Raw genomic sequence first — 195,490 nt, 5'->3', positions numbered from 1 at the left:
CTGATCGACCCTGATCGTCTTCGGATAGCCGATCCGAGGGCAGACTTGTTCCAGCGTCCTGACCACGTCCTCTGCTCGGTAGCTGAAGCGCGGGTCGAGCACCGGCACGTAGCGCGAGAACGTATCGACGACCGTCAGGACGCGGATCTTCTTGCCCGTCGCGAGTTGGTCGTGAACGAAGTCCATCGCCCACACGTCGTTGGGCTCGACGGCCGGCTGGCGATCGTCTCGCAGCTTCGCCTTCACGCGCCTTTTCGGTGTCTTGTTCCTCAATTGAAGCCCTAAGTCCCTGTAAATCCGATAGGTCCGCTTCATGTTGATGTCCCAGCCCTCGCGCGTGAGCATCACGTGCACGCGCCGGTAGCCATAACGAACCCGCGTTGCGCAGATGTCTTTGATCCGAGCTTCGATGCCGGCCTGATCGCGGCGACGGGACTTGTAGTGATAGGTCGAGGTGTCGAACTCCAGAACCCGGCATGCTCGCCGGATCGACACGTTCCACTCAGTACAAGTATCCGCCACCAGCTCGCGTTTGCGACCAGGCCTCACAGTTTTCGGCGGATCACGTCCTGCAGCATCTCCTTGTCCAGCGACAGGTCGGCGACCAGCTTCCTCAGCTTGCCGTTCTCATCCTCCAGCTGCTTCAGTCGCTTCATCTCCGTTGGCAGCAGCCCGTCATATTTCTTTTTCCAGTTGAAGTAGGTTGCCTGGCTGATCCCGGCACGGCGGCAGATCTCCGCCACCGGAATGCCGTCAGCTCCCTGCTTCAGAATGAACGCCTTCTGTACGTCCGAAAACTTCGATGCCTTCATCGCTCTCCGCTCCTCTCCCAACCGGGAAACTACAGCGGAAAACTCCAATTCTGAACGGTCCAGTTTCCGGGGATCAGAGCAATTTCAACCAGTTTTCATGAGGGTCATGGCCGAGCATGCACGGGCCCGGCATGGGCCTGCACACCATCATTTGCAAGTTTGGAGATGTCGCCTGGCGCCAAGCAACGGCATCGTCCGCCTGTGCTTGGCAATCTTTCCAACAACCTCAGGCCCAAACGGGCGGGGTTTATCTGGAGTCTGAGGTCGACCGAAAGCCTGACTTTTTGCGTCTGCTTGTCGCCTCTGAGTGTCGTTAGACCCGAAACGACCAGAACAAGCAGGCCAGCGTGGCTCCGCCGAAGATGGCGAAGGACAGGCTTCGTAAGAGGATGTTGCGCCGGAGTTCGTTCATCGCCAGATGGCACCCGACGATGGCGGCGACGAACAGGAAGCGCCAGTCGAGCAGGGCCCATGGCGCGCTTGCCTGGCCAAAGGCCCAGCGCGCTGCTAGGCAGCCGACGATCGTTGCGAACAGCGCGATGACAACCCAATGGATGGTATCGGCCGCGTTGAGCAAAACCATGCTTGCCGCCTTGAGCGGCAGGATCATCATCAGCATGCTGGCAAAGAAGTAGACTGCCGCCAATGGCAGGAACTTGTCGGCATTGGCGATGCCGTCCAGGCGCTTCACGCCGGTGACGCCGAACGGATAACCGTGCCGCGCCACCGCTAGGCTGAGTGCCATCAACAACGCCGTCAAGACGGCGACGAGGGCAAATGAGGTGGCGGCCTTGTTCATGGTGGTTCCAGCGGTTCGCGAATCGGCTGCATCTTGGGTAGCGTAGCTGCGCTGGCTTTTCCAACGATGAGGCCGCGTTTGGGCGGGGGTTGATCGTTGCCGTTGCCAGCACTCGGGCCAAGCACCTGCACCACTCCACATTTGTCCAGATTTTTTGCCGAGCGCCGCCCTTGATGCTTAGGGCAATCTAACGGGCGTTCTTCGGCAAGCCGGCCCTCAACTTGCACCGCTGCCCGATTGCCGCCGAAATGCCGAGGCATCTCATCGCTTGAAGGGACTCGGCGATCAGGCGTCACAAGCGCCATGGATCGATATTTGCCGTCGCGCATTGTACGTGGGGCGGCCAATTCAAGCTTTTTCGGAGAGATGGTGATGAAGAAACTGGCCTTGTGTCTTGCTCTGCTGGTGCCGCTGGCAGCCTGTTCGCAAACCCAGCAGGGTGCAGCTATTGGCGGCCTCGGCGGCGCAGCGATCGGCAGTGCAGTTGCCGCCCCCGGAAACCGTACGGAAGGTGCGCTCGTTGGCGGTGCGGTGGGTGCCGTCGCCGGTGGCCTGATTGGCCACGCCAACGAGCCCAACCAGTGCCGCTACCGCGACCGCTATGGCCGCACCTATGTCGCGCCATGCCAGCGCGGCTATTGAGCCGGCAATCCCACAAGACGATAGGCCGAAGGCGCTGACGCGCCTTCGGCCTTTTCCTTCGGTAGGCAGCCAGCTTGTTATCCATTTGTTTTCAAAAAAGTAATTGCGATGACTTGCGGTGTTTTCATCACAGGCTGAAGCAATCCGCCATGGAATTTGGTTGCCGCTGAGGACAAAAATGCTCCGCGCGCCGGTACCGCGGCAAAGCCGTTCCACAATCTTGCCAAAATTAGCAATCGACAAAGTCTATTAATTTTATAGACTAACGGCATGATGGAGATTGCGATGGCACAGACCCAGTATCTCTCGAACAGCCGGGCCGCTGAGACCGCAGCGGCCGCAGCAGGCAAGCCTGCCAGCATTGCACAGCTTGCGTCCTACCTGTTCTTCACGGTGTCGTTCGGCTTCACCGCGGCCGTCGTCGTCGGCTTGGTCCACTAGGACCGTTCGTGCCCGGAGGCGGGCATGCAAAGCTAGCTCAACCTAACTGAAGAAGGTTTCCACAGTAACGCGTGAACCGGCGCGGGCGGCGCCAATAACTGTTCCTGACAAGATGAAGGAGTTTGCGATGCAGATCGACTTCACCCATTGCCCGGGCGGCGTTGCCGACAAGGACGAACTTCACTCTTCCTTCTTTTCCGACACGGCGGTTGCCGTGCAGAGGCTGCGACAGCTCGAGAGGGCAGGGTTCAGCCGTGTCCTCATCGACGACATGGGCGGGCTGCTTGCCAACATGGACCTGGCGTCGCTTGCGCTGCGCAGTACGCAGTCGATCGGCGTGCTGGTATCTCACTGGCCGGGCATCGTCGCACCCGTAGTGGCCGCTCGGCAATTCGCCGCCTTCGACCAGATCGGTGCTGGCCGGCTGGCGTTGCGCGTGCCGCCGAGCCGCGACCTGCGCGAGACCAATGACGACAGCGGCCTCGTCGCCACGCTCGGGCGCACGGACGAGTATCTGATGCTGCTCAAGCGGCTGTGGAGCAATACCCAGCCCTTCGACCATGAGGGCTTATTCTACCGCATCCATGGCGGCTTCGTGCCGATGAAAGCGGCTGAGGGTGCTGCCATCCCGCTGCAACTGGGTGGATTGTCCGGCAGTGCGCTGAAGATCGTGGGCCGTCACGCGGACTGCTTCGAACTCCCGGTTGGCGGTTTTGACGACACGCTGCGGCTGATCGAGCGCGTGAGGGTTGCGGCCGAGCCATTCGGTCGGGCCCAGCGCATCCGCTTCTCGCTGCCCGTTCATGTCGGCGAGGGTGGAGCACAGCCGTGGCAGCTTGCCGGCGAGCCAGAGCACGCCGTTTCCGTACTCGCCGGTTTCGTCGAGCTCGGCGTCAGCGATTTCATCATTTACGGACTTGAAGATGCGGATGCGGTCGAAGCCTTCGGGCACCAGATCATACCGCTGCTGCGCAAGGCATTTCGCCGGCACGAACCGACGCAGGCACATTCTCGCAAGCGTCCAGTGGTGTTGCGCCGGGTTGTCTGACGCTCAGGCGTGGTGCAGGGCGTCTGCCAGGATGTCGTCATTGGCGGCGTCGCGCACCTGCGCGAGGCTGCGGTTGTCGAGCACGCCGGCGATGGCCTGGCGGACTTCGAGCATCATGTGCCGGATCTGGCAGGTGGCCTCGTCGCAGTCGTCGCAAGGCTGGTACTGGGTCCGGCTGGCGCAAGGAATGGGCGCCAGCGGGCCGTCGAGCACGCGCACGACATGGCCGATCTTGATCTCTGAGGCCGGCTTGGCGAGGCGGTAGCCGCCATCCTTGCCCTTGCGGCTCTGAACGAAACCGGCATTGCGGAGCTCGCCGAGGATCGCGTCGAGGAACTTCTTTGGAATCTTGTTGGCGGTCGCGATGTCGCCGACGAAGGCGAGCTGGCCAGCGGGCAGTTGGGATAGGTGAACGAGGGCCTTGAGGCCGTATTTGCCTTTTTTAGTCAGCATGGTGAACGTGTGTCATCGGCTTCCGGCTGCCTGTCGCAGCGTGAGGTTGCTTGCCTGGGATAACGACTCGTCCCCATCGCATTCCGGCCTTCACCAGAGATAAATTCCACAGACTTGATATACAAGCCGAAACGCGTTGATTTTCCGTAAGTTTCGCGGTTTTGACGGCGAATCAGCCGGTCGCGTAAACCCTGGCGCGCTCGATGGTGATGATGCCTTGTTCGCGGGCGCTGACCTGGGTTTCCGGCGCGACGTCGAGTTCGACGGCTTCGCCCGTCGTGGTCAGCGCCAGAATGCGCCGTCCGGCGGGTCGATCGATGACGCGGGCGACGGTTGCGGGGATGCCAGCGCCGCTGCTGCTCCAGCCGAGATCGCTGGGGCGCAGGAAGATTTCGACCGGGCCGTCGTCAAAACCGGGGGCAGGGATGCGTGCCTCGCCGAGGCGCGCGACGCCGTCGGAAACCGCCGCCGTGAAGCGGTTGGTGTCGCCCAAAAAATTCATGACGAAGGCGGAAGCCGGATTGCGGCAGACCTCTTCCGGCGTGCCTTGCTGGACGATCTGGCCCTTGTCGAGAATGACGACGCGGTCGGCAAGGTCGAGCGCTTCTTCCTGGTCGTGGGTTACGAACAGCGTGGTGATGCCGAGCTCCTGGTGGATTTCGCGCAGCCAGCGGCGCAGGTCGCGGCGCACATTGGCGTCGAGTGCGCCGAAGGGTTCGTCGAGCAAGAGCACCTTCGGATCGACGGCGAGAGCGCGGGCAAGGGCGACGCGCTGGCGCTGGCCGCCGGAGATCTGGCCGGGGAAACGCTCAGCCAGGCCCTCGAGCTGGACGAGGCGCAAGAGTTCGGTGACGCGCGCATCGATGGCCGTCTTGTCGCGGCGAACCTTTGACACCTTCATGCCGAAGGCGATGTTTTCTGCGACCGTCATGTGCGGAAACAGGGCGTAGTGCTGGAACACGAAACCGACGCCACGGTCGCGCACCGGAATGTCGGTCGCGTCCTCGTCGCCGAAATAGATGTGGCCGGCATCGGCATATTCGAGGCCGGCGACCATGCGCAGGATGGTGGTCTTGCCGGAGCCGGAGGGGCCGAGCAGGGCGACAAGCTCGCCGCTTTCGATTTCGAGCGAGACGCCGTGGACGGCGCGGAAGGTCTCGAAGGTCTTCACGACGTTGTCGAGGCGGATTTTCATGACGAAATCTCTGCGGAAGCGGTTTTGGGGGCGGCCACGGGGGCTGCAAGTGCGGGGCGGCGGCGGGCGCGGCCGGCGCCCTGGCGCTCGAGCAGCACCTTGGCGATAAGCGTGACGACGGCGAGCAGTGCCAGGATCGAGGCGGCGGCGAAAGCGCCCGCCGTCTGGTAGTCGTGGTAGAGCAGCTCGATGTGCAGCGGCAGTGTGTTGGTCTGGCCGCGGATGTTACCCGACACGACAGAGACGGCGCCAAACTCGCCCATGACACGCGCATTGCACAGCACTACGCCATAGAGCAGCGCCCAGCGGATGTTGGGCAGCGTGACCGAGAAGAAGGTGCGCCAACCCGAGGCGCCGAGCGATGTCGCTGCCTCTTCGAGATCGCGCCCCTGTGCCTGCATCAGCGGGATCAGTTCGCGGGCGACGAAGGGTGCGGTGACGAACATCGAGGCGAGCACGATGCCGGGCAGAGCGAACAGGATCTTGACGTCGGCCTGTTCCAGTGCCGGGCCGAACAGACCCTGCAGGCCGTAGACGAAGAGATAGGCGACGCCGGCGACGATGGGCGAGATCGAGAACGGGATTTCGATGACGACCAGCAGGAAGCGGCGGCCCCAAAAATCAAATTTGGTTATGGCCCAGGCGGCGGCGACGCCGAAGGCGGTGTTGATCGGAACCGCGATCAGTGCTGTGACGACGGTCAGCCCGATGGCATGCAGCGTGTCGGGATGGGAGATCGCTGCGGCGTAGACGGCAAAGCCTTGCGAGAAGGCCTGGTAGCCGATGACGGCCAGGGGGGCGATGATGACGATCGCCACAAACGTCAGGACGATGCCGATGAGGGCGCGGCGGAAGGCGGGCGCATCGCCTACGCGGGGCGGGCGGTTCCTGGTGGGAACGTTCATCTCAGCCCCTCGCCGTGTAGCGCAGGGCGCGGGCCTGCAGGATGTTTGTGACGGCAAGCATCAGGAACGCAGTTATCAGCAGCACGGAGGCGATGGCCGCTGCCGCCTGGTAGTCGTATTCCTCGAGGCGGATAAACGCGAGCAGCGCCGTGATCTCGGTCGACATCGGCTGGTTGCCGGCGATGAAGATGATGGCACCGAACTCGCCGAGGCTACGGGCGAAGGACAAGGACAGGCCGGCGAGCAAGGCGGGCGCCAACAGCGGCAGGATGACCCGCAGAAAGATCGAGCGGTCGCTGCCGCCGAGTGTTTGGGCGGCTTCCTCAAGTGCGGGGTCGAGGTCTTCCAGCACCGGCTGTACCGTGCGGACGATGAAGGGCAGGCTGGTGAACGCCATGGCTACCATGATGCCGAGCGGGGTGTAGGCGACCTTGACGCAGATCTCGGCCAGCACCGAGCCGAACCAGCCGTTTTCAGCGAACAAGGTCGTCAGCGCTATGCCGGCAACTGCCGTTGGTAAGGCGAAGGGCAGGTCTACCAGCGCGTCGACGAAGCGCCGGCCGGGAAAGCGGTAGCGCACCAGCACCCAAGCTAGCGCCATGCCGAAGACCAGGTTGAATGCGGTGGCGCCGAGCGCCGAAAGTGCCGTCACACGGTAACTGGCGACGGCGCGCGGCGACGAAACGATGCGCCAGTAATCCTCGAAGCCGAGGCTGGCCGCCTTGAAGACCAGCGCGCCGAGCGGCAGTACGACGATGATCGAGACGTAGACGAGGGTTATCCCCAGCGCCAGGGGAAACCCCGGCAGGATGCGGCGCGCCACTGATAAGCCTTCCTTCGAATTTCAACGAGAAAGCCGGCGTTGGCCGGCTCTCCCATTCTCAACAGCAATGATGACCTATGGTCAACGCTCGCCGTAAATCTCTTCAAGCAGGCCGCCTGAACCAAAATGTTCCTTCTGGACCTTGTCCCAGCCGCCGAAGACATCCTCCACGGTGACGAGGCGAACCTCGGGGAACTGGTCCTTGAACTCGGCGGCAACCGTTGCGTCATGAACGCGGTTGCCATGCTGGGCGGCGATCTTTTGGCCCTCCGGCGTGTAGAGGAAGTCGAGATAGGATTTCGCGAGGTCGCGCGAGCCGCGCTTGTCGACGACCTTGTCGACTATGGCGACGGGGAATTCGGCTAGCAGGCTGACCGAGGGGATGACGCTCTCGACCTTGTCGGAGCCGTATTCCTTGGCGATCGAGCGGGTCTCGGCCTCGAAGGTGATCAGGACGTCGCCGATGTTGCGCTCGACGAAGGTGGTGGTGGCGGCGCGGCCGCCGGTGTCGAACACCGGTACGTTGTCGAACAGCTTCGTCACGAACTCCTTTACCTTGGCCTCGTCGCCCTTGAAGGCTTCCTTGGCGTAGGCGGTGGCAGCGAGATAGGTGTAGCGGGCATTACCCGAGGTCTTCGGGTTCGGGAACACCACCTTGACGTCATCGCGGACCAGGTCGGACCAGTCCTTGATGCCCTTGGGATTGCCGGCGCGTACGAGGAAGGACGGCAGCGAATAGAAGGGCGAAGCCTGATTGGCGAAATCCTTCTTCCAGTCGTCTGATACGAAGCCGTTCTTCACCAGGAACTCAATGTCGGTGACCTGGTTAAAGGTGACGACGTCAGCTTCCAGTCCCTCGACGATGGCGCGTGCCTGCTTGGAGGTGCCGGCATGTGACTGGTCGACGGTGACGCCAGCATTCTTGGCGATGAAGGCAGCGTTTTCGGCGGCAAACAGTTCGCGTGCGACGTCATAGGAAGCGTTGAGCAGCTTGTCTGCGGCGGATGCCTGCAGTGGGCCGGCGAGGACCGCAGCGACAGCAGCGCCGACGAGAAGGAAACGTTTCATGGGGGCATTCTCCTGAGACAAGCGGCAAATGGCTAAAGTGAGCCGCAAGATAGTCGGGAGCACGCGCACGGAGGAGGCAGACGCCGCCTGCCTCTATCGAGAGATGGGAAATTTTCTTCTCTTTGATGGCATAATGGAAGAAATGGTTTTCCACTACGCCAGTAATTTTGTTTAAGCGTCGGGAATTCGCGACTATTTGTCGGTGACACCGGCTTCCGCAAAACTGGCCATCCTGGCGTGGCACTCCAGCGCCGAACGCACGAGGTTGACGGCGAGACATGCACCCGAACCTTCGCCCAGTCGCATGCCTATGTCGAGCAGTGGCGAAAGCTGAAGTGTCTCCAGCAGCTGGCGATGGCCGGCCTCGGCGGATACGTGCGCGGACAGTGTGTGCGCAAGGCCCTGCGGGTGGAGTTTTGCCAGAGGTGCTGCCGCCGCGGTGACGACAAAGCCGTCGAGCAGGACCGGAATACCATGATGGCGCGCGGCGAGCGTGGCGCCGAGGATGGCGGCGAGCTCGCGGCCGCCGAGATTGGCGGCGACGGCGAGCGGGTCGGCAAGCGTTGCCGCATGGCGGGCGAGGCCAGCATCGATCGCGGCGAACTTGCGCGACAGGCCACTGTCATCGACGCCTGTGCCACGTCCGGCCCAGTCCCGGCCGGTGCCGCCGAACAGGGCCGCGGCGATTGCTGCGGCCGGCGTGGTGTTGCCGATGCCCATTTCGCCGAAGCAGATGAGGTCGAGATCCTCGTCAACTGCTTCATATCCAGTGGAGACGGCGGCGAGGAACTCCGACTCGCTCATCGCGACAGTCTGGGTGAAGTCGCCGGTGGGGTGGTTGAGGTCGAGCGGGATCACCGAAAGCTCTGCGCCGGCAAGGCGGGCGAGCTGGTTGATGGCAGCGCCCCCGCCGGCGAAGTTCGCGACCATTTGCACAGTCACCTCGGAAGGATAGGCCGATACGCCTTGCGCGGTCACACCATGATTGCCGGCAAAGACGATGACCTTCACGCGATCCAGCTTTGGCATGTCGCGGTCCTGCCAGCGCGCCAGCCAGGCGGCGATGGATTCGAGCTTGCCGAGGCTGCCGCGCGGTTTGGTCAGCGTGTCCTGGCGGCGGGCGACGGCATCGGCGGCAGCATCGCTGCCGGCTGGAAGGTCGAGGCAGGCTGCACGCAATTGATCAAGCGATTTGAATGCCATGGCTGCAAATACTCCAAGACTGAATCAAGCCAGAACGGCGGATGCGGTGAAAAGCAAGGCGATCTCAGCCAGTTGCTGCAGGGCGCCGATGGTGTCGCCGCTCTGGCCGCCGATCTGGGCGAGGCAGAGCTTTCGGAAGGCGAGGAAGAGGATGGTGAGGCACAGGGCTGCGACGATTGCGCCCTTGAGCCCGAGGAAAAGCAGGCCGAAGGCGCCGATGACAAGAGCGGCGATCACGGCCCCGTCGGCGACCGTGCCGACGCCGGCGGCAAGCCCGTCGATGCGCGCCTGCGGCATGTGATGCATGAAGGCGGGAATCAACGCGCGCGAGCCGACATGGGCGGCGACGAGGGCGGCGAATACGGGAGCCGGATCTTCGATTTCGGCAATCGCGCTCCAGCGCGCCAGGATGGAAAGCATAAGCGCCGCCGCGCCATAGCTGCCGATATGGCTGTCACGCATGATTTCGAGCTTGCGCTCGCGCGTGCGCCCGCCGCCGAAGCCGTCGGCCGTGTCGGACAGGCCGTCCTCGTGCAGGCAGCCGGTAACCAGCATGGCAGCGGCGATCGCCAGGGCGGCCGCCGGCCCTTCGGCGAGGCCGAGGGCATGTCCGGCTGCAAAGGCCAGCCAGACGACAAATGCGACGACGAGGCCGACCAGAGGCGCGGTCCAGATGGCGTCGGCGAGCGAGCGGTCCCTGACCTCGAAATGCGGCAGCGGCAGGCGCGTGAAGAAGACGAGGCCGATGCGGATGTCGTCTAAGAGCGTTGCCGGCCTGACCATCTCAGCCTCGCGCGATCGCGTGGAAGAAGGTGCCCGTGACATGGCCGCGCCGGCCGCCGAAGCCGCCGAGCGGACTGCCCTGGCCGTCGGCCAGTTCGCCAAGCGGGCTGTCGTCGCCTGTAACAACCGTTTGGGCATAGTGGAACTCGTGGCCGCGAATGACGCTGCCAGTGTTGCCGAGCGGACAGGGTGCAGAGAGTGTCGCCTGACGGTATCCGAGGTTCATCTTGCGCTTGGCGAAGCTGGTGGCGTGGCCGAGCAGGCCGAGCATGTCGTGGGTGACGCCGTCGGCATCCTCGATGGAGCGGCCGAGCACCATGAAGCCGCCGCATTCGCCATGGACGGGCTTGGTTTCGGCGAAACGGCGCGTGCCCGACAGGAAGTTCGAAGCAGCTGCGAGGCGGCCGGCGTGCAGTTCCGGATAGCCGCCTGATAGCCAGCAGACGTCGCAGGAAGCATCGGGCGCCTGGTCGGCGAGCGGCGAGAACGGCACAAGTTCCGCCCCCATGGCGCGCCAATGGGCGGCTACATGGGGGTAAAGGAAGGTGAAAGCGGCATCCTGGGCGAGCGCGATGCGCTGGCCAGGTGGTGGCAGGGCGAAAGCTTGGTCGCCGGCGCTTGGCGCCAGCGGCGTCGCCAGCGCGACGATGGCGTCGATGTTGAGAGAGCGCTCGACCATGTCGGCGAGCTTGTCGATATGGGCGAACAGGTCGGCATGCTCTTCCGCCTGGACGAGGCCGAGATGGCGCTCGGGGATCGACAGCGTGGGATCGCGCAGGATAGCGCCGACGACGGGCAGGCCAAGTGCTTCGATGGCGTCGCCGGCAAGCTTGCGGTGGCGTTCGCTGCCGAGGCGGTTGAGCACGACGCCCGCGATGCGCACCTCCGGATCGTAAGTGGCGAAACCCTTGGCGATGGCGGCAGCCGTCTGCGATTGGCCGGACACGTCGAGCACCAGCAGCACCGGCAGGCCGTAGAGCCGGGCGAGATCGGCGGCAGCACCCGAGCGGCCGTGCGGCGCGGGAATGCCGTCGAACAGGCCCATGGCGCTTTCGACTATGACGATATCGGTATCGGAAGCCGCCTCGGCGGCGAGCCCGTTGAGCAGCGACGGTGGCATCGCCCAGCTGTCGAGATTGACGCCGGGAAGGCCCGTCGCCGCCTTGTGGAAGCCGGGATCGATGTAGTCGGGGCCGGATTTCGCGCCGCGAACGCGCAGGCCGCGACGGGCAAGGGCGCGCAAAAGCCCGATGGTGACGCTGGTCTTGCCCGAGCCGGAACGCGGAGCGCCGATGATGAGGCCGCGCGCGGTCACTTCTGCCCCACAAGTTCGGCGCGCAGCGAAACGATGCCGCCGACGACGATGAGCGATGGCGAGACCACTTTTTCGCGCTCGGCGGTGGCGATCAGCGTGCCCAGCGTGGCGGTGACCGTACGCTCCTCGGGCATCGAGGCGTTCTCGACGAAAGCGGAGGGCGTATCCGCCGACAGGCCGCCCGCCATCAGCTCGGCCACGGTCTCGGCCATGTGTGTCAGGCCCATATAGATGACGATGGGTTGGCCGGTGCGGGCAAGCGCTGCCCAATCGGGGCGGTCGTCACTGACGGCGGCAAAGCCGGTGGCGAGAATGATCGCGCCGTTGACACCGCGCATGGTGGCCGGGATGCCCGCCGAAGACAGGCCGCCGAAGGCGGAGGTTACGCCCGACAGTACGCGCCAGGGGATGTTTTCGCGGGTCAGCACCAGTGCTTCCTCGGCACCCCGGCCGAAGACGAAGGGATGGCCACCCTTGAGCCGCACGACCTTGCGGCCTTCGCGTGCCAGCCTGACCAGCAGTGCGTTGATGTCGCCCTGCGGGATCGACAACCTGCCGCCCCGTTTGCCGACGAAGAATTTTTCGGCCTGTTCGGCGACCGCGACGATTTCGGGCGACACCAGGGCGTCATGTACCAGCGCGTCGGCCTGGGCGAGCGCCGACAAGACGTCGAGCGTCAGCAGTCCGGGATCGCCGGGGCCGGCGCCGGCCAGCCAGATATGGCCGGGTTCTAGCTGGTGCTGCCTGTAGTTCAGACGCGAGATGGCATTTTCGAGGCTCATGCGTGTCGCTTTCGGCGATGACGCGCCGGCCCGGCCAGCCTATAGATCGCGTCATGAATGAAGAAGATCGTCCGCTCAAGCGCGGCTGGACAACAGGTGCCTGCGCTACCGCTGCCACGAAGGCGGCGTGCGTGGCTTTGAATATGGGGCAGTTTCCCGACCCGGTGGAGATCGTGCTGCCGGGCGGTCAGAACGTGGCCTTCGCCTTGGCGAGACACGAGCGCGGCGACGACTGGGCGATGGCCGGCATCGTCAAGGACGCCGGCGACGATCCCGACGTGACGCATGGCGCGCTTGTGATGAGCACGGTGCGGCCGGGCACGGCCGGCTGCGGCGTGGTGTTCCGGGCGGGCAAGGGCGTCGGCACCGTGACGCGACCGGGTCTGCCTATCCCGCCGGGCGAAGCCTCGATCAACCCGGTGCCGCGCAAGATGATCGCGGGTGTCGTCGCCGAGGTGCTGGGCGAGGGCGCCGATGTCGAGGTCGAGATTTCCGTCGCCGGCGGCGAGGACATGGCGCTCAAGACGCTGAACCCGCGCCTGGGCATCCTCGGCGGCATCTCGATCCTTGGAACGACCGGCATCGTCATTCCCTATTCCTGCTCGGCCTGGATTCATTCTATCCATCGCGGCATAGACGTTTCGCGCGCCATGGGTTTCGATCATGTCGCGGGCTCGACCGGCAACGCCTCCGAGATGGCGGTCCAAAAATTCCATGGCCTGCACGAGGTGCAACTGATCGACATGGGCGACTTCGTCGGTGGCATGCTCAAATACATCCGTGCCCATCCGGTGCCGAAGGTGACGATAGCCGGCGGCGTCGCCAAGATGACCAAGCTTGCGCAGGGGCTGCTCGACCTGCATTCGAGCCGTGGCTCGGCCGATCTCGACGGCTTGGCTGCGGTTGCCGTCGAGGCCGGCGCCGATGCCGAGCTCCAGGTCCGCATCAAGGGAGCCAACACGGTGGCCGAGGCCTTCATAGAGGCCAACAAGGCCGGTATCGCCATCGGCGATGCTGTCGCAAGCGCTGCCTGGCGCACGGCGGCTGCCGTGTTCGACAATCCCGACATCGCGGTCGAGATACTTGTCTTCAACCGCGAGGGCGAATTGAGGGGGCATGCGCCCTTCGCGCCGTCTCATAACCCGTCGCGTCCCCTGAAGCGGCGCTGATAATAGGCGTCGTAGAGCGAGCTTTCGCGGAAATCCTCTGAAGCCAGCGACTGGCCGACGAAGATGATGGCGGTGCGCTCGATCGGGTCCTTCGCCAGTTCGGCCGCAATTGTCTCCAGCGTCCCCCTGACGATGCGCTCATCCGGCCAGGAGGCGCGGAAGACGACGGCGACGGGGCACTCCGGGCCGTAATGCGGTACAAGCTCCGCCACGACCTGGTCGATGGCGTGGATCGACAGATGCACCGCGAGCGTCGCACCCGTGCGGCCGAATCCGGCGAGGGTTTCGCCGGGCGGCATCTTCGAGGCGCGGCCGGAGGTTCGGGTGAGCACCAAACTCTGGGCGACTTCCGGGATTGTCAGCTCGCGCTTCAGCGCTGCCGCGGCAGCGGCGAAGGATGGCACCCCGGGGGTGAGCGTGTAGGGTATGCCGTGCTTCTCTAGCCGGCGGATCTGCTCGGCGACCGCGCTCCACACCGATAGATCGCCCGAATGCAGGCGGGCGACGTCGTGGCCGGCGTTGTGAGCCGCGACATACTCGGCCTCGATCTCGTCGAGCGACATGGGGGCGGTGTCGACCAGCCGGGCATCGCTGGGGCAATAGGTCAAAAGCTCCGGCGAGACGATGGAGCCGGCATAGAGGCAGACCGGGCATGCACCGAGCAGGCGGCTGCCGCGCAGGGTGATGAGGTCTGCCGCGCCCGGGCCGGCGCCAATGAAATGAACGGTCAAGCTGTGGCTCCAGAGGTGGCGATGGCGCAAGTGGCGGGGCCGACAATCGTGCGCGGACCGAGCAGAGTGGCGTCGGTGCCTGCGGCGGCGAGGGCAGACGCCTCGGAGACGGACGGCGTGCCGGTGGCTTTCTGCGAGGCTTGGGAATGGCTGAGCGTGCGGCCAGCGACGGCCGACAGCGCCGCGTCGTCGATGACTAGCAGCGGCAGGTCGAGGCGGCGGGCGGCTGCGAGTATGCCGGGCTCGTCGTGTTTCAGGCTTGCCGTTGCCAGCGCCGTCAGCGCCGTGACCACGAGGCCGTGAGCTTCTAGAGCGGTTTCGATTGCGGACAAGATGTCTTCGTGTGCTGCGCCTTTGCGGCAGCCAATGCCTGCGACCATCATGGCTTTACCCAGCTCCATTGCGTGACCGGCATCGCCGGCCGCCAGCCGGTCATCGAGCCAACAGGGGCGGCGCGGGAGACTTGAAGACGGAGAAGGTCGCCGCCGAGCGCGGCATGGCGCGCAAACAGCAGGGCTTCCATTTCGAGCGTGACGGCATTGGCGACAAGCCGGCCGCCGGGCAGAAGGGCTGCAATTGCGGCATCGAAGACGCCTGTTTCCGATCCGCCGCCGCCGATGAAGATCACGTCGGGCGTGGGGAGCTCGGCGAGTGCCTCGGGCGCTGCACCTTTGACAATCCGCAAGCCCGGCACGCCGCAGCCGCTGGCGTTGCGCTCGATGCGCTCGGCGCGTTCGGCATTCGCCTCGATGGCGATGGCGCGTAGGGACGTGTGGCAGAGCATCCATTCGATGGAGATCGAGCCGGAGCCGGCGCCGATGTCCCACAGCAACTCGCCACGGCGCGGGGCGAGGGTGGACAGCGTGACTGCGCGGATCTCGCGCTTGGTGATCTGGCCGTCATGCTCGAACAATTCGTCGGGCAGGCCGGAGGCCAATGGTAAGATGCGCGCCTGCGGGGTTGATTCAAGCTCAAGCGCCAGCACGTTGAGCGGATTGATGTTTTCGAGGTCGAATGAGGCGGCGACCGTCGTGCGGATAAGCTCGTTTTCACCACCGAGCGCTTCCAGCACCGTCACGCGCGATTGGCCGAAGCCGCTTTCCGCGAGCAGCCTGGCAATCTGGACTGGCGCTTTCTCGTCGGAGGTGAGGGCAATGATGCGCGCGCCCTGATGCAGAAGCGGGCGGATCAGGTCGATGGCGTGGCCGTGCAGCGAGATCGTCTCGATATCCTGCAGCGCCCAGCCGAGCCGGGATGCCGCCAGCGAAAAGGCGGACGGGGCTGGCAGGACGCGCATTTCGGTCGACGGGACGGCGCGGGCCAAGGTGGCGCCGACGCCGTGTAGGAAGGGATCACCTGATGCCAGCACGCATACGTTCTTGCCGTACAGCGCAACGACGTCGCGCATTCCGGCATCGAAGGGCACCGGCCATGGCCGTGCCTCGCCGCGTATCAATCCGGTCGCAAGCGTCAGGTGGCGCTTGCCGCCGAAGACATGGCTTGCGGCTGAAATCGCTTGCTTGGCCTCGTCGCCGAGACCCGCTACACCGTCCTCGCCGATGCCGACGACGGTCAGCCATTTTTTCGTCGGTGCGTTGAACTCAGCAGGCATGATGACCCACCGTATCCTGATTTTGGGCGGCACCACCGAAGCGCGGCAGCTGGCGGCCCGGCTTGCCGCGCGCGGCGACCTCGACATCACGCTGTCGCTGGCCGGGCGCACCGAAAATCCGGTCGCGCAGCCGGTGCCGGTGCGCGTGGGCGGGTTCGGCGGCGCGCGGGGGCTGGCCGAATGGCTGGCCGAGCACAAGTCCGACCTCATGATCGACGCCACGCATCCTTATGCGGCGCGCATCTCGGCCAACGCGGCGGAGGCGGCGCGCATTTCCGGTGTGCCGATCCTCGCCCTGCGTCGTCCCGGCTGGGAGCCGGTCGAGGGAGACCGCTGGACGCTGCTGGACGACGGCGATCAAGCGGTTGCCGCGCTGGGCCATAAGCCGCGCCGCGTGTTCCTGGCGCTCGGCCGGCAGGAGGTGGCTGCTTTCGAGACGGCGCCCCAGCATGCCTATGTCATTCGCAGCGTCGATCCGATCACCCCGCCGCTCGGAGTGCCCGACGCCACCTATATCCTTGCGCGTGGGCCGTTTGCCGAAGCCGACGAGCGGGCGCTGCTCGAAGCGCAAAGGATCGACGTCATCGTTGCCAAGAACAGCGGCGGGCAGGCGACGTACGGCAAGATCGCGGCGGCGCGGCAACTCGGCATCGAGGTTATCCTGTTTCGCCGGCCACAGTTGCCCGACGTGCCGTCGGCTCCGAGCGTGTCCGCCATGGCCGAAATGGTCGATCATTTCGCCACCCCGGCCGAAAAGCGCGGCGTGTAGACCAGCGGGGGCTTGCCGGAGCGTTCGATCAGGCGCGTTTCCGGCGAGCCGATGACGACGCAGGTCGCCATGTCGGCTTTTTCCGGAACTGCTTCGCCAAGCGTGACAATCTCGATGCGTTCGTCGGGCCGGCCGGCGGCGCGGCCGAAGATGACGGGGGTCGTCGCAGGCAGATGGGCGCGCAGCGTCTCGAGCGCGCTACCGAGCTGCCAGGGGCGGGCCTTGCTGATCGGATTGTAGAGCGAGATGACGAAGCCAGCCTGGGCGACGGCGACCAGGCGACGCTCGACCAGATCCCACGGCTTCAGATTGTCCGACAGGTTGATGGCACAAAAATCGTGGCCGAGCGGCGCGCCGGTGCGGGCAGCGACGGCCAACATGGCGGTTACGCCGGGAACGACTGCGAGGTCGATGTCGCGCCATTCCTTGGGGCCTGCCTCGATGGCTTCGCAGACGGCCGCGGCCATGGCGAAGACGCCGGGGTCGCCGCCCGAAACCACTGCAACGCTGTGGCCGCTCGCCGCCATCTCAAGTGCTGCATTGGAGCGCGAGATTTCCTCGCGATTGTCGGAGGCGACGCGGGTCTGGTCGGCGCGCAGCTCGAGGCGGTCGAGATAGGGTTTGTAGCCATAGAAATGGCTCGCCTCGGCGATAGCGCGGCTGGCCTCGGGCGTGATCTGGTCCGGATTGCCGGGGCCGAGGCCGATGACGACGAGGCGGCCGCTCACTGGTCCGCTCCCGGCCTGCCGGCCCAGCCAGGCACCAGCACGATGGCGAAATAGGGTGCCTTGTCGTCTGTCTTGTCTACGAGCCGCATGTGTTGGGTGTTCGGCATGGTACCGCGTTCGACATAGAGCGCGCGGCCAAGCTTCCCCGTCGCCTCCAGCGCCTTGCGGATCTTGGGCAGGTTGCGGCCGACCTTCATGATGACGGCGGCGTCGGTGTCGGCGAGGCGGCGGGTGAGTTCGAACTCGCTCATGGTGCCAGGAAGCACCGACAGCACGTCGTCGCCTTGCACGATCGGCACGCTTGTCTGCGACCAGCAGCCGGACATGGCGGTGACGCCGGGAATGACCTCGGTCGGGTAGAGATGCGACAGGCGTACATGCAAGTGCATGTAGGAGCCATAAAACAGCGGGTCGCCTTCGGACAGGATGGCGACGGTGCGGCCCTGATCGAGATGGGCGGCGACGGCCTGCGCCGATTCCTCATAGAAGCCGATGATCGCCGAGCGGTAGTCGTCGTGATCCTTGTCGATCTCGACCGTAACCGGATAGACCAGCGGCAGCTCGATCACGTCGTCGCGGAAATGCGCCTCGGTGATGGTGCGGGCGTTGCCGTTGGCGCCGCGCTTGGAAAAATGCGCGATCACGTCGGCTTCGGCCAGCGCACGCACGGCCTTGACCGTCATCAGTTCGGGGTCGCCGGGGCCGGTTCCGACGCCGATGAGGCGACCCTTTGTAGCAGCCGCACTCATACGCCGGGCCTCGCCAGCGAATTGAGGGCGGCTGCCGTCATGGCGCTGCCGCCGAGGCGGCCGCGCACGATGGCGTAGGGTACACCATAGGAGTTCTCGGCCAGCGCATCCTTGGATTCGGCTGCACCGACAAAGCCGACCGGCATGCCGATGATCGCGGCCGGCTTGGGTGCGCCGTCGCGCAGCTTTTCGAGCAGATAGAACAGGGCCGTCGGCGCATTGCCGATGGCGACGACCGAGCCCGCTAGCCTGTCCATCCAGAGATCGATCGCGGCGGCGGAGCGGGTGTTGCCGATCGCCTTGGCGATGTCGGCGGTTCGCTCGTCGCGCAGCGTGCAGATCACCTCGTTGTCAGCGGGCAGGCGGGCGCGGGTGACGCCGCGCGCCACCATCTCGGCGTCGCAGAAGATCGGCGCGCCGGATTGGAGCGCTGTCCTCGCGGCGGAGACGAAGTTTTCGGAGAAGACAAAATGCTCGGCCGCGTCGACCAGGCCGCAGGCATGGATCATGCGCACCGCGACGTCGGCTTCATCGTCCGAGAAGCGCGCGAGATCGGCCTCGGCGCGGATGATGGCGAAGGAGCGTTCGTAGATGGCCGTGCCATCATGGATGTAGTCGTAGGCGGCCATGTTCATTCCTGTGCCAGAGCTTGCGCGAGGCGCTTTGCGCCCAGCCTTGCGAGGCAAGCGGCGGCATCTTCGTCCGGCTTGCGCTCCTGGGCGAGCAATTTCGTGAGGCGGCCCATGCCGCGCGCGGCTTCATATCCCGCGGTGTAGGCGGCCGGAAGGCCCTTCGCCGTTCCGCCGACGACAAATGCCGCGCCTTTTTCGTCACCGACGATGGTGACGGTTGCCGGGCCGGGGTGGGCGCAGCCCTTGGCGCAGCCGGAGACATGGAGCGACAGCGTCGGGTCGAGGCTTTCACCGAGCTCTGCCGCAATGTCGGCAGCGACGTCGCGCGCGGCGATCATGCCCGACGCGCAGGCCGGCGCGCCGGGGCAGGCGGCGATGCGGATGCGGGCGTCAGCGGGCGAGGTGACGAGGCCGAGGGATGTGGCGGTGGCGGTGAGGGTGTCTGCGGAAGCGGATGCAAGGCCCATGACCAGGAGGGTTCGGCCGGGAGCGGGGCGGATGCCGGTGGCGCCGAGTTCGGTCGCGACCGTACAGAAGGCAATAAGCGTTTGGGCGTCGATGCTGCCGAAGGGCAGGCCGACGCCGAGGACGATTCGGTCGTCGGCCAGGGGGAGGATTCCGATGGGAGATGAGCCGGTTGTCGGGAGCGGTTCAGGTTTTGATTCATCTGCGCTCTGCGGCAGCCCGAGGTCGCGGCCCCGGCCTTCTCGGCCCATTGTGGCTACGGCGCGAAGCGTGTCCAGCGCGACAGCGCACGCGGCCACGCCGTCATGCTCTCCGATGAAAGTTGCCGCCGCCTCGTCGCCACCAACGGATATGCGCCAGCGCGTGGCGTCGGCCGCCACCAGCCTGACATCGCCCATGATAGCGGCGAGCCCGATCTGGCCGCGACCGTCGACGACAATTGAAACCTTGGGGCCAAGACGCGACGCAAGGCCAGCGTCTTCAATACCGGCGCGGATGGCTGCTGCGAGAGGAGCGGGGTCGGCTACTTCAGCCGGATCGATGCCGCCGAGCGGGCTGGTGTCGACGGGCACGCCCGTGCGAACGGCGATGCCGAGCGTATCGACCTCCCCGGCCAACAGACATGCGCTGTCCTCCGTAAGTCCCCTGATCTGGATGCTGCCCCGCGCGGTTACCTCGACGATGCCGTTGCCATGACGCGCGGCGGATTCCGCGAGTTCGATCAAAGTCCTGGACGAAAGTTCACCAGCGAGCGGATTGATCCGAACGAGCAGGCCGTCGCCAGTCTGCATCGGGGCCGATAGCGCCGGGCAGGCGCCGCGACGGGAGAAGCTGGTCATGCCGCCACCTCGCGCGCTTCGGCCTCGGCGATGAGGGCGGCGAGGTCGTCGTCTATGGAGTTGCGCAGCGGGTGCCACAGGCTGCGCCGGCGCGCCGTGGCGAAGCGCTCGGCGATGAACTTCGCCGCCGCCGGGTTCTCGCGCAGCATGAAGTCGCGCACCGACTCATTGCCGACATAGGCGTCGTGCACGGCCTCGATCAACGCGCCCGGAATGGCGTTGGTGGTCTCGGCGAAGCCGATCAGCCGGTCGACCGTCTCGGCGAATTCGGAAGCGCCGCGCGGGCCGTGGCGCATCTGGCCTGCGATGAAGCGGGCGTTGGTGGCGCGCGCCCTGACGACGCGGCCGACGGCTTCTGTGACCGAGCGCGGGCGCGGCTTGTGCGGGTCCGAGGTGTCGAGCACGATGACGTCGGCGTTGCTGCCGAGTGCGGCGACCGCAGCCGAAAAGCCGCCGATGAAGGCGACGTCGGCGGAGCCTTCGAGGATGTCGCGGCCGGGGTCGTCGCCGGTGTGGACCAGAAGGTCGGCCTCGGCGATGCGGCCGGCAAAGGCGCCGGGCGCCGAAAACCCTTCGCCGTCGGTGCCGCCATAGGCATGCGACGCAGCGTCGAGATAGGCGCGGCCCAGTTCCTCGCGGGCTTGCCAGACGCCGCTGGAGAGAAGGTCCTCGGGGCCGGCGCCATAGGTGCCGGGGGAGGAGCCGAAGATGCGTGGCTCGACCTTGCCTGTGGCGCGGGTGGTCGCGGCGAGCGGGTTGTCGTGGTCGTCCTCGTCGCGGGTGGCGACAGCGCGGGCAGCCGCATCGATCAGCGCGATCTGGGTCGGGAACATGTCGCGGAACAGGCCCGAAATGCGCCAGGTGACATCGACGCGCGGGCGGCCGAGCGCTGCCGGCGGAAGCACCTCGATGCCGGTGACGCGGCCGGTGGCGGCGTCCCATTGCGGCCGGCAGCCCATCAGGGCCAGGCCTTGCGCGATTTCCTCGCCGCCGGTGCGCAGCGATGCGCTGCCCCAGAGGTCGATGACCAGCGCGCGCGGCCATTCGCCGTGGCTTTGCAGGTAGCTGCGCATGATCTCATCGCTGGCTGCCTTGCCAAGATCGAAGGCAGTCGGCGTAGGCATTGTGCGCGGGTCAGACGTGAACAGGTTGCGCCCGGTGGGCAGAACATCGGTGCGGCCGCGCGCCGGCGCGCCCGAGGGGCCGGCCTTGACGTGGCGGCCGTCGAGCGCGGCAATGAGGTTGTTTCGCTCGGCTTCGGCGCTGTCGCGGCGGGTGGCGTCCGGCTCGTTCACCTCATTGCGGCCATAGACGTGCAGGCCGTCCTTGATTGCGAAATCCTTGAGGTCGCAGAGCCAGGCGTCGATGCGGCGCAGCGCCTCGTCGGGCGCGTCGGTGCGGGCGACGCCAGCTTCGGCGGCGAGGCCGGTCTGGGAGGCGGTTTCGACGATGAGCTTCGCCAGCCGGTCTCGGCGGCGACGGTCGAGGCCGTCGGCCTGGGCATATTCGTCGACGAGGCGCTCGAGCTTCTGCTGGTGTTCGTCAAGGCCCGCCGGAGCGAGCGGCGGGGGCAGGTGGCCAAGCGTGATGGCCGCGATGCGGCGCTTGGCCTGAGCGGCCTCGCCGGGGTTGGAGACGATGAAGGGATAGACCACCGGCAGGGAGCCGGTGACGATCTCGGGGAAGCAGGTCCGGCTCAGCGCCACAGCCTTGCCTGGCAGCCATTCGAGCGTGCCATGCGCCCCGACATGGACGATCGCATGGACACCAAGGGATTTTTGCAGCCACAGGCCGAAGGCAAGCAGGGCGTGGCGCGGTGGCAAGGTCGGGTCATGATAGTCGGCGCGGCGGTCGGCCGAGCGGCCACGATCGGGGGCGAGCGTGACGGTGACGTTGCCGAAGGTCGCTGCGCGGAAGGGGAAGGTGAGTGGTTCTTCTTCGAAGCGCTGCTCACTTGGCAAGGCGAGCCGCCCCTCACCCTTACCCTCTCCCCGTAAGGACGGGGAGAGGGGGGCGTCGGCGTTGAGGCCGTCGTCATTGGAAACGGTGCTGCGGCTGCTGCTGTTAAGCGCGGCGTTGCGGCCGTCAGCCTTCTCCCCGTCGTTACGGGGAGAAGGTCCGGCAGGGGATGAGGGGCGGCGCGACGGGGGGCATTGTTCTGCCTCGAGCTCTGCTTTTCCCCAAGCAGCCTCGACAGCGTCGCGTGCCTCTGTCGGCAAGCCCGCGGCCATCACGACATAGTCGTAGAGCGAAAGCCCATGCCCGCCAGCCTCGATCAGGTCGAGCAGTTCCCGCGGCGATTGCGGAATCGATTCAACGTCGTAGCCCGCGTCCTTGAGGTCGTGCAGCATGGCGAGCACGCTGTTAGGTACGTCGAGGCCAACGGCGTAGCCGGTGCGGCCGGGCGCGCTGGGGTAGTCGGGGATGAGGATCGCGAGCTTGCGCTTTTCGGGCTGCGTCTCGCGCAACCGCAGATGTGCTGAGATGCGACGGGCGACCTGCTCGACGCGGTCGGGCTCGGGGCGGTTGGAAAACGCGCGGAAGCCGAGCGCCGGGTCGACCTCGCATTCGGTCTTGAAGGAGATGGCGCCGGCGAGGATGCGGCCGTCGAGTTCGGGCATCACCACATGCATGGCGAGGTCGGCGGGCGCCAGGCCACGCAGGCTGCCTTCCCAGGCTTCGCGCCGGGTGGTTGCGACGATGACCTGGAAGACGGGCACGCCGGCGCGATCGAACAGTGTCTCGGCCCCCGGTTCGGCGCCTGCGGCGAAGGCGGTCGCTGTGACGATGGCTGCGGGCGCGAGGTCGGCGATGGCGGCCTCAACGAAGGCGAGCGAATCCTTGTCCTTGAGGCTGGAGACGAAGATCGGGACAGGCTGGAGGCCCTGTGAGCGGAGCGCTTCGACCAAGGCGTCGATCGGCGCGACGTCGGCGGCGAGCAGCATCGAGCGGTAGAAGATGATGGGGATGATGCCTCCTTCTCCCCGTTCACGGGGAGAAGGTGCCCCGAAGGGGCGGATGAGGGGCTGCGCAAGGGTGTCGAGCGTGGGCTGCTGCCCCTCATCCCCCTGCCGGGACCTTCTCCCCGTGAACGGGGAGAAGGGGGCTGTCATCACGCCCTGTTTCGAATCGTAAAAACCAGCCTTCGGCACAGTGACCGGCGCGGCGGCGTCGCTTCCGACGCCAGCCAATCCGGCGAGGCGGGCGACAAGCGCCTTCATATTCTCCGGGCCGCCTTCGCGGAAATAGCCGAGCAGCGCGTCGAGTTCGGCGCGCGGCAAGGTCGAGCCTTGGATCAGTCGCGCGTCCGAGTCGTGGCTTTCGCCTGGCAACAGCGCAAGCGCGATGCCTTTTTCGCGCGCTATGGCCGCAAGCCGGTCGCAGCCGTAGCGCCACCAGTCGTGGCCGCCGAGGATGCGGACGAGGATGACCTTGGCGTGGGCCGCCACGCTGTCGACCCAGAGATCGACCGACATCGGGTGCCTTAGGTCGCGCAGATTGGCGAGCCGCATCGACGGGAGGTTTTCCGCGTCCGCCTTCCATGCATTGGCGAGGCCGGCCAAATCGCTGTCGGTGAAGGACAGCGCCACCACATCCGCAGGCTTCTGCCTGAGGTCGACCGGCTCGATCAGGTCGTCGAGCGAGGCGGATGTGGTGGTGAGGATGTGCATCCCGGCCGTCCGGTTCAGCGGACCAGGATACGCTCGATGGCCGGCCGGTCGAGGCCCTTGAGGCCGATGACCACGAGGCGCGAGCGGCGGTCGTCTTCGGCCGTCCAGGCGCGGTCGTAGTAATGGTTGACGCGCGGGCCTACGGCCTGGACGAGCAGGCGCATCGGCTTGCCACCGACATCGACGAAGCCTTTCACACGCAGCACGTTTTCTTCCTCGGCGGCGGTGGCGACACGCTTGGCCAGTTCCTCGGGGCTGACGATCGAGGGGATCTCGATGACGAAGGTGTCGAAGTCGTCATGCTCGTGGTCGAAGGCGCCGTCGTGGTGGGTCTTGCGGTTCTCGATGTCGTCCTCGACGGCAAGGCCAAGGCCGAGCAGCACCGATGGGTCGACCTTGCCGTGCGCCGACGGCACGATCTTGACGGCACGGGCGAGATGCTCGCCGACAATGGCGGCGGCGCGGGCATGGCCGGCCTCGTCGAGCAGGTCGGACTTGGACAGGATGATGAGGTCGGCACAGGCGACCTGATCCTCGAACACCTCCTCGACCGGATCGTCATGGTCGAGCGTCTCGTCCTGGGCGCGCTGGGCGGCGAGCGCTTCCATGTCGGAGGCGACCTTGCCTTCGGCCAGCGCCGGGCCGTCGACAACGGCGATGACGCCGTCGACCGTGACGCGGCTCTTCACCGTCGGCCACTGGAAGGCCTGCACGAGAGGCTTGGGCAAAGCGAGGCCCGAGGTCTCGATCAGGATGTGGTCGACCTTGGGCGTGCGCGCGAGAATCTGGTCGAGGGCCGGGACAAAATCGTCGGCCACGGTGCAGCAGATGCAGCCATTGGCCAGTTCGACGATGTTCTCTTCCGGGCAGGTGTCGATGCCGCAGCCCTTGAGGATCTCGCCGTCGATGCCGACGTCACCGAACTCGTTGACGATGATGGCAAGCCGCTTGCCCTTGGAATTTTCGAGGATGTTGCGCAGCAGGGTGGTCTTGCCGGCGCCGAGAAAGCCGGTGACGACGGTGCAGGGAACGCGTTCGACGGAGGCGGTCATTTGTCTTCCTTGATGAGATCGAGGGGAGGGATGCGCGCGACAAGGCCGCGCTTGAGGCTGTCGGGACGGCCGCGCCATGGGATGAGGCCGTCGGTCGAGGTGGCGAATAGTTTCGCGCCGGTGACGAGGTCGTCGCCCGAGGTGATGGCGAGATCGCCGAAGACGTAGCTCCAGGAGCCGTCGCGCAGGATCGCGGCACTGAGCCTGCGCTTGCAATTGCCGAGGCATTCGACGCTGCGGACGGTGATGCCGTGGTTCTCTCCTGCGGCGCGCGCCGATTCGGCGAGTTTGGCGCCGGCGCGGGGATGCGCGTCCGAACCAGTCTCATCACGACACGATGAGCAGACGAGGATGGTCACATGCGCTGCAGGCGAATTCTCGCCTTCGCAGGATGCGTCCAGAGTTTCGACCGAGAGATTGCCGTCGAGTTCCAAAATACAGGCTCCTTGCCTGGGACACCCGCCAGGCGATCGGATCAATGTTTGAGACGGCAGGTCTCCTGGCTCGCGAGTCGTCGCCTTCGCACCGCCTTCCCGGGAGGTCTCCCAGTGGTTACCGGCCTTGGCTCGTCGCTTACAGTTGCGGGGACAGCCGCGGATTTGACGCCAATAGCGCCGCACCGCATTCCCTCTTAGCTCCTCCCCTTGCCGGGAGGAGACCGTCTGGGCCGATTTAGGCTTTTGCGAGGGGTGGAGTCAACGTGAGGGAGCGACCCGCGATGTCGCTCAGCGCCGGACCCAGGTCGCCGGCCGAGGTGACTTCGATGCGCTCGAGGCCGAGCCAGTCGCGCATCTGTTTCAGCTCTTCATGGAGTTCGGCAGCCGTTTCAGGCGGGGCGCATGGCTCGGCATAGGCTGCATGGACGCGCAGGATACCTGCGGGGCGGTCAGCCTTGAGGTCGACGCGGGCGACGATTCGTTCGCCCAGCAGGAACGGCAGGACGTAATAACCATACTGGCGTTTTTCGGCCGGGGTATAGATCTCGATTCGGTAGCGGAAGCCGAACAGGCTTTCGGCGCGGCTGCGCTCGAAGACCAGTGGATCGAATGGCGCGAGGAGGGCGCGGGCGCTGACCCTGCGCGGAATGCGGGCCTGGGCATGCATGTAAGCCTGCTTGTCCCAGCCTTCGACGCGAACGGGAATCAGTTCGCCCATCTCGACGAGTTCTTCGAGGCGGCCCTTCAGGTCGGCCGGCGACAGTCGGAAGTAGTCGCGCAGGCAGATGGCGGTCGCGACGCCATGGGCACGGGCGGAGATTCTCAGGAGGTCGCGATGCGCGTCCTCGGCTTGCGGGACAGGACGGTTGTAGATCTCGGCAGGGAGCACGCGCTCGGGCAGGTCGTAGAGGCGTTCGAATCCCCTGCGCGAGTGGGTGGTGATGCGGCCGGCCCAGAACAGCCATTCGAAGGCATGCTTCTCCTGGCTCCAGCCCCACCAGCCACCAGAACCCTTGGCGCCTTCTATGTCCGACGCCGCGATCGGGCCTCGGTCGACCACCTGGCGAAAGATTTCTTCTATATAGGGTCTGTTCGCACGACCGAATTTGGCAAGCCCGCCATACATACCTTCCTCGGCTCGGGCCATGCGCCAGCGCAGCAGCGGAAAGGTTTCCAGTGGCAGCAGCGATGCTTCATGCGCCCAATATTCGAAAAGCAGGCGCTTGCGCGACTGCATGGCGTCGTCGAGCAGCGCCATCGGGTAGGGGCCGAGACGCGAATAGAGCGGCATGTAGTGGGCACGAACCACCGTACTCACCGAGTCGATCTGGAACAGGCCGAGGCGATCCAGTACGCGCTGCAGGTGACGTCGCGTGACCACACCTGCAGGGCGCTTCTCAGCGAAGCCCTGGGCCGCAAGCGCGATGCGGCGGGCGGTGGGGAGGGAGATTCTTTCCTTCATTGCGGCAAGCTATCGCAGTCTGTCATCGGGTGACGCAAGGGTACGAGAATCGATCGGTGCTGCAAATGCTAGCAGGTCTGCGGTTCCGGACTTGTCAGGAGATAAAAGTGGAGTAAAAGACGAAGGAAATCAAATAGGAGCCACACGCGCAGGATTTTGATCCAGCGGTGGGGTTTGCCTCCTTTTGGACAAGGTTGGGCTTGCTTCGCCCGACCTCCTGCGCTAACCGTCGCCGCATTGCAGCACGACCGTTTCGTCAGGGCCGACGAGAATCCGTCGCGCTTCCGGAAACGGACCCCGTGCTGTAAATCTGGTGGATAGGCCACCAACGGAATTCGCAGCATGAACGCTCTCTTGAGTTCGTATCTGCCCATCGTCATCTTCATCGGTGTGGCGCTTCTAGTCGGCATCGCGCTTATCGTAGCGCCTTTCCTTGTCGCCTATCGCAATCCTGACCCGGAGAAGCTTTCTGCCTACGAGTGCGGCTTCAACTCGTTCGACGATGCCCGCATGAAGTTCGACATTCGCTTCTATCTGGTCTCCATCCTGTTCATCATCTTCGACCTCGAGGTCGCCTTCCTGTTTCCGTGGGCCGTGTCCTTCGGCGAGATTGGTATGCTCGGCTTCTGGTCAATGATGATCTTCCTGGCCGTTTTGACCATCGGCTTCGTCTATGAGTGGAAAAAGGGAGCGCTGGAATGGGATTGAACGACGCCTCCGGCACCCTGATCGCACCGAGGCCGAAAGGCATCATCGATCCGAACACCGGCAAGCTCATCGGTTCTGACGACGCATTCTTTGGCGATCTGAATAGCGAGCTTTCCGACAAGGGTTTCATCGTCACCTCTTCCGAGGCGCTGATTACCTGGGCGCGCACCGGTTCGCTGATGTGGATGACCTTCGGTCTGGCATGCTGCGCCGTCGAGATGATGCACATCTCGATGCCGCGCTATGACGCCGAGCGTTTCGGCATCGCGCCGCGCGCCTCTCCGCGTCAGTCGGACGTGATGATCGTTGCCGGCACTCTGACCAACAAGATGGCGCCAGCTCTGCGCAAGGTCTACGACCAGATGCCTGAGCCGCGCTACGTCATCTCGATGGGCTCGTGCGCCAATGGCGGCGGTTATTATCACTATTCCTATTCGGTGGTGCGCGGCTGCGATCGCGTCGTGCCCGTAGACATCTATGTGCCCGGCTGTCCTCCCACCGCCGAAGCGCTGCTCTACGGCATCCTGATGCTGCAGAAGAAGATCCGCCGCACCGGCACGATAGAGCGGTGAGCCCAAATGAGTGAAGCCCTGAACGACCTCGCCGCCTATATTGCGGAAAAGCTCGGTGCGGACATCGAAGAAAGCGTCGTTGCCTATGGCGAGCTGACGCTGACGGTGAAGGCTGCCGACATCGTCGATGTGCTGACCTTCCTGCGCAGCGACGTGCAGTGCCAGTTCGTGTCGTTCATCGATGCGGCCGGCGTCGACTATCCGCAGCGCCGCAAGCGTTTCGAAGTCGTCTACCATCTTCTGTCGCCGCGCCAGAACCTACGCATCCGCGTCAAGGTCAGCACCGACGAGGACACGCCTGTTCCCTCGGTGACGTCGGTGTATCCCGGTGCCGACTGGTTCGAGCGTGAGGCCTACGACATGTACGGCATCCTGTTTTCGGGCCATCCCGACCTGCGCCGCTTGCTGACCGACTACGGCTTCGAAGGCCATCCGCTGCGCAAGGACTTCCCGCTCACCGGCTTCGTTGAAGTTCGCTACGACGACGAGCAGAAGCGCGTCGTCTACGAGCCGGTCGAGCTCAAGCAGGAATTCCGCAATTTCGACTTTTTGTCTCCCTGGGAAGGCACCGAATACGTGCTGCCGGGCGACGAAAAAGCCAAGACGAATTGAGGCGCCGAAATGGCTGAAACCTCCGTCCGCAATTTCAACATCAACTTCGGCCCGCAGCATCCGGCGGCGCACGGCGTCTTGCGCCTCGTGCTCGAGCTCGACGGTGAAGTCGTCGATCGTGTCGATCCGCATATCGGCCTCCTGCATCGCGGCACCGAAAAGCTGATCGAGCAGAAGACCTATCTGCAGGCCGTGCCTTATTTTGATCGTCTCGACTACGTCGCGCCGATGAACCAGGAGCACGCCTTCGCGCTGGCCGTCGAGCGGCTGCTGGGCATCGAGGTGCCGAAGCGCGGCCAGATCATCCGCGTGCTCTATTCCGAGATCGGCCGCATCCTTTCGCACCTGCTCAATGTCACGACGCAGGCGATGGACGTCGGCGCGCTGACCCCGCCGCTGTGGGGCTTCGAAGAGCGCGAAAAGCTGATGGTGTTCTATGAACGGGCCTGCGGCGCGCGCATGCACGCGGCCTATTTCCGGCCGGGCGGCGTTCATCAGGACATCCCGCAGAAGCTGGTCGAAGACATCGGCAAGTGGATCGATCCGTTCCTGCAGACGGTGAAGAATCTCGACGATTTGCTCACCCCCAACCGCATCTTCAAGCAGCGCAACGTCGACATCGGCGTGGTTTCGCTCGACGATGCATGGGCATGGGGCTTTTCAGGCGTGATGGTGCGCGGTTCGGGCGCTGCCTGGGACCTGCGCAAGAGCCAGCCCTACGAGTGCTATTCGGAGATGGAATTCGACATTCCGATCGGCAAGAACGGCGACTGCTACGACCGCTACCTGATCCGCATGGAAGAGATGCGCCAGTCGGCGAAGATCATGCGCCAGTGCGTCGATCTGCTGCTCGGCAAGGAAAGCGTCGGTCCTGTCTCGAACATGGATGGCAAAGTCGTGCCGCCGAAGCGCCAGGCGATGAAGCGTTCGATGGAATCGCTGATCCATCACTTCAAGCTCTACACCGAAGGCTACCGCGTGCCGGCCGGCGAGGTCTATGCAGCCGTCGAAGCGCCCAAGGGCGAGTTCGGCGTCTTCCTCGTCTCCGATGGCACCAACAAGCCATACCGCTGCAAGCTGCGCGCGCCAGGCTTCGCCCATCTCCAGGCGATGGATTTCCTGTGCCGCGGCCACATGCTTGCGGATATCTCGGCCGTTCTCGGCTCCCTCGACATCGTGTTTGGTGAGGTCGACCGCTAAATGTCAGTCCGCCGTCTCGCAGAAGCCAGCGTCCAGCCAGCGTCATTCGCCTTCAACAAGGCGATGACCGCGCAGGCCAAGACCTGGATCAACAAGTACCCCAAGGGCCGCGAACAGTCGGCCGTCATTCCGCTGCTCATGCTCGCGCAGGAGCAGGATGGTTGGGTCACGAAGGCTGCCATCGAGCACGTCGCCGACATGCTCGGCATGCCCTATATCCGCGCGCTGGAAGTGGCGACTTTCTACACCCAGTTCCAGCTCAAGCCGGTTGGCACACGCGCCCATATCCAGGTTTGCGGTACCACGCCCTGCATGCTGCGTGGCTCGGAAGAACTGATGGATGTGTGCCGCTCCAAGATACATCACGACCAGTTCCACACCAACGAGGCGGGCACGCTGTCTTGGGAAGAGGTCGAGTGCCTTGGCGCCTGCGTCAACGCACCGATGGTCATGATCTTCAAGGACACCTACGAGGATTTGACCCCCGAACGGCTGGCCGAGATCATCGACCAGTTCGAGGCGGGCAAGGGCGACCAGGTCAAGACCGGCCCGCAGACCGGCCGCGTTTTTTCCGCACCGCTGACCGGGTTCACCTCGCTCACGGACGAGAAGGGTGTGCTCAAGAGCACCCGCGAGAAGGAAGCCAAAGCCACGTCCAAGGCTGCGAAAGCGGCTGCGGCAGCGCCGGCTGCGGCAGCACCGAACGTCGCGGCTGCGCCTGACAAGGCCGACGCGCCGGCAAAGCCTTCGCTCGACGACAAGAACCGTCCGGCAGGCATTGCCAAGCCGGCCGCTGTCGACGACCTCAAGCTGATCTCGGGCGTTGGTCCCAAGATCGAAGGCACGTTGCACGAACTCGGCATCTTCACCTTCGCCCAAGTGGCGTCGTGGAAGAAGGCTGAGCGCGAGTGGGTCGACGGCTATCTGAGCTTTCATGGTCGCATCGAACGTGACGACTGGGTCAAGCAAGCCAAGGCGCTCGCCAAGGGCGGTGAGGCCGAATACATCCGCGTCTTCGGCAAGAAGCCGGTCTGAGGAGCAAGAACATGCTTGAAGACAAGGACCGCATTTTCACCAACATCTACGGCCGCTTCGATCAGTCGCTGGCCGGGGCGATGTCGCGTGGCGCCTGGGACGGCACTGCCGGCATCATCGAGAAGGGCCGCGAGTGGATCATCAACGAGATGAAGGCCTCGGGCCTGCGCGGCCGTGGCGGCGCCGGCTTCCCGACCGGTCTCAAATGGTCGTTCATGCCCAAGAGCAACCCTGACGGCCGTCCGTCCTATCTCGTCGTCAACGCCGACGAATCCGAGCCCGGTACCTGCAAGGACCGCGATATCCTGCGCCATGACCCGCACACGCTAGTCGAGGGCTGCCTGCTCGCCGGTTTCGCCATGGGTGCGGTTGCCGCCTATATCTACGTGCGCGGTGAGTTCATCCGCGAGCGCGAAGCGCTGCAGCGCGCCATCGACGAGGCCTATGAGGCCAGGCTGATCGGCAAGAACAACAAGAACGGCTACGATTTCGACATCTACGTCCATCACGGCGCCGGCGCCTATATCTGTGGCGAAGAAACAGCGCTGCTCGAAAGCCTCGAGGGCAAGAAGGGCCAGCCGCGCCTCAAGCCTCCGTTCCCGGCGAATGTCGGCCTCTATGGCTGCCCGACGACGGTCAACAACGTCGAGTCGATCGCTGTCGCGCCGACCATCCTGCGCCGCGGCGCTGCCTGGTTCTCCGGCATCGGCCGTCCCAACAACGTTGGCACCAAGCTGTTCATGCTGGTCGGCCATGTGAACACGCCCTGCACGGTCGAAGAGGCCATGGGGATTACGTTCCGCGAACTGGTCGAAAAGCACGGCGGTGGGATTCGCGGCGGCTGGGACAACCTTCTGGCTGTCATCCCCGGCGGTGCGTCGTGCCCGGTCGTCAAGGCCGAGGACATCATCGATTGCCCGATGGATTTTGACGGCCTGCGCGAGCGCAAGTCGTCCTTCGGCACGGCTGCCGTGATCGTCATGGACAAGTCGACCGACATCGTGAAGGCGATTGCGCGGCTTTCCTACTTCTTCAAGCACGAGAGCTGCGGCCAGTGCACGCCATGCCGCGAAGGCACCGGCTGGATGTGGCGCGTGATGGAGCGCCTGGTGCGTGGCGAAGCGCACAAGCGCGAGATCGACATGCTGCTCGATGTCACCAAGCAGGTGGAAGGCCACACGATCTGTGCACTGGGCGATGCGGCCGCATGGCCGATCCAGGGCCTGATCCGCAACTTCCGCCCGGAAATCGAGCGGCGCATCGACGAATTCTCACGCAACTCGCATCGCGCCGAGCCGGTGCTTGTGGCGGCCGAGTAAGAAGTAAATCAGAAAGTGCGGGCCAAAGGTCCGAAATAGGAAACGACGAGGCAGAGGCGAACGGCGAAGGCGACAAGGAGCTACCAATGTCGACATTTCCCATTCCCGAAAGTGCAGTGCCTGAGATGGAACGTTTGGAGCAGATGAACAGGGACTTCGTGGCGATGCTGCCCAAGGAGTTTGCCGGAACGGCAAATCTGATGGTGCATCCTGCCGCCGGAATCGCTGCTGCTTCGGCGCTGAGTGTCGGCCTCGCCAGTCACGCCATGGGCGTCTGGATCGGGGCCGTGACCGGTGCATCTGAAGCTGCGCAGCGGCTGCTTTCGCCTGATTTCGGCGATTTTAGCGGTGCTACGCAGGCGAAGCCGACTGCGGCTAAAAGGGCTGAGGCCAGCACGGCTTCGCTGATCGCCGAGGTGAAGACCCTGGCGCGCAAGCTGGAGGAGGCCGAGGCAAGGCCGGCGGCTGCTGGTGCGGTCGAACAGGCCGCCGAAGTTGCCGTGGCTGAAGCGCCGGTGGGGCTTCAGCCCGAGGATTTCAGGCAGCCGGCATCGATCGAGCGGCCGGAAATGCCCGACGATCTGAAGGCGATCGCCGGCATTGGGCCGAAGCTGGAGCAGGTGCTGAATGGTCTCGGCATCTGGACCTACAGCCAGGTTGCGGGCTGGACGGAGCAGGAAGTGGCCTGGGCCGACGACTATCTCGGCTTCAAGGGCCGGATCGGTCGCGACGACTGGATCGGGCAGGCGGCAACGCTGGCTGGCGGCAAGACCGGCGAGTGAATTTTGGATTTCGGGGCGCAGCGCAGGCCGCGCCCCTTGCAGGACGGAATGCGGATCATCCGCGGGATTTGAGGCGCTATGGCAAAGCTTAAGGTCGACGGGAAAGAGATTTCGGTACCCGACCACTATACGCTGCTGCAGGCTGCGGAAGAGGCTGGCGCGGAAGTGCCGCGCTTCTGCTTCCATGAGCGGCTGTCGATCGCCGGCAACTGCCGCATGTGCCTGGTCGAGGTGAAGGGCGGACCGCCCAAGCCGGCTGCGTCCTGCGCCATGGGCGTGCGCGATCTGCGCCCCGGCCCAAACGGCGAAACGCCGGAAATTTTCACCAACACGCCGATGGTCAAGAAGGCCCGCGAAGGCGTGATGGAGTTCCTGCTCATCAATCACCCGCTCGACTGCCCGATCTGCGATCAGGGCGGCGAATGCGACCTGCAGGACCAGGCGATGGCCTTCGGCCTCGACGGTTCGCGCTACAACGAAAACAAGCGCGCGGTCGAAGACAAGAACATCGGTCCGCTGGTCAAGACGATCATGACGCGCTGCATTCACTGCACGCGCTGCGTCCGCTTCACCACCGAAGTGGCCGGCATTTCAGAGCTTGGCCTGATCGGCCGTGGCGAGGACGCCGAGATCACCACCTATCTCGAGCAGGCAATGACCTCGGAGCTTCAGGGTAACGTCATCGACCTGTGCCCGGTCGGCGCGCTGACCTCCAAGCCCTATGCCTTCCAGGCGCGTCCGTGGGAGCTGACCAAGACCGAATCCATCGACGTGATGGACGCTGTCGGTTCGGCGATCCGCGTCGACACGCGCGGCCGCGAAGTGATGCGCATCATGCCGCGCATCAACGAGCAGGTGAACGAGGAGTGGATCTCCGACAAGACCCGTTTCATCTGGGATGGGCTGCGCACGCAGCGCCTCGACCGGCCCTACGTCCGCAAGGACGGCAAGCTGGCACCCGCAACCTGGGCGGAAGCTTTTGCCGCAATCAAGGGCGCGGTTTCGGGCGCACCGGCTGACCGCATCGGCGCAATTGCCGGCGACCTCGCCACCGTCGAGGAAATGTATGCGCTCAAGCAGCTGATCTCCTCTCTCGGCTCGAACAACATCGACTGCCGCCAGGATGGTGCTGCGCTCGATCCGTCGCTCGGCCGCTCAAGCTACATCTTCAACTCGACCATCGAAGGCATCGAGCAGGCGGATGCCATCCTCATCATCGGCGCCAATCCGCGCTTCGAGGCTTCGGTGCTCAATGCCCGTATCCGCAAGCATTGGCGCGGTGCCAATGTGCCGGTCGCCGTCATCGGCGAGATCGGCGACACGCGCTACGACTACGAACAGCTGGGCTCGGGCCCTGATACCCTCAAGGACCTGGCCGAAGGCAATGGCAAGTTCTTCTCGCTACTCAAGAAGGCAACCCATCCGCTGATCATCGTCGGCCAGGGCGCGATAGCGCGCGCCGATGGTGCTGCCGTGCTCGGCCAGGCTGCCAAGCTCGCGACCGCGGTCAATGCCAGCCGTGCCGACTGGAACGGCTTTGCCGTGCTTCACACCGCAGCCGCCCGCGTTGGCGGTCTCGACGTCGGCTTCGTGCCGGGCGAGGGCGGCAAGAACGTTGCCGGCATGCTCGGCGAGACCGACGTGTTGTTCCTGCTCGGTGCCGACGAACTCGACCTGGCCAAGGCCGCAGACGCGTTTGTCGTCTACATCGGCACCCATGGCGATGCCGGCGCCCACCGCGCTGACGTCATCCTGCCAGCTGCCGCATACACCGAAAAGTCGGGCACATATGTGAACACCGAAGGCCGGGTGCAGCAGACCACCCGCGCCGGCTTCGCGCCGGGAGAGGCCAAGGAAGACTGGGCGATCCTCAGGGCGCTGTCCGACGTACTCGGCCACAAGCTGCCCTTTGACTCCCTGTCGCAGCTACGCGGCAAGCTCTATGCGGAGTATCCGCATCTGGCCCGCATCGACGAGATCGAGGCCGGAAATAGTGACGACATTGCCAAGGTCGCCAAGCTCGGCGGCCGCCTGAACAAGGGCGCCTTCACCTCTGTCGTGAAGGACTTCTATCTTACCAATCCGATCGCACGTGCGTCGGCGGTGATGGCCGAGTGTTCGGCACTGGCCAAAAACGGCTTCAAGCAGGCGGCGGAGTAAAGGCTGTCATGGATACCTTTTTCTCCTTCTACGTCCTGCCGGCGTTGATCATACTGCTGAAGTCGGTCGTCCTGATCGTCGTTCTGCTGATCTTCGTCGCCTACATCCTTTATGCCGACCGCAAGATCTGGGCGGCGGTACAGCTGCGCCGCGGCCCGAACGTCGTCGGTCCCTGGGGCCTGCTGCAGGCATTCGCCGATCTTTTGAAGTTCGTCTTCAAGGAACCGGTGATCCCCTCAGGCGCCAACAAGGGCGTGTTCCTGCTCGCGCCGGTCGTGTCTGCAGTCCTGGCGATCGCTGCCTGGGCAGTGATCCCGGTCAGCGAAGGCTGGGCGATTGCCAACGTCAATGTCGGCATCCTCTACGTCTTCGCCATCTCCTCGCTCGAGGTCTATGGCGTGATCATGGGCGGCTGGGCCTCGAACTCGAAGTATCCATTCCTGGGCGCACTTCGTTCGGCGGCGCAGATGGTGTCCTACGAAGTCTCGATCGGCTTTGTCATCGTTTGCGTGCTGCTCACCGTCGGCTCGCTGAACCTGACCGACATCGTGCTGTCGCAGGGCGACGGCATCGGCACGCGCCTTGGCCTGCCCAATACGTTCCTCGACTGGAACTGGCTCGTTCTGTTCCCGATGTTCGTGATCTTCTTCATTTCGGCGCTGGCCGAGACGAACCGCCCGCCCTTCGACCTGGTCGAGGCCGAGTCGGAACTCGTCGCCGGTCACATGATCGAATATTCGTCGACGCCGTTCCTGCTGTTTTTCCTCGGCGAATACGTCGCGATCGTTCTGATGTGCGCGCTGACGACCATCCTGTTCCTCGGTGGATGGCTGCCGCCGTTCGACTTCGCGCCCTTCACCTGGGTGCCCGGCGTGATCTGGTTCGTGCTCAAGGTCTGCATGGTGTTCTTCATGTTCGCCATGGTGAAGTCCTTCGTGCCGCGCTATCGCTACGATCAGCTGATGCGCCTGGGCTGGAAGGTGTTCCTGCCGATCTCGCTGGCTATGGTCGTGATCACCGCAGCCGTACTCAAGCTTACCGGAGCCGCCTGATGTCCGCTCTCGCCCAAGCCGCCAAATCGCTGCTTTTGCAGGACTTCGTCGGCGCATTCTTCCTTTCCATGCGCCAGTTCTTCGCGCCCAAGGCGACGCTGAACTATCCGCATGAAAAGGGCCCGGTCAGCCCGCGCTTCCGTGGTGAACATGCGCTTCGCCGCTATCCCAACGGCGAGGAGCGCTGCATTGCCTGCAAGTTGTGCGAGGCGATCTGCCCGGCGCAGGCCATTACCATCGAGGCCGGCCCGCGCCGCAACGACGGAACCCGCCGTACCGTCCGCTACGACATCGACATGGTGAAGTGCATCTATTGCGGCTTTTGCCAGGAGGCTTGCCCGGTCGACGCTATCGTCGAGGGGCCGAATTTTGAATTCGCGACGGAAACGCGCGAGGAGCTGTACTACGACAAGGACAAGCTGCTTGCGAACGGCGACCGGTGGGAGCGCGAGATCGCGCGCAACATCGCTATGGATTCGCCTTATCGCTGAGGCTTGAACAATGGACGGGCCAAGTCGGCTCGTCTAAGGAACGCGCGACCTGCACCGGAGGCGGAGCAAGGACGTGAACAGGGCAGGGCGTGCAGATGCGTACTGCCCGAAAGGAAAACCGGGGGAACCCATGCTCAACGGACTTGAAGCGGTATTTTTCTACCTCTTCGCCTTCATCGCGGTGGCGTCGGCCTTCATGGTCATTTCGGCGCGCAACCCGGTTCACTCGGTGCTCTATCTGATCCTGACGTTCTTCAACGCGGCGGGTCTGTTCCTTTTGACCGGCGCCGAGTTCCTGGCGATGATCCTGCTCGTCGTTTATGTCGGCGCGGTGGCGGTGCTGTTCCTGTTCGTCGTCATGATGCTCGACGTCGACTTTGCCGAGCTCAAGTCGGGCGCGTTGCAATATGCGCCAATCGGCGCATTGGTCGGCCTGATCCTGGCCGCCGAGCTGATCGTGGTGACGGGCGGCTACGCCTTCGCACCCAAGCTCGGTTCAGCAGTGGCCCAGCCTACGCCTGATATCGCCACGCGCCACAACACGGCTGCCCTCGGCGACATCCTCTATACAAACTACATCTACTTCTTCCAGATCGCCGGCCTCGTGTTGTTGGTCGCCATGATCGGCGCCATCGTGCTGACGCTGCGCCACAAGCCGAACGTCAAGCGCCAGAGCATTCCTGCTCAGGTTGCTCGCACCCCGGCTACCGCGATCGAGGTCAAGAAGGTCGAGACGGGCAAGGGAATCTGACCATGGTTGTGGGCATTTCGCATTATCTCACGCTATCGGCGGTTATGTTCACGCTTGGCGTGTTCGGCATTTTCCTGAACCGCAAGAACGTCATCGTCATCCTGATGTCGGTCGAACTGATCCTTCTTGCGGTCAATATCAATTTCGTGGCGTTCTCGGCCCAGCTCGGCGACCTGGTCGGGCAGGTGTTTGCGCTGTTCGTGCTTACGGTTGCCGCCGCTGAAGCGGCAATCGGGCTTGCCATTCTGGTCGTATTCTTCCGCAACCGCGGCTCCATCGCGGTCGAAGACGTGAACATGATGAAGGGCTGACGGGACAAAAATGTACCAGCTAATCGTCTTCCTTCCGCTTCTCGGCTTCCTGATCGCCGGCCTGTTCGGCCGTTCGATCGGAGCGAAAGCTTCCGAATACATCACCTCGGGGCTGCTGGTGGTTTCCGCCGTCCTGTCCTGGGTGGCCTTCATCACGGTTGGCTTCGGTGACGTCGAGGCCTTTACCGTACCGGTTCTGCGCTTCCTCGATGTCGGGCCGGTGCAGGCCGACTGGGCGCTGCGCATCGACACGCTGACGGTGGTCATGCTGGTCGTGGTCAACACGGTGTCGGCGCTCGTCCACATCTACTCGATCGGCTACATGCATCACGATCCGCATCGGCCGCGCTTCTTCGCCTACCTGTCGCTGTTCACCTTTGCCATGCTGATGCTGGTGACGTCGGACAATCTCGTCCAGATGTTCTTCGGCTGGGAAGGTGTGGGTCTCGCGTCCTACCTGCTGATCGGCTTCTGGTACAAGAAGCCGTCGGCCAATGCCGCCGCCATCAAGGCCTTCGTCGTCAATCGTGTCGGCGATTTTGGCTTCCTGCTGGGCATCTTCGGCTTGTTTGTCCTGTTCGGCTCGGTCGAATTCAGCACGATCTTTGCCAGCGCAGCGAACTATCTGCCGGCTGAAGGTGCTGCCGAGCATGGCGAAACCGTTCTGAACTTCCTCGGCTACGCGCTTGACAAGCACAGCGCGCTGACGGTCGTTTGCCTGCTGCTGTTCATGGGCGCCATGGGCAAGTCGGCACAGGTGCCGCTGCACACCTGGTTGCCGGACGCCATGGAAGGCCCGACGCCTGTGTCGGCGCTGATCCATGCCGCGACGATGGTTACCGCCGGCGTGTTCATGCTGGCCCGCCTGTCGCCGGTGTTCGAACTGTCGCACTCGGCCTTGACCGTGGTGACTTTCATCGGCGCCCTGACCGCATTCTTCGCGGCCACCGTCGGTCTGGTCCAGAACGACATCAAGCGCGTCATCGCCTATTCGACCTGCTCGCAGCTCGGCTACATGTTCGTGGCGCTCGGCATGGGCTTCTATTCAGCTGCGATCTTCCATCTGTTCACGCATGCCTTCTTTAAGGCGCTGCTGTTCCTGGGCTCGGGTTCGGTGATCCACGCCGTTTCCGATGAGCAGGACATGCGCAAGATGGGCGGCCTCAGGAAGCTGATCCCGACCACTTACTGGATGATGGTCATCGGCACGCTTGCGCTGACCGGCGTCGGTATCCCGGCCACGATCATCGGCACGGCCGGCTTCTTCTCCAAGGACGCCATCATTGAAGGCGCGTTTGTCGGCCACAATGCGGTCGCAGGCTTTGCGTTCGCGATGCTCGTCATCGCCGCCTGCTTCACCAGCTTCTACTCGTGGCGCCTGATATTCATGACCTTCCACGGCAAGCCGCGCGCTACCGCCGACGTCATGCACCATGTGCATGAATCGCCGCCGGTGATGCTGGTTCCGTTGTTTGTGCTGGCAGTCGGCGCGCTGTTTGCGGGCGTGATGTTCCACGACCAGTTCATCGGCGAAGCCTATACCGAGTTCTGGAAGGGCGCGTTGTTCACGCTCGACACCAACCACATCCTGCACGACTTCCACAGCGTGCCGATGTGGGTGAAGCTCGCGCCGTTCGCAGCGATGATCGGTGGCTTCGCCATGGCCTATCTCTTCTACATCCGCTCGCCCGACATGCCGAAGATCCTGGCCTCGCGCCATCGTGGGCTTTACGCCTTCCTGCTCAACAAGTGGTACTTCGATGAGTTGTATGACTTCTTGTTCGTCCGCCCGGCCAAGTGGCTCGGTCGCTTCCTGTGGAAGAAGGGCGATGGCTGGCTGATCGACGGCTTTGGCGCCGACGGTATCTCCGCCCGCGTCGTCGACGTGACCAACCGTGTCGTCAAGCTGCAGACCGGTTACCTTTACCACTACGCATTCGCCATGCTGATCGGTGTGGCGGCCCTCGTTACCTGGATGATGCTCGGGAGCTCCTTCTGATGTCTGGCGTTCCCATTCTATCGCTGGTCACCTTTTTGCCGCTGGTCGGCGCGTTCCTGATCCTTCTGATCAGGGACGATGGTGAAGCCGCGCGCCGCAATATTCGTAACGTGGCGTTGCTGACGACAGTGTTCACCTTTGCGGTGTCGCTGCTGATCTGGATCTATTTCGACAATACGGAAGCTGGCTTCCAGTTCGTCGAAAAGGCAGCGTGGCTCGACTCTGGCATTTCCTACCATCTGGGCGTGGACGGCATTTCGATGCTGTTCGTGATCCTGACGACCTTCCTGATGCCGCTTTGCATCCTCGCGAGCTGGGAGTCGGTGGAAAAGCGCGTCAAGGAATACATGATCGCGTTCCTGGTCCTGGAAACGTTGATGATCGGCGTCTTCTGCGCCCTCGACATCGTGCTGTTCTACGTCTTCTTCGAAGCCGTGCTGATCCCGATGTTCATCATCATCGGCGTTTGGGGCGGCAAGCGCCGCGTCTATGCCAGCTTCAAATTCTTCCTGTTCACGCTGCTCGGCTCGGTGCTGATGCTGCTCGCTGTCATGGCGATGTTCTGGCAGGCCGGCACGACCGATATCCCGACGCTGCTCGCGCATGACTTCCCGGCCAACATGCAGACCTGGCTGTGGCTGGCCTTCTTCGCCTCGTTTGCGGTGAAGATGCCGATGTGGCCGGTGCACACCTGGCTGCCCGATGCGCACGTTGAGGCGCCGACGGCAGGCTCGGTCATCCTGGCAGGCATCCTGCTGAAGATGGGCGGTTACGGCTTCCTGCGCTTCTCGCTGCCGATGTTCCCTCTGGCGTCCGAGTTCTTCGCGCCAATGGTCTTTGCATTGTCGGTCATCGCCATCGTCTATACCTCGCTGGTGGCGCTGATGCAGGACGACATGAAGAAGCTGATCGCTTATTCGTCGGTCGCTCACATGGGTTACGTCACCATGGGCATCTTCGCGATGAACGAGACCGGCGTGCAGGGCGCGATCTTCCAGATGCTCAGCCACGGCCTGATCTCGGGCGCGCTGTTCCTGTGCGTCGGCGTCGTCTACGACCGCATGCATACCCGTGAGATCTCGGCCTATGGCGGCCTCGTCAACAACATGCCGAAATATGCGGTCGCCTTCCTGATCTTCACCATGGCCAATGTCGGTCTGCCCGGCACGAGCGGGTTCATCGGCGAGTTCCTGACGTTGTTCGGTATCTTCCAGGTCAATACCTGGGTGGCGTTGATCGCTGCCACCGGCGTGATCCTGTCGGCTGCCTACGCGCTGTGGCTCTACCGCCGCGTGGTGTTTGGCGCGCTGACCAAGGAAAGTCTGAAGGGTCTGTTTGACCTGTCAGGCCGCGAGAAGGTGGTACTCTATCCGCTGATCATCCTGGTCATCTTCTATGGCGTCTATCCGACGCCGGTGTTCGACGTCACGACCGCATCGGTCAAGGCGCTGATCAACAACGTAACCGTATCGATCGACGCCGCGCAGACCGCGGCGGCGAACTGACAGGGGTTTTGCGAACCATGACGCCCGAACTCCTTTCGAGCCTCTCGCTCTCCATGCCGGAGCTGATCATCGCCGTCGGCGCGCTGGCGCTGCTGATGGTCGGCGTGTTTTCCGGTGAGCGCGCCAACTCGACCGTGACTGGCCTGGCCGTCGCGCTGCTGATCGCGGCAGGCGCCTGGATGCTGGTGTTCGGCCATAACGGCACCGGCTACGGAACCGCCTTCATTTCCGATCCGTTCGCCCGGTTCATGAAAGTCCTGACGCTGCTCGGCGCGGTGGTGACGCTGATCATGTCGGTCGGTTTTGCCAAGGCCGAGAAGTTCGACAAGTTCGAATTCCCCGTGCTCGTCATGCTGGCGACGCTCGGCATGCTGCTGATGATCTCGGCCAACGACATGCTGGCTCTGTATCTCGGGCTCGAACTGCAGTCGCTTGCGCTCTATGTCATCGCCGCGATCAACCGCGACAATGTGCGTTCGACCGAAGCGGGCCTGAAGTACTTCGTTCTCGGCGCGCTGTCGTCGGGCATGCTGCTCTACGGCATCAGTCTTGTGTACGGCTATACCGGGCACACTTCGTTTGAGGCCATTGCCGCCGCCCTCGGCGACGGCGAGCGTCAGCTCGGCCTGGTCTTCGGCCTTGTTTTCGTGCTGGCCGGCCTGTGCTTCAAGATCTCGGCGGTGCCGTTCCACATGTGGACGCCCGACGTCTATGAAGGTGCGCCGACGCCGGTGACGGCGTTCTTTGCCGCAGCCCCCAAGATGGCGGCGATGGCTTTGATCGTTCGCGTCACCATGGGTGCCTTCGAGCCCATTGGCACCGATTGGCAGCAGATTATCGTCTTCATTTCCATCGCCTCGATGCTGCTCGGCTCGTTTGCAGCAATCGGCCAGAAGAACATCAAACGCCTGATGGCCTATTCGTCGATCGGCCACATGGGCTACGCTCTGGTCGGCCTCGCGGCCAACAGCGAAGCCGGCGTGCGTGGCGTGGTCATCTACATGCTCATCTATCTTGTGATGACGCTCGGCACCTTTGCCTTTATCTTGGCCATGCGCCGCAAGGACGGCAATGTCGAACAGATCAGCGATCTTGCTGGACTGTCCTCGACCAATCCTGTGATGGCGACCATCCTGACCGTCCTGATGTTTTCGCTGGCCGGCATTCCGCCGCTGGCTGGCTTCTGGGGGAAGTGGTACGTCTTCCTCGCGGCCATCGATGCAAACCTCTACGCGCTTGCAGTGATCGGCATGCTGGCTTCGGTTGTGGGCGCTTATTACTACCTGCGCATCATCAAGATCATGTGGTTCGATGAGCCGGTCGGCGGCTTCCAGCCGATGGCGGGCGAACTTCGCCTCGTGCTCGGCCTGTCTGGCGCGTTTGTGCTTTTCTACGTGCTGATCGGCGGTCCTGTCGGGCAGATGGCGGAAGCTGCTGCCAAGACATTCTTCTGACGGTATGGGGTTCCAACTCGCACCGACCGCAAATGTTGAGGGCTTCCGCCTGGAGGCTCACGACGCGGTAGGGTCGACCAACGCCTTGGCGCTGGAGCGGGCTATGCAAGGCGATCCGGGCAAGCTCTGGATCGTTTCCAAGAAGCAGGAAAGCGGGCGTGGCCGTCGTGGCCGCGCCTGGGCAACGCCCGAAGGCAATCTTGCCGCGACCTTGCTCAAGGTTCTCGATCACGATCTGCACTTTGCCGCGACGCTTGGATTTGTGGCTGGCCTGGCGCTTGCCGACGCGTTGGATGCGGTGGCGCCCAATGCACGATTTTCAGTTGGCGTCGACGGCGGCAGCGGGCAGGGCGTCAAGCGTTTCGAGCTGAAATGGCCAAACGACGTCCTGGCATCGGGTGCCAAGCTCGCCGGCATCCTGCTCGAGTCGACATTGCTCGGACAAGGGCGACTGGCCATTGCGATCGGCATTGGCGTCAATGTCGTAGCACATCCGACCGACGTGCCGTATCCAGCGACTTCGCTCGCAAGCCTTGGGGCCGGCGTCGATGCCGAGACCTTGTTTCTGGCACTGTCCGATGCCTGGAGCGAAAACGAACGCGTTTGGGCCGAAGGTCGAGGTTTGGCGGGGATCCGCAAGCGTTGGCTGGCGCGCGCCGCCGGCCTTGGCAGCGAAGTCGCCGTGCGGATAGAGGGAAGTGTGGTGCGCGGCGTCTTCGAGACAATCGACGAGGATTGCCGCTTCGTGATCCGTGAAGCTAAAGGTGAAACGGTAAAGATCGCCGCTGGCGACGTGCATTTTGGCGCGGTCGCTTCGGCCGGCGCGGCCTGACAGGCCTGAAAGGATTTCTGGTATGGCGAAAGCGGAAAACGCCGAGCTCGTATTCGTGCCGCTTGGCGGCGTCGGCGAGATCGGCATGAACTTCGCTCTCTATGGCTTCGGTCCGGCGAATGCGCGCGAATGGATCATCATCGACGTCGGGGTGACTTTCCCCGATGCGGCGCTGCCCGGCGTCGACCTGGTGCTGCCGGATACCCGCTTCATCGAAGAAGAACTGAAGAACCTCCGCGGCATCATCATCACGCACGCGCATGAAGATCACTACGGTGCTCTCCACGACACCTGGCCGAAGCTCAAGGCGCCGGTGTGGATGACGCCGTTCGCGGCTGGGCTTCTTGAGGCCAAGCGGCAGTCGGAGCAGGGCGCGCCGAAAATCCCGGTCACGGTCTATCGTGCCGGCGAGAAGTTCTCGGTAGGACCCTTCGAGATCGAGGCGATCGCTGTCAGCCATTCGATCCCCGAGCCGGTTTCGCTGGCAATCACCACGCCTGCGGGAACCGTGATCCACACTGGTGACTGGAAGATCGATCCGGCGCCGGCGATTGGTCCTATGACCGACGAAGCACGCTTCCGCGCCTACGGCGACAAGGGCGTCCTCGCGCTGATCTGCGATTCGACCAACGCCCTGCGCGAAGGCGACTCGCCGTCCGAGCAGCAGGTCGGCCAAGGGCTGCGCGAAGTGATCGAGCAGGCCAAGGGCCGCGTTGCGGTTACCACCTTCTCGTCCAATGTCGGCCGCATCCGCTCCATTGCCGAGGCCGCGCGCGATGCAGGCCGCCAGGTGCTGGTCATGGGCCGTTCGCTGAAGCGCGTCATCGATGTGTCGAGCGAGCTCGGTTACATGGACGGGCTGCCGGAATTCGTTTCCGAAGAGGACTACGGCTACATCCCGCGCGAAAATCTTGTCGTCATCTGCACCGGCAGCCAGGGCGAACCCCGCGCTGCACTTGCCAAGCTTGCACGTGACGAGATGAAGTTGGTTGCGCTGTCGCCGGGCGACACGGTGGTGTTTTCGTCGCGCACGATTCCCGGCAATGAAAAGGCGATCCTCGAGATCAAGAACCAGCTCATCGACCAGGGCATCAAGATCATCGAGGACGGCGACGCGCTCGTACACGTTTCCGGACATCCGCGCCGCAGCGAACTCAAGCGCATGTATGAGTGGGTGCGGCCGCGCATTGGCGTACCGGTGCATGGCGAAGCTGCTCATCTTGTCGGGCAAGGCTCGCTGATGTCGATGTCGGGCATTCCCGAAGTGGCGCAGATCCGCGATGGCGACATGCTCAGGCTCTGGCCCGGCGCTGCCGAGATCATCGACCAGGTGCCGTTCGGCCGCGTCTACAAGGACGGCAAGCTGATCGGGTCCGACGAGGCGATGGGCATTCGCGACCGCCGCAAGCTGTCTTTTGCCGGCCATGTCGCGGTCAACGTCGTGCTTGATGACAAGTACGAGCTGTCCGGCGATCCGGATCTGGTGGCGATTGGGGTAGCCGAAGTCGATGCTGGCGGCGAGGCGCTCGAGGAACTGATGCTTGATGCGGCAATAGGCGCTGTGGACTCGATACCCCGTGCGCGCCGAAAAGACCTCGACCTGGTTCAGGAAGCCGTGCGGCGCGCAGTGCGCGGTGCAGCCAATGAAGCCTGGGGCAAGAAACCGCTGGTGACCGTGTTCGTCACCCGCTGAGGGCAGGACTGAAGATGCTTGGACGCCTCAATCACGTCGCCATCGCCGTGCCAGACCTGGCGGCGGCGAGCGCCGTCTACCGCGATACGCTCGGCGCCAAGGTGACCGAGCCGCAGGCGCTGCCGGAGCATGGCGTGACGGTGGTGTTCATCGACGTAGGCAACACCAAGATCGAGTTGCTCGAACCTTTGGGCGAGGGCTCGCCGATCGCGGCGTTCCTGGCCAAGAGCCCGTCGGGCGGCATGCATCATGTCTGCTACGAGGTTGATGACATCATCGCGGCGCGTGACCATCTCAAGGCATCGGGAGCCCGCGTGCTGGGTAACGGCAATCCGAAGATCGGGGCGCATGGCAAGCCGGTGCTGTTCCTTCATCCCAAGGATTTCCAGGGAACGCTGGTCGAATTGGAGCAGGCATGACCTGGATTTCGCTAGCCGCGATGTATTTCGTCTTCTGGTGGCTGACTCTGTTTGCCATCCTGCCCTTTGGCGTCAAGACCCAGGACGAAGACCAAAATGTTACGCTGGGAACCGAGGCAAGCGCACCCCGCGGGCCGCACATGCTGCGCGCCATGCTGTGGACGACATTGGTGACAGCTGTCGTGATCGGCTCGTTCTATGCCGTGACAAAGGGGCTGGGCTACAGCTTCGACGACTTCCCGCAGTTCATTCCCGAGATCAAATGACGCATTCCCGAGAGTAGGGAATGCCGCTAAGGTCATTTCTTCGGGAAGCGCGATAAGCTGCTGTTTGGCCAAAAAAAATGCAAGGCACAAGGCCTTGCAATTTAAACGCGTCCGATCTGCTTTCCGGTAACCGGCGGCAGCGAGTTATCGCGCCTAGATCGCATCCTCCCAAGACTTTGACCGCGTAGGAGAGCGGATTTATTCTCCGCCCTCTCGGTTATCGAGGCACATTAGACTAACCGGAAATGAAATGTCACGCGGAATTTTGCTTCCGAACGGGCATTCATGTGCTGCAATGCACAATTGTCGGGCAGATGCTGCCCGTCAACCAGTCAGGGCATTCTGACGCTGCGTCGAAACGGCATGCGCGGGTTTCCATTCGGCCTTGAAATGGCTATGAAGCGCGTTCAAGCAAGCCTCTTTCTCGTGCCGATTCCGGCATCATCGTTTTCATGGAACATTCGATGCGTCTGTCGCGCTATTTCCTGCCCATTCTCAAAGAAAATCCTCGTGAGGCTGATATCATTTCCCACCGGCTGATGCTGCGTGCGGGCATGATCAGGCAGCAGGCTGCAGGCAGTTTTTCGTGGTTGCCGCTGGGCAAGCGCGTTCTCGACAAGATCTGCCGCATCGTGCGCGAGGAGCAGGACCGGGCCGGGGCGCTCGAAATCCTGATGCCGACCATCCAGTCTGCCGACCTGTGGCGCGAAAGCGGTCGCTACGACGATTACGGCAAGGAGATGCTGCGCATCAAGGATCGCCACGAGCGCGACATGCTGTTTGGCCCGACCAACGAGGAGATGGTCACGGAAATCTTCCGCTCCTACGTCAAGTCGTACAAGGACCTGCCGCTCAACCTCTACCATATCCAGTGGAAATTCCGCGACGAGGTGCGCCCGCGCTTCGGCGTGATGCGCTCCCGCGAGTTCCTGATGAAGGACGCCTACTCCTTCGATCTCGATTTCGAAGGGGCCAAGGCGGCCTACAACAGGATGTTTGTCTCTTATCTGCGTACCTTCACGCGGATGGGCCTGCAGGCGATTCCTATGCGTGCCGACACCGGCCCGATCGGCGGCGACCTCAGCCACGAATTCATCATCCTGGCCGAAACCGGCGAAAGCCAGGTGTTTTGCCATCGCGATTATCTTGGCCTGCCGGTGCCGGGTGCCGACACCGATTTCGCCAATGATGGCGAGATCGACGGCATCGTCAAGAAGTGGACGACGCCCTACGCGGCGACCGAAGAGATGCATGACGAGGCCGCATGGGCAGCTGTGCCGGAAGCCGACAAGGTGTCGGCGCGCGGCATCGAGGTCGGTCACATCTTCCATTTCGGGGAGAAGTACTCCAAGCCGATGGGCGCCAAGGTCATGGGTCCCGACGGCAAGGAACATTTCGTGTCGATGGGCTCCTACGGCATCGGCCCGAGCCGCCTGATCGCCGCGATCATCGAGGCAAGCCATGACGAGAACGGCATCATCTGGCCGGAAGGCGTGGCGCCGTTCGACATCGGCCTGATCAACATGAAGGTCGGCGATGCCGAGTGCGACCGCGTCTGCGACGAGCTCTACAAAGCCTTCGAAGCTGCCGGCAAGGACGTGCTGTATGACGACACCGACCAGCGCGCCGGTGGCAAATTCGCCACCGCCGACTTGATCGGCCTGCCATGGCAGGTGATCGTGGGTCCGCGCGGTGCGGCGGCCGGCGAGGTCGAGATCAAGAACCGCAAGACCGGCGAACGCGAGACGCTGCCGGTCGCGCAGGCACTGGCCAAACTGGGCGCCAAGGCATGAACCAAGTGGTGGCGGCGAAACCGGCGGGCGCAGGGCCCTTTTCGGTGTTCGAACGCATGGTAGCGTGGCGCTACCTGCGTTCGAAGCGCAAGGAGACGGTGATTTCCGTCATCGCTTCGATCTCGTTCCTCGGCATCATGCTGGGCGTTGCCACGCTGATTGTGGTGATGGCGGTAATGAACGGCTTTCGTGCCGAGCTTCTAACCCGCATTCTCGGCGTCAACGGCCATCTGATCGTCACGCCCATCGACACGCCGCTTGAGGACTACGCGGCGGTCGCAGACCGCATCAATGGTGTATCAGGCGTCAAATACGCGATCCCGCTTGTCGAAGGCCAGGTGCTGGCCCAAGGCAACGTCGGCGCAGGCGCCGGCGCGCTTGTTCGCGGTATCAGGGGCAGCGACCTCGGCAAGGTCACTCTGGTCGCCAACAACATCAAGCAGGGTTCGATCGTCGGTTTCGACAGCTCCGAGGGCGTGGTCATCGGCAGGCGCATGGCCGAGAACATGGGGCTGGTGCTAGGTGATTCCGTCCGGCTGGTTTCACCCGATGGCGACGTGACGCCAATGGGCATGACGCCTCGCGTCAAAGCCTATCCGATTGTCGGCATCTTCGAAGTCGGCATGTCCGAATACGATACGTCCATCGTCTTCATGCCGCTCAGCGAGGCGCAGCTTTATTTCAACTCCGAAGGCAAGGTCGGCTCGATCGAGATCTATGTCGACAATCCCGACGACGTCGACGCACTGAAGACCAAGGTCGAGGAGGCGGCGCAACGGCCGATTTTCCTGACCGACTGGCGCCAGCGCAACCAGACCTTCTTCTCCGCGCTTCAGGTCGAGCGCAACGTCATGTTCATGATCTTGACGCTGATCGTGCTGGTGGCCGCGCTGAACATCATTTCCGGCCTGATCATGCTGGTGAAGGACAAGGGCCACGACATCGCCATCCTGCGCACGATGGGGGCGACGCGCGGCGCTGTGATGCGCATCTTCCTGATGACCGGTGCTGCCATCGGCATGACCGGCACGATCGCCGGCGTCCTGCTCGGCGTCGTGATCTGTCTCAATGTCGAACGCATCAGGCAGTTCTTTTCCTGGCTCTCAGGCACCGTGCTGTTCAATCCAGAGCTCTATTTCCTCTCCCAGCTGCCGGCGAAGATGGATGTCAGCGAAACCGTCTCGGTGGTGCTGATGGCGCTGGTGCTGTCGTTCCTGGCGACCCTGTTTCCGGCCTGGCGGGCGGCAACGCTCGATCCGGTCGAAGCGCTGAGGTACGAATAATGGGCATCGAAACCGTTATCGAGCTCAAGAAGGTCGAGCGCCATTATGAGCAGGGATCGCGCAAGCTGACGATCCTCAACGATGCCAATTTCGCGCTGAAGGCAGGCGAGATGGTGGCGCTGGTGGCACCGTCCGGCGCCGGCAAGTCGACGCTGCTGCACACGGCCGGGCTGCTCGAGCGCCCGGATGCAGGTGACGTCTTCCTGAATGGTCGCGCCTGCGGGCGGCTGTCGGACGACGAGCGTACCGCTATCCGCCGCAACGACGTCGGTTTTGTCTACCAGTTCCATCACCTGCTGCCCGAATTCTCCGCGCTGGAGAATGTGATGATGCCTCAGCTGGTGAAGGGGCTTAGCCCGGCACAGGCGAGCGAACGCGCAGCACAACTGCTCGACTACATGAAGATCGGCAAGCGCGCCCAGCATCGTCCGTCGGAGCTTTCGGGCGGCGAACAGCAGCGGGTGGCGATCGCGCGCGCGGTCGCCAACGCGCCGCTGGTCCTGCTCGCCGACGAGCCAACCGGCAATCTCGACCCGGTGACGGCGGGCTATGTCTTCGACGCGCTCTCGGCTCTGGTGCGTCAGTCCGGCCTGGCAGCGTTGATCGCGACCCATAATCACGAACTTGCGGCGCGCATGGATCGCCGCGTCACGCTCTCCGAAGGCAAGATCATTCCGCTGCGCTAGATCAGTGCGACATACGATCCAACAATCGACGCCTGTCCGCCGCTATGGCCAGGCGAACAGACGATCCAGCTCAATCTGACCGCAGCGCCGTCGGTGCCTGTTTCTTAACGGGTGGCGGCGCCTTCGCGTGGGCATAAACCGTTCATTTACTGTCGAATCGCTTACGGCGGGTGCCTGCGCCCGAATGCAATGGTGCGCGTTGACATTCGAACAGAATTAGAACAAATTGAGAACATATTAAAAACAGGAGCAACAAATGACCGAACTGGTACAGGATGTCATTTCGATGGTCTGCATGAGCACCTTCCTCGTCACCATGGCGATGTGGATCGGCGCACTCTGATTTGGGCGCTTGTTGGGACGATCCTCTTGGATTCCCAACCAATGACAGAAGGTATCGGGGCCATCCCGATGCCTGGCAGGAATGGATGTCGCGAACGCACCCGCCCGGATATGGCCTCCGGTGCTTTCTGTAGTCAGCCAGCAGGCAAGGCCGTCAGGCTGTTTTCCTGACTGAGTCGGAAGCGACTTCGGCGGGCCCAAATATCTCTTCAAAGGCGATCTTGAGCGCGACATCGACGTCGCCCATCGTCACTGGCAGGCCGAGATCGACGAGGCTGGTCACGCCGTGGTCGGTGACACCGCACGGAACGATACCGGAGAAATGTCCGAGCTCAGGTTCCACATTGATTGCGATGCCGTGGAAGCTCACCCAACGGCGCAGGCGGATGCCGATGGCTGCGATCTTGTCTTCCGCCGGCGAGCCATCGGGCAGGGCTGGGCGGTCAGGACGTACCACCCATACACCGACACGGTCTTCACGGCGTTCACCCTTCACGTTGAAGGCGGCAAGCGCCGAGATAATCCAGGCTTCGAGTGCGGCGACGAAGGCGCGAACGTCCTCTCGCCTGCGCTTGAGGTCGAGCATGACATAAGCCACGCGCTGGCCGGGGCCGTGATAGGTGTACTCGCCGCCGCGGCCCGTCTTGAATACCGGGAAACGGTCGGGCTCGACCAGATCCTGTTCCTGGGCACTGGTGCCGGCGGTGTAGATCGGCGGGTGTTCGACGAGCCAGACCATCTCATCGGCTGTGCCCTGTCGAATCGAATCGGCGCGTGATTCCATGAAGGCGAGGGCCTGATCATAGGGCGTCAGGCCGGGTTCGATTCGCCATTCGACCGGAGTTGAGCCCGGAAGGGCGAGAAACGACGTGGCGATCAGGCTGCGTTCGGTCATTTTGGGGGTCCGTTCGTCGACCTGATATGGCCGCTCGGCACGGAAAGGTCCAGTCCCTGGGCTTTGAAAGCCGGCTATTGCCGCCGCAAGGCCGGACTTCCCCTGGGGCATGCAAGAATGATGGACGAATATTGCTCAGGGCGCTTGTTTCCCCGGAAACGATTTGCTACATGCCGCGAGCCGGTTCGGACCGGCCCTCTGTGACAGTGCGGTCGTGGCGGAATTGGTAGACGCGCAGCGTTGAGGTCGCTGTGGGGCAACCCGTGGAAGTTCGAGTCTTCTCGACCGCACCATCACTTTTCAGGTGACAACCAATCATCTGAACAAGCTGTTTCAGTCAGGCTGAGATTGCTTGAGCCTCGCCGGGGTCAACCGGTATTTACCAAGACATTACAGAAGATTGTGCAGCTTTGCTGCAGTTGATCGTTATGCTTTCGATCCAGGGGAATTGGCACGCAGGGCGTCTGTCTTGCTCGTCGAGCCGGTTGCGGCGCTGCATGGGCCAGTATGCGCCCTCCACGTTCGGATCCACCTGGATCCGGCGGAGCGACGGCCTTTGCGCCTCGACGCGTTGGCCCGGAGCCGTCGAACGGCCCCGGGCTGGTCTGGAGAGGAACTTTTTTTCAGCGGCCGCGCCAGGCCAGCAGTCGCATGGCGTTGGCGGTGACCAGCACCGTGGCGCCGGTGTCGGCCAAAATTGCCGGCCAAAGTCCGGTCAAGCCAATGATAGTCGTCACCAGGAAGACCGCCTTTAGCCCAAGCGCGATCGTGATGTTCTGGGTGATGTTGCCCATCACGCTCTTCGACAGTGCGATCATGTCTGGAATGTCGCTGACGCGGCCGTGCAGGATCGCGGCGTCGGCGGTTTCCAGCGCAACATCGGTGCCACCGCCCATGGCGATACCGAAATCGGCAGCGGCAAGGGCAGGGGCGTCATTGATGCCATCGCCGACCTTGGCAACGACCTGACCCTTTTGCTGCAATTCGCGCACGATTCGCTGCTTGTCGTCGGGCAGAAGGCCGGCGCGGACGGCAATGCCCAGGCCTTTGCCTATGGCCTTGGCGGTTGCTTCGTTGTCGCCGGTCAGCATGACTGTGGCGATGCCTTCGGCCTTGAGGGTGGCGAGGGCGTCAATCGCATCCGCGCGTGGTTCGTCGCGCATGGCGAGGAGGCCGGCGACCTTGTTGTCGACCACCAGTACCGACACGCTCTTGCCGTCCGCATTGAAGGTGGCGATCTGGTCCTTCAGGTCGGCCGATAGTCCAGCCATTTGCTCGGCGGCGCTTGGAGACGCCAGGAAAACGTCCTCGCCGCCGACATTGCCTGCAACACCCTTGCCGGCGACGGCCTTGGCCGCGCTTGCGGGAGGAACCGGCACGCGGTCCGCCTTGGCACGGCCGAGGATCGCGAGCGCCAGCGGATGGCTCGAACCAGTTTCAAGTGCCGCCGCGAGGGACAGGACCTTGGTTGCAGGGCGGTCGACACTGACAATGTCGGTGACCTTTGGCTTGCCTTCGGTCAGAGTGCCGGTCTTGTCGAGGGCAACCGTGGTCACCCGGCGCATGCCCTCGAGCACTGCGCCGCCCTTCAGCAGCAGTCCGCGGCGGGCACCGGCGGATAGGCCGGCGGCTATTGCTGCAGGTGTCGAGATGACCAGCGCACAGGGGCAGCCGATCAACAGGATGGCGAGGCCCTTGTATATCCATTCCTCCCACGAGCCACCTGCGAACAGCGGCGGCAAGATGGCCACCAATGCACCTACGACCAGCACCATCGGCGTGTAGTAGCGCGAGAAGCGATCGATGAAGCGCTCGGTCGGGGCCTTGCTCTCCTGGGCCTCCTCGACCAGCTTGATGACGCGCGCGATCGTGTTGTCGGCGGCGGCCGAGGTGACGCGAACCTTGAGCACCGCATCTGTGTTGATCGTGCCGGCAAACACCGCATCGCCCGCAGCTTTCGACTTGGGCACGCTCTCACCTGTCACCGGAGCCTCGTCGAGCGTGCTCGAACCTTCAACGATGGTGCCGTCGGCGGCGACACGGTCGCCGGGCCTGACCAGCATGATCGCGCCGACCTGAAGCGCATCGGCTGGCATTTCGCGGGTAGCGCCGCCTTCCTCGACCAGAGCCGTCTTGGGCACCAGGTCGGCCAGGCCGCGGATGCTGGCGCGGGCGCGGCGCGCGGCCACGCCTTCAAGCAGCTCGCCGATGAGGAAGAGCAGCACCACCATGGCCGCTTCTTCGGTCGCGCCGATGAACACCGCTCCGACAGCGGCGATGGTCATCAGCGTTTCGATCGAAAACGGCGTGCCGGTGACGGCACCGGCATAGGCGCGGCGCGCAACGGGCACCAGCCCGACCGCGAGTGCCGCCAGGAACGCCCAATGGCCGAGCTGCGGCAGAAACTGGCCGACAGCATAGGCGGCGATGAGGGCAGAGCCGCAAGCGATGGTCAGCTTGGCCTTGCGTGATTTCCACCATGGGCCGTCGTCGAGGTCGAAATGATCATGGCCGACACTTCCGGCATTTTCTGCCGGTGCCCCATGTCTTTGTCCGGAATGTTCGCCATGATCGTGACCCGAATGGTCGTGCTTGGCATGATCGTGATCATGGCCAGAATGCTTGTCGTGGCCATGCTTGTGGCCGGCATGATCGTGGCTGCAGTTTGGGCCGTGCTCGTGGACCTTCGGTTCCGTGGTTCGCGCCGCGCCCAGTTCAGCAACGGAGTAGCCGAGCGCCTTCACCTGCTTCGAGATGGCAGCGGAGGGCGCTGGTCCTTGGTGCGAAACCGTCATTGTGCCGGCTGAAACCGAGATGCCGACCTCGGTGATGCCGGGCAGGCGGCTCACGGCGTTTTCGATCTTGGTCGCGCAAGACGCGCAATCCATGCCGCCAACGCGGAACCGTGTCTTGCCGGGGTTGGCATCGTTCATGATCAGTCCTTTCAATCCTATATAAAGCGATGCTAGAATCTCTAGCCACTAGAGGATCAAGAGGTTTTTCGATGAATCTGCCGATTGGCGAACTGGCGCGGCGAACGGGCGTGAAAGTGCCGACGATCCGCTTTTATGAACAGATCGGCCTGATTGCTGCGCCGCCGCGCACCGAGGGCAACCAGCGCCGCTACGGCAGGACGGAAATCGACCGGCTCAACTTCATCCGCCACGCGCGCGAATTGGGCTTTGAGGTCGATCACATCCGCGAACTTCTGGCGATGTCGCAGGAGCCGCAGGCCTCTTGCCATCAGGCCGACAGCATTGCCAAGGCGCATTTGCGCGAAGTTGACCGGCGCATCGAGCGGCTTCAGGCGCTGCGTGGCGAGCTGTCCCGCATGATCGACGAATGTGGGCATGGCCGGATCTGCGATTGCCGCATCATTGAGGTACTGGCCGATCACAAGCAATGCGCAAGCGAGCATGTGGCCTGATTGAAACAGCGGAAAACCGCCTGGCTCGCGCGGGCGTTTCGGGCCGCATTTCATTTGATATTCCGGCCCGTTGCGGGCTAGGGATAACCCACCTCGAATCCCGAAATCCGCAAACGGGAAGCGCCGATGGAAGCCCGAAACGACCATATGCACGGCGCCGACGCCGCTGACGCTGTCCGCGCTGAAATCTATGGCGAGGACGGGGTCATTCTCGCCTCGTTCCTTGCCCATATCGGGGCGGCAATCGCCGACCGCGACACACTCACACTGAAGCGCGACGTCAGCGGCCTGCACCAATCCGAGCTCGGCGATCTGTTGGAAGCCTTGCTTCCCGAGCAGCGGCTCGCGCTGGTCGAGCTGATGGGCTCGGACTTCGATTTTTCGGCGTTGACCGAGGTCGACGAGGCGATCCGCTTAGACATCGTCGACAATCTTCCCAATGAGCAGATCGCGCAGGCCGTGCAGGAACTTGATTCCGACGACGCGGTCTACATTCTTGAAGACCTCGACGCCGAGGACCAAAACGAGATCCTGGCGCAGCTGCCGTTCACCGAGCGAATCAGGCTGCGCCGCTCGCTCGACTATCCCGAAGAATCGGCCGGGCGGCGCATGCAGACCGAGTTCGTCGCCGTGCCGCCATTCTGGACCGTCGGCCAGACCATCGACTACCTGCGCGACGACAAGGATCTGCCCGACCGTTTCAGCCAGGTCTTTGTCATCGACCCGAGCTTCAAGTTGCTGGGGGCGGTCGACCTCGACCAGATCCTGCGCACCAAGCGCGCGGTCAAGATCGAAGAGGTGATGCACGAGACGCGCCACGCCATCCCGGCGACGATGGACCAGGAAGAGGCTGCGCGCGAATTCGAGCAATACGACCTCTTGTCCGCGGCCGTCGTCGACGAGAACGAGCGCCTCGTCGGCGTTCTGACCATCGATGACGTGGTCGACGTCATCCAGCAGGAAGCCGAAGAAGACCTCTTGCGCATGGGCGGCGTCGGCGACGAAGAGCTGTCAGATACGGTCAGGGCGACCTCGCGTTCGCGCGTGCCCTGGCTTCTGGTCAATCTCGGCACTGCCTTCATTTCGGCAACGGTCATCAGCCAGTTCGGCGCAACCATCGAGGAGATGGTGGCACTGGCCGCGCTGATGCCGATCGTTGCTTCGCTGGGTGGCAATGCCGGCACCCAGACCATGACGGTCACGGTTCGCGCGCTCGCCACCCGCGATCTCGACATCTACAACGCCGGTCGCGTCATTCGCCGTGAAGTCATGGTGGGCCTGCTCAACGGCGCGATCATCGCGACCATCCTTGGCCTTGTCGCAGGTCTATGGTTCCACAATCCGGACCTCGGCTTCGTCATTGCCGCCGCCATGGTCCTGAACATGCTTGCCGCTGCACTGGCTGGCATTCTCATTCCGCTGCTGCTGGATAAATTCGGCGCCGATCCGGCGATATCGTCGTCGATTTTCACGACCATGATCACCGATGTCATCGGCTTCCTGGCGTTCCTCAGCCTTGCCACCTGGTGGCTTCATCTCGGCGGTGGTTAGCACGAGTGACGTTTCGATTCGGGACTGCTGGTCATTACGCACTCCAAAAGGCTATGGGTGCCAACTAGGGTTGTTCAATTGACTTTTACGTAAGTCGCGTGCGATCCTCTTGCCGAGATCGACAATGGTCTTTGGCTGCGCGGCGTTATCCGTCGCCCGGTTTCGCCTCGGCTAGCGCGGCATGAATGGGAAGCGGCGCGGCGACGCTCGCCGGGTGGAGAGACGATGCGGGAATACTATTCGATTACCGAACTGACCCGCGAATTCGATATCTCGACGCGGACGCTGCGCTTTTACGAAGATGAAGGGCTGGTGCAGCCTGTTCGACGTGGACGCACCCGGCTTTTTCGACCGTCAGACCGGCATCTCATTCGCCAGATCATGCGCGGCAAGCGGCTCGGCTTTTCGATCAACGAGATCCGCGAGATCATCCAGATGTATCGCGAGCCGCCCGGCGAGGTCGGTCAACTCAAGCTGATGATCAAGCGTATCGAAGAAAAGCGTGAGGACCTGCGCCAGAAGCGTCGCGACCTCGAAGAGACGCTGGCGGAACTCGACCAGGCCGAAGAATCCTGTGTCGAACGGTTGGTCGAACTCGGCGTCAACACCTGAGCGCGGATCAGATCCAGCGACGGACCTTCTTCGTGTAATCGATGTATTTCTTGCCGAAGCGGGCTTGCAGGTGCTTTTCCTCCGGCACGATGGCTAGCTTCTGCGTGGCGTAGGCCGCGATTACCGCCAGGAAGATGAACCAGACATTGGCGGTGATCAGCCCGACAGCGATCATCAAAACCGTGTTGGCGAAATAGATGGGGTTGCGCGTGAAGGAAAACGCGCCAGAGGTGACCAGATGTTCCGACGGCCTGTCAGGGCGGATCGTGGTCTTGGCGCGCTTCAAAGTCTGCATGGCAGAGTAGTAGATCGCGACGACTCCGACCAGTGCCAGCCAGCCGGCTGCATAAAGCAGATCCGACAGCGGCTCGGTGATCCATGGCAAGGGGTAGAGCATGCCGAGTGCGGCAGCCGCCACGATAGCCAGGAGATAGACGATCGGCGGCCACGGCACCTTGCTGGGGGCGGCGGCCTTGAGATCAGTCATTGCGCTCCTCCTGGTATCGTCTGGTTGTCGGTATTGGCCGAGCACATCGCGGCGGTCTGCCCGACACGTGCCTTGAGTTCGGGGCTCTGGTCGGCCGCATAGAGGCGGTCGAACGAATCATCCTTTTGCAACTCGTCGAGCATGCACACACAGTAGCGCGAGCAGAAATCCGTGTCGCGGCTTTGCTCGCACGAGCGCTGGCAAGATTTGAGGAAGGTAACTTCGCGGGTTTCGACCGGGGCGGGGAATATCTGAGCAAAGGCCCAGACCAACGAAATCATGACCGGTTGGTGGATGAGGTAAAAGGCCAGGCTGTGGCGGCCGAAGAAGCTAAGCGGCCGCGACCAGGCGCCGGGCTGAAGGCGCGCCAGCTTTTCAAACAGGCCGGCCTTGAGCGCGAGACCTGCAACACCAATGCCGGTCAGTACCGCCCCAAACCAGGGAAACACCGGCACAAAATCGTTGGAACGCGGATTGAAGGTGGACAGGCCGATCCACAAAAGCGCCGGGTGGTTGAAGGCGTCAGAGCGCAGATAGTTGGGTGCTGCGATGACCGCAGCGGCGATGACGAGTGTCAACAGGGCCGGCAGGCGCAAGAAGGCGAGGCCGAGTACGCTGGCCAATGCTATCTGGTGCAGGATGCCGAAGAAGATGAACGTGCCGGGCATGGCGAACCAGGTGGCGACCGTGATTGCCAATGCTGCCGCCGACACCATGGCCAACCGCCTGAAGTAGCCAGGCCAGCGAATGCCCTTCGCATGCGCCAGCACAAGGCTGACGCCAACGAGGAAGAGGAAGCTTGAGGCGATGCAGCGGGCGAAGAGCTTCCAGTTGCCATAGGCGGTCATGCCCGGATCGGCGTAGCCGAAGAATTCGAGATCCCATGCGAAGTGGTAGATAGCCATGGCGACGAGGGCGACGCCTCGGGCGATGTCGATGACCGATACGCGTCGCGAAGGGGCTTGAATTTGTTCAGTGCTCGGATGCATCGTCATGGCCATTCGCTTTGGCGTTTTCGGGTGTTGCAGCGCCCATGCAGCACTATCATGGTTGAAGCGGGGCGGTAGAGAGCAGTGCGGCCAGTCGTGCACAGGGTTAAGGAATTGAGGGTGCGGGAATGACCGGACGCAGGATGTCGCTGACCGAAGAATTGGTGGCCCGCTGCTATCGCGACGTGGCAGATGCCGGCCCCGATCCCGATGCGATGCATCTCGACGATGCCGACTATGAGGCGATGATTAACGAAACCCTTGGTGCGCATCCTGGCCATGGGCCGCTATGGCTGTTTGCCTATGGGTCGCTGATCTGGAAGCCCGAGGTCGAGCACACCGAAGAGAAGGTAGCGCTGGCTCGCGGCTGGCATCGCTCGTTTTGCGTCAGCATGAACCGCTGGCGGGCAACAAAAGAGCAACCCGGACTGATGATGGGCATGGATCGCGGCGGCCAATGCAAGGGCGTGGCGCTCCGGCTCATGGACGGCGACAGGCGCGAGCAGCTCGACAAGCTCTACCGCCGCGAGATGACGCTGAAACCTTCGACCTACAAGCCGCGCTGGCTGAACCTTGCCACCGATGACGGCCCGCTGACAGCGCTCGCCTTCGTCGTCAATCGCGGTGGCCGGGCCTATGCCGGCGCCCTCGGAGAGGAGGATGTCGTCGAGCGGCTGGCCACAACCTGCGGCCATTGGGGCTCTGCTGCCGACTATCTCTACAATGTGGTGAAGAACCTTGAGCAGCGCGCCATCCACGACCGGCATCTGTGGCGGCTGCAGCATCTGGTGGCCGAACGAATCGCGGCCCGGAGCTGATCGCCAAAACGCCGCATTCGCACTGCCCGGCGTCGGAATTTGGTTTGCCGCCCAAGGCAATTGTTTCTATAGTCACGGCGTCGTCGGTTCCGTTACGGAATCAAGAGGGAATGCGGTAAGGGCCTGTTGAAGGTCCGAAGCCGTGGCTGCCCCCGCAACTGTATGCGGCTAGCTCTCCCCAAATGCCACTGAAGCTTGCTTCGGGAAGGCGGGGAAGGGTGTCGATCCGCAAGCCAGGAGACCTGCCGGCGACAGGGACACTTCTAAGGGCCCTCGGGTGGAGGGCGAAAGGATTTTAAGATGAATACCATTTCTGCAATCGGCGCCGACGTTTCCTCGCAGTCGCGCACCTTGCAACTTGCGCTTGCGGCGCTGCTCGGACTTTTCGTTGTTGGCTTCCTCGGGTTCTCGCATATGGACGTGGTGCACAACGCTGCCCACGACTATCGCCACTCGATGGCTTTCCCCTGCCACTAACGAAAGCACCCCAACCATGTCTGTGTTTCGCAACGTCGTGTTCATCGCGGCGATCAGCGGCCTATTGGCTGGCGTGATCCTTGCCGCGCTTCAAACCTACGCAACCGTCCCACTGATCCTCAAGGCCGAGACCTATGAGAATGCGGGTGGCGGCCATGACCACGCCGCGGCACCGGCCGCTGGCGCTGAGACCACCGCGCCCGCGGCGCAAGCCGTAGCTCCCGCCGAAGAGGCTGAGGCCTGGGCTCCCGCCGATGGCTTCGAGCGTTTCGCTTATTCGGCCCTGGCCAACATCGTCAGCGGCGTTGCTTTCGCGCTGATCCTTGTTGCCGTTTCCGAATTCGCCGGAGGCATCGCCAACTGGCGTCAAGGTGTGTTTTGGGGTTTTGCCGGTTTTGCAGTCTTCACCCTGGCTCCCGGCCTTGGGCTTCCGCCAGAACTGCCTGCCATGCCGGCTGCCGATCTTGGTGCGCGCCAAGTCTGGTGGACGATGACGGTGGTGGCAACCGCGGCCGGATTGGCGCTCATCGCCTTCAAGCAGTCGCTGCCGCTGGCCATCCTTGGCGTTGCCCTGATTGTTGCTCCACACATCATTGGTGCGCCACAGCCTGAAAGCCACGAATCGCCGATCCCCGCCGATCTGCATCACAGCTTCGTTGTTGCCGTGACCATCACCAATCTGGTGTTCTGGGTGGTGCTCGGTGCTGTCGCCGGTGCGGTGCGGCAGCGTTTCATGGGTTCGCAGGGCGCATTGCGCGGCAGCTTTGCCTGAGAAACTGACATTTCTGCTTGGCGGTGCGCGCTCTGGAAAGAGCGCGCATGCCGAGCGGCTCATCACGCAGTTTCCTGCGCCGTGGACGTATATCGCCACGGCGCAGGCCTATGACGACGAGATGCGCGAGCGCATTTCGATCCATCGCGGCCGCCGCGGCGAGGGCTGGCGGACGCTCGACGCGCCGCTCGATCTGGTGGGCGTGCTCGCCAGCCTGCCTGATGGCGCGCCGGTGCTGGTCGACTGCCTGACGCTTTGGCTTACCAATCATCTGCTGGCCGATCATGACGTCGAGGTTGAAAGCGCTCGGCTCGCCGAGGTGCTGTCGCGGCCGCGCGGCCCATGGTTTGTCGTTGCCAACGAGGTCGGGCTTGGAATCGTGCCCGACAATGCGCTGGCGCGTCGCTTCCGCGACGCTGCCGGCAGGCTCAATCAAATGGTAGCGGGCGGCGCTGACGAGGTGCTGTTCATGGTCGCCGGCTTGCCGATGAAAGTGAAATGAGATGAAGGACATCAACGAGACCGAGGCCGAGCGCCATCGCGCCAAGATGGCGAAGCGCAAGGCAGTGCAAGACGCCGAGGTGGCGGAAAAGACCATCGTCGAAAAGGGCCTGCTGATCGTCAATACGGGCCCCGGCAAGGGCAAGTCGACCGCGGCCTTCGGGTTGGCGCTGCGCATGCTCGGCTACGGCCATCGTGTCGGCGTGGTGCAGTTCATCAAGGGTGCGTGGCATTCGGGCGAGCAGGATGCGTTTGCCGCTTTCGGCGACCGCGTCGTCTGGCACACAATGGGAGAAGGCTTCACCTGGGAGACACAAGACATCAAGCGCGACATCGCCGCTGCAGAGGCTGCCTGGGCCAAGGCTCAGGAGCTGATGGCCGATCCCAGCATCGCGCTTGTCGTGCTCGACGAGCTCAACATCGCGCTACGCTACGACTATCTCGACCTCGAAGCCGTCGTTGCTGCGCTCAAGGGCCGGCGCGAGGGATTGCATGTCGTGGTCACCGGGCGCAACGCCAAGCCGGCACTGGTCGAGGCGGCCGACCTCGTCACCGAGATGGGGGCTACGAAGCACCATTTTGCATCGGGAGTGAAGGCGCAGAAGGGTATCGAGTTCTGACGGGCGGCTAAAGCCAGAGGATGACGGCAATCAATCCCATTGCACAGACCATCAGCGCATCGGCGGTCCAGTAAAGCCTGAGTGCGGCGCGGATATCCTGCGCGTGCGCTTCGCGCCGGCCGCCATCGCCCATGAAGGCATCGTCGACCATCACCCCGCCATAAGCGCGTGGACCGGCAAGGGCGAGGCCGAGCGCGCCGGCCATCGCGGCTTCGGGCCAGCCGGCATTGGGCGAACGGTGTTTTTTCGCGTCGCGCCAGACGGCCTGCCACGCGCGGTGCGGGTCGGCGCCGGGCACGAGAAAGGCGGCGAGCACGATCAGCAGGGCGGTCAGCCGCGATGCCGGCAGGTTGATCAGGTCGTCGAACCGGGCGGCAGCCCAGCCGAAGGCCTCGTGGCGCTTGGTGCGGTGGCCGATCATCGAATCGGCGGTGTTGGCAGCCTTGTAGGCGGCACCTCCGGCGAAGCCGAAGACGGCAAGCCAGAAGGCAGGCGCGGTGATGCCGTCGGAGAAGTTCTCGGCCAGGCTTTCGATGGCGGCGCGGCTGACCCCGGCTTCGTCGAGCCGTTCGGGGTCACGACCGACGATTTGCGATACCGCCTTGCGGCCTGCGGCTATGCCGCCGCCTTCGAGCGCGTCTGCCACCGCTTTCACATGGCTGCCGAGGCTGCGCTGGGCGACCAGGCTGGAGGCGGCGATCGCGGTGAGAAGGATGCCGAAGGGGACAAGACCAAAAAGGCGCTCGATGGCAAGGGCGATACTCGCCGGAACGCAAACGATGATCGCGAGCGCTACCACACCCAAAATACGCCGTCTGGCGTCGGTATCGGTGGCGCGGTTGAGGGTGGTGTCGAGAAAGGATATCAGCTTTCCGACCCAGATCACCGGGTGGCCGATGGTACGCACCAGCCGGTCCGGATAACCGAGACCGAGTTCGAACAGAAGCGACAGGAAGGCTAGCGGAACGAACATGACGCTTCTTGATGGACGAAGGACTGGGACGGTCGACCACGGCGGCAGCCTGGAGCGGGCGAGGGCGCTGTTTCCTGGAGCGCCCGAGCCGTTCGTCGACTTGTCGACCGGGATCAACCCGCACTCCTATCCGCTTTTCGAGCTGCCTGCCACAGCCTTGTCGCGCCTGCCCGAGCCGGGCCGCGCACGCGACCTCGCAGCCATCGCCGCAACCGCCTATGGCGCGCCGACGGCGGCCAATGTGGTGCCTGCACCGGGCACGCAGATACTTCTTCCGCGCATTGCTTCGCTGGTTCGCCCCGGTCGGGCCTTCGTGCTCGGACCGACCTATCAGGAGCACGCGCGCGCCGCCGCGATTGCCGGTCATCAGGTGGTGGAGGCGCATTCGTTTGAACAACTCCTCGACGCAGACCTAGCCGTGGTGGTCAATCCGAACAATCCCGACGGGCGAGTGGTGCAGCGATCCGATTTGCTCGAACTGGCAGCCAGCCTGCGCTTGCGCGGCGGATTGCTGGTGGTCGATGAGGCGTTCATGGATGTTGGACCTCAGTCGCAGAGCCTCGCCGGCGATGTCGAACAGGGCGGCATTGTCGTCCTGCGTTCCTTTGGCAAGTTCTATGGGTTGGCCGGCATCCGGCTCGGTTTTGCGCTGGCACACCCCGATATTGCGGGGCGGCTGGAGGAAGAGCTTGGGCCGTGGTCGGTTGCGGTGCCGTCGCTCGAATATGGCATCAAGGCGTTGTCGGACAGCGACTGGCAGCGCGAGATGCGGATCACGCTCGCTCATGCCGCGCACCGGCTGGACCAGGCTTTTGCACGCGTCGGCGTGATCGTAACCGGCGGCACCTCGCTGTTCCGCCACGTCGACATCCCTGACGCCGCCGGCTTGTTCAAGGCTCTGGGTCGCGAGGGGATATTGGTACGCAGGTTTGCCGACCGTCCGACGCAACTGCGCTGCGGCTTGCCGGGTACCGAATTGGAGTGGCGACGGCTCGACATTGCCTTGGGTGACTGGGCGCAGGACCGGCAACAAGCCAAGGGGGCGGTCGGATGATCTATGTATGCCCGCTCTCCAAGGTCGACGAGACGGTTGCACGTGTGGGCGCCGAACGGCTGATCTCGCTGCTGACGACAGGCACCGAGATGACGCGGCCGGATGCGATCCGCGCTGAAAACCACCTTTTGATGAACATGCACGACATCTCTGCCGAGCAAGACGGCATGACGCTGCCTGGCGAGGCGCATGTGCGCCGTATCCTGGATTTCGCGAACAGCTGGGACCGGTCGCGGCCGCTGGCGATCAACTGCTACGCCGGGGTCAGCCGGTCGACGGCCTCGGCCTACATCATCGCCGCGGCGTTCTCGCCAACGCGAGACGAGGCCGAGCTTGCCGCTACGCTGCGCCGGCTGTCGCCATCGGCGACGCCCAATCCGCGCCTGATCGCTGTCGCCGACCAGATTTTGGGCCGCGACGGGCGCATGGTGGCGGCCATTGCCGCAATCGGCCGCGGTGCCGATTGCTTCGAAGGCGTGCCCTTCGGACTGGACTTTTAGACTATGCCGCCGCTGCCGCCCACCACTGCCGGACGCTCCGCGGCCACCTTGGAGCGGTAGCCCGCCGCGCGGTACGAGGCGACGGGGTCGATGGCGCCGCCTGATCTGAGTCGCGCCATGGCAAGGATCGGTTCGACATCCGTGCGGTAGGCGGTTTTCAGCGTCTGGGTCGCCATCAGCGCGTCATTGGTTTCCTGGAAACCTTCCAGCGCCGTCCGGTCGACCAGCAGTGCCGTCGCATAGGCGCGCTGCACTTCGACCGCCGACAGCATCAGGCTCTCGATCGGATCGGTGACGTTGTGGCTCTGGTCGAGCATGTGGGCAGGGTTGAAGCCGTCGGCGTGGTTGAGTTCGGCGTCGACCAACTCATTGAAGACGAGGAAGAGCCGATATGGGTCGATCGAGCCGGCGTCGAGGTCGTCGTCGCCATATTTCGAATCGTTGAAATGGAAGCCGCCGAGCTTTTTGAACTGGATCAGCCGGGAGACGATCATCTCGATGTTGACGTTGGGCGCGTGGTGGCCGAGGTCGACGAGGCAGAACGCCTTCGGCCCCAACTCCTTAGCGATGATGTAGTTGGTGCCCCAGTCCTGCACGACAGTCGAATAGAAGGCAGGCTCGTACATCTTGTGCTCGGAAAACAGCCGCCAGTCCTCGGGCAAGGCTGCGTAAATCTCGCGCATCGAATCAAGATAGCGCTCGAAGGCCTTGGCGAAATTGACCTGGCCGGGGAAATTCGAGCCGTCGCCGATCCATACCGTCAGCGCCTTGGAGCCGATCGTCTTGCCGATCTCGATGCATTCGAGATTGTGCTCGACCGCTTGCCGGCGGGTGCCGGCGTCGGCGTGCGACAGTGAACCGTATTTGTAGGAACGCTCCTGGCCCCTGGCGTCGGAGAAGGTGTTGGAGTTCATGGCATCGAAGCCGAGACCGAAGCGGCTCGCCGCCTGCTTCAGCCTGTTGGCGTCGGCCTTGTCCCAGGGGATATGCAGCGACACGGTGGGGGTCGCCTTGGTCAGTTCGTTGATGATGGCGCAATCCTCGATCTTGTCGAAGATATCGCGCGGCTCGCCAGTGCCCGGAAACCGAGCAAAACGCGTGCCGCCGGTGCCCACACCCCAGGACGGGATGGCGACACCAAAATTCTGCACCTTGTCGCGGATGGCGTCGATCTTGATGCCGCGCCGCTCGAGCTGCTCGCCCAGCGCGTCGTAGTCGCGGCGGAGATTGCTTTCACGCGCGGCGTTGTCTTTTGCGACAATCTCGGCCGCTATGATCTGTTCGGTCACTGCAAATTCCTCCCAAGTTTTTTCGGCTTGCGCTGCCCCTCATCCCCCTGCCGGGACCTTCTCCCCGCAAGCGGGGAGAAGGAGACAAGCGGTGCCGTTGTGGCCAGCCCCCTTCTACGGGGAGAAGGTCCCGGCAGGGGGATGAGGGGCAGCGTCTCGTCAACCGTCCTACCGCGTAAAACTCTGCGCGTTGCCAGCGTCGACATTGATGATGTTGCCGGTCGATTTGGCCGACATGTCGGAGGCGAAGAAGTAGATCGCCTCGGCGATGTCTTCGGGAAACACCGAGCGCTTCAGCATCGAGCGCGAACGGTAGTGTTCCTCGAGCTCGTCGGTCGACATGTTGTAGGCCGCGGCGCGCTGTTCCTTCCATTCGCCGGTCCATATCTTGGAGCCGCGCAGGACGGCGTCCGGATTGACGACGTTGACGCGGATCTGCTCGCTCGCACCCTCCAATGCGAGGCAACGGGCGAGATGGATTTCGGCAGCCTTCGCGGTGCAATAGGCAGCGGCATTTGGCGAGGCGGCAAGGCCGTTCTTGGAGGCGACGAAAACGACGTTGCCGCCGATCTTTTGGGTGCGGAACAGCTTGAACGCCTCGCGCGACACAAGGAAATAGCCTGTCGCCAGGATGTCCATGTTCTTGTTCCACAAAGCGAGCGTCGTCTCCTCGATCGGCGCGGACGAGGCAAGGCCGGCATTGGACACCAGTATGTCGATGCCGCCGAACTCGATTGCCGTATCCGTGAAGCCCGATATGACCTGTTCCTCGCTGGTCACGTCGATGCGGACAGGGCGCACGAAGTCCTTGCCGAAAGCTTTGGACAGCTCCTGTTCGGCAGTTTCGAGGGCTACCTGGTCGATGTCGGCTAGGACCACGCAGGCGCCTTCGCGCAGCAGTCGCGCGGCCGTTGCCTTGCCGATGCCGCCGGCACCTCCGGTGACCAGCGCAATGCGGCCAGCAAGCGATTTCGGCTTGGGCATGCGCTGCAGTTTTGCCTCTTCGAGCAGCCAGTATTCGATGTCGAATGCCTCCTGCTCGGGCAGGCCGACATAGGTCGACACCGTGGACGCGCCGCGCATGACATTGATGGCGTTGACGTAGAACTCGCCCGAGATGCGCGCGGTGGCCTTGTCTTTGGCAAAAGTGATCATGCCGACGCCGGGGACGAGGTAGACGACCGCATTGGGGTCGCGGATGGCAGGCGAGTCGGCACGCTTGCAGCGCTCGTAGTAGGCGGCGTAGCCTTTGCGGTAGTCCTCCACGGCGTCGGCAAGGCCGGCGAGGGTCTTGTCGATGTCGGGGCGGGCCGGATCGAAGTCGACGACCAGCGGGCGGATCTTGGTGCGCAGGAAGTGGTCGGGGCAGCTGGTTCCCAGTGCCGCGAGATGTTCGAGTTCCTTCGAGCCGACGAATTCCAGCACCGCGTCCTGGTCGTCGAAGTGGCCGACCTTCGGCTCCGACGCCGAGATCAGGCCGCGGATCGCCGGCATCAGCTTTGCAGCGACGGCGCGGCGCTCTGGCGCTGACAGCGTTGGCCGGGCAAAGCCGCCGAAGATCGTCTTGCCGGCGGTATTTTGCTCGAACCATTCGATGGCCCGATTGATGATGCGGATGGTGGTCTCGTAGCTGTCCTTGGCCGTCTCGCCCCAGGTAAACAGGCCGTGGCTTTCGAGCACGACGCCCCTGGCATCCGGGTTTTCCTGGCAGAACTTCTCCAGCCACAGACCCAACTCGTAGCCGGGCTTCTTCCACGGCAGCCAGCCGATCTCGCCGCCAAATATGTCCTTGGTCTGCTCCCGGCTGTTTTTCGAAGCGGCAATCGCAATGATCGCGTCGGGGTGCATGTGGTCGACATGCTTCTTGGGCACATAGGCATGGAGCGGCGTGTCGATGGAGGCCGCGCGCGGATTGAGATTGAAGGTGCAATGCGGCAGGTAACCGACCATCTCGTCTTCGAACTCGACGCCGCGATAGAGTTGCTTCAGGCCATTGAGCTTGTCCTGGTAGAGCGTGGAGAAGCCGTCGAGCTTGATCGTGCCGACGTCGCCACCCGACCCCTTGACCCACAGAACTTCGACCATGCCGCCGGTGAGCGGGTCTTTTTCCATCACCTTGGCCGAAGTGTTGCCGCCACCAAAATTCGTGATGCGCTTGTCCGAACCGAGAAGATTGGAGCGATAAAGCAGACGTTGCGGCTCGCTCATGGCAGCGGCTTTCGCGTCGTCCCAAAGATCGGCGAGGCGCGAGCTGGAGCGCGTGTCTGACATGTCTGTTCCTCCCGGTGCGCACGAGACAGCGGTGCGTGATGGGTGTCAAAATCACACGGTCAGCCGCGATATGTCAATCAGAAACGATCAATATCGATCATGATGCACTGCACAATGAAAATATTTGATTGGAAATGATTGACACTGCGCAGTCGGGATGAGTTAATGACCATGCAGGGAGGAACCATGCACGAAAAAGAACGCCACCGGATCATTCTGTCCGCCGTCCAGGAAAAGCCTGTGGTGACGGTGCAGGAACTGGTCGACCTGACCTCCTCGTCGGAGGCAACGATCCGGCGCGATATCGCAGCCCTGCATGTTCAGAAGCGCCTGCGCCGTGTGCGCGGCGGTGCTGAAGCAATCACCCCGCCGCAGTTCGTTGGCCTCGCCGGCCGCCCGTTCAGCGTCAACGAGACGCTCAACGCCGCCAAGAAGCGGGCGATCGCCCGTGAGGCGGTGGAACTGTGCAAGGATGGCGAACCGATCATCATCAATGGCGGCACCACCACCTTCCAGATGGTGCACTTCCTGACCAACCGGCGCATGCCGATCTTTACCAACTCGTTCCCCATCGCCGAGCACCTGCTCAAGCACTCCAAGAACACGGTGATGCTGTCGGGCGGAACGATCTACCGCGAGCAGAACATCATCCTGTCGCCCTTCGACAACGACGTGACGCGCAATTTCTATGCCCGGCGCATGTTCATGGGCGCGCAGGGGCTCGGTCCTCTGGGACTGATGGAAGGCGACCCGCTGCTGATCCAGGCCGAACAGAAGCTGATCGATCAGGCCGACGAGCTTGTCGTTCTGGTCGACTCCTCGAAGTTCAAGCAGCGTTCGAGCCTGATCCTGTGCGGGTTGGCGCGAATAACCACAGTCATCACCGACGAGGACATCGAGGACCGGGAGGCCGCCATGCTGGAAAGTGCCGGCGTGACGCTGGTCGTCGCCAAGAGCCAGGTGAGGAGTAGGGAGGAATCTTCGCTGCACGCATGAGGGAAGGCCTCGCGCCGCAGTGCTGATGGAATGCAACGCTCTAGGGAGGAAACGATGAGCATTCTGAGGAAACTGATGGTCGCCGCCGCACTGTCGGCCGCGATGTTTGCGACCGCCGCGCATGCCGAAAACGTCAAGATCGCCCTGGTGGTGAAATCGCTCGGCAACGGCTTCTTCGACGCGGCCAACAAGGGCGCGCAGGAAGCGGCCAAGGAACTCGGCGACGTCGAGGTGATCTACACCGGCCCGACGAAGGCTACCGCCGAGGCGCAGATCGAGGTGATCAACGCGCTGATCGCACAGAAGGTCAACGCAATCGCCATTTCCGCCAATGACGCCGACGCACTGGTGCCGGCACTCAAGAAGGCGATGGAACGTGGCATTACGGTCATCTCGTGGGATTCGGGCGTTGCTCCCGAAGGCCGTCAGGTCCACCTCAACCCGTCCGACACCAATCTGATAGGCGAAACCATCATCAAGCTCGCTGCAGACTATCTGCCGGAAGGCGGCGACGTCGCGATATTGTCGGCATCCTCGACCGCGACCAACCAGAACGCCTGGATCGAAGCGGCCAAGAAGGCGCTGCCGGAGAAGTTCCCCAAGATCAATCTCGTCGCCACAGTCTATGGCGATGACGACTCGGCCAAGAGCACCGACGAGGCCAAGGGCCTGCTCAAGTCCTATCCCAACCTCAAGGCGATCATCGCACCGACCACCGTCGGCGTCGTTGCCGCAGCCCAGGTCGTCACCGACGAGAACCTGATCGGCAAGGTCAATGTCACCGGCCTCGCGCTGCCGTCCGAGTTCAAGAAGTTCATCGACAACGGCGCTTCGCAGGCCGTTGCGCTTTGGAACCCGATCGACCTCGGCTACTCCGCTGTCTACCTTGCCCATGATCTCGCGGTGAAGAAGATGGAGGCCAAGCCCGGCGCCAAGCTTTCGATCGGCCGCGTCGGTGAAGTCACCCTCGATGACACCAATTCGGCGCCGATGGCGGCACCCTTCACCTTCGACAAGAAGAACATCGAAGAGTTCTCGAAGATCTACTGATCTTGGAACGCCGTGGCCGGCGGGGCATTGTCCCGCCGCGCCTTCCCCAGACCTGCCACAGGGCCTGAGACGGATATGGACACGAAAGCCCACACGACCCAGACGCCTATGCGCGATCATCCGGCAACGCCGCGACTGACGCTTGCCGGGGTCACCAAGACTTTTCCGGGCGTGCGCGCACTGCACAATGTCGGGCTGTCGCTCTATCCGGGGCAGGTGACGGCGCTGATCGGCGAAAACGGTGCTGGCAAATCGACGTTGGTCAAGATCTTGACCGGCATCTATCGACCCGACGCTGGCACTATCACCGTCGATGGCCGGCAGGTTTCGCTCGCCAGCGCGCACGACGCGTTCGAGCAGGGCATCACAGCGATCCACCAGGAAACCGTGCTGTTCGACGACCTGTCCGTGGCGGAAAACATCTTCCTGGGTCATGCGCCTCGTACGCGGTTCGGCACCATCGACTGGCGCGCCATGCGCAGCCGGGCAGCCGAAGTGCTGAAGGGCATGGGGGCCGCCCACATCGATCCCGATGCGCGCCTCAAGGACCTCGGCATCGCCAACAAGCACCTGGTAGCGGTCGCCCGCGCCATGTCGATCGACGCCCAGATCGTCATCATGGACGAGCCGACGGCCGCACTTTCCGCCAAGGAGATCGAGGACCTTTTCGAACTGATCGACCTGCTCAAGCGCGAGGGCAAGGCGATATTGTTCATCAGCCACAAGTTTGACGAGATCTACCGCATCGCCGAGCGTTACACCGTCTTCCGCGATGGCGAGATGGTGGGCGAGGGGCTGCTTGCCGATGCCAGCCAGAACGAGATCGTCAAGATGATGGTCGGCCGTGCCGTCGATCACATTTTTCCGGAGCGCCAGCCGCAGATCGGCGCGCCGATGTTGAGTGTTTCGGACCTTTCGCACCCGACCGAATTCGACGGCATCAGCTTCGAACTGCGCAAGGGCGAGATACTCGGCTTCTACGGTCTTGTCGGCGCTGGCCGCAGCGAGCTCATGCACGCGGTCTTCGGCATCACCAGGACGAGCCGGGGCACCATGACGCTGGACGGGGCGCCCGTCGCGCCGCGCTCCGCCGCCGAAGCCATCGAGGCTGGCGTGGTTTATGTGCCGGAAGAGCGCGGCAAGCAGGGCGTCGTCATCGGCATGCCGATCTTCAAGAACGTCTCGCTCCCATCGCTCAAGCGCACCTCGAAATCAGGCGTGCTCCAGTTGAAGGAAGAGTTCGGCCTGGCGCGCAAATACACCGAGCGGCTCGACCTGCGCGCCTCCTCGCTGAGCCAGGATGTCGGCACGCTGTCGGGCGGTAACCAGCAGAAGGTGGTCATTGCCAAATGGCTCGCCACCGATCCCAAGGTGATCATCCTCGACGAGCCGACCAAGGGCATCGACATCGGCTCGAAGGCAGCCGTTCATGCCTTCATGGCCGAGCTGGTCGAGCAAGGGCTGTCGGTGATCATGGTGTCGTCCGAGCTGCCTGAAATCCTTGGCATGTCCGACCGCGTCGTGGTGATGCGCGAAGGTCGTATTGCGGCTGTCTACGACAACAAGGGGCTCGACGCAGTCACGCTGGTTCAGACCGCCGCGGGGATCGCCGCATGAAGACGCTGGCAAAACATCGCGAGATCTGGCTGCTTGCCGCCATCGCCGGCCTCGTTGCGCTGATCTCCGTGCGTTTTCCCGGCTTCGCCCGCCCCGGCAATCTGGCGACGGTGTTCAACGACACCTCGATCCTGATGATCCTGGCGCTCGGGCAGATGGTGGTCATCCTGACCCGCTCGATTGATCTCTCTATGGCGTCGAACCTTGCCTTCACCGGCATGGTGGTGGCGATGATCAACGCTGCATTCCCTGCGTTTCCGATCCCGCTGCTGATCCTTGTCGCCATCGGCGTCGGCCTCCTGCTCGGCGCGCTCAATGGTCTGCTGGTGTGGAAGCTTGGCATACCGCCGATCGTGGTCACGCTTGGCACGCTCACCATCTATCGCGGCGCCACGTTCCTGATTTCAGGCGGTGCCTGGGTCAATGCCGACCAGATGAGCCCGGCCTTTGTCGGGCTGCAGCGCATGCAACTGCTCGGCATGCCCGTGCTGTCCTGGATCGCGATAACTGTCATAGCGCTGTTTTTCGTGCTGATGTCCAGGACCTCGGTCGGCCGCTCGTTCTATGCCATCGGCGTAAATCCGACGGCCTCGGTCTATGCCGGCATCGATGTCGGCCGCACCAAGTTCCTTGCCTTCTGCCTTTCGGGCGCGGTCGCCGGCCTTTGCGGCTATCTCTGGATTTCGCGCTACGTCATCGCCTCGGTCGAGGTCGCCAACGGATACGAGCTCAACATCATCGCCGCTTGCGTCATCGGCGGCATCTCTATCGCCGGCGGCATCGGCTCGGTCGCGGGCGCCGTGCTCGGCGCGCTGTTTCTCGGCATCATCTCGACGGCACTTCCCGTCATTAACGTCTCGCCCTTCTGGCAGATGGCGATCTCGGGCAGTGCCATCCTGCTTGCGGTCGTGCTCAATGCGCGCGGCGAGCGCAAGCAGGGACGGATCATCCTGAGGAAGGCGGAAGCAGCATGAGCGCGACCGACATCACGCCCACGCCACGGCGCATTCCCGACCGGCTCGACAAGCCGTTTCGTTCGGCGATCCTTTCATGGGAGGCGCTTCTGGTCGCGGTGGCGGTCACGATCTTCATCGTCAACAGCTTCGCTTCGCCTTACTTCCTTGACGTCTGGTCGCTCTCCGACCTGACCTTCAATTTCACCGAAAAGGGGCTGATAGCGCTCGCCATGGCGCTTCTCATCATCTCGGGCGAAATCGACCTGTCGGTGGCGGCGATTATAGCGCTTGCTTCGACGTTGATGGGCATGGCCGCGCAGGTCGGCGTAGATACGCCTGGGGTTCTGCTGATCGGCGTTGGCACAGGCCTGGTCTGCGGCGCCTTCAACGGCCTGCTGGTCACCGGTCTCGGCCTGCCGTCGATCGTCGTCACAATCGGTACGATGAGCCTGTTTCGCGGCACGGCCTTCATAATCCTCGGCGACCAGGCCTACAAGGGCTATCCCGCGTCCTTCGCCTTCTTCGGCCAGGGCTATGTCTGGTGGGTTTTCTCGTTCGAGCTCGCGCTGTTCGCCATCGCTGCCGTTGTTTACTGGTTTGTCCTGCACCGGACGAGTTTCGGCCGGCGCATTTTTGCCATCGGCAACAATGCGGTCGCAGCGCAGTTTTCCGGCGTGCGCGTCGGGCGCATCAAGTTCATCCTGTTTTGCCTCACCGGTCTGATGTCGGGCATTGCTGCGGTTCTGATCACCTCACGGCTTGGCTCGACACGTCCCTCGATCGCGCAAGGCTATGAGCTCGAAGTCATTACAATGGTCGTGCTCGGCGGTGTCAGTATCCTCGGTGGCGCGGGCTCCATCTTGGGCGTGGTGCTTGCGGCTCTCATCATGGGGCTGGTCACCTTCGGCCTTGGCCTGCTCAACGTTCCGGGCATCGTCATGTCGATCTTCATCGGCCTGCTCTTGATCATGGTCATCGCGCTGCCGATCCTGTGGGACCGCTTCGGCAGGAGGAGGCGACTGGCATGAGCGCGGAAATATATGCCTTCAAGATGCAACTCAACCCTGGAATGAAGGCCGAATACATCAAACGCCACGACCAGATCTGGCCGGAATTGGTGGCGCTTCTCAAGGACGCAGGCGTTTCCGACTATTCGATCCATCTCGACGAGGAGACCAATATGCTGTTCGGCGTATTGTGGCGCCGCGCTGACCACACGATGGATGCTCTGCCCGATCATCCCGTCATGAAACGCTGGTGGGCGCACATGGCCGACATCATGGCGACCAAGCCGGATAATGAGCCGGTGTCGGTGCCGCTGCAAACCGTTTTTCATATGAAATGACCAGCCCTCGTACGGTTGCCGTCGTCGACATAGGCAAGACCAACGCCAAGGTGGCGCTGGTCGATACCGAAACGCTGTCGGAGTTCGCTGTTCGCCGCACGCCAAATGTCGTGATCCGCGACGGGATATACCCACACTTCGATTGCGAGGCGCTGTGGGGTTTCATCAAGCAGAGCCTGGCCGATCTCGAGGGAGAGCGAACGATCGACGCGATCTCCGTGACAACGCATGGCGCCACGGCCGCACTGCTTGCCGGCGATGGTAACCTTGCCATGCCGGTGCTGGACTATGAGCATGATGGCCCCGACGTGCTTTCGGCAGAGTATGATGCAGCGCGTCCGCCGTTTGGCGAGACTGGCACGCCTCGCCTGCCGCTCGGGCTCAACCTCGGTGCGCAACTCTTCTGGCAAGCCACGGCATTTCCACGAGATTTCGCGCTGGTGTCGACTATCGCAACCTATCCCCAATATTGGGCGTTCCGATTGTGCGGCGTGCTCGCGAACGAGACGACGTCTCTGGGCTGCCACACCGATCTTTGGCAGCCGGCGAAGGCAACATGGTCGAGCCTCGTCGACCGGATGGGCTGGCGCGCGCGCATGGCGCCGGTACGCAAGGCCGGCGACCGGCTCGGCACCGTCCTGCCAGACCTCGCCGAGGAAATCGGCCTACGTCGGGACACGCCGGTATTTGGCGGCATTCATGATTCAAACGCCTCGCTTTATCCGCATCTGCTTCAGCAGAGCGCACCATTCTCCGTAGTTTCGACCGGCACGTGGGTCATCGTGCTGTCGGTTGGCGGTGCGGCCAGCCATCTTGATCCAGCCCGTGACTGCCTGATCAACGTCAACGCGCTTGGCGATCCTGTTGCTTCGGCACGCTTCATGGGCGGGCGCGAATTTTCCTTGCTGGTCGAGCCAGCCAGGGAGGGTTGCGACGAGGCCGATCTTGAAGCCGTCCTCGGTGGCGGGGTGATGCTGCTGCCGTCCTTCCAGCAGGGATCTGGTCCGTTCCCGCGACGGAAGTCTTCTTGGCGTGGCGAGCCGCAATCGGCGGGCGAACGTTTCGCGGCCGTGTCGCTCTACCTGGCGATGATGACGGCGATCTGCCTGGAGCTGACCGGCGCGGGCGGGCCGGTCATCGTCGAGGGGCCATTTGCGAAAAACCGCATCTATTGCGCGATGCTGGCTGCAGCCACCGGGCGCAACGTACTCCCCGGGTCGGGCAGCGCCACAGGCACCAGCCTGGGCGCTGCATTGTTGGCAGCGCCTGATCAGGTCCGTCAACCTGCGTTCCGCAGGGTGGAGGCAACAGCCGCTGGATCGTTGCGCGACTATTTCGAGGCCTGGCGCGCGCTGGTTGGTTAGGCCAGCCACTCCGACAGCTTTGCCTTGCGGATGTCCTGCAACAGCCGGATGAAGCCTTCAGCCTGATGAGCCGCAGTCAACCGGCCTTTTTCCGCTGTTGCCACAGTAGCATTGCCGACGACGCCCTGGGGGTTGAGGTCGCTGGCGAGCCACGAAAACCCGTGCTGGCCATGCGAGCGCAGCAGCTCGAACTCTTTTTCGGCACGCTCGAAACTCGAGGCAAAATCCTCAGCCTGAGCCATGTCGACCAGATCGGGCCGGAAATGCAGCATCAGCGATGTCTCGACGTCGCCGCCATGGATGCCGAGTTGGATCTCTCGGCCAGGGTAGAGGCTTTCAGGGTAGCCGAAACGCCCCCAGCTTGTGCGCACCGAAAGGGCTGCGAAGCGCACACGTAGTTCACGCGAGACAATGCCCATGACCTCTTCGTTGCCGCCATGCGACGTCAGAAACACGAATTTGCGGATACCTGCTCGGGCAACTGACGCGCCGAGTTCCGTCCAGGCGTCGACCAGCATGTTGGCCGGCAGGCTGAGCGTGCCCGGCGCATGGATGTGCTCGTCGGACTTGCCGACGGCCTGGATGGGCAAGAAGCGGGCGTCGAGATTTTCAGGCAGGCGGGCAAAGACCTCTGCCAGCATGCCTTCCATGATGGACAGGTCTGTCGAGACGGGCAAATGCGGGCCGTGCTGCTCGATTGCGGCGACCGGTATGACGGCGATGGTCCTTTCTAGATCCATCGACGCAAAGTCGGCAGCCTTGAAGTCGCCCCACCAGACGCGTCGCTTCTGTTTCGTCACAATCAGGCCTCGCCGAACTGAAATCCCATTCGACTGAATAAGTCAGCGCAGCGCCTTTTGTAAGGGGTGGCTACATCCGCACACGTTCGGACTTGGGATCGTACATCGGTTTCAAGGAAGCTTCCGCCGCGAAGCGTTCGCCGGCGATCTCGATCTCGTAGGGCGAGCCGAGCACGTCGGCCTCCGTTTCGTTGGCGCATGGCACATAGCCGAGGCCCACGGCGCCGCCGAGATGGTGGCCGTAGTTGCCTGAGGTGATCGTGCCGACGATCTTGCCGTCGCGCACGATCGCCTCGTTGTGGAAGAGCAGCGGCTCGGGGTTCGTCAGGCGGAACTGAACGAGCCGGCGCGAGAAGCCGGCTTCGCGCTTGCGAAGTACCGCGTCGCGGCCGATGAATTTGCCCTTGCCTGATTTCACTGCAAAGCCGAGCCCGGCTTCCAGAACATGGTCCTCGTCGGTGATGTCGTGGCCAAAATGACGGAAGGCTTTTTCGATGCGACACGAATCGAGCGTGTGCAGGCCGCAGAGCTTCAGGCCGAGGTCAGTGCCGGCTTCGTTTATGGCTTCGAATACATGGGCAGCCTGGTCGGTCGGGATATAGAGTTCCCAGCCGAGTTCGCCGACATAGGTGACGCGGTGGGCGCGGGCGAGACCCATGCCGATCTCGATTTCCTGCCAGGTGCCGAACGGATTCTTGTCGTTGGAGAAATCGTTGGGGCTGACTTTTTGGATCAGTTCACGCGACTTTGGCCCCATCAGGCAAAGCACGCTTTCCGACGCCGTCACATCGGTAATGACCACGAACTCGTCGCCGAGGTGCTTGCGGAACCAGGCAAGGTCGCGTTGCAGCGTGGCTCCGGGAACAACGGCCAAAAATGCCGTTGGCGACAGGCGGGTGACGGTCAGGTCGCTTTCGATGCCGGCGCGCTGGTTGAGCATCTGGGTGTAGACGATCTTGCCCGGCTCGACGTCCATATCGTTGGCGCAAAGGCGCTGGAGGTAGTCCAGCGCCTCGCGGCCCTCGATGCGGATCTTGCCGAAAGAGGTCATGTCGAACAGGCCGACGCCGTTGCGCACGGCGAGGTGCTCGTCGCGCTGGTTGTCGAACCAGTTCTGCCGCTTCCAGGAGTATTTGTACTCGTGCTCCTGTCCGTCGCGGGCAAACCAGTTGGCGCGCTCCCAGCCGGCGACTTCGCCGAACACCGCACCGCGCGCCTTGAGGTGCTCGTGCAGCGGCGAACGCCTGATATTCCGCGACGTTGCCATCTGGCGATAGGGGAAATGGTCGGCGTAGAGCAGGCCGAGCGTTTCGGAAACACGCGCTTTCAGGTAGCTGCGGTTCTTCTGGAATGGCTGGGCGCGGCGGATGTCGACTTCCCAGAGATCGAAGGGTGCTTCGCCGTCGTGGATCCACTGCGCCAGCGCCATGCCGGCGCCTCCCGAGGAGACGATGCCAATGGAATTGTAGCCTGCGGCGACCCAGTAGCCGCCAACCTCAGGCGCTTCGCCGAGATAATAGCGGTCGTCGGGGGTAAAACTCTCGGGGCCGTTGAAGAAGGTGTGGATGCCGGCGGTTTCCAGCATCGGCATGCGGTTCACGCCCATTTCGAGGATCGGCGCGAAATGGTCCATGTCCTCGGGCAACTGGTCGAAGCAGAAATCCTCGCGGATGCCGTCCATGCCCCAGGGTTTTGCCACCGGCTCGAAGGCGCCGAGCATCATCTTGCCGGCGTCTTCCTTGTAGTAGGCGCATTCGTCGGGCACGCGCAGCACGGGCAGGCGGCCCAGACCGGGGATGGCTTCGGTGACGAGGTAGAAGTGCTCGCAGGCATGCAGCGGAATGGTGACGCCGTTCTGCGCGCCTAATTCGCGCGCCCACATGCCGGCGCAGTTGATGACGATGTCGGTCTCGATCGTGCCCTGTTCAGTGCCTTGCGCCCACGACACGCCTGACACGCGACCGTTTTGGGTGTGGACCTTTGATACCTTGACGTTCTCGATAATCCTCGCGCCGCGCTGGCGTGCGCCCTTGGCCAAGGCCATGGCGATGTTGGCTGGGTCGCATTGGCCGTCGAGCGGCAAATGCACCGCGCCGACCACGTCGGACACGTTGAGATGCGGGTACATCTCCTTGACTTCACTGGGGGAAATCTCGCGAACGTCGACATTGAAGGCGCGCGCAAGAGAGGCCTGGCGGTAGATCTCGTGCTTGCGCTCTTCGGTCAGCGCCACCGTGATGGAGCCGACCTGGCGCATGCCCGTGGCAACCCCGGTTTCTTCCTCGAGCTTGACGTAGAGATCGGCCGAATACTTCGCCAACCGCGTCATGTTCTGCGACGCCCGCAACTGCCCGATCAACCCCGCCGCATGCCATGTCGTGCCTGACGTGAGCTGCTTACGCTCCAGAAGCACGATGTCGGTCCAGCCGAGCTTCGCCAGATGATAGGCGACGGAGCAGCCGGACACGCCGCCGCCGATGATGACGGCGCGGGCACGGGCGGGGATTTCGGTCATGCGGCTGATCTCTCGTAGCTGGTGGCGAAGCGCCTCAGGCGGCCGGCGGCCTCCCTCAGCACGTCGTCGGGCTGGCACAGGCTGATGCGGATATGGCCTGCGGCGGCTTCGCCGAAGCTCACGCCCGGCATGACCGCGACCCTTTCGGAATCAAGCAGGTCCCAGGCGAACTTCTCGCAGTCGGGCTCAATGGCGCTGACGTCGAGCATGACATACATGCCGCCCTCGGAGCCGCGCACTGTGACGTTGTTCAATCCGCGCATCTGGTCGAGGAACAGCGTGCGGCGGGCGGCATAGGTCCTTGCTATCTGCTCGACACCGTAGTCGTTCTCTAGCGCCTCGATCGCCGCCCGGCTGACGAAGTCGGTCAGTCCATAGGTAGTGACGAGGTTGAGGTTGATGACCAGCGAGACGAGATCGGCCGGCGCGGTCAGCCAGCCAAGGCGCCAACCGGTCATGCCATGGCTCTTGGACATCGAGTTGATGACAAGCGTCCGTTCGGCCATGCCGGGCAAGGCGCGGGGCGAGACATGCTCGCCGCCGCCGAGCGTCCAGTAGACTTCATCGGACAAAAGCCAGAGGTCGCGGCGGATGCATAGCTCGGCGATGTCTTCCAGGCATTTGCGCGAATAAATTGCGCCTGTCGGGTTGTTGGGCGTGTTGATCAGGATCGAGCGGGTGTTCGGCTTGAGTGCCCTTTCGATCTCGAAAGCGCGCGGCTGGAAGCCGTCGGCAGCGTGGGCCTCGACCACCGTGTAGCTGGCGCCAGCGGCCCGGAAGGTGCCGGGATAGGTGGCGTAGTAGGGTGCCACGACCACAGCATGGTCGCCCGGATCGTGCGTCGCCTGCACGGCGGCATAAAGTGCTGCCTGGCCGCCCGGCGTGGCAATGATCTCGGAAAGAGGGGTGTCGACGCCAGTGCAGCGGGTCGAGATCCTTGCCATTGCGGCGCGCAGGCGCGGCAGGCCCGAGAGCTGGGTGTAATGGTGGTGGCCGGCACGAACCGCCGCCACGCAGGCCTCGACAGTCTCGGAGGGCGTGTCGAAGTCATGATCTCCGACCGACAACATGATGATGTCTTCGCCGGCCTGCTGGCGGGTCATGGCGGCGAAATGTACTTCCCAGCCGTCCTTGCCCGAGGGGACGATGCCGGAAATGCGGGAGGATGGTTTTGGCATCTCAGGCTCCCACGTGCTGCAAGGACGCCAAGCCGGTGAGCGTCAGCCTGCTTGCGCTGTCGAAGCGGGGCGTCAGGGCGCCATAGCCCGGAACAGACGGATGCGAGGTGCCGCCGGCGTGATTGTGCGTGGCTGTGATGACCAGCACTTTCGCGCCCGCTGCTTCGGCGGCGCGGATGCCTGCCGGCGCGTCCTCGAACACCAGGCAATCCTGAGCCCGCTGGCCAAGCCGCTCGGCGCCGAGCAGGAAGCAGTCGGGCGCCGGCTTGCCGTTGGCGACTTCCTCGCCGGTAACCATGGTGCGGGGAATGGGCAGGCCGGCGGCTTCCAGCCTGCGCAGCGCCAGTCGGCGCGGCGCCGAGGTCACGATCGCCCAACGGTCGGCGGGCAGGGCGTTGAGGAAGTTGAAGGCGCCATGGATCGGTTCAATGCCGTCGACGTCGTCGAACTCGGCCTGCGTCAATTCCTCGATCTCGGTCATCAAGTCGATGCCGGGCAGGTTCAACCGGGAAATGGTCTCATACGCGCGAACGCCGTGGATGGTCGGCAGGAAGCTTTCGACGTCGAGCCCGTGCTTGATCGCCCATGCGGTCCAGACGCGCTCGGTGGAGGCGATCGAACTCAGGATGGTGCCGTCCATGTCGAACATGAAGGCGCCAAAGTCGCGATCGGGGAAGGGAAGGGACATTATGCGCGTAGCCTTTCGTTTTCGGGATCCCACAAGGGCTTGTCCTGCTGGACCGTGGCGCTGAAGCGCTCCCCGAAAATCTCGACTTCGATGGTAACGCCCGGCACGGCCAGATCGGCACGCAGCATGCCCAGCGCGATCGATTTGTCCACCCTGTGGCCCCATCCTCCTGACGTGGTCTCACCGACAATTGAGCCATTGTGCCAGAGCGTCGACATGTAGGGCGCGTCGCAGTCGCCCGGTTTGTCGATCGTGAGTGTGACAAAGCGCTTCGAAACACCTTGCTGCTTTTCGCTGAGCAGGGCTGCCTTGCCGCGAAATTCCGGCTTGTCCCATTTGACGAAGCGCTCGAGACCGCCTTGCAGAATGGTGTAGTCGGTCGAAAGATCGCCCTTCCACGCGCGATAACCTTTTTCGAGCCTGAGTGAATCGAGGGCGAACATGCCGAAGGGTTTTAAGCCGTGCTTCTGGCCCGCTGCCCAGACGGCGTCGAACACCGCCGCCGTGTCCTCGACCTTGGTGTGGATTTCCCAGCCGAGTTCGCCGGCAAAGGAGACGCGCACGAGTTGGCACCAGCGTCCCGCGATGTGACACGACTGGTGCGAAAGCCAGGGCAGCGTCAAGTCGGCCTCTGTGACCTCCGCCAGGATCTTGCGCGTATTGGGACCCGCAAGGATCTGGCACGACAAGCTTTCAGTGGCGTTTTCGACGGCGATTTCAGAAGCTTCGGGCAGGTGTTTCCGCAGCCACTCGAAATCGTGCCATTCGGCCACGGCTGCCGTGATCAGGACGAAATAGTCGTCGTCCAGCGCAAGGATCGACATCTCGGTGACGATGCGGCCGGCATTGTCGGCGAAATAGCCAAGGCCGATCTTGCCTGGTCTGGGGACAACGCCGGTGATCATGGTCGCGAGCCAGGTGCGTGCTCCTGGCCCGTGCAGGCGGAAACGCGAGAAGCCGGGCAGGTCGAGAATGCCGGCGGCATCGCGCACGGCAAGGCATTCCTCGCGGATGCGCTTTTCCCATGGGCCTGAGCGGGCAAAAGTCTGGGTCGATTCCCCAGACAGGTCGTCGCCCGGCTTTGCGTACCAGGTAGCGCGTTCCCAGCCATTGTAGGCGTTGAACTGAGCGCCGAGAGCGGCGATCCGGTCGTGGATGGGCGAGAGCTTGCGATTGCGGGCCGCTGGCCAGGCGTGTCTGGGGAAGTGGATGGCGTATTCGTGGCCGTAGACCTCCATGCCCTTGGCGACCGCGTAGTCGGGAGCGGAGGCGAACGAGGTGAAGCGGCGAGGGTCGCAGGACCACATGTCCCACTCGGTTTCGCCTTGCGTCACCCATTCGGCCAGCACCTTGCCAGCACCACCAGCCTGGGCGATGCCGAAGGTGAAGACGCAGGCCTCGAATGCGTTGGGAACGCCCGGCATCGGCCCGATCAGCGGGTTGCCGTCGGGCGCATAGGGTATCGGCCCGTTGATGACCTTGGACACCCCGGCAGTGCCCAAGATCGGCACGCGGCGGACGGCGTCATCGAGATAGTGCTCCAGCCGCTCCAGGTCGTCGGGGTAGAGCTGGAAGGAAAAATCCGCGGGCATCTGGTCGTCAGGCGTTGCCCAATGGGCGCGGCAGTTGCGCTCATAGGGGCCGAGGTTCATGCCGTTCTTTTCCTGGCGCAGGTAGTAGGAGGTGTCGACGTCGCGCAGCAGCGGCAGTTTTTTGCCCGCTTCGCGCGACCAGGCTGCCAGTTCGGGGATTTCGTCGAACAATATGTATTGATGGCTCATCACCATCATAGGCACGTCGCGGCCAAACATCTTTCCCACTTCGGCGGCGCGGTAACCGGCTGCGTTGACCACCTTTTCGCAACGGATCTCGCCTTGCTCGGTGGAAACGATCCATTCGTCGTTTTCGCGGCGTACCGATATCACTGGGCAGAAACGGATGATCTTGGCACCCATATCGCGTGCGCCCTTGGCCAGCGCCTGGGTCAGTTGCGCTGGATCGATGTCGCCGTCGTTGGGATCGTAGAGCGCGCCCTTGAGGTCATGCGTCTCGATAAAGGGATAGCGCGCCTTGATGTCGTCGACGCCGACGACCTCGATGTCCATGCCTTGGTAGCGGCCCATGCCCTTGGCGCGCTGGAATTCCTGCATGCGCTCCTTGCGATGGGCCAAGCGCAACGAGCCGGTGACGTGGTAGTTCATCGGGTAGTCGACTTCGGCCGCCAAGCCTCGATAGAGCTCGGTCGAATAGCGCTGCATGTTCATCAGCGACCAGGACGAGGAAAAGGTCGGAACGTTGCCGGCGGCGTGCCAGGTCGAGCCTGAGGTCAGTTCGTTCTTTTCAAGCAGTACGCAGTCTGTCCAGCCTGCCTTGGCCAGGTGATAGAGCGACGAGACGCCGACCGCGCCTCCACCGATGATCACCACGCGCGCTGTACTCGGCAAATCAGCCATATCTTGTTCCTCCTTGCGCGCGATCAATAGACCGGCGGCGCCACGACCCAGATGACCACCGCCGCCACGCTTCCCTGGTTCCGCCATCGGAACGGTTTGTGGTCGAAGCGGAAGCTGTCGCCTTCGCCAAGCCTGTGCCAGGTGCCGTCGATCTCGATGTCGAAGCTTCCCGAGACGACGTACCCAGCTTCTTCGGTGGGACGTGTCACCGGTTTGGCCATGCCGGCGCCTGGAGCGAAGATCGAGCGCAGCATCTCGAAGCTGCCGCCGAGGTCGGGCGACAGCAGTTCCTCGACAAGGCCGGATTCGCTGCTGCCGAGCGTGCGCCGACGACCCGAGCGGACAATCACGCCTCGCTCTGCCTCGTTCGTGGCCTCGTGGGCAAAAAACAGGCTGATGGGCACGCCAAACAGTTCGGCGAAGGCCCGGAGGTCGCCGATCGACGGCGTCGACAACCCGCGCTCGACCTGGCTGACCCAGCCGACCGATCGGCCGAGCTTGAGGGCGATCTCGGCAAGTGTCAGCCCGCGCGACTTGCGCAGCGCCCTGAGGTCGTTGGCGAGCAGGTCGCTGGCGACATCGCCTTCCTTGCGTACGGTGCTGGCAGGACTCACGGATACCCTCGTGAAAAATCACTATTGAATTTCATGAAATGCCATCGTCGTGAAATTTTCAAGAGCTTTTTCATAATTGAGCAAGTTTCGCTTGCGGGACTCTTGGCGACGGTGCAAAGGCTGGCGGCACGGGAGGCGGGGGCAGTTTCGAAGAATATCGAGGCCAAGGGACCGTAAATGCTGGCACCTGAGCAAAGACCGCTCGAAATGACTGACACTGAAATCGTCGACGAAGCGATCATATCGCGGCGTTCGGTGCGCGCCTTTTTGCCGACTCCCGTCGAGGACAGCGTCATCCGGGAAATTCTCGACGTTGCCGCGCGCGCGCCCTCTGGCACCAATATGCAGCCCTGGAAGGTCTATGTGACCACCGGAGCGGTCAAGGAACGTATCGCAGATGCCATCCTGAATTCAGGCGTGCGGGCCGAAAAGGCAGTGTGGGACGAATACAAATATTATCCCGACCAGTTCTTCGAGCCATATCTCGGCCGTCGTCGCGCCAATGGCTTCGGGCTCTACAGCACGCTCGGCATCGGCCGGCGCGACGTCGACCGTATGCGCGCCCAGCACGACCGCAACTTCGTGTTCTTCGATGCGCCTGTCGGCATGATCTTCACCATCGACCGCAGGCTCAACCAGGGCTCGTGGATCGACTACGGCATGTTCTTGCAGAACATCATGATCGCAGCGCGCGCGCGGGGGCTGCACACCTGCCCGCAGGCGGCGTTCGCACCTTATCATCGTCAGATCAGGCCTGTGCTCGGTATTCCCGAAGAGGAAGTCGTGGTCTGCGGCATGGCGCTCGGCCACGAGGACACGACGAAGCCCGAGAGCACCTTCCGCACCGACCGGGCGCCTTTGGAGGAATGGGTTCAGTTCTTGAAGTGAGGCGAGGTCAGGCGCCCGTTCGTTTGCCAAGATAGGCGCAGCATTCCATTTCCACCTGCGCGCCGAGCGCGAGGCCATTCGTGCCAAACGCCGAGCGTGCGGGCAAACGATCCGGGTCGAAGTAGCCGATATAGACCTTGTTGAAGTCCGCCCATTTGGACATGTCGGCGAGCATGATCGTGCATTTGAACACGTCAGCGAAGCCCAGCCCGTTTTCCCCAAGCATCGTTGCGATGTTCTCCATCGTCTGGCGCGCTTCCGCTTCCATGCCGCCGGGCACAAGTTCGAGCGATCCCGGCCGATTGCCGAGCGCGCCCGACAGATAAAGCACCTCGCCGACGCGGACCGCCTGGCTGAACGGTAGCTTTAGTGCCTTGGCCTCTGGCGAATTGATGAACTCCATTCCGATCTCCCTCCCAACCAATTTGTTGCGCCGACACTGGCCTACGGGTCGGTGGTAGCGCGTTTAGCGAGATAGCGGCGCAGCCCCGCTTCGCCGCGTGGTGTCGTCCAGCGATGGTTCCATGCAAATGCGGGACGCAGCAATGGCGCGAGAAACCGCAGGATCGGGCGTTCGACAACAACCTGCCAAGTCAGTGCCACATGCGTGCCATTACCCAACGGCGTGAGCACCGCCCGCCAATGGCCATCGAAATCGCCTGACGTTTTCACGGCGACGACCTTTCCCGGGATCAACTCGACGGCTTCAAGAATAAAGTTCAACTCGTAAGGCAGGAAGCCCCGGGCGCGGGCTCCTGCCTTGGCGCCGACCGTCGGTTCTTGGCTAAAGGTCAGCTTCTCAACTGCCTTGTATACGTCGCCCCACCAAAGCGGCAGCAGGCCAGGATCGGCCAGCACTTCCCACACCCGTTGAGGCGATGCCTCGGGGATTTCCCACGCTTCATCGAAGCGAAACGCGTTGCTCGCCATGACCCGGCACCCTTTCGACACCGAGAATGCCCCGATGGCACAGGGCAAAGCGAACTTTATTCCGTTGAGCACCGCATGGCCATTCCCGGCTGTTACCTTACTTCGTAGCCGACCTCATCCGCAGCGTGGCACAGCATCTTCCAGAACGATCGGGCGAAGGAGCGGAAGACGTAGAGATCGAAGCTGGCGGGTCCGCTGCGCTGGATCTGGGTGAAGATGTCATGATGGGTCGTGGAGATGCCCGATCCCAGCGGAAAGGCTGCGGACGAAAAATCTATGGCAAAAAGCTTTGCCAAGACCCATTCCGCTTTCGCGCCCGTGATGCGCAGAGCCGTCCGCCCATGTGAGAGGTCGGTCACGGTTCCGATTGCCGAGGGAACCTCCTTGGCAAAGGTCGCGGCTAGCCCCTCCGACGTGTCGGTAACCAGAAACTTGGCCGGCGCAAAACCGAACGCAGCATAACGGTCGGACGAGGCGCCAGCGCCGGCGCCGTCGGCGAGCTTCAGGGCGGTGACCGAGTTGATCGTTGCCATCAGCTTCTTTTCCTGGCCCGGCCACGCCGCGAGCTGGACAATGGAGCCAGGCGCGATCTCGGAGAGGGTCACGCCAATACCATCGACGAAATTGCCATGCGATCCGGCCCGGAATACGGGCTCCAGCGGTGACAGCTGTTCAACCATGCATGCGCTTCCCTTCGGGGTCGAAGAAGTGGTGGCTGACGATCTCGACCGGCCCGAAGCGGTTGCGCAGCGGATCGGAAACATGGGCGCGCTTGCCGTGGCGCGCCTTACCCCCGGAAACCAGCGCCAGCGCGATATACTTGCCAAGCGCGGGCGAGAAGCAGGCAGCGGTGATGTGACCAAGTGAACCATGCGGGTTGTCCGTGTCGATCTCGGCCACGATGTGAGCGCCGCCATTGAGCGGCCGGTTGTCGAGCGAGATCAGCCCCACCAGTTCGAGTCGGCCCGAGGCGACAAGCCCTTCACGGTCCATCATCGCAGAGCCGATGAAGGGCTTTTTCTTCGACAGCATCCAGCCGAGATGCAGGTCGCGGGCCGAGGTTCGGCCGTCGATCTCGGCGCCAGTCACATGGCCCTTTTCGATGCGCATGGTGCTCAATGCCTCGAGACCGTATGGCACCATGCCGAACGGCTCGCCCGCCTCGATGAGCGCTTCCCAGACATGGGTTCCGTGGCCAGAACCTGAATAGACTTCGAAGGCCATCTCGCCGGAGAAGGACAAGCGGCAGATCAGGACGGGGGCGCCGGCAATCTCGCCGTGGACAATGCCCATGAAGGGCAACGCCTCGTTGTCCACCTTGGTGCCTGTGACGCAGGCGGCGAGAATTTCACGCGCCCTTGGCCCACCGATCGCCGCACCCGCCCACTGGTCGGTGACCGAGGTCAGGTGCACCCTGAGCTCGGGCCATACGACGTCGAGGAAGTATTCGAGATGCTGCATGACCTTGCCGGCGTTGGCCGTCGTGGTCGTCATCAGGAAATCATTGTCGCCGAGCCGCCATGTGGTGCCGTCGTCGAAAACCAGACCGTCTTCGCGCAGCATCAGGCCATAGCGCGCCTTGCCGACAGGCAGCGTGGAAAACAAGTTGGTGTAGACCCGGTCGAGGAATTCGGCTGCGTCCGGACCCTGGACGGCGATCTTGCCGAGTGTCGAGACGTCGACGATTCCCGCCGCTTGGCGGGTCGTTTGCGCTTCTCTTACATAGGCCTGCTCGACGGTCTCACCGGGCTCGCCGTAAATCATTGGACGATGCCACAGGCCGGCCGAGTACATCGTCGCGCCGTTTTCGAGGTGCCAGTCGTGCATCGGCGTCAGGCGATCGGGCTTGAGGTCGCCAAAGCGCTCGGCGGCAAGCGAGCCGACTGAGACCGGCGCGTAGGGTGGGCGAAAGCGGGTCGTGCCGACCTCCGGGATCGGCTTGCCCACGGCCTCGGCCATGATGGCGAGACCGGGCACGTTCGAACCCTTGCCCTGGTCGGTCGCCATGCCGAGCGTGGTGTAGCGCTTGAGATGTTCGACCGAGACAAAGCCTTCGAGATGGGCGAGACGCACGTCGTCGGCGGTCACGTCATGCTGGTAGTCGACGAACGCCTTGCCATTCGCCTTGATCTCGAACACTGGCGCTGGGCGCGGATCGAGCGCTGCCGGCTCGATATCAGGAGCCGTTCCAATCTCGACCTCTGGTTGGCCAGCAGCCTTTCGACCGGCGGCAAAGCCTTCCAAAATGGCGTCAGCCGTCGAGAAAGTGCCGTTGAAACCCCCGGCGCCATACCAGCCGTTGCCCGACTCTGGCGGCAGGAATGCTTGCAGATCGTCGTCCCAGACAGGTCGCGCGCCAGCCTGGCTGGCCAGATGAATGGTCGGCGACCAGCCGCCAGAGACGATCAGGCAGTCGGCTTCGATCTTGCGCGCGTTGCCCGGCAACACGCCAGCGGCGATCGAAAACGCGGCCAACTTCACGCCGGCAAGCTTCTTGGCGCCTTCGGTCGCAATCACCGCATGGCCGGTGAGCAGTTCGGCGCCGCATTCCCGAGCGAGCGTGCGGCAGTCTTCAGAGACGTCCTGGCGCAGGTCGGCGATGGCGACAATGGTCGCGCCGGCCTTGTTGAGAGTAGCAGCGGCTGAATAGGCGCTGTCGTTGTTGGCAAAAACTACGATCTTGTCGCCCGGCAGCACGCCATATTGATTTGCGTAGCGCATGGCGGCACTGGCCATCATCACGCCGGGTCGGTCGTTACCGGCAAATACCAGCGGGCGCTCGAAGGCGCCGCTGGCGAGCACGACATTCTTGGCCCGGATGGTCCAGTGGCGATGGCGCGGCGCGCCCTTGGCAGGCGTTGCCTTGTGGTCGCCGACGCGTTCGATGGCCGCCAGCGTATTGCCGTCGTAGTAGCCCCATACGGTCGTGCGCTTGAGCAGCCGGACATTGTCGTGGTCCCGGAGTTCGCCGACGATGTCGGACGCCCACGCAATTGCCGGTTCGCCATCGATGGTCTCTCCCGACCAGTTGGCCGATCCGCCGAAAGTCGGGTCGAGTTCGGCAAGGATGACACGAGCGCCCGAGGTTGCTGCTTCGCGCGCTGCGGAAAGTCCCGCTGGGCCTGAGCCGACGACGAGCACGTCACAGAACGCGTTCATGCGCTCGTAGCGGGATGGATCGGGCACATTACCGGCACGGCCGAGACCGGCAGCACGGCGGATGATCTTTTCGCAGAGCATCCAGAATCTCGTGCCCTTGAGCGGGCCGATCACCGGACCCATGAAGGTCTTGTAGTAGAAGCCGGCCGAGATGAACTTGCCGCCAAGCTGGTTGATCGCGCTGACGTCGTAGGCAAGCGAAGGGAAGCGGTTCTGGCTGACGGCGACCAGGCCCTCATAAATCTCGACCATGGTGGCCGGAATGTTGGGTTCGCGTACGTCGCCGCGCAGCACGGTTACCAGGGCATTGGGCTCATCGATGCCCGCTGTCAGAACGCCGCGCGGGCGATGGTACTTGAACGATCGGCCGAACAGCGAAACGCCGTTGGAAAGCAGGGCGGAGGCGAGCGTGTCGCCCTGATGCCCGGCATAGGCGGTGCCGTCGAAAGTGAAGCGGATGGTACGCAGCCGGTCGATGCGGCCGCCCGATGGCGTGCGGCGAGGGCTCATGCCTTGGCTCCCGACTTGCGACGGCCATGGGTGGGCGCGCCATGTTCACGGGCAAAGCGCACGCTCGACACTTCGTGGGTCAGCGTATCGCGCACGACGGCAAGATGTGCCCGGCAGCCGCCGGCATGCTGCCAGATTTCATTGTGCGCGCCGGCCGGATTCAGCCGGTCATAAACATAGGCGTTCCAGGTTTCGGGATCAGTCGAAGCCGGGTCCGGGCGTTTCCGATTGCCGTCGCCCTGATAGGCGAATTCGGACACATCGCGCGGACCGCAATAGGGGCAGGTGATCAGCATGAATATGAACCCCTAATGCAACCGTGGCGTTGGACCCTGGCCCTTGTCGTCGATGACAGCGCCACGGCTGAACCGGTCGAGCGTAAACGGCGCGCTCAACTCGTGCGGCGCGTCCCTGGCGATGGTGTGGGCGAAGCAGAAGCCGGAAGCTGGCGTTGCCTTGAAGCCGCCGTAGCACCAGCCGCAATTGAGATACATGCCGGGCAGGGGGCCGGTCGTGATGATCGGCGAGCCGTCCATCGACATGTCGCAGACACCGCCCCATGAGCGCAGTACGCGCACCGGGGCCAAGCTCGGAAACAACGCCACCATTTCGCTCATCACCTCTTCGACGATGGGCAGGTTGCCGCGCTGGGCGTAGGAATTGTAGCCGTCGAGGTCGCCGCCATAGACGAGGCCGCCCTTGTCGGACTGGCCGACATAGAAATGGCCCATGCCGAAGGTGAGCACCGTGTCGAGGAAGGGCTTCAGCGATTCCGACACGAAGGCCTGCAGCACCTGGCTTTCGATAGGCATCTTGTCGACGCCGGCAAGTTGCATCACGCGTCCGGTGCTGCCGGCAACTGCCACTGCGACTTTCCTGGCGCGGATCTCGCCTCGGTTTGACGTAACGCCAACAATCCGGTCGCCATCGCGCAGGAAACCTGTGACTTCACAGTTTTCGATGATGTCGACGCCGCGCCGGTCGGCACCTCGCGCATAGCCCCAGGCAACGGCGTCGTGCCGGGCGGTGCCGGCGCGTTCTTGCATCAGCCCGCCATAGATCGGAAAGCGCGCCGATCGCGACATGTCGAGCCCGGGCACGCGGCGGCCGATCTGGGCTGGCGTCATCAGTTCAGCGTCGACGCCGAGATGGCGCATGGCGTTGCCTTTGCGTGCCAGATCGTCGAGTTGGCCCGGCGTATGGGCGAGGTTGAGCACGCCGCGCTGGGAAAACATCACATTGTAGTTGAGGTCGTGAGAGAGGTTCTCCCACATCTTCATCGAGTGCTCGTAGAAGCGGGTATTCTGCGGAAGCAAATAGTTGGAGCGAACGGCGGTCGTATTGCGGCCGACATTGCCAGAGCCGAGATAACCCTTTTCAAGCACAGCGACATTGGTGATGCCGTGCTCCTTGGCGAGGTAGTAGGCCGTTGACAGGCCGTGCCCGCCACCGCCGATGACGACAACGTCATACGATGGCTTCGGGCTCGCCTTGCGCCAGGCCGGCTTCCAATCACGGTTGCCGCTGAGCGCGTTCTTCAGAAGCGAAAGGGCCGAATATTCCGCCATCCTGCAAATCATCCTTTGGGCTGTGTGCGGACACTATAGGCAGCTTCCAGAATTCAAAGCCAATATTCCGCCATTGCCTTTCGTTAGGCCGACTTTTGAATCAGCCAGCCTAGCTCCGGCTTGCCCGGCTGGATGAGCATCTTTATCAATGGCCGCCTTGCCAATTGGCAAACAGACCGAGAGAGTCGCTGACAAATCATGTTTTTCTCCGCAGTTCGGCGCATCGGCGTCACCTTGTTCTTCCTCGTCGCCGCGCTTCTGGCGCAGGCGACCGCACAGGATCTAGGCAAGGCACCAGCCGGCGTAATCGCCGACCAGCAGGAGGTCATCGCCAGCCTCGCCAGCAAGGTCGACGCGCTGCAAAAGAAGGTGGAGGAGAATTCGGAGGATGATGCCGGACTGGTCGATATCCGACTTCAGCTTGAGGAGCTGTCGCGCAGTTTGCTACAAAGCGCCGTTGCGTTTCGCCCGCGCCTAAACGAGATCAACGCGCGCCTGGAGCAGCTTGGCAAGCCACCGGCCGAAGGCAAGCCGCCTGAAGCTGCCGTCGTCACCAGCGAGCGCGAAAACCTGACAGCTGAAAAAGCGGAGATCAATGCGGTGCTCGGTGTTGCCGAGAACCTGTCGATCAGAATCGATAAGCTCACCGGCCAGATTACCGAAATACGTCGGCACCTGTTCCAGAACCTCCTGACCAAGCGCTACGAAATCAACTTTGCCTTGGCCTTCGAGGTCATGCAGGCCTTCAAGGCCGAGATGACTGATCTTTACAGCACCGTCTCGTCCTGGATCCGTTTCGTCGTCAGTTTCAAGCTCAAGTCGATGCTGGCCGCGACCTTTTGTGCCTTGGCCGCCGCCGCCGTCATCATCATCGGCGGACGACGCATGTTCGGCCGGCTCTTCGAGGCTGACTCGAGGGTCGAGGAGCCATCCTACCTCAGCAGGCTCTCGGTGGCCTTTTGGTCGACTCTGATGCAGACGTCGGCGCTCGTCGTTTTCCTCGGTGTTACCTACTTTCTATTCGACTATTTTGCGGTGCTGCGCGGCGACATCGGCTCGATGCTGTCGTCGTTGTTTTACGTCATCGCCATCGTCTTCTTCGTCTCGCGGCTGGGCATGGCCGTGCTTTCGCCCAAGCTGCCGAACTGGCGGCTGATACCGGTCGAGAGCGGCGCTGCGCGCTGGCTCATGCTGCTGATCATCGCCACCGCCTTCTTCACCGGCCTCGATTACTTCCTGAGCTCTGTCTATCAGGTGCTGGGCTCACCCGTAGCTTTGACGGTGGGCGAAGCGCTCGCATCGACCGTCATCATCGGTGTGCTTGTCGTTCTGATTGGCCTGGTCAAGCCATTCGTCGATGAAGATGGCCGTCCGAAGCCTTGGCCCCGCCTTATCCGCTACGTTCTGCTTACCTTAGGCGGCGTCACCATAGTGGCGGCCTTGCTCGGCTATATTGGCTTGGCGCGCTTTGTTTCGCAGCAGATCGTCGTGACAGGGGCGATCCTTGCCACCATGTATATCGGCTTCCTGTCGTCGCAGGCGATCAACGAGGAAGACGCCTTCATTAAGACGACCGTCGGCCGCCGTATCAAGAGGATGTTTGCCCTCGACGATACGACGCTCGATCAGCTCGGTCTTGTGACCAGCATCGTTATCAACCTTCTGGTGCTGGTCGTCGGTGTGCCGCTGATCCTGTTTCAGTGGGGGTTCCAGCCGGGCGACATGATCACCTGGCTCTACCGGATCGGCACCGGTTTCCAGATTGGCAGCTTCAATTTTTCGCCCGCCGGCATTCTCTCCGGCATCGTCGTCTTCGCGCTAGGCTATTTCCTGACCCGATGGTTCCAGGGTTGGCTCGACGGCTCTGTGATGGCGCGTGGCAAGGTCGATGCCGGCGTGCGCAATTCGATACGCGTGGCCGTGGGCTATGCCGGTGTCGCGCTGGCAGGGCTGATTGCGATTTCGGCGGCGGGCATCGATCTTTCGAATCTGGCGCTTGTTGCCGGTGCCCTTTCCCTCGGTATCGGCTTTGGCCTCCAGAACGTAGTCTCCAACTTTGTGTCCGGCCTGATCCTGCTAGCAGAGCGGCCATTCAAGGTTGGCGACTGGATCGTTGCGGGTGCGGTATCGGGCACGGTCAAGAAGATCAGCGTGCGCGCAACCGAGATCGAGACCTTCCAGCGCCAGTCGGTAATCCTGCCCAATTCGGAACTGATCAACAGCGCGGTCGGCAACTGGACCCATCGCAACAAGCTTGGGCGCGTCGACATCAAAGTCGGCGTCGCCTACGACAGCGACGTCAAGCGGGCCTATGAAATCATGCTCGACATCGCGCGTTCGCATCCGATGGTTCTGAAGAACCCGGAGCCCTTTGTGCTGTTCGCCAATTTCGGCCCAGCTGCACTGGAATTCGAGATCCGGTTCTTCCTGGCAGACCTTCTGGGCAGCAACACTGTCCAGAACGATATCCGCTTTGCTGTCATCGACGCGTTCGCTCGCGCGCATATCGATATCCCTTCGACGGCTCGCGCGCATGACACCAAGCCCGCCGAGAAATGGCCGGCCGACGACGAGCAAGTCGAAGCTCAGGTGGCGGAAGTGGAAGAGGCGCGAAGCAAGCGTGCCGCCGAAGCCACTGCTGGACGCAAGCCAGGAAAGTCCAAGAAGCCGGATCCAGAATAAGCGCGACGCGCGCCGGGCAATTGTGGCATGAACAAGGCATTCAGTTGCCGTTCAGCTTCGAACTCATATAAGCTCTCCTGCAAACGGCGAAAATGCCTTGCGAAAATGAACAGGGGCGGTGGAAACACCGAGTGCAGAATGAACAGGTTTCTTGTCGCAACGGGTGCGCTCTTCCTGGCCATGTCGGGCGCGGCGCATGCCGCGAGCGCGGTAAACCTCGATTCCGAGCCACGCACATTGATCGTTACGGAAGGCGGTTCCAAGACGGAACTCGCGCTGGCCGCAGGCGAAACTGTCGAGTTCTGCTCGAATGGCTGCTTTGTGACGATGCCTAATGGCGACCGCGAAGCGTTAACCGGAGCTGAGACAGTAGAAATTTCAGGCGGCGTTGCCCGTATCAAGTAAGTTCTGCCAGCCAACACTTGGAAATTGATCGTAGAGGCCGGGCACAAGCTCGGCCTCTTCTGCGTTCTGCTAACATCTGCTTAAGCATGAAGGGCTAAAGGTCCAATGCGAGCATAGCATCCGCTGACTATCTTAACCATCATGAATGATGCCTCGCGTTATAGCCGAGATATGGGGGCCAGGGCGTTCACGCCGTGCGGCCAGGGCAGGGGCAGGCAATTCTATGGACGCGCGATCAGAAAACAGGGCAATTCCGCTCGCGGTCGATCTCGATGGCACGCTGATCGCTACGGACCTGCTGTGGGAAGGCTTGTTTGCGCTTCTCAAAAAGAACCCTCTCAACATATTTATGGTGCCGTTTTGGCTGCTCAGGGGGCCGGCGCGGCTCAAGCAGGCGATTGCAGCGGCGGTCGACATCGATCCGGCAACACTGCCCTATCGGCCTGAGGTTCTGCAGCGGCTGCGCGAAGAGCATGCCAATGGTCGTAGGCTCGTTCTCGCCACCGGCACGCCGCGCAAGTTTGCCGAAGCAATCGCCCGATATCTCGGTTTGTTCGAAGCGGTCCTTGCCAGCGACGGTGCTGAAAACCTGACCGCCGAGCGCAAGCGCAAGGCGCTTGTAGATGCATATGGCGACGGCGGATTCGACTATGCCGGCAACAGCCGCCATGATCTCAAGGTGTTCGACGCCGCGCGCGAGGCGATCGTTGTCGCGCCAGACCGCGCCGCCGCGCGCTGGCAGGTGAGCCACAGCTCGGAGTTGATCGCTGCCCAGAAGCCGAGCTGGCGCAGTATCCTCAAGATGCTGCGTGTCCACCAGTGGCTCAAGAATGTCCTGATTGCCGTGCCGCTGGTGCTGGCGCACAAATATTTCAACTTGGACATGCTCGTGCCGGCAGTGCTGGCCTTCCTTTCGTTCAGCGCGGCGGCATCTGCCATCTACATCGTCAACGACTTCTTTGACCTGACGCTTGATCGCGCGCACCCGACCAAGCGCGAACGGCCATTTGCCAGCGGAAAGCTGTCGATCCCGTTCGGGCTCGCTTGGGTTGCGATCCTGGTGGTCGTCAGCCTTGTGACGGCAACCTTCACGACGATCGAGTTCGTTGGCGTGCTGCTCGTTTATCTTGTTTCCACGACCGCCTATTCGCTGTCGGTCAAGCGCATGCTGCTGATCGACGTGCTCATGCTCGCGGGGCTCTATACCTTGCGTATCCTGGCGGGTACTGCGGCAACCGGCGTCGATGCCTCTTTCTGGCTGCTGGCGTTTTCGATCTTCTTCTTCCTGTCGCTGGCGCTGGTGAAACGTTATGTCGAACTGCGCTCATCCAGCCTCAGCGTTGGCGAGCGTATCGCTGGCCGCGGCTATCGCATCGAGGACCAGGAGATCGTCGCGCAGGCCGGCATGGCCGCGGCCTTTTCGTCGGCGCTGGTGTTGGCCCTCTACATCGACAGCAGCGCGGTGCGCGAACTTTACCAGCATCCATGGCTGGTGTGGCCGCTGGCACCGATTGTGCTCTATCTCACCATGCGCGTCTGGATACTCGCCCGCCGTGACGAACTGCATGACGACCCGGTGGTCTTCATCATTCGCGACTGGCGCAGCCAGATCGTGGTTCTCGCCGGCGCGGCTCTGCTTTTGGTGGCGGGATTGTGAGGATGGGCCGCCCCGACTACCAGAGCTTCGGCCGCGCCAATCCGGGAGCGCGCCAGGTCGTCGAAATCGGCGAGGCGACTGAGCTTTTAACCAGTGGTGCGGCGCATGCCTCGTCGTTGCTTGCCTACGGCAATGGCCGCAGTTACGGCGACAGCTGCCAGAACAGTGCTGGTGCTGTCATCGACTTGCGGCCGTGCAATCGTATTTTGTCCTTCAATGCCGAGACGGGATTGATTGATGCCGAGGCGGGCACATTGCTCGCGGACATAATTGCTTACATTGCGCCGCACGGCTTTTTCCCAGCCGTAGTGCCCGGCACCCAGCTTGTGACGCTCGGCGGCGCCATCGCCAACGATGTGCATGGTAAGAACCACCACCGACGTGGCAGTTTTGGCTGCCATGTGGAACGTCTTGTGCTGCTGCGTTCTGATGGCCGCTATGTCTGCTCGCCAAGCGAGAATTCAAGGCTGTTTTGGGCAACGATCGGCGGCATGGGGCTGACGGGCGTCATCTTGTCCGCTGCCATCCGTCTGATGCGCGTGCCATCGCTCGACATCGCCGAGACGGTCAAGCCGTTCGGCTGTCTAGGCGAGTATTTCGAACTGGCCGAAGCCGCGGATGCGGACAATGAATATGCGGTTGCCTGGATCGACCAACTCGCCAGTGGCAAGCACGTGGGGCGCGGCCTGCTGCTGGTCGGCAATCATGCTCCTCTTGGTGCCCGTAAAGCGTCGAGCGGCGCGGCCAGGCTGTCGGTACCGTTCCAGCCGCCGCTGACCTTGCTCAACCGGCCGTTCCTGAAACTGTTCAATGCTGCTTATGGTTGGCGACGCGGTCGTCTTGCCGAAAGTCGGTCGAGCCATCAGAAGTTCTTCTTTCCACTCGACGGCGTCGCGCACTGGAACCGGCTCTATGGTCCCAACGGGCTTTACCAGCACCAGAGCGTCGTTCCCGAGGCTGCAGCCCGCGAAACCATTCCGGCGTTGCTGGCGGCGGCGCAACGGGCAGGGCAGGGTTCGTTCCTGACCGTGCTCAAGCGGTTTGGCGCCCAGCGTTCGCCGGCGCTGCTGTCCTTCGCGCGCCCGGGTTACACTTTGACGCTCGATTTTCCGAACCACGGCCGGCGCACACTGGAACTGCTTGCCGAGCTCGACCGGATCACTGTGGGAGCGGGTGGCGCGGTCAATCCCTACAAGGACGCGCGCATGTCGGCCGAAACATTCGCCGCATCGTTCCCGGACTGGCAGCGGCTGGAGGCCATGCGAGACCCCGCCTTCATGTCGGATTTCTGGGCGCGTACCGCGGGAAGGCTTGGTGGGCGCGATGGCAATACGGCGCAGGCGGCCGAATAGACGATCGGCGTTTGTCAGAGAAATGCGAGAAAAGTTCAAATTACTCGGAAAGTTTCACGGAATATTCGTGGCTTGCCGTTAGGCTATGCGAAGGACGGGCAAAGCAATGAAATACATACTCTTCATCCTTTTCACGGTGATGACCAATGCCGCAGCGCAGCTGATGCTCAAGCAGGGCATGATGTCGCTCGGCCCAATTTCGTTTGAAGGCAGCAATCCGCTTATCAAGATATTGCAGATCGTCTTCAGCCCCTGGGTCTTTGCCGGGCTTTTGACCTTCGTCATTTCGATGGCATCGCACCTCTATGTGCTGTCCAAGGTCGAACTCAGCTTCGCCTATCCCTTCCTCAGCCTGGCCTATGTGGCGGTAGCGGTGTTTGCCTACTTCGTCTTCCATGAGGACCTGAATGCCTGGCGCATCGCCGGCATCGCCTTCATCTGCGTCGGCACAGTGCTGATCGCCCAGAGCGGCCGCGACCGTGGCGAAATTGTCGCCGCGGCCTCGACCGAATCCACCAAGACAAGCGAGCTTTTGCGATGAGACATATCATTTTTGGCGGCGACGGCTTCGTCGGTCGTCATCTTGCGCCCAAACTGATTGCCGACGGCGAAGAAGTTGTTGTTGCCGACATAGTCAAGAGCGAGCTCACGCATTACCGCAACGTGCGCTTCGTCCATTGCGACGTTACCGATCCGGCTGCGATCGCAGCCGTCGGTATCAAGGCTGACGATATGGTCTACAACCTCTCGGCCAAGATGCTGTCGCCGCTGCAGGTCAGGGCCAAGCGCCACGACTTCTTCTTCCCGGTCAATTATTTCGGCACCGAAAACATCATCAAGGCGATGGATCATGCAGCCGCGCCAAAGCTGATCCACTACACGACCGACATGATCTACGGGCACACGCTAACCCAGCCGATGACCGAAGAGCATCCGGTGGCGCCGCTTGGAGAATATGGCTGGTCGAAACAGAAGACCGAGGAACTGGCGGCCGAATGGCGGACGCGCGGCATGAACATTTCGCTGTTTCGCCCACGCCTGATCATCGGCCCGGGCCGGCTCGGCATCCTGGAAAAACTGTTCAAGCTGATCGACTGGAATCTTCCGGTTCCGATGATCGGTTCGGGCAAGAACCCGTATCAGTTCATCTCGGTGTTCGACTGCGCGGAGGCCGCTCGCCTTGCCTGGAAGGCCGGCGTACCCAACGAGGCCTACAATCTTGGTTCGCTCAACCCGCCGCCGGTGCGCAAGCTGCTGGGCGATCTGGTCAAGCATGCCGGCTCGAAATCGATCCTGCTGCCGACGCCCGCCTGGGCGGTCAAGCGCACGCTCGACCTTCTCGACCTGATGAACATGCCGATCATGGATCCCGAGCAATATCTGATCGCCGACGAAGAGTGTGTGCTCGACGTTTCCAAGGGCGAGCGGCAGCTCGGCTGGGTGCCGAAGTATCGCGACGAAGACATGCTGATCGCCGCCTACAAGGAATATCGCGCCAAGAAGGACGGCGTCGCTGCGGCCGCGCAGCACGCCCCGGCCGAATAGAGGATATGAACATGACGCTGGTCACCAAGCCGGATACGGCTCATTCGCATGCTGTCGCTGTGGCGCCGGCAATGACTTCGGCAAAGCTCGCCAAGCCGAACCTGATGTCCGTCGAGCAAGCCAAGGCGCTCGACGTCGCCAAGATGACCGACCTGTTCAAGGCGCATCTCAATCCCGGCCAGCTGCATTTCATGAAGCTGCTCGGCTTCCACAAGATCAAGATCGAACGCGCCGAGGGCATGCACTACGTCGACCAGAACGGCCGCAAGATCCTCGATTTCTTCGGCGGCTTCGGTTCGCTCGCTCTCGGCCACAATCACCCGCGCGTGCTCGAGGCGCGCAAGAAGTTTCAGGACGAGAAGCGCCACGAGATCGGCATCGCCTTCATGTCGCAATATGCGTCGGCGCTTGCCTACAATCTGGCGCAGATCTCGCCTGGCGATCTCGACATGGTGTTTTTCGGCTCGTCCGGCTCCGAGGCGATGGAAGCGGCGGTGAAGCTCGCCGAACGTGCCGCGGGTCCGGCGCGTCCCAAGATCGTCTATGCCGAGAACTCGTTCCACGGAAAGACCAAGGGTGTGCTCTCCGTCACGGACGGTGCGCTTTATCGCGGTGAGTTCAGGCTCACCGACAACACTGTGCGCGTGCCCTTTGGCGATATTGATGCGGTCGAGGCCGCGTTCCGTTCCGACAAAGCCATCGGAGCCATCGTGCTCGAAACCATCCAGGGCGGCGGCGGTATCAACAAGGCGCCGGCCGAATACTGGCAAAAGCTGCGCGCCCTTTGCGACAAATACGGCGTGATCTGGGTTGCCGACGAAGTGCAATGTGGCGTTGGCCGTTCGGGGCGCTTCTACGCCTTCGAGCACTATGATGTGGTGCCCGACATCACTGCGGTCGCCAAGTCGCTCGGCGGCGGTAAAGCCGCAATGGCAGCGATGATCGCGCGTCGCGAGGTCTACATGAAGGCCTATGGCACGCCCAAGACGGCGATGATCCATGCCATGGCGACCTTCGGCGGCATCGGCGAGGGCTGCGTCACCGCAATCGAGACGCTCAGTGTGCTCTATGACGAGGGCCTGATCGAGAACTCGGCCACCACCGGTGCCTATCTTCTGGCGCGGCTTGAGGAACTCCAGGCGAAGTACCCCAAGATCATCAAGGAAGTGCGTGGCCAGGGCCTGATGGTAGGGCTCGAATTCCACGACTTCTCGCAGACATTGCCGATGGTGTTGCGCCCGGTAGTCAGCGTGCTCGACGACAAGCTCAAGGGCTCGCTCTCCGGTTTTGTCGGCGCGTTGCTGCTGCGCGACTACGATGTGCTGGTCGCCTTCACCGAATATAATCGCAACGTGGTGCGCCTGTTGCCGCCGTTGACCTGCAGCCGCGCCGATGTCGACGTGCTGATAGCTGCGCTCGACAGCCTGCTCGGGCGCGGCATTGTCTCGATCGTCAAGGACTTCGTCAAAAGTCAGGTCAAGTAGGGCGCGCCTGCTTCTTGCTGGACGAACAAAAAAGCCGGGGCCTGCGCCCCGGCTTTTTTGTTTTCATGCACGGTGCCGGGCCTGCTTATCTGTCCAATGCGTCGAAGAACCTGGGATGGACGAAGGCATCATAGCAGGCGTCGAGTTGAATGCGGCGATGCTGGGTCAACGCGCTCTTGTACATGTCGTAGAGCATGGCATTGGCTGTTGTCGGCGGACAGGTTGGCAGCAAAATGAGATCGGCTTGCGCCACTGCGCCTTCCTCGGTCGAGCCGGGGTCGGGAACGGCGCGTGTCGGATCGGCGCCGATCGCAATGTGAAGCGGTGCCGAACGGTCCATCAGCCAGGGGAACGGATTAACGAAGTTCAGTGACATCAGCGTATCGAAGCGGATGCCCTTGTCGGATTCCAGCTTGCGAATGGAGTCGATCGCCGCGTCGACATTGCCCAGATAGGTGATCTGGAAGTCGTAGTCGGAATAAAGAACCGGTGTCGGCAACTCGCCGGCGTTGGTGAGGTCGGTGTAGAGCGAACGATGCTCGGGATAGAAGTTCAGCATGTGCTCTGCACGTACGGCGACTTCGCTGCGCATATTGACTGCGCCCAGCGTGCGCAGATTGCGCTGCGCCAACGGCTGGTTCTTTACCGAGCCGATGTAGGTACGTGCCGCGCGTTCGATGACGAACAAGGCAGGCGGCAACACGATGGCTGCGGAGAGCCCCAAGACCGAAAGCAATACGACCGGCTTGCCGAGAAGCTTGGGCGCCTTGAGCAGGATCGCTACCACCAGGGGTGCGAGGAAAATGAAGGCCTGGCTGCCGGTGTTCTGCGTCTCAAAAAGGATTCCCGCGAAAACCACCGCAAATAGCCAAAGGCCGTGGTGATCGAGGACCGTTGAAACCGCGCTGGCCAGCGAAGTCTTGCGTCCTGAAGAGAACCGCTCCAACAGCTTCTGGCGATCTGACCAAAGCAAGACAATTGCCAAGGCTGAAGCTGCGAGGACGACACCGAAATTGATGGACGCCGATTGGAGGAAACGTGGCAGCAGCGTGCCGCTGTTCATCTGCACCAGCCTGAGAACGTCCATCACATACTGACTGACCATCCCGGAAGCCAGTTCGATGACGGCAAGGGCGATGGCAAAGATGGTCAATGCCTCAAGTGCATAACGGAATTTCACGCGGCCGGCGAAGAAGGCATAGGCGGCGATGACGCCGCCAGCGACAAATCCAGTGATCTTGAGAAAGAACAGCGCGGTCATGATGAGGGCGACCAGCGCTACCAGCAGGTAGCGGTTGCGCACGAACATCAAGGCCGCGACCAGCACGTACAGCATCTGGCAGACTTGGCGGTTGTAGATGCCAAAGGCATCGGAACCGGGGAACGGATAAAATTCGCGGGTGTTGAAGGGCAGCAGCACGAAAACCAAGAACGGCACCAACACCGCAAAACCGATGCCGCGCGACCGCTGGCCTACATCCCACAGCACCAGGGCCATCAACGGCGCGGTGACCAAAAGCAGGGACCAGTGCGCCAGAAGTGCCGGCTGTGCGTTGGGGAATAGCGTCACCCAGCCCGCAAAGAGGTAGTAGCCGAGCGGGCCGACGGGCGTGAAGAAGTCGATGACCGGCACCTGGCCTTCGAAAATGCGATTTGACGCATCGTAGTAGATCAGCACGTCCCAATACATCGGACCGATCGGCACTACGAGGGGCAAGGCGAGCAGCACACATACGATCAGAAATGCAGCCGCCAGAAGGAAGAGGGGACTTTTTGCCCGTTCTGTGATGAGGCTGCCAATGGATGCCGAAGGTGGGTTGACGGTCGTATTCATCTCGTATCGTGCTGCCAGCCAGACGGAATTGTCGATTGGCGCCACAACTATAGGTAAAGGGCGACAAAAGCGTTAAGGGGGCTTGGTAGCGCCAATAACGACGCCCGCGCCTGCTATCATTTCAGCGAAGTCGCGCGGCTTTTTGGCAATGTCGCAAACAGGCTGCACTCGCGGCGCGCCGCTCTATAGTCTGCCGGCAAAATCATCGCGGAGTCGTGGGCAATGGCAGAGTTTCCGAACAAGGCGAAGGTCGTCATCATCGGGCTTGGCGGTATCGTGGGCGCATCGATTGCCCATCACCTGATCGAGCGTGGTTGGGACGATATCGTCGGCATCGACAAGTCGGGCGTGCCGACCGACATCGGCTCGACGGCGCATGCCTCGGACTTCTGCTACACCACCAGCCACGACTATCTCTCCGTCTGGACGACGCAATACTCGATCGACTTCTACGAAAAGATGGGCCACTACGCCCGCATCGGCGGTCTCGAAGTCGCCCGCACGGGCGACGATACCTGGATGGAAGAGATCAAGCGCAAGCTCTCCTCCGCAAAGGCGTTTGGCACACGCGCGCACTACGTTTCGCCGTCCGAAATCAAGGCGATGTTCCCACTGATCGAGGAAGATCAGGTCATGGGCGGCATGTTCGATCCGGATGCCGGCCTCGTCATCCCGCGATCGCAGACCGTCGCCGGCAAGTTGGTCGATGCCGCCGAGAAGTCGGGTAAGCTGCAAGTCTTCGGCAACACGCCGGCGACATCGCTGATCGTCGAGAAGGGACGCATCAAGGGCGTGGTCACCCATCGCGGCACGATCATGGCCGATCACGTCATCGTCTGCGCCGGCATCTGGGGCCGTTTGATCGCCGAAATGGTCGGCGAGGACCTGCCAGTCATGCCGGTCGACCATCCGCTCACCTTCTTCGGCCCCTACAACGAGTTCGAAGGCACGGGCAAGGAAATCGGCTACCCGCTTCTGCGCGATCAGGGCAACTCCGCCTATATGCGCGACACGGGCGACCCCAGGACGACGGAGGGCGGCCAGATCGAGTGGGGCTACTACGAGACCACCAATCCGCGCCTTTGCCATCCGCGCGAGATCCTCGAAAAGCATGAGGCGCGCCTGTCGCCGTCGCAGCGCGACCTCGACATGGAACAGATCATGGAGCCGCTGGAGCGCGCCATGGAACTGACGCCGATCCTAGGCGAGATCGGCTACAACGAAAGCCATTCCTTCAATGGTCTGTTGCAGGTCTCCGCCGCCGGCGGCCCGTCCTGCGGCGAAAGCCAGAAGGTGCGCGGCCTGTGGTACTGCGTTGCCATCTGGGTGAAGGACGGCCCCGGATATGGCAAGCTGATCGCCGACTGGATGACGGACGGGCGCACCGAGATCGACCACAACTCGATCGACTATGCCCGCTTCTACCCGCACCAACTGCAAGAGAAGTTCATCGAAGGCCGCACTTTCGAGGCCGCGCAAAAAATCTACTTCCCCGCCGTGCACACCCGCGAGCCATATGCCACCGGCCGCAACGTCAAGCGTTCGCCGTTCTACGAGCGCGAGGTTGAACTCGGCGGCTATTTCATGGAACTCGGTGGCTGGGAGCGCGCGCATGGCTACAAGGCCAACGAGCATCTCCTGGAAAAATATGGCAACCGCGTGCCGGTGCGCGAGAACGAATGGGACAGCCGCCATTTCTGGCGCGTGTCGAATGCCGAGCATCTCGCAATGAGCGAGGATTGCGGCATCGTCAACCTCAGTCATTTCCACATGGTCGACATCGAGGGGCCTGACCATGTCGAACTGCTGGAATGGCTTTGCGCAGCCAAGATCGGCGGCGATGGCAACATCGGCAAGGGCATCTACACCCACTTTCTCGACGACGAGGGCATGGTGCGGGCCGACTTCACCGTCTTCCGCATGGCCGACCGCTGCCGCCTTGTGAACGGCGCCGACGCCGGCCCGCGCGACTTCCACTACATGAAGCGCGTCGCTGAAGACCGCGGCCTTGATGTCATGATCACCGATGTCTCGGAAAAATTCATCACCATTGGCATCTGGGGACCGAACGCCCGCGATACGCTGAAGAAAGTGGTTGCTGATCCTGCCGGCCTCGACCAGGAAAACTTCGCTTTCGCCGCCATCAAGCAGATCGAGATTGCCAGCAAATCTGTCACCGCCTTCCGCATCTCCTATGTCGGCGAGCAGGGCTGGGAACTGCACATGAAGTACCAGGACGGCCTAGCCGTCTGGGATGCGTTGCGCGCCACCGGCGTCATGGCTTTCGGCGTCGAGACCTACGCCAATTCGCGCCGCATGGAAAAGAGCCTGCGCCTGCAGAACGCGGACCTTCTTACCCAGTACAATCTCATCGAGGCTGACCTTGCCCGCCCCAAGGTCAAGGAAGCCGACTTCCGCGGTAAGGCCAAACACCTGGAATACAAGGCACGCGACCACCAGCCCGCCATGCTCTGCACGCTGATGATGACCGAGAATACCGACAAGAGCGGGGTGAAACGCTACCCTGTCGGCACACTGCCGGTCATGGATCCGGAAACCGGCGAGGTGCTAATCGACACACTCGGCCGTCGCTCTTACACGACGTCCATCGCCTTCGGCCCGACGATCGGCAAGAACATCGCGCTCGCCTACCTGCCGCATGCCTATGCCCAGGAAGGTCGCAAGCTGAATGTCGAGTATTTCGCCGAAACCTACCCGGTCGAGGTCGTCGGGATCGGCTACAAGCCGCTCTACGACCCGGAGAACCTGAAGCCGCGCAGTTGACGGGGGACGCGTTGCTACGAGACATCGGCGAGCGCCGACACTTCGCAACATTGTGAATGAAAAGCCCGGTTTTCTAGCCGGGCTTTTCTTTTGAAGTAAGCAATTCTCGCTTACCCTTGGGAAATGTCTGCTGCGGCCAAAGCTCTTCTTGCAGGCGGCGCCGCGCTGGCGCTGGGGTTTGGGCTGCTGTCTCAATCGCTTGCTGCCGAACAGGTCGATGTCGAATTGGTGCTTGCCGTCGACGTCTCGCTGTCCATGTCGCCCGACGAACTCGAGATCCAGCGCCACGGCTATGCCGCCGCGCTCACCGATGACCGCGTGTTGGAGGCGATCGCACAGGGCGCCTACGGCAAGATTGCCGTCACCTATGTCGAGTGGGCAGGCTCGACGTCACAAATCGTCATCGTGCCATGGACTGTGATTGCAAACCGTGCTGATGCCGAGCGCGTGGTGGACCAACTCTCGGCCAAGCCCCCCAACAGCGCGCGACGGACTTCGATATCCAGCGCCCTCGAGTTTGGCAGCGACCTGTTTGCCGAAAGCACCTACCATGGCATGAAACGGGTGATCGACATTTCCGGAGACGGACCAAACAACCAGGGACCTCCCGTTGACATCATGCGAGACGCGGCGGTCGCACAAGGCATAACCATCAACGGCCTGCCGCTGATGACAAATGGCGGCTTCGGCAACGCTTACGACGTCGAGGATCTCGACCGCTACTATGCCGATTGCGTCATCGGCGGACCGGGCGCCTTCATGATCCCGGTCAATGACTGGTCGCAATTTCCCGAAGCGATAAGGCGAAAGCTGGTGATGGAACTTGCCGGCCCCGCTTCACGTCAGTGGGCGACCGAAGAGGCCGCATATCCGCCAGTCGTGCTTGCTCAGGCGCAGCTGAAATACGATTGCCTAGCCGGCGAGAAGCTATGGCGCGATCGATCCTGGCTGTTCGATAGCCGATAAGGCCGACGCAACTCATCCTCTGCGATCACACCGGGCGCCAAATTTTGGCCACGGGCATCGCATCACTACGCCGGCGGGGATGCAGCCTGAGAGGAAATGAGAATCATGAAACGTCTTGCAGCAATCGCCGCCTTCGCGTCGGCATTGATGATCGGCAGCGCCAGCGCGCAGTACTACGACGATGAGGACGTTGCCTGCGAGATGTATGAGCACAATTCATTTGGCGGCCGCGCCTTGCCCATGCGTCCAGACCAGGCAGTCAGCTTTCGCGGCGGCCAGTTCTGGAATGACCGTGTTTCGTCAGCCCGTGTCGCGCGCGGCTGTACTCTGACGGTCTATGAACACACACGGATGCAGGGCGATGCGGAAGAATTTAGTCGCAACATTCGTGCTCTTGGCGATTGGAATGACGAAATCTCGTCGGCCGAGTGCTACTGCGACGACGAGTGAATGTTCTGGCCGACCTCAAGCAGCGATAAGCTGCTTGCGGTCGATACGCTCCTGCTGTGGCGAGCGGGCATAGAGCTCGCGATAGCATTTGGAAAAATGCGAGGCCGACACGAAGCCGCAAGCCACCGCGACCTCGACAACCGGCATCGACGACTGGATCAGCAAGTGGCGGGCGCGGTCGAGCCGAATCTCGAGATAATAGCGGGCAGGGGAGCGCCCCATCTCGGTGCGGAAGAGGCGCTCGATTTGCCGGCGCGAGAGGCCGACATGGTCGGCGATCTCGATCAGCGACAACGGCTCCGACAAGTTCGCTTCCATCAGTTCGATGATCGTCAGAACCTTTGAGTTCTGGACGCCCAGGCGCGCACGCAACGGCAGGCGTTGGCGGTCGGTCGGGCTGCGCACGCGGTCGGTCAGTACCTGTTCGCAGATGCGGTTGACGAGATTGTCGTCGAAATCGTCGCCGATCAGTTTCAGCATCATGTCGAGGGCAGCAGTGCCGCCGGCGCAGGTATAGACGTTCTGGTCGACCTCGAAGAGATCGGCGTAGACGTTTGCCTTGGGGAACGCTTCGGCAAAGCCCGGCAGGTTTTCCCAATGAATGGCGCAGCGCTTGTTGGACAGCAGGCCGGCATTGGCAAGCACATAGGCTCCGGTGCACAAGCCGCCAACGGCGACGCCGCGATTATATTCCTCGCGCAGCCAGGCGAAGACGGACTTGTTGGTGTAGGTCTCGACATTGATGCCGGTGCAGACGATGACCATCGAAGGCCGTTCCGGCCCGGCCATCTTCTTGCGTTCGTCCTCGAGCGAGGTGTTGACGGCACATTCGACGCTGTTGGAGGCGCGCACCGCCTTGCCGTCGATGCTGGCGAGGCGCCATTTGTAAGCCTCGTAGCCGAGCATGCGATTGGCGATGCGTAGAGGGTCGAGGGCGGTTGCAAAGGCAACCATGGTGAAGTCGGGTACAAGGAAGAACACAAGCGATCGTTTGATCGGATGTCTGATGGCGTTCAAGGAACCCTCGCGCTGGCCGGAAACGACGCGAACTCGATGTCGCGAATAGCACAGCGTCAACAGCAAATTCCCTTGCTGTCAATGGGGTTGCAGGCGTCGCTAAAATTAAATTTGCGACATGCCTGCTTGAGGTAGCCGCTTTGAGGACGGCGCGTTACCCCAAAGCAAGCCGGCCCTCGGCTCCTGGCCGGAGGCCGGCCGAGTTCGGTCCATGCAACGGTGGATTGTCCGGGCTTAGCCGACGAGCATGCCGAGGCGGTTGGCAGCCAAGGCCCCCGTCTGGCCGGGCATCGTCTTGGCGAGGCGCTGGCGCTCTATCGCTGTCGACAGCGAGGTATGGCGACGGATTTTGAACAGGCGAGCGAAAATCTTCATGACACGTCTCCATGCATCGTAGTTACACGGGGTGCCTTCGCGTTCTGGAGTGGGGCAGCTCGTTTGACAATGCGCATATAGGGTTTGGCCGAGGTTCCGTATGCTGCAAAAGCGAAGCGCTGCACCTTAAAAGCGACATGGTCCGCCGTGGTCATTGGCCGTTGTACTGTCGATCGCAAAATCTGCTGAATTTACAGTCTGTTGGCCGATGGTGTGGAGGCCATGCATCCTGGTGCGGATGGGTGTGCGCCTGTCGCATAGCTGTGTTGGCTCAAGGCATGGGACCTGCCTTCGCTGACGCGTTCGGCAGGTCCTCATCCACCTCAGACCGCGTCGCCTCCATGGCCACGGCGATAGCCTGTCTTGGAGTCGAAAGTCTCGGGCCAGCCGATATCCTTCTGGAGTTCGAGCGGCAGCGAACTGATCGAGCGTGCGCTGCGATAGCGGGTGTGGGCTGCATTAAGCTGGCTGGCGATGCGGCCGATCGACGAAAGAATGGACATTGCGGTTTCCTTTCCTGCCGGCCTGTTCAAGGCCCGCCTGAGGTGCTCGCCCGGTGGGCACCGCTGGTTTCAACCCTTTCGCGCAATCTCGCGCTTCTAATTCCGGGCACATTCGACGCGGGCCAGTGGCCGCTGCTTCGATGGAGTTGACTATCTCTTATGAATGAGGTTCAATCAATCGAAATGAAATGATGTGTTCGATCAGAAAAATTGAAGGACTGCGATCATGAACGCGCCGCTCAATCATCCGCTGCCACTGCTCGATCTCGATGTGCTCCGTACCTTCGTGGCGATTGCCGAGACCGGCAGCTTCACCACGGCGGCCAATGCCGTGTTCCGCACGCCCTCGGCCGTATCGATGCAGATCAAGAAGCTCGAGGACATTCTTGGCCGCTCGGTTTTCCTGCGCGACGCGCGTTCGGTGACGCTGACTACTGATGGCGAGATGCTGCTGGGCTATGCCCGCCGCATGCTTGCCATCAATCGTGAGGCTGTTTCGAAGTTCATCATTCCTGACATTGTCGGCGTGGTTCGGCTCGGTTCGCCCGACGACTTTGGCGAGCGGGTCCTGCCCCACGTGCTCAAGCGTTTTGCCCAGACACACCCCTCCATCGCGGTCGACGTCGTGATTGACCAGAGCAGCAATCTCAGGCGTCGCATGGACGACCGCGCGCTTGACATCACCTTGCTCACCAATGCCTGCAAGGCCAATGCGGCAGGAGCCGAGGTGCTGTTGACCGAACCGATCGTTTGGGCCGGCGCCCAAGGCGGCTGCGCGCATATGCGCGAGCCGTTGCCGGTCTCGCTCTGGGAAGAGGGCTGCGCCTGGCGGGCAGGGGCGCTCGAAGCGCTCGGTCGCGACGGCCGCAACTACCGCGTCGCCTATATGAGTGCGCATACGGCCGGCCAGCGGGCGGCCATCCTGTCCGATCTCGCCGTCGCGCCGTTGCCGAAGTCATTCCTCGGCGATGAATTGGTCGAACTTGGCCCCAAGGATGGAATGCCCGAGATCGGCAACTACAGCCTGGCGATGATCGTGGCGCCCGAGGCGAGTGCACCGGTCAAGGCGGCTGCCGAGCACATCCGTGCGGCATTCGAGACCTTCAATCTGACGGGCAAGTTCTGACGAAGCGCCTCGGCACGTTAAACCGGTGAACTGACCGGCACACCCTCAAGGGCGATGATCCGTGTCCTGGCGCAGCTTTCTCGCAGTGCCCTGAGCGGGGCGTACTCGGGCGACTGGTACCAGCCCATCAACGAGTCCCTGTCAGGGAATTCGATGATGACGAGGCGATGCGGCTCCCAATCGCCCTCCAGCACCTTGGTCAGGCCGCCACGTCCGAGATATCGGCCGCCAAACCTCACTTCGGTGGCAGGAACTTCACGCCTGTATTGTTCAAAAGCGACCGCGTCGGTCACATCGACGTCTGCAACGAGATAGGCAGCCATGGCACATCTCCAGTGAAAACGATCCTGGAAATCATACTCGTCGTTTGGCGTGTATTGGAGTGAAATGATTGAGCTGGGTCAGCGACGCACGGAAGTGGCTATCGAGCGATAGACTTTGGCCATCATCGATGGTGGCGGATTCCAGTCGAGATCACGCTGGATCTCCGGCGGTAGTGCGTTGAGTATGCGAGCTGTCTGGCGGGCACGCCGCGCGAGCTTGTAGCGGGCGCCGATACGTCCAAGATCATCAAAGAGAGGCATCTTGCCTTCCTTCAGTCTTCAGTTAGTTCTGATTTTAAGGCTCAGTTCGCGCGCGGCGACCACGTCAGGATCGAACGCGCGCGCCGGTCAGTCTTATCCAACCGACCGGCGCTGCGTCGGCGAAAGCTCAGCAGGCGGACCTTTTCGGCGAAGGTCATGCGCAACGCGCTTTCTGCCTTGAAAATTCGATCACGTTTGTCGCCGGCGCCAAAGGGCCGACCGGCCAGCCGAGTTCGATCTGGATATCGAGCGGCAGCTTGTTGATCAGCATCGCCACCCGGCCATACTTGTGGAGCTGAGCCGATGTGCTGCCTGACCCAGGCGACGCGGGCCTGTCGAACCAGCCGAGTTCAACCTGCAACTCGCGCGGCAAGCCATTCATCATCTTCTCGACGCGGCTGTCGCGGCAGGCATGCCGCAGTACGGCGCCAAATTGATGGAACTCTCCGATGATGGACATGGTCGTCTCCTGAGAGAAGCGGGCCGGCAACGCCACGCGAGACTGGATGCGCCACCGGCCAGCAGAAGCTACGCTCGTTTCTGTTTCAGTTCGATATCGCTTAGGCATCCGTGTGTTTCAGATTGCGTGCGATTTTGTAACATTCATTGCCGTCAGCGGTCGGGCGACATGAGGAAGGAAATCATTTGATTTCGCCTTTCCGAAACAGGCCAGCCGATATCCCTCTGGATCTCAGGCGGCAGCCCGTTGAGCATGCGTTCCGACTTCGATGCGCGACGTGCCTTCTGGATGGCCGCACCGTAGCGGCCGATCGTGCTCATGATCGACATGGTCGTCTCCTGTTCGTCCCACAGCGTCACTCGTCCATCGGACATGCATCGACGGCTGCAGTGCTTTCATTCGGTGCTTGAACCTTTCCAAAAATCATTCCTGACTTTCGCGGCCACGCACTGTTGCCGACGAGGAGGCGAACCCTCCAGCGGCGGCTGACGAGCAGAAGCTAGTTCGAGTTTGTTTCGTATCGATTTCGCTTCAATTGCAATTTGCGATAGAATTGTTGCGCAACGGAAACACACCCGATACGTGCATGGTAACACAAAAAAGCTTCGGCGAGACAGGGAATGCCTCGCCGAAGCGTGAGTTCAGCAATGAAGGTTTCGATTAGTCGCGGGAGCGGCGGGCCGCTCGTTCCTCGCGCGAGCGCCGGCGCGGAGAGGCGTCGGCGGTATCGGCATCGCCGCTGGTCGACTTGCGCGGCGGCAGCTTGACCACAGCCGACAACTTCGGAAACGGGTCAACCTTGTTGGGCAGCGCCATGGCGTCGATGAACAGTTGCTGGAAATGCGGTTCGAGCGCGGTCTCGATCTTTTCGATGCGGCCGACTTCGTTTTCGATCTCGCGGCGATGGTTGCGGTTGAGCAGCGCCATCAGCGCGCCAGTGCCGGCGGCATTGCCGACAGCCTTGACCTCGTCGAGATCGCAATCCGGGATCAGGCCGAGGACCATTGCGTATTTCGGATCGATAAACGAGCCGAATGCACCGGCAAAGCGGATCGTGTCGACCGTTTCCACCCCTTGCTTTTCCATCAGGAGCTTCACGCCGGCATAAAGGGCTGCCTTGGCAAGCTGGATGGCACGCACGTCATTTTGGGTGACGGTAATTCGCGGCTCGCCTTGGCGTCCTTCGCGTAGCAGGTACGAGAAGGTGCGGCCGTTCTGGATGATGCGCGGGCTCTTTTCCATGAGCGCACCGTCGATGACGCCGTCTTCGGTGATGATGCCGGAGAGATACATTTCGGCGACGACTTCGATGATCGCCGAGCCGCAAATGCCGGTGACGCCGGTGGTCCAGGAAGCTTCGTCGAAGCCGTCTTCATCAGACCATTTGTCGGTGCCGATGACGCGGTACTTCGGTTCCAGGGTCTCGGGATCAATGCGCACGCGCTCGATGGCGCCGGGGGCCGCGCGCTGACCCGAGGAGATTTCGGCACCTTCGAAGGCCGGGCCAGTGGGGGAGGATGCGGCGACGACCCGGTTCTTGTTGCCCAGGATGATCTCGGCATTGGTGCCGACATCGACCAGCAGCATCATCTTGTCCTGGCGATAAGGACCTTCGGACAGCGTGGCGCCGGCAGCGTCTGCGCCGACATGGCCGGCGATGCAAGGAAGCGTGTAGAGGCGCGCACCGCGATTGACCTCGATGTCGATCTCATGCGCCCAGAACTGCAGAGCGCCCGAGACAGCGAGCGCAAACGGCGCCTGGCCGAGTTCTGTCGGATCGATACCGAGGAACAAGTGGTGCATGATGGGGTTGGCGACAAAAACGCAGTCGAAGATATCCTCGCGATGGGCCTGGCCTTCATCGCAGACTTTGCCGATCAGCGTGTTGACCGCTTCGCGCACGGCCTTGGTCATGGCCTCGCGGCCGTCGGGGTTCATCATGACGTAGGACACGCGGCTCATCAGATCTTCGCCGAAGCGGATCTGCGGGTTTGACGTGCCAGAAGACGCGGCGATGCGGCCCGACAGGAGCGACACAAGATGCATGGCGATGGTGGTCGAGCCGATGTCGCAGGCGATGCCGTAGGCCTCGTTCTTCAAGCCGGGGAACAGGCCGATGATGAAGGGTCGTGACGAATCCATGTCGCGGTGAACCACCGCAGTCACGCCCCATTTGCCCGGGGTGACCTCAGGCTGGTCGGGCAGCTTGGTGCGCAGGATCTTCTGGACCTGGGCGATCAGGTGGGGCGCGACCAGCAGGTCTTTCCAGCCCCAGTCCTTTTCGAGCGCGACCTTCAGGCGGTCTAGGTCGCCGAGCGGCTTGTGCATGTCGGGTTCTTCGACCTCGACATAGCAGAGCTGGACGGCGGCGTTGCGCTCTATGACGCGGTCGGTGGCCGCCTTGCGCACGACCTGCGCGTTGATGACGGTGTCCTGCGGCACGTCGATGACGAGGTCACCCTGGATCGTCGCCGAGCATGAAAGCCGTCGGCCGTCCGGCAAGCCGCGGACCCGCTCGTAGCGCTCTTCCTTGGGGCCCTTGGGCGAGATGTGGTCGTTGGACGAGATGATCTTGTGCTTGGCGAAATTGCCTTCCTGCACCTCGACCTGACAGCGGCCGCAGGTGGCGCGTCCGCCGCACACGCTTTCGACATAGACGCCGAGCGTGCGTGCCGCGTCGAGCACAGGTGTTCCCACCGGGAACCGTCCGCGCTTGCCTGAAGGCATGAACAGCACAAGCGGGTCGGTGATGTTGGCGGGCGAATTCATGGCAATGCTCCAGTCTGCACCGGCCACGCGATCGGGTTGTCCACGTTCCGCGCGCCGGCATCTTCTCCCCGCAGCCGGTGAGAAGATAAATTTCGGGACGCCGCGCCCTGTGGCTCCCCTGCAGCGGGAGCGCAACCAGGATGATGCGCAGCGTTCCTGTTCACGATTGGCTGGCTATCCTCTTGCCATGCGGGCTTCGCGGCCACCGCGGCGGCGGCCGCCGGCGGCGTCGCCCGGGGCGTTGACGGCGACGGGTGCTGCCACCGCGTGGCCTCCTTCGGCAGGCTTGTAGTCCTTGTAGGTCTTGATCCAGTTGGTGCAGTGCTCGTCGGTGCCGTTCAGCACGTTGGCGCCGCGCACCGCTTCCATTTCCTGAGGACGCACCGGGTTCATGATCGCCGAGGTCATGCCGGCGCCGATGACCATCGGAATGAATGCGGCGTTGATGCCGTGGCGGTGGGGCAGACCAAACGAGATGTTTGACAGGCCGCAGGTGGTGTTGACCTTGAGCTCTTCGCGCAGGCGGCGCAGCAGCGCAAAAACCTGCCGGCCGGCATCACCGAGCGCGCCAATCGGCATGACCAGAGGGTCGACGACGACGTCGTGGGACGGAATGCCGAAGTCGGCGCAACGCTCGACGATCTTCTTGGCAACCGCGAAGCGGACGTCCGGATCCATCGAGATGCCGGTCTCGTCGTTGGAGATGGCAACCACAGGCACGTTGTACTTCTTGACCAGCGGCAGGATCGCCTCGAGCTTTTCTTCCTCGCCGGTGACGGAGTTGACCAGCGGTCGGCCCTTGGCGACCTTGAGCGCGGCTTCGATCGCAGCCGACACGGAACTGTCGATTGCCAATGGCAGGTCGACGAGGTTCTGGACGATTTCCAGCGTCTGCACCAGCAACGCCGGCTCGGTGGCATTCGGGTCAACCGCCGTCACGCCGGCATTGATGTCAAGCATGGTTGCGCCGCAAGCTGCTTGCTCCAACGCGTCCTTGATGACGGTCTCGAAATTGCCGGCGACCATCTCCGCAGCCAGCTTCTTTCGGCCGGTCGGGTTGATGCGTTCGCCGATCACGCAGAAGGGCTGGTCGAAACCGATGACGATTTCGCGGGTCGCCGAGGCGACGATGGTACGGGTCATGAATCCTCTCCGTGGGATATAAAGATTTCTTTATATCGTTATCTGGTTTCGTTCAAGCGCGGCAGCCGCGCCTGCCTGTCAGTGCGCGGTCTTCACCATGTCGACCTGCGTTTCGGTAACGTTGTCGTGGAGGATGTGCTCGAGCCGCTCGGCAACGCGCTGGTCGTCGGCGCGAGCCTCGCGCTTCCATGGCCGGCGGCCTTTCAGAACACCCGATTCATCGACGATTTCGGCGACATATTCCTCTTGCCGGTAGGCCATGACATGGACGCCAGACACCCCGGCAATCTCCTTGACCTCGTTGATGATGTCGATACAGAGCTGCTTACCTTCCTTTTTCTGGTCCTGGGCGCCCTCCAGGCGCTTGATGATCGAATCCGGAATGTGGATGCCCGGCACGTTGGCACGGATCCATCTGGCGGTCTTGGCCGAAGCCAGCGGGCCGACGCCAACCAGGATGAAGCATTTTTCGTCATAACCGAGATCGCGAACGCGGTTCATGAAGGTGCGGAACATCGGCACGTCGAAGCAGTACTGGCTCTGTACGAACTGTGCGCCAGCGGCGATCTTCTTGCCCATATGGACAGGCCTGAAATCATAGGGCGGGGCGAAGGGGTTGACCGCGGCGCCAAGGAAAAGCTGCGGCGGCGTCGTCAGCTTTCGGCCCGACAGGAATTTTCCGTTGTCACGCATGATGCGGACGGTTTCGAGCAGCGACATCGAGTCGAGATCGAACACCGGCTTCGCGCCGGGCTGGTCGCCTGCCTGCACACCATCGCCTGTGAGGCACAGGATGTTGGCGACACCCATTGCAGCGGCACCGAGAACGTCGCCCTGGATGGCGATGCGGTTCTTGTCACGGCAGGCGATCTGCATGATTGGTGCGTAGCCCATGCGGGTGAGCAGAGCACAGATGCCCACCGACGACATGTGGCAATTGGCACCAGAGGCGTCGACGGCGTTGATGCCGTCGACCCAGCCGTCGAAGATCTTGGCGCGGTTGTAGACGTCTTCGGGATCAGCGCTGTCGGGCGGGTTCAGTTCGGTGGTGACGGCGAACTCGCCACGGCGCAGCACACGCTCCAACCGGCCGCGCGACGAATGGCCGGGCAGGGGGTCGAGCGGCAGGTCGATGCCGTCGGGGTGCTCGTCGGTCTGACGCGGGCGCGGCGGGGTCATGCGACTTCCTTGCTGGCGGTTTCGTGCGTCGCCGCAGCTTGAGCGGTTACCCTCAGCCAAGCCGAGGTTTCGCGCAGCGACTGGTCGACCGGCTTCTGGACGTTGAGGATGGCGTCGCCCTTGACCATGTTGCGCGAACCTTCCCAGGCCTTGACCCAGACGCAGGGCATGTCCGGCTCGACCTCGCAATTGCCATTGGCACGCACGCCGCCGCATGGGCCGTTGCGCAGCTGCTTGGGGCAGTTCATCGGGCAGGACATGCCGGTCGAAGACAGCACGCACTGGCCGCACATACGGCAGTCGAACATCAGGCCCTTGACGCGCTTCTCGACGAATTTGATCGGAGCCTCGACGCGGCCATAGCCGATCTTCTTCCACAGCGGGTGAAGCATCAGGAAGGCGTCGGCGAACCTGCTGTAGAACCATTCGAGCAGGCGCGAATGACGTATCGACCACAGCCGCACGGTGTAGCTGCGCTGGACACGGCGCTGCGGCGACACGTCGGCTGGCTTGTAGTCGCTTTTGAGCGCGGCCTTCTTTACCAAAGTCGCCTGGGTTACTGTCGGCTGGGTATCAACCATCTTCCTTGCCGCCTGCCTTGACGAGAGCGACCAGCCGCTCGCGTGTGAAGTTTGCATCGATCTCGGCCATAGCCTTATCGGCTTCGGCTTCAAGGTCGTCGCTGACCGTAACCGGTTGGGCTTTGCGCCACTCCGCCAGATAGGCGTCGGTGTCGCCGGCACCAGTACGCATGGCGCACATGTCGATCGCTTCGGTGAAACGCAGCGGCAATTCGCGCTTGGCGTTCTGCCGGCCCTTCTTGACGATGACCTGTGCAGGGATGTCGCGCCAGTAGACGATGATCAGGTCGGCCATTTCAGTCTCGCTTTCAGTGATGTTGAGCTTTGCCGCAACCACGGGGGTGCCGCTTGTTATGGGACGACGCGCGCGCATTCAAAAGCGACGCGGCGCAATGTCGCAAAAGATAGAGGGTGGGTTGGTGCCGCCGCGCTACCAGACGCCGCGACGGATACCTGTCCAAAGGTACTGCCAGATGGTGGGGTGGTACCATTGTCGGGACGGCAGGCCGGTATCGATCGGCGTCAGCCGCCCCATGAGCGCGTCTTCGATGGCCTTGGCGCAGATCGCGCGGGAAAAGGCCGCCTGGCGCATGGCGTAGCTGGCAATCGTGTCGCCTTTGGCTGGCTTGCCCCTGGACTGGAACAGCACCTCGCCGGTGTCGACGCCGCTGTCGACCAAATGCACAGTCGAGCCGAAATTCTCCAGGTCACCGGTTGCCAGCGCCCAGTAGCCGCCGTTCATGCCGCGATACTTCGGATTGATGCCGGAATGATAATTTATGACCGGGCAGGGGATGGCGGCGAGTGTTTTGGCTGACAAAAGCCGACAGCCCGCGAGGAACACCACGGCAGGGTCAAGCTTGCGGACCGTCTCGACAAGTTCAGGGCCATCGGCCGAGAAAACCGAAACGATCTCCTGGCCGTTGCGTGGCCCGGTTTCCAGCCTCTCGTCGGCGACAAGCCGTTCGACGCCGCCATGCATGAAGCGTTTTGCGAGGCGGATCAGCACCATGGTGCCAAACTGGCCGGCGACGGACACCCATCCGAGCTTGCTGGCGCGGCGCATCAGAAGTTGGCGCTTTGAATAGGGCGCTTCGAGAACGACTGTTATCGGCCCGAAGCGGTCGGTCAAACTGTTGATGATGGCCCAGATGTGTTCGCCACCTTCGGTCACGAAGACGATCGGCCTGCGATCCATCCGGCCTATCCCAGCCAAGCGAGGAAGGCGTGGGTGGCAAAGCCGGCGCCGCCCACCACCAGACAGACGACGGCAAGCGAGGCCACGCCGACGACGCTGCCCACGGCAAACAGAATGCCGTCGCGTTCAGACAAGGCCAGACCAAGAAGCGCGGTTGCAAAAGCCGGCAGCCAGTTGCCGAACGGGATCGGAAGGGTGATCGACACGGACAGGATGAGTGCGATGATGCCGATCACGCGGTCGCCGCGTTTGCGCCAGAACGGCCAGTAGCGTGGCCGCACCACCTCTTCGAGGCGGATGAGCCTTGGGATGACCCAATCGGTGACGGTGCGAAACTGTTCGGCTGAAAGCGAGCGCTGCGTGATGAAACCGGGCAGCCAGGCGCGATTGCTGCCAAAGGCCATCTGTGCCGCAACGATCAAGAGCGGCAGGCCAAGCACGGCGGAGGCCCCTGGAGGCAAGGGCAGCATGTTGAATGCGGCAAACAGGACCAAAAGCGGCGCGAAGCTGCGCTTACCCAAAGTGTCGCGGATGTCTCCGATGGAGATGTTGCCTTTGGCGTCACGGGCGAGCTGAGCGAATATTGCCGAAAGGCGCCTGCCACGCCGATGCTTCGGCGCTGCATCGATATTGCCAGCGTCGCGTTCGTTGTCTTGACTTCGCATACAGCCCTTCAGCCCATTTGCGGCGCGTCTTCATGCGCGCCTGTCCCCATCACAGTGTGCGATGGCCAGGTTAATCCTTGATGACCCCGGGAAGGCCCAATTTGATGTTGCCCAGCGCCGAATGCAATCTCAGCGACGAAATTCTATGATGTCGAGCTTGGATTCATATTCCGGGGCGGGGAATTCGATGCGCCAGGAGGCCGGGCCGCTACGGAACGCATAACCGATCTGGTCGGTGGCCGGACCTTTGCCATATGCCTTGGGTTTCTCGCCGGATACGTAGCCCGATCCGAGATAGATCAGGCGAACATCGCTGTCGGTGTAAAAGCGGCCTTTTGTGCGCTGGGAGCCCGAGATCTTTTCCAGCATCCAGCCCGAGCCATCGTCGGTAACCTTGCACTTGAACCAGTCATAGACGACCAAACTACCTAGTCCACCGGCCTTGATCGTGCGGCACTGCCAGTTTCCGGTCATGTCGAAATCGGAAAAAGACATCGGTTGCTTTGCCACGACCTCATCCAGTATGGCGACTTCGCGGGCCAGGCCGGTCTTGGCCTCTTGCAGCGCTTCCTTGCGCGTAGCGTCGTACCTTTCGAGCCTGGCCTTGTCGGGGGGCGTCATCAGCTTCTGTACTGCGCCGTCGGCATGGGCTGCGCTGGAAGATGCCGCGAGAATCGTTGCCAGAATCAGGTTGCGAAAAAACATGAATGTCTCCCTGAATGGCCGGACCTCAGGGGAGGAATCGGGCGCTTTAATGATCTGCCGCAGCGGCAGCGGCATTGGCAAGAGCCTGGGGCAGGTCGCCATAACCTGTTGCGCGACGCTCATAGACGAGGCCAAGCATGATCGCCGCATCTTCGGCGACCTTGTCGAGAGCGGGGTCGTTTGTCTGGGCGAGATAGATCAGCTTTTCATAGTTGCCGAAATAATCGGTCACCAGTTCCGGATGCCGGTCGAGGCCAAGGGGCTTGATGAAAAAGGCCTCGAACTGCCGGCACAAGAAGTCGGTCATGTAAAACGACATCATGTCGGCCTCGCCGACTTCGGCATAGGCGGCGGCGCCCTGATAGAAGGCGAAGCAGTGCGGACCGGCAATGCGCTCGACGCCGTGTTTCTCGCAGACACGGTCGAGCAGGCCGCCGGTGCCACAATCGGCGTAGCCGACATAGATGTGGCGGTAGCCTTGCGCCTTTGCTTCCGTAATCGCCTTGTCCATGGCGGGGGCGATCCGGTCGGGGCGGAAATGGTAGTCAGCCGGCAAGCAGGTTAGTTCGAGGTGATCGAGCCCGAGCTGTTGCTTAACCGCCAGAATTTCGCGCGCGATCATGCCACAGCCGATGACGAGCAATTTATCGCCCGGCGATCTCTCGCTTGGACTGTGTTTTTGCTTTTGCTGCGCGGTCATGGAACCAGTTTAGCCGGTTTTCGTTCCAGATAGGCAAATATTGCAAACACGATGAGGGAGATACCATCAATGAAACTGTCGCGTCTTGTACCGATCGCCGCCGTTGCCTGTGCTCTCGCACTATCGGCCTGCGCCAATACCGTTCGAGGCGCCGGCAAGGACGTCAAGAGCACGGTAAACGCTGTCGAGGACACAGTCCGCTAAGGGCCACGCCGCCCCAAAGTTCAGACTGGCATGATGGGCCGCATTGCAAGGTGCGGCCCTTCCATGTCAGGCCGAGGCGCGCAGATTGTGCTTGCGCTTCATATAGTCCTTGGCCGTTTCGACAGCCACCGCCGCGTCGCGGCAATAGGCGTCGGCGCCGACAGCCTTGCCGAATTCCTCGTTGAGCGGCGCACCGCCGACGAGCACGACAAAGTCGTCGCGGATGCCCTTTTCCTTCATCGTGTCGATGACGACTTTCATGTAGGGCATAGTCGTGGTCAGAAGCGCCGACATGCCGATGATGTCGGGCTGATGTTCCTCGATGGCGTTGAGATAATTCTCAACCGGGTTGTTGATGCCGAGGTCGATGACGTCGAAGCCGGCACCTTCCATCATCATGCCGACAAGGTTCTTGCCGATGTCGTGGATGTCACCCTTGACGGTGCCGATCACCATTTTGCCCTGCTTGGGCGCGCCGGTGGCTGCAAGCAGCGGTCGCAGGATGAACATGCCGGCCTTCATGGCGTTTGCAGACAACAGCACCTCGGGAACAAACAGGATGCCGTCGCGGAAATCTTCGCCGACGATGCGCATGCCCTCCACCAGGGCCTCGGTCAGCACCTTGTAGGGCGCCCAGCCGCGCTCGAGCAGGATGTTGGTGCCTTCCTCGATCTCTTCCTTGAGCCCGTCATAAAGGTCGTCGTGCATCTGCTGCACGAGTTCGTCGTCGGAAAGCTCGGACAGGATGATTTCGTCGTCGGACATCTTCGGAGGCTCCCTCGGGGCGGCGCCAGAATGTGGCGGTCGGCTACTGCGCTATACCTAGCTTGCAAGTGCAGCAAATCCATAGCTGATTTGCGACCTCCTGCAAAACGAAAGCGACTGATAACTTGTCGACTTGCTTGTCGATTTTGCGACAGGCGTTGGCGCTGGCGGGCCGTTTCGATATGGGTGCATGACTACGATCCGACGAGGAGCCGCGACCGGCGGCCAAACGTGTTTCAGGGATGACGGCGATGACAGAAAACCTCGTGACCGATCAGGAAGCGTCGAGCGCGCGGCGCGGGCGCGGTGCAAGCGGCGGAGCAGCGGCAAGACGTGCGGCGCGGTCAGGCGGCGGCCCCGGCACCCAGCTCACCTACATCAAGCGCCAGATCAACGTTTACGAGGTCCTCAACGAGGAAGGGCTGGCGCTCATCGAAAAGAACGCCGACACCGTGCTCGAGGAGATCGGCATCGAGTTTCGCGACGACGCCGAAGCGCTGCAGCTGTGGAAAGAGGCCGGCTGCGACGTGAAGGGCGAGCGGGTGCACTTCCCCAAGGGACTGTGCCGCTCGCTGCTCAAGACCGCGCCGTCCATCTATACGCAGCATGCCCGCAATTCCGAGCGCTCGGTGCAGATCGGCGGCAATGCGACGGTCTTTGCCCCAGTCTACGGCCCGCCTTTCGTGCGCGACCTCGACGGCAACAGGCGCTACGCGACAATCGAGGATTTCCGCAATTTCGTGAAGCTGTCCTACATGGCGCCCTCGATCCACCATTCGGGCGGCACTGTGTGCGAGCCTGTCGACGTACCGGTCAACAAACGCCACCTCGACATGATCTATGCGCACATCAAATATTCCGACAAACCGTTCATGGGTTCGGTGACCGCGCCCGAGCGCGCGGAAGACACGATCGCGATGGCCAAGATCGTCTTCGGCGATGATTTCGTTGAGAACAACACCGTTCTGACCAGCCTGATCAACGCCAACTCGCCGATGGTGTTCGATGAGACCATGCTGGGTGCGCTCAAGGTCTATGCGCGCCACAATCAGGCCTGCATCGTCACGCCGTTCATCCTTGCCGGCGCGATGAGCCCGGTAACTGTTGCCGGTACACTGACCCAGGTTCTGGCCGAAGTTCTGGCTGGCGCGTCCTTCACCCAGCTGATCAAGCCGGGCGCACCGGTGTTGTTCGGCACTTTCGCCTCGTCGATCTCGATGCAGTCGGGCGCGCCGACCTTCGGCACGCCAGAGCCGTCGCTGGTGTCTTACGGTGCCGCTCAGCTGGCGCGTCGGCTTGGTCTGCCGTTCCGCACCGGCGGTTCGCTCTGCGCTTCCAAGGTTCCGGATGCGCAAGCGGCCTACGAAAGCGCCAACACGCTGAACTCGACTATCCTGGCCGGCACGAATTTCGTCCTGCACTCGGCCGGCTGGCTCGAAGGCGGTCTCGCCTCCTGCTACGAAAAGTTCATGATGGATATCGACCAACTGGGCATGCAGCAGAAGTTTACCGAGGGCGTCGACCTGTCGGAGAACGGTCAGGCCATGGATGCCATCCGGCAGGTCGGGCCGGGAAGCCATTATCTTGGTTGCGATCACACCCAGGCGAATTTCCAGACGGCGTTCTACCGCTCCAGCATCGCCGACAACAATTCCTACGAGCAGTGGCTGGCCGAGGGGCAGAAGACGGCACCGCAGCGAGCCAACGAACTCGCCCGCCGCTGGCTCGAAAGCTACGAAGCGCCGTATCTCGATCCAAGCATCGACGACGGCCTCAAGGACTTCATCGCGGCCAAGAAGGCGTCGATGCCCGACGCCTTCACGTGAAAGGAGCCCGTTTCAGGCGGGGCTAAAGTCGCCAACATCATTCACAAGGAAGTCTGGCGGAGCGCATTCTCCGATCCGGGCAAGAGGTGATTTTTGTCGTCGCTCGTGCCTGACGATGTTGCCGCTGCGTTGGATGAACATGGCCTCATCCAGCGCGGCGGCTTCAGTTTCGACGAGCGGGACGACGCGCCGCCAGGACGGTTTGGCGACCGCGCCAAATCGGTCCTGCTGGTCGGCCAGGCAGGGGCCGCACCCTGGCCGCACTTCTTGCGCTGGCGCGTGCGCCAGCCGGACAATCTGAAAAATCCACTCGATACATGGTCGCGCGAAGTCATCGGCGAGGTGGCGATGTCATTTGGCGCGCGCGCTGTGTCGCCTTCAGACACGCCCTATCTACCGTTCCAGCAATGGGCGATGCGCGCGGAAGGCCTCATGCCGTCGCCGCTCGGCATTCTTATGCATCCGGAATACGGCCTGTGGCATGCCTATCGCGGCGCCCTGCTGTTCGATTTCGACATTGAAATCGGAACTCCTCAGAAATCGATTCATCTTTGCGATGCATGTGACCGAAAACCTTGCATGAAAGCGTGTCCGGCCGATGCCTACTCGCCTGTCGGCTTTGCCTATGAGGACTGCCTCGGCCATGTGCGTGGGCCCAACGGTGCGCCATGCCGCACCGGCGGCTGTCTCGATCGCAACGCCTGTCCATTTGGCACCGACTATCGCTATCCGTCAGAAGTACAGACCTTTCACATGGCAAGTTTTGCCGGGCTCGGCTGATCGAGGTTCGGCGGCAGCGAACCTGGCATCCTCTTCTCCTGCGACCTGTCCCAATCGACGCATTGACGGCAGACGGTAGCGGGCCTATTGCCAAAGTCATCTGATGACTTGATGAGTTGACGTCATGCAGCCTGCCCTCCGAACCAATCTTGCCGACAGTGCCGCCGACAGCCTGCGTGCTGAGATCGTCAGCGGCCGCTGGGCGGTGGCCGAGCGCATTCCCAACGAAGCGGCGCTCAGCGATCTCTTGTCGGTGAGCCGCGGTACGGTGCGCGAAGCGGTAAGGATGCTTGTATCGCAGGGCCTGCTGGACACACGGCAGGGCTCGGGCACATATGTGCGCTCCGCTGTCGATCCTTCGGCCGCCCTCGACCGGGTCAAGCGAGCCGGATTGCGAGATCAGTGGGAGGCGCGGGCAGCACTCGATGTCGAGGCCGCGCGGCTAGCCGCCCTGCGCCACAGCACCGACGATCTCGACCGCATGCGCCAATTGCTTGCCGCGCGCGGCACGGTCGCCGATGGCGGCCGCGAGGCTTTCATCCGACGCGACATCGCCTTCCACAAATCGATCGTCGCGGCGTCCGGCAACCGGGCGATCATGGATATCTACGACTTCTTCACGGCCTCCATCTCGGAGACCATCCAAGCTACGCTAGGTGGTGATCTGCCCGAGCCGGACCATCAGGCCCATGCCGATATCATCGATGCCATCGCTGCCAGCGATCCCGACGGCGCGGTTGCCGCCGTCCGCGCTTTCATGGCGCCGGTGCTTTTCGAACTCGAAAGACTGCTTATTCAATGAACCAGACTTTACGCCAGCAGCTCGGGACTGTCGCCGGTCTCGACGAACAACTCATCGATGCCGAGGCAGACAGCCTGCCAAAGCCGCAGCCGCCGGTGCTGCGCAGTCGCTCAGCCCAGATCGTTCTTGGCGCGAGCCTTGTGCTGATCGCATTCAACCTCAGGCCGCTGTTTTCGAGCCTGTCGGTGCTGTTGCCGGAGGTGATGAAGGAAACCGGTCTTTCGACCATAGGCGCGAGCCTGCTGACGACGTTGCCCGTGTTGTGCCTGGGGCTGTTTGCGCCTTTTGCGCCGAAACTGGCCCAGCGCTTCGGTGCCGAACGCACGCTGCTTGGCGCGCTTGCCTTGCTGGCTCTGGGGACTGGGTTGCGATGGTTCGGCTCCGTTCCGCTACTTTTCGTTGCCACTTTTCTCGCCGGAGCTGCCATCGCCATCGGCAACGTACTTCTGCCGGGGTTGGTGAAGCGCGATTTCGCCAACAAGGCTGCGATGATGACAGGGCTCTACACCATGGCCCTGTGCGCAGGCTCGGCAGCCGCAGCCGGCCTTACGCTGCCGATCGAACATCTGTTCACGGGCTCGTGGTCGGGTGCGCTTGCCGCCTGGGCGGTGCCCGTCCTGATCGTATTGCTGATCTGGACGCCTCAGGCTCTGGGGCGCCGGCAACAGGCTAGCCATAGCGGTTTTCGCGTGGTTGGGCTGTGGCGCGATCGCCTGGCCTGGCAAGTGACACTGTTCATGGGATTGCAATCCGCGCTTGCCTATTGCGTCTTCGGCTGGCTAGCTCCGATCCTGCGGGAGCGCGGTTTCGACGCCGCTACAGCGGGCGCCATTGTTTCGGTGTCGGTCATGGCGCAGGTGGTGACCTGCCTTGCGGTGCCGTCATTTGCCGTTCGCCGCAAAGACCAGCGCGGCGTCAATGTCGCGCTCGTCGTTGCTGCCGTGGTCGCCTTGCTGGGGATCTTGTTTGCGCCGACGTCGACCGTGCTTTTCTGGGCAATCCTGCAGGGCATCGGACAGGGCGGCCTGATTGCGGCGGCCATGACGCTGATCGTGCTGCGCTCGCCGGATTCGCATGTTGCGGCGCATCTGTCGGGCATGGCGCAAGGCGTCGGCTATGTGCTCGCTGCATTCGGCCCGCTTCTGGTTGGTTTGATCAGGGGCTGGACGGGCAGTTTCTCGGCGTCGGCATTCCTGTTCGTGGGACTCGGCATTGGCGTTGCCGTCATGGGGCTTGGTGCAGGGCGCGCGCTGCACGTTAGCGCCAGGACGGTTCGGATCCAGGATTGACTACTCCCAAACTGTTCTCGTCATGGTGATGTTGCTGTAGCCGGCAAAGTCCCTATGTATTTCCGCAACAGCAACGGAGACAGTTCATGGCCACGGCAACCAAGCGCGACATCGCTATCAAGACCTCTGACGGCGTTGCTAGGGCCGGGCTGTTCCGAACCTCCGAAAAGGCGCGTTCGGGCGTCATTCTCTACATGGATGCGTTCGGGCCGCGCGCGGCACTCGATCGGATGGCTGAACGGCTTGCCGGCGAGGGTTATGCCGTTTTGGTGCCTGACCTGTTCTACCGCAGTGGCGCCTACGGGCCGTTCGACGCGAAAACAGCCTTCGTCGTGGAAAAGACCCGCGCGGAACTGCGCGCGCTGATTGGGGCAACGACCCAAGAGATGACCGCGCGCGACACCGGTGCGTTCCTCGACGCACTCGCAGCGGAAGGCGTCACCGGGCCCGTCGGCACGGTAGGCTATTGCATGGGCGGCAGCCGTGCGCTCAACGCGGCTGCGGCGCATCCAGCGCGCATAGTTGCTGCGGCCAGCTTTCATGGCGGCAATCTGGCTGGCGATGCGGCAGACAGCCCGCACCGCCAGGCGAGCAGGATCAAGGCCAGGGTCTATGTCGGTACAGCTGGTGTCGACGGCAGCTTTCCGCCCGAACAGTCTGCAATCCTGGCCGAAAGCCTGCGCACAGCCGGTGTCGACCACATCCTCGAAAACTATGTCGGCATGGGCCACGGCTGGTGTGTCTCAGATCACGGCGTCTACGATGCGGCCGGTGCTGAACGGCACTGGAAGCGCCTGACGACGTTTTTTGCCGAAACGCTGGCGTAATTTTGCAACTTTGCCATCCCGACAGGTTCGGTTATCAGGCACAGGAATAGCTTTGACCGACCAACAGGGTTCGCGCGCCGGGCAGGCGCTGGCGATCCAGCGGGAACAATCCGAAATGCAGTCTTTTGATGTCGTGGTGATCGGCGCCGGCGCCGCGGGAATGATGTGCGCCGTCGAAGCAGGCAAGCGCGGCCGTTCGGTGCTGATCGTCGACCATGCAGGTGCACCAGGCGAAAAGATCCGCATCTCGGGCGGTGGACGCTGCAACTTCACCAACATTCATGCGAGTCCGAAGAATTTTCTCTCGCAGAACCCGCATTTTTGCATCTCGGCGCTGAGCCGCTACACCCAGCGCAATTTCATCGCTCTCGTCGAGCGCTACGGTATTGCCTACCACGAAAAGACGCTCGGACAGCTGTTCTGCGATGGCTCGGCGCGCCAGATCATCGACATGATGGTCGAGGAAATGCAGGCCAACGGTGTCGAACTGCGCTTGTCGACCACTGTTGAAACTGTCAGCAAGACCGCTGATGGGTTTGAGTTGGCTCTGTCCGGCAGCCGGGTGGCGTGCAAGTCATTGGTGGTGGCGTGCGGCGGGAAGTCGATCCCCAAGATGGGGGCGACCGGCTTTGGATATGAACTGGCGTCGCAGTTCGGATTGCCTGTAGTCGAAACACGCCCGGCTCTCGTGCCGCTGACCTTCGATGCCAACACCTTGCAGAAGCTGACACCACTTGCCGGCATTGCCGTCGATGCGGACGTCGCCTGTGGCAAGACGAGCTTCTCCGAAGCCATGCTGTTTACGCACCGTGGCATCAGCGGCCCGTCGATCCTGCAGATTTCTTCTTACTGGCGCGAGGGTGACGAGATCGCGATCTCTATGCTGCCAGGTACCGACGTGGCCGGCCTGTTGCGCGAGGCCAAGCGCGCCAATGGACGGCAGGCGGTGCAAACGGCGCTTGCCGCGCATCTGCCGAAGAAACTGGCGCAAGCGATTGCCGAACGCACCGGCTTTGACGGCAACCTCGCCGATCTGTCCGATACGCAGCTCAAGTCAGTCGATGCGGCAGTCAACGCCTGGCGCATCAAACCGGCCGGATCGGAAGGCTATCGCACGGCCGAGGTGACGCTTGGCGGTGTCGACACCAGGGTGCTCGACCAAAAGACGATGCAAGCCAAATCCGTGCCTGGGCTGTACTTTATCGGCGAGGTCGTCGACGTCACCGGTTGGCTCGGCGGCTACAATTTCCAGTGGGCCTGGTCGTCGGGGTGGGTTGCCGGGCAGGCCGTCTAGAAGAAATTTTCGCGCGACCCCAAGGATTGCCAGAAAGCTTTCGTCCAACGGACAAATGATGGCGATGATGCTGGACGAAAGCGAAGCCTCCGATAGCGATCTGATCGGACGAGCACGCGAAGGCGACAGGACGGCTTTCGGCGAACTGGTCGAAAGGCACTATGGATTCGTCCACCGCGTCGCCTGGCGCTGGTGTGGCAACAGGTCGGATGCCGAGGATATCGCCCAGGAAGTCTGCGCGCGCCTTGGCCGGGCCATTCGCGACTATCGCGGGGGCGCAGCCTTCACCACCTGGCTCTATGCGATGACGCTGAACGCGGCGCGTGACATGCAGCGCAAGTCGGCGCGGGAGACGGCGAAGACCGCTGCCTACGGCGTCCATGCCTTGGTTTCGGGACATGGCCCGTTGGCGCCCGAAGACCCAGCCGAACGGCTCTGGGAAGCTGTGCGCCGATTACCTGACAAGCAGCGCGACGCGGTCCTGCTCATATACGGCGAGGGGCTGAGCCACGCAGCGGCGGCCGATGCGATGGGCATCGCCGAGGCCACGGTGTCCTGGCACATCCATGAAGCGAAGAAACGGCTGAAGCTGCTCATGCGCTCGGCCGGGGAAGAGTGACCATGGTCGACGACAACGAACTCGACATGCTCCGAAACATATCTTTGCCTTTGCCGCGCGCTGACGCCAAGGCGCGCGCGCTGGCTGCTGCCATGGCTGCCTACGACCTCGAAAAAAATCCGGCGGCCACCCAAGGATCGGGGAAAGGGCACCGTCTCACAGGGCGAGCGCAAAAGCTCTGGAGAGACATCATGCAAAAGAAGCTGATCGCAGCACCCGCCCTTGCCGGACTGGTGGCCCTGCCAATCGCCGGCTACGCCACATTCTATCTGATGGAGGGGACCCCGTTCAATTTTGGCGCGGACAAGGAAATCGCGCAGACGCCTTCCGGGCGTGCAAAAGAAGCGCCGGCCAGCGCGCTGAAGAAAGCCGATGCGGAAGTAGCCCAGGTTGCCTCGCCCGAACCACTGGCGTCGCAGGCGGCGAAGCCCGAAGCGGATGCTGCTACCCAGGAGGCAGTTGCCATGAACGAGGCAGCGCCAGCGATGCCGGCGCCGGCGCCTCTTGCGGATGCTGCGTCGCAGATGAGCCGAATGGCTGCACCGGATCTGACGACCCAGTTGCAAGGCTTGATCGCGCCTTCCGACATTCCGATGCCGCAGGCTGAAAACCGCGATCGGGTCGAGGAATTCAAGGCCAATCCGGTGCGCTCGGTGCTGGAAGATCCGGTCTCCACTTTCTCGGTAGATGTCGATACGGCGTCTTATTCCTTCGTTCGCCGTTCGCTGAAGGAAGGTGTACTGCCGCAGGCCGATACCGTGCGTGTCGAGGAGTTGGTCAACTACTTCCCCTATGACTGGAAGGGGCCCGACAACGCTTCGACGCCGTTCAACACCACGGTCAGCGTCATGCCGACCCCGTGGAACGAACACACCAAGCTGATGCACGTCGCCATAAAAGGTTACGAGGTCAAGCCGGTCGAACAGCCCAAGGCCAACCTGGTCTTCCTGATCGACGTTTCCGGCTCGATGGACGAGCCGGACAAACTGCCGCTGTTGCGCTCGGCATTCCGGCTCCTGGTCAACAAGCTGAGCCCCGATGATACCGTCTCGATCGTCACTTATGCAGGTGATGCCGGGACTGTGCTGGAACCGACCAAGGCATCGGACCGCACAAAGATCCTGCAGGCGATCGACACGTTGACACCAGGTGGCTCGACGGCGGGCGAGGCGGGTATCCGCGAGGCCTACAGGCTGGCGCAGAAATCCTTCGTCAAGGACGGCGTCAACAGGGTGATGCTGGCGACCGATGGTGACTTCAACGTCGGTCAGAGCGACGACGAGGATCTGAAGCGACTGATAGAGGAGAAGCGCAAATCTGGTGTGTTCCTGTCGGTGTTCGGCTTCGGACGCGGCAACCTCAACGACCAGATGATGCAGACCATCGCCCAGAACGGCAATGGCACGGCTGCCTATATCGACACCTTGGCCGAGGCGGAGAAGGTACTGGTCGAGGACGCTTCCTCGACGCTGTTCACCATCGCCAAGGATGTGAAGATCCAGGTCGAGTTCAACCCGCAGGCGGTCTCGGAATATCGCCTGATCGGCTACGAAACACGTGCGCTCAACCGCGAGGATTTCAACAACGACCGTGTCGACGCGGGCGAGATCGGTTCGGGTCACTCGGTGACGGCGATCTACGAGATCACGCCCAAGGGGGCACCGCAGCAGATCGATGACCTGCGCTACGGGGAGGCAACCGCCGGCAACGGTGGCGTCTCGAACGCCGACGAGTATGCCTTCGTCAAGATCCGCTACAAGGCACCCGACGACGACACGAGCAAACTGATGTCCACGCCTGTGACCAAGGCAAACGAGGTGGCAAGCTTTGATGGCGCCGGTACCGACCAGCGCTTCTCGATCGCGGTCGCGGCATTTGGCCAAAAGCTGCGCAATGAGGATACGACGGCGAAATTCGGCTTCGACAAGATCACCGAGATCGCGACAGCTGCGCGGGGCAGCGATCCGTTCGGATACCGGGCCGAATTCCTTTCGCTGGTGCGTCTGGCTTCGGCGCTCGAGGATGCAAAGCGCTAGCCGAGTCGATATCTCGCTAAGACTTCAAGCTTGCGAGATGGCTGGTGCCGTGCACTTGCCATCTCGATGGCAAAGCCGAAAAACATAGTGTTTCTAAGGTATTATCGGGAATTCCGATCAAATGCCATTTTTTATTGAAAGGGCTTCACAACCCTTCCACGCTAAAGTCGGGTGAATTGCGCAAGGGGAAGTGAATGTTGATTGGCGGTCCGGGCGCCAGCTATAGTCAGGTTGTCCGCCTGAGCGACAGGCTGGTGCCGGTTGTAGAGGGCCGGGTTGAGCCGAAGCCGCAACAGACATCTGTCACCGCCGCCTCGCTGCAGGAACCGGTTGCGCGCAGCAGCTATGTCCACGTGCAGACCAAGCCGGCGCAGTTCTTTGCGATCTCCAGCGTAGCGGAAGCCGAGGCCAGTGGATCACGCAAGGTCGACAAGGATGTCGAAGATGCCCACCGGACTGCCTTGTCGGCGCTCAACAACGAACGCTTCCGCCATGCTCTGGAACTGCTTTCCGATGTTGGAACGTCGGACGCGGTAGTGATGTTGCAACGGGCGGAAGGTTCGGGAACCGACTTCAGGTCAGCGCGCGCAATCTACGCTGAAAACAACGAATAACAGGGGGGCTGGGGCGGCCTGATCGCCTCGATCATGCACCATCGGATAAAGGCCGGCGAGGGAAACCTTGCCGGCCTTTTCGCATTCCCCGTGGGAGGCCCCGGAGAAAATTATTACGTTGTATCTTGCAAAAGATATATCTTTGAATAGATATGGATGCATGAAGCAACAATCCTGGAGAGGTACTCACATGTTCACCCCACATTTCAACAATCGCTGCGGCGGTGGCTGGTCGATGTCCGGACAGTCCGACGACAGCAGCAGGGCAGGCGGACGCCATGGCCGAGGCGGTCCGTTTGGACGGCATCGCGGTGGGCCTTTTGGCGGTCGCGGGCCGCGCATGTTCGATCCCGGCGCGCTGCGCCTGGTCGTGCTCGGCCTGATCGCCGAGGAGCCGCGCCATGGCTACGACATCATCAAGGCACTGGAAGCCAAGTTCCAGGGCGCTTACAGCCCGAGCCCGGGTGCGATTTATCCTATGCTGCAGATGCTGGAGGAGGCGGATCTCGTCGCGTCGGTCGCCAATGGCAACAAACGTCTCTATTCGATCACCGGGCAGGGGCAGGCCTATCTGGCCGAGCATGCGGACGAGCTCGAAAAGATTAACGCGCAGATCGACGAGGCTTCGGCGCAAGTGGGCGGCGTTGCAATAGGCGAAGAGTTCAGGGCTTTGAAATTCGCACTGTTTACCCGCCTGCGCGGCGGTTCATTCAATGCGGCTCAGGCCGAAAAAGCCCGAGAAATTCTCAAGAAGGCGCGGCGCGACCTCGAAGACCTGTAGGTCGGCTGGCAACGCCCGTAAAAAAGCTCCCGCTATCTTAGGGGAGCTTTTCCTTGTTGCTCGTCAGAGTGTGTAAGCAAAAGCCCCGTCAGGCGCGGCCACGACGACGTTCGCGACGGCCTTCGCTGCTTTCGGCGGTGTTCGGAGCCGCAAGCTTGTTGCGCATCGGACCGATGCGCTCGACAATTGCCTCGACCGTCGGGCGTACATCCTTCTTGTGGGCGTCGAGCGCCTTGCGCATAGCCGCCAGATGTTCGAACGAGGTGCCGCAGCAGCCACCGATGATCTTCGCGCCGCCGTCGACCGCAAGGCGGACATAGTCTGACATCAGTTCAGGCGTGCCCGAATAGTGAATCTCGGTGCCGCGGAATTCCGGGATGCCGCAATTCCCCTTGATGATGATGGTGGCATCCGGCTTGGCTTCGCTCATGTCGAGCAGCGAGGCAAGGATATCGGATGCGCCGACGCCGCAATTGGCGCCAACACCGAGCGGATTTTCGGCAAGGCCGTCGACGACGCCGTGGATGTCCTTGGGCAGCAGGCCCATCATGGTACGTCCGGCGGTGTCGAACGAGCCGGTGTAGGTGTAGGGCAGGCCAACACGAATGGCGGCCTCGGCGGCGGCGCGGATTTCGTCCGGCGCCGACATGGTTTCGATCCAGGCGACTTCAGCACCGCCAGCCTTGAGGCCTTCGATCTGTTCGGCAAAAGCGTCGACAGCCTCGTCGTAGGTCATGGCGCCAAGCGGAACCAGAAGCTCGCCGGTCGGGCCGACGGAGCCGGCGACGATGACGCGGCGATCGGCCTTGTCGGCGACGGCGCGCGCGATTTCGGCGGCACGCTTGTTGAGCGCGTGCACGCGGTCCTGGGCGTGGTGGAGCTTGAGCCGGTGACGGGTGCCGCCGAACGAGTTGGTGAGGATGATGTCGGCGCCGGCCTCGACGAACTTCTGGTGCAGAGCCGTGATCTTTTCCGGCGCGCTTTCGTTCCACAGCTCGGGCGCTTCGCCGGCTTCGAGGCCCATGGCGAACAGATTGGTGCCGGTTGCGCCATCGGCAAGCAGCACACCCTTTTCGGCCAGCAGGGCATCGATCGGATTGGTCGTCATCGCAGCGACTTTCATATCTGGAGAGTGGAAGGTGATATAAAGAAGTCTTTATATCCAGTCAATGATTGCATTCGAGGAACGGCGCTACCGCGCGGTTGTGACCTCGACCTCGATCTCCGTACAGATACCGCCATTTGTGGGATAGTGGTCGACTGAACATGCGGTGACGACCAGCACAAGGTCCCGTTCGGCGCGCAGAGTGACGTTGCCGCCGGGCGGGTTGATCGAGGCAAACACGTCGATGCGGCCGTCCGGCTGCGGAAGCGAGTTTTGAAACAGGTCGACCGGATCAGGCGTGAAAGGCAGGGCAAGGCCTTCGGAAGCGAGGGCGGCGTGCAAATTGTCCTGGCAATTGGGATGATCCTGAAACCCGGCGCGCACATAAAGCGCATGATTGCAGGCGGGATAGAGCATGTCGTGCGGGCCCGGCGAGGCATCCTCGACAAGCGTCAGCAATGGCTCTCCTGTCGTTCCGTAGAAGTGCTCGCCGACCTTCGGAAACAGGCGCTCGCCGATGTCGCGGGTATTCGACGTGCTCAGCCAATCCCGCATGTCGGTGGTGAACGCCCAGAGGTCGGCGACCTGCTGGCCCTTGGGGTCGATGATGCGAACAAGGTCGCCGCGTGAGACGCGGATGGAGCGTCCAGACTGTGCTGGCACCACTATACGATACTGGCTTGTCACGGTTTTCCTCGGAATGCGCGTGCACGCTGGCGCATTGGAACGCCAAATTCAACCTGGCGATTAGGTCCAGCCGGCCGGAAACGACGCGACTGCCAGTCGTCTCGCAAACGCAGCCGTCTCATGCGCGTTGATGTCGGCCGCACGGATGAGGTTGTCGAAATGCCGGGTCAGCGTCCGGATCGGCTCGGTGGCGTAGAGCACGAGATACATGTCGCCGACATAGATCGCGGCGCGGGAATGGCCGAAGATCGTATAGGGCACGGAATAGCGCATGCGCCCGTCATAGAGAAACAGCCGGAATGTCGGGTAGAGGTCGTCGAGCAGGTCGGCCATGTGGCGCAGCTGCTGCTTGCGGTCGGTGTCGGGAAAACCAGACCATACGCCGAGCCCACGCGCGAAAATCTCGAGGGTATGGCGCGGCATGCAGACCTCCATGTCGGTCTCGGGTCTGCGGTTGTAGTCGATGCGGTACTGCGTCTCGCCGGCCTGGATCTCGCGGTTTTTGTTGGAGATGTTGGCTTCGTAGTCGATCAGCGCTTCGGTGCGCAGAAGATCGGGAATGCCTGCGGGCACGTAGCGAATCTTGGTGCCGGCGGCCTCGGCATGCCATTTGGCAATCAGCGTGCGTTCGAAGCCGCCGGATGCCTCTTCGATCTCCAGGCTCTCGCGGATTTCGCCTGTCACGCCTTCGTCCTGGCTGAGGCCGAGCAGCCAATCGAGCGACACCTTATGGGCGGTGGCGATCGTCAGCAGCGTTTCGGCGCGCGGCAGGCGGATCGTTGCCCCCGACAGCAATTGCGATAGCGCCGAACGGTCGATGCCGACCGATGTGGCAAACGCCGACTGGTTGAGGCCTGAGCGTTGCAACAGCGCCTTGAGACGCTCCCTGAACACTTCGGATAAATCGCGCTTGTCCATGTCCTGTCCAAAGGGGGAATGGTTTTTGCGAACGTCTGGTTCCCGGTTCACCCAAGATAGTTCTACGTCGCCAATTGTTCACTAAACATAACATTTGCGGATTAAGAAGCGCAATGTAAACAATCTGTGCGCATTGTCTCGTTGCAGAAACGCAAGCCTACTGACAGCATTATGTCAGGAATCATCGAGTTCCAGGCATCGAAGGACAGCAGGCAGAGCATGGCAAAGAGGGGAAACAAACGCGCTACGACCACGGCGGTCGAATGGCCGACGGTGTTTCTCATTTTCGCCTGCTACGGTGCCTGGTTCGTGTCCGGCATGTTGCTCTGGCCGGACTATCCGTTGATTGCCCTTGCCTTGATGGCACTGACGGTGGCGCTGCAGTCGTCGCTGGTGCACGAGGTCCTGCATGGCCATCCGACCCGCGACGCGAGCATCAACGAGGCGCTGGTTTCATTGCCGATCGGTCTTGTCTGGCCATACCGCCGCTTCAAGACCATCCATCTGCGCCATCACGCCGACGAGCGCCTGACCGATCCGTTCGACGATCCCGAAAGCTATTATCGCGCGCTGTGGCAGCATAATGATCTGCCGGAGGCGATGAAGCTCTTGCTGCGGATCAACAACACCATGGCAGGTCGCTTCGTGCTGGGGCCGCTACTTGCTTGCGTCGGTTTCTTCATCGACGATGCCAAGGCTGTCATCGGCGGCGACAAGGCGATCCGCAAGGCATGGCTGTTGCATGGCGCCGGCCTCTTGGTGATCGTGCCGATCGTCCAGCTTGGCTTCGGTATTCCCCTCTGGCTCTACATCCTGGTTCCGGTCTGGCTCGGCCAGTCGCTGATTTCGATCCGGACCTTTGCCGAGCATCAGTGGTCCGAGCACCCGGAGGGGCGCACGGTGATCGTCGAACGTTCGCCTTTGTCGCTGCTGTTCCTCAACAACAACCTGCATTTCGTGCATCACAAGAGCCCGACGGTTGCCTGGTACAAGCTGCCGGCGCTGTTTCGCTCCCGGCGCGAGGAGTGGCTCAGGATGAACAAGGGCTACGCCTACCCGAATTATTTCGCCTTGATCAAAGCCTACGCATTCCGCGCCAAGGAACCGGTCTGCCATCCCGCACTGCGCCGTGCGCCAGAACAGGGCAGGGCATTTGTGCCGCGCGTCAGGGCACGCAACGTCAACGGGCTTGGCACTTCTCCTGTGCCCGCGGAGCCGCCGAAGGAATAGTTCTCCCTTCGCTTGCCAGTTGCTGCATTCAAGCCTGAAATGACATCATGACCGACTTCATCGCCGCATTGCCGATGTATGACTGGCCCGAATTGCGCGGCGAGGTCGATGCGCAATGGGCCAAGCTGCGAACGGCGATCCGCAAATCAGGCTTGGACGCGCCCGAAAGCCTTGTCAGGCGCAACGGCGACATGCCGCCCGTTGCTGGCGGCATCCGCGATGCATCCGGCAGCGTCATTGCACCCGATCCAGCGACGCTGCCGCCGGACGAGTTCGATTTGCCGACGTTGTGGCGGCACCCCAAGCTGTTGTTCGGCCAGACCTGCTGGGGTCCTATGGAAACCACAGGCCTGGCGGCTCATGTCAGGGTGATCGGCCAGCCAAGTTATGACGGCATTGAAGGCGGCCGGGGAGAACTCTATTCAAGCGCCATTGTCATCCGGCGCGGGGTAGTCACCGCGGACCATGCGCACGCGCCAGAGGGCGATGCGCCACTCATCCCGCTCGATCTGATCGGCGGCAAGCGGTTCGCCTTCAACAGTCGCGATTCGATGTCCGGCTTCATCGGCATTTCGCGCGATCTTGCCGCGATGGGCGAAGGGCTGCGGCTTTTTCCCGAACGGATCGAAAGCGGTGGCCATCGCGCATCGATCGTCGCGATCGCGGAAGGCCGTGCCGATGTTGCCACCATCGATTGTCAGAGCTGGGCACTGGCGCAACGTTTCGAGCCGGCTGCAAAGGGCGTGCTGGTGGTCGGCTGGACCGGCAAGCGCAAGGGCTTGCCCTATATCACGGCACTTTCCTCGCCGATGACGGGCATGCCCCGACAGGGTGCGACGACGCCGACAAGTCCTTAAGGCTCACTAGTGATATCACTGAATTCATGACGTTGCGTCATTGCAAAAAGGTCGCAACGGGTGGTTTGGGGTTGCCAATTCGTTAATTGGCGAGACAAGCGCGCAACTTTCTGTCGCGTTTGCCGACGAGAGTCCTCCCCAAGAAGAATCCTCCCAAGGACCTGTCGTGAAAACCATTGCTGCATTTTCCAATTTCGTCGGTCGCAGTTTCGCCATCTGGGTGATCGTGTTTGCCGTGCTAGGCTTCGTGCTGCCGTCGACCTTCAGCATCTTTGCCCCATGGATCGTGGTGCTGCTCGGCATCATCATGTTCGGCATGGGCCTGACGATTTCGGCCAAGGATTTCGCCGAAGTGGCGCGCCGTCCGTTCGATGTCACTATTGGCGTTGCCGGTCAGTTCCTCATCATGCCGCTGCTTGCCGTGCTGCTCACCCGCCTGATCCCGATGTCGCCGGAGGTCGCGGCAGGCGTCATCCTCGTGGGTTGCTGCCCGGGCGGCACGGCCAGCAACGTCATGACCTATCTCGGCAAGGGCGATGTCGCCCTGTCGGTCGCCTGCACCAGCGTGACCACGCTGCTCGCGCCGATCATGACGCCGTTCCTGGCGTGGATGTTTGCCAGCCAGTACCTGCCGGTCGACGCCATGAGCATGTTCCTGTCGATCGTGAAGGTAATCCTCGTGCCGCTGGCGCTCGGCTTCGTCCTGCAGAAGCTGGCGCCGAAGCTGGTCAAGGGCGCCGAGCCGATGTTGCCGCTGGTCAGCGTCGCCGGCATCGTCCTGATTGTCTCGGCTGTCGTTGCAGTGAACAAGGCCAACATCGCGCAGTCCGGACTGATGATCTTTGCTGTCGTGGTCCTGCACAACGGACTTGGCTTGCTGCTCGGCTATTTCGCGGCGCGCGCCGCTGGGCTGTCGCTTGCCAAGCGCAAGGCGATCGCCATCGAGGTCGGAATGCAGAACAGCGGCCTGGGTGCCGCGCTCGCCAACGCGCATTTCTCGCCGCTGGCTGCGGTGCCGAGCGCTGTGTTCAGCGTCTGGCACAACATCTCGGGCGCGCTCGTAGCGAACTATTTTTCGCGGATAACCGACGACGAGGCCACGGCCAAGACTGCCTCGCAGAAGGCCTGATCCTCAGTCTGATCTATTGGAAAAACGCCGGGGCTCGCCCCGGCGTTTTTCATTGGCCGAGCAGGCGCCTGTCGAGCGGGTAGCTGGACAGCTGCTCGTTGCCGGTTTCGGTTATCAGGATCTGCTCCTCGATCTTCACGCCCTCGTGCCCGCCAAGGCGGCCGATGTAGCTTTCGACACAGACGACCATCCCGGGTTCCAGCACGCCGTCGGGCGTGTCCGCGGTCCAGTCCGAGACGTGGGGCAGGGTAGGGTACTCGTCGGCGAGGCCGACGCCATGATAGAGCACGCCATAACGTGCTGGAAAGCAGTCGGGTGGCGGCACCGCCGAGCGTTCGGCCAGTTCGCGGAAGCCGACGCCGGGTTTGAGCAAGGCCGTGTTGTGGGTAATCTGGTCGGCGGCGATGCGGTAGAGTTCGCGCTGCTCGTCCGTCGGCGCGCCGTCGCCGCACAGCCAGGTGCGCGACAGGTCGGCGCAGAAGCCGTGGGGGCCGATGAGGTCGGTGTCGAAGGCAACGAGATCGCCGGCTTCGATTGTCCGCGAAGAGCATTCCTGGAACCACGGATTGGTGCGCGGTCCCGACGACAAAAGCCTGGTCTCGATCCATTCGCCGCCACGAGCAATGTTTCCGCGGTGCAGTTCGGCCCAGAGCTCGTTTTCGGAGATGCCCGGGCGAAGTGCAGCCTCCATCTCGCCCATCGCCGCCTCGCAGGCAACGATGGCGCGGCGCATGCACAAGATTTCGTCCGGCGACTTGATCAGGCGGGCGTTCTCCATCACCGCCTCGCCATTGCCGACCGAGATGCCGAGCCGGGCAAGGGCGTCGACGCCTTCATGGTCGAGGTGGTCGACGGCAATACGGCTCTTGCCGCCGCCATGCTCGCGCACCACGTCGGCGATGCCCCGCGCCCAGCGCTCGACCTTCAAGGCGGTCAGTTCACCGCTGTAGAGATACATCCACGACACAGCCGGACGGACCTCCTCAACGACGCCGGAGTGGTCGGAGAGGTGTTCGCAGGAAAAATAGTCGAACAGCACCACCGGTCCATCGGTGGCGACGAAACAGTGGCGCGTCGGATTGTGCGCAACCCACAGCTGCATGTTGGTGCTGTCGGTGGCGTAGCGGATGTTGACGGGGTCGTAGAGCAAGGCCCCTGCATAGCCGCGCCGACGGAGCTCGGTGCGGATGCGCGCGAGGCGATATGTGCGCATGGCGGGCAGATCGGGTGCTGCGATGCCGGCTGCAGCCCACTCGGACTCGGCTTGCCCGCCGTAGCCGAGCACGTTGCTGTTGAGCCCGGCAGCCTTCTCTCTGGCCTGTTCGCGGAGTTGCTCCACCGAGCCAGGCTCGAACGGCATGATCTTGCGGTGGCGGCCGAAATTGGTGCCAGTGGTCATCGAAGGTCACCGTGGAATGGTCGACCCCCGCTCCGGTTTGCTGCGCAAACCACCTCTCCCCCGTTCGACGGGGGAGAGGAAGACTTGCCGCAGCCGTCGCGTCCGCCATTTCCATGTTGAGGGTGCTCTGCCAGGTTGCCAACCAATCGGCCGAGCGGAACGAAGCGCCTTTCCACTCCCCCGGGCAGGGGGAGAGGTGGCGCGCGCAGCGCGACGGAACGGGGGTGATTGCCGATCATCGAGGGCAACGCGTGGTCATTACCCCCGCATCTTTTCGCCGCTGGGATCAAACGGCGGCTCGACGTTGATGCGGGCAGGGCGGCGTTTGCCGAGGATTTCGATCTCGAACAGGCCGTCGGCTTCGTTCTCGGCAAGTGCCGCCGGCACATAGCCCTGCGCCATCGACTTCTGGACGTAGTGCGCGTAGCCGCCCGAAGTCACCCAGCCGACCACGCGCCAGTCGCCATCGACGATGCCGCGCACGGCGGATGCGCCGGTGGCAGCGTCGGAACCGCGCACTTCCTTGCCGGTATCGTCAAAGCGCGGCGCACCGTAGCCATGCGGCTTTTCGATCGTGCCGAAATCGTTGGCGCCGACCTTGGCCCAGATCGGCTCGTCGCCCATCACGTCGGCGTCGAGCGCGTCGACATAGAAGGAGACGCGGCGCAGCTTCGGCCCCTCGGCATGCTCCTTGGCCGCTGCCTCGCGGCCGATGAAGTCGTTCTTCTCGAGCTTGATGAAGCGGTCCATCGCACCTTCGAACGGGCCGTATATCGGCCGCAACTCGCGGAACCAGGTAGGGAAGTTCTTTTCGAGACGCATGGAGAGCAGGGCGCGCATTCCGAAGTCGATGATGCCGAACTCCTCTCCTGCCTCCTTGATTGCCCTGTAGACCAGGCGCTGGTAGGCCGGCGCCATCCAGATCTCGTAGCCGAGATCGCCGGTGTAGGTGATGCGGTTGACCATGCAGGGCGCGCCGCCGACGGCCATCTCGCGGAAGTCCATGAAGCGGAAAGCCTTGCTCGACACGTCAACGTCGACAAGCTTGGCGAGCAGTTCCTGCGATTTCGGACCGGCGATGGAGAGGCCGACGAGCGTCTGGTCGAAGCGGTGGATGCGCACCGAACCGTCCTTGGGCAGGTGCTTTTCGAACCAGCGCATGTGGTATTTCTGAGCCGCCGACGAGCCCCAGATCATGAACTTGTCGTCACCGGTCTTGGCAATGGTGAAGTCGCCGATGAGCCGCCCGAACTCGTTCAGCATCGGCGTCAGCACGATGCGGCCCTTCTTCGGCATGCGGTTGGTCATCAGCCGGTTGAGGAAATCCTCCACAGCAGGGCCTGATACTTCGTATTTTGCGAAGTTGGCGATCTCGGTGACGCCAACGCGTTCGCGCGTCGCACGAACTTCGTTGCCGATGTGCTCGAAATCGTTGGAACGGTGGAAGGAGACGATGTCCTTTGCCTCCGTCCCCTTTGGCGCGAACCACAGCGGCGTTTCCAGGCCCCAGCTGTCGCCCATGACGGCGTTATTGGCGACCATGGTGTCATAGAGCGGCGTCGTCTGCGCCGGCCTGGCGGCCGGGAGCTCTTCGTTGGGGAAGCGGATCGAGAAGCGGCGCGAGTAGTTCTCGCGCACCTTGGCGTTGGTATAGCGCAGGCTTGCCCATTCGCCCCAACGAGCAACGTCCATGCCCCAGACGTCGAAGCCGGGATCGCCATGGACCATCCAGTTCGACAGCGCGAGGCCGACGCCGCCGCCCTGGCTGAAGCCGGCCATGACAGCGCAGGCGCACCAGAAATTGGTCAGGCCCTGGACAGGGCCAACCAGCGGGTTGCCGTCGGGAGCGAAGGTGAAGGGGCCGTTGATGACCTGCTTGATGCCGGCGTTGGCGATGCCGGGGAAGTGCTGGAAGCCGATCTCGAGCGAGGGCGCTATGCGGTCGAGGTCGGGCGCCAGCAATTCGTGGCCGAAATCCCAGGGCGTGTTGACCGGCGACCACGGCTTGCAGGCCTTCTCGTAGGTGCCGAGCAGTATGCCGTTGCGCTCCTGGCGCGTGTAGATCTCGCCCTTGAAATCGAGCACGCCGATCATCTCGCGGCCGGTTTCCTTGTTGAAGGCCTCGACCTCCGGCATCGGTTCGGTCAGCAGGTACATGTGTTCCATGGCGAGCACCGGCAGCTCGACGCCGACCATGCGACCGACCTCGCGTGCCCACAGGCCACCGCAGTTGACGACGTGCTCGGCCCTGACGGTCCCCTGCTCAGTGATAACGTTCCAGGTGCCGTCGGCATCCTGCGTCAGTTCCTTGACGGGATTGCGCAGCACGATTTCGGCGCCGAGCTTCTTCGCCGCCTTGGCATAGGCGTGCGTGGTGCCGGAAGGGTCGAGATGGCCTTCGACCGGGTCCCACATGGCGCCGACGAAGTGCTTTTCGTCCATCAGCGGGAACATCTTCTTGGCTTCGGACGGCGTGATCAGCTCGGTGTCCATGCCGAGATAGCGGCCCTTGGCATGCGCCAGGCGCAGGAAGTCCATGCGCTCGGGGCTGTCGGCAAGCATGACGCCGCCGGTCAGGTGCAGCGAGCAGGACTGGCCGGAAATCTCCTCCAGCTCTTTGTAGAGCTGCACCGTGTAGGCCTGAAGTTTCGCGACATTCGGGTCGCCGTTGAGCGTGTGGAAGCCGCCAGCGGCATGCCAAGACGACCCGGCAGTCAGCTCCGAGCGCTCGATCAGCATGACGTCGGTCCAGCCGGCGCGGGCGAGGTGATAGAGGACGGAGCAGCCCACCACGCCGCCGCCGATGACAACTGCTTTCACATGGGATTTCATGAGGTTATGTCCAATTGCGCGTAAAATGAATCAGGGTGGCGGAGAGGCAGGTCATGCCGCCGCGATGGCTTCGATCTCCAACAGCCAGGATTCGTCGAAAATGCCCGTAATGATGACTGTAAGGGCGATCTTGCGTTCGCCGATCACCTCGTTGCGAATGCGCCTGTTGTCGAGGTTGAAGGCGCGGTCAGACAGGAAGGTCGTCACCTTGACCAGATTGTCGAGGTTCATGCCGGCAGTGTGCAGCTGTGCCTCGACGTTCTTCCACGCCAGTCGACACTGGCTTTCGAAATCGGCGGGAACGGACCCGTCCTTTGCCACCGGAATCTGGCCGCTGATGAAGAGTGTTCTAGAATGATTGGTCACCTCGATCGCCTGCGCGTATCCGGTGGTGACAGTCGGAGCGTCGCGCGAGCTGATCTCTCGTTTGTGCATGGGAAATTTCCTCAGAAGTCGGTCGGCGCGCCGCCCTCGGCCTTGCGCTTGTCGACAAAGGCGTTGAGCTCTTCGCGAATGGCTGGGTCCATCCACGGCTCCTCATAGGTGGCGAGGCGCTCCTTCCAGACGCGATTGGCTTTTTCAACAGCTGTGGGACTGCCCGCCTCGGCCCATGTCTCAAAATTCCGCCAGTCGGAAATGATCGGGGAGTAGAAGGCGTTCTTGTAGCGATCCTGGGTGTGCTGGGTGCCGAAGAAGTGCCCGCCGGGGCCGACGTCGCGAATGGCGTCGATCGCGAGCGCCTCTTCCGACAGGTCGAGCGGCGTCAGGAACTCGGCCACCATCTGCAACAGGTCGATGTCGAGGATCATCTTCTCGTAGGAGCAGCGCAGCCCTCCTTCGAGCCAGCCTGCGCCGTGAAGAATGAAATTGGCGCCGCCCTGGATAGCACCCCACAGCGAAAACACGCTTTCATAGGCAGCCTGTGCGTCGACCGCGTTGGCGGCGCATACATTCGAGGTGCGATAGGGGATGTTGTAGCGGCGGGCGAGTTGGCCGCCGATCAGCTGCGCCTTCATGTATTCTGGCGTGCCGAAGGCCGGCGCACCTGACTTCATGTCGACATTGGAGGTGAAGCCGCCATACCCGACCGGTGCGCCCTTCTTGACCATCTGGGTGAAGGCGAGGCCCGAGAGCGCTTCAGCGTTCTGCTGCACAAGCGCGCCGGCGATGGTGACGGGCGCCATGGCGCCGGACAGCGTGAACGGGGTGACGATCACCACCTGGCCCATCGACGACATCTGGATGATGCCTTCCATCATCGGCACGTCGAGTTTGAGCGGCGAGTTGGTGTTGATGATGGTGTAGACCGAGGGTTCCTCCATCATCTGTTCGCGGGAAATGCCGCGAGCGATGCGGGTGATCTCGATGCCATCGACGTTGCGCTCCTTGCCGAGCGAATAGATGTGGAACACCTTGTCGGTGAGGGTGGCGAGGTCGCGGATGCATTCGAGGTGGCGGATCGAGGGATGGATATCCACCGGCTCGACCGGATAGCCGCCCGTGGTGTTCAGAATGTTGTGCATCTGGGCGAGCTTGAGAAAATTGCGGTAGTCGGCCTGGTTGCCAGGGCGACGGCCACGGTCGAGGTCGGAGCAGTTGGGGGCCGACGCCATCTGCGACAGCACGAGGTTGTTGCCGCCGAAACGCACATTGTGCGCGGGATTGCGGGCATGCAGGGTGAATTCGGCCGGCGCATGTGAAATCAGCTCGAGGATCATTTCGGCATCGAAGCGCACGCGTTCCGAACCGTCACGCACATCGGCGCCATGCGCCTTCATGATGCGCCGCGCCTCGTCGTGCAGGACGTCGACGCCAATCTCTTTCAGCACCCGCAGCGATGCCAGGTGGATCGATTCCAGTTCGTCTTCGGAAATCAGCCTTGTCGGTGCAAACGGAATCTTCAGCTGCCGGAACGGCGGCTGTTCGAACGCCTGCGAGCCGCCGGCGCGCTTGCCGGCACGGCCACCGCGGCGAGCGCGATCGGAGGCGGGAGCCTGTTCGGCTGTTTGCAGGGCCACGGTCATGGAATCCTCACGGCAAGCTTCAGTATCGCCGGCATAATGGACTGGGGCGGTGCGCCTCATTGCGGAGGCGGCGACCAGTAGCGCGAGGGAAACGACATCACCGATGGGACTGGACCGACGTTCTCCGTCGTGGTGAGGCATCGGCCAAGCGGCGGTGCACCTGTAGTATCGCCGGCATTCGATTCTCGTGGTGACCAACCTTGACCTCTCCTGCCTCCACCGCCGTCGAGCCGCCGCTCAGATGGGCGCCGCTCATCGGCGTCACTGCCGCATTGGCGATGTTCGGTGCGGCACAAGGGCTGAGTTATCCGCTTTTTTCGCTGCTGATGCAGAAACAGGGCATGTCGCCGGCAATGATCGGCCTGTCGGCGGCGATGATGCCCATGGGCCTTATCGCATCCGCACCGTTCGTGCCTGCGGCTGTGCGGCTGTTTAGTGGGCGCACCCTGGCCGTCCTCTGCTCGATTGCGGCAGCGATCTGCTTCCTGCTGATCGGCTACATGCAGGACTGGGTCGCCTGGTTCGTCGTGCGCTTCATGATCGGCGTCGTCATCAACCCGCTCTACATCCTCGGCGAGGTGTGGGCGCTGTCGATGGCGCCGCCGTCCAGGCGCGGACGGGTGATGGGCGTATTCAACACCTTGATGGGCATTGGCTATGCCAGCGGCCCGCTGGTGCTGACCTTTGTCGGCACGGCCGGCTGGACACCGTTCCTGGTGGCGATCGTCGGCTTCCTTGCCTGTGCGGTTGTCCTGCGCATCATGTCGGACTTGTCAGGCTTCGAGGATGACGGAGAGTCCAAGGCCGGCGTGCTCGGTTTTGCGGCGCTCGCCCCGGCGCTTCTGTTTGCCGTGCTGGTGTCGGCGGCCAACCAGCAGAGCACTTACTCGTTGCTGCCGGTCTTTGGTGCGGCACACGGGCTGCCCGAAGCGGTGCTTGCGGCAATGCTGACGGCGCTTTCGATGGGAAACATCTTGCTGCAGATCCCGCTCGGGCTGATGGCCGAGCGTGTCGGTGGGCGAACCATGATCCTCTTTTGCGCTGCCGCGACCGCGATCTGCGCCGTGCTGTTGCCGCTGCTGATCGAAACGCGGTTCATCTGGCCGGCACTGGTGGTGATGGGAGCCGTCGGCTATGGCGTCTACACCATGGCGCTGGTCGAACTTGGCAACCGCTTCAGCGGCAGCCTGCTCGTTGCCGGCAACGCCGCATTCGCGCTGATGTGGGGCATGGGCGGCATCGTCGGACCGCCGGCCTCGGGACTGGTGATGCAGAATTTCGGGCCGATCGGGCTACCTGCAGTTCTGGCCAGCCTCAATGTCTTGCTGGTTGCGTTCGCCTTGTATCGTGCCGCGGTACGGCGGAAGGCTGGCTGATCAAGACCAAGGCGGGCTGCGCGACGAGCCATGTCGGTCATCGCGCAGCAGACGGCAGGTCAATCGGCCTTGGCCACGTGCCAGACGCCGCCTTTTCCTTCGCCGGTCACGTCGCCGGCTTTCTTGTCCTGAATGAACGTATAGAGCGGCTTGCCTTCATAGGCCCACATCTTGGAGCCGTCGTCGCGGGTGACGACAGTCCATTCGCCTTCGTCCTTGGCATCCGCAGCGGCCATCAGGGGCGGCCAATTGGTGGCGCAATCGCCGTTGCAGGCAGATTTACCGGCGCTGTCCTTGTCGTAAGTGTACAGCGTCATCCCCTTGGCGTCGGTGTACATCTTGCCGCCGGCGCCTTCCATGACTTTGGCCGGCTCCGCGGCGAAGGAGAGGGCTGAACTTGCAAGCAGGATGGCAAATGCTGACAGTATGGTTTTCATGATGATCGCTCCCTGGGCTTGGCCGTTAAATGCCGGCCACACGCGCAGTCAACGCTTTTTGGGGTCGCTCTATTCCAGCGACCATTGCCGAAAGAGTAAATTCCCAGCGCTTGTGAATTCTCGGTGCACTGGGTTAGAGTGCCGTCATGTGCGCATTCGTTGCCCATGTTCGGTTGCCCAGCGCAGTTTCGACGCCGTCCCCGCGGACGCGCCATACGGAGCTTTTGCGGCTGTGCGCGCGCATTGGCTATTCGCCGCCCGCCTGATCTCGAATCCGCCCCGGCAATTGCCGGATTGATTCAAGATAGAGGCACAAGCTTATGACTTATCAGAACTATTCGCTGGAGCAGCTTCAGCAGATCGACGCCGCGCACCATCTCCATCCCTTTACCGACCACAAGGAGTTGCGCGAAATCGGCTCGCGCATGATCACCCGCGCGGAAGGCCCCTTCATCTACGATTCGGAAGGCGGCGAGCTGCTGGACGGTATGGCCGGGCTATGGTGTGTGAATGTCGGCTACGGCCGCAAAGAATTGGCAGAGGCTGCTTACGCCCAGATGAAGCAACTGCCTTATTACAATTCATTCTTCAAATGTTCGACGCCGACACCGGTACTGCTATCGAAAAAGCTCGCCGAACTGGCACCCAAGAACATCAACCAGGTGTTTTACGGCTCGTCGGGTTCGGAATCGAACGACACCGCCCTCAGGCTCGTGCGTCATTACTGGGCGCTCGAAGGCAAGCCACAGAAAAACCGCATCATTTCGCGCCAGATGGCCTATCACGGCTCGACGGTTGCCGGCACGTCGCTAGGCGGCATGGATGGTATGCACCACCAGCTTGGCGGTGCGGTACCAAACATCGTCCACGTCATGATGCCTTACGCTTATGAGCTGGCGTTGCCTGGGGAAAGCGATCACGATTTTGGCCTGCGCGCCGCTAAGGCAGTCGAAGATGCGATCCTCGAGGCAGGGGCGGACAATGTCGCAGCCTTCATCGGCGAGCCGATCATGGGCGCAGGCGGGGTGAAGATCCCGCCGGCTAGCTATTGGCCGGAAGTGCGGCGCATCTGCCGCAAACATGACGTGCTGCTGATGCTCGATGAAGTCATCACCGGCTACGGCCGCACTGGCGAGTGGTTCGCCGCCCAGACTTTTGGCATCGAGGCCGACACGATCACCACCGCCAAGGCACTGACGTCGGGCTACCAGCCGCTGTCAGCACTTCTGGTTGGCGACCGGATCGCTGCGACGCTGGTCGACAAGGGCGGCGAGTTTTATCACGGCTACACCTATTCGGGGCATCCGGTGGCCTGTGCGGTGGCGCTCAAGAACCTCGAGATCATTGAGCGTGAAGGCTTGGTCGAACGGGTTAAGACCGACACCGGCCCGTACTTCGCGCAGATGCTTAAGGAACGCATTGCCGGCCATGGCCTCGTCGGCGAAGTGCGCTCGGTTGGCCTGATGGGGGCGATCGAGATCGTCAAGGACAAGGCGACCAAGGAACGCTTCTCGCCGATGGGCAGCGCTGCGGTTGTTGTACGCGACCACGCCATTGCCAACGGCATGATGCTGCGCGCCACAGGCGACTCGATGATCCTGTCGCCGCCGCTGATCTGGACGCGCGCCACCATCGACATGGCATTCGATCGCATCCTGAAGGCACTCGACCTGGCTGAGCGCGACCTTAGGAAGGGCTGATATCAGGCCGGGCAGGGCATCCTGCCCGGCCTTCTTCTTTCCCGAAGGAGGACGTGATGAGCGGGAATCCGATAGTGCCATTGATCGAATACGATCATGCAAGCGAGGCTGTCCGCGCGATCTATGACGACATCATGGCCATCAGGAAGACTGACTGGATCAACAACTTCTGGAAAGTTCTGGCGCACGACCCGGCACTGCTCAAGCGCACCTGGGAGTCGGTACGCGAGGTCATGGCGCCAGGTGCGCTCAATTCTCTCACCAAGGAACTGATCTACATCGCCGTTTCTGCGACCAATGGCTGCGAGTACTGCACGTATTCCCACACGGCCGCAGCGCGCGGCAAGGGCATGAGCGAAGCACAGCTGATGGAATTGCTTGCCGTCGTCGGGATGGCCAACGAGACAAACCGCCTTGCCAATGGCCTGCGACCGCCTGTGGACGCGCAGTTCGAACCGAAAGTCTGAGCCGTATCAGCTTGTTCATGACAAGCCATGAGCGTATTGTGCATTGCACAATAATTGGGGCTGTTGCCGGAAAGCAGCCTTCGCCGGGCTGCTGAGGCCATGCTGGAGCAAGCAGAATGAAAAACCGTCGACTGGTGCGCGCGTCGCGCCAATCCACCGTTGTTGCTGGCAACCTGATGTTGGCGCCCATGGTCATGGCTATGCGCTTGCCAATGATGGCCACTGAGGCAAGCAAGGGCGGGATGTTGCGTGGCGAAAGCCTGGCTGCCGTCACCGAAAAGACCGCGGCGATGGCCGAGGGCGTTGTCGCAGCGCAGATGTCGTATTTCCAGTCTGTCATGCAGTTCTGGCCCGAAGTGCTGTCGGGGCGTACGCCTTCGGTGCTGAACGGGGTTGCGGCGCAGAAGTCGGTTGCTGCAGCGATGCGGCCGGCGAGCAAACGCGTTCGGGCAAATTTCCGCCGCCTGGCGACAAAATCCGATAGGTAAGCGATTGCTAAACGCAAAAACCGCGCCCCTGACGGGAACGCGGCTTTGCCACTTGAACGCATGGCCCTTCGCGACGCTTGACCTGCGAAGGTTACAGCTCCGGTACGCAAGACCTGATCCGGAGCTCGAGGCGGCTGCGAAGACCGCCCTTGCAAACCTTTTTAGCTGGACATCGTTACCGCGTGGTTAGCGAGAGCTTAATCAAACCTAAATTTTGAACTTTTTTGGAATGATCAGGCCGGCTGGCCGCGCAGAAACTTGATGATGCCGGAGAAATCGGTGCCGCCGTGGCCGAGCGCCGAATAGAGCGCATAGAGCTGGGTTGCCTCGGCGCCGAGCGGGGTGACTGCCCCTGCCTGCTGCGCTGCTTCTTGTGACAGCTTGAGATCCTTGAGCATGAGGGCTGCGGCGAAGCCCGGCTGATAGTCGCGGTTGGCTGGCGAGTTGGGAACGGGGCCGGGCACTGGGCAATAGGAGGTCAGCGACCAGCACTGGCCCGACGAGGTCGAAGCCACGTCGAACAGCGCCTGGTGCGACAGGCCGAGCTTTTCCGCGAGCACAAAGGCCTCGGCAACGCCGATCATCGAGATGCCGAGGATCATGTTGTTGCAGATCTTGGCGGCCTGGCCGGCGCCAGCGTCGCCGCAATGGACGATGCGCCCAGCCATAGGCTGGAGCACTGGTTCTGCCTTCTCGAAAGCCGCCTGCGCGCCGCCTGCCATGAAGGTCAGCGTGCCGGCCGCCGCACCACCGGTTCCGCCTGATACCGGCGCATCAACCGACAGCAGGCCGTGCGCGGCGGCAATGGCATGCGCCTTGCGGGCCGAATCGACGTCGATGGTCGAGGAATCGATCAGCAATGCGCCCTTCTTCACCTTTGGCGCGATGTCTTCATAGACCGAAAGCACATGCTTGCCCGCAGGCAGCATGGTGATCACGACATCGGCGTCCTTGGCGGCTGCTATGGCGTTGGCCATGACGGTGACGCCGTTGGAGCGCGCAGTTTCGAGATGCTCCGGCATGAGGTCGAAGCCGTGCACGGCATGGCCGGCCTTGACGAGGTTGGCGGCCATGGGGTTGCCCATGTTGCCCAGACCAATGAAGGCGACTGTGGTCATGATTGATGTTCCTCCGGTGGGTGGATCGGGTGCTAGGGGAGTAGGGCAATAAGGGAGTAAGGCAATAAGGCAGTAGGGCAGTAGGGCAGTAGGTGTCTGCAAGCGCGCCCTGTGTGCGGCTTGTTGCAATTTTACTGCCCTACTGCCTTATTCCCCTACTGCCCAATCCTCACTGCCTTCCAATCATGTGCCGCGCGATGATGACGCGCATGATCTCGTTGGTGCCTTCGAGGATCTGGTGGACGCGCAGGTCGCGCACCAGCTTCTCGATCCCGTAGTCGTGCAGGTAACCATAGCCGCCAAGCAACTGCAGCGCCTCGTTGGCGACGTTGAATCCGGTGTCGGTGACAAAACGCTTGGCCATGGCCGACCATTTTGAGGCATCGTGCGCCTTGTGGTCGAGTTTCGAGGCTGCCGCATAGAGGAACAGCCGGGACGCCTGGAGTTCGGTTTCCATATCGGCGAGACGGAACTGCAGGGCCTGGAAACGATCGATGGTCTGGCCGAAGGCCTTGCGTTCGGCAGTGTAAGCGAGAGCCTTGTCGAGCGCGGATTGCGCGCCGCCAAGCGAGCAGGCGGCGATGTTGAGGCGGCCGCCATCGAGGCCGGCCATGGCGATGCCAAAGCCGGCACCTTCGTCGGAAAGGCGGTTTTCAACCGGCACCCGGCAATCGGTGAAGATCACCTGCCGCGTCGACTGCATGTGCCAGCCCATCTTGTGCTCGTTGGCACCGAACGACAGGCCGGGCGTGCCCTTTGGCACCACCAGCGTTGAGATGCCCTTGGGGCCGTCGGCACCGGTACGCACCATGACGGCATAGATGTCGCTGTCGCCGGCGCCTGAAATGAACTGCTTGGCGCCGTTGATGACATAGTGGTCGCCGTCAAGCACCGCGCGGGTGCGCAGCGCTGCCGCATCCGAGCCCGAGCCAGGTTCGGTCAGGCAATAGCTGGCCAGCCATTCCATCGAGGTGAGCTTGGGCAGGAAACGCTGGCGCTGCTCGGCGTTGCCAAAGCGGTCGATCATCGATGCCACCATGTTGTGGATCGAAATGAACGACGAAAAGCCCGGGCAGGCCTGCGAAAGCTGCTCGAAGACGAGCACGGCGTCGAGGCGAGTGAGAGCGGAGCCGCCGACGTCTTCCTTGACGTAGAGCCCGCCGAAGCCAAGCGGGCCGGTCTCACGGATCACGTTATCGGGAAAATGCTTGGCCTTGTCCCATTCGAGCGCATGAGGTGCCACGCGTTCGGCGGCGAAACTGCCCGCCATTTCGCGAATGGCCAGCTGGTCTTCGTTGAGTTCGAATTGACCGGCGGTCGCATCGATTGCGGCGTCCATGTCGGCCTCCCTGTCGTTTTTTTGGCTATGCGCGGCGTTCAATCTAGACCAATGATGCAGCCGCGCAACCCGACCTTCAACAGAGCGGCTGTGCGTAAATGCATGGGCGAGAAGCGACGTGGCGACAAAATTTGATGAGCTGCTGGGAGCCTTCCGGAGCTATCTCCAGATGGCCGGTTCGGTTTCACCTGTAGGTGAATTTCTCGGTGACATCGACTGGGCGATGCCCGCGCGGACGTTGGAGCCGAAATCCCTGGCTTGCCTTTCGCAGATGGGGCGTCTTGCCGAAATGGTCGCTCCTGCGGAGCGTAGGGCGGTCGAACTCCTGGCCAGTTGCGCCGACGTCCTGCACTGGGGGCAGACCTACACCGCCGCCGATTTCGGCCAGCATTTCCTCGACAATTACGGCTGGGTGGAGCTGTTCGGCACGCGTGGGCACTATATGAACGAGAAGGTCGCGGCCGGTTTTCTCGTTCTCGGTCCGGGCATAGAGTATCCCGACCATCACCATGTCGCGGAAGAGGTCTACATCCCCCTGACCGGCGGCACGGAATGGCGCATGGGCGACACGCCTTTTCGCGAGAGGAGGGGCGGCGAGGTTATCCACCACGCTTCCAACATGAATCACGCCATGCATACTGGCAGCGAGCCGCTGCTGGCGCTCTATCTCTGGCGCGGCGGACCGCTTGCCGCCAAGTCGACGGTGACCGGGACCGTCACCGATGGAAGGGGCTGAGCCGATGGCCAAGGCGATCATGCTCCAGGGCACCGGCTCCGACGTCGGCAAGACGGTTCTGGTGGCGGGGCTGTGCCGCGCGGCGCGCAATCGCGGACTGCAAGTGAGGCCATTCAAGCCGCAGAACATGTCGAACAATGCCGCCGTTGCCGACACTCCTGGCGAGCCGGGCGGCGGCGAGATCGGCCGTGCGCAGTGGCTGCAGGCGATTGCCTGCGGAGTGAAGCCGTCGATCCACATGAACCCGGTGCTGCTCAAGCCGCAAAGCGATATCGGCAGCCAGGTCGTTGTGCAGGGCAAGGTCTATGGCCACGCCAAGGCGCGTGACTATCAGTCGCTGAAGCCGAAACTGATGGGGGCTGTGCTCGAATCGTGGACCAAGCTCGGCGAGGGGGCCGATCTCATCATCGTCGAGGGCGCGGGCTCGCCCGCCGAAATCAATCTACGTCCGCGCGATATCGCCAATATGGGCTTTGCCACCCGCGCCGACGTGCCGGTGATCCTGGTCGGCGACATCGACCGGGGCGGAGTGATCGCATCGGTCGCCGGCACGCACTTGATCCTGCCGGAAGAAGACCGGCGCATGATCGTCGGCTACCTCATCAACAAGTTCCGTGGGGATGCCAGCCTGTTCGACGACGGCATCACGGCCATAGAACGTTTCACCGGCTGGCGCTGTTTTGGCGTCGTGCCGTGGCTCAAGGCGGCAGCACTTCTGCCGTCGGAGGATTCGGTGATCCTCGAGCGGTTGGCGGGGGGCGAGAAACGCGCGCTCAAGGTCGCGGTGCCCATGCTCGGCCGCATCGCCAATTTCGACGATCTCGACCCGCTACGCGCCGAACCCCAGGTCGAGGTGGTGTTCGTGCCTCCCGGGCAGCGGCTGCCCGACGACGCTGGGATAGTTGTCATTCCCGGTTCGAAGTCGACAATCGGCGACCTGATGCATTTCCGCGAAAACGGCTGGGACCGCGATCTCGACGCGCATCGCCGGCGCGGAGGCCATATCGTCGGCATCTGCGGCGGCTACCAGATGCTCGGTCGCGTTGTGCATGACCCGCTAGGCATCGAGGGCAACGTCAAGGAGGCCGAGGGCCTCGGCATGCTTGATATCGAGACGGTGATGGAGCCGGAAAAGACGGTTCGCAACGTCGAGGCGCGGTCGGTGCGCTATGGCGAGCCATTGTCGGGATACGAAATCCATCTTGGCCGGACGACGGGTGCCGATTGCACGCGGCCCACAGCTGTCATCAACGGCGTCGATGACGGCGCGACCTCTGCGGACGGTAAGGTATTCGGAACCTATCTGCACGGCCTGTTTGGTGCCGACGGCTTTCGTGGGCGGTTCCTCGAAAGCCTTGGCATCAGGGGGGGAGGCATCGACTATCGCGCCGAAGTCGAACGCGCCCTGGACGAGATCGCCGAACATCTCGAACGGCATCTCGACTGCGACGCGATTTTCGCCGCCGCGCGCTGAAGCCCGTCAGGCTGCTGGTTCGCCGGCCTTCGGCCAATAGGTGCCGAAGCACCAGACATTGCCTTCGGTATCGCGGCAGACGAACTCGCGGCTGCCGTAGTCTCGGTCGGTGAGTTGCTGGACGATGACAGCGCCGGCATTTTTGGCGCGGGCGTGGACTGCGTCGACGTCTTCGACGGCCACATAGAGCGACTTGCCGCCATTCTGGCCGGGTTCGCCGACGATGGCGCCGTAGTCGTCGGGGCGCGCCGAGCCGATCATGATCAGTGACGACCCCAAGGCGAGTTCGGCATGGCCGACATCCGCACCGTTCATGTATTTGGCATGGACGGAAAAGCCGAACGCCTCGCCCAGCCAGTCGATCATGTTGGCGGCGTTGTTGTAGCGCAGTGTCGGGAATATGCGTGGAGCTTCGAGAGCGGGCATCTGGCGCCTCCTTTGTGCCGGTTGAACGATACCCCACTGTGGCCGAGTGCCGTTTGGCCGTATTGAACAAATGCTACCGGCTCAGCCGAGGCGAAGCTCCGTCGGCGTAGCGCCTGCGAGTTCGCGAAACTCGCGAACGAGATGCGCCTGATCGGCATAGCCGCACTCGGCCGCAAGATCGGCCCAGCCTGCGCGACTGGCCAGCTTCGAAAGGCTTGCGGCGCGATTGAACCTGACGATGCGTGCAATCGCCTTTGGGCCGACGCCGACCTGATCGGCGAAGCGCGTGGCGAGGTGTTTTCTGCTCCAGCCGATCTCAGCAGCGATGGGGGCAATACGGCTGCGGCCGCCGCTAGCGATTATCTTCTCCAGCGCCCAGCCGACTTCGGCAGATACGGAAGCTGCCTTCGTCAGGCGCTCGATGATGAAGCACTCGGCAATATCCAGGCGTGCATGCCAGTTGGTTTGCTCGCCGAGCCTTTCGCGCAATCGGTGGCCTGAGGCCCCAAGCAGCTCGTCGAACGGCACCATGCGATCGGCCAGCGCGCTCATAGGCATGCCGAAGAAGCGGCGAGCGCCAAGCGGGGTGAAATTGACCTGGACGCAGCAGGATCTGCCGAAGGAATCGATGACCACCGGTCCGGCGTGCAGGCCGGAGGCGAAGCTTGCGAAGCGGTCGTTGTCGCCGGGCGTCCGGCTCAGGCCGATGGCGAATGGTTCGCCAAAGCTGATGACCAGAGGGACAGTCAGCGAGGCGGCTTCAGTCTGGCGGCTGTAGACGGAAACAAGTTCGCGAAAACCGATGAGATCGGTGACGACGCCTGCCAGCAGCGGTGACGGAGCACGCCGCACCATCTCGAACTGCGCCGCGAGATCAGCCGATGTTTCCGCAGAAAGTTGGCCGCTTGCCATTGTCCTGGCTCCGCTGAGGCAACCGGACGTTACCAGCGTCGCGAATGACGGTCAAAACCGGGTCAGAAACCCATCATCACCCGCAGCGGGTTGGTAGGGTCGATGAGCAGGCGGATGGCAAGTGCGACGCAGGTACAGACCAGGAGTGGCTTGATCAGCCTGGCGCCGTTGCGCATCGCCATGTGGGCACCGAGCCGGGCTCCGAGGAATTGGGCGATGCCCATGATGATGCCGATCTTCCACGACATGGCGCCAACCAGCGCGAAAACGCCAAACGCACCGATGTTGGAGGCAAAGTTCAGCAGCTTGGTGTGCGCGGTGGCCTTGAGCACGCCGTAGCCGGCCAAAGCGACGAAAGCGAGCATGAAGAACGAGCCGGTGCCGGGGCCGAATACGCCGTCGTAAAAGCCAATCAGCGGCACTACCGTCATCCCGAAAAGGAAAGGCGACAGCCGTTCGGTGCGGTTGACGTCGTCCATGTTGGGCTTGAAGGCGAAATAGAGCGCGATAGCGACCAGCAGGAAAGGCAGGAATGTGCGCAGGATTTCAATCGGCAGGACGGTTGCCAGCAATGCACCAAATGCAGAGCCGATGCAGGACATGACGGCGGCAGGCAATTGTTTCCTGACGTCGACATGCCCCTTGGCGGCATAGCTGATGGTGGCCGAGCCCGAGCCAAACAGCGATTGCAGCTTGTTGGTGCCAAGCGCTTCCACCGGCGGAAGACCAGCCAACAGCAATGCGGGAATGGTGATCAGCCCGCCGCCACCGGCAATGGAATCGATGAAGCCAGCGATGAACGCAGCGGCAATGAGGAAGAGAAGGGTCTCTGTGGCAATGTCGAACATTGGTGCCGAGCTTCACGCTGGAGGGGGGTCGCCGCCTTCGACCACAGTGATCTGGCTTGCGCAATAGCGCCGCCGCATCAGCTGCGGCTTAGCCGTTGGGCCAAGTGTTTTTCGCCCAACTTTGTTCTATATCGGAAACAGCAGGTAGTTCGATGGAAGGGATTCGCATGGCGACAGGATTGCTGGCCCAGATTCGCAACATGTTCGAGGGCGACCCCGGCGTGCGCAAGGTCGCCGACGATCCGGTACTGTCGGCGGAGCTTCTGCTGCTGTTCCGCATGATCCTTGCTGATGGCGCAGCGACCGAAAGCGAGATGGCGGTGTTTCGCCGGATCTGCACCGAAGCGTTCGGTATCGCCGACGGTAGCATCGATGCCGTTGTCGACTACCTCAATGAGTTCGGTTACGAGACCAACGGCTCGCAGGCGATTGCGATGTTTCACGGCCTCGATATCGAGCGGCGCAAGCAGCTCGCGCGCCACATGGCCGATATCGCAAAGGCCGACGCGCATCTGGCGGAGAACGAAGTCAAGCTGTTGCGCCGAACGCTCGATCTCCTTGGCATCAGCCCGGTCGATGTGGTGAAGCCGGCGACGTAATCCCGGCTAGCCGGCTATCTACCCTTGCTCCTGCAGCCGCCGGGCAATCGCTCGGTGCAAGTCTGGTGCGGCCGACACCAGTGCTTGCGCGGCTTCCGACGTTGGCTGGTCGAGCACCTGGGCAGTCTTGCCACGTTCGACAATCCTACCTTCATGCATGATCAGCACGTCGTCGGTGATGGCGCGGGCGACCGTCAGGTCATGGGTGATGAACAGATAGGCGACGCCTAGCTTGTGGTTGAGTTCGGCGAACAGGTCGAGGATCTGGGCGCGGATCGACACGTCGAGCGCCGACACCGGCTCGTCGGCAACAATCAGCTTGGGCCGTGTGATGATCGCGCGAGCGATGGAAAGGCGCTGGCGCTGGCCGCCGGAGAATTCGTGCGGATACTTCTCCATGTCGGAGCGGCTGAGGCCGACTTCGTGCAGTGCGCGCGCCACCATGTTGCGGCGCTCCTTGCGGTCGGGACGCCGTTCCAGCAGGTGCAGCGGTTCTGCGACCAGCCGCTCCACCGTATGTCGCGGATCGAACGACCCATAGGGATCCTGAAACACCACCTGCATGTTGCGGCGGGCTGGCTTCAGGTCGGCCTCGCTGCGCCCAGTGATGCTCATGCCGCGGAACTTGATCGCACCCGACGTCGGCGTGTCGAGCGCCAGGATCATGCGTGCGAGGGTGGATTTTCCACATCCGGAGCGCCCGACGAGTGCCACTGATGCGCCAGGCTTCATGGTCAGTGAAACGTTGTCCACCGCACGTACCGGTTCTGACCTGGAAAATAGCGACCTGCGCCGGCCAGGATATTCTCGCGTGATGTTGGACACTTCGAGCAGGTTGTCAGCGCCTGTATTGTCCACATGCGGCTTCACCCGCGCCGGCACGTGGGTGGAGGCAAGAGCGAGCTGGCGCGTGTAGGGATGGTTGGCTTCCGACAGGGTCTGCGCGGTGTCGCCTGTCGCTATGACTGTGCCCTGGCGCAGGATGGTGATCCTGTCTGCCATGTCCGTGACCACGGCCAGATCATGCGAGATGAACAGCAGGCTCATCTTGTTTTCGCTGACCAATTCTTTCAGCAGGTCGAGGATTTGCGCCTGCAATACGACGTCGAGCGCCGTCGTCGGCTCGTCAGCGATCAGAAGCTTGGGTTTCAGCGCGCAGGCAATGGCGATCGCCACGCGCTGGCGCTGGCCTCCTGACAGCTCGTGCGGATAGCGCGACAGCGCGAACTTCTGCTCCGGCAGGCCGACGCGGTCGAGTATCTTTTTCGCGCGCTCCTCCGCCTCGGCGCGGCTGGCCCTCGTATGCCAACGGATGCCCTCGGCAACCTGCTCGCCAATGGTCTTGACCGGATTCAGCGCGGTCATCGGCTCCTGGAAGATCATTCCGATGTCGTCGCCACGCAGCGCGCACATCTGCTGTTCTGATGCGCCCAGGATGTCAGTGCCGTCGAATGTGATGCGGCCCTTGGCCCGCGCGGATGCAGGGGCAAGCTGCATGATGGCAAGTGCGGTCATCGATTTGCCTGAGCCGGATTCGCCGACTAGGCCCAGGACCTCGCCTGGTGCGATCGACAGGTCGATATCCCTCAGGATCGGCAAGCTGCCAATCTTCAACGACAGTTTTTCGATCGCAAGCAGGCTCATATCCGCCGCCTCGCACGCGGATCGAAGATGTCTGAGATGCCGTCGCCAAGCAGATTGAGGCCCAAGACGGTGAGCAGTATCGCGCAACCGGGGAAGAGGGCGAGCCAAGGCGCCACCATCATCAGCGTCTGCGCGTCGAACAGCATGCGCCCCCAGCTCGGCATTGGCGGCTGCGTGCCAAGCCCGACATAAGACAGGGCGGCTTCGGCGAGGATGCCGAGCGCGAACTGGATGGTTCCTTGCACCAGCAGCAGGTTGGCGATGTTGGGAAGGATGTGCTCGATGGTGATGCGCGTCTTGTTCTTGCCGGCGGCACGCGCGGCCAAAATGTATTCGCGCGGCCAGATCGACAGTGCTCCGGCACGAGCGACACGCGCAAAGACCGGGATGTTGAAGATGCCGATGGCTATGATGGCATTGACCGCGCTCGGGCCAAAGACCGCGGTGATCATGATCGCGGAGAGGAGTGCGGGAAAGGCAAAGACAACGTCGTTGAAGCGCATCAGCGCCTCATCGATCCACCCACCGCGCGCCGCGGCCCAACAGCCGAGCGGCACCCCGATGCCCATGCCGATGACAACTGCAACCAAGGCGACGGCGATCGAATTGCGGGCGCCGAGCATGATCATCGACAGCACGTCGCGGCCGAAATGGTCGGTGCCGAACCAATGCGCTGCGGATGGCGGTTGCATCCGGTCTGCAACGATCAGCCTGGTAACGTCAAAGGGCGTCCAGAAGAACGATACCAGCGCCATGCCCGCAACGACCAGGGTGATGAACAGGCCGATGACGAAGGAGCGGTTGGCAAGTGCCCGGCCGACGAGGTCGCCGAAGGTCTCTTCGCGGTGCGGGGCAGCATCGCTCATTGCCGCGTCCTCAGACGTGGATCGACCACCGCGTATGAGAGGTCGACGAGCAGGTTGACCACGACCACGGCTGCCACGAGCAGCATCACCACGCTTTCAACCACGATCAGGTCGCGTTGGGTGATCGCCTGGAAGACCAGCCGGCCGAGGCCGGGCAGGTAGAAGACGTTTTCGATGATGATGGTGCCGGCGAGCAGGAAGGCGAACTGCAGACCCATGATGGTGAGCACCGGGATCATGGCGTTGCGCAGCGCATGCCGCCACAGCACCGCGCGCATCGGCATGCCCTTGGCGCGGGCGGTACGGATATAGTCTTCGCTCAGAACCTCGATCAAGGCGGCACGTGTGACGCGAGCCAGAATGGCAGCCTGCGGCAAGGCAAGGGCCATTGCCGGCAGGATCAGAGCCTTCAACGCCGGCCAGACGCCATTGCCCCAGCCGGGAAAGCCGCCCGCGGGTACCAGTCTGAGCCAGACGGCGAAGACATAGACGAGCAGCAGCGCGAACCAGAAGTTCGGCATTGCCACTCCGACCTGTGCCACGGCCATGGCGGCCGTGTCTGCGGCCTTGCCGCGACGTGCGGCGGCAAACAGCCCAACAGGAATGGCGATCAGCGTGGACAGGGTGAGCGCAATGATGGCGAGCGGAAAGGAAACGACCAGGCGCTCCTTGATCAGGTCGATCACAGGCACGGAGTAGGTGTAGGACTTGCCGAAGTCGAGTGACAGCAAACCGCCGGCCCAGGTGAGATAGCGCACGACCAACGGCTGATTGAGGCCCATCTGGTCGCGCAAGAGCTCGACCTGAGCGTCGCTGGCATTCATGCCCAGCATCAGCCGCGCCGGATCGCCTGGGACAACCTCAAGCATCAAGAACACTACGACGGAAGCGACGCCCAGGGTCACCATTCCGATCAGCAGGCGTTTGAGCAAGTAGGCTGTCATCAATCGCAAACTGCCCGAGAAAATGCCGCTCCGAAAGCTTGCGAGAGTTGCGGAGCAGCGCAGTTCACAGAACTCTTGCACGGCCGCGTGAAGCGCACCTTATTTGCGTAAGGGATCATGCCGAAATCGCGAGTGCCTAAGTCTCAATCAGCCCACTTCACCTTGGTCAGGTCATTGGCCTGGATGGGCGAATTCTCCCACAGACCCTCGACCTTGGCGTCCCAGATGCCAACCTTAGGCAGCTCGAAGAGGAAGCCATTGACGGCGTCGTCGGCAAGAATCGTCTGAGCCTGCTTGTAAAGCTCGGTACGCTTCGTCTCGTCCGAGGTCAGGTTGAGCTCGTCGATAACCTTGTTGAAGGCGGGGTTGTCGTAATTGAAGTAATAGTCCTTGCGAGCGTAGATATCGATGTCGTTGGGCTCGGTGTGCGAGACGATCGACAGGTCGTAGTCCTTGTCGGTGAACACCTGCTTGAGCCAATCGGCCCACTCGACAGGAATGATCTGCAGGTCGACGCCAATCTCGCGCAGCTGCGAGGCGATGATCTCGCCGCCCTGGCGGGCATAGCCGACCGGCGGCAGTTTCAACGTAGCCTTGAAGCCGTCGGGAAGGCCCGCTTCCTTGAGCAGTTCCTTGGCCTTGGCGAGGTCATGCGGATAAGTACCGGTCAAGTCGACATAGGCCGGGTTATGTGGGGCAAAATGCGAGCCGATCGGCGTGCCGAGGCCGCCAGTGGCGCCATCGATGAGCGCCTTGCGGTCGATGGCATGCGCGATTGCCTGACGCACCTTGAGTTTGTCGAAGGGCGGGCGCTTGTTGTTGGTGGCGAGCACCGTTTCGCCTTCGGTCGTGCCGATGACGACCTTGAAGCGCGGGTCGGCCTTGACCTGGGCGAGCGCATCGCCGAGCGCGAAATTGGGCAGCGCCTGCACGTCGCCGGACAGCAAAGCAGGGATCGCTGCGGCCGCATCCGGGATGATGCGGAATTCGGCCTTGTCGAGCGCGATAGGATCGCCCCAGTAACCATCGGCCTTGACCAGCGTGATCGACGAGCCCTTGGCCCAGTTCTGGAACTTGAACGGGCCGGTGCCGATGGGCTTTTCCTTGTTGGTGTCGGCGCTATCGGGCGCCACGATCACCGCGTCGCCCCAGCCGAGATTGTACAGGAACGAGCCGAGCGGGTTCTTCAGCGTCACCTTGACGGTGCTTGGGTCGACGACCTCCACGGTGTCGATCGCCGCAAACAGGCCCTTTTGCGCATTGACCGAGTTTTCGCCGCGAGCGCGGTCGAGCGAGAACTTCACGTCCGAAGCGTCAAAGTCGCTGCCGTCGTGGAATTTCACGCCGGTGTGCAGCTTGAACGTATAGACCTTGCCGTCGTCGGAAATGGTCCAGCTCTCGGCGAGATCAGGTAGCACCTCGCCGCGCGAGCCGATGCGGGTCAGGCCCTCGAAGACATTGGCATAAAGCACTTCGTCGATGGCGGCTGCCGCACCTGCTGTCGGGTCGAGATGAGGCGGTTCAAGTGGCATGCCGAGCACCAGGTCGGTGCGGGCGGCCATTGCGGCGGTGCTGGATGCCAAGGCAAATGCCGCGGCCGTCACGACGGTTTTCCAATGCTTCATTCTCAACTCTCCCCGCTCAACTTCGACGTGCCGGATAGAAGCGCTATTTTCCGGCCGAGTAAATCAAGTTTGTTGCAACTGCAGCGGTGCTGCCGAAATGAATTTCCTAACCGGTCGAGCTAGCGTTGCTTGTCCGTTCAGCCGTTGAACTGGCCGCGCAGCAATATGTCGAGGCCGATTGCCATGACCTTTGCCGATTGCACCATGTCGTCGATGCCAACCCACTCGTCAGGCCGGTGGGCGAGGTCGAGAATACCTGGGCCGTAAGCGATACAATCGTACAAATGGCCTATTCGGGCGACATGTTTCTGGTCGTAGGTTCCGGGCGAGATGACATATTCCGGCTCCTTGCCGAAAATCTCGCGAATGCCCTTGGCGACTGCAGACGCTACCGGCGCATCGCGCTCGGTCATCAACGGCTGCACCTCCATGATGTCGTGAATCTCGTAGTCGAATTTCTTGCGCTCGCGCTTCAGGCGCTCGAGAATGCTGGTCACCTCGCCCTTCACGTCAACGATGTTTTCTTCGAGCAAGAAGCGACGGTCGATGGTCAGCCGGCACGAATCGGGCACGTTGGGCGAGGGCAGACCCGGGCGGAAATCGTCGGTCTGTCCGCCATGGATCGAATTGATGTTCATGGTCGATCGCCGCGCACCCTCAGGCACGACCGGCATCCGCGTCGTCTTGCGGTCGAGTGCGGGAAACAACTCTCGCTCGAAGGCCTCCAGCACCGCGCCCATGTGGCGCACCGCGCAATCGCCGAGGAAGGGCATCGAGCCGTGTGCGATCTCGCCCTTGGTTTCGATCTCGGCCCACCAGACGCCACGATGGCCAAGGCAGATGCGATCCTTGTTGAGTGGTTCGGGGATGATGACGTGGTCGACCTTGGGTTTCGAGAAATAGCCCTTGCCTGCGAGATAGGCGACGCCGCCGAAACCGCCGGATTCTTCGTCGACTGTGCCAGAAATCTCGATGGCACCGGGAAAGTCGGGGTTCACGTCCATGAAGGCTTCGGCGGCAATGATCGAGGCGGCGAGTCCGCCTTTCATGTCGCAAGCGCCACGGCCATAGACACGACCGTCGCGGATGATGCCGGCAAACGGATCGACCGACCAGCCTTCGCCCGCCTCCACGACATCTATGTGTGAGTTGAAATGCACAGTCTGGCCCCGCGACCTGCCATCGAAACGGGCGACGACGTTGATACGCGGATAGCGGTCCGTGTCGCCAGGCGTGCCCTCGGCGCGTATGTATTCAATGCCGAAACCGCGCTTGGCCAGCCGCTCACCGAGGAATTCGGCGCAAGGACGATAGGCATCTCCAGGCGGATTGATGGTCGGAAAGCGGATCAGCTGTGCCGTCAGTTCGGCCAGTTCTTCACGCCGGTCGTCTATGGTCTTGAAAAGCTTGTCATACATGCGGTGGACACGATTCACTTCTGCCCCGGATCGACCGCCAGTCTTGCGCATCCGTCCATCCGTGTCGAGCGCGCAGGCCGTCCGCTTTCGGGCAGCCTGCGAGACCCGATCCGATCAGGGGCGAACGGCGGTGACTTCGATTTCGACCAGCCAGCCCGGAGCGGCAAGGGCGGCAACCTGCATCACCGAACGCGACGGCAGGTTGGGCTGCTCCTTGGTGCCGAAGAACTTGACGTAGCCCTCCATGAAGCCGGCAAAATCCATCTTGCCGCCCTTTTCAGGGTCGCCAACGAGGAAGACCTGCATCTTGATCACGTCACCCATCTTGAGGCCGAGACCGTCGAGTGTCTTTTCGATGGACTTGAACACCGTTTCCGTCTGGGTCTTGGTGTTGCCATAGGCTGCGATGCTGCCTTTTTCAGCCTTCTCGTCGATGACCGAAGGTACTGCGCCGCTGACATAGACAGTCGTCTTGCCAGCCGGCACTTCGACGGCCTGGGCTATCGGGAAGTCGGAATTCGGAATCCTGTGGCGCACGACGTCTTGGGCCATCGCGCTGCAGGTGACGAAAAGGCCGGCCACAAGCGTGGCGGCGCCGATCCGCATCTTTGTCATCTTCTACTCCTTCTTTGCCGCATGGGATTGGTGCGGCCGGCAGCAAGTGCCGGCCGCGACGGTGCTTAGGGCAATCGCTCCAAGCCGTTGGATTCGTGCATCATTGCCATTCGACGAGGATGTGTCAGCGTGCGCCGGCGACGTCTTCCGCCGTCACCGCATCCTTGTAGTCGTTGCCGAAATTGGTCCGGACATAATTCACGACCGCGGCCACCTGGTCGTCGCTCATCATACTGCCGACCGGGGGCATGCCTTTTTGGCCATGCACGATGACGTAGATGGGATAGCCTCCGGATTCCAGGTTCGCGTTCTTGGCGAGTGCCGGGTACTTGCCGGCGCCAACCGCACCTTGTCCCTTGTCCATGTGGCAGGCCTGGCAGACGTTGGTATAAAGTTCCTGGCCTGTCTTTTCAGAAAACTTGTCACCGTCGCTGAAGGTCGCGCCCGCCGAGTCTGCGAGGGCTCCGGCGGCCGAGTATGCAGTGAAGAACGCTGTGGCGGCGATGAGGCCGAGTGAACGCTTGGATTGCTGGGTCATGTCGACATGCCTTGCGATAACGAGGGTTGAGGGATGGACGGACATCTCCGTCATCCCGTCACGACGCGCTGATGCAGCCTGGTGATCGCATCGAGCGACGACAGGATCGCGCCCTCCATCCACGCAGGGATGTAAGAGGCGTGCTCGCCAGCGAGCACGATGCGGCCATCGATCTGGCAGAGATTGTCGTAGTGCTCCTTGCGTGCTTCCTCGGTCCAGTCGCCGGCGCAGCCAAGCGTGAAGGGCGAGCGGTGCCAGGCCATCGAGATGCCGTTCTCGAACTCGTCCTTGTATTGCGGATGGATCATCGTGCCATATTCGACGGCGCGCCTGACGCGCTCTTCCGGTACCATTGAGGTGAACTCGTAGGAGTGCGGACCGTTCCAGGTGTAGGCGCCGAGCAATACGCCCTTGCCGTTGGTGTTGAAACTGGTGCTCGGATACGAAATCTGGGTGATTGGCAGGTCCGTATAGCTGACACCGCCAAAGATCAGTTCGTCCTGCTCCCAGAAACGGCGCTTGAATTGCAGGCCGACCTTTACCGATGAGGCGTATGGCACGGCCTCGATCGCAGCCTGCATCGGGGCGCCGACATTGATCTCAATCTGGCTGAGAATGGTCAGCGGGATGGTGCAGATGCACCAGTCGGCTTTCTCTTCCTTCATTGCGCCGGGATTGGTCACGTCCTCATAGGTGACGGTGACACCCTTGTCGTCCTGATGGATCTTGGAGACCTTGGAATTGTAGGTGATGAGGTCGCCGACTTCCTTGGTGAATGCCTTGCCGATCATGTCGATGCCGCCGACCGGTTGGAACATGGTCGTCTGGAACTCATAGAGCGAGAAATTGGCGAGGCTACCCCACAGGCCTGAACTCAAGATGTCGGCAAGCGCGATAGGCTCGCTCGGAACTGGCGCGCCGCCCAGGCCGCCACCGGGGTCCTGGGCAAAGCCGCGGAATTCAGAGGTCGCGACACTCTTGGTATAGGCATAGTCCTTGTCGAGCGCGCCCCAGGAGCGCAGCGCCTCGACCAACATCTCCTGGTCTTCCTTGGTGACGCCGCCTTCGAGCTTGCCGGTGTGGGCAATCTTGGCCAGCAATTCCGAGACATGGCCCTGGAAGTCGATCTTGATGTCGCGGACACGCTGCGGCTTGCCGCCGAACGCCTTGGACGAATGCAAAAAGGCGTTGTGGTTAAGCTGCTGGAATGGCTCGAGGGTGACACCGAGGCGACGGCAATAGGCCAATAGGCCGTTATGATGGTAGGGAATGCGCCACGGGCCGGGATTGATGTAGAGGCCTTCATCGAATTCGCACTTCTGCGTCGCCCCACCAAGCTCGGTGTAGGTGTCGCCGCCGCGCAGCGTCCAGTTTCGCCCACCTGACCTCTTGTTGTATTCGAGGATCTTTACCTTGTAGCCGACCTGGCGAAGCTCGAGTGCGGCCGTCATGCCAGCCAGGCCCGCACCCAAGATCAGCACGGTTGCGCCCTTTGGGTCACCCTCTAGCTTGACCGGCCCCTTGTAGCCTGACTCAACCGCGAGACCGAGGCTGGTCATCGCCTGATACATCGCCGCTGTACCGGCCGTCAGGCCGATCAACGACAGCAGGTTTCGCCTGCTCATACCGGTAAAATACTGGGATTGTTGCATGATTTTCGATCCTCCGGGCGACGGTCCGCTCACGGCCGCACGTTGTCGCTCTGGAGCACCATGGAACGTAGCTCCAGCTGCACGAGCTAACCTATGCCCGAGAGGGGGCAAGTCAACTGGGCCAGAGCGGAGGACGCGGGGAGGTGGTTTGGGCCACTTTGAAGCCGGCGAAATGCCGTTTCCATCACAGGTGGTGTATGCGCGCGGGTTTAAGCTTACACGTTCAATTTACCAGCCGTGCATCTTTTCATGATCCCATCCTGATTTGGGCGGGCATAGGTTTCCTCATTGGGGAGTGTAGGAAAGAATGCACAAAGCGCTCTTCATCGCCGCGACATTGGCCTTCGCCCGTGTCCCCTCCGCAGCATTCGCCGATGCCCTTGTCGCAAGGATCAACGTCTCGACGCAGACCATGACCGTCGGTCGCGTGCTCCACCAGTGGCCGGTATCGACGGCACGCAGAGGATACGTCACGCCGCGCGGCAGTTGGCGGCCCAAGCGGCTCAGCCGAATGTGGTACTCGAGCAAATACGAAAACTCGCCGATGCCCTATTCGGTCTTCTACTATGGTGGCTACGCGATCCACGGCACCGGCGCAGTCAAGCAGCTCGGCCGCCCGGCATCGCATGGTTGCGTACGGTTGCGGATCGCCAACGCCGCCGCATTCTACGCGCTGGTCAAGGAAGTTGGACCTAGCAAGACGCGAATCGTGGTCACTAAATAGCAGGGCGGTCACTCATCCACTTGCTCGCCGAGTGTGCTTTTGGTCGCGATCGCTTCCTCATTTCCGCTTTTCAAGTGACGCAACGGCAATTCTGTTGCGGATTTGTATCACTTCAGCGGTGAAACGCGGCTCGCAAGCAGCAGGAAGGGTTGTAAATCATACCCGGAGACTAAAGCCGCTGCTAATGTACCCAGGCTTGTTGATGGCAGTTTCATACCGCTGGCTTGAGTGCCGCATATGGCAAACCGCCCAGCTATTTTGTTGCTGATCTGAATTGTTAGACGGGGTGACGGGCATAGGAAAAACCGGGGAGTGGGGATTCCCCGGTTTTTCTACATCTGGTGGCACCTTAGCCGTTCGAACCAAGTTCCTTTCCATGCATAGATAAATTTTGCCGTAGACTGCCAATTCAGGGCATTTCCTTTCAGCCGGTGCCTCGGTAGGACTCGTCCTCAGGGAGTTCGCCGGATGAAGTCAGAACCGCAGGTAGCGCTTTCGGAGCCGGTATCCGACGAGGTCCGCAAGACCACCTGCTACATGTGCGCGTGCCGCTGCGGCATCGATGTCCACATCAAGGACGGCAAGGTCCGCTACATCGAAGGCAACCGCGACCACCCAGTCAATCGCGGCGTCCTGTGCGCCAAGGGCTCGGCCGGCATCATGCAGCATTACGCCCCAGCACGGCTCAAGGCCCCGCTGCTCAGGACCGGGCCGCGCGGTTCGGGCGAATTCAAGGAGATTTCCTGGGACGAGGCGCTGGCGCTCGCCACCGGCTGGCTCGACGGCGTCCGTCAGGCCGATCCGAAGAAGCTTGCCTTTTTCACCGGGCGCGACCAGTCGCAGTCGCTGACCGGCTTCTGGGCGCAGCAGTTCGGCACGCCTAACTATGCGGCGCATGGCGGCTTTTGCTCCGTCAACATGGCGGCCGGTGGCATCATGACGATCGGCGGCGCGTTCTGGGAGTTCGGTGCGCCCGATTGGGACCGGACAAAGCTGTTCGTGATGTTCGGCGTTGCCGAGGATCACGATTCCAACCCGATCAAGATCGGCATCTCGAAGCTCAAGAAGCGCGGCGCTCGCTTCGTGTCGGTCAATCCGGTGCGCACCGGCTATTCGTCCGTCGCCGACAACTGGATCGGCATACGTCCGGGAACCGATGGCCTGCTGATCCTCGCGGTCGTGCACGAACTGCTCAAGGCGCGAAAGATCGATGTGGACTACATCGTGCGCTATTCCAATGCGACCTGGCTGGTTGTCGATGCGCCGGGCTCCGCCGAGCACGGGCTTTTCGCGCGCGATGAAAACGGAAAGCCGCAGGTCTTCGAAACCGTGACCGAACATGTCGTGCCTCTCGGAACGAAAGGCGCGCGCCCAGCACTTTCAGGCCGTGTCGAGTTGCCGGATGGCCGCTTCGCCGTACCGGCATTCCAGTTGCTCGCCGAAAAGTATCTCGACCCCCAATATGCACCTGAGGCAGTTGCCCAGGAGACAGGTGTATCCGCCGACGTGATCCGCGGCCTCGCCGCCGAGATCGCGCGTGTAGCCTTCGAAGAGGCAATCAGGATCGACCAGCCCTGGACCGACATGAACGGCGAGCGCCACGAGGCATTCGTCGGGCGGCCTGTGTCGTTTCACGCCATGCGCGGGCTTTCGGCTCACTCCAACGGGTTCCAGACGGCGCGCGCCCTGCACATGCTGCAAGTGCTAATTGGTGCTGTCGATTGCCCCGGTGCCTTCCGCTTCGAGCCGCCATACCCCAAACCTGTCGAGGCGCATCCGACGCCGCACGGCAAGGCTGAGCACTTTGGATCCAACAAGCCGCTTTCGGGCCCGCATCTCGGTTTTCCCAGAGGACCGGAGGACCTGCTGATCGACGCCCAAGGCCAGCCGATGCGCATCGACAAGGCGTTTTCCTGGGATGCGCCGATTTCGGCCCACGGGCTGATGCACATGGTGATCGCCAACGCGCATGCCGGCGACCCGTATTCGATCGACCTGATGTTCCTCTACATGGCCAACATGGCCTGGAACTCGTCGATGAACACGGCCGGCGTCATCAAGATGCTGGAAGACAAGGACCCGGCTACTGGCGAGTACCGCATCCCCAAGATCATCTATTCCGATGCCTATTCCTCCGAGATGGTGGCATATGCCGACCTCGTGCTGCCGGACACAACTTATCTCGAACGTCACGACTGCATCTCGCTGCTCGACCGGCCGATTTCCGAGCCGGACGCGGTCCAGGATGCCATCCGCTGGCCCGTAGTCGAGCCCGACCGCGACGTGCGCGGCTTCCAGAGCGTGCTGCTGGATCTCGGTGCGAGGCTACGGCTGCCGGGCTTCGCCGACAATCATGGCAAGGCGCTCTACAAAGACTATGCCGACTACATCGTTCGCCACGAACGCAGGCCCGGCATCGGCCCGCTAGCAGGTTTCCGCGGCAGCGATGGCACTCGCACGGGTCGCGGCGCGGCCAACCCAGACCAGCTCAAGCGCTATATCGAAAACGGCTCGTTCTTTTCGGCGCATATTCCGCTCGAAGCGCAGTTCTTCAAGCACGCCAACAAGGCCTACCAGGATTTTGCCGTGCGCATGGGCTTTTTCGACGAGCCTAAGCCGGTGACATTCCAGCTCTATCAGGAATCGCTGCAGAAATTCCGGCTTTCGGCCGAGGGACGGCGCGAGCCGGTGGCGCCTGAGACGCATCGCGAGCGCATCCTCGCCACCTTCGACCCGCTGCCGATGTGGTATCGACCGTTCGAGGAAGCGGCCGTCAGCCGCGAGGAATATCCCTATCACGCCATCACCCAGCGCCCGGCAGCGATGTACCACTCCTGGGGCTCGATGAACGCCTGGCTCAGGCAGATCCATACCAAGAACCCGCTCTATGTGCCGGGGCCGATCTGTGACGAGATCGGGCTTGTCGACGGTGACTGGGTCTGGGTGATTTCGCACCATGGGCGCATCAAAGTCGAGATAGCGCGCATGGAGGCGGTCAATTCCAGCACCATCTGGACCTGGAACGCGATCGGGAAACGCGAAGGCGCCTGGGCGCTCGACGAGGATGCACCCGAAGCCAAAAAAGGCTTTCTGATGAATCACTTGATCCACGAACTTCTACCGCCCAAGGGCGACGGAATGCGCTGGTCGAATTCCGATCCGATCACCGGCCAGGCTGCCTGGTATGACCTGCGCGTGCGTATCGAGAAGGCCGAGCCGGCTGTTGTCAGCGAGCCGCATTTCCCCGCTGTTGCACAGCCTGGCGAAGCGCTGCCCCATGTCGAAGAATTGCGATACGGCCAGGAGTGGGCGAAATGACCAGCCTGCCTTCGCTGCCGACACCGAAGAAGCTCGGGCTTGTGATCGACCTCGACGTTTGCGTCGGTTGTCATGCCTGCGTCATCAGCTGCAAGGAATGGAATACCGGAGGCTATGGTGCCGCGCTGTCCGACCAGCAACCCTATGGCGCTGATGTCTCCGGTACCTTCCTCAACCGGATCCACACCTTCGAGGTCGTGCCTGAAGGCGGTCAGGTAATTGGCGAGGCGGGCGACGCGCGCATCGTGCATTTCCCGAAATCCTGCCTGCATTGCGAGGATGCGCCGTGTGTCACCGTCTGTCCTACGGGCGCTTCCTACAAGCGCGCCGAAGACGGCATCGTGCTGGTCGACGAGAGCAAATGCATCGGCTGCGGGCTGTGCGCCTGGTCCTGCGCTTACGGTGCGCGCGAGATGGACCTTGCCGCCGGCGTGATGAAGAAATGCACGCTGTGCGTCGACCGCATCTACAACGAGACGCTGAAGGAAATCGACCGCGTTCCGTCCTGCGTCCGCACGTGCCCCGCCAATGCCCGGCACTATGGCGACCTCGGCGATCCGACTTCAGATGTCTCGCGCATGGTGGCTGAGCGCGGCGGCTACGATCTCATGCCGGAGCAGGGCACGCGCCCAACTAACAAGTACCTGCCTCCGCGGCCGCGCAAGCCATTAGCTGCGAGTGCCGGCTCGGCGGTGCTCGCTGAAAACACTGACGGTGCCAAGGGCTTCTTTGCCTGGCTCGACGGCATGCTGGACCGAATCTGAAATATGCATCCTGCTCCTTCCATCATTTTGTTCACCACGCTTTCGGGACTCGGCTATGGCCTTGCAGCAGTGCTCGGGCTTGGCCTGCTTGACGCATCGACGTTGTCGGCGAAACTCGCGCATGTCGCTGCGCTTGTGATGATCGCAGGCGGGCTGTTGTCTTCCACGCTGCATCTCGGCAATCCGCAGCGCGCCTGGAGGGCACTGTCGCAATGGCGCTCAAGCTGGCTGTCGCGCGAAGGCGTTATGGCCATGGCGACCTTCGTGCCGTTGACGATATCGGCATGGTTCGCGGTGATCGAGGGGCGTTACCTGCCCGTTGTTGGGCTGGTTGGCGCCGTCATGTGCGGTGCCACCGTTTATTGCACGGCTATGATCTACGCTTCGCTGCGCTCGATCCAGGCCTGGAACACCGGACTTACACCAATTTGCTACCTGCTTTTCTCGGCTGCAGGCGGGCTGCTGCTCTCGACCGTCGTTGCCGTTATCTCTGGAAGTAGCAGCGATTTATGTGCGGTACTTGCGCTTGTTGCGGTCATTGCTGCGTGGGCAGCGAAAAGCGCCTGGTGGAAGCGGCTGCGCACGCTGGTGCCGCTGTCAACGCCTGAGAGTGCAACCGGTCTCGGAAACATCGGCCATGTCAGGCTGTTTGAGCGGCCGCATATGAACGACAACTACCTGACGCGCGAAATGGGTTTCAAGATTGCCCGCAAGCACGCGCTGAAGCTCTCGAAAATGGCAATCCTGCTGGGCGGGGTGGTGCCGGTCGCGCTGATGCTGGTTGTTATTCTCGGCGGCAGCACGACCGCTATGCTGGCCGCCGTGTTGGCGGTCTTGCTCTACGCATGCGGCCTGGTAGTCGAGCGCTGGCTGTTCTTCGCCGAAGCCCGTCATGCGGTGATGAATTACTACGGCGACTGAGGACGATCTCAGGAATCGGCGGCCAGCTTGCCGGCGGCGTTGACCTTGCGGCGCCTGCCATGGGACAGGTTCCAACGCTTGTGGAACCACATCCACTGGCCGGGGTCTTCGCGGATCCAGCGCTCCACCGTGTCGTTGAGCATCTGGGTGGTCGCCTGAACGTCCACGGTACCGTCTTCACGGCGCGGCAGCGTCAGCTTCTCTTCCACCGACAGCCGATAGCGGTTGCCGGGCAGCCTGACGCAGTGGGCCGGGTAGACGTCGCACTCGTAGTGGCGCGCGAGCATGGCAAGCACCGGATTGGTCTCGCATTCGCGGCCGAAAAATGTCGTGCGCAGGCCGCGGTTGAACTTCTGGTCGACGAGCACGCCGACATTGCCGCCCCGGTCGAGAATACCTGCCAGTGCAAAGGACGCGCCACGTTGCGATGCCAACAGGTCGCCCATGTTCGAGCTGCGCGTCGAGAAGATGTATTCGGCGAGGTAGGGGTTGTTCGGCGGGCGAAACAGCGCGGTGATCTTCATGCCGAATGTGGCGGCAGCGATCGGCAGCAGTTCGAAATTGCCAAGGTGTGCGGTGAAGACGATGTGCGGCCTGTCCTCTCCAGCGATCTTGACGAAGTGGTCGATACCGGAAACCTCGATGCGGCCGGGCGTGGTTGCCTGCGGATCGTAATCGAAGATCTGCTCAAGGAAGATGTATTCAGCGCCGAGCCGGCCCATATTGCCCCACATGTCGAGGGCGATGGCTTCGATTTCGGCGTCGGTTTTCTCGGGATAGGCGTTGCGCAAGTTGGTCAGTGCGACCCGGTGACGGCCGAACCAGGGGCCGACGGTGCGCGCGGCGCGATCGGCGAAGTTCAGTCCTTTGTCGACCGGCAGCAGGCGCAGCAGCTTGAGCGCCACCAGTGCAACCTGGGCGACCAGCCAATAGTTGAGCATGCGCAGGCGCCCCATGATCTTCATGACCGTGGGGTTGGGAATCTTGCTGGCCTTCTTGCGGGGCAATTCGGGAAAATCCTCAGTCGATGCGGAGGATGATCTTGCCGAACACGTCGCGACCTTCCATCCGCTTCAGCGCGGTGTCGATGGAGCTGAAGTCGACTTCGGTGTCGATGATCGGCTTGACAAGTCCGGCGGCCATCTTCTGCATGGCGTCGGCCATGTTTTCCATGCGGCAGCCAAAGGAGCCAAGCAGCTTGAGCTGTTGCTGGAACAGCATCATCAGGTTGATTTCGGTCGAAACGCCAGATGTCGAGCCGCAGGTGACGAGGCGGCCACCACGCTTGAGGCTGAACATGGAGCCTGCCCACGTGTCCTTGCCGACATGTTCGAACACCACGTCGACACCCTTCTTTTTCGTCAGCTTGCGCACGACGCCTTCGAAGCGGTCTTCGCGGTAGTTGATGACATGATCGGCGCCAAGCGCCTTGGCCTTTTCGATCTTGTCGTTGGAACCGACAGTCGTAATGACGGTGCAGCCCAACTTCTTGGCGAGCTGGATCGCCGCCGAGCCGATGCCCGAACCGCCGGCATGAATCAGGATCGTCTCGCCCGGCTCAAGCTTGGCGTTGTCGAACAGCATGTGTTCGACGGTGCCGAAGGTAACGGGAGCAACCGCAGCTCCGATGGCGTCGACGCCGGGAGGTGCCGGAACAAGCAGGCGCGCCGGCAGGTTGATCTTTTCCTGGGCGAAGCCGTCGAGATGGAAGCCGTGCACGCCGGAGACGTGCTCGCACAGATTGTCGCGGCCTTCGCGGCAAGGGCGGCACAGGCCGCAGGTGCGGGCGCCGTAGATCGATACGAGCTGACCGGGCGCAAGGCCGGTCACGCCGGGGCCGACTTCGTCGACTTCGCCGGAGGCTTCCGCGCCGACAATGAGCGGCAACTTGCGCTTGGCGAATGCCATGCCGCGCCAGCCCCAGACGTCGATGTGGTTGAGCGCCACGGCCTTGATGCGCAGCGTGACTTCGCCAAGGCCGGGAGGCGGGGGCGGGGCGATGTCCACCTGCTCGAGCCGGCGGTCCTCGACGAGCTGCAATGCGCGCATGATGTCGCTAAGTCCTTGTATCTACGATGATGCGCGTCCCTTTCATCTGCAAGGGACGCGAAAGCACCTCTAATCGGCGCATGGAACCACGACAACCGTTTCCGATTTCGAGGTCATGCACCCAGAACGTTGAAAGGGTCGCTTAGACCGGTTCCCGCGCCATGACAAGGCAGGTGTTCTGGCCGCCGAAGCCGAAAGAATTGGAAAGCACTGTGCGAACCTCTGCCTTGCGCTTCACATTCGGCACCACGTCGAGCTCGATCGAAGGATCGGGATTGTCGTAGTTGATCGTCGGGGGAATGACGCCCTCGCGCATGGTCATCAGCGAGAACGCGGCCTCGATGGCACCTGCCGCAGACAGCGTGTGGCCGATCATCGACTTGTTCGATGACACCGGAATCTTGCGGATGCGCTCGCCGAACACGGTCGAAAGCGACAGATGCTCCATCTTGTCGTTCTCGGGCGTCGAGGTGCCGTGGGCGTTGACGTAGTCGATCTCGTCCTCGGCCAGACCCGCATCGGCCAGCGCTGCCTTCACAGCGGCGATCGCCGGCGAGCCGTCTGGCTTGGAGCGCGTGCGGTGGAAGTCGTCGGCCTTTTCGCCGCAGCCGCGCAGGATGCCGAGAACTTCGGCACCACGGGCAAGCGCGCTTTCCAGGGATTCGAGCACTAGGGCTGCCGAACCTTCCGCAAGCACGAAGCCGTCGCGGTCCTTGGAGAAAGGCTTGGAGGCCTTTTCGGGCACATCGTTGTTGGTCGACAGCGCTGACAGCAGCGAAAACCGGATCAGTGCCTCGGCGGTCGCCGAACCGTCGGCGCCGATCGACAGCGCACGGTCGCATTCGCCGCGACGAATGGCCTCGACGCCGAGCTGGATGGCGGTGGCGCCCGATGCGCAAGCGGTCGAGGTTGTGATTGGCAGGCCGCGCGTGCCGAACCGGTCGGCGAGGCGGTCGGCGATCGAGCCGAACTGCGAGGTGTCGAACATGTCGAGCGAGTTCTGGCTGCGCGCTACTTTCAGCAGGCGTTCGGAGGCCGAGCCTTCGTCGTCGCCGGCATAAAGCGCGAAGCGGTCGCGCCAATCGAGTTCGACTGGCGGGGAGGCGAGGAACAGCGGGCCATCGAAATCGTCGGAGGCAAAACCGGCTTCCTCGACTGCTTCCTGTGCCGCCGTCTCGGCGAGTTCGTAGGTCAGCGCGCTGGCGCCCTTTGTGCTCGACGGCAGGAAATCGACCATACCAGAGATTTTGGTGTTGAGCAGGTCAATGGGGAAGCGGGTGATCGGATGGATGCCTGACTTGCCTGATGTCAGTGCTGCCCAATTATCGGCCTTGCCGACACCAAGCGAGGTGACGACACCGATGCCGGTTACGGCAACGACGGGCCTGCCGAGATGATCCTTAAGATTGGCCATGTTTTGTCCTGACACCCTTCAGCGCGGCGCGGAAACGAGCGCCATGCCTTCGAATTGGTGATAGCCGACCGCCGTTGCCAGAACATTCTCCGGCTTGCCAGCGAAAATCTTCTCGCCTTGTTCGAAGGCCGGGTAGCCGGCGCCACGGTCGACGGCGAGCGCTGCGAGCGCCACGGCGAACGGAAACTGCGCTTCCTTCATGTGCCCGGTCAGCGACGAAAGGGCGCGGGCCGCGATCGCCGGATTGGCGTCGAAGGCGGCCTTTTCAGCTGCGGTTGCGGCATGGGCGCCCGAGGCTCCCGAGACCGCCAGCAACTCGCCATCGGGCAAATCGGTCTTAGCCAGCAATTCGGCGATACCCGCTTCGAGCCCGCCGTTGCGGCGCCTGGCGCGGCTGGAAAGCACCGGGCTGAGCGTGGCATAGATCTTCTGGCCACGGGCTTCGGCATGGTCGCGCGATTCGAGCACGAGGAATGCACCGCCCGATCCGGTGACGACGCCGCCGCCTTCCGAGCCCTGGCGCTGCCACACCGGCTTCCACGGCCCGCGATGCAGGTAGCCGGCCAGTTCGTAGCCGAGCAGCATGTCGGAATGTTCGGTCTGGAACGCGCCGCCAACCAGCACATGCGTCGACTGGCCGGAGCGGATACGCGCGACCGCGGTCTCAATGGCCGAAACGCCTGCACCTTCCTCGCCCATGAAGGTGCGGGAAGAGCCGGTGACCTTGTGGACGATCGAGATGTTGCCGGCGAGCAGGTTGGAAAGCTGCGCCAGAAACAGCGTCGGCCTGAGTTCAGTGGTCAGCTTTTCGTTGAGCAGCACATCGCGGTCGGTGCGGTTTTCAGATGCCGCCAGCACACCGGCGTCGACCGCTTCGTCACGCTCGCCGCCGCCTGCCGCCACGACCATGTCCATGGTCGCGCTGAGTTCGTCATTGCCCTTGATGCCGGCGTCATCGAGCGCCATGCCCGCTGTATAGGTGCCCAGCCGCTGCCAGGTTTCCATCTGGCGCTGGTCGCCGCGCTTGGCGATCTGCAGGCTCCAGTCGATCTGCGGCAGGGGATGGATGGCATAGGGGGGGAAGCGTTCGGCATCGATCACCGGGGTTGTGCCCGGTGCGGTCAGCTTGTCCCAATGGGCAGCGCCGCCTTCTCCAAGGGAGGAGACGAGGCCGATGCCTGTGATGACGACGTCGCGATTGGCCATGGGTGGCTTCAGCGTTCTCAGGCGTTCTTTGCCGCGACGAGCGCGTCGATCTTGGCGCAAAGGTTCTTCATGACGAAGTATTCGTCAGTCGAGGCCTTGCCGTCGTTGACTTCCTGCGTCCACTTCTCGAGCGGCACCTTGATGCCGAATTCCTTGTCGATCGCAAAGACGATGTCCAGGAAATCGAGGCTGTCGATGCCCAGATCGTCGATGGTGTGGCTCTCGGGCGTAATGGTGTCGATGTCGATCTCGCTGGTCTCGGCAATGATCTTGGCGACTTTCTCGAAGGTCGTGGACACGGTTTTTCCTTTGATGAGGGCGATCATGAATCCAGGACAGATTCTACGCACATAGTTTTGAGGGGCTGTCTAATCGGTTTTTCCAGACAGGAAAAGGCCAAATCCTGCGCCTTCGCGGCGAGGGGCGGCACCGCACCTTGGGGAAAGTAGGTGAAGTGCGCCCTAGAAGACGATGCGGCCGAGCACATGCAGCCTTTCTCCTTGCAGGCCAACGATCAGCGCTTCGCCTTCGCGCGCCGTCGCGCCGGTCAGCGCCTGGATGTTCTCGAGGTGGGTCACCAACACGATGTTGTCGGAACCGGAATAGTTGCGAATGATGTCCATGACGGCCGCGACATCGGCCTCGGCGGTGGCTTCCGTAGGCTTGTCCAGTGCCGCCATCGGCTCGACCTTCTGGTCGTCGAAGGCGAGGCGAGCGGTTTCCAGAGTGCGACAGTAGCGGCTTGCCAGGATGCGCTCGACGGGCGCCGCGCGTGCGGCAAACAGCGCGCCGATCTTGCGCGCCTGCTGGCGGCCGCGATCGGACAGATTGAGCTGGGTCGCGCATTTGTCGATGTCGAAGTTGGGTGGCTCGACGGCACCGGTGGTCATGGCATTGCGCAGCAGTACGACATGACCGCCATTGCGCAGCAGCGCCCATCCGGCTTCGGTGGCTTGGGCGGGAAGTGCGCCTAACAACAGCATGATTGCAATGGTAATTCTGAGCATGAATGGTCCCAAACCGGCGATGCGGATATAGGGATGCCAAAGTCGATTGAAAGGCAAGGTGACGGCGAATGATGTTCGCCGGCGTCCGATCCCGTCGGATCCTGGCTTGATCGAGGTTGCACACGGGGCAATGCTTCGGCACGCCGATTCTCCCTTTCCCCAGAGCGCCAATGTCACCACTCGTTGAAACCGTGCTTTTCGTCTTCGGACTCGTGGCTTTGGGGTATCTGTCCGGCGTCACCGGCTACATGCGTACCGAGACCGGGGACGCGCTTTCCGAATTCGCCATCGGCGTGGCGCTGCCGCTGCTGTTGTTCCGCACCATGATCGGGGCCGATTTTCACGGCACCACGCCATGGGCGCTGTGGGCCACCTATTTCGCCGCCGTGATCGTGGCCTGGACTGTGGGGCACCTGGTGACTACGCGTTTGTTCGGGCGCGACGGTCAAGCGGGGGTTGTCGGGGGTGTTTCCTCTGCCTTTTCCAATCTCGTGCTGCTTGGCATTCCCTTCATGCTCGGCGTCTTTGGGCAGGAAGGGTTTGAGATCCTGTCGCTCATCATCTCGGTGCACCTGCCAACGATGATGATGGCCTCGATCATTCTGTTCCAACTGTTCGGGCCGCGCCGCAGCGAGCCAGTGCATCCGATTGAGATCATTCGTGATTTCCTTCGCAAGATCCTGACCAACCCGTTGATCATCGGTATCCTGGCCGGCCTCGCCTGGCGCGCAACCGGGCTGCCGCTGCCGGCGCTCGCCAATCGCTTCGTCGACGCGCTCGCAAACATCGCCGGACCGATCGCCTTGTTTGCGATGGGTCTCGGGCTCAGGAAATTCGGCATATCAGGCAACATCAAGCCGGCTTTGGCGCTTTCGGTGCTTAAATTGTTCCTGATGCCGGCCGTGGCATTGCTGTTTGCCTGGCTCCTTGGCCTGCCACCGCTCCCGGCAAAGGTCGCGGTGGCGGCAGCCAGCCTTCCCTCCGGCGTCAATTCCTACCTGATCGCCATCCAGTTCGGCACCGGCCAGGCACTGGCATCCAATCAGATGACGATTGCCACGGCTTGTGCCGTGGTGACGACCGCGTTCTGGCTGATGGTCGCGACCATGGTGTTTGGTTGACCCTGGACCAACGCATCTGTGCCATAATTCGGTTGATCGCTGCCCCAGCGGCACGTTACAAATTTTGCTGTGCGGATCGGACGTTCTGCCGGACGGTCCTTCGATGACATCACCATCAGTCCGCGTCCCGCAGACGCCACAACAGGAGGCGAAGCCATGCTTCAGAAAACCAGCCATTTCATGCGGCAGGCCAATCTCATCAACGGCGAGTGGGTGCAGGCAGATTCCGGCAAGACCATCGATGTGATCAATCCGGCGACAGGGCTCAAGATAGGCACCGTGCCGCGCTCCGGCGCGGCCGAAACGCGCCGCGCCATCGAGGCCGCCAATGAGGCGTTCAAGACCTATCGCAAGACCTCCGCTCTGGAGCGCTCCAAGTTGCTGCGCAAGCTCCATGACGCCATCATGGACAATCAGGACGCGCTGGCAGAGTTGCTCACCATTGAGCAGGGCAAGTCGCTGACCGAGTCCAAGGGTGAGATCGGCTCGTCGGCCGCCTATGTACTGTGGTTTGCCGAGGAAGCGCGCCGCACGTACGGTGATGTCGTGCCATCGCCCTGGGCCGATCGCCGCATTCTCGTCACCAAGGAACCGGTCGGAGTCATCGCCGCAATCACGCCGTGGAACTTCCCGTCCTCAATGCTGTCGCGCAAGCTCGGGCCGGCACTCGCCGCTGGCTGCACGGCTGTCGTCAAGCCTGCCTCGCAGACGCCATACTCGGGCCTGGCCTGGGGCGCGCTGTGCGAGGAAGTCGGCTTCCCCAAGGGCGTGGTCAACGTTTTGACCGGCTCGGCCGGCGAGATCGGCGACGAAATCTGCGCCAATCCGCTGGTCAAGAAGATCACCTTCACCGGCTCGACCGAAGTCGGCAAGCTGCTGATCGAAAAGTCGGCATCGACGGTCAAGAAGGTGTCGATGGAACTCGGTGGCAACGCGCCGTTCATCGTCTTCGACGACGCCGACCTCGACCGCGCGGTCGAAGGATCGATCACTGCGAAATACCGCAATTCCGGCCAGACCTGCGTTTGCACCAATCGCTTCTTCGTGCAGGCCGGCATCTACGACAGGTTTGTCGAGAGGTTCGCTGTCGCTTCAAGCAAGCTCAAGGTCGGTTCGGGTCTCGATGAGGGTGTGCAGCAGGGACCACTGATTGACGAAAAGGCTGTCGAAAAGGTCGAGGAGTTCATCTCCGACGCTACAGCCAAGGGTGGCAAGGTTGTCGCCGGCGGCAAGCGCCATGCGCTCGGCGGCTCGTTCTTCCAGCCGACGGTGATTGCCAATGCCACGCCTGAAATGAAGTTCATGAAGGAAGAAATCTTCGGGCCTGTCGCACCTGTCTTCCGATTCGAGACCGAGGAAGAGGCCATCGCGCTTGCCAACAACACCGAGTTCGGCCTCGCATCCTACTTCTATACCGGCAATCTCGGCCGTGCGTTCCGGGTCATGGAAGGGCTGAAGTACGGGATGGTCGGCGTCAACGAAGGCCTGATCACCACGCCTGAAGCGCCGTTCGGTGGCGTCAAGGAATCCGGCCTCGGGCGCGAAGGTGGGCACCAGGGTATCGAGGACTATCTCGATACCAAATATGTCTGCATCGGCGGCCTGGGCCTCTAGCGTCCAACCGATCGCCACTGGATGACAACGCGCGGCATTTCCGGTGCCGCGCGTTCTCTTCGTCGAGCTCTTCATAAGAAGAGTCCGAAAAGTCAGTCAAACAGCTGTTTCAGCAGCATTTTGAGCGCTTGGTGCTGCATGGTCTTTCGCTCCCGGAATGGCTTTCCTCGGTAGGCCGCGCCATGTTGGCGATCGATCAACCAGCACGTTGGGAAGGCGGAGCAGGGTGCATTCGTTGTTAGCAGGGTCGAGGAGGTCCAATTGGCATCACCATGGCGCATGATCGGCGGAGCTGTCGGCCTCGTTGCATTGGCGGTGGGCGTGTTGGCAGTGGTCTATCTGACCGCGCCGGCGACACCCGGGCCGGATCTTGCGCGCTCGAAGGCCTCAGCCAAGGGTGTGTTCACGGTCGCTATCGCGCCCGAGATGGGCGACATCAGGCAAGGTGAGCTCCATTCCTGGCTGGTGACCCTCAAGACGCGGAAAGGCGCCCCGGTCGAGGACGCCAAGATCATCGTTGGCGGCGGCATGCCCGAGCATGCGCATGGTTTGCCGACCAGCCCCGAGGCGACCGCGTATCTTGGTGGCGGCCGGTACCGCATCGAAGGCGTGAAATTCTCGATGAGTGGCTGGTGGCAGTTGAAACTCGGCATCTCGTCGCCGGTGGGGGCCGACCAGGCGACCTTCAATCTTGTGATGTGAGGTTATGAAGCGCAGCCTTATCAACTGTGTCGCAATCGCCGTATCGCTAGCGGCCACATTGGCAGGCTGCAGCCAGCCGGAGTTTACGGAGGCGGAAAAGCGCACCATCGCCTCGATGTCGCTTTCAGCACTCGCGCCGCTGCCGCCCGATCCGACCAATCGTTTTGCCGACGATCCGGGCGCTGCTGCTCTAGGCGCGACGCTGTTTTTCGACACGGGCATGAGCCGAGATGGCAATGTGGCGTGCGGCACCTGCCACAAGATCGACCGTCAATTCCAGGACGACCTTCCGCGCGGCGTGGGCGTGGCTGAGACCAACCGGCGTACCATGCCATTGGCGGGCGTTGCGCGCGATCCGTTCTTTTTTTGGGATGGCCGGCGCGATAGCCTGTGGGCACAGGCGCTGACACCTCTCGAAAATCCGCTCGAACATGCCGGCAATCGCGCGGCTTACGTTCACTATCTCAAGCGCCGTTTCGGCGAACGCTATGAGCGCATTTTCAGGCCGCTGCCCGACCTGTCCGCAGTGCCGCCGAACGCGGGACCGTTCGGCACGCCAGCCGAGCAAACGGCCTGGCACGCGATGACCGAGCAGCAACGCCGAGATGTGAACCTCGTCTTTGCCGATATAGGCAAGGCGATTGCCGCCTTCGAGCGTTCGATCAGCCATGGCCAAACGCGTTTCGACCGCTTTGCGGATGCTGTTGCCAAAGGCAGCACACCTGCCGGGGATAATGCCCTGTCGGAGGAGGAGCAGGCGGGTCTCAGGCTTTTCATCGGTCGGGCCAATTGTTCGACCTGCCACACGGGTCCGCGTTTCACCGACAATCACTTCCATAACACGGGTGTGCCGCCTGTTCCCGGTCTGCCTGCGGATCGGGGACGAACCGCGGTCTTGAACGAGGTGCTCGCCGATCCGTTCAATTGTTTCGGCAAATTTCGCGATGGCGGTGACGAAGCCTGTGGCGAGCTCAAATTCATGCAAAAGAGCGCGCCGGAGCTGGTTCGCGCCTACAAGACCCCCTCGCTGCGGGGCGTTGCGGACCGGCCGCCCTATATGCATGCCGGTCAGTTTGCCACGTTGGAGCAGGTTCTCGATCACTACGCCAAGGCGCCGGCCCCTGTTGAGGGCGTATCCGAAATCCACCCGGTGGCACTGTCCGATCGCGAGCGCGCGGAGTTGGTCGCGTTCCTGAAGACGTTGTCGGATTAGTCTCAGCGGTCCTTGACCGTCTCCATAGCCACGAATGTCGAGGTCTGGGCGACATGGGGCAGGGCCGAAATGCGCTCTCCGAGTACGCGTCGGTAGGCGGCGATATCCTTGGTGCGCACCTTGAGCAGGTAGTCGAAACTCGCTGCCATCATGTGGCATTGCTCGATCTCGCGCACGGCGTGCACTGCGCGGTTGAATTCGTCGAGGGCTGCAGATCGGGTGTCCGACAGCTTGACCTGAACAAAGGCGACATGGCCTTCGCCCATGCGCTCGCTGTCGATGATCGCCTGATAGCCCTTGATGTAGCCATCTTTCTCCAATCGCTTGACCCTCGCCTGGACAGGGGTCTTGGAAAGTCCGACCTTTGTGGCAAGCTCAGCCATGGACAAGCGGCCGTCGCGCGAAAGGGCGAACATTATGTTGCGGTCAATGCGGTCCAAATGGTCTTCTGGCATGAAATTGGTGGCTCATTCGGTAAAAAGGATGCGCCAATCGTAGACGTTTTGAACTGGCAAGTCGAATTCTTTGGATCGCTCGGTTGCAGGGCGATGTGGTAGTTTTCGACAAAAGGCTCGGCAGCGAGTTTCCTGCCGGGCGATGCCTTAACCCGCTCTACAGGAACGCCATGTCCGCGCTCGACCCCATCCGCCAGGAAATCCGCGCCAACTACCTCCCAGATGAAGCCGAAGCCTTGAAGAGGCTGTCGGCGACCGCTGCCCTTTCTGCCGAGGACCGTAAGGCGATTTCGGCACGCGCCGCAGATCTTGTGCGTGCTGTGCGCGGCTCGACCGACCCGCGCCTGATGGAAGTCTTCCTCTCCGCCTATGGCCTTTCGACAAAGGAAGGCGTGGCCCTGATGTGCCTGGCCGAGGCGCTGCTGCGTGTTCCCGACACTGAAACCATGGACGACCTGATCCGCGACAAGATCGCCCCGCACGACTGGTCGTCGCATTCGGGCGGTTCGAGCTCGATCTTCGTCAATGCGTCGACCTGGGCGCTGATGCTGACTGGCCGCGTGCTCGACGAGGGCGAGGGCTCGATCGAGCGCACACTGCGCTCGATGGTGCGCCGCTTGGGCGAGCCGGTTATCCGCACGGCGGTCGCTGCCGCGATGCGCGAAATGGGCGAGCAGTTCGTGCTCGGCCGCACGATCACTGAAGCCGTCAAGCGCGGCCGTTCGATGATCCAGAAGGGCTATCTCTATTCCTTCGACATGCTGGGCGAAGCCGCCCGGACGGAAACTGACGCGTTGCGCTATCACCGCGCTTATGCCGAGGCGATTTCCTCGCTCGACAATGGCACCAACGGTCCCGATATCCGCTACAACCACGGCATTTCGGTCAAGTTGTCAGCGCTTCATCCGCGCTACGAAGTTTCGCACAAGGACGAGATGCTGCCCGTGATGGCGGAGCGCCTGCTGTCGCTGTGCGTTGCCGCCAAGCGCGCCCGCATGGGCCTCAACATCGATGCCGAAGAAGCCGATCGCCTCGACCTGTCGCTCGATGTCATCGAACGCGTGCTGGCAGACCCGCAGCTCGCCGGGTGGAATGGCTTTGGTGTCGTCGTCCAAGCCTATGGCCCACGCACGGCCTTCGTCATTGATTGGCTCTATGCGGTCGCCAACAAGCTCGACCGCAACATCATGGTGCGCCTGGTCAAGGGCGCCTACTGGGACACCGAGATCAAGCGTGCTCAGACGCTTGGCCTGCCGGGCTATCCGGTGTTCACGCGCAAGGCCAACACCGACGTCTCGTACATGGCTTGCGCCCGCAAGCTTCTGTCGATGACCGATCGCATCTATCCGCAGTTTGCTACCCACAACGCACATACGGTGGCCGCCATCCTTTCGATGGCCAAGGACCGCACGTCGTTCGAGTTCCAGCGCCTGCACGGCATGGGCGAAGCGCTGCATGAGACGGTTCGCAAGGCAGAGGGCACGCGCTGCCGCATCTACGCGCCGGTCGGTGCGCATTCCGACCTGCTCGCATATCTGGTTCGTCGCCTGCTCGAAAACGGTGCAAATTCGTCGTTCGTGCACCAGCTGACCGACGAGGACGTTGCGCCTGAAGCCATCGCTCGCGACCCGCTTGAGACCGTGGAAATGCAGGGCCCGGCCACCAATCCGTCAATCCCGGCACCTGCCGCAATCTTCGGCGCTGGCCGCAAGAACGCCAAGGGCTGGGATATCACAGATCCGGTGACGCTCGCCGCACTCGACAAGGCCAAGGCCGAGTTCAAAGGCCCTGACAGGTGGGCGGCAAAGCCGATCACTCGTGCCGCCGGCTATGGCGCGTCGCGCAAGGTGGTCAATCCGGCCAAGCCTGGCGATGTCGTCGGAACGGTTACCGAAGCCGCCGCCAAGCAGGTGTCGACAGCTGTTCGTTTCGCCATCGAGGCGCAGCCAGCCTGGGCAGCAAAGCCCGTTGCCGAACGCGCCGCAATCCTGCGCCGCACCGCCGATCTTTATGAGGCGAACGCCGCCGAGTTCTTCGCCCTCGCGACCCGCGAAGCGGGCAAATCGCTGTCTGATGGGGTGGCGGAGGTCCGCGAGGCCGTCGACTTCCTGCGCTACTACGCAGCCGAGGCCGACAAGGCTGAAGCTGGCACAGCGGCGCGCGGCGCGATCGTGTGCATATCGCCGTGGAATTTTCCACTCGCAATCTTCACCGGCCAGATCGCCGCAGCCCTCGTAACCGGCAATTCAGTGATCGCAAAGCCGGCCGAACAGACACCGCTGATCGCCGCGCGTGCGGTTGCACTGATGCGCGAGGCCGGCGTGCCTGAAGACGTGATCCAGCTTCTGCCCGGCGACGGCCCGACGGTCGGCGCGCCGCTGACAGCCGATCCGCGCATCGCCGGTGTCTGCTTCACCGGTTCGACCGAGGTCGCCAAACTGATCGAAAAGCAGCTTGCAGAGACCGCCGCGCCCGACGCGATGCTGATCGCCGAGACCGGTGGTCTCAATGCAATGATCGTCGATTCCACCGCACTGCCCGAGCAGGCGATCCGCGACGTGCTGGCATCGTCGTTCCAGAGTGCCGGCCAGCGCTGCTCGGCGTTGCGCGTGCTTTACGTCCAGACCGACGTCGAAAAGAAGATGGTCGAGATGCTGAAGGGGGCGATGGATGCGCTCAGCATCGGCGATCCGTGGCAGCTGTCGACCGATGTCGGCCCCGTCATCGACGAGGAGGCGCAAACCTCGATCCGCGACTACTGCGCCAAGATGGAAGCCAAGGGCAAGCTCATTGCCAAACTGGACGCTCCGGCCGATGGCCGCTTCGTTGCTCCGCATGTCTTCAAGGTGAAGGGAATCGAGGAGATGGAGCGCGAGGTGTTTGGCCCCGTGCTGCATGTCGCAACCTTCGAGGCGGACGAACTCGACAGCGTCATTTCGGCGATCAACCGCAAGGGCTATGGCCTGACATTCGGCCTGCACACCCGTATCGAAGGTCGCGTCCAGCACATCGTTGACGGCATTCATGCCGGCAACATCTACGTTAACCGCAACCAGATTGGCGCCGTTGTCGGCTCGCAGCCGTTTGGTGGCGAGGGGCTTTCGGGCACCGGCCCCAAAGCTGGTGGGCCCCACTATCTCCGCCGTTTCCGCAAGGCGCCCGAAGCAGGCACCGTTCTGCCGGAAGGCCGCAAGGTGACGGCAACCGAACTCGTCGACAACCTCGTCGACGCCGGCGAATGGGCAACACGGCCGGACCGCATTGCCATTCTGCGCAAGCATCTGCGTGGCAAGGGCGCGCAGTCGATTGCGGCTGCGGCAAGCATCGACTTCGGTCAGGTCGATCTGCCTGGTCCGACGGGCGAGGCCAACACGCTTTCGCTCAACCCGCGTGGCCGCGTGCTTTGCCTTGGGCCCGACGCGGAGACCCTGCTTGCCCAGGCGATCCAGGCGCTTGCCGCCGGCAATGCGGTTCTGGCGGTTGCGCCGGGCGCACCGGCTGCGGTGCACGCGCTGCTTGGCAAAGGCCTGCCGATCGCTGCGATCGACGGTCGCCCCGACCCGGTCGAAGCGCGTTCGCTGGCAGTCGATGTCGTGGCCTACTCCGGGACCGAGGAAAGCATGCGTATCGTCCGCAAGGTGGTTGCCGAGCGCAAGGGCCCGATCGTGCCTCTGGTCAGCGAAGTGATCTACCCCGCTGCTTATGCCCACGAACGCGCCGTCTGCGTCGACACGACAGCGGCAGGCGGCAACGCCAGCCTGTTGGCATCGGCCTGAACGTGAAAAGAAAAGGGGCAGGCCGAAGCCTGCCCATTATTCGATTTCTTCTGGCGCGCAGCCAAAGCGCAGCAGATTGCCATGCGGATCGTGGACATAGAATTCCTTCATGTTCCACGGGCGCACGGTGAAGGGGCTCAGCTTCTCGACATTGCGTGCTGAGAATTCGGCGTGCAGCGCCGGCACCTCGCCACCCCTGATATAGCAAGACGAGACTTCCGGCAGCTTGCGGTCGTCGGACTTCCAGAAATGGATCTCGATCTCGTTGCGGCGGACGATCAGATAGTCGTCCATTTCTCCCACGACGGCGAAGCCGAGTTTATCGCGATAGAAGTCGCGGCTTTCGCCTATATCGGGCGTGGGCAAAACCGGAATGCTGCGCGCGAAATCCATCATGATGCTCAGGCGCCTTCGACGACGGAAAAGCCCTCGAACTGTGGATGCCCGACGTAGGAGGCCTTGGACGAGCCGGCATTCTTGTGCGCGGCGCGGAAGTTTTCCGACTTGGTCCAGGCGCTGAAATCGTCATAGCTCTCCCATGTCGTGTGCGAGGCGTAGAGCGTATAGCCTTCCGCCTCGTTGACGGGGCCACGCAACAGGTGGAACTCGCGGAAACCCTTCATTTCGTTGAGGGTAGAATCGCGGTTCTTCCAGATGTCTTCGAATGCGGTTTCAGTGCCGTTCTGCACCTTGAAGCGGTTCATTGCGATGTACATGGTCTTCCTTTCAACGGGTCTTGCGTCGCGCTGTTGTAGTCCTTTGGGCGCTGCGTAGCGACACGACATTGGCGTCGGTTCTGTGTCCGGCGACGGTTGGGTTTGGGCCGGACTGGTTCGGCGATTGCGCACGATAGCTGGCCAGATCGGTGACGTTGGTGCTCGCATTTATGGCCGCCAACCGGTCGAAAAGCTCGCGCATTTGCGGCAACAACCCGTCCCCTTGATGTTTCGCCAGCTGGTCGAGTTTGGTCAATCCGAACATGCGCTTGTGCCTTTCGATGCGCCTGGCGCCTGGTGATAGGAGTCTGGGCAAGGTTGCTCTCAGATGCCGAATGCGATGCCGGACTTGGATTCGGTACGCAGCGATTTCAGGCAGGCCGATGGGTCGACGCCCTGGCCAGCGCAATCTGTGGCATGGTTGATCAGCACGCGGCTGACCTTTGCGCATTCGGCACCCGGCAGATCGAAGCGGGTCACCTTGGTCTTGCCGGCGGGGAGTTCCTTGAAGTCGAGCACCGTCAACCGGTCGACGACGCCCGCCTCATTGAACAAAGCAATCTCGAACGCCGCTTTCGTAAGCCCGGCGCCGAGATTGTTGGTCACCACGAAGGTGAAGCGACAGCCCTTGTCGGAGGGCTGCGCCGCATTGAGTTCGAGCATCAGGGCAGGGGACGGCGGGGCACTTTGTGCCCCCGCCGCGCCGGCCGACGCCAAAAGCGCCACGGCAACCAGTATGCGCTTGGTATTCACGCCAAGCCGCATGATTACCACCCGAGCTGTTTGGAGAGGGAGATCTTGAACGTCCGGCCCTTGGCGTCGTCGTTCATCAGGAACTCCTTGTACTGACGGTTGAACAGGTTGTCGACGCCGACGTTGGCTTCCCATCCGGCAAGCTGGCCGTCCTGCGGCTTCCAGGTCAGGAAGATGTCGTGGACGTTGAACGCCGTTGCGAAGCGTGTCGAGTTTGGATCGCCGACAGGAGGAGTGTCGCTGTCGCGTGTAGGATCCTGGGGGGCTGCCACGACACGTGCCGTCCAACCGAAGGTTACGTCGTGTTCCGGCATCTTGCCGCCGAGCGTGAATGCCAGTTCATGAGGTGCGACCGTTGTCAGATAGGCATCGGTCTGCTTGTTCTTGCCGACGACGTAGGAATAGGATGCGTTGGCAAAAACGTATTCGGTATCGTAAGCGGTCTCGACTTCGAAGCCGTAGATCTGAGCCTCTTCGATGTTGATGAAGCCGGGTTTGTTGTTGAAGCCCGACCTAAATGGCCGGTTGAGTGCGATCAGGTCCTGCACATCATTGTAGAAGCTCGTGAGCTTGAGCTGGCCGGCGTCGCCCGCCTGCAGCATGTCGGATCCGGAAAGCGCGAAACCTGCCTCGAAATTATTCGACTGCTCTTTCTTCAGGCCAAGGCTCGGTAGGAAGGTCGAGGACGAGCTTGCAGTGGAGAACACCTCGTCGATCGTGGGGAAGCGCTCCGTATGCGCGATGGAGCCGAACACCGAAAATGTATCGTTGAACTTGTAGAGGGCGGCCACCTTGGGCGAGAAGGCGGTGTCATCGGTCGACAGGGCGTTAAGTGCCGAATCCGGCGTCAACCTGTGCCAGTCGAGTCGCACGCCAGGTATGATCGTGAGGCGGTCGTCGTAGACGAATTCGCTTTGCGCGAAAACGCCAGTCTTGAGATCTTTGCCTTCAGGATGGAACGTGACAGGGAACTGCCGACCGTTGTTGAAAAAGGCCTCGGCGACGCGTGTCTGATAGGTCGTCTGGGAACCCAACGTCAGGTGGTTCGTCCAGTTGTCGCCGGTCCACTCCATCGTGTTCTGGGCGTTGAACTGCCAGGTTTCGTAGCCGTAGTTCGAGTCGCAGACCACCGCGAAGGAGCCCGGGCTGCATGACGAGCGCAGGTCAGCGTTGCGCTGCTCGTTATGGGTGTTAGAGTATGACGCCGACACCTTTACGTCGACCATGTCGTTGTCGGTGAACGGGTTTTCGTAAGAAACGATGGCCGTCTTGTCGACGACGTGGCGATCCACCAGACCAAAGAAGGCGGCCGTGCTGGTCTGCGATAGCTGCTGGTCGTCGAGATTGGAATCCCATTGCTGGTAGGAGGCCCGCAAAGTGCCTTCTTCTCCAACATTGAACGTGCCCTTGGCGAGACCGGACCAGGCCTTGAAGTTCGTGCCGAGGACGTCGCTGCCATCGCCCGAGGTGTAGACGTCTGAGGCGCGATAATTGCCGGTGAGCAGGAATTCGGCATTTTCGCCCATGCGCTGGGCCAGCACCGTCGACGTCAGGTAGCCGTTGCCGTTGCTGTTCCAGGAGACCTTCTGACGCAGGGCGCCGTTTTGACCATCAGCGATGAAGTCGGAGGCGTCTTTGGTTTCGAAATTGATCACGCCGCCAAGTGCGCCGGATCCATAGAGCGTGGACGAGGCCGGACCGCGCAGCACCTCGACGCGCTTGTACAATTCAGGCTCGGAGAAAAAGGAGCCGAGCCGGTACTGTTCGTAGAATTTCTGCGCGCCGTCGACATTGACGACGATGCGTCCACCGTCGCCGGTGTTCTCAGGCGCACCGATGCCGCGGATGTTGAAGCTCTGGCCAAGCAGCCTGTCTGAGCCGGTGACGTTGACCCCCGGTATCGCACGGATGATGTCGCCGATCATCTCGGGCTGCAATTGGTCGATGTCCGCTTGTTCGAGGACGGATACGGCCTGCGGCGTATCGATAGCAACCTTGTCCTGGCCCGCGCCGACGATCAAGCGCTGCAGTACGGTTACGCGTCCCTTCTTGTCCTGTTCATTCGTCTGCGCTTGTTGCGCCTGTTGTGCTTGCTGCGCTTGCGCAATTTGCAATCCCAACAGCACCGCCATCGCCGCTCCGCCCAGCAGAGCAGCCTTGTTCCGAGCAACCAGCCCCATGTCCCAACTCCAAATGTCCCTTGCTGGCTTGCTTGGCGCTCGCTCGCATTTTTTGTCTGCCCGGCACGTCTTAAATCTTGACTCAATCAGTCCGGTATTGCACTGACTAGTAAACATGAATGTGCGAGTCAACTAATAGATTTGCCATTCTGGCCTCGACCGGACTGATCCGGCGCGGCGAATGGATGAAGGAGTGGAATGCGATGAATTCACACAATCCGAACCATTTCCGTTCTGGCCAATTTCGCCACGGTTATCGCCGGCCGGAGGGCCAGATGCCGGTACGGCCGATGGCTGGAACCCTCGCTGTCAGGACGCTGACCAGCGAGTCGCTGTTTCTCGGGGATTTCGAGATCGGCATCGACCATGGCGGTGCGCTCTATCGCCTGAAGATTACCCGCCAGGGCAAGCTCATTCTCAACAAATAGGTTTCTCAACAAATAGGTGTTTTCAAATGGACCAGCGCGTTAAGCCCACCCCAAACGAAATTAGGCGGGCGCGAACTGACAATCCCAAAATGCGCGAGCGCGATCTCGCCAGCCAGCTCGGCATATCCGAAGCGGATCTGGTGGCGGCGCATTGTGGCGAGCACGTCGTTCGCATCGAACCGCGTGTCAACGATCTGTTGGCAGGACTGGAGGCAGTCGGCGAGGTCATGGCACTGACCCGCAACGAAAGTGCTGTGCACGAAAAGATCGGCGTCTACGACAAGGTGGTCCCTGGCAAGCATGCCGCCATGGTGCTTGGTGAGAACATCGATCTTCGCATCTTCCCAAGCGCCTGGGCGCATGGTTTTGCCGTGGAAAAGCGCGACGGTGACGAAATTCGCCGCAGCCTGCAATTCTTCGACGCCGCCGGCACCGCGGTCCACAAGGTGCATCTGCGCCCGTCGTCCAACCTCTACGCTTATCAGAAGCTTGTCGAATCTCTCGGCACCGACAACCAGGACCCGATGGTCGCTACCATTGCGGCGGTCGCTGAAAAGCCTGTCAACGACGGCTCTGCCAGCGTCGATGAGCTGCGGCAGCGCTGGAGCACAATGACTGATGTGCATCAGTTCTTTGGCATGCTGCGCTCGCTCAAGCTCGGTCGCCAGCAGGCAATGCGCATGGTTGGAACCGACTATGCCTGGACCCTGGACAAGGATGCGCTGCCGGCCATGTTCAACCAGGCGGCCGAGAGCGAGCAGCCGATCATGTGCTTCGTCGGCAATCACGGCTGTATCCAGATCCACTCCGGTCCGGTGAAGAATATCAAGCCGATGGGGCCATGGATCAATGTGATGGACGAGACGTTCCACTTGCATCTTCGTCTCGATCACGTCCACGAACTCTGGGCCGTACGCAAACCCAACACGGATGGCCATGTCACCTCGGTCGAGGCTTATGACGCCAATGGCGAGATGATCATCCAGTTCTTCGGCAAGCGGAAGGAAGGCGAGGGCGAGCGCCAGAGCTGGCGCAATCTCGCCGAGAACCTGCAGCGCACATCCCAGCCGCAGGCGGCGTAAGGAGAATGATCATGCCGGCACCCCAAAGGCTCGCACGTGCGGGCGCACTAGGCCTGTCGATGTTGCTTTCGACGACCATCGCAGGTCTCGCAATCGAAGGCGTTTCGGTTCTGCCCGATCGCTCGCGCGTCGCCTCGGTTGGCGGCTCGATCACCGAGATCGTCTATGCGCTGGGTGAAGAAGGCGCCCTCGTTGCCCGCGATTCGACCAGCGTCTATCCGGAAGCGGCGCTCAAGCTTCCCGATGTCGGATACATGCGGGCGCTGTCGCCGGAGGGGGTGCTGTCGGTCAACCCGTCCGGGATCCTTGCACTTGAAGGCAGCGGTCCAAAGGAAGCGCTCGACGTGCTCAAAAAGGCGAGCGTCCCCTTCATCTCGGTTCCCGAGGGTTTTACGCACGAGGGGATCGTCGAAAAAGTTCGTGTCGTTGGCAAGGCGCTCGGAGCTGACACCAAGGCCGATACGCTTGCGGCAGAGATCGACAAGCAACTCAGCGATGCTGAAGCGCTGACCAAGGACATTCCGCAAGCCGAGCGCAAGCGCGTCTTGTTCATTCTGAGCATGCAGGGTGGCAAGATCCTCGCTTCGGGCAGCAGCACGGCCGCCGATGGCATCATCACGATGGCAGGGGGGATCAATGCGGTCGAAGGGTTCTCCGGCTACAAGCAGCTCACCGACGAGGCGGCGATCACAGCAAAACCCGACATTATCCTGATGATGGATCGCGAAGGTCAACTCGCCATTGGCGACGCGGACCTTTACGCTCACCCGGCGATCGCGTCGACACCGGCCGGCCAGGCCAAGAAGGTCATCCGCATGGACGGTGCCTACCTGCTTGGCTTTGGCCCGCGCACGGCCAGCGCGATCAAGGATCTGGTCGTTTCGCTCTATGGCGACGCGGTCAAGAAGTAAGGTCGAGACAGTGGTGGATGGAACGATCGCCGGCCTGACCGGCGAAGAAGAGGGCGTTCGCCATGTCAGCGGCGACCGCTCCGCTCGCGCGTTGCTTGCAATTGGCGCGCTTGCCGTGGTGTTGGCGGTCACCGCGCTGTTCAGCCTGACCTGGGGAGCTTCAGATGCCTCGGCACTTGGTCTCGTCAGCAATTGGCTGTTTGGCGCAACGCCTGGCAACGAAGCACTGTCGGTGCGCGACAGCATCATCGTCTATGATATTCGCTTGCCCCGCATCATCCTGGGCGTGCTCGTAGGCGCGGCACTCGCGGTATCAGGCGCTGTCATGCAGGGCCTGTTTCGCAATCCGCTCGCCGACCCCGGCCTTGTCGGTGTGTCGGCCGGTGCCGGGCTCGGTGCGGTTTCCGTGATCGTGCTTGGCGGTACGTTTCTGGCACCATTCACGGCACTTCTGGGCAGCTACGCACTGCCGCTTGCTGCCTTCGGCGGTGGACTGGTCACAACGATCATCCTCTACAATGTCGCGACACGGCAGGGCCGCACCTCCATTGCCACCATGTTGCTGGCCGGTATCGCGCTCGGTGCCATGGCCATCGCGCTGACGGGAATCCTCGTCTACATGGCCGACGACAGGCAGCTGCGAGACCTGACGTTCTGGCAGCTGGGTTCGCTTGCCGGCGCAACCTGGTTGAAGATCGCAGCCGCTGGGCCGATTATCGTCATAGCGCTTGCGACTACGCCGTTCTTGGCCAAGGGGCTCAACGCGCTCGCGCTTGGCGAGGCGACGGCAAGCCATCTCGGCGTTCCGGTCCAGCGGCTGAAATATGTGGCGATCGTTGCCGTCTCGGCAGCGATTGGAGCGTCGGTAGCCGTCAGCGGCGGCATCGGTTTCATCGGCATTGTGGTGCCGCATCTGCTGCGGCTGGCTATCGGGCCGGACAACCGCTACCTGCTGCCGGCCTCGGCACTGCTGGGTGCCTGTCTGCTGTTGCTTGCCGATGCAGTGAGCCGCACCATTGTGGCGCCAGCCGAATTGCCCATCGGCATCGTTACGGCTGCCGTTGGCGGGCCGTTCTTCCTGTGGATCCTGCTGCGCAAGCGTGGCGTCGTCGATCTTTGACGCGTCTTCCGCCAAATTGTGAGAGAAAAGATGATCGAAGCGCACCAAGTCTCGGTGTCGATTGGCAGCAAGCGTATCGTCAGTAATGTCGATTTCACCGTGCGGCCGGGCGAACTGGCGGCAATTGTCGGGCCCAACGGCTCGGGCAAGACGACATTCTTGAAGGCACTGACCGGTGAATTGCACTACTCGGGCAATGTTTCCCTCAATGGCCGCAATGCGACCGCTCTGAAGCCGTGGGAAGCGGCGAGCATACGGGCCGTGTTGCCACAGTCGACGGCGCTGTCTTTTCCGTTCACTGTCCGCGAAATCGTCAAGCTCGGCGTCACCGGCGGCAGGTCTGGAGTTCCTTCCGGCGAAGCTGACCGGTTGCCGGAGCGGGCGCTGGCTCGTGTCGATCTTGAAGGTTTTGCCGGGCGCTTCTACCAGGAACTGTCCGGTGGCGAGCAGCAACGCGTGCAGCTTGCCCGGGTGTTGTGCCAGGTCTGGGCGCCAGTTCTTGATGGTCAGCCGCGCTATCTGTTTCTCGATGAGCCGGTATCCAGCCTCGACATCAAGCATCAGCTGATCATCATGAACATTGCCCGCGACTTCGCGCGGCGCGGTGGTGGTGTGGTCGCGATCCTGCACGACCTCAATCTGACGGCCATGTTCGCCGACCAGATCTGTGTCATGCATCGGGGTAGGCTGGCGGCATCGGGCTCCCCGCAAGCGGTGCTCACGGACGATCTTATCGAGCAAGTATTCGGATGCCGCTTGCGTGTTGGCGCGTTGCCTGCGGCCAACATGCCCTTCGTTCTGCCGCAATCCGCCGTGGCTTAGCCGGCGGTCAACCCGCCAGCGCCTGAGGTTCGGGGAAATGGAGGCCGAGCAGGTCACGCATGTTGGGCCTCGCTGCCACCAGGTCGGCGATCGTATAGCGGGCCAGTACTTCGAAGAAGGCGTTCAGCGCCTCCCGCAGCGCGGAGTTCAGGCCGCAGCTGTCGACCAGCGGACATTCAGCCGCGTCGTTCTCGAAGCATTCGGCCATGGCGAAGCTCTCTTCCGTGACGCGCACGACATCGAACAGCGATATCTGGTCGGCTGGCTTTGCCAAGCGTACACCGCCATTGCGGCCACGCACGGTCTCCACCAGCTTGGCTTCGACCAACGGCTGCAAGATCTTGAACAGGAACAGCTCCGACACCGTATAGGCCGTGGCGATTTCAGGGACTCGGCTCAGCCGTCCATCGTTTGCCGCGCAATACATCAGGATGCGCATAGCGTAATTGGTCTGACGTGTGAGGCGCATTGCGATTTCCTTGCTCTGCGTTGAGTCCGCGGTGGTTTTAATATGGCCCATACCTTAGAACAATTCCAGACAGCGTTCGTCAATATATGTGATAAATATGGTCATGTTTATGGCGCAAACCAGCCTTGCATATGTGGGCAGGTAGATGGGTTGAATTCCATGCTGCGTTGCACAATATTGCCGATGTCGGGAGTCGAAGACTCTGGGGAGGAACCCAAGAGGACTGCGACATGGAACAGATCAAATATGCTCAACGGCCATTGACGGGTGTGATCCGCCAGTTGCGACCGTCCGATCTGCCCCGCTTTGCCGAGCACCTCCTCCGATTGGACGCCCAAAGCCGGCGTGACCGCTTCAACGGCCTGACCGATGGCGATTTCCTCAGGTCCTACGCCGAACGCAGCTTTCGCGAAGGTGTGACCGTGATTGGTTATGTCGAGGGAAACAAGGTCTTGGCCGCGGCCGAGTTGCACGAGCAAGCCGAAGAGAGCGCGCCGACTGCGGAAATCGCATTCAGTGTCGAACGCCAGCTGCAGCATCGCGGGATCGGCGGTCGCTTGTTCCAGCGCCTGGTCGCCCAGGCGCGGGGGCTGGGCTATCTCAGACTTCAAGTGACCACCCACTCAAACAACGCGGCCATGAAGGCGCTTGCCCGTCGCTTCAACGCCAAGCTCAGCTTCGAATATGGCGAGACCAATGGTGTGATCGACCTCGAAACGGACGAAACTGCCGAACTCGAGTGGGCCCCCGCCAAGCTTGCGGTGTCACATGCAGCCAGGGCGATTGCCGCCTGAAACCGCATTTCGAATTGAAGCCGCGCATGGCATTGCCGATATAGTCCCTGCGACGAACAGGGAAGGCGACCGATGTCCACACCGCAGAGCCAAGCCTTGCCGGCAGGCGCAAACATGGCTTTCGGCAGCGGCGACGCCGAAAAACTTGCGGCCCTGCGGCGGACCAAGTTCATTGCCACAACCGCACTGGTAGTTTGCGTTGCGGTCTTCTTGACCGCGAAATCACTTCAGGCCTACTGGCCCTGGCTCGGCTTCGTCGCTGCTTTCGCCGAAGCCGCTACCATCGGCGGGCTGGCCGACTGGTATGCGGTCGTCGCCCTGTTCAAGCGGCCCCTTGGTCTGCCGATCCCGCACACTGCGATCATCCCGGCCAACCAGAACCGCATCGCCGAGAATCTCGGGCGCTTCATCGAGTCCAATTTCCTGGCGCCCGAGCCGGTGCGCCACAAGCTCAATGAAGTGGATTTTGCCGCACTCGTTGCCGACTGGCTGTCGGACAAAAGCAGGGCGGAGGGCCTATCGCGTTTCGTCGGCCGGCTTGTGCCGCAGATGCTGCAGGCGATCGAAGGCTCGGGCCTGCGTGAGTTCGCCACCCGCCGCATGCTCGATCGCATCGGCAAGGTCGAGGTCGCGCCGCTGGCGGCCGAACTATTGTCGGCTTTCACTGACGACCGCCGGCATCAGCGTCTGCTGGACGAATTCACCAAGATCATCGGCAATTTTCTGAGCGACGAGCAGGCGCTTGCCTTGCTGCGCGAAAAGATCAGGGAGGAACTGCCGTCGGTGTTCAACCTGTTCCGCGCCGACGCTTATCTGCTCAAGCGTATCGTTTCGTCTGCGGCGACGTTGCTGGAAGAGGTCAGGGCCGACCCCGACCATCCGCTGCGCGGCGAGTTCGACCGCTTCGTTCACGGCTTCATCGACCAGTTGCGCCATTCCCCCGATTACGCTCAGCGTGCCGAACAGCTGAAGCGTAACTTCCTGGCCCGCCCGGAACTGCGCGGATTGGCGCAAGATGTCTGGAAGAGCATGCGCGGTTTCATCGAGCAGGACGTCGCATCGGCTGACTCCATGACGCGAAAGCACCTGACCAACCTTTTCCTAGAGGTTGGCCAGAATTTGGCGCGCGATCCCAAGATCCGCGCCGACATGAATGCCGGTTTCGTGGTGGCACTTGCGTCTTTCGTCGAGAGCCAGAAGAGCGGCGTGTCCAGCTTCATCGCCGAACAGGTCAAGCGCTGGGACCTCGGCCAGTTGACCCGGCTGATGGAGATCAATATCGGCCGCGACCTGCAATATATTCGCTTCAACGGCATGCTGATCGGCGGACTTGCGGGCCTTGCGCTCTATTCAGCCGAGTTGCTGTTGCTGGCGAATTGACCATGCCGGCTGCTGCTCTATTCTGGCCTTGCGACCTCCGGGAAGGCCCGGAGCCAAACGGGAGCGAGCCATGGCCAAGAAACCCGAACCTGAAACTTTCACCGACATGTTTTCCAAGTTTGGCCGCGATCTGAAGATGCCGGCGGTGGATGTAGACGCCATCGTCAGCCATCACCGTAAAAACCTCGAAGCGCTGGAAAAATCGATCAAGGCAGGCGCGTCGGGCGCGTCGTCGCTGGTGGCCAAGCAGCGCGAGATGATCCAGGGCGCATTGCATGAAATCACCGAAGCGGCCCAAGGTATGCGCGCTCCCGGAAATCCACAGGAACTGCTCACCAAGCAGGCCGATTTCGCCAGGCGCTCGTTCGAGGCGGCCCTCAAGAATGCCGGCGAGGTAGCTCAAATCGTGCGCAAATCGGGCACGGAATCGGTCGAGATCCTGCGCGAGCGCATCCGTGAATCGATGCAGGAAATTCGCGACAGCTACGACAAGAAGAGCTGATTTCCTGGCCGCATGCTGACGCTGCGGCAGATGCACCTCTCTTGTGGGTTTCGCCATACGGGCCGCGCATTGCCGGCATTGAGGTGATAAGCAGAACGATCACCACTGGAGCGCTGTGCGTCCATTCGGGCGCTTAAAGGCGCTAAAACACTTTGGATCTGAGTATTGTGCCTTCCGGGAATCGACAGCGATTCGCGAAGTGGTGCGGCAGGATTCAACTGGGGAAGAGGATGAAGGTAGGCATCGAGATGGGAGCGGCGTCCGGCGGGACGAAGGCTCAACTTGATCTCGAAGAGCTTTTGGCGACCCGTTTGCTGGTTCAAGGCAATTCGGGCTCGGGGAAGTCGCACCTGCTGCGACGGCTGCTCGAGCAGAGCGCGCCTTGGGTGCAGCAATGCGTCATCGATCCGGAGGGCGATTTTGTCACGCTGGCCGACCGTTTCGGCCATGTCGTGGTCGATGCCCAGCGCACCGAAGCGGAGCTTACGCGCATCGCCGGCCGTATCCGCCAGCATCGCGTTTCCGTCGTGCTCAATCTCGAAGGCCTCGATGTCGAGCAGCAGATGCGGGGTGCCGCGGCCTTCCTGAATGGCATGTTCGATGCCGAGCGCGATTTCTGGTATCCGGTGCTCGTAGTCGTTGACGAGGCGCAGCTCTTTGCGCCGTCGGTGGCCGGCGAAGTCTCCGATGAAGCTCGCAAGATCTCGCTTGGCGCCATGACCAATCTGATGTGCCGTGGCCGCAAGCGCGGTCTGGCCGGGGTCATTGCCACCCAACGTCTGGCCAAGCTCGCCAAGAACGTGGCGGCTGAAGCATCCAATTTCCTGATGGGCCGTACCTTCCTCGACATCGACATGGCCCGCGCCGCCGACCTGCTCGGCATGGAGCGGCGCCAGGCAGAGATGTTCCGTGACCTGGCGCGCGGCAA

General features: G+C 62.3%; 187 protein-coding genes, 1 tRNA gene, 1 pseudogene and 2 riboswitches (1 of these 191 running past the window's edge). Of the genes and pseudogenes, 96 read left to right on the top strand and 93 right to left on the bottom strand.

The window, feature by feature from the left end; all coding sequences use genetic code 11:
- Both C8K44_RS14215 and C8K44_RS14210 read right to left on the bottom strand, forming a co-directional pair.
- Positions 1 to 812 (bottom strand): annotated as a pseudogene (locus C8K44_RS14215) (IS3 family transposase); the annotation flags it as partial.
- A gap of 313 nt (positions 813 to 1,125) precedes the next feature.
- The gene (locus C8K44_RS14210) at positions 1,126 to 1,611 is read right to left on the bottom strand and encodes a hypothetical protein (protein WP_109576432.1); all 486 of its coding nucleotides are present in this window, start codon (positions 1,609 to 1,611) and stop codon (positions 1,126 to 1,128) included.
- Positions 1,612 to 1,983: 372 nt separating this feature from the next.
- On the opposite strand from C8K44_RS14210, the gene C8K44_RS14205 reads away from it, so the two are divergent.
- The 3 genes from C8K44_RS14205 (at position 1,984) to C8K44_RS14200 (ending at position 3,742) form a co-directional block, all read left to right on the top strand.
- Positions 1,984 to 2,253, top strand: a complete 270-nt coding sequence (locus tag C8K44_RS14205; protein ID WP_109576463.1) for a glycine zipper domain-containing protein — start codon at positions 1,984 to 1,986, stop codon at positions 2,251 to 2,253.
- Between the two features lie 285 nt (positions 2,254 to 2,538).
- Positions 2,539 to 2,694: a hypothetical protein gene (locus tag C8K44_RS27515; RefSeq protein WP_158282736.1), complete on the top strand. Its 156-nt coding sequence runs from the start codon at positions 2,539 to 2,541 to the stop codon at positions 2,692 to 2,694.
- A gap of 127 nt (positions 2,695 to 2,821) precedes the next feature.
- Complete coding sequence (locus C8K44_RS14200; RefSeq protein ID WP_158282735.1) at positions 2,822 to 3,742, top strand: LLM class flavin-dependent oxidoreductase; 921 nt, start codon at positions 2,822 to 2,824, stop codon at positions 3,740 to 3,742.
- Positions 3,743 to 3,745: 3 nt separating this feature from the next.
- Here the strand turns inward: C8K44_RS14200 and C8K44_RS14195 are convergent, their stop codons facing one another.
- From C8K44_RS14195 to cobA, 9 genes are all read right to left on the bottom strand, one after another.
- Positions 3,746 to 4,195 carry an Rrf2 family transcriptional regulator gene (locus C8K44_RS14195; protein WP_109576430.1) on the bottom strand — a complete coding sequence of 150 codons (450 nt, stop codon included), beginning with the start codon at positions 4,193 to 4,195 and terminating at the stop codon, positions 3,746 to 3,748.
- A gap of 172 nt (positions 4,196 to 4,367) precedes the next feature.
- A complete protein-coding gene (locus tag C8K44_RS14190; RefSeq protein WP_109576429.1) occupies positions 4,368 to 5,390 on the bottom strand; it encodes a sulfate/molybdate ABC transporter ATP-binding protein in 1,023 nt (340 codons plus the stop codon).
- The gene (gene cysW / locus C8K44_RS14185; RefSeq protein WP_109576428.1) at positions 5,387 to 6,295 is read right to left on the bottom strand and encodes a sulfate ABC transporter permease subunit CysW; all 909 of its coding nucleotides are present in this window, start codon (positions 6,293 to 6,295) and stop codon (positions 5,387 to 5,389) included. The genes C8K44_RS14190 and cysW overlap by 4 nt, the downstream gene beginning before the upstream one ends.
- 1 nt (position 6,296) lies before the next feature.
- Entirely contained in the window at positions 6,297 to 7,118 is an 822-nt protein-coding gene (gene cysT, locus C8K44_RS14180) for a sulfate ABC transporter permease subunit CysT (protein ID WP_109576427.1), read from the bottom strand.
- A gap of 81 nt (positions 7,119 to 7,199) precedes the next feature.
- Positions 7,200 to 8,186, bottom strand: coding sequence for a thiosulfate ABC transporter substrate-binding protein CysP (gene cysP, locus C8K44_RS14175; protein ID WP_109576426.1), 987 nt, complete (start codon positions 8,184 to 8,186; stop codon positions 7,200 to 7,202).
- Positions 8,187 to 8,378: 192 nt separating this feature from the next.
- Positions 8,379 to 9,389 carry a nicotinate-nucleotide--dimethylbenzimidazole phosphoribosyltransferase gene (gene cobT / locus C8K44_RS14170; protein WP_109576425.1) on the bottom strand — a complete coding sequence of 337 codons (1,011 nt, stop codon included), beginning with the start codon at positions 9,387 to 9,389 and terminating at the stop codon, positions 8,379 to 8,381.
- 24 nt (positions 9,390 to 9,413) lie between these two features.
- Positions 9,414 to 10,172 (bottom strand): adenosylcobinamide-GDP ribazoletransferase, encoded by a 759-nt coding sequence (cobS, locus tag C8K44_RS14165; protein WP_109576424.1) that lies wholly within the window; start codon positions 10,170 to 10,172, stop codon positions 9,414 to 9,416.
- 1 nt (position 10,173) lies between these two features.
- Positions 10,174 to 11,487 (bottom strand): cobyrinate a,c-diamide synthase, encoded by a 1,314-nt coding sequence (locus C8K44_RS14160; RefSeq protein WP_109576423.1) that lies wholly within the window; start codon positions 11,485 to 11,487, stop codon positions 10,174 to 10,176.
- Positions 11,484 to 12,269: a uroporphyrinogen-III C-methyltransferase gene (gene cobA / locus C8K44_RS14155; RefSeq protein ID WP_109576422.1), complete on the bottom strand. Its 786-nt coding sequence runs from the start codon at positions 12,267 to 12,269 to the stop codon at positions 11,484 to 11,486. The genes C8K44_RS14160 and cobA overlap by 4 nt, the downstream gene beginning before the upstream one ends.
- 53 nt (positions 12,270 to 12,322) lie before the next feature.
- Between cobA and C8K44_RS14150 the strand changes: the two genes are divergently transcribed.
- Positions 12,323 to 13,438, top strand: coding sequence for a cobalt-precorrin-5B (C(1))-methyltransferase (locus C8K44_RS14150; RefSeq protein WP_109576462.1), 1,116 nt, complete (start codon positions 12,323 to 12,325; stop codon positions 13,436 to 13,438).
- On the opposite strand, the gene cobM is transcribed toward C8K44_RS14150, so the two are convergent.
- The 3 genes from cobM to cbiE are packed head-to-tail and all read right to left on the bottom strand — an operon-like array spanning position 13,405 to position 15,781.
- Positions 13,405 to 14,169 (bottom strand): precorrin-4 C(11)-methyltransferase, encoded by a 765-nt coding sequence (gene cobM, locus C8K44_RS14145; protein ID WP_109576421.1) that lies wholly within the window; start codon positions 14,167 to 14,169, stop codon positions 13,405 to 13,407. The genes C8K44_RS14150 and cobM overlap by 34 nt on opposite strands.
- Positions 14,166 to 14,552, bottom strand: a complete 387-nt coding sequence (locus C8K44_RS14140; RefSeq protein WP_109576420.1) for a cobalamin biosynthesis protein — start codon at positions 14,550 to 14,552, stop codon at positions 14,166 to 14,168. The genes cobM and C8K44_RS14140 overlap by 4 nt, the downstream gene beginning before the upstream one ends.
- The gene (gene cbiE / locus C8K44_RS14135) at positions 14,549 to 15,781 is read right to left on the bottom strand and encodes a precorrin-6y C5,15-methyltransferase (decarboxylating) subunit CbiE (protein ID WP_109576419.1); all 1,233 of its coding nucleotides are present in this window, start codon (positions 15,779 to 15,781) and stop codon (positions 14,549 to 14,551) included. The genes C8K44_RS14140 and cbiE overlap by 4 nt, the downstream gene beginning before the upstream one ends.
- A 1-nt stretch (position 15,782) precedes the next feature.
- Here cbiE and C8K44_RS14130 point away from each other — a divergent pair, with 1 nt between their 5' ends.
- A complete protein-coding gene (locus C8K44_RS14130; RefSeq protein WP_199227094.1) occupies positions 15,783 to 16,550 on the top strand; it encodes a cobalt-precorrin-6A reductase in 768 nt (255 codons plus the stop codon).
- Here C8K44_RS14130 and C8K44_RS14125 read toward each other — a convergent pair.
- From C8K44_RS14125 to C8K44_RS14090, 8 genes are all read right to left on the bottom strand, one after another.
- A complete protein-coding gene (locus tag C8K44_RS14125) occupies positions 16,514 to 17,278 on the bottom strand; it encodes a precorrin-3B C(17)-methyltransferase (RefSeq protein WP_109576417.1) in 765 nt (254 codons plus the stop codon). The genes C8K44_RS14130 and C8K44_RS14125 overlap by 37 nt on opposite strands.
- Entirely contained in the window at positions 17,275 to 18,027 is a 753-nt protein-coding gene (locus C8K44_RS14120; RefSeq protein WP_109576416.1) for a precorrin-2 C(20)-methyltransferase, read from the bottom strand. The genes C8K44_RS14125 and C8K44_RS14120 overlap by 4 nt, the downstream gene beginning before the upstream one ends.
- A complete protein-coding gene (locus C8K44_RS14115) occupies positions 18,024 to 18,656 on the bottom strand; it encodes a precorrin-8X methylmutase (RefSeq protein WP_109576415.1) in 633 nt (210 codons plus the stop codon). Before C8K44_RS14115 ends, C8K44_RS14120 begins: the two co-directional genes overlap by 4 nt.
- 2 nt (positions 18,657 to 18,658) lie before the next feature.
- Positions 18,659 to 19,963 (bottom strand): precorrin-3B synthase, encoded by a 1,305-nt coding sequence (gene cobG, locus C8K44_RS14110; RefSeq protein WP_109576414.1) that lies wholly within the window; start codon positions 19,961 to 19,963, stop codon positions 18,659 to 18,661.
- Positions 19,960 to 23,634, bottom strand: a complete 3,675-nt coding sequence (locus C8K44_RS14105) for a cobaltochelatase subunit CobN (RefSeq protein ID WP_109576413.1) — start codon at positions 23,632 to 23,634, stop codon at positions 19,960 to 19,962. The genes cobG and C8K44_RS14105 overlap by 4 nt, the downstream gene beginning before the upstream one ends.
- Positions 23,635 to 23,648: 14 nt before the next feature.
- Positions 23,649 to 24,686: a cobalamin biosynthesis protein CobW gene (gene cobW, locus C8K44_RS14100; protein WP_109576412.1), complete on the bottom strand. Its 1,038-nt coding sequence runs from the start codon at positions 24,684 to 24,686 to the stop codon at positions 23,649 to 23,651.
- Positions 24,683 to 25,120: a DUF1636 family protein gene (locus tag C8K44_RS14095; RefSeq protein ID WP_199227093.1), complete on the bottom strand. Its 438-nt coding sequence runs from the start codon at positions 25,118 to 25,120 to the stop codon at positions 24,683 to 24,685. The genes cobW and C8K44_RS14095 overlap by 4 nt, the downstream gene beginning before the upstream one ends.
- Positions 25,121 to 25,157: 37 nt before the next feature.
- Positions 25,158 to 25,364, bottom strand: a riboswitch (cobalamin riboswitch).
- A complete protein-coding gene (locus tag C8K44_RS14090) occupies positions 25,359 to 26,585 on the bottom strand; it encodes a winged helix-turn-helix domain-containing protein (RefSeq protein WP_109576411.1) in 1,227 nt (408 codons plus the stop codon). (Overlaps the previous riboswitch by 6 nt.)
- Positions 26,586 to 26,927: 342 nt before the next feature.
- Between C8K44_RS14090 and C8K44_RS14085 the strand changes: the two genes are divergently transcribed.
- The 22 genes from C8K44_RS14085 to C8K44_RS13980 all read left to right on the top strand — a co-directional run bounded on the left by C8K44_RS14085 (position 26,928) and on the right by C8K44_RS13980 (position 49,508).
- On the top strand, positions 26,928 to 27,293 hold the full coding sequence (locus C8K44_RS14085; protein ID WP_108607728.1) for an NADH-quinone oxidoreductase subunit A: 366 nt from the start codon (positions 26,928 to 26,930) through the stop codon (positions 27,291 to 27,293).
- Positions 27,284 to 27,865 carry an NADH-quinone oxidoreductase subunit B gene (locus C8K44_RS14080; RefSeq protein WP_109576410.1) on the top strand — a complete coding sequence of 194 codons (582 nt, stop codon included), beginning with the start codon at positions 27,284 to 27,286 and terminating at the stop codon, positions 27,863 to 27,865. Before C8K44_RS14085 ends, C8K44_RS14080 begins: the two co-directional genes overlap by 10 nt.
- Before the next feature lie 6 nt (positions 27,866 to 27,871).
- The gene (locus C8K44_RS14075; RefSeq protein WP_109576409.1) at positions 27,872 to 28,477 is read left to right on the top strand and encodes an NADH-quinone oxidoreductase subunit C; all 606 of its coding nucleotides are present in this window, start codon (positions 27,872 to 27,874) and stop codon (positions 28,475 to 28,477) included.
- Between the two features lie 9 nt (positions 28,478 to 28,486).
- Positions 28,487 to 29,677: an NADH-quinone oxidoreductase subunit D gene (locus C8K44_RS14070; RefSeq protein ID WP_109576408.1), complete on the top strand. Its 1,191-nt coding sequence runs from the start codon at positions 28,487 to 28,489 to the stop codon at positions 29,675 to 29,677.
- The gene (gene nuoE / locus C8K44_RS14065) at positions 29,678 to 30,712 is read left to right on the top strand and encodes an NADH-quinone oxidoreductase subunit NuoE (protein ID WP_109576407.1); all 1,035 of its coding nucleotides are present in this window, start codon (positions 29,678 to 29,680) and stop codon (positions 30,710 to 30,712) included.
- An 11-nt stretch (positions 30,713 to 30,723) separates the two neighbouring features.
- On the top strand, positions 30,724 to 32,031 hold the full coding sequence (gene nuoF, locus C8K44_RS14060; protein ID WP_109576406.1) for an NADH-quinone oxidoreductase subunit NuoF: 1,308 nt from the start codon (positions 30,724 to 30,726) through the stop codon (positions 32,029 to 32,031).
- Positions 32,032 to 32,117: 86 nt separating this feature from the next.
- The gene (locus tag C8K44_RS14055; RefSeq protein WP_245417478.1) at positions 32,118 to 32,813 is read left to right on the top strand and encodes an NADH-ubiquinone dehydrogenase; all 696 of its coding nucleotides are present in this window, start codon (positions 32,118 to 32,120) and stop codon (positions 32,811 to 32,813) included.
- A gap of 78 nt (positions 32,814 to 32,891) precedes the next feature.
- Positions 32,892 to 34,973, top strand: coding sequence for an NADH-quinone oxidoreductase subunit NuoG (gene nuoG / locus C8K44_RS14050; RefSeq protein ID WP_109576404.1), 2,082 nt, complete (start codon positions 32,892 to 32,894; stop codon positions 34,971 to 34,973).
- 8 nt (positions 34,974 to 34,981) lie between these two features.
- Positions 34,982 to 36,025, top strand: coding sequence for an NADH-quinone oxidoreductase subunit NuoH (gene nuoH / locus C8K44_RS14045; RefSeq protein ID WP_109576403.1), 1,044 nt, complete (start codon positions 34,982 to 34,984; stop codon positions 36,023 to 36,025).
- Complete coding sequence (gene nuoI / locus C8K44_RS14040; RefSeq protein WP_055970601.1) at positions 36,025 to 36,516, top strand: NADH-quinone oxidoreductase subunit NuoI; 492 nt, start codon at positions 36,025 to 36,027, stop codon at positions 36,514 to 36,516. The genes nuoH and nuoI overlap by 1 nt, the downstream gene beginning before the upstream one ends.
- A gap of 130 nt (positions 36,517 to 36,646) precedes the next feature.
- Positions 36,647 to 37,267, top strand: a complete 621-nt coding sequence (locus C8K44_RS14035; protein ID WP_109576402.1) for an NADH-quinone oxidoreductase subunit J — start codon at positions 36,647 to 36,649, stop codon at positions 37,265 to 37,267.
- A 2-nt stretch (positions 37,268 to 37,269) separates the two neighbouring features.
- Positions 37,270 to 37,578: an NADH-quinone oxidoreductase subunit NuoK gene (gene nuoK / locus C8K44_RS14030; protein ID WP_109576401.1), complete on the top strand. Its 309-nt coding sequence runs from the start codon at positions 37,270 to 37,272 to the stop codon at positions 37,576 to 37,578.
- Positions 37,579 to 37,588: 10 nt separating this feature from the next.
- Positions 37,589 to 39,577, top strand: a complete 1,989-nt coding sequence (gene nuoL / locus C8K44_RS14025; protein WP_109576400.1) for an NADH-quinone oxidoreductase subunit L — start codon at positions 37,589 to 37,591, stop codon at positions 39,575 to 39,577.
- Complete coding sequence (locus tag C8K44_RS14020; RefSeq protein WP_109576399.1) at positions 39,577 to 41,082, top strand: NADH-quinone oxidoreductase subunit M; 1,506 nt, start codon at positions 39,577 to 39,579, stop codon at positions 41,080 to 41,082. Before nuoL ends, C8K44_RS14020 begins: the two co-directional genes overlap by 1 nt.
- A 17-nt stretch (positions 41,083 to 41,099) precedes the next feature.
- Positions 41,100 to 42,536, top strand: coding sequence for an NADH-quinone oxidoreductase subunit NuoN (gene nuoN / locus C8K44_RS14015; RefSeq protein WP_109576398.1), 1,437 nt, complete (start codon positions 41,100 to 41,102; stop codon positions 42,534 to 42,536).
- A 4-nt stretch (positions 42,537 to 42,540) separates the two neighbouring features.
- Entirely contained in the window at positions 42,541 to 43,368 is an 828-nt protein-coding gene (locus C8K44_RS14010) for a biotin--[acetyl-CoA-carboxylase] ligase (RefSeq protein WP_109576397.1), read from the top strand.
- A gap of 22 nt (positions 43,369 to 43,390) precedes the next feature.
- Positions 43,391 to 45,061 (top strand): ribonuclease J, encoded by a 1,671-nt coding sequence (locus C8K44_RS14005; protein ID WP_109576396.1) that lies wholly within the window; start codon positions 43,391 to 43,393, stop codon positions 45,059 to 45,061.
- 14 nt (positions 45,062 to 45,075) lie between these two features.
- Positions 45,076 to 45,480: a methylmalonyl-CoA epimerase gene (gene mce, locus C8K44_RS14000; RefSeq protein WP_109576395.1), complete on the top strand. Its 405-nt coding sequence runs from the start codon at positions 45,076 to 45,078 to the stop codon at positions 45,478 to 45,480.
- Positions 45,477 to 45,746, top strand: coding sequence for a DUF1467 family protein (locus C8K44_RS13995; protein ID WP_109576394.1), 270 nt, complete (start codon positions 45,477 to 45,479; stop codon positions 45,744 to 45,746). The genes mce and C8K44_RS13995 overlap by 4 nt, the downstream gene beginning before the upstream one ends.
- Before the next feature lie 464 nt (positions 45,747 to 46,210).
- On the top strand, positions 46,211 to 47,539 hold the full coding sequence (gene proS / locus C8K44_RS13990) for a proline--tRNA ligase (RefSeq protein WP_109576460.1): 1,329 nt from the start codon (positions 46,211 to 46,213) through the stop codon (positions 47,537 to 47,539).
- Entirely contained in the window at positions 47,536 to 48,822 is a 1,287-nt protein-coding gene (locus C8K44_RS13985) for a lipoprotein-releasing ABC transporter permease subunit (protein ID WP_109576393.1), read from the top strand. Before proS ends, C8K44_RS13985 begins: the two co-directional genes overlap by 4 nt.
- Positions 48,822 to 49,508 (top strand): ABC transporter ATP-binding protein, encoded by a 687-nt coding sequence (locus C8K44_RS13980; RefSeq protein WP_109576392.1) that lies wholly within the window; start codon positions 48,822 to 48,824, stop codon positions 49,506 to 49,508. Before C8K44_RS13985 ends, C8K44_RS13980 begins: the two co-directional genes overlap by 1 nt.
- Positions 49,509 to 50,004: 496 nt before the next feature.
- On the opposite strand, the gene lipB is transcribed toward C8K44_RS13980, so the two are convergent.
- Entirely contained in the window at positions 50,005 to 50,745 is a 741-nt protein-coding gene (gene lipB / locus C8K44_RS13975) for a lipoyl(octanoyl) transferase LipB (protein ID WP_109576391.1), read from the bottom strand.
- A gap of 208 nt (positions 50,746 to 50,953) precedes the next feature.
- Here lipB and C8K44_RS13970 point away from each other — a divergent pair.
- Positions 50,954 to 51,038: transfer RNA gene (locus C8K44_RS13970), tRNA-Leu, on the top strand.
- A 330-nt stretch (positions 51,039 to 51,368) separates the two neighbouring features.
- Here the strand turns inward: C8K44_RS13970 and C8K44_RS13965 are convergent.
- Entirely contained in the window at positions 51,369 to 53,678 is a 2,310-nt protein-coding gene (locus tag C8K44_RS13965; protein WP_109576459.1) for a heavy metal translocating P-type ATPase, read from the bottom strand.
- A gap of 71 nt (positions 53,679 to 53,749) precedes the next feature.
- Here C8K44_RS13965 and C8K44_RS13960 point away from each other — a divergent pair, with 71 nt between their 5' ends.
- The 3 genes from C8K44_RS13960 (at position 53,750) to C8K44_RS13950 (ending at position 56,335) form a co-directional block, all read left to right on the top strand.
- Positions 53,750 to 54,172 (top strand): helix-turn-helix domain-containing protein, encoded by a 423-nt coding sequence (locus tag C8K44_RS13960; protein WP_109576390.1) that lies wholly within the window; start codon positions 53,750 to 53,752, stop codon positions 54,170 to 54,172.
- A gap of 126 nt (positions 54,173 to 54,298) precedes the next feature.
- Positions 54,299 to 55,723 (top strand): magnesium transporter, encoded by a 1,425-nt coding sequence (gene mgtE, locus C8K44_RS13955; protein ID WP_109576389.1) that lies wholly within the window; start codon positions 54,299 to 54,301, stop codon positions 55,721 to 55,723.
- Positions 55,724 to 55,948: 225 nt separating this feature from the next.
- On the top strand, positions 55,949 to 56,335 hold the full coding sequence (locus C8K44_RS13950; protein WP_055969316.1) for a MerR family DNA-binding transcriptional regulator: 387 nt from the start codon (positions 55,949 to 55,951) through the stop codon (positions 56,333 to 56,335).
- Positions 56,336 to 56,342: 7 nt separating this feature from the next.
- Here the strand turns inward: C8K44_RS13950 and C8K44_RS13945 are convergent, their stop codons facing one another.
- Positions 56,343 to 56,822: an isoprenylcysteine carboxylmethyltransferase family protein gene (locus C8K44_RS13945; RefSeq protein WP_109576388.1), complete on the bottom strand. Its 480-nt coding sequence runs from the start codon at positions 56,820 to 56,822 to the stop codon at positions 56,343 to 56,345.
- On the bottom strand, positions 56,819 to 57,817 hold the full coding sequence (locus C8K44_RS13940; RefSeq protein WP_199227092.1) for a DUF1624 domain-containing protein: 999 nt from the start codon (positions 57,815 to 57,817) through the stop codon (positions 56,819 to 56,821). Before C8K44_RS13940 ends, C8K44_RS13945 begins: the two co-directional genes overlap by 4 nt.
- A gap of 122 nt (positions 57,818 to 57,939) precedes the next feature.
- On the opposite strand from C8K44_RS13940, the gene C8K44_RS13935 reads away from it, so the two are divergent.
- The 5 genes from C8K44_RS13935 to cobO all read left to right on the top strand — a co-directional run bounded on the left by C8K44_RS13935 (position 57,940) and on the right by cobO (position 60,999).
- Positions 57,940 to 58,629: a gamma-glutamylcyclotransferase gene (locus C8K44_RS13935; RefSeq protein ID WP_109576386.1), complete on the top strand. Its 690-nt coding sequence runs from the start codon at positions 57,940 to 57,942 to the stop codon at positions 58,627 to 58,629.
- 67 nt (positions 58,630 to 58,696) lie between these two features.
- A riboswitch (cobalamin riboswitch) is annotated at positions 58,697 to 58,894 on the top strand.
- Between the two features lie 35 nt (positions 58,895 to 58,929).
- Positions 58,930 to 59,106, top strand: coding sequence for a CbtB-domain containing protein (locus C8K44_RS13930; protein WP_109576385.1), 177 nt, complete (start codon positions 58,930 to 58,932; stop codon positions 59,104 to 59,106).
- A 16-nt stretch (positions 59,107 to 59,122) separates the two neighbouring features.
- Complete coding sequence (locus tag C8K44_RS13925; RefSeq protein ID WP_109576384.1) at positions 59,123 to 59,878, top strand: CbtA family protein; 756 nt, start codon at positions 59,123 to 59,125, stop codon at positions 59,876 to 59,878.
- Positions 59,871 to 60,380: a bifunctional adenosylcobinamide kinase/adenosylcobinamide-phosphate guanylyltransferase gene (cobU, locus tag C8K44_RS13920; RefSeq protein ID WP_109576383.1), complete on the top strand. Its 510-nt coding sequence runs from the start codon at positions 59,871 to 59,873 to the stop codon at positions 60,378 to 60,380. The genes C8K44_RS13925 and cobU overlap by 8 nt, the downstream gene beginning before the upstream one ends.
- Before the next feature lies 1 nt (position 60,381).
- A complete protein-coding gene (gene cobO / locus C8K44_RS13915; protein WP_109576382.1) occupies positions 60,382 to 60,999 on the top strand; it encodes a cob(I)yrinic acid a,c-diamide adenosyltransferase in 618 nt (205 codons plus the stop codon).
- A 7-nt stretch (positions 61,000 to 61,006) separates the two neighbouring features.
- Here the strand turns inward: cobO and cbiB are convergent, their stop codons facing one another.
- Positions 61,007 to 61,972 (bottom strand): adenosylcobinamide-phosphate synthase CbiB, encoded by a 966-nt coding sequence (gene cbiB, locus C8K44_RS13910; protein WP_109576381.1) that lies wholly within the window; start codon positions 61,970 to 61,972, stop codon positions 61,007 to 61,009.
- On the opposite strand from cbiB, the gene cobD reads away from it, so the two are divergent.
- Together cobD and C8K44_RS13900 are read left to right on the top strand one after the other, a co-directional pair.
- Positions 61,971 to 63,026: a threonine-phosphate decarboxylase CobD gene (gene cobD, locus C8K44_RS13905; protein WP_109576380.1), complete on the top strand. Its 1,056-nt coding sequence runs from the start codon at positions 61,971 to 61,973 to the stop codon at positions 63,024 to 63,026. The genes cbiB and cobD overlap by 2 nt on opposite strands.
- Positions 63,023 to 63,526 (top strand): tyrosine phosphatase family protein, encoded by a 504-nt coding sequence (locus C8K44_RS13900; RefSeq protein ID WP_109576379.1) that lies wholly within the window; start codon positions 63,023 to 63,025, stop codon positions 63,524 to 63,526. The genes cobD and C8K44_RS13900 overlap by 4 nt, the downstream gene beginning before the upstream one ends.
- Here the strand turns inward: C8K44_RS13900 and rhaI are convergent.
- Positions 63,523 to 64,815: an L-rhamnose catabolism isomerase gene (gene rhaI, locus C8K44_RS13895; protein WP_109576378.1), complete on the bottom strand. Its 1,293-nt coding sequence runs from the start codon at positions 64,813 to 64,815 to the stop codon at positions 63,523 to 63,525. The two genes, C8K44_RS13900 and rhaI, sit on opposite strands and share 4 nt — an antisense overlap.
- A gap of 168 nt (positions 64,816 to 64,983) precedes the next feature.
- Complete coding sequence (locus C8K44_RS13890; RefSeq protein WP_109576377.1) at positions 64,984 to 67,086, bottom strand: bifunctional rhamnulose-1-phosphate aldolase/short-chain dehydrogenase; 2,103 nt, start codon at positions 67,084 to 67,086, stop codon at positions 64,984 to 64,986.
- A 186-nt stretch (positions 67,087 to 67,272) separates the two neighbouring features.
- Between C8K44_RS13890 and C8K44_RS13885 the strand changes: the two genes are divergently transcribed.
- The 7 genes from C8K44_RS13885 to C8K44_RS13855 all read left to right on the top strand — a co-directional run bounded on the left by C8K44_RS13885 (position 67,273) and on the right by C8K44_RS13855 (position 74,414).
- On the top strand, positions 67,273 to 68,082 hold the full coding sequence (locus tag C8K44_RS13885; protein WP_109576458.1) for a DeoR/GlpR family DNA-binding transcription regulator: 810 nt from the start codon (positions 67,273 to 67,275) through the stop codon (positions 68,080 to 68,082).
- A 54-nt stretch (positions 68,083 to 68,136) separates the two neighbouring features.
- The gene (gene rhaS, locus C8K44_RS13880) at positions 68,137 to 69,132 is read left to right on the top strand and encodes a rhamnose ABC transporter substrate-binding protein (protein WP_109576376.1); all 996 of its coding nucleotides are present in this window, start codon (positions 68,137 to 68,139) and stop codon (positions 69,130 to 69,132) included.
- Positions 69,133 to 69,240: 108 nt separating this feature from the next.
- Complete coding sequence (locus C8K44_RS13875) at positions 69,241 to 70,749, top strand: sugar ABC transporter ATP-binding protein (RefSeq protein ID WP_245417482.1); 1,509 nt, start codon at positions 69,241 to 69,243, stop codon at positions 70,747 to 70,749.
- A complete protein-coding gene (locus C8K44_RS13870; RefSeq protein WP_109576374.1) occupies positions 70,746 to 71,723 on the top strand; it encodes an ABC transporter permease in 978 nt (325 codons plus the stop codon). Before C8K44_RS13875 ends, C8K44_RS13870 begins: the two co-directional genes overlap by 4 nt.
- On the top strand, positions 71,720 to 72,733 hold the full coding sequence (locus C8K44_RS13865; RefSeq protein ID WP_109576373.1) for an ABC transporter permease: 1,014 nt from the start codon (positions 71,720 to 71,722) through the stop codon (positions 72,731 to 72,733). Before C8K44_RS13870 ends, C8K44_RS13865 begins: the two co-directional genes overlap by 4 nt.
- Positions 72,730 to 73,050, top strand: a complete 321-nt coding sequence (gene rhaM, locus C8K44_RS13860) for an L-rhamnose mutarotase (RefSeq protein ID WP_109576372.1) — start codon at positions 72,730 to 72,732, stop codon at positions 73,048 to 73,050. Before C8K44_RS13865 ends, rhaM begins: the two co-directional genes overlap by 4 nt.
- The gene (locus tag C8K44_RS13855) at positions 73,047 to 74,414 is read left to right on the top strand and encodes an FGGY-family carbohydrate kinase (protein ID WP_109576371.1); all 1,368 of its coding nucleotides are present in this window, start codon (positions 73,047 to 73,049) and stop codon (positions 74,412 to 74,414) included. The genes rhaM and C8K44_RS13855 overlap by 4 nt, the downstream gene beginning before the upstream one ends.
- On the opposite strand, the gene C8K44_RS13850 is transcribed toward C8K44_RS13855, so the two are convergent.
- From C8K44_RS13850 to C8K44_RS13825, 6 genes are all read right to left on the bottom strand, one after another.
- Positions 74,411 to 75,214, bottom strand: a complete 804-nt coding sequence (locus C8K44_RS13850; protein ID WP_109576370.1) for a creatininase family protein — start codon at positions 75,212 to 75,214, stop codon at positions 74,411 to 74,413. The two genes, C8K44_RS13855 and C8K44_RS13850, sit on opposite strands and share 4 nt — an antisense overlap.
- A 70-nt stretch (positions 75,215 to 75,284) precedes the next feature.
- Positions 75,285 to 77,729 carry an FAD-dependent oxidoreductase gene (locus tag C8K44_RS13845; RefSeq protein WP_109576369.1) on the bottom strand — a complete coding sequence of 815 codons (2,445 nt, stop codon included), beginning with the start codon at positions 77,727 to 77,729 and terminating at the stop codon, positions 75,285 to 75,287.
- Positions 77,726 to 78,907: a pyridoxal phosphate-dependent aminotransferase gene (locus C8K44_RS13840; RefSeq protein WP_109576368.1), complete on the bottom strand. Its 1,182-nt coding sequence runs from the start codon at positions 78,905 to 78,907 to the stop codon at positions 77,726 to 77,728. The genes C8K44_RS13845 and C8K44_RS13840 overlap by 4 nt, the downstream gene beginning before the upstream one ends.
- A gap of 1 nt (position 78,908) precedes the next feature.
- A complete protein-coding gene (locus tag C8K44_RS13835; RefSeq protein ID WP_109576367.1) occupies positions 78,909 to 79,595 on the bottom strand; it encodes an HAD-IA family hydrolase in 687 nt (228 codons plus the stop codon).
- Positions 79,595 to 82,048: an FAD-dependent oxidoreductase gene (locus C8K44_RS13830; protein WP_109576457.1), complete on the bottom strand. Its 2,454-nt coding sequence runs from the start codon at positions 82,046 to 82,048 to the stop codon at positions 79,595 to 79,597. The genes C8K44_RS13835 and C8K44_RS13830 overlap by 1 nt, the downstream gene beginning before the upstream one ends.
- Positions 82,049 to 82,071: 23 nt before the next feature.
- Positions 82,072 to 82,662, bottom strand: coding sequence for an XRE family transcriptional regulator (locus tag C8K44_RS13825; RefSeq protein ID WP_199227091.1), 591 nt, complete (start codon positions 82,660 to 82,662; stop codon positions 82,072 to 82,074).
- Between the two features lie 177 nt (positions 82,663 to 82,839).
- Between C8K44_RS13825 and C8K44_RS13820 the strand changes: the two genes are divergently transcribed.
- Positions 82,840 to 83,550 carry a nitroreductase gene (locus C8K44_RS13820; RefSeq protein WP_199227090.1) on the top strand — a complete coding sequence of 237 codons (711 nt, stop codon included), beginning with the start codon at positions 82,840 to 82,842 and terminating at the stop codon, positions 83,548 to 83,550.
- A gap of 7 nt (positions 83,551 to 83,557) precedes the next feature.
- Here the strand turns inward: C8K44_RS13820 and C8K44_RS13815 are convergent, their stop codons facing one another.
- The 6 genes from C8K44_RS13815 to C8K44_RS13790 form a co-directional block, all read right to left on the bottom strand.
- On the bottom strand, positions 83,558 to 83,953 hold the full coding sequence (locus C8K44_RS13815) for a RidA family protein (protein ID WP_109576366.1): 396 nt from the start codon (positions 83,951 to 83,953) through the stop codon (positions 83,558 to 83,560).
- Positions 83,954 to 83,994: 41 nt separating this feature from the next.
- Entirely contained in the window at positions 83,995 to 84,480 is a 486-nt protein-coding gene (locus C8K44_RS13810; RefSeq protein WP_109576365.1) for an SRPBCC family protein, read from the bottom strand.
- A 92-nt stretch (positions 84,481 to 84,572) separates the two neighbouring features.
- Positions 84,573 to 85,160 (bottom strand): sarcosine oxidase subunit gamma family protein, encoded by a 588-nt coding sequence (soxG, locus tag C8K44_RS13805; protein WP_109576364.1) that lies wholly within the window; start codon positions 85,158 to 85,160, stop codon positions 84,573 to 84,575.
- A complete protein-coding gene (locus C8K44_RS13800) occupies positions 85,153 to 88,149 on the bottom strand; it encodes a sarcosine oxidase subunit alpha (protein WP_109576363.1) in 2,997 nt (998 codons plus the stop codon). The genes soxG and C8K44_RS13800 overlap by 8 nt, the downstream gene beginning before the upstream one ends.
- A complete protein-coding gene (locus tag C8K44_RS13795) occupies positions 88,146 to 88,445 on the bottom strand; it encodes a sarcosine oxidase subunit delta family protein (RefSeq protein ID WP_109576362.1) in 300 nt (99 codons plus the stop codon). The genes C8K44_RS13800 and C8K44_RS13795 overlap by 4 nt, the downstream gene beginning before the upstream one ends.
- 12 nt (positions 88,446 to 88,457) lie before the next feature.
- The gene (locus C8K44_RS13790; protein ID WP_109576361.1) at positions 88,458 to 89,717 is read right to left on the bottom strand and encodes a sarcosine oxidase subunit beta family protein; all 1,260 of its coding nucleotides are present in this window, start codon (positions 89,715 to 89,717) and stop codon (positions 88,458 to 88,460) included.
- 198 nt (positions 89,718 to 89,915) lie between these two features.
- Between C8K44_RS13790 and C8K44_RS13785 the strand changes: the two genes are divergently transcribed.
- From C8K44_RS13785 to C8K44_RS13755, 7 genes are all read left to right on the top strand, one after another.
- Complete coding sequence (locus C8K44_RS13785) at positions 89,916 to 92,399, top strand: mechanosensitive ion channel family protein (RefSeq protein ID WP_109576360.1); 2,484 nt, start codon at positions 89,916 to 89,918, stop codon at positions 92,397 to 92,399.
- 138 nt (positions 92,400 to 92,537) lie between these two features.
- Positions 92,538 to 92,804 (top strand): hypothetical protein, encoded by a 267-nt coding sequence (locus C8K44_RS13780; protein ID WP_109576359.1) that lies wholly within the window; start codon positions 92,538 to 92,540, stop codon positions 92,802 to 92,804.
- A gap of 223 nt (positions 92,805 to 93,027) precedes the next feature.
- Positions 93,028 to 94,461, top strand: coding sequence for a UbiA family prenyltransferase (locus C8K44_RS13775; protein WP_109576358.1), 1,434 nt, complete (start codon positions 93,028 to 93,030; stop codon positions 94,459 to 94,461).
- Positions 94,462 to 94,463: 2 nt separating this feature from the next.
- On the top strand, positions 94,464 to 95,813 hold the full coding sequence (locus C8K44_RS13770) for an FAD-binding oxidoreductase (protein WP_109576357.1): 1,350 nt from the start codon (positions 94,464 to 94,466) through the stop codon (positions 95,811 to 95,813).
- 106 nt (positions 95,814 to 95,919) lie between these two features.
- Positions 95,920 to 96,354 (top strand): EamA family transporter, encoded by a 435-nt coding sequence (locus C8K44_RS13765; protein WP_109576356.1) that lies wholly within the window; start codon positions 95,920 to 95,922, stop codon positions 96,352 to 96,354.
- A complete protein-coding gene (locus C8K44_RS13760; protein WP_109576355.1) occupies positions 96,351 to 97,358 on the top strand; it encodes an NAD(P)-dependent oxidoreductase in 1,008 nt (335 codons plus the stop codon). Before C8K44_RS13765 ends, C8K44_RS13760 begins: the two co-directional genes overlap by 4 nt.
- A gap of 71 nt (positions 97,359 to 97,429) precedes the next feature.
- A complete protein-coding gene (locus C8K44_RS13755) occupies positions 97,430 to 98,842 on the top strand; it encodes an aspartate aminotransferase family protein (RefSeq protein ID WP_245417481.1) in 1,413 nt (470 codons plus the stop codon).
- Between the two features lie 85 nt (positions 98,843 to 98,927).
- On the opposite strand, the gene C8K44_RS13750 is transcribed toward C8K44_RS13755, so the two are convergent.
- A complete protein-coding gene (locus tag C8K44_RS13750) occupies positions 98,928 to 100,676 on the bottom strand; it encodes a hypothetical protein (protein WP_109576454.1) in 1,749 nt (582 codons plus the stop codon).
- Positions 100,677 to 100,898: 222 nt separating this feature from the next.
- Here C8K44_RS13750 and C8K44_RS13745 point away from each other — a divergent pair, with 222 nt between their 5' ends.
- The 3 genes from C8K44_RS13745 to C8K44_RS13735 all read left to right on the top strand — a co-directional run bounded on the left by C8K44_RS13745 (position 100,899) and on the right by C8K44_RS13735 (position 104,876).
- Positions 100,899 to 103,460, top strand: coding sequence for an FAD-dependent oxidoreductase (locus tag C8K44_RS13745; protein ID WP_109576353.1), 2,562 nt, complete (start codon positions 100,899 to 100,901; stop codon positions 103,458 to 103,460).
- Between the two features lie 123 nt (positions 103,461 to 103,583).
- Positions 103,584 to 104,426 (top strand): DUF1194 domain-containing protein, encoded by an 843-nt coding sequence (locus C8K44_RS13740; protein WP_109576352.1) that lies wholly within the window; start codon positions 103,584 to 103,586, stop codon positions 104,424 to 104,426.
- A gap of 105 nt (positions 104,427 to 104,531) precedes the next feature.
- A complete protein-coding gene (locus tag C8K44_RS13735; RefSeq protein WP_109576351.1) occupies positions 104,532 to 104,876 on the top strand; it encodes a peptidase inhibitor family I36 protein in 345 nt (114 codons plus the stop codon).
- A 15-nt stretch (positions 104,877 to 104,891) separates the two neighbouring features.
- Here the strand turns inward: C8K44_RS13735 and C8K44_RS13730 are convergent, their stop codons facing one another.
- From C8K44_RS13730 to C8K44_RS13725, 3 genes are all read right to left on the bottom strand, one after another.
- Positions 104,892 to 105,830: a GlxA family transcriptional regulator gene (locus C8K44_RS13730; protein ID WP_348626332.1), complete on the bottom strand. Its 939-nt coding sequence runs from the start codon at positions 105,828 to 105,830 to the stop codon at positions 104,892 to 104,894.
- Between the two features lie 297 nt (positions 105,831 to 106,127).
- On the bottom strand, positions 106,128 to 106,268 hold the full coding sequence (locus C8K44_RS27705) for a hypothetical protein (RefSeq protein WP_199227089.1): 141 nt from the start codon (positions 106,266 to 106,268) through the stop codon (positions 106,128 to 106,130).
- A gap of 323 nt (positions 106,269 to 106,591) precedes the next feature.
- Complete coding sequence (locus tag C8K44_RS13725) at positions 106,592 to 106,771, bottom strand: hypothetical protein (protein ID WP_109576350.1); 180 nt, start codon at positions 106,769 to 106,771, stop codon at positions 106,592 to 106,594.
- Positions 106,772 to 106,997: 226 nt separating this feature from the next.
- Here C8K44_RS13725 and C8K44_RS13720 point away from each other — a divergent pair, with 226 nt between their 5' ends.
- Positions 106,998 to 107,897: a LysR substrate-binding domain-containing protein gene (locus C8K44_RS13720; protein ID WP_109576349.1), complete on the top strand. Its 900-nt coding sequence runs from the start codon at positions 106,998 to 107,000 to the stop codon at positions 107,895 to 107,897.
- Positions 107,898 to 107,914: 17 nt separating this feature from the next.
- Here C8K44_RS13720 and C8K44_RS13715 read toward each other — a convergent pair whose 3' ends face one another.
- From C8K44_RS13715 to C8K44_RS13655, 13 genes are all read right to left on the bottom strand, one after another.
- On the bottom strand, positions 107,915 to 108,220 hold the full coding sequence (locus C8K44_RS13715; RefSeq protein WP_109576348.1) for a DUF1330 domain-containing protein: 306 nt from the start codon (positions 108,218 to 108,220) through the stop codon (positions 107,915 to 107,917).
- Between the two features lie 78 nt (positions 108,221 to 108,298).
- Positions 108,299 to 108,481, bottom strand: coding sequence for a hypothetical protein (locus C8K44_RS13710; protein WP_109576347.1), 183 nt, complete (start codon positions 108,479 to 108,481; stop codon positions 108,299 to 108,301).
- A gap of 154 nt (positions 108,482 to 108,635) precedes the next feature.
- On the bottom strand, positions 108,636 to 108,941 hold the full coding sequence (locus C8K44_RS13705; protein ID WP_109576346.1) for a hypothetical protein: 306 nt from the start codon (positions 108,939 to 108,941) through the stop codon (positions 108,636 to 108,638).
- Positions 108,942 to 109,093: 152 nt separating this feature from the next.
- Positions 109,094 to 109,315: a hypothetical protein gene (locus C8K44_RS13700; RefSeq protein WP_146203943.1), complete on the bottom strand. Its 222-nt coding sequence runs from the start codon at positions 109,313 to 109,315 to the stop codon at positions 109,094 to 109,096.
- A 286-nt stretch (positions 109,316 to 109,601) separates the two neighbouring features.
- The gene (locus C8K44_RS13695; protein WP_109576344.1) at positions 109,602 to 111,710 is read right to left on the bottom strand and encodes an ASKHA domain-containing protein; all 2,109 of its coding nucleotides are present in this window, start codon (positions 111,708 to 111,710) and stop codon (positions 109,602 to 109,604) included.
- A 174-nt stretch (positions 111,711 to 111,884) separates the two neighbouring features.
- Entirely contained in the window at positions 111,885 to 112,853 is a 969-nt protein-coding gene (locus C8K44_RS13690; protein WP_109576343.1) for a methyltetrahydrofolate cobalamin methyltransferase, read from the bottom strand.
- A 78-nt stretch (positions 112,854 to 112,931) separates the two neighbouring features.
- A complete protein-coding gene (locus tag C8K44_RS13685; protein WP_109576342.1) occupies positions 112,932 to 114,032 on the bottom strand; it encodes a methylenetetrahydrofolate reductase in 1,101 nt (366 codons plus the stop codon).
- Positions 114,029 to 114,613, bottom strand: coding sequence for a methylenetetrahydrofolate reductase C-terminal domain-containing protein (locus tag C8K44_RS13680; RefSeq protein ID WP_109576341.1), 585 nt, complete (start codon positions 114,611 to 114,613; stop codon positions 114,029 to 114,031). The genes C8K44_RS13685 and C8K44_RS13680 overlap by 4 nt, the downstream gene beginning before the upstream one ends.
- Entirely contained in the window at positions 114,606 to 114,908 is a 303-nt protein-coding gene (locus C8K44_RS13675; RefSeq protein ID WP_109576452.1) for a virulence factor, read from the bottom strand. The genes C8K44_RS13680 and C8K44_RS13675 overlap by 8 nt, the downstream gene beginning before the upstream one ends.
- Positions 114,909 to 115,043: 135 nt before the next feature.
- Positions 115,044 to 115,811: a formyl transferase gene (locus tag C8K44_RS13670; RefSeq protein ID WP_109576340.1), complete on the bottom strand. Its 768-nt coding sequence runs from the start codon at positions 115,809 to 115,811 to the stop codon at positions 115,044 to 115,046.
- A 5-nt stretch (positions 115,812 to 115,816) separates the two neighbouring features.
- Positions 115,817 to 116,476, bottom strand: a complete 660-nt coding sequence (locus C8K44_RS13665) for an exopolysaccharide biosynthesis protein (RefSeq protein ID WP_109576339.1) — start codon at positions 116,474 to 116,476, stop codon at positions 115,817 to 115,819.
- Positions 116,477 to 116,605: 129 nt separating this feature from the next.
- Positions 116,606 to 117,181: a DUF4893 domain-containing protein gene (locus C8K44_RS13660; RefSeq protein ID WP_109576338.1), complete on the bottom strand. Its 576-nt coding sequence runs from the start codon at positions 117,179 to 117,181 to the stop codon at positions 116,606 to 116,608.
- 46 nt (positions 117,182 to 117,227) lie between these two features.
- Complete coding sequence (locus C8K44_RS13655; protein WP_245417477.1) at positions 117,228 to 117,803, bottom strand: DUF1638 domain-containing protein; 576 nt, start codon at positions 117,801 to 117,803, stop codon at positions 117,228 to 117,230.
- A 147-nt stretch (positions 117,804 to 117,950) separates the two neighbouring features.
- Between C8K44_RS13655 and C8K44_RS13650 the strand changes: the two genes are divergently transcribed.
- Positions 117,951 to 118,085 carry an entericidin A/B family lipoprotein gene (locus C8K44_RS13650; RefSeq protein WP_109576336.1) on the top strand — a complete coding sequence of 45 codons (135 nt, stop codon included), beginning with the start codon at positions 117,951 to 117,953 and terminating at the stop codon, positions 118,083 to 118,085.
- 66 nt (positions 118,086 to 118,151) lie between these two features.
- On the opposite strand, the gene C8K44_RS13645 is transcribed toward C8K44_RS13650, so the two are convergent.
- On the bottom strand, positions 118,152 to 118,850 hold the full coding sequence (locus tag C8K44_RS13645) for a B12-binding domain-containing protein (protein ID WP_109576335.1): 699 nt from the start codon (positions 118,848 to 118,850) through the stop codon (positions 118,152 to 118,154).
- A gap of 251 nt (positions 118,851 to 119,101) precedes the next feature.
- Here C8K44_RS13645 and C8K44_RS13640 point away from each other — a divergent pair, with 251 nt between their 5' ends.
- The 10 genes from C8K44_RS13640 to C8K44_RS13595 all read left to right on the top strand — a co-directional run bounded on the left by C8K44_RS13640 (position 119,102) and on the right by C8K44_RS13595 (position 129,718).
- Complete coding sequence (locus C8K44_RS13640) at positions 119,102 to 120,676, top strand: trimethylamine methyltransferase family protein (RefSeq protein WP_109576451.1); 1,575 nt, start codon at positions 119,102 to 119,104, stop codon at positions 120,674 to 120,676.
- Positions 120,677 to 120,769: 93 nt separating this feature from the next.
- The gene (locus C8K44_RS13635; protein ID WP_109576334.1) at positions 120,770 to 121,456 is read left to right on the top strand and encodes a 4Fe-4S dicluster domain-containing protein; all 687 of its coding nucleotides are present in this window, start codon (positions 120,770 to 120,772) and stop codon (positions 121,454 to 121,456) included.
- 124 nt (positions 121,457 to 121,580) lie between these two features.
- Complete coding sequence (locus C8K44_RS13630; RefSeq protein WP_109576333.1) at positions 121,581 to 122,258, top strand: FadR/GntR family transcriptional regulator; 678 nt, start codon at positions 121,581 to 121,583, stop codon at positions 122,256 to 122,258.
- Positions 122,255 to 123,547, top strand: a complete 1,293-nt coding sequence (locus C8K44_RS13625; RefSeq protein WP_109576332.1) for an MFS transporter — start codon at positions 122,255 to 122,257, stop codon at positions 123,545 to 123,547. Before C8K44_RS13630 ends, C8K44_RS13625 begins: the two co-directional genes overlap by 4 nt.
- 86 nt (positions 123,548 to 123,633) lie before the next feature.
- A complete protein-coding gene (locus C8K44_RS13620; RefSeq protein ID WP_109576331.1) occupies positions 123,634 to 124,374 on the top strand; it encodes a dienelactone hydrolase family protein in 741 nt (246 codons plus the stop codon).
- A gap of 115 nt (positions 124,375 to 124,489) precedes the next feature.
- Positions 124,490 to 125,668 carry an NAD(P)/FAD-dependent oxidoreductase gene (locus C8K44_RS13615; RefSeq protein ID WP_109576450.1) on the top strand — a complete coding sequence of 393 codons (1,179 nt, stop codon included), beginning with the start codon at positions 124,490 to 124,492 and terminating at the stop codon, positions 125,666 to 125,668.
- Between the two features lie 58 nt (positions 125,669 to 125,726).
- A complete protein-coding gene (locus C8K44_RS13610; protein ID WP_109576449.1) occupies positions 125,727 to 126,287 on the top strand; it encodes an RNA polymerase sigma factor in 561 nt (186 codons plus the stop codon).
- Between the two features lie 2 nt (positions 126,288 to 126,289).
- Positions 126,290 to 128,323, top strand: a complete 2,034-nt coding sequence (locus C8K44_RS13605; protein WP_109576330.1) for a VWA domain-containing protein — start codon at positions 126,290 to 126,292, stop codon at positions 128,321 to 128,323.
- Between the two features lie 194 nt (positions 128,324 to 128,517).
- Positions 128,518 to 128,937 carry a hypothetical protein gene (locus C8K44_RS13600; protein ID WP_109576329.1) on the top strand — a complete coding sequence of 140 codons (420 nt, stop codon included), beginning with the start codon at positions 128,518 to 128,520 and terminating at the stop codon, positions 128,935 to 128,937.
- A 190-nt stretch (positions 128,938 to 129,127) separates the two neighbouring features.
- Complete coding sequence (locus C8K44_RS13595) at positions 129,128 to 129,718, top strand: PadR family transcriptional regulator (RefSeq protein ID WP_109576328.1); 591 nt, start codon at positions 129,128 to 129,130, stop codon at positions 129,716 to 129,718.
- 88 nt (positions 129,719 to 129,806) lie between these two features.
- Here C8K44_RS13595 and bmt read toward each other — a convergent pair whose 3' ends face one another.
- The 3 genes from bmt to C8K44_RS13580 form a co-directional block, all read right to left on the bottom strand.
- Complete coding sequence (bmt, locus tag C8K44_RS13590; RefSeq protein WP_199227088.1) at positions 129,807 to 130,826, bottom strand: betaine--homocysteine S-methyltransferase; 1,020 nt, start codon at positions 130,824 to 130,826, stop codon at positions 129,807 to 129,809.
- Between the two features lie 84 nt (positions 130,827 to 130,910).
- The gene (locus C8K44_RS13585) at positions 130,911 to 131,510 is read right to left on the bottom strand and encodes an urea carboxylase-associated family protein (protein ID WP_245417476.1); all 600 of its coding nucleotides are present in this window, start codon (positions 131,508 to 131,510) and stop codon (positions 130,911 to 130,913) included.
- Positions 131,511 to 131,570: 60 nt separating this feature from the next.
- Positions 131,571 to 132,428, bottom strand: a complete 858-nt coding sequence (locus C8K44_RS13580; RefSeq protein WP_109576326.1) for a helix-turn-helix domain-containing protein — start codon at positions 132,426 to 132,428, stop codon at positions 131,571 to 131,573.
- Positions 132,429 to 132,647: 219 nt separating this feature from the next.
- Here C8K44_RS13580 and C8K44_RS13575 point away from each other — a divergent pair, with 219 nt between their 5' ends.
- The 3 genes from C8K44_RS13575 to C8K44_RS13565 all read left to right on the top strand — a co-directional run bounded on the left by C8K44_RS13575 (position 132,648) and on the right by C8K44_RS13565 (position 135,644).
- Positions 132,648 to 133,658, top strand: coding sequence for a fatty acid desaturase (locus C8K44_RS13575; protein ID WP_109576447.1), 1,011 nt, complete (start codon positions 132,648 to 132,650; stop codon positions 133,656 to 133,658).
- 47 nt (positions 133,659 to 133,705) lie between these two features.
- Positions 133,706 to 134,515, top strand: coding sequence for a PhnD/SsuA/transferrin family substrate-binding protein (locus tag C8K44_RS13570; protein ID WP_109576325.1), 810 nt, complete (start codon positions 133,706 to 133,708; stop codon positions 134,513 to 134,515).
- 166 nt (positions 134,516 to 134,681) lie between these two features.
- Complete coding sequence (locus C8K44_RS13565; RefSeq protein WP_109576324.1) at positions 134,682 to 135,644, top strand: bile acid:sodium symporter family protein; 963 nt, start codon at positions 134,682 to 134,684, stop codon at positions 135,642 to 135,644.
- 49 nt (positions 135,645 to 135,693) lie between these two features.
- Here C8K44_RS13565 and C8K44_RS13560 read toward each other — a convergent pair whose 3' ends face one another.
- The 4 genes from C8K44_RS13560 to C8K44_RS13545 form a co-directional block, all read right to left on the bottom strand.
- On the bottom strand, positions 135,694 to 137,043 hold the full coding sequence (locus C8K44_RS13560) for a Xaa-Pro peptidase family protein (protein WP_109576323.1): 1,350 nt from the start codon (positions 137,041 to 137,043) through the stop codon (positions 135,694 to 135,696).
- Positions 137,044 to 137,301: 258 nt separating this feature from the next.
- Positions 137,302 to 139,875: an FAD-dependent oxidoreductase gene (locus C8K44_RS13555; protein ID WP_109576322.1), complete on the bottom strand. Its 2,574-nt coding sequence runs from the start codon at positions 139,873 to 139,875 to the stop codon at positions 137,302 to 137,304.
- Between the two features lie 51 nt (positions 139,876 to 139,926).
- Complete coding sequence (locus tag C8K44_RS13550; RefSeq protein WP_109576321.1) at positions 139,927 to 140,310, bottom strand: RidA family protein; 384 nt, start codon at positions 140,308 to 140,310, stop codon at positions 139,927 to 139,929.
- A gap of 11 nt (positions 140,311 to 140,321) precedes the next feature.
- The gene (locus tag C8K44_RS13545) at positions 140,322 to 141,899 is read right to left on the bottom strand and encodes a trimethylamine methyltransferase family protein (protein ID WP_109576320.1); all 1,578 of its coding nucleotides are present in this window, start codon (positions 141,897 to 141,899) and stop codon (positions 140,322 to 140,324) included.
- 200 nt (positions 141,900 to 142,099) lie between these two features.
- Here C8K44_RS13545 and C8K44_RS13540 point away from each other — a divergent pair, with 200 nt between their 5' ends.
- Complete coding sequence (locus C8K44_RS13540; protein ID WP_109576319.1) at positions 142,100 to 143,275, top strand: MFS transporter; 1,176 nt, start codon at positions 142,100 to 142,102, stop codon at positions 143,273 to 143,275.
- A 59-nt stretch (positions 143,276 to 143,334) separates the two neighbouring features.
- On the opposite strand, the gene C8K44_RS13535 is transcribed toward C8K44_RS13540, so the two are convergent.
- Positions 143,335 to 143,712 carry a hypothetical protein gene (locus C8K44_RS13535; RefSeq protein WP_109576318.1) on the bottom strand — a complete coding sequence of 126 codons (378 nt, stop codon included), beginning with the start codon at positions 143,710 to 143,712 and terminating at the stop codon, positions 143,335 to 143,337.
- Between the two features lie 320 nt (positions 143,713 to 144,032).
- Between C8K44_RS13535 and C8K44_RS13530 the strand changes: the two genes are divergently transcribed.
- From C8K44_RS13530 to C8K44_RS13520, 3 genes are all read left to right on the top strand, one after another.
- Positions 144,033 to 145,412: an aspartate aminotransferase family protein gene (locus tag C8K44_RS13530; protein ID WP_109576317.1), complete on the top strand. Its 1,380-nt coding sequence runs from the start codon at positions 144,033 to 144,035 to the stop codon at positions 145,410 to 145,412.
- A 56-nt stretch (positions 145,413 to 145,468) separates the two neighbouring features.
- Positions 145,469 to 145,879 (top strand): carboxymuconolactone decarboxylase family protein, encoded by a 411-nt coding sequence (locus C8K44_RS13525; RefSeq protein ID WP_109576316.1) that lies wholly within the window; start codon positions 145,469 to 145,471, stop codon positions 145,877 to 145,879.
- 116 nt (positions 145,880 to 145,995) lie between these two features.
- A complete protein-coding gene (locus C8K44_RS13520; protein ID WP_245417475.1) occupies positions 145,996 to 146,367 on the top strand; it encodes a hypothetical protein in 372 nt (123 codons plus the stop codon).
- A gap of 233 nt (positions 146,368 to 146,600) precedes the next feature.
- Here the strand turns inward: C8K44_RS13520 and mmsB are convergent, their stop codons facing one another.
- Positions 146,601 to 147,485, bottom strand: a complete 885-nt coding sequence (mmsB, locus tag C8K44_RS13515) for a 3-hydroxyisobutyrate dehydrogenase (protein WP_109576445.1) — start codon at positions 147,483 to 147,485, stop codon at positions 146,601 to 146,603.
- Positions 147,486 to 147,654: 169 nt separating this feature from the next.
- Positions 147,655 to 148,824, bottom strand: a complete 1,170-nt coding sequence (locus C8K44_RS13510; RefSeq protein ID WP_109576315.1) for an isobutyryl-CoA dehydrogenase — start codon at positions 148,822 to 148,824, stop codon at positions 147,655 to 147,657.
- A 118-nt stretch (positions 148,825 to 148,942) separates the two neighbouring features.
- On the opposite strand from C8K44_RS13510, the gene C8K44_RS13505 reads away from it, so the two are divergent.
- Entirely contained in the window at positions 148,943 to 149,560 is a 618-nt protein-coding gene (locus tag C8K44_RS13505) for a dimethylsulfonioproprionate lyase family protein (RefSeq protein ID WP_109576314.1), read from the top strand.
- Between the two features lie 4 nt (positions 149,561 to 149,564).
- Complete coding sequence (locus tag C8K44_RS13500; RefSeq protein ID WP_109576444.1) at positions 149,565 to 151,034, top strand: cobyric acid synthase; 1,470 nt, start codon at positions 149,565 to 149,567, stop codon at positions 151,032 to 151,034.
- Between the two features lie 6 nt (positions 151,035 to 151,040).
- Here the strand turns inward: C8K44_RS13500 and C8K44_RS13495 are convergent, their stop codons facing one another.
- The 3 genes from C8K44_RS13495 to C8K44_RS13485 form a co-directional block, all read right to left on the bottom strand.
- A complete protein-coding gene (locus C8K44_RS13495; RefSeq protein WP_109576313.1) occupies positions 151,041 to 151,460 on the bottom strand; it encodes a VOC family protein in 420 nt (139 codons plus the stop codon).
- Between the two features lie 81 nt (positions 151,461 to 151,541).
- On the bottom strand, positions 151,542 to 152,372 hold the full coding sequence (locus C8K44_RS13490) for an AraC family transcriptional regulator (RefSeq protein WP_109576312.1): 831 nt from the start codon (positions 152,370 to 152,372) through the stop codon (positions 151,542 to 151,544).
- 62 nt (positions 152,373 to 152,434) lie between these two features.
- Complete coding sequence (locus C8K44_RS13485; RefSeq protein WP_109576311.1) at positions 152,435 to 153,220, bottom strand: TSUP family transporter; 786 nt, start codon at positions 153,218 to 153,220, stop codon at positions 152,435 to 152,437.
- A 167-nt stretch (positions 153,221 to 153,387) separates the two neighbouring features.
- Between C8K44_RS13485 and C8K44_RS13480 the strand changes: the two genes are divergently transcribed.
- Positions 153,388 to 153,819, top strand: a complete 432-nt coding sequence (locus C8K44_RS13480; protein WP_109576310.1) for a TerB family tellurite resistance protein — start codon at positions 153,388 to 153,390, stop codon at positions 153,817 to 153,819.
- Between the two features lie 18 nt (positions 153,820 to 153,837).
- Here C8K44_RS13480 and C8K44_RS13475 read toward each other — a convergent pair whose 3' ends face one another.
- The 8 genes from C8K44_RS13475 to C8K44_RS13440 form a co-directional block, all read right to left on the bottom strand.
- Positions 153,838 to 155,463: a dipeptide ABC transporter ATP-binding protein gene (locus C8K44_RS13475; protein ID WP_109576309.1), complete on the bottom strand. Its 1,626-nt coding sequence runs from the start codon at positions 155,461 to 155,463 to the stop codon at positions 153,838 to 153,840.
- The gene (locus C8K44_RS13470; RefSeq protein ID WP_109576308.1) at positions 155,460 to 156,329 is read right to left on the bottom strand and encodes an ABC transporter permease; all 870 of its coding nucleotides are present in this window, start codon (positions 156,327 to 156,329) and stop codon (positions 155,460 to 155,462) included. Before C8K44_RS13470 ends, C8K44_RS13475 begins: the two co-directional genes overlap by 4 nt.
- Positions 156,326 to 157,273: an ABC transporter permease gene (locus tag C8K44_RS13465; RefSeq protein WP_109576307.1), complete on the bottom strand. Its 948-nt coding sequence runs from the start codon at positions 157,271 to 157,273 to the stop codon at positions 156,326 to 156,328. The genes C8K44_RS13470 and C8K44_RS13465 overlap by 4 nt, the downstream gene beginning before the upstream one ends.
- Before the next feature lie 143 nt (positions 157,274 to 157,416).
- A complete protein-coding gene (locus C8K44_RS13460) occupies positions 157,417 to 158,898 on the bottom strand; it encodes an ABC transporter substrate-binding protein (protein WP_109576306.1) in 1,482 nt (493 codons plus the stop codon).
- Between the two features lie 137 nt (positions 158,899 to 159,035).
- Positions 159,036 to 160,316, bottom strand: coding sequence for an acetylornithine deacetylase/succinyl-diaminopimelate desuccinylase family protein (locus C8K44_RS13455; protein WP_109576305.1), 1,281 nt, complete (start codon positions 160,314 to 160,316; stop codon positions 159,036 to 159,038).
- Positions 160,317 to 160,430: 114 nt separating this feature from the next.
- Positions 160,431 to 160,931, bottom strand: a complete 501-nt coding sequence (locus tag C8K44_RS13450; protein WP_109576304.1) for a RidA family protein — start codon at positions 160,929 to 160,931, stop codon at positions 160,431 to 160,433.
- A gap of 124 nt (positions 160,932 to 161,055) precedes the next feature.
- The gene (locus C8K44_RS13445) at positions 161,056 to 161,514 is read right to left on the bottom strand and encodes a cytochrome c (protein WP_245417474.1); all 459 of its coding nucleotides are present in this window, start codon (positions 161,512 to 161,514) and stop codon (positions 161,056 to 161,058) included.
- 5 nt (positions 161,515 to 161,519) lie between these two features.
- Entirely contained in the window at positions 161,520 to 163,121 is a 1,602-nt protein-coding gene (locus tag C8K44_RS13440; RefSeq protein ID WP_245417473.1) for a flavin monoamine oxidase family protein, read from the bottom strand.
- Between the two features lie 307 nt (positions 163,122 to 163,428).
- Here C8K44_RS13440 and C8K44_RS13435 point away from each other — a divergent pair, with 307 nt between their 5' ends.
- From C8K44_RS13435 to C8K44_RS13420, 4 genes are all read left to right on the top strand, one after another.
- Positions 163,429 to 163,845 carry a L,D-transpeptidase gene (locus C8K44_RS13435; protein ID WP_109576302.1) on the top strand — a complete coding sequence of 139 codons (417 nt, stop codon included), beginning with the start codon at positions 163,429 to 163,431 and terminating at the stop codon, positions 163,843 to 163,845.
- Positions 163,846 to 164,313: 468 nt separating this feature from the next.
- The gene (locus tag C8K44_RS13430; protein ID WP_109576301.1) at positions 164,314 to 167,163 is read left to right on the top strand and encodes a molybdopterin oxidoreductase family protein; all 2,850 of its coding nucleotides are present in this window, start codon (positions 164,314 to 164,316) and stop codon (positions 167,161 to 167,163) included.
- Positions 167,160 to 167,927 carry a 4Fe-4S dicluster domain-containing protein gene (locus C8K44_RS13425; protein WP_109576300.1) on the top strand — a complete coding sequence of 256 codons (768 nt, stop codon included), beginning with the start codon at positions 167,160 to 167,162 and terminating at the stop codon, positions 167,925 to 167,927. The genes C8K44_RS13430 and C8K44_RS13425 overlap by 4 nt, the downstream gene beginning before the upstream one ends.
- A gap of 3 nt (positions 167,928 to 167,930) precedes the next feature.
- Positions 167,931 to 168,848, top strand: a complete 918-nt coding sequence (locus tag C8K44_RS13420; protein WP_109576299.1) for a DmsC/YnfH family molybdoenzyme membrane anchor subunit — start codon at positions 167,931 to 167,933, stop codon at positions 168,846 to 168,848.
- Positions 168,849 to 168,856: 8 nt separating this feature from the next.
- On the opposite strand, the gene C8K44_RS13415 is transcribed toward C8K44_RS13420, so the two are convergent.
- The 6 genes from C8K44_RS13415 to C8K44_RS13390 all read right to left on the bottom strand — a co-directional run bounded on the left by C8K44_RS13415 (position 168,857) and on the right by C8K44_RS13390 (position 174,524).
- On the bottom strand, positions 168,857 to 169,813 hold the full coding sequence (locus tag C8K44_RS13415; protein WP_109576442.1) for a lipid A biosynthesis lauroyl acyltransferase: 957 nt from the start codon (positions 169,811 to 169,813) through the stop codon (positions 168,857 to 168,859).
- Positions 169,814 to 169,868: 55 nt separating this feature from the next.
- A complete protein-coding gene (locus C8K44_RS13410; protein WP_109576298.1) occupies positions 169,869 to 170,897 on the bottom strand; it encodes a zinc-binding dehydrogenase in 1,029 nt (342 codons plus the stop codon).
- Positions 170,898 to 171,039: 142 nt separating this feature from the next.
- Positions 171,040 to 172,311: a beta-ketoacyl-ACP synthase gene (locus C8K44_RS13405; RefSeq protein WP_109576297.1), complete on the bottom strand. Its 1,272-nt coding sequence runs from the start codon at positions 172,309 to 172,311 to the stop codon at positions 171,040 to 171,042.
- Positions 172,312 to 172,329: 18 nt separating this feature from the next.
- The gene (locus C8K44_RS13400) at positions 172,330 to 173,517 is read right to left on the bottom strand and encodes a beta-ketoacyl-ACP synthase (protein WP_109576296.1); all 1,188 of its coding nucleotides are present in this window, start codon (positions 173,515 to 173,517) and stop codon (positions 172,330 to 172,332) included.
- 17 nt (positions 173,518 to 173,534) lie between these two features.
- Entirely contained in the window at positions 173,535 to 173,843 is a 309-nt protein-coding gene (locus C8K44_RS13395; RefSeq protein WP_199227086.1) for an acyl carrier protein, read from the bottom strand.
- Between the two features lie 135 nt (positions 173,844 to 173,978).
- Positions 173,979 to 174,524, bottom strand: a complete 546-nt coding sequence (locus tag C8K44_RS13390; RefSeq protein ID WP_109576441.1) for a histidine phosphatase family protein — start codon at positions 174,522 to 174,524, stop codon at positions 173,979 to 173,981.
- Between the two features lie 170 nt (positions 174,525 to 174,694).
- Here C8K44_RS13390 and C8K44_RS13385 point away from each other — a divergent pair, with 170 nt between their 5' ends.
- The 4 genes from C8K44_RS13385 to C8K44_RS13365 all read left to right on the top strand — a co-directional run bounded on the left by C8K44_RS13385 (position 174,695) and on the right by C8K44_RS13365 (position 179,174).
- Positions 174,695 to 175,645 carry an AEC family transporter gene (locus C8K44_RS13385; RefSeq protein ID WP_109576295.1) on the top strand — a complete coding sequence of 317 codons (951 nt, stop codon included), beginning with the start codon at positions 174,695 to 174,697 and terminating at the stop codon, positions 175,643 to 175,645.
- Between the two features lie 156 nt (positions 175,646 to 175,801).
- The gene (locus C8K44_RS13375; protein ID WP_109576293.1) at positions 175,802 to 177,259 is read left to right on the top strand and encodes an NAD-dependent succinate-semialdehyde dehydrogenase; all 1,458 of its coding nucleotides are present in this window, start codon (positions 175,802 to 175,804) and stop codon (positions 177,257 to 177,259) included.
- 261 nt (positions 177,260 to 177,520) lie between these two features.
- On the top strand, positions 177,521 to 177,961 hold the full coding sequence (locus C8K44_RS13370; RefSeq protein ID WP_245417472.1) for a FixH family protein: 441 nt from the start codon (positions 177,521 to 177,523) through the stop codon (positions 177,959 to 177,961).
- A gap of 4 nt (positions 177,962 to 177,965) precedes the next feature.
- Positions 177,966 to 179,174, top strand: a complete 1,209-nt coding sequence (locus C8K44_RS13365) for a cytochrome c peroxidase (RefSeq protein ID WP_109576291.1) — start codon at positions 177,966 to 177,968, stop codon at positions 179,172 to 179,174.
- A 2-nt stretch (positions 179,175 to 179,176) separates the two neighbouring features.
- Here C8K44_RS13365 and C8K44_RS13360 read toward each other — a convergent pair whose 3' ends face one another.
- Positions 179,177 to 179,629, bottom strand: a complete 453-nt coding sequence (locus C8K44_RS13360) for an Lrp/AsnC ligand binding domain-containing protein (RefSeq protein WP_109576290.1) — start codon at positions 179,627 to 179,629, stop codon at positions 179,177 to 179,179.
- A 170-nt stretch (positions 179,630 to 179,799) separates the two neighbouring features.
- On the opposite strand from C8K44_RS13360, the gene putA reads away from it, so the two are divergent.
- A complete protein-coding gene (gene putA, locus C8K44_RS13355; RefSeq protein ID WP_109576440.1) occupies positions 179,800 to 183,405 on the top strand; it encodes a bifunctional proline dehydrogenase/L-glutamate gamma-semialdehyde dehydrogenase PutA in 3,606 nt (1,201 codons plus the stop codon).
- A gap of 36 nt (positions 183,406 to 183,441) precedes the next feature.
- On the opposite strand, the gene C8K44_RS13350 is transcribed toward putA, so the two are convergent.
- From C8K44_RS13350 to C8K44_RS13330, 5 genes are read right to left on the bottom strand one after another with little or no spacing between them, the layout of a single operon-like run.
- Positions 183,442 to 183,801, bottom strand: a complete 360-nt coding sequence (locus C8K44_RS13350) for a VOC family protein (RefSeq protein WP_109576289.1) — start codon at positions 183,799 to 183,801, stop codon at positions 183,442 to 183,444.
- A 5-nt stretch (positions 183,802 to 183,806) separates the two neighbouring features.
- On the bottom strand, positions 183,807 to 184,121 hold the full coding sequence (locus C8K44_RS13345; protein WP_109576288.1) for an antibiotic biosynthesis monooxygenase: 315 nt from the start codon (positions 184,119 to 184,121) through the stop codon (positions 183,807 to 183,809).
- A 10-nt stretch (positions 184,122 to 184,131) separates the two neighbouring features.
- Positions 184,132 to 184,386: a hypothetical protein gene (locus C8K44_RS27295; protein ID WP_146203942.1), complete on the bottom strand. Its 255-nt coding sequence runs from the start codon at positions 184,384 to 184,386 to the stop codon at positions 184,132 to 184,134.
- Between the two features lie 59 nt (positions 184,387 to 184,445).
- Positions 184,446 to 184,886 carry a hypothetical protein gene (locus C8K44_RS13335; RefSeq protein ID WP_109576286.1) on the bottom strand — a complete coding sequence of 147 codons (441 nt, stop codon included), beginning with the start codon at positions 184,884 to 184,886 and terminating at the stop codon, positions 184,446 to 184,448.
- A 2-nt stretch (positions 184,887 to 184,888) separates the two neighbouring features.
- On the bottom strand, positions 184,889 to 187,054 hold the full coding sequence (locus C8K44_RS13330) for a TonB-dependent hemoglobin/transferrin/lactoferrin family receptor (protein ID WP_109576285.1): 2,166 nt from the start codon (positions 187,052 to 187,054) through the stop codon (positions 184,889 to 184,891).
- 275 nt (positions 187,055 to 187,329) lie between these two features.
- On the opposite strand from C8K44_RS13330, the gene hemP reads away from it, so the two are divergent.
- From hemP to C8K44_RS13305, 5 genes are read left to right on the top strand one after another with little or no spacing between them, the layout of a single operon-like run.
- A complete protein-coding gene (gene hemP, locus C8K44_RS13325) occupies positions 187,330 to 187,482 on the top strand; it encodes a hemin uptake protein HemP (RefSeq protein WP_109576439.1) in 153 nt (50 codons plus the stop codon).
- Positions 187,483 to 187,508: 26 nt separating this feature from the next.
- The gene (locus C8K44_RS13320) at positions 187,509 to 188,564 is read left to right on the top strand and encodes a ChuX/HutX family heme-like substrate-binding protein (RefSeq protein WP_109576284.1); all 1,056 of its coding nucleotides are present in this window, start codon (positions 187,509 to 187,511) and stop codon (positions 188,562 to 188,564) included.
- A gap of 5 nt (positions 188,565 to 188,569) precedes the next feature.
- On the top strand, positions 188,570 to 189,475 hold the full coding sequence (locus tag C8K44_RS13315; RefSeq protein WP_109576283.1) for an ABC transporter substrate-binding protein: 906 nt from the start codon (positions 188,570 to 188,572) through the stop codon (positions 189,473 to 189,475).
- A gap of 13 nt (positions 189,476 to 189,488) precedes the next feature.
- Positions 189,489 to 190,595: an iron ABC transporter permease gene (locus tag C8K44_RS13310; protein WP_245417471.1), complete on the top strand. Its 1,107-nt coding sequence runs from the start codon at positions 189,489 to 189,491 to the stop codon at positions 190,593 to 190,595.
- Positions 190,596 to 190,625: 30 nt separating this feature from the next.
- The gene (locus C8K44_RS13305; protein WP_109576281.1) at positions 190,626 to 191,417 is read left to right on the top strand and encodes a heme ABC transporter ATP-binding protein; all 792 of its coding nucleotides are present in this window, start codon (positions 190,626 to 190,628) and stop codon (positions 191,415 to 191,417) included.
- Positions 191,418 to 191,424: 7 nt separating this feature from the next.
- Here the strand turns inward: C8K44_RS13305 and rirA are convergent, their stop codons facing one another.
- Positions 191,425 to 191,886, bottom strand: a complete 462-nt coding sequence (rirA, locus tag C8K44_RS13300; protein ID WP_109576438.1) for an iron-responsive transcriptional regulator RirA — start codon at positions 191,884 to 191,886, stop codon at positions 191,425 to 191,427.
- A 167-nt stretch (positions 191,887 to 192,053) separates the two neighbouring features.
- On the opposite strand from rirA, the gene C8K44_RS13295 reads away from it, so the two are divergent.
- From C8K44_RS13295 to C8K44_RS13280, 4 genes are all read left to right on the top strand, one after another.
- On the top strand, positions 192,054 to 192,680 hold the full coding sequence (locus C8K44_RS13295; protein WP_245417470.1) for a GNAT family N-acetyltransferase: 627 nt from the start codon (positions 192,054 to 192,056) through the stop codon (positions 192,678 to 192,680).
- A gap of 114 nt (positions 192,681 to 192,794) precedes the next feature.
- Positions 192,795 to 194,060, top strand: coding sequence for a DUF445 family protein (locus C8K44_RS13290; RefSeq protein WP_245417479.1), 1,266 nt, complete (start codon positions 192,795 to 192,797; stop codon positions 194,058 to 194,060).
- 70 nt (positions 194,061 to 194,130) lie between these two features.
- A complete protein-coding gene (gene phaP, locus C8K44_RS13285) occupies positions 194,131 to 194,562 on the top strand; it encodes a TIGR01841 family phasin (protein ID WP_109576278.1) in 432 nt (143 codons plus the stop codon).
- Positions 194,563 to 194,792: 230 nt separating this feature from the next.
- Positions 194,793 to 195,490, top strand: partial view of an ATP-binding protein gene (locus C8K44_RS13280; RefSeq protein WP_109576277.1) — the start only. Its footprint extends 811 nt past the window's final position; only the first 698 of its 1,509 coding nucleotides appear in the window; it begins with the start codon at positions 194,793 to 194,795; its stop codon lies beyond the right edge, outside the window.

Origin of the sequence: Aminobacter sp. AP02 (genome assembly GCF_003148805.1) — a bacterium.
In the GTDB taxonomy this organism is placed as follows: Bacteria; Pseudomonadota; Alphaproteobacteria; order Rhizobiales; family Rhizobiaceae; genus Aminobacter.
The sequence above is the reverse complement of the archived record's forward strand: the minus strand, read 5'-3'. Positions and strand labels throughout refer to the sequence as shown.

What these genes read in the sequence shown, in the direction of transcription:
- C8K44_RS14210 (WP_109576432.1), bottom strand. Translation starts at nt 1,611, where the DNA reads ATGAACAAGGCCGCCACCTCATTTGCCCTCGTCGCCGTCTTGACGGCG.
- C8K44_RS14205 (WP_109576463.1), top strand. Translation starts at nt 1,984, where the DNA reads ATGAAGAAACTGGCCTTGTGTCTTGCTCTGCTGGTGCCGCTGGCAGCC.
- C8K44_RS27515 (WP_158282736.1), top strand. Translation starts at nt 2,539, where the DNA reads ATGGCACAGACCCAGTATCTCTCGAACAGCCGGGCCGCTGAGACCGCA.
- C8K44_RS14200 (WP_158282735.1), top strand. Translation starts at nt 2,822, where the DNA reads ATGCAGATCGACTTCACCCATTGCCCGGGCGGCGTTGCCGACAAGGAC.
- C8K44_RS14195 (WP_109576430.1), bottom strand. Translation starts at nt 4,195, where the DNA reads ATGCTGACTAAAAAAGGCAAATACGGCCTCAAGGCCCTCGTTCACCTA.
- C8K44_RS14190 (WP_109576429.1), bottom strand. Translation starts at nt 5,390, where the DNA reads ATGAAAATCCGCCTCGACAACGTCGTGAAGACCTTCGAGACCTTCCGC.
- cysW (WP_109576428.1), bottom strand. Translation starts at nt 6,295, where the DNA reads ATGAACGTTCCCACCAGGAACCGCCCGCCCCGCGTAGGCGATGCGCCC.
- cysP (WP_109576426.1), bottom strand. Translation starts at nt 8,186, where the DNA reads ATGAAACGTTTCCTTCTCGTCGGCGCTGCTGTCGCTGCGGTCCTCGCC.
- cobT (WP_109576425.1), bottom strand. Translation starts at nt 9,389, where the DNA reads ATGGCATTCAAATCGCTTGATCAATTGCGTGCAGCCTGCCTCGACCTT.
- cobS (WP_109576424.1), bottom strand. Translation starts at nt 10,172, where the DNA reads ATGGTCAGGCCGGCAACGCTCTTAGACGACATCCGCATCGGCCTCGTC.
- cobA (WP_109576422.1), bottom strand. Translation starts at nt 12,269, where the DNA reads ATGAGCCTCGAAAATGCCATCTCGCGTCTGAACTACAGGCAGCACCAG.
- C8K44_RS14150 (WP_109576462.1), top strand. Translation starts at nt 12,323, where the DNA reads ATGAATGAAGAAGATCGTCCGCTCAAGCGCGGCTGGACAACAGGTGCC.
- C8K44_RS14140 (WP_109576420.1), bottom strand. Translation starts at nt 14,552, where the DNA reads ATGATGGTCGCAGGCATTGGCTGCCGCAAAGGCGCAGCACACGAAGAC.
- cbiE (WP_109576419.1), bottom strand. Translation starts at nt 15,781, where the DNA reads ATGCCTGCTGAGTTCAACGCACCGACGAAAAAATGGCTGACCGTCGTC.
- C8K44_RS14130 (WP_199227094.1), top strand. Translation starts at nt 15,783, where the DNA reads ATGACCCACCGTATCCTGATTTTGGGCGGCACCACCGAAGCGCGGCAG.
- C8K44_RS14120 (WP_109576416.1), bottom strand. Translation starts at nt 18,027, where the DNA reads ATGAGTGCGGCTGCTACAAAGGGTCGCCTCATCGGCGTCGGAACCGGC.
- C8K44_RS14115 (WP_109576415.1), bottom strand. Translation starts at nt 18,656, where the DNA reads ATGGCCGCCTACGACTACATCCATGATGGCACGGCCATCTACGAACGC.
- cobG (WP_109576414.1), bottom strand. Translation starts at nt 19,963, where the DNA reads ATGACCAGCTTCTCCCGTCGCGGCGCCTGCCCGGCGCTATCGGCCCCG.
- C8K44_RS14105 (WP_109576413.1), bottom strand. Translation starts at nt 23,634, where the DNA reads ATGCACATCCTCACCACCACATCCGCCTCGCTCGACGACCTGATCGAG.
- cobW (WP_109576412.1), bottom strand. Translation starts at nt 24,686, where the DNA reads ATGACCGCCTCCGTCGAACGCGTTCCCTGCACCGTCGTCACCGGCTTT.
- C8K44_RS14090 (WP_109576411.1), bottom strand. Translation starts at nt 26,585, where the DNA reads ATGAAGGAAAGAATCTCCCTCCCCACCGCCCGCCGCATCGCGCTTGCG.
- C8K44_RS14085 (WP_108607728.1), top strand. Translation starts at nt 26,928, where the DNA reads ATGAACGCTCTCTTGAGTTCGTATCTGCCCATCGTCATCTTCATCGGT.
- C8K44_RS14080 (WP_109576410.1), top strand. Translation starts at nt 27,284, where the DNA reads ATGGGATTGAACGACGCCTCCGGCACCCTGATCGCACCGAGGCCGAAA.
- C8K44_RS14075 (WP_109576409.1), top strand. Translation starts at nt 27,872, where the DNA reads ATGAGTGAAGCCCTGAACGACCTCGCCGCCTATATTGCGGAAAAGCTC.
- C8K44_RS14070 (WP_109576408.1), top strand. Translation starts at nt 28,487, where the DNA reads ATGGCTGAAACCTCCGTCCGCAATTTCAACATCAACTTCGGCCCGCAG.
- nuoE (WP_109576407.1), top strand. Translation starts at nt 29,678, where the DNA reads ATGTCAGTCCGCCGTCTCGCAGAAGCCAGCGTCCAGCCAGCGTCATTC.
- nuoF (WP_109576406.1), top strand. Translation starts at nt 30,724, where the DNA reads ATGCTTGAAGACAAGGACCGCATTTTCACCAACATCTACGGCCGCTTC.
- C8K44_RS14055 (WP_245417478.1), top strand. Translation starts at nt 32,118, where the DNA reads ATGTCGACATTTCCCATTCCCGAAAGTGCAGTGCCTGAGATGGAACGT.
- nuoG (WP_109576404.1), top strand. Translation starts at nt 32,892, where the DNA reads ATGGCAAAGCTTAAGGTCGACGGGAAAGAGATTTCGGTACCCGACCAC.
- nuoH (WP_109576403.1), top strand. Translation starts at nt 34,982, where the DNA reads ATGGATACCTTTTTCTCCTTCTACGTCCTGCCGGCGTTGATCATACTG.
- nuoI (WP_055970601.1), top strand. Translation starts at nt 36,025, where the DNA reads ATGTCCGCTCTCGCCCAAGCCGCCAAATCGCTGCTTTTGCAGGACTTC.
- C8K44_RS14035 (WP_109576402.1), top strand. Translation starts at nt 36,647, where the DNA reads ATGCTCAACGGACTTGAAGCGGTATTTTTCTACCTCTTCGCCTTCATC.
- nuoK (WP_109576401.1), top strand. Translation starts at nt 37,270, where the DNA reads ATGGTTGTGGGCATTTCGCATTATCTCACGCTATCGGCGGTTATGTTC.
- nuoL (WP_109576400.1), top strand. Translation starts at nt 37,589, where the DNA reads ATGTACCAGCTAATCGTCTTCCTTCCGCTTCTCGGCTTCCTGATCGCC.
- C8K44_RS14020 (WP_109576399.1), top strand. Translation starts at nt 39,577, where the DNA reads ATGTCTGGCGTTCCCATTCTATCGCTGGTCACCTTTTTGCCGCTGGTC.
- nuoN (WP_109576398.1), top strand. Translation starts at nt 41,100, where the DNA reads ATGACGCCCGAACTCCTTTCGAGCCTCTCGCTCTCCATGCCGGAGCTG.
- C8K44_RS14010 (WP_109576397.1), top strand. Translation starts at nt 42,541, where the DNA reads ATGGGGTTCCAACTCGCACCGACCGCAAATGTTGAGGGCTTCCGCCTG.
- C8K44_RS14005 (WP_109576396.1), top strand. Translation starts at nt 43,391, where the DNA reads ATGGCGAAAGCGGAAAACGCCGAGCTCGTATTCGTGCCGCTTGGCGGC.
- mce (WP_109576395.1), top strand. Translation starts at nt 45,076, where the DNA reads ATGCTTGGACGCCTCAATCACGTCGCCATCGCCGTGCCAGACCTGGCG.
- C8K44_RS13995 (WP_109576394.1), top strand. Translation starts at nt 45,477, where the DNA reads ATGACCTGGATTTCGCTAGCCGCGATGTATTTCGTCTTCTGGTGGCTG.
- proS (WP_109576460.1), top strand. Translation starts at nt 46,211, where the DNA reads ATGCGTCTGTCGCGCTATTTCCTGCCCATTCTCAAAGAAAATCCTCGT.
- C8K44_RS13985 (WP_109576393.1), top strand. Translation starts at nt 47,536, where the DNA reads ATGAACCAAGTGGTGGCGGCGAAACCGGCGGGCGCAGGGCCCTTTTCG.
- C8K44_RS13980 (WP_109576392.1), top strand. Translation starts at nt 48,822, where the DNA reads ATGGGCATCGAAACCGTTATCGAGCTCAAGAAGGTCGAGCGCCATTAT.
- lipB (WP_109576391.1), bottom strand. Translation starts at nt 50,745, where the DNA reads ATGACCGAACGCAGCCTGATCGCCACGTCGTTTCTCGCCCTTCCGGGC.
- C8K44_RS13965 (WP_109576459.1), bottom strand. Translation starts at nt 53,678, where the DNA reads ATGAACGATGCCAACCCCGGCAAGACACGGTTCCGCGTTGGCGGCATG.
- C8K44_RS13960 (WP_109576390.1), top strand. Translation starts at nt 53,750, where the DNA reads ATGAATCTGCCGATTGGCGAACTGGCGCGGCGAACGGGCGTGAAAGTG.
- mgtE (WP_109576389.1), top strand. Translation starts at nt 54,299, where the DNA reads ATGGAAGCCCGAAACGACCATATGCACGGCGCCGACGCCGCTGACGCT.
- C8K44_RS13950 (WP_055969316.1), top strand. Translation starts at nt 55,949, where the DNA reads ATGCGGGAATACTATTCGATTACCGAACTGACCCGCGAATTCGATATC.
- C8K44_RS13945 (WP_109576388.1), bottom strand. Translation starts at nt 56,822, where the DNA reads ATGACTGATCTCAAGGCCGCCGCCCCCAGCAAGGTGCCGTGGCCGCCG.
- C8K44_RS13940 (WP_199227092.1), bottom strand. Translation starts at nt 57,817, where the DNA reads ATGACGATGCATCCGAGCACTGAACAAATTCAAGCCCCTTCGCGACGC.
- C8K44_RS13935 (WP_109576386.1), top strand. Translation starts at nt 57,940, where the DNA reads ATGACCGGACGCAGGATGTCGCTGACCGAAGAATTGGTGGCCCGCTGC.
- C8K44_RS13930 (WP_109576385.1), top strand. Translation starts at nt 58,930, where the DNA reads ATGAATACCATTTCTGCAATCGGCGCCGACGTTTCCTCGCAGTCGCGC.
- C8K44_RS13925 (WP_109576384.1), top strand. Translation starts at nt 59,123, where the DNA reads ATGTCTGTGTTTCGCAACGTCGTGTTCATCGCGGCGATCAGCGGCCTA.
- cobO (WP_109576382.1), top strand. Translation starts at nt 60,382, where the DNA reads ATGAAGGACATCAACGAGACCGAGGCCGAGCGCCATCGCGCCAAGATG.
- cobD (WP_109576380.1), top strand. Translation starts at nt 61,971, where the DNA reads ATGACGCTTCTTGATGGACGAAGGACTGGGACGGTCGACCACGGCGGC.
- cbiB (WP_109576381.1), bottom strand. Translation starts at nt 61,972, where the DNA reads ATGTTCGTTCCGCTAGCCTTCCTGTCGCTTCTGTTCGAACTCGGTCTC.
- C8K44_RS13900 (WP_109576379.1), top strand. Translation starts at nt 63,023, where the DNA reads ATGATCTATGTATGCCCGCTCTCCAAGGTCGACGAGACGGTTGCACGT.
- C8K44_RS13890 (WP_109576377.1), bottom strand. Translation starts at nt 67,086, where the DNA reads ATGTCAGACACGCGCTCCAGCTCGCGCCTCGCCGATCTTTGGGACGAC.
- C8K44_RS13885 (WP_109576458.1), top strand. Translation starts at nt 67,273, where the DNA reads ATGCACGAAAAAGAACGCCACCGGATCATTCTGTCCGCCGTCCAGGAA.
- rhaS (WP_109576376.1), top strand. Translation starts at nt 68,137, where the DNA reads ATGAGCATTCTGAGGAAACTGATGGTCGCCGCCGCACTGTCGGCCGCG.
- C8K44_RS13875 (WP_245417482.1), top strand. Translation starts at nt 69,241, where the DNA reads ATGCGCGATCATCCGGCAACGCCGCGACTGACGCTTGCCGGGGTCACC.
- C8K44_RS13870 (WP_109576374.1), top strand. Translation starts at nt 70,746, where the DNA reads ATGAAGACGCTGGCAAAACATCGCGAGATCTGGCTGCTTGCCGCCATC.
- C8K44_RS13865 (WP_109576373.1), top strand. Translation starts at nt 71,720, where the DNA reads ATGAGCGCGACCGACATCACGCCCACGCCACGGCGCATTCCCGACCGG.
- rhaM (WP_109576372.1), top strand. Translation starts at nt 72,730, where the DNA reads ATGAGCGCGGAAATATATGCCTTCAAGATGCAACTCAACCCTGGAATG.
- C8K44_RS13855 (WP_109576371.1), top strand. Translation starts at nt 73,047, where the DNA reads ATGACCAGCCCTCGTACGGTTGCCGTCGTCGACATAGGCAAGACCAAC.
- C8K44_RS13845 (WP_109576369.1), bottom strand. Translation starts at nt 77,729, where the DNA reads ATGACCGAAATCCCCGCCCGTGCCCGCGCCGTCATCATCGGCGGCGGC.
- C8K44_RS13840 (WP_109576368.1), bottom strand. Translation starts at nt 78,907, where the DNA reads ATGCCAAAACCATCCTCCCGCATTTCCGGCATCGTCCCCTCGGGCAAG.
- C8K44_RS13835 (WP_109576367.1), bottom strand. Translation starts at nt 79,595, where the DNA reads ATGTCCCTTCCCTTCCCCGATCGCGACTTTGGCGCCTTCATGTTCGAC.
- C8K44_RS13830 (WP_109576457.1), bottom strand. Translation starts at nt 82,048, where the DNA reads ATGGCTGATTTGCCGAGTACAGCGCGCGTGGTGATCATCGGTGGAGGC.
- C8K44_RS13820 (WP_199227090.1), top strand. Translation starts at nt 82,840, where the DNA reads ATGCTGGCACCTGAGCAAAGACCGCTCGAAATGACTGACACTGAAATC.
- C8K44_RS13815 (WP_109576366.1), bottom strand. Translation starts at nt 83,953, where the DNA reads ATGGAGTTCATCAATTCGCCAGAGGCCAAGGCACTAAAGCTACCGTTC.
- C8K44_RS13810 (WP_109576365.1), bottom strand. Translation starts at nt 84,480, where the DNA reads ATGGCGAGCAACGCGTTTCGCTTCGATGAAGCGTGGGAAATCCCCGAG.
- soxG (WP_109576364.1), bottom strand. Translation starts at nt 85,160, where the DNA reads ATGGTTGAACAGCTGTCACCGCTGGAGCCCGTATTCCGGGCCGGATCG.
- C8K44_RS13800 (WP_109576363.1), bottom strand. Translation starts at nt 88,149, where the DNA reads ATGAGCCCTCGCCGCACGCCATCGGGCGGCCGCATCGACCGGCTGCGT.
- C8K44_RS13795 (WP_109576362.1), bottom strand. Translation starts at nt 88,445, where the DNA reads ATGCTGATCACCTGCCCCTATTGCGGTCCGCGCGATGTGTCCGAATTC.
- C8K44_RS13790 (WP_109576361.1), bottom strand. Translation starts at nt 89,717, where the DNA reads ATGGCGGAATATTCGGCCCTTTCGCTTCTGAAGAACGCGCTCAGCGGC.
- C8K44_RS13785 (WP_109576360.1), top strand. Translation starts at nt 89,916, where the DNA reads ATGTTTTTCTCCGCAGTTCGGCGCATCGGCGTCACCTTGTTCTTCCTC.
- C8K44_RS13780 (WP_109576359.1), top strand. Translation starts at nt 92,538, where the DNA reads ATGAACAGGTTTCTTGTCGCAACGGGTGCGCTCTTCCTGGCCATGTCG.
- C8K44_RS13775 (WP_109576358.1), top strand. Translation starts at nt 93,028, where the DNA reads ATGGACGCGCGATCAGAAAACAGGGCAATTCCGCTCGCGGTCGATCTC.
- C8K44_RS13770 (WP_109576357.1), top strand. Translation starts at nt 94,464, where the DNA reads ATGGGCCGCCCCGACTACCAGAGCTTCGGCCGCGCCAATCCGGGAGCG.
- C8K44_RS13765 (WP_109576356.1), top strand. Translation starts at nt 95,920, where the DNA reads ATGAAATACATACTCTTCATCCTTTTCACGGTGATGACCAATGCCGCA.
- C8K44_RS13760 (WP_109576355.1), top strand. Translation starts at nt 96,351, where the DNA reads ATGAGACATATCATTTTTGGCGGCGACGGCTTCGTCGGTCGTCATCTT.
- C8K44_RS13755 (WP_245417481.1), top strand. Translation starts at nt 97,430, where the DNA reads ATGACTTCGGCAAAGCTCGCCAAGCCGAACCTGATGTCCGTCGAGCAA.
- C8K44_RS13750 (WP_109576454.1), bottom strand. Translation starts at nt 100,676, where the DNA reads ATGAATACGACCGTCAACCCACCTTCGGCATCCATTGGCAGCCTCATC.
- C8K44_RS13745 (WP_109576353.1), top strand. Translation starts at nt 100,899, where the DNA reads ATGGCAGAGTTTCCGAACAAGGCGAAGGTCGTCATCATCGGGCTTGGC.
- C8K44_RS13740 (WP_109576352.1), top strand. Translation starts at nt 103,584, where the DNA reads ATGTCTGCTGCGGCCAAAGCTCTTCTTGCAGGCGGCGCCGCGCTGGCG.
- C8K44_RS13735 (WP_109576351.1), top strand. Translation starts at nt 104,532, where the DNA reads ATGAAACGTCTTGCAGCAATCGCCGCCTTCGCGTCGGCATTGATGATC.
- C8K44_RS13730 (WP_348626332.1), bottom strand. Translation starts at nt 105,830, where the DNA reads ATGGTTGCCTTTGCAACCGCCCTCGACCCTCTACGCATCGCCAATCGC.
- C8K44_RS27705 (WP_199227089.1), bottom strand. Translation starts at nt 106,268, where the DNA reads ATGAAGATTTTCGCTCGCCTGTTCAAAATCCGTCGCCATACCTCGCTG.
- C8K44_RS13725 (WP_109576350.1), bottom strand. Translation starts at nt 106,771, where the DNA reads ATGTCCATTCTTTCGTCGATCGGCCGCATCGCCAGCCAGCTTAATGCA.
- C8K44_RS13720 (WP_109576349.1), top strand. Translation starts at nt 106,998, where the DNA reads ATGAACGCGCCGCTCAATCATCCGCTGCCACTGCTCGATCTCGATGTG.
- C8K44_RS13715 (WP_109576348.1), bottom strand. Translation starts at nt 108,220, where the DNA reads ATGGCTGCCTATCTCGTTGCAGACGTCGATGTGACCGACGCGGTCGCT.
- C8K44_RS13710 (WP_109576347.1), bottom strand. Translation starts at nt 108,481, where the DNA reads ATGCCTCTCTTTGATGATCTTGGACGTATCGGCGCCCGCTACAAGCTC.
- C8K44_RS13705 (WP_109576346.1), bottom strand. Translation starts at nt 108,941, where the DNA reads ATGTCCATCATCGGAGAGTTCCATCAATTTGGCGCCGTACTGCGGCAT.
- C8K44_RS13700 (WP_146203943.1), bottom strand. Translation starts at nt 109,315, where the DNA reads ATGTCCGATGGACGAGTGACGCTGTGGGACGAACAGGAGACGACCATG.
- C8K44_RS13695 (WP_109576344.1), bottom strand. Translation starts at nt 111,710, where the DNA reads ATGAATTCGCCCGCCAACATCACCGACCCGCTTGTGCTGTTCATGCCT.
- C8K44_RS13690 (WP_109576343.1), bottom strand. Translation starts at nt 112,853, where the DNA reads ATGACCCGTACCATCGTCGCCTCGGCGACCCGCGAAATCGTCATCGGT.
- C8K44_RS13685 (WP_109576342.1), bottom strand. Translation starts at nt 114,032, where the DNA reads ATGACCCCGCCGCGCCCGCGTCAGACCGACGAGCACCCCGACGGCATC.
- C8K44_RS13680 (WP_109576341.1), bottom strand. Translation starts at nt 114,613, where the DNA reads ATGGTTGATACCCAGCCGACAGTAACCCAGGCGACTTTGGTAAAGAAG.
- C8K44_RS13675 (WP_109576452.1), bottom strand. Translation starts at nt 114,908, where the DNA reads ATGGCCGACCTGATCATCGTCTACTGGCGCGACATCCCTGCACAGGTC.
- C8K44_RS13670 (WP_109576340.1), bottom strand. Translation starts at nt 115,811, where the DNA reads ATGGATCGCAGGCCGATCGTCTTCGTGACCGAAGGTGGCGAACACATC.
- C8K44_RS13665 (WP_109576339.1), bottom strand. Translation starts at nt 116,476, where the DNA reads ATGCGAAGTCAAGACAACGAACGCGACGCTGGCAATATCGATGCAGCG.
- C8K44_RS13660 (WP_109576338.1), bottom strand. Translation starts at nt 117,181, where the DNA reads ATGTTTTTTCGCAACCTGATTCTGGCAACGATTCTCGCGGCATCTTCC.
- C8K44_RS13655 (WP_245417477.1), bottom strand. Translation starts at nt 117,803, where the DNA reads ATGATCGCGCGCGAAATTCTGGCGGTTAAGCAACAGCTCGGGCTCGAT.
- C8K44_RS13650 (WP_109576336.1), top strand. Translation starts at nt 117,951, where the DNA reads ATGAAACTGTCGCGTCTTGTACCGATCGCCGCCGTTGCCTGTGCTCTC.
- C8K44_RS13645 (WP_109576335.1), bottom strand. Translation starts at nt 118,850, where the DNA reads ATGTCCGACGACGAAATCATCCTGTCCGAGCTTTCCGACGACGAACTC.
- C8K44_RS13640 (WP_109576451.1), top strand. Translation starts at nt 119,102, where the DNA reads ATGACAGAAAACCTCGTGACCGATCAGGAAGCGTCGAGCGCGCGGCGC.
- C8K44_RS13630 (WP_109576333.1), top strand. Translation starts at nt 121,581, where the DNA reads ATGCAGCCTGCCCTCCGAACCAATCTTGCCGACAGTGCCGCCGACAGC.
- C8K44_RS13625 (WP_109576332.1), top strand. Translation starts at nt 122,255, where the DNA reads ATGAACCAGACTTTACGCCAGCAGCTCGGGACTGTCGCCGGTCTCGAC.
- C8K44_RS13620 (WP_109576331.1), top strand. Translation starts at nt 123,634, where the DNA reads ATGGCCACGGCAACCAAGCGCGACATCGCTATCAAGACCTCTGACGGC.
- C8K44_RS13615 (WP_109576450.1), top strand. Translation starts at nt 124,490, where the DNA reads ATGCAGTCTTTTGATGTCGTGGTGATCGGCGCCGGCGCCGCGGGAATG.
- C8K44_RS13610 (WP_109576449.1), top strand. Translation starts at nt 125,727, where the DNA reads ATGGCGATGATGCTGGACGAAAGCGAAGCCTCCGATAGCGATCTGATC.
- C8K44_RS13605 (WP_109576330.1), top strand. Translation starts at nt 126,290, where the DNA reads ATGGTCGACGACAACGAACTCGACATGCTCCGAAACATATCTTTGCCT.
- C8K44_RS13600 (WP_109576329.1), top strand. Translation starts at nt 128,518, where the DNA reads ATGTTGATTGGCGGTCCGGGCGCCAGCTATAGTCAGGTTGTCCGCCTG.
- C8K44_RS13595 (WP_109576328.1), top strand. Translation starts at nt 129,128, where the DNA reads ATGTTCACCCCACATTTCAACAATCGCTGCGGCGGTGGCTGGTCGATG.
- bmt (WP_199227088.1), bottom strand. Translation starts at nt 130,826, where the DNA reads ATGACGACCAATCCGATCGATGCCCTGCTGGCCGAAAAGGGTGTGCTG.
- C8K44_RS13580 (WP_109576326.1), bottom strand. Translation starts at nt 132,428, where the DNA reads ATGGACAAGCGCGATTTATCCGAAGTGTTCAGGGAGCGTCTCAAGGCG.
- C8K44_RS13575 (WP_109576447.1), top strand. Translation starts at nt 132,648, where the DNA reads ATGGCAAAGAGGGGAAACAAACGCGCTACGACCACGGCGGTCGAATGG.
- C8K44_RS13570 (WP_109576325.1), top strand. Translation starts at nt 133,706, where the DNA reads ATGACCGACTTCATCGCCGCATTGCCGATGTATGACTGGCCCGAATTG.
- C8K44_RS13560 (WP_109576323.1), bottom strand. Translation starts at nt 137,043, where the DNA reads ATGACCACTGGCACCAATTTCGGCCGCCACCGCAAGATCATGCCGTTC.
- C8K44_RS13555 (WP_109576322.1), bottom strand. Translation starts at nt 139,875, where the DNA reads ATGAAATCCCATGTGAAAGCAGTTGTCATCGGCGGCGGCGTGGTGGGC.
- C8K44_RS13550 (WP_109576321.1), bottom strand. Translation starts at nt 140,310, where the DNA reads ATGCACAAACGAGAGATCAGCTCGCGCGACGCTCCGACTGTCACCACC.
- C8K44_RS13545 (WP_109576320.1), bottom strand. Translation starts at nt 141,899, where the DNA reads ATGACCGTGGCCCTGCAAACAGCCGAACAGGCTCCCGCCTCCGATCGC.
- C8K44_RS13535 (WP_109576318.1), bottom strand. Translation starts at nt 143,712, where the DNA reads ATGAAAACCATACTGTCAGCATTTGCCATCCTGCTTGCAAGTTCAGCC.
- C8K44_RS13530 (WP_109576317.1), top strand. Translation starts at nt 144,033, where the DNA reads ATGACTTATCAGAACTATTCGCTGGAGCAGCTTCAGCAGATCGACGCC.
- C8K44_RS13525 (WP_109576316.1), top strand. Translation starts at nt 145,469, where the DNA reads ATGAGCGGGAATCCGATAGTGCCATTGATCGAATACGATCATGCAAGC.
- C8K44_RS13520 (WP_245417475.1), top strand. Translation starts at nt 145,996, where the DNA reads ATGAAAAACCGTCGACTGGTGCGCGCGTCGCGCCAATCCACCGTTGTT.
- mmsB (WP_109576445.1), bottom strand. Translation starts at nt 147,485, where the DNA reads ATGACCACAGTCGCCTTCATTGGTCTGGGCAACATGGGCAACCCCATG.
- C8K44_RS13510 (WP_109576315.1), bottom strand. Translation starts at nt 148,824, where the DNA reads ATGGACGCCGCAATCGATGCGACCGCCGGTCAATTCGAACTCAACGAA.
- C8K44_RS13500 (WP_109576444.1), top strand. Translation starts at nt 149,565, where the DNA reads ATGGCCAAGGCGATCATGCTCCAGGGCACCGGCTCCGACGTCGGCAAG.
- C8K44_RS13495 (WP_109576313.1), bottom strand. Translation starts at nt 151,460, where the DNA reads ATGCCCGCTCTCGAAGCTCCACGCATATTCCCGACACTGCGCTACAAC.
- C8K44_RS13490 (WP_109576312.1), bottom strand. Translation starts at nt 152,372, where the DNA reads ATGGCAAGCGGCCAACTTTCTGCGGAAACATCGGCTGATCTCGCGGCG.
- C8K44_RS13485 (WP_109576311.1), bottom strand. Translation starts at nt 153,220, where the DNA reads ATGTTCGACATTGCCACAGAGACCCTTCTCTTCCTCATTGCCGCTGCG.
- C8K44_RS13480 (WP_109576310.1), top strand. Translation starts at nt 153,388, where the DNA reads ATGGCGACAGGATTGCTGGCCCAGATTCGCAACATGTTCGAGGGCGAC.
- C8K44_RS13475 (WP_109576309.1), bottom strand. Translation starts at nt 155,463, where the DNA reads ATGAGCCTGCTTGCGATCGAAAAACTGTCGTTGAAGATTGGCAGCTTG.
- C8K44_RS13470 (WP_109576308.1), bottom strand. Translation starts at nt 156,329, where the DNA reads ATGAGCGATGCTGCCCCGCACCGCGAAGAGACCTTCGGCGACCTCGTC.
- C8K44_RS13465 (WP_109576307.1), bottom strand. Translation starts at nt 157,273, where the DNA reads ATGACAGCCTACTTGCTCAAACGCCTGCTGATCGGAATGGTGACCCTG.
- C8K44_RS13460 (WP_109576306.1), bottom strand. Translation starts at nt 158,898, where the DNA reads ATGAAGCATTGGAAAACCGTCGTGACGGCCGCGGCATTTGCCTTGGCA.
- C8K44_RS13455 (WP_109576305.1), bottom strand. Translation starts at nt 160,316, where the DNA reads ATGTATGACAAGCTTTTCAAGACCATAGACGACCGGCGTGAAGAACTG.
- C8K44_RS13450 (WP_109576304.1), bottom strand. Translation starts at nt 160,931, where the DNA reads ATGACAAAGATGCGGATCGGCGCCGCCACGCTTGTGGCCGGCCTTTTC.
- C8K44_RS13445 (WP_245417474.1), bottom strand. Translation starts at nt 161,514, where the DNA reads ATGTCCGTCCATCCCTCAACCCTCGTTATCGCAAGGCATGTCGACATG.
- C8K44_RS13440 (WP_245417473.1), bottom strand. Translation starts at nt 163,121, where the DNA reads ATGCAACAATCCCAGTATTTTACCGGTATGAGCAGGCGAAACCTGCTG.
- C8K44_RS13435 (WP_109576302.1), top strand. Translation starts at nt 163,429, where the DNA reads ATGCACAAAGCGCTCTTCATCGCCGCGACATTGGCCTTCGCCCGTGTC.
- C8K44_RS13430 (WP_109576301.1), top strand. Translation starts at nt 164,314, where the DNA reads ATGAAGTCAGAACCGCAGGTAGCGCTTTCGGAGCCGGTATCCGACGAG.
- C8K44_RS13425 (WP_109576300.1), top strand. Translation starts at nt 167,160, where the DNA reads ATGACCAGCCTGCCTTCGCTGCCGACACCGAAGAAGCTCGGGCTTGTG.
- C8K44_RS13420 (WP_109576299.1), top strand. Translation starts at nt 167,931, where the DNA reads ATGCATCCTGCTCCTTCCATCATTTTGTTCACCACGCTTTCGGGACTC.
- C8K44_RS13415 (WP_109576442.1), bottom strand. Translation starts at nt 169,813, where the DNA reads ATGAAGATCATGGGGCGCCTGCGCATGCTCAACTATTGGCTGGTCGCC.
- C8K44_RS13410 (WP_109576298.1), bottom strand. Translation starts at nt 170,897, where the DNA reads ATGCGCGCATTGCAGCTCGTCGAGGACCGCCGGCTCGAGCAGGTGGAC.
- C8K44_RS13405 (WP_109576297.1), bottom strand. Translation starts at nt 172,311, where the DNA reads ATGGCCAATCTTAAGGATCATCTCGGCAGGCCCGTCGTTGCCGTAACC.
- C8K44_RS13400 (WP_109576296.1), bottom strand. Translation starts at nt 173,517, where the DNA reads ATGGCCAATCGCGACGTCGTCATCACAGGCATCGGCCTCGTCTCCTCC.
- C8K44_RS13395 (WP_199227086.1), bottom strand. Translation starts at nt 173,843, where the DNA reads ATGATCGCCCTCATCAAAGGAAAAACCGTGTCCACGACCTTCGAGAAA.
- C8K44_RS13390 (WP_109576441.1), bottom strand. Translation starts at nt 174,524, where the DNA reads ATGCTCAGAATTACCATTGCAATCATGCTGTTGTTAGGCGCACTTCCC.
- C8K44_RS13385 (WP_109576295.1), top strand. Translation starts at nt 174,695, where the DNA reads ATGTCACCACTCGTTGAAACCGTGCTTTTCGTCTTCGGACTCGTGGCT.
- C8K44_RS13375 (WP_109576293.1), top strand. Translation starts at nt 175,802, where the DNA reads ATGCTTCAGAAAACCAGCCATTTCATGCGGCAGGCCAATCTCATCAAC.
- C8K44_RS13365 (WP_109576291.1), top strand. Translation starts at nt 177,966, where the DNA reads ATGAAGCGCAGCCTTATCAACTGTGTCGCAATCGCCGTATCGCTAGCG.
- C8K44_RS13360 (WP_109576290.1), bottom strand. Translation starts at nt 179,629, where the DNA reads ATGCCAGAAGACCATTTGGACCGCATTGACCGCAACATAATGTTCGCC.
- putA (WP_109576440.1), top strand. Translation starts at nt 179,800, where the DNA reads ATGTCCGCGCTCGACCCCATCCGCCAGGAAATCCGCGCCAACTACCTC.
- C8K44_RS13350 (WP_109576289.1), bottom strand. Translation starts at nt 183,801, where the DNA reads ATGATGGATTTCGCGCGCAGCATTCCGGTTTTGCCCACGCCCGATATA.
- C8K44_RS13345 (WP_109576288.1), bottom strand. Translation starts at nt 184,121, where the DNA reads ATGTACATCGCAATGAACCGCTTCAAGGTGCAGAACGGCACTGAAACC.
- C8K44_RS27295 (WP_146203942.1), bottom strand. Translation starts at nt 184,386, where the DNA reads ATGTTCGGATTGACCAAACTCGACCAGCTGGCGAAACATCAAGGGGAC.
- C8K44_RS13335 (WP_109576286.1), bottom strand. Translation starts at nt 184,886, where the DNA reads ATGCGGCTTGGCGTGAATACCAAGCGCATACTGGTTGCCGTGGCGCTT.
- C8K44_RS13330 (WP_109576285.1), bottom strand. Translation starts at nt 187,054, where the DNA reads ATGGGGCTGGTTGCTCGGAACAAGGCTGCTCTGCTGGGCGGAGCGGCG.
- hemP (WP_109576439.1), top strand. Translation starts at nt 187,330, where the DNA reads ATGCCGGTACGGCCGATGGCTGGAACCCTCGCTGTCAGGACGCTGACC.
- C8K44_RS13320 (WP_109576284.1), top strand. Translation starts at nt 187,509, where the DNA reads ATGGACCAGCGCGTTAAGCCCACCCCAAACGAAATTAGGCGGGCGCGA.
- C8K44_RS13315 (WP_109576283.1), top strand. Translation starts at nt 188,570, where the DNA reads ATGATCATGCCGGCACCCCAAAGGCTCGCACGTGCGGGCGCACTAGGC.
- C8K44_RS13305 (WP_109576281.1), top strand. Translation starts at nt 190,626, where the DNA reads ATGATCGAAGCGCACCAAGTCTCGGTGTCGATTGGCAGCAAGCGTATC.
- rirA (WP_109576438.1), bottom strand. Translation starts at nt 191,886, where the DNA reads ATGCGCCTCACACGTCAGACCAATTACGCTATGCGCATCCTGATGTAT.
- C8K44_RS13290 (WP_245417479.1), top strand. Translation starts at nt 192,795, where the DNA reads ATGGCTTTCGGCAGCGGCGACGCCGAAAAACTTGCGGCCCTGCGGCGG.
- phaP (WP_109576278.1), top strand. Translation starts at nt 194,131, where the DNA reads ATGGCCAAGAAACCCGAACCTGAAACTTTCACCGACATGTTTTCCAAG.